Source organism: Zoogloea sp. (assembly GCF_023150065.1).
Taxonomy (GTDB): Bacteria; Pseudomonadota; Gammaproteobacteria; order Burkholderiales; family Rhodocyclaceae; genus Zoogloea.
The window spans coordinates 1-221,472 of the sequence record NZ_JAKLLN010000005.1; the positions used below are offsets into that span (position 1 = coordinate 1).

208 protein-coding genes, 1 tRNA gene, 3 pseudogenes and 3 riboswitches (1 of these 215 only partly in view) are annotated in these 221,472 nt (G+C 65.8%); of the genes and pseudogenes, 116 read left to right on the plus strand and 96 right to left on the minus strand.

Features of this window, described 5'->3' with window-relative positions; all coding sequences use genetic code 11:
• Positions 1-229: 229 nt before the first annotated feature.
• Together L6Q67_RS07780 and L6Q67_RS07785 are read right to left on the minus strand one after the other, a co-directional pair.
• A pseudogene (locus L6Q67_RS07780) lies at positions 230-1,386 on the minus strand (IS3 family transposase).
• Positions 1,387-1,577: 191 nt separating this feature from the next.
• Positions 1,578-2,768, minus strand: a complete 1,191-nt coding sequence (locus tag L6Q67_RS07785) for a YbfB/YjiJ family MFS transporter (RefSeq protein ID WP_296567760.1) — start codon at positions 2,766-2,768, stop codon at positions 1,578-1,580.
• A gap of 106 nt (positions 2,769-2,874) precedes the next feature.
• Here L6Q67_RS07785 and L6Q67_RS07790 point away from each other — a divergent pair, with 106 nt between their 5' ends.
• On the plus strand, positions 2,875-3,669 hold the full coding sequence (locus L6Q67_RS07790) for a helix-turn-helix transcriptional regulator (protein ID WP_296568260.1): 795 nt from the start codon (positions 2,875-2,877) through the stop codon (positions 3,667-3,669).
• A gap of 2 nt (positions 3,670-3,671) precedes the next feature.
• Here L6Q67_RS07790 and L6Q67_RS07795 read toward each other — a convergent pair whose 3' ends face one another.
• Complete coding sequence (locus L6Q67_RS07795; protein WP_296567763.1) at positions 3,672-5,378, minus strand: cation:proton antiporter; 1,707 nt, start codon at positions 5,376-5,378, stop codon at positions 3,672-3,674.
• 91 nt (positions 5,379-5,469) lie between these two features.
• On the minus strand, positions 5,470-5,976 hold the full coding sequence (locus L6Q67_RS07800) for a flavodoxin family protein (RefSeq protein ID WP_296567765.1): 507 nt from the start codon (positions 5,974-5,976) through the stop codon (positions 5,470-5,472).
• Between the two features lie 238 nt (positions 5,977-6,214).
• On the opposite strand from L6Q67_RS07800, the gene nifJ reads away from it, so the two are divergent.
• The gene (nifJ, locus tag L6Q67_RS07805) at positions 6,215-9,784 is read left to right on the plus strand and encodes a pyruvate:ferredoxin (flavodoxin) oxidoreductase (RefSeq protein ID WP_296567767.1); all 3,570 of its coding nucleotides are present in this window, start codon (positions 6,215-6,217) and stop codon (positions 9,782-9,784) included.
• Positions 9,785-9,793: 9 nt separating this feature from the next.
• Positions 9,794-10,807, plus strand: a complete 1,014-nt coding sequence (locus tag L6Q67_RS07810; protein ID WP_296567769.1) for a dihydroorotate dehydrogenase-like protein — start codon at positions 9,794-9,796, stop codon at positions 10,805-10,807.
• A 3-nt stretch (positions 10,808-10,810) separates the two neighbouring features.
• On the opposite strand, the gene L6Q67_RS07815 is transcribed toward L6Q67_RS07810, so the two are convergent.
• Positions 10,811-11,413 carry a DUF4189 domain-containing protein gene (locus L6Q67_RS07815; protein ID WP_296567771.1) on the minus strand — a complete coding sequence of 201 codons (603 nt, stop codon included), beginning with the start codon at positions 11,411-11,413 and terminating at the stop codon, positions 10,811-10,813.
• An 87-nt stretch (positions 11,414-11,500) separates the two neighbouring features.
• Positions 11,501-11,580, minus strand: a riboswitch (cyclic di-GMP riboswitch).
• A gap of 290 nt (positions 11,581-11,870) precedes the next feature.
• On the opposite strand from L6Q67_RS07815, the gene nifE reads away from it, so the two are divergent.
• From nifE to L6Q67_RS07860, 9 genes are all read left to right on the plus strand, one after another.
• Positions 11,871-13,277, plus strand: a complete 1,407-nt coding sequence (nifE, locus tag L6Q67_RS07820) for a nitrogenase iron-molybdenum cofactor biosynthesis protein NifE (RefSeq protein ID WP_296567773.1) — start codon at positions 11,871-11,873, stop codon at positions 13,275-13,277.
• Between the two features lies 1 nt (position 13,278).
• Positions 13,279-14,697, plus strand: coding sequence for a nitrogenase iron-molybdenum cofactor biosynthesis protein NifN (gene nifN / locus L6Q67_RS07825; protein WP_296567774.1), 1,419 nt, complete (start codon positions 13,279-13,281; stop codon positions 14,695-14,697).
• A gap of 10 nt (positions 14,698-14,707) precedes the next feature.
• A complete protein-coding gene (gene nifX, locus L6Q67_RS07830; RefSeq protein ID WP_296567777.1) occupies positions 14,708-15,109 on the plus strand; it encodes a nitrogen fixation protein NifX in 402 nt (133 codons plus the stop codon).
• Positions 15,110-15,112: 3 nt separating this feature from the next.
• Positions 15,113-15,577, plus strand: a complete 465-nt coding sequence (locus tag L6Q67_RS07835; protein WP_296567779.1) for a NifX-associated nitrogen fixation protein — start codon at positions 15,113-15,115, stop codon at positions 15,575-15,577.
• Positions 15,578-15,590: 13 nt separating this feature from the next.
• On the plus strand, positions 15,591-15,788 hold the full coding sequence (locus L6Q67_RS07840) for a CCE_0567 family metalloprotein (protein WP_169147526.1): 198 nt from the start codon (positions 15,591-15,593) through the stop codon (positions 15,786-15,788).
• A gap of 32 nt (positions 15,789-15,820) precedes the next feature.
• On the plus strand, positions 15,821-16,126 hold the full coding sequence (gene fdxB, locus L6Q67_RS07845) for a ferredoxin III, nif-specific (RefSeq protein WP_296567783.1): 306 nt from the start codon (positions 15,821-15,823) through the stop codon (positions 16,124-16,126).
• 38 nt (positions 16,127-16,164) lie between these two features.
• On the plus strand, positions 16,165-16,680 hold the full coding sequence (locus L6Q67_RS07850; RefSeq protein ID WP_296567785.1) for a nitrogen fixation protein NifQ: 516 nt from the start codon (positions 16,165-16,167) through the stop codon (positions 16,678-16,680).
• Between the two features lie 184 nt (positions 16,681-16,864).
• On the plus strand, positions 16,865-17,629 hold the full coding sequence (locus L6Q67_RS07855; RefSeq protein WP_296567786.1) for a glucose 1-dehydrogenase: 765 nt from the start codon (positions 16,865-16,867) through the stop codon (positions 17,627-17,629).
• Between the two features lie 181 nt (positions 17,630-17,810).
• Positions 17,811-18,722 carry a helix-turn-helix transcriptional regulator gene (locus L6Q67_RS07860; protein WP_296567789.1) on the plus strand — a complete coding sequence of 304 codons (912 nt, stop codon included), beginning with the start codon at positions 17,811-17,813 and terminating at the stop codon, positions 18,720-18,722.
• Positions 18,723-18,775: 53 nt separating this feature from the next.
• On the opposite strand, the gene L6Q67_RS07865 is transcribed toward L6Q67_RS07860, so the two are convergent.
• Positions 18,776-19,264, minus strand: a complete 489-nt coding sequence (locus tag L6Q67_RS07865; RefSeq protein WP_296567791.1) for a 2,4'-dihydroxyacetophenone dioxygenase family protein — start codon at positions 19,262-19,264, stop codon at positions 18,776-18,778.
• 317 nt (positions 19,265-19,581) lie between these two features.
• Here L6Q67_RS07865 and L6Q67_RS07870 point away from each other — a divergent pair, with 317 nt between their 5' ends.
• From L6Q67_RS07870 to L6Q67_RS07895, 6 genes are all read left to right on the plus strand, one after another.
• The gene (locus L6Q67_RS07870) at positions 19,582-20,070 is read left to right on the plus strand and encodes a 2,4'-dihydroxyacetophenone dioxygenase family protein (RefSeq protein ID WP_296567792.1); all 489 of its coding nucleotides are present in this window, start codon (positions 19,582-19,584) and stop codon (positions 20,068-20,070) included.
• A gap of 41 nt (positions 20,071-20,111) precedes the next feature.
• A complete protein-coding gene (locus tag L6Q67_RS07875; RefSeq protein ID WP_296567794.1) occupies positions 20,112-21,977 on the plus strand; it encodes a DUF1302 domain-containing protein in 1,866 nt (621 codons plus the stop codon).
• A 10-nt stretch (positions 21,978-21,987) separates the two neighbouring features.
• Complete coding sequence (locus tag L6Q67_RS07880) at positions 21,988-23,346, plus strand: DUF1329 domain-containing protein (RefSeq protein ID WP_296567796.1); 1,359 nt, start codon at positions 21,988-21,990, stop codon at positions 23,344-23,346.
• A 70-nt stretch (positions 23,347-23,416) separates the two neighbouring features.
• Positions 23,417-24,577, plus strand: coding sequence for a hypothetical protein (locus tag L6Q67_RS07885; protein WP_296567798.1), 1,161 nt, complete (start codon positions 23,417-23,419; stop codon positions 24,575-24,577).
• Positions 24,570-26,969, plus strand: coding sequence for an MMPL family transporter (locus tag L6Q67_RS07890; protein ID WP_296567800.1), 2,400 nt, complete (start codon positions 24,570-24,572; stop codon positions 26,967-26,969). The genes L6Q67_RS07885 and L6Q67_RS07890 overlap by 8 nt, the downstream gene beginning before the upstream one ends.
• A gap of 14 nt (positions 26,970-26,983) precedes the next feature.
• The gene (locus L6Q67_RS07895) at positions 26,984-27,790 is read left to right on the plus strand and encodes an SDR family NAD(P)-dependent oxidoreductase (RefSeq protein WP_296567802.1); all 807 of its coding nucleotides are present in this window, start codon (positions 26,984-26,986) and stop codon (positions 27,788-27,790) included.
• Positions 27,791-27,848: 58 nt separating this feature from the next.
• Here the strand turns inward: L6Q67_RS07895 and L6Q67_RS07900 are convergent, their stop codons facing one another.
• On the minus strand, positions 27,849-28,526 hold the full coding sequence (locus L6Q67_RS07900; protein ID WP_296567804.1) for a hypothetical protein: 678 nt from the start codon (positions 28,524-28,526) through the stop codon (positions 27,849-27,851).
• 50 nt (positions 28,527-28,576) lie between these two features.
• Complete coding sequence (locus tag L6Q67_RS07905) at positions 28,577-29,569, minus strand: DUF535 family protein (protein WP_296567806.1); 993 nt, start codon at positions 29,567-29,569, stop codon at positions 28,577-28,579.
• Positions 29,570-30,071: 502 nt separating this feature from the next.
• Between L6Q67_RS07905 and L6Q67_RS07910 the strand changes: the two genes are divergently transcribed.
• From L6Q67_RS07910 to L6Q67_RS07940, 7 genes are all read left to right on the plus strand, one after another.
• Positions 30,072-30,515 carry a hypothetical protein gene (locus L6Q67_RS07910; protein WP_296567807.1) on the plus strand — a complete coding sequence of 148 codons (444 nt, stop codon included), beginning with the start codon at positions 30,072-30,074 and terminating at the stop codon, positions 30,513-30,515.
• A 65-nt stretch (positions 30,516-30,580) separates the two neighbouring features.
• Positions 30,581-31,099 carry a hypothetical protein gene (locus tag L6Q67_RS07915; RefSeq protein ID WP_296567809.1) on the plus strand — a complete coding sequence of 173 codons (519 nt, stop codon included), beginning with the start codon at positions 30,581-30,583 and terminating at the stop codon, positions 31,097-31,099.
• 633 nt (positions 31,100-31,732) lie between these two features.
• Positions 31,733-32,290 carry a hypothetical protein gene (locus tag L6Q67_RS07920; RefSeq protein WP_296567811.1) on the plus strand — a complete coding sequence of 186 codons (558 nt, stop codon included), beginning with the start codon at positions 31,733-31,735 and terminating at the stop codon, positions 32,288-32,290.
• Between the two features lie 129 nt (positions 32,291-32,419).
• On the plus strand, positions 32,420-32,785 hold the full coding sequence (locus tag L6Q67_RS07925) for a hypothetical protein (RefSeq protein WP_296567813.1): 366 nt from the start codon (positions 32,420-32,422) through the stop codon (positions 32,783-32,785).
• Between the two features lie 832 nt (positions 32,786-33,617).
• Entirely contained in the window at positions 33,618-34,310 is a 693-nt protein-coding gene (locus L6Q67_RS07930; RefSeq protein ID WP_296567819.1) for a hypothetical protein, read from the plus strand.
• Between the two features lie 77 nt (positions 34,311-34,387).
• The gene (locus tag L6Q67_RS07935; RefSeq protein ID WP_296567821.1) at positions 34,388-35,011 is read left to right on the plus strand and encodes a hypothetical protein; all 624 of its coding nucleotides are present in this window, start codon (positions 34,388-34,390) and stop codon (positions 35,009-35,011) included.
• A 246-nt stretch (positions 35,012-35,257) separates the two neighbouring features.
• Complete coding sequence (locus L6Q67_RS07940) at positions 35,258-35,581, plus strand: low molecular weight protein tyrosine phosphatase family protein (protein ID WP_296567823.1); 324 nt, start codon at positions 35,258-35,260, stop codon at positions 35,579-35,581.
• A 632-nt stretch (positions 35,582-36,213) separates the two neighbouring features.
• On the opposite strand, the gene L6Q67_RS07945 is transcribed toward L6Q67_RS07940, so the two are convergent.
• The 14 genes and pseudogenes from L6Q67_RS07945 to L6Q67_RS08010 form a co-directional block, all read right to left on the minus strand.
• Positions 36,214-36,570 carry a hypothetical protein gene (locus L6Q67_RS07945; RefSeq protein WP_296567825.1) on the minus strand — a complete coding sequence of 119 codons (357 nt, stop codon included), beginning with the start codon at positions 36,568-36,570 and terminating at the stop codon, positions 36,214-36,216.
• Positions 36,567-37,130 carry a hypothetical protein gene (locus L6Q67_RS07950; RefSeq protein ID WP_296567827.1) on the minus strand — a complete coding sequence of 188 codons (564 nt, stop codon included), beginning with the start codon at positions 37,128-37,130 and terminating at the stop codon, positions 36,567-36,569. The genes L6Q67_RS07945 and L6Q67_RS07950 overlap by 4 nt, the downstream gene beginning before the upstream one ends.
• Complete coding sequence (locus tag L6Q67_RS07955) at positions 37,127-37,450, minus strand: (2Fe-2S) ferredoxin domain-containing protein (RefSeq protein ID WP_296567829.1); 324 nt, start codon at positions 37,448-37,450, stop codon at positions 37,127-37,129. The genes L6Q67_RS07950 and L6Q67_RS07955 overlap by 4 nt, the downstream gene beginning before the upstream one ends.
• Positions 37,451-37,484: 34 nt before the next feature.
• Complete coding sequence (locus L6Q67_RS07960) at positions 37,485-37,943, minus strand: ferritin family protein (RefSeq protein WP_296567831.1); 459 nt, start codon at positions 37,941-37,943, stop codon at positions 37,485-37,487.
• A gap of 15 nt (positions 37,944-37,958) precedes the next feature.
• On the minus strand, positions 37,959-38,255 hold the full coding sequence (locus L6Q67_RS07965) for a ferredoxin family protein (protein ID WP_296567833.1): 297 nt from the start codon (positions 38,253-38,255) through the stop codon (positions 37,959-37,961).
• A complete protein-coding gene (locus L6Q67_RS07970; protein ID WP_296567835.1) occupies positions 38,252-39,556 on the minus strand; it encodes an FAD-dependent oxidoreductase in 1,305 nt (434 codons plus the stop codon). Before L6Q67_RS07970 ends, L6Q67_RS07965 begins: the two co-directional genes overlap by 4 nt.
• 20 nt (positions 39,557-39,576) lie before the next feature.
• Positions 39,577-40,674, minus strand: coding sequence for an electron transfer flavoprotein subunit alpha/FixB family protein (locus L6Q67_RS07975; RefSeq protein ID WP_296567838.1), 1,098 nt, complete (start codon positions 40,672-40,674; stop codon positions 39,577-39,579).
• 31 nt (positions 40,675-40,705) lie between these two features.
• The gene (locus tag L6Q67_RS07980; RefSeq protein ID WP_296567841.1) at positions 40,706-41,554 is read right to left on the minus strand and encodes an electron transfer flavoprotein subunit beta/FixA family protein; all 849 of its coding nucleotides are present in this window, start codon (positions 41,552-41,554) and stop codon (positions 40,706-40,708) included.
• A gap of 17 nt (positions 41,555-41,571) precedes the next feature.
• Positions 41,572-41,904, minus strand: a complete 333-nt coding sequence (nifW, locus tag L6Q67_RS07985; protein WP_296567843.1) for a nitrogenase stabilizing/protective protein NifW — start codon at positions 41,902-41,904, stop codon at positions 41,572-41,574.
• A 4-nt stretch (positions 41,905-41,908) separates the two neighbouring features.
• On the minus strand, positions 41,909-42,727 hold the full coding sequence (gene cysE / locus L6Q67_RS07990; protein WP_367171632.1) for a serine O-acetyltransferase: 819 nt from the start codon (positions 42,725-42,727) through the stop codon (positions 41,909-41,911).
• A complete protein-coding gene (gene nifV / locus L6Q67_RS07995) occupies positions 42,724-43,863 on the minus strand; it encodes a homocitrate synthase (protein WP_296567845.1) in 1,140 nt (379 codons plus the stop codon). Before nifV ends, cysE begins: the two co-directional genes overlap by 4 nt.
• A 298-nt stretch (positions 43,864-44,161) precedes the next feature.
• A complete protein-coding gene (locus tag L6Q67_RS08000; protein ID WP_296567847.1) occupies positions 44,162-44,635 on the minus strand; it encodes an OsmC family protein in 474 nt (157 codons plus the stop codon).
• Between the two features lie 168 nt (positions 44,636-44,803).
• The gene (locus L6Q67_RS08005; RefSeq protein ID WP_296567849.1) at positions 44,804-45,343 is read right to left on the minus strand and encodes a YcxB family protein; all 540 of its coding nucleotides are present in this window, start codon (positions 45,341-45,343) and stop codon (positions 44,804-44,806) included.
• 358 nt (positions 45,344-45,701) lie between these two features.
• A pseudogene (locus L6Q67_RS08010) lies at positions 45,702-46,552 on the minus strand (IS21 family transposase); the annotation flags it as partial.
• On the opposite strand from L6Q67_RS08010, the gene L6Q67_RS08015 reads away from it, so the two are divergent.
• Positions 46,551-46,733, plus strand: coding sequence for a hypothetical protein (locus L6Q67_RS08015; protein ID WP_296567851.1), 183 nt, complete (start codon positions 46,551-46,553; stop codon positions 46,731-46,733). The pseudogene L6Q67_RS08010 and the gene L6Q67_RS08015 overlap by 2 nt on opposite strands.
• A 113-nt stretch (positions 46,734-46,846) precedes the next feature.
• On the opposite strand, the gene L6Q67_RS08020 is transcribed toward L6Q67_RS08015, so the two are convergent.
• The 6 genes from L6Q67_RS08020 to L6Q67_RS08045 are packed head-to-tail and all read right to left on the minus strand — an operon-like array spanning position 46,847 to position 51,460.
• Positions 46,847-47,185 carry a 2Fe-2S iron-sulfur cluster-binding protein gene (locus L6Q67_RS08020; RefSeq protein ID WP_296567854.1) on the minus strand — a complete coding sequence of 113 codons (339 nt, stop codon included), beginning with the start codon at positions 47,183-47,185 and terminating at the stop codon, positions 46,847-46,849.
• Positions 47,185-49,062, minus strand: coding sequence for a Fe-S protein assembly chaperone HscA (gene hscA, locus L6Q67_RS08025; protein WP_296567856.1), 1,878 nt, complete (start codon positions 49,060-49,062; stop codon positions 47,185-47,187). The genes L6Q67_RS08020 and hscA overlap by 1 nt, the downstream gene beginning before the upstream one ends.
• Before the next feature lie 22 nt (positions 49,063-49,084).
• On the minus strand, positions 49,085-49,408 hold the full coding sequence (gene iscA / locus L6Q67_RS08030; RefSeq protein WP_296567858.1) for an iron-sulfur cluster assembly protein IscA: 324 nt from the start codon (positions 49,406-49,408) through the stop codon (positions 49,085-49,087).
• A 10-nt stretch (positions 49,409-49,418) separates the two neighbouring features.
• Positions 49,419-49,772, minus strand: coding sequence for an iron-sulfur cluster insertion protein ErpA (erpA, locus tag L6Q67_RS08035; RefSeq protein WP_296567860.1), 354 nt, complete (start codon positions 49,770-49,772; stop codon positions 49,419-49,421).
• Between the two features lie 11 nt (positions 49,773-49,783).
• On the minus strand, positions 49,784-50,209 hold the full coding sequence (iscU, locus tag L6Q67_RS08040) for a Fe-S cluster assembly scaffold IscU (protein ID WP_296567861.1): 426 nt from the start codon (positions 50,207-50,209) through the stop codon (positions 49,784-49,786).
• A 36-nt stretch (positions 50,210-50,245) separates the two neighbouring features.
• Positions 50,246-51,460, minus strand: a complete 1,215-nt coding sequence (locus tag L6Q67_RS08045; RefSeq protein WP_296567864.1) for an IscS subfamily cysteine desulfurase — start codon at positions 51,458-51,460, stop codon at positions 50,246-50,248.
• Between the two features lie 456 nt (positions 51,461-51,916).
• Here L6Q67_RS08045 and nifA point away from each other — a divergent pair, with 456 nt between their 5' ends.
• The 15 genes from nifA to L6Q67_RS08120 all read left to right on the plus strand — a co-directional run bounded on the left by nifA (position 51,917) and on the right by L6Q67_RS08120 (position 75,809).
• Positions 51,917-53,551 (plus strand): nif-specific transcriptional activator NifA, encoded by a 1,635-nt coding sequence (gene nifA, locus L6Q67_RS08050; RefSeq protein ID WP_296567866.1) that lies wholly within the window; start codon positions 51,917-51,919, stop codon positions 53,549-53,551.
• A gap of 126 nt (positions 53,552-53,677) precedes the next feature.
• Complete coding sequence (locus tag L6Q67_RS08055) at positions 53,678-54,967, plus strand: diguanylate cyclase (protein ID WP_296567868.1); 1,290 nt, start codon at positions 53,678-53,680, stop codon at positions 54,965-54,967.
• A gap of 239 nt (positions 54,968-55,206) precedes the next feature.
• Entirely contained in the window at positions 55,207-57,228 is a 2,022-nt protein-coding gene (locus tag L6Q67_RS08060) for a response regulator (RefSeq protein WP_296567870.1), read from the plus strand.
• A 3-nt stretch (positions 57,229-57,231) separates the two neighbouring features.
• The gene (locus L6Q67_RS08065) at positions 57,232-57,597 is read left to right on the plus strand and encodes a response regulator (protein ID WP_296567872.1); all 366 of its coding nucleotides are present in this window, start codon (positions 57,232-57,234) and stop codon (positions 57,595-57,597) included.
• A gap of 8 nt (positions 57,598-57,605) precedes the next feature.
• A complete protein-coding gene (locus tag L6Q67_RS08070; protein WP_296567873.1) occupies positions 57,606-58,868 on the plus strand; it encodes a methyl-accepting chemotaxis protein in 1,263 nt (420 codons plus the stop codon).
• Positions 58,869-58,877: 9 nt separating this feature from the next.
• Complete coding sequence (locus tag L6Q67_RS08075) at positions 58,878-59,189, plus strand: lipid asymmetry maintenance protein MlaB (RefSeq protein ID WP_296567875.1); 312 nt, start codon at positions 58,878-58,880, stop codon at positions 59,187-59,189.
• Positions 59,190-59,198: 9 nt separating this feature from the next.
• Positions 59,199-61,379, plus strand: a complete 2,181-nt coding sequence (locus L6Q67_RS08080; protein ID WP_296567878.1) for a chemotaxis protein CheA — start codon at positions 59,199-59,201, stop codon at positions 61,377-61,379.
• Positions 61,380-61,400: 21 nt separating this feature from the next.
• Complete coding sequence (locus L6Q67_RS08085) at positions 61,401-63,014, plus strand: methyl-accepting chemotaxis protein (RefSeq protein ID WP_296567880.1); 1,614 nt, start codon at positions 61,401-61,403, stop codon at positions 63,012-63,014.
• Positions 63,015-63,024: 10 nt separating this feature from the next.
• Positions 63,025-63,573: a chemotaxis protein CheW gene (locus L6Q67_RS08090; protein ID WP_296567882.1), complete on the plus strand. Its 549-nt coding sequence runs from the start codon at positions 63,025-63,027 to the stop codon at positions 63,571-63,573.
• Entirely contained in the window at positions 63,570-63,902 is a 333-nt protein-coding gene (locus L6Q67_RS08095; RefSeq protein WP_296567884.1) for an STAS domain-containing protein, read from the plus strand. The genes L6Q67_RS08090 and L6Q67_RS08095 overlap by 4 nt, the downstream gene beginning before the upstream one ends.
• Positions 63,903-63,949: 47 nt before the next feature.
• A complete protein-coding gene (locus L6Q67_RS08100) occupies positions 63,950-65,680 on the plus strand; it encodes an ATP-binding protein (RefSeq protein ID WP_296567885.1) in 1,731 nt (576 codons plus the stop codon).
• Positions 65,670-67,331, plus strand: coding sequence for a SpoIIE family protein phosphatase (locus tag L6Q67_RS08105; RefSeq protein ID WP_296567887.1), 1,662 nt, complete (start codon positions 65,670-65,672; stop codon positions 67,329-67,331). Before L6Q67_RS08100 ends, L6Q67_RS08105 begins: the two co-directional genes overlap by 11 nt.
• Positions 67,332-67,552: 221 nt before the next feature.
• Complete coding sequence (locus tag L6Q67_RS08110; RefSeq protein ID WP_296567891.1) at positions 67,553-71,155, plus strand: EAL domain-containing protein; 3,603 nt, start codon at positions 67,553-67,555, stop codon at positions 71,153-71,155.
• The gene (locus tag L6Q67_RS08115) at positions 71,152-75,150 is read left to right on the plus strand and encodes a PAS domain S-box protein (protein ID WP_296567896.1); all 3,999 of its coding nucleotides are present in this window, start codon (positions 71,152-71,154) and stop codon (positions 75,148-75,150) included. Before L6Q67_RS08110 ends, L6Q67_RS08115 begins: the two co-directional genes overlap by 4 nt.
• A gap of 26 nt (positions 75,151-75,176) precedes the next feature.
• The gene (locus L6Q67_RS08120) at positions 75,177-75,809 is read left to right on the plus strand and encodes a response regulator transcription factor (RefSeq protein WP_296567898.1); all 633 of its coding nucleotides are present in this window, start codon (positions 75,177-75,179) and stop codon (positions 75,807-75,809) included.
• A gap of 36 nt (positions 75,810-75,845) precedes the next feature.
• On the opposite strand, the gene L6Q67_RS08125 is transcribed toward L6Q67_RS08120, so the two are convergent.
• Positions 75,846-79,406, minus strand: a complete 3,561-nt coding sequence (locus L6Q67_RS08125) for a PAS domain S-box protein (RefSeq protein ID WP_296567900.1) — start codon at positions 79,404-79,406, stop codon at positions 75,846-75,848.
• A gap of 300 nt (positions 79,407-79,706) precedes the next feature.
• Here L6Q67_RS08125 and nifB point away from each other — a divergent pair, with 300 nt between their 5' ends.
• From nifB to L6Q67_RS08220, 19 genes are all read left to right on the plus strand, one after another.
• Positions 79,707-81,278 carry a nitrogenase cofactor biosynthesis protein NifB gene (gene nifB, locus L6Q67_RS08130; protein WP_296567902.1) on the plus strand — a complete coding sequence of 524 codons (1,572 nt, stop codon included), beginning with the start codon at positions 79,707-79,709 and terminating at the stop codon, positions 81,276-81,278.
• 42 nt (positions 81,279-81,320) lie between these two features.
• Positions 81,321-81,515, plus strand: a complete 195-nt coding sequence (locus tag L6Q67_RS08135; protein WP_296567904.1) for a 4Fe-4S dicluster domain-containing protein — start codon at positions 81,321-81,323, stop codon at positions 81,513-81,515.
• Positions 81,516-81,517: 2 nt separating this feature from the next.
• On the plus strand, positions 81,518-81,901 hold the full coding sequence (locus L6Q67_RS08140) for an iron-sulfur cluster assembly accessory protein (RefSeq protein ID WP_296567906.1): 384 nt from the start codon (positions 81,518-81,520) through the stop codon (positions 81,899-81,901).
• Positions 81,902-81,914: 13 nt separating this feature from the next.
• Positions 81,915-82,478: a hypothetical protein gene (locus L6Q67_RS08145; protein ID WP_296567908.1), complete on the plus strand. Its 564-nt coding sequence runs from the start codon at positions 81,915-81,917 to the stop codon at positions 82,476-82,478.
• On the plus strand, positions 82,475-83,275 hold the full coding sequence (locus L6Q67_RS08150; protein ID WP_296567910.1) for a 4Fe4S-binding leucine-rich repeat protein: 801 nt from the start codon (positions 82,475-82,477) through the stop codon (positions 83,273-83,275). The genes L6Q67_RS08145 and L6Q67_RS08150 overlap by 4 nt, the downstream gene beginning before the upstream one ends.
• On the plus strand, positions 83,268-83,609 hold the full coding sequence (locus L6Q67_RS08155; RefSeq protein ID WP_296401856.1) for a nitrogen fixation protein NifZ: 342 nt from the start codon (positions 83,268-83,270) through the stop codon (positions 83,607-83,609). Before L6Q67_RS08150 ends, L6Q67_RS08155 begins: the two co-directional genes overlap by 8 nt.
• Positions 83,610-83,613: 4 nt before the next feature.
• Positions 83,614-83,868 (plus strand): nitrogen fixation protein NifZ, encoded by a 255-nt coding sequence (locus tag L6Q67_RS08160; protein ID WP_296567913.1) that lies wholly within the window; start codon positions 83,614-83,616, stop codon positions 83,866-83,868.
• 26 nt (positions 83,869-83,894) lie between these two features.
• Positions 83,895-84,230 (plus strand): hypothetical protein, encoded by a 336-nt coding sequence (locus L6Q67_RS08165; protein ID WP_296567915.1) that lies wholly within the window; start codon positions 83,895-83,897, stop codon positions 84,228-84,230.
• Between the two features lie 309 nt (positions 84,231-84,539).
• Positions 84,540-85,679, plus strand: a complete 1,140-nt coding sequence (locus L6Q67_RS08170; protein WP_296567917.1) for a cysteine desulfurase family protein — start codon at positions 84,540-84,542, stop codon at positions 85,677-85,679.
• 49 nt (positions 85,680-85,728) lie between these two features.
• On the plus strand, positions 85,729-85,938 hold the full coding sequence (gene nifT / locus L6Q67_RS08175) for a putative nitrogen fixation protein NifT (protein ID WP_296567919.1): 210 nt from the start codon (positions 85,729-85,731) through the stop codon (positions 85,936-85,938).
• Positions 85,935-86,201: a hypothetical protein gene (locus L6Q67_RS08180; RefSeq protein ID WP_296567920.1), complete on the plus strand. Its 267-nt coding sequence runs from the start codon at positions 85,935-85,937 to the stop codon at positions 86,199-86,201. The genes nifT and L6Q67_RS08180 overlap by 4 nt, the downstream gene beginning before the upstream one ends.
• A 2-nt stretch (positions 86,202-86,203) precedes the next feature.
• Positions 86,204-87,400, plus strand: coding sequence for a DegT/DnrJ/EryC1/StrS aminotransferase family protein (locus L6Q67_RS08185; protein ID WP_296567922.1), 1,197 nt, complete (start codon positions 86,204-86,206; stop codon positions 87,398-87,400).
• 17 nt (positions 87,401-87,417) lie between these two features.
• Positions 87,418-88,296 carry an SIR2 family protein gene (locus tag L6Q67_RS08190; RefSeq protein ID WP_296567924.1) on the plus strand — a complete coding sequence of 293 codons (879 nt, stop codon included), beginning with the start codon at positions 87,418-87,420 and terminating at the stop codon, positions 88,294-88,296.
• Positions 88,297-88,339: 43 nt separating this feature from the next.
• The gene (locus L6Q67_RS08195; RefSeq protein WP_296567926.1) at positions 88,340-88,636 is read left to right on the plus strand and encodes a 2Fe-2S iron-sulfur cluster-binding protein; all 297 of its coding nucleotides are present in this window, start codon (positions 88,340-88,342) and stop codon (positions 88,634-88,636) included.
• A 67-nt stretch (positions 88,637-88,703) separates the two neighbouring features.
• Positions 88,704-90,509: a sensor histidine kinase gene (locus tag L6Q67_RS08200; RefSeq protein ID WP_296567928.1), complete on the plus strand. Its 1,806-nt coding sequence runs from the start codon at positions 88,704-88,706 to the stop codon at positions 90,507-90,509.
• On the plus strand, positions 90,506-91,141 hold the full coding sequence (locus L6Q67_RS08205) for a response regulator (RefSeq protein WP_296567931.1): 636 nt from the start codon (positions 90,506-90,508) through the stop codon (positions 91,139-91,141). Before L6Q67_RS08200 ends, L6Q67_RS08205 begins: the two co-directional genes overlap by 4 nt.
• Before the next feature lie 95 nt (positions 91,142-91,236).
• Positions 91,237-93,288 carry a c-type cytochrome gene (locus L6Q67_RS08210; RefSeq protein ID WP_296567933.1) on the plus strand — a complete coding sequence of 684 codons (2,052 nt, stop codon included), beginning with the start codon at positions 91,237-91,239 and terminating at the stop codon, positions 93,286-93,288.
• 51 nt (positions 93,289-93,339) lie between these two features.
• Positions 93,340-94,077, plus strand: coding sequence for a c-type cytochrome (locus L6Q67_RS08215; protein WP_296567935.1), 738 nt, complete (start codon positions 93,340-93,342; stop codon positions 94,075-94,077).
• A 37-nt stretch (positions 94,078-94,114) separates the two neighbouring features.
• Positions 94,115-95,059, plus strand: a complete 945-nt coding sequence (locus tag L6Q67_RS08220) for a c-type cytochrome (protein ID WP_296567937.1) — start codon at positions 94,115-94,117, stop codon at positions 95,057-95,059.
• Here L6Q67_RS08220 and L6Q67_RS08225 read toward each other — a convergent pair.
• From L6Q67_RS08225 to L6Q67_RS08245, 5 genes are read right to left on the minus strand one after another with little or no spacing between them, the layout of a single operon-like run.
• Complete coding sequence (locus tag L6Q67_RS08225) at positions 95,011-95,460, minus strand: ArsC/Spx/MgsR family protein (protein WP_296567940.1); 450 nt, start codon at positions 95,458-95,460, stop codon at positions 95,011-95,013. The two genes, L6Q67_RS08220 and L6Q67_RS08225, sit on opposite strands and share 49 nt — an antisense overlap.
• A 21-nt stretch (positions 95,461-95,481) precedes the next feature.
• Positions 95,482-96,423, minus strand: coding sequence for an ADP-ribosyl-[dinitrogen reductase] hydrolase (draG, locus tag L6Q67_RS08230; RefSeq protein WP_296567943.1), 942 nt, complete (start codon positions 96,421-96,423; stop codon positions 95,482-95,484).
• Complete coding sequence (locus L6Q67_RS08235) at positions 96,416-97,285, minus strand: NAD(+)--dinitrogen-reductase ADP-D-ribosyltransferase (protein ID WP_296567946.1); 870 nt, start codon at positions 97,283-97,285, stop codon at positions 96,416-96,418. The genes draG and L6Q67_RS08235 overlap by 8 nt, the downstream gene beginning before the upstream one ends.
• Before the next feature lie 15 nt (positions 97,286-97,300).
• Positions 97,301-97,888: a hypothetical protein gene (locus tag L6Q67_RS08240; protein ID WP_296567948.1), complete on the minus strand. Its 588-nt coding sequence runs from the start codon at positions 97,886-97,888 to the stop codon at positions 97,301-97,303.
• Positions 97,869-98,447, minus strand: a complete 579-nt coding sequence (locus L6Q67_RS08245) for a group II truncated hemoglobin (protein ID WP_296567950.1) — start codon at positions 98,445-98,447, stop codon at positions 97,869-97,871. The genes L6Q67_RS08240 and L6Q67_RS08245 overlap by 20 nt, the downstream gene beginning before the upstream one ends.
• 478 nt (positions 98,448-98,925) lie before the next feature.
• On the opposite strand from L6Q67_RS08245, the gene nifH reads away from it, so the two are divergent.
• The 8 genes from nifH to L6Q67_RS08285 all read left to right on the plus strand — a co-directional run bounded on the left by nifH (position 98,926) and on the right by L6Q67_RS08285 (position 105,512).
• Positions 98,926-99,807 (plus strand): nitrogenase iron protein, encoded by an 882-nt coding sequence (nifH, locus tag L6Q67_RS08250; RefSeq protein ID WP_296567952.1) that lies wholly within the window; start codon positions 98,926-98,928, stop codon positions 99,805-99,807.
• 124 nt (positions 99,808-99,931) lie between these two features.
• On the plus strand, positions 99,932-101,398 hold the full coding sequence (nifD, locus tag L6Q67_RS08255) for a nitrogenase molybdenum-iron protein alpha chain (RefSeq protein WP_367171633.1): 1,467 nt from the start codon (positions 99,932-99,934) through the stop codon (positions 101,396-101,398).
• Positions 101,399-101,464: 66 nt separating this feature from the next.
• Positions 101,465-103,024 (plus strand): nitrogenase molybdenum-iron protein subunit beta, encoded by a 1,560-nt coding sequence (gene nifK, locus L6Q67_RS08260; protein ID WP_296567955.1) that lies wholly within the window; start codon positions 101,465-101,467, stop codon positions 103,022-103,024.
• 62 nt (positions 103,025-103,086) lie between these two features.
• Complete coding sequence (locus L6Q67_RS08265; RefSeq protein WP_296567958.1) at positions 103,087-103,434, plus strand: 2Fe-2S iron-sulfur cluster-binding protein; 348 nt, start codon at positions 103,087-103,089, stop codon at positions 103,432-103,434.
• Between the two features lie 63 nt (positions 103,435-103,497).
• A complete protein-coding gene (locus L6Q67_RS08270; RefSeq protein WP_296567960.1) occupies positions 103,498-103,731 on the plus strand; it encodes a zinc ribbon domain-containing protein in 234 nt (77 codons plus the stop codon).
• Between the two features lie 81 nt (positions 103,732-103,812).
• Positions 103,813-104,199 carry a hypothetical protein gene (locus L6Q67_RS08275; RefSeq protein WP_296567961.1) on the plus strand — a complete coding sequence of 129 codons (387 nt, stop codon included), beginning with the start codon at positions 103,813-103,815 and terminating at the stop codon, positions 104,197-104,199.
• 30 nt (positions 104,200-104,229) lie between these two features.
• Entirely contained in the window at positions 104,230-104,730 is a 501-nt protein-coding gene (locus tag L6Q67_RS08280; RefSeq protein WP_296567963.1) for a sigma-70 family RNA polymerase sigma factor, read from the plus strand.
• Complete coding sequence (locus L6Q67_RS08285) at positions 104,727-105,512, plus strand: anti-sigma factor (RefSeq protein WP_296567965.1); 786 nt, start codon at positions 104,727-104,729, stop codon at positions 105,510-105,512. Before L6Q67_RS08280 ends, L6Q67_RS08285 begins: the two co-directional genes overlap by 4 nt.
• Positions 105,513-105,657: 145 nt before the next feature.
• Here L6Q67_RS08285 and L6Q67_RS08290 read toward each other — a convergent pair whose 3' ends face one another.
• Together L6Q67_RS08290 and L6Q67_RS08295 are read right to left on the minus strand one after the other, a co-directional pair.
• Positions 105,658-107,754, minus strand: a complete 2,097-nt coding sequence (locus L6Q67_RS08290) for an ATP-dependent helicase (RefSeq protein ID WP_296567967.1) — start codon at positions 107,752-107,754, stop codon at positions 105,658-105,660.
• 77 nt (positions 107,755-107,831) lie between these two features.
• Positions 107,832-109,034 carry an ammonium transporter gene (locus tag L6Q67_RS08295; protein ID WP_296567969.1) on the minus strand — a complete coding sequence of 401 codons (1,203 nt, stop codon included), beginning with the start codon at positions 109,032-109,034 and terminating at the stop codon, positions 107,832-107,834.
• Positions 109,035-109,478: 444 nt separating this feature from the next.
• On the opposite strand from L6Q67_RS08295, the gene L6Q67_RS08300 reads away from it, so the two are divergent.
• The 3 genes from L6Q67_RS08300 to L6Q67_RS08310 all read left to right on the plus strand — a co-directional run bounded on the left by L6Q67_RS08300 (position 109,479) and on the right by L6Q67_RS08310 (position 111,852).
• The gene (locus L6Q67_RS08300; RefSeq protein ID WP_296567971.1) at positions 109,479-109,907 is read left to right on the plus strand and encodes a pilin; all 429 of its coding nucleotides are present in this window, start codon (positions 109,479-109,481) and stop codon (positions 109,905-109,907) included.
• 129 nt (positions 109,908-110,036) lie between these two features.
• On the plus strand, positions 110,037-110,657 hold the full coding sequence (gene ampD, locus L6Q67_RS08305) for a 1,6-anhydro-N-acetylmuramyl-L-alanine amidase AmpD (protein ID WP_296568264.1): 621 nt from the start codon (positions 110,037-110,039) through the stop codon (positions 110,655-110,657).
• 493 nt (positions 110,658-111,150) lie between these two features.
• The gene (locus L6Q67_RS08310; RefSeq protein ID WP_296567973.1) at positions 111,151-111,852 is read left to right on the plus strand and encodes a lytic transglycosylase domain-containing protein; all 702 of its coding nucleotides are present in this window, start codon (positions 111,151-111,153) and stop codon (positions 111,850-111,852) included.
• A gap of 65 nt (positions 111,853-111,917) precedes the next feature.
• Here the strand turns inward: L6Q67_RS08310 and L6Q67_RS08315 are convergent, their stop codons facing one another.
• The gene (locus L6Q67_RS08315; RefSeq protein WP_296567975.1) at positions 111,918-113,081 is read right to left on the minus strand and encodes a pyridoxal phosphate-dependent aminotransferase; all 1,164 of its coding nucleotides are present in this window, start codon (positions 113,079-113,081) and stop codon (positions 111,918-111,920) included.
• 87 nt (positions 113,082-113,168) lie between these two features.
• Entirely contained in the window at positions 113,169-115,025 is a 1,857-nt protein-coding gene (locus L6Q67_RS08320) for a phosphoenolpyruvate carboxykinase (GTP) (protein WP_296567981.1), read from the minus strand.
• Positions 115,026-115,309: 284 nt separating this feature from the next.
• Between L6Q67_RS08320 and L6Q67_RS08325 the strand changes: the two genes are divergently transcribed.
• The 3 genes from L6Q67_RS08325 (at position 115,310) to pbpG (ending at position 120,151) form a co-directional block, all read left to right on the plus strand.
• Positions 115,310-117,577, plus strand: a complete 2,268-nt coding sequence (locus tag L6Q67_RS08325) for an NADP-dependent malic enzyme (protein WP_296567983.1) — start codon at positions 115,310-115,312, stop codon at positions 117,575-117,577.
• Between the two features lie 68 nt (positions 117,578-117,645).
• A complete protein-coding gene (locus tag L6Q67_RS08330; RefSeq protein ID WP_296567985.1) occupies positions 117,646-118,785 on the plus strand; it encodes a patatin-like phospholipase family protein in 1,140 nt (379 codons plus the stop codon).
• Between the two features lie 265 nt (positions 118,786-119,050).
• The gene (gene pbpG, locus L6Q67_RS08335; protein WP_296567987.1) at positions 119,051-120,151 is read left to right on the plus strand and encodes a D-alanyl-D-alanine endopeptidase; all 1,101 of its coding nucleotides are present in this window, start codon (positions 119,051-119,053) and stop codon (positions 120,149-120,151) included.
• Between the two features lie 97 nt (positions 120,152-120,248).
• On the opposite strand, the gene L6Q67_RS08340 is transcribed toward pbpG, so the two are convergent.
• From L6Q67_RS08340 to pmbA, 7 genes are all read right to left on the minus strand, one after another.
• Positions 120,249-120,980 (minus strand): IclR family transcriptional regulator, encoded by a 732-nt coding sequence (locus tag L6Q67_RS08340; RefSeq protein WP_296567990.1) that lies wholly within the window; start codon positions 120,978-120,980, stop codon positions 120,249-120,251.
• Positions 120,981-121,133: 153 nt separating this feature from the next.
• Positions 121,134-122,075 carry a nucleoside recognition domain-containing protein gene (locus L6Q67_RS08345; RefSeq protein WP_296567992.1) on the minus strand — a complete coding sequence of 314 codons (942 nt, stop codon included), beginning with the start codon at positions 122,073-122,075 and terminating at the stop codon, positions 121,134-121,136.
• A gap of 105 nt (positions 122,076-122,180) precedes the next feature.
• Positions 122,181-122,915 carry an LrgB family protein gene (locus L6Q67_RS08350; protein ID WP_296567994.1) on the minus strand — a complete coding sequence of 245 codons (735 nt, stop codon included), beginning with the start codon at positions 122,913-122,915 and terminating at the stop codon, positions 122,181-122,183.
• Positions 122,912-123,265, minus strand: coding sequence for a CidA/LrgA family protein (locus L6Q67_RS08355; RefSeq protein WP_296567996.1), 354 nt, complete (start codon positions 123,263-123,265; stop codon positions 122,912-122,914). The genes L6Q67_RS08350 and L6Q67_RS08355 overlap by 4 nt, the downstream gene beginning before the upstream one ends.
• 140 nt (positions 123,266-123,405) lie before the next feature.
• A complete protein-coding gene (locus L6Q67_RS08360; protein ID WP_296567998.1) occupies positions 123,406-124,509 on the minus strand; it encodes a TRAP transporter substrate-binding protein in 1,104 nt (367 codons plus the stop codon).
• A gap of 177 nt (positions 124,510-124,686) precedes the next feature.
• Positions 124,687-125,784 carry a TRAP transporter substrate-binding protein gene (locus tag L6Q67_RS08365; RefSeq protein WP_296568000.1) on the minus strand — a complete coding sequence of 366 codons (1,098 nt, stop codon included), beginning with the start codon at positions 125,782-125,784 and terminating at the stop codon, positions 124,687-124,689.
• Positions 125,785-125,846: 62 nt separating this feature from the next.
• Positions 125,847-127,187 (minus strand): metalloprotease PmbA, encoded by a 1,341-nt coding sequence (pmbA, locus tag L6Q67_RS08370; RefSeq protein WP_296568003.1) that lies wholly within the window; start codon positions 127,185-127,187, stop codon positions 125,847-125,849.
• A 68-nt stretch (positions 127,188-127,255) separates the two neighbouring features.
• Between pmbA and yjgA the strand changes: the two genes are divergently transcribed.
• A complete protein-coding gene (gene yjgA / locus L6Q67_RS08375) occupies positions 127,256-127,816 on the plus strand; it encodes a ribosome biogenesis factor YjgA (protein WP_296568005.1) in 561 nt (186 codons plus the stop codon).
• Positions 127,813-128,400 (plus strand): molybdopterin adenylyltransferase, encoded by a 588-nt coding sequence (mog, locus tag L6Q67_RS08380; RefSeq protein WP_296568007.1) that lies wholly within the window; start codon positions 127,813-127,815, stop codon positions 128,398-128,400. The genes yjgA and mog overlap by 4 nt, the downstream gene beginning before the upstream one ends.
• Positions 128,401-128,415: 15 nt before the next feature.
• Here the strand turns inward: mog and L6Q67_RS08385 are convergent, their stop codons facing one another.
• Positions 128,416-129,087, minus strand: coding sequence for a sulfite oxidase heme-binding subunit YedZ (locus L6Q67_RS08385; RefSeq protein WP_296568009.1), 672 nt, complete (start codon positions 129,085-129,087; stop codon positions 128,416-128,418).
• Between the two features lie 23 nt (positions 129,088-129,110).
• On the minus strand, positions 129,111-130,040 hold the full coding sequence (msrP, locus tag L6Q67_RS08390) for a protein-methionine-sulfoxide reductase catalytic subunit MsrP (protein WP_296568011.1): 930 nt from the start codon (positions 130,038-130,040) through the stop codon (positions 129,111-129,113).
• Between the two features lie 275 nt (positions 130,041-130,315).
• Between msrP and surE the strand changes: the two genes are divergently transcribed.
• The 5 genes from surE (at position 130,316) to arsC (ending at position 134,217) form a co-directional block, all read left to right on the plus strand.
• Positions 130,316-131,059, plus strand: a complete 744-nt coding sequence (gene surE, locus L6Q67_RS08395) for a 5'/3'-nucleotidase SurE (protein WP_296568014.1) — start codon at positions 130,316-130,318, stop codon at positions 131,057-131,059.
• Positions 131,056-131,715, plus strand: coding sequence for a protein-L-isoaspartate(D-aspartate) O-methyltransferase (locus tag L6Q67_RS08400; RefSeq protein ID WP_296568016.1), 660 nt, complete (start codon positions 131,056-131,058; stop codon positions 131,713-131,715). The genes surE and L6Q67_RS08400 overlap by 4 nt, the downstream gene beginning before the upstream one ends.
• A gap of 14 nt (positions 131,716-131,729) precedes the next feature.
• Positions 131,730-132,716 carry a peptidoglycan DD-metalloendopeptidase family protein gene (locus tag L6Q67_RS08405; protein ID WP_296568018.1) on the plus strand — a complete coding sequence of 329 codons (987 nt, stop codon included), beginning with the start codon at positions 131,730-131,732 and terminating at the stop codon, positions 132,714-132,716.
• A gap of 160 nt (positions 132,717-132,876) precedes the next feature.
• Positions 132,877-133,812 (plus strand): RNA polymerase sigma factor RpoS, encoded by a 936-nt coding sequence (gene rpoS, locus L6Q67_RS08410; RefSeq protein ID WP_296568020.1) that lies wholly within the window; start codon positions 132,877-132,879, stop codon positions 133,810-133,812.
• A 51-nt stretch (positions 133,813-133,863) separates the two neighbouring features.
• A complete protein-coding gene (arsC, locus tag L6Q67_RS08415; protein WP_296568022.1) occupies positions 133,864-134,217 on the plus strand; it encodes an arsenate reductase (glutaredoxin) in 354 nt (117 codons plus the stop codon).
• Between the two features lie 10 nt (positions 134,218-134,227).
• Here arsC and mltB read toward each other — a convergent pair whose 3' ends face one another.
• From mltB to L6Q67_RS08435, 4 genes are read right to left on the minus strand one after another with little or no spacing between them, the layout of a single operon-like run.
• Positions 134,228-135,265 carry a lytic murein transglycosylase B gene (mltB, locus tag L6Q67_RS08420; protein WP_296568024.1) on the minus strand — a complete coding sequence of 346 codons (1,038 nt, stop codon included), beginning with the start codon at positions 135,263-135,265 and terminating at the stop codon, positions 134,228-134,230.
• Positions 135,262-137,205 (minus strand): DUF3488 and transglutaminase-like domain-containing protein, encoded by a 1,944-nt coding sequence (locus tag L6Q67_RS08425; protein WP_296568026.1) that lies wholly within the window; start codon positions 137,203-137,205, stop codon positions 135,262-135,264. The genes mltB and L6Q67_RS08425 overlap by 4 nt, the downstream gene beginning before the upstream one ends.
• A complete protein-coding gene (locus tag L6Q67_RS08430; RefSeq protein ID WP_296568028.1) occupies positions 137,198-138,178 on the minus strand; it encodes a DUF58 domain-containing protein in 981 nt (326 codons plus the stop codon). Before L6Q67_RS08430 ends, L6Q67_RS08425 begins: the two co-directional genes overlap by 8 nt.
• Positions 138,178-139,095, minus strand: coding sequence for a MoxR family ATPase (locus tag L6Q67_RS08435; RefSeq protein ID WP_296568030.1), 918 nt, complete (start codon positions 139,093-139,095; stop codon positions 138,178-138,180). The genes L6Q67_RS08430 and L6Q67_RS08435 overlap by 1 nt, the downstream gene beginning before the upstream one ends.
• A gap of 175 nt (positions 139,096-139,270) precedes the next feature.
• On the opposite strand from L6Q67_RS08435, the gene L6Q67_RS08440 reads away from it, so the two are divergent.
• From L6Q67_RS08440 to bamC, 3 genes are all read left to right on the plus strand, one after another.
• Positions 139,271-140,197, plus strand: coding sequence for a histone deacetylase family protein (locus L6Q67_RS08440; RefSeq protein WP_296568032.1), 927 nt, complete (start codon positions 139,271-139,273; stop codon positions 140,195-140,197).
• A gap of 167 nt (positions 140,198-140,364) precedes the next feature.
• The gene (gene dapA / locus L6Q67_RS08445) at positions 140,365-141,243 is read left to right on the plus strand and encodes a 4-hydroxy-tetrahydrodipicolinate synthase (protein WP_296568034.1); all 879 of its coding nucleotides are present in this window, start codon (positions 140,365-140,367) and stop codon (positions 141,241-141,243) included.
• Between the two features lie 29 nt (positions 141,244-141,272).
• Complete coding sequence (gene bamC, locus L6Q67_RS08450) at positions 141,273-142,436, plus strand: outer membrane protein assembly factor BamC (RefSeq protein ID WP_296568036.1); 1,164 nt, start codon at positions 141,273-141,275, stop codon at positions 142,434-142,436.
• Positions 142,437-142,568: 132 nt separating this feature from the next.
• Here bamC and L6Q67_RS08455 read toward each other — a convergent pair whose 3' ends face one another.
• Complete coding sequence (locus L6Q67_RS08455) at positions 142,569-142,868, minus strand: hypothetical protein (protein WP_296568038.1); 300 nt, start codon at positions 142,866-142,868, stop codon at positions 142,569-142,571.
• Positions 142,869-143,041: 173 nt separating this feature from the next.
• Positions 143,042-144,172, minus strand: coding sequence for a cupin domain-containing protein (locus L6Q67_RS08460; protein WP_296568040.1), 1,131 nt, complete (start codon positions 144,170-144,172; stop codon positions 143,042-143,044).
• An 86-nt stretch (positions 144,173-144,258) separates the two neighbouring features.
• On the opposite strand from L6Q67_RS08460, the gene rlmD reads away from it, so the two are divergent.
• A complete protein-coding gene (rlmD, locus tag L6Q67_RS08465) occupies positions 144,259-145,572 on the plus strand; it encodes a 23S rRNA (uracil(1939)-C(5))-methyltransferase RlmD (protein ID WP_296568042.1) in 1,314 nt (437 codons plus the stop codon).
• Positions 145,573-145,637: 65 nt separating this feature from the next.
• Here rlmD and L6Q67_RS08470 read toward each other — a convergent pair whose 3' ends face one another.
• Positions 145,638-146,327 carry a Bax inhibitor-1/YccA family protein gene (locus tag L6Q67_RS08470; RefSeq protein WP_296568044.1) on the minus strand — a complete coding sequence of 230 codons (690 nt, stop codon included), beginning with the start codon at positions 146,325-146,327 and terminating at the stop codon, positions 145,638-145,640.
• A 288-nt stretch (positions 146,328-146,615) separates the two neighbouring features.
• Here L6Q67_RS08470 and L6Q67_RS08475 point away from each other — a divergent pair.
• Together L6Q67_RS08475 and L6Q67_RS08480 are read left to right on the plus strand one after the other, a co-directional pair.
• Positions 146,616-146,703, plus strand: a tRNA-Ser gene (locus L6Q67_RS08475).
• A gap of 134 nt (positions 146,704-146,837) precedes the next feature.
• Entirely contained in the window at positions 146,838-147,536 is a 699-nt protein-coding gene (locus L6Q67_RS08480; protein ID WP_296568046.1) for a hypothetical protein, read from the plus strand.
• A gap of 98 nt (positions 147,537-147,634) precedes the next feature.
• Here L6Q67_RS08480 and L6Q67_RS08485 read toward each other — a convergent pair whose 3' ends face one another.
• Entirely contained in the window at positions 147,635-147,880 is a 246-nt protein-coding gene (locus L6Q67_RS08485; RefSeq protein WP_296568048.1) for a helix-turn-helix transcriptional regulator, read from the minus strand.
• A 61-nt stretch (positions 147,881-147,941) separates the two neighbouring features.
• Here L6Q67_RS08485 and L6Q67_RS08490 point away from each other — a divergent pair, with 61 nt between their 5' ends.
• Complete coding sequence (locus tag L6Q67_RS08490; protein ID WP_296568050.1) at positions 147,942-148,412, plus strand: hypothetical protein; 471 nt, start codon at positions 147,942-147,944, stop codon at positions 148,410-148,412.
• A gap of 279 nt (positions 148,413-148,691) precedes the next feature.
• On the opposite strand, the gene L6Q67_RS08495 is transcribed toward L6Q67_RS08490, so the two are convergent.
• From L6Q67_RS08495 to L6Q67_RS08510, 4 genes are read right to left on the minus strand one after another with little or no spacing between them, the layout of a single operon-like run.
• On the minus strand, positions 148,692-149,144 hold the full coding sequence (locus L6Q67_RS08495) for a hypothetical protein (protein WP_296568052.1): 453 nt from the start codon (positions 149,142-149,144) through the stop codon (positions 148,692-148,694).
• The gene (locus L6Q67_RS08500; RefSeq protein WP_296568054.1) at positions 149,137-149,481 is read right to left on the minus strand and encodes a hypothetical protein; all 345 of its coding nucleotides are present in this window, start codon (positions 149,479-149,481) and stop codon (positions 149,137-149,139) included. The genes L6Q67_RS08495 and L6Q67_RS08500 overlap by 8 nt, the downstream gene beginning before the upstream one ends.
• Positions 149,474-149,902 carry a DUF5681 domain-containing protein gene (locus L6Q67_RS08505; RefSeq protein WP_296568057.1) on the minus strand — a complete coding sequence of 143 codons (429 nt, stop codon included), beginning with the start codon at positions 149,900-149,902 and terminating at the stop codon, positions 149,474-149,476. The genes L6Q67_RS08500 and L6Q67_RS08505 overlap by 8 nt, the downstream gene beginning before the upstream one ends.
• A gap of 13 nt (positions 149,903-149,915) precedes the next feature.
• Entirely contained in the window at positions 149,916-150,659 is a 744-nt protein-coding gene (locus L6Q67_RS08510) for a hypothetical protein (RefSeq protein WP_296568059.1), read from the minus strand.
• A gap of 240 nt (positions 150,660-150,899) precedes the next feature.
• Between L6Q67_RS08510 and L6Q67_RS08515 the strand changes: the two genes are divergently transcribed.
• The gene (locus L6Q67_RS08515; protein ID WP_296568063.1) at positions 150,900-151,304 is read left to right on the plus strand and encodes a hypothetical protein; all 405 of its coding nucleotides are present in this window, start codon (positions 150,900-150,902) and stop codon (positions 151,302-151,304) included.
• 364 nt (positions 151,305-151,668) lie between these two features.
• Here the strand turns inward: L6Q67_RS08515 and L6Q67_RS08520 are convergent, their stop codons facing one another.
• From L6Q67_RS08520 to L6Q67_RS08530, 3 genes are all read right to left on the minus strand, one after another.
• Positions 151,669-153,747, minus strand: coding sequence for an AAA family ATPase (locus L6Q67_RS08520; RefSeq protein WP_296568064.1), 2,079 nt, complete (start codon positions 153,745-153,747; stop codon positions 151,669-151,671).
• Between the two features lie 137 nt (positions 153,748-153,884).
• Positions 153,885-154,193, minus strand: a complete 309-nt coding sequence (locus L6Q67_RS08525; protein ID WP_296568067.1) for a hypothetical protein — start codon at positions 154,191-154,193, stop codon at positions 153,885-153,887.
• A 245-nt stretch (positions 154,194-154,438) separates the two neighbouring features.
• Positions 154,439-155,740, minus strand: coding sequence for a site-specific integrase (locus L6Q67_RS08530; protein ID WP_296568069.1), 1,302 nt, complete (start codon positions 155,738-155,740; stop codon positions 154,439-154,441).
• A gap of 311 nt (positions 155,741-156,051) precedes the next feature.
• Here L6Q67_RS08530 and L6Q67_RS08535 point away from each other — a divergent pair, with 311 nt between their 5' ends.
• A complete protein-coding gene (locus L6Q67_RS08535; protein WP_296568071.1) occupies positions 156,052-156,381 on the plus strand; it encodes a YnfA family protein in 330 nt (109 codons plus the stop codon).
• A 17-nt stretch (positions 156,382-156,398) separates the two neighbouring features.
• Here L6Q67_RS08535 and L6Q67_RS08540 read toward each other — a convergent pair whose 3' ends face one another.
• The 16 genes from L6Q67_RS08540 to L6Q67_RS08615 all read right to left on the minus strand — a co-directional run bounded on the left by L6Q67_RS08540 (position 156,399) and on the right by L6Q67_RS08615 (position 174,384).
• Complete coding sequence (locus L6Q67_RS08540; RefSeq protein ID WP_296568073.1) at positions 156,399-158,510, minus strand: TonB-dependent receptor; 2,112 nt, start codon at positions 158,508-158,510, stop codon at positions 156,399-156,401.
• Positions 158,511-158,530: 20 nt separating this feature from the next.
• Complete coding sequence (locus tag L6Q67_RS08545) at positions 158,531-159,982, minus strand: hypothetical protein (protein WP_296568075.1); 1,452 nt, start codon at positions 159,980-159,982, stop codon at positions 158,531-158,533.
• A gap of 3 nt (positions 159,983-159,985) precedes the next feature.
• Positions 159,986-160,327, minus strand: a complete 342-nt coding sequence (locus tag L6Q67_RS08550; protein ID WP_296568077.1) for a (2Fe-2S) ferredoxin domain-containing protein — start codon at positions 160,325-160,327, stop codon at positions 159,986-159,988.
• Entirely contained in the window at positions 160,324-161,289 is a 966-nt protein-coding gene (gene cobJ / locus L6Q67_RS08555) for a precorrin-3B C(17)-methyltransferase (protein WP_296568079.1), read from the minus strand. Before cobJ ends, L6Q67_RS08550 begins: the two co-directional genes overlap by 4 nt.
• Complete coding sequence (locus L6Q67_RS08560) at positions 161,286-161,693, minus strand: cobalamin biosynthesis protein (protein WP_296568081.1); 408 nt, start codon at positions 161,691-161,693, stop codon at positions 161,286-161,288. Before L6Q67_RS08560 ends, cobJ begins: the two co-directional genes overlap by 4 nt.
• Positions 161,690-162,460: a cobalamin biosynthesis central domain-containing protein gene (locus tag L6Q67_RS08565; protein WP_296568083.1), complete on the minus strand. Its 771-nt coding sequence runs from the start codon at positions 162,458-162,460 to the stop codon at positions 161,690-161,692. Before L6Q67_RS08565 ends, L6Q67_RS08560 begins: the two co-directional genes overlap by 4 nt.
• Positions 162,457-163,266 carry a precorrin-2 C(20)-methyltransferase gene (cobI, locus tag L6Q67_RS08570; protein ID WP_296568084.1) on the minus strand — a complete coding sequence of 270 codons (810 nt, stop codon included), beginning with the start codon at positions 163,264-163,266 and terminating at the stop codon, positions 162,457-162,459. Before cobI ends, L6Q67_RS08565 begins: the two co-directional genes overlap by 4 nt.
• Positions 163,263-164,552, minus strand: a complete 1,290-nt coding sequence (cbiE, locus tag L6Q67_RS08575) for a precorrin-6y C5,15-methyltransferase (decarboxylating) subunit CbiE (RefSeq protein WP_296568086.1) — start codon at positions 164,550-164,552, stop codon at positions 163,263-163,265. The genes cobI and cbiE overlap by 4 nt, the downstream gene beginning before the upstream one ends.
• Complete coding sequence (locus L6Q67_RS08580) at positions 164,539-165,690, minus strand: cobalt-precorrin-5B (C(1))-methyltransferase (protein ID WP_296568088.1); 1,152 nt, start codon at positions 165,688-165,690, stop codon at positions 164,539-164,541. Before L6Q67_RS08580 ends, cbiE begins: the two co-directional genes overlap by 14 nt.
• A gap of 7 nt (positions 165,691-165,697) precedes the next feature.
• Positions 165,698-166,375 (minus strand): precorrin-8X methylmutase, encoded by a 678-nt coding sequence (locus L6Q67_RS08585; RefSeq protein WP_296568090.1) that lies wholly within the window; start codon positions 166,373-166,375, stop codon positions 165,698-165,700.
• Between the two features lie 7 nt (positions 166,376-166,382).
• Positions 166,383-167,264 (minus strand): sirohydrochlorin chelatase, encoded by an 882-nt coding sequence (locus tag L6Q67_RS08590; protein WP_296568091.1) that lies wholly within the window; start codon positions 167,262-167,264, stop codon positions 166,383-166,385.
• Positions 167,261-168,055, minus strand: a complete 795-nt coding sequence (gene cobM, locus L6Q67_RS08595; protein WP_296568092.1) for a precorrin-4 C(11)-methyltransferase — start codon at positions 168,053-168,055, stop codon at positions 167,261-167,263. Before cobM ends, L6Q67_RS08590 begins: the two co-directional genes overlap by 4 nt.
• A gap of 3 nt (positions 168,056-168,058) precedes the next feature.
• Positions 168,059-168,685 (minus strand): energy-coupling factor ABC transporter permease, encoded by a 627-nt coding sequence (locus tag L6Q67_RS08600; RefSeq protein ID WP_296568093.1) that lies wholly within the window; start codon positions 168,683-168,685, stop codon positions 168,059-168,061.
• Positions 168,686-168,891: 206 nt separating this feature from the next.
• A riboswitch (cobalamin riboswitch) is annotated at positions 168,892-169,113 on the minus strand.
• A gap of 63 nt (positions 169,114-169,176) precedes the next feature.
• Positions 169,177-169,566 carry a hypothetical protein gene (locus L6Q67_RS08605; protein ID WP_296568095.1) on the minus strand — a complete coding sequence of 130 codons (390 nt, stop codon included), beginning with the start codon at positions 169,564-169,566 and terminating at the stop codon, positions 169,177-169,179.
• On the minus strand, positions 169,563-170,006 hold the full coding sequence (locus L6Q67_RS08610; RefSeq protein ID WP_296568096.1) for a MotA/TolQ/ExbB proton channel family protein: 444 nt from the start codon (positions 170,004-170,006) through the stop codon (positions 169,563-169,565). Before L6Q67_RS08610 ends, L6Q67_RS08605 begins: the two co-directional genes overlap by 4 nt.
• A 7-nt stretch (positions 170,007-170,013) precedes the next feature.
• Positions 170,014-174,384 (minus strand): cobaltochelatase subunit CobN, encoded by a 4,371-nt coding sequence (locus tag L6Q67_RS08615; RefSeq protein ID WP_296568097.1) that lies wholly within the window; start codon positions 174,382-174,384, stop codon positions 170,014-170,016.
• A gap of 132 nt (positions 174,385-174,516) precedes the next feature.
• Positions 174,517-174,741, minus strand: a riboswitch (cobalamin riboswitch).
• A 169-nt stretch (positions 174,742-174,910) separates the two neighbouring features.
• Between L6Q67_RS08615 and L6Q67_RS08620 the strand changes: the two genes are divergently transcribed.
• The gene (locus L6Q67_RS08620; protein WP_296568099.1) at positions 174,911-175,906 is read left to right on the plus strand and encodes a hypothetical protein; all 996 of its coding nucleotides are present in this window, start codon (positions 174,911-174,913) and stop codon (positions 175,904-175,906) included.
• A gap of 28 nt (positions 175,907-175,934) precedes the next feature.
• Here the strand turns inward: L6Q67_RS08620 and L6Q67_RS08625 are convergent, their stop codons facing one another.
• Positions 175,935-177,539 carry an NAD(P)/FAD-dependent oxidoreductase gene (locus L6Q67_RS08625; RefSeq protein WP_296568266.1) on the minus strand — a complete coding sequence of 535 codons (1,605 nt, stop codon included), beginning with the start codon at positions 177,537-177,539 and terminating at the stop codon, positions 175,935-175,937.
• Positions 177,540-177,643: 104 nt separating this feature from the next.
• Positions 177,644-178,000, minus strand: coding sequence for an HPF/RaiA family ribosome-associated protein (locus L6Q67_RS08630; RefSeq protein WP_296568101.1), 357 nt, complete (start codon positions 177,998-178,000; stop codon positions 177,644-177,646).
• Between the two features lie 126 nt (positions 178,001-178,126).
• On the opposite strand from L6Q67_RS08630, the gene nhaR reads away from it, so the two are divergent.
• Positions 178,127-179,065 carry a transcriptional activator NhaR gene (gene nhaR / locus L6Q67_RS08635; RefSeq protein ID WP_296568103.1) on the plus strand — a complete coding sequence of 313 codons (939 nt, stop codon included), beginning with the start codon at positions 178,127-178,129 and terminating at the stop codon, positions 179,063-179,065.
• 99 nt (positions 179,066-179,164) lie between these two features.
• Here the strand turns inward: nhaR and L6Q67_RS08640 are convergent, their stop codons facing one another.
• The 6 genes from L6Q67_RS08640 to L6Q67_RS08665 form a co-directional block, all read right to left on the minus strand.
• Positions 179,165-180,118 carry a Tim44 domain-containing protein gene (locus L6Q67_RS08640; protein ID WP_296568105.1) on the minus strand — a complete coding sequence of 318 codons (954 nt, stop codon included), beginning with the start codon at positions 180,116-180,118 and terminating at the stop codon, positions 179,165-179,167.
• 126 nt (positions 180,119-180,244) lie between these two features.
• Positions 180,245-181,090 carry a ChaN family lipoprotein gene (locus L6Q67_RS08645; protein ID WP_296568107.1) on the minus strand — a complete coding sequence of 282 codons (846 nt, stop codon included), beginning with the start codon at positions 181,088-181,090 and terminating at the stop codon, positions 180,245-180,247.
• A gap of 67 nt (positions 181,091-181,157) precedes the next feature.
• Positions 181,158-181,490, minus strand: a complete 333-nt coding sequence (locus L6Q67_RS08650) for a DUF2149 domain-containing protein (RefSeq protein WP_296568109.1) — start codon at positions 181,488-181,490, stop codon at positions 181,158-181,160.
• 3 nt (positions 181,491-181,493) lie between these two features.
• Positions 181,494-181,973, minus strand: coding sequence for a MotA/TolQ/ExbB proton channel family protein (locus L6Q67_RS08655; RefSeq protein WP_296568111.1), 480 nt, complete (start codon positions 181,971-181,973; stop codon positions 181,494-181,496).
• 24 nt (positions 181,974-181,997) lie between these two features.
• Positions 181,998-185,954 carry a cobaltochelatase subunit CobN gene (gene cobN, locus L6Q67_RS08660; RefSeq protein ID WP_296568112.1) on the minus strand — a complete coding sequence of 1,319 codons (3,957 nt, stop codon included), beginning with the start codon at positions 185,952-185,954 and terminating at the stop codon, positions 181,998-182,000.
• On the minus strand, positions 185,954-188,239 hold the full coding sequence (locus L6Q67_RS08665; protein ID WP_296568114.1) for a TonB-dependent hemoglobin/transferrin/lactoferrin family receptor: 2,286 nt from the start codon (positions 188,237-188,239) through the stop codon (positions 185,954-185,956). The genes cobN and L6Q67_RS08665 overlap by 1 nt, the downstream gene beginning before the upstream one ends.
• Before the next feature lie 350 nt (positions 188,240-188,589).
• Between L6Q67_RS08665 and rpsD the strand changes: the two genes are divergently transcribed.
• The 11 genes and pseudogenes from rpsD (at position 188,590) to L6Q67_RS08720 (ending at position 196,056) form a co-directional block, all read left to right on the plus strand.
• A complete protein-coding gene (gene rpsD, locus L6Q67_RS08670) occupies positions 188,590-189,201 on the plus strand; it encodes a 30S ribosomal protein S4 (protein ID WP_296568117.1) in 612 nt (203 codons plus the stop codon).
• Positions 189,198-189,497 carry a hypothetical protein gene (locus L6Q67_RS08675; RefSeq protein ID WP_296568119.1) on the plus strand — a complete coding sequence of 100 codons (300 nt, stop codon included), beginning with the start codon at positions 189,198-189,200 and terminating at the stop codon, positions 189,495-189,497. The genes rpsD and L6Q67_RS08675 overlap by 4 nt, the downstream gene beginning before the upstream one ends.
• Positions 189,498-189,976: 479 nt before the next feature.
• Complete coding sequence (ccoN, locus tag L6Q67_RS08680) at positions 189,977-191,398, plus strand: cytochrome-c oxidase, cbb3-type subunit I (protein ID WP_296568121.1); 1,422 nt, start codon at positions 189,977-189,979, stop codon at positions 191,396-191,398.
• Positions 191,399-191,416: 18 nt separating this feature from the next.
• Positions 191,417-192,028, plus strand: a pseudogene (ccoO, locus tag L6Q67_RS08685) (cytochrome-c oxidase, cbb3-type subunit II); the annotation flags it as partial.
• A gap of 57 nt (positions 192,029-192,085) precedes the next feature.
• A complete protein-coding gene (locus tag L6Q67_RS08690) occupies positions 192,086-192,394 on the plus strand; it encodes an OmpA family protein (RefSeq protein ID WP_296568268.1) in 309 nt (102 codons plus the stop codon).
• A gap of 42 nt (positions 192,395-192,436) precedes the next feature.
• Positions 192,437-192,628, plus strand: a complete 192-nt coding sequence (locus tag L6Q67_RS08695; RefSeq protein ID WP_296568123.1) for a cbb3-type cytochrome c oxidase subunit 3 — start codon at positions 192,437-192,439, stop codon at positions 192,626-192,628.
• Positions 192,621-193,541, plus strand: a complete 921-nt coding sequence (gene ccoP, locus L6Q67_RS08700) for a cytochrome-c oxidase, cbb3-type subunit III (RefSeq protein ID WP_296568125.1) — start codon at positions 192,621-192,623, stop codon at positions 193,539-193,541. The genes L6Q67_RS08695 and ccoP overlap by 8 nt, the downstream gene beginning before the upstream one ends.
• Before the next feature lie 99 nt (positions 193,542-193,640).
• Complete coding sequence (ccoG, locus tag L6Q67_RS08705) at positions 193,641-195,080, plus strand: cytochrome c oxidase accessory protein CcoG (protein WP_296568126.1); 1,440 nt, start codon at positions 193,641-193,643, stop codon at positions 195,078-195,080.
• A 12-nt stretch (positions 195,081-195,092) separates the two neighbouring features.
• Entirely contained in the window at positions 195,093-195,626 is a 534-nt protein-coding gene (locus tag L6Q67_RS08710; protein ID WP_296568128.1) for a FixH family protein, read from the plus strand.
• Between the two features lie 13 nt (positions 195,627-195,639).
• Entirely contained in the window at positions 195,640-195,780 is a 141-nt protein-coding gene (locus L6Q67_RS08715; RefSeq protein WP_296568131.1) for a DUF3149 domain-containing protein, read from the plus strand.
• Positions 195,781-195,813: 33 nt separating this feature from the next.
• The gene (locus tag L6Q67_RS08720; protein WP_296568138.1) at positions 195,814-196,056 is read left to right on the plus strand and encodes a hypothetical protein; all 243 of its coding nucleotides are present in this window, start codon (positions 195,814-195,816) and stop codon (positions 196,054-196,056) included.
• A gap of 91 nt (positions 196,057-196,147) precedes the next feature.
• Here the strand turns inward: L6Q67_RS08720 and L6Q67_RS08725 are convergent, their stop codons facing one another.
• Positions 196,148-196,591 (minus strand): universal stress protein, encoded by a 444-nt coding sequence (locus L6Q67_RS08725; protein WP_296568140.1) that lies wholly within the window; start codon positions 196,589-196,591, stop codon positions 196,148-196,150.
• 168 nt (positions 196,592-196,759) lie between these two features.
• Here L6Q67_RS08725 and L6Q67_RS08730 point away from each other — a divergent pair, with 168 nt between their 5' ends.
• Positions 196,760-198,493 carry a class I poly(R)-hydroxyalkanoic acid synthase gene (locus L6Q67_RS08730; protein ID WP_296568142.1) on the plus strand — a complete coding sequence of 578 codons (1,734 nt, stop codon included), beginning with the start codon at positions 196,760-196,762 and terminating at the stop codon, positions 198,491-198,493.
• On the opposite strand, the gene L6Q67_RS08735 is transcribed toward L6Q67_RS08730, so the two are convergent.
• Complete coding sequence (locus tag L6Q67_RS08735) at positions 198,475-199,002, minus strand: DNA-deoxyinosine glycosylase (protein ID WP_296568144.1); 528 nt, start codon at positions 199,000-199,002, stop codon at positions 198,475-198,477. The two genes, L6Q67_RS08730 and L6Q67_RS08735, sit on opposite strands and share 19 nt — an antisense overlap.
• 124 nt (positions 199,003-199,126) lie before the next feature.
• Between L6Q67_RS08735 and L6Q67_RS08740 the strand changes: the two genes are divergently transcribed.
• Positions 199,127-200,284 carry an HD domain-containing phosphohydrolase gene (locus L6Q67_RS08740; RefSeq protein WP_296568146.1) on the plus strand — a complete coding sequence of 386 codons (1,158 nt, stop codon included), beginning with the start codon at positions 199,127-199,129 and terminating at the stop codon, positions 200,282-200,284.
• A gap of 15 nt (positions 200,285-200,299) precedes the next feature.
• Here the strand turns inward: L6Q67_RS08740 and L6Q67_RS08745 are convergent, their stop codons facing one another.
• Positions 200,300-201,157, minus strand: coding sequence for a pirin family protein (locus tag L6Q67_RS08745; RefSeq protein ID WP_296568147.1), 858 nt, complete (start codon positions 201,155-201,157; stop codon positions 200,300-200,302).
• Positions 201,158-201,170: 13 nt separating this feature from the next.
• The gene (locus tag L6Q67_RS08750) at positions 201,171-201,782 is read right to left on the minus strand and encodes an NAD(P)H-dependent oxidoreductase (RefSeq protein ID WP_296568149.1); all 612 of its coding nucleotides are present in this window, start codon (positions 201,780-201,782) and stop codon (positions 201,171-201,173) included.
• A gap of 96 nt (positions 201,783-201,878) precedes the next feature.
• Between L6Q67_RS08750 and L6Q67_RS08755 the strand changes: the two genes are divergently transcribed.
• On the plus strand, positions 201,879-202,817 hold the full coding sequence (locus L6Q67_RS08755) for a LysR family transcriptional regulator (protein ID WP_296568151.1): 939 nt from the start codon (positions 201,879-201,881) through the stop codon (positions 202,815-202,817).
• Here the strand turns inward: L6Q67_RS08755 and L6Q67_RS08760 are convergent.
• The 4 genes from L6Q67_RS08760 to mutY form a co-directional block, all read right to left on the minus strand.
• Positions 202,767-203,798 (minus strand): amino acid ABC transporter permease, encoded by a 1,032-nt coding sequence (locus tag L6Q67_RS08760; RefSeq protein WP_296568154.1) that lies wholly within the window; start codon positions 203,796-203,798, stop codon positions 202,767-202,769. The genes L6Q67_RS08755 and L6Q67_RS08760 overlap by 51 nt on opposite strands.
• Positions 203,795-204,751 (minus strand): ABC transporter permease subunit, encoded by a 957-nt coding sequence (locus L6Q67_RS08765; RefSeq protein ID WP_296568156.1) that lies wholly within the window; start codon positions 204,749-204,751, stop codon positions 203,795-203,797. Before L6Q67_RS08765 ends, L6Q67_RS08760 begins: the two co-directional genes overlap by 4 nt.
• 3 nt (positions 204,752-204,754) lie before the next feature.
• The gene (locus L6Q67_RS08770; RefSeq protein WP_296568157.1) at positions 204,755-205,786 is read right to left on the minus strand and encodes an amino acid ABC transporter substrate-binding protein; all 1,032 of its coding nucleotides are present in this window, start codon (positions 205,784-205,786) and stop codon (positions 204,755-204,757) included.
• Between the two features lie 909 nt (positions 205,787-206,695).
• Positions 206,696-207,751 carry an A/G-specific adenine glycosylase gene (gene mutY, locus L6Q67_RS08775; protein ID WP_296568160.1) on the minus strand — a complete coding sequence of 352 codons (1,056 nt, stop codon included), beginning with the start codon at positions 207,749-207,751 and terminating at the stop codon, positions 206,696-206,698.
• Positions 207,752-207,849: 98 nt separating this feature from the next.
• On the opposite strand from mutY, the gene L6Q67_RS08780 reads away from it, so the two are divergent.
• The 5 genes from L6Q67_RS08780 to L6Q67_RS08800 all read left to right on the plus strand — a co-directional run bounded on the left by L6Q67_RS08780 (position 207,850) and on the right by L6Q67_RS08800 (position 210,860).
• A complete protein-coding gene (locus L6Q67_RS08780; RefSeq protein WP_296568163.1) occupies positions 207,850-208,341 on the plus strand; it encodes a flavin reductase family protein in 492 nt (163 codons plus the stop codon).
• A gap of 3 nt (positions 208,342-208,344) precedes the next feature.
• Positions 208,345-209,142 (plus strand): alpha/beta hydrolase, encoded by a 798-nt coding sequence (locus L6Q67_RS08785; RefSeq protein WP_296568165.1) that lies wholly within the window; start codon positions 208,345-208,347, stop codon positions 209,140-209,142.
• Between the two features lie 30 nt (positions 209,143-209,172).
• Entirely contained in the window at positions 209,173-209,544 is a 372-nt protein-coding gene (locus L6Q67_RS08790) for a diacylglycerol kinase (protein ID WP_296568171.1), read from the plus strand.
• Positions 209,545-209,553: 9 nt separating this feature from the next.
• On the plus strand, positions 209,554-209,757 hold the full coding sequence (locus tag L6Q67_RS08795; protein WP_296568173.1) for a hypothetical protein: 204 nt from the start codon (positions 209,554-209,556) through the stop codon (positions 209,755-209,757).
• Between the two features lie 95 nt (positions 209,758-209,852).
• The gene (locus L6Q67_RS08800) at positions 209,853-210,860 is read left to right on the plus strand and encodes a nucleoid-associated protein (protein ID WP_296568174.1); all 1,008 of its coding nucleotides are present in this window, start codon (positions 209,853-209,855) and stop codon (positions 210,858-210,860) included.
• A 22-nt stretch (positions 210,861-210,882) separates the two neighbouring features.
• On the opposite strand, the gene L6Q67_RS08805 is transcribed toward L6Q67_RS08800, so the two are convergent.
• On the minus strand, positions 210,883-211,920 hold the full coding sequence (locus L6Q67_RS08805; protein WP_296568177.1) for an RNA methyltransferase: 1,038 nt from the start codon (positions 211,918-211,920) through the stop codon (positions 210,883-210,885).
• A 128-nt stretch (positions 211,921-212,048) separates the two neighbouring features.
• On the opposite strand from L6Q67_RS08805, the gene L6Q67_RS08810 reads away from it, so the two are divergent.
• The 4 genes from L6Q67_RS08810 to L6Q67_RS08825 all read left to right on the plus strand — a co-directional run bounded on the left by L6Q67_RS08810 (position 212,049) and on the right by L6Q67_RS08825 (position 216,954).
• Positions 212,049-214,697: an EAL domain-containing protein gene (locus L6Q67_RS08810; RefSeq protein ID WP_296568178.1), complete on the plus strand. Its 2,649-nt coding sequence runs from the start codon at positions 212,049-212,051 to the stop codon at positions 214,695-214,697.
• A gap of 25 nt (positions 214,698-214,722) precedes the next feature.
• Positions 214,723-215,124: an alternative ribosome rescue aminoacyl-tRNA hydrolase ArfB gene (gene arfB, locus L6Q67_RS08815; RefSeq protein WP_296568180.1), complete on the plus strand. Its 402-nt coding sequence runs from the start codon at positions 214,723-214,725 to the stop codon at positions 215,122-215,124.
• An 87-nt stretch (positions 215,125-215,211) separates the two neighbouring features.
• On the plus strand, positions 215,212-216,426 hold the full coding sequence (locus L6Q67_RS08820) for a glycosyltransferase family 1 protein (protein ID WP_296568182.1): 1,215 nt from the start codon (positions 215,212-215,214) through the stop codon (positions 216,424-216,426).
• A 3-nt stretch (positions 216,427-216,429) separates the two neighbouring features.
• Positions 216,430-216,954: a phosphatase PAP2 family protein gene (locus L6Q67_RS08825; RefSeq protein ID WP_296568184.1), complete on the plus strand. Its 525-nt coding sequence runs from the start codon at positions 216,430-216,432 to the stop codon at positions 216,952-216,954.
• A gap of 99 nt (positions 216,955-217,053) precedes the next feature.
• Here L6Q67_RS08825 and L6Q67_RS08830 read toward each other — a convergent pair whose 3' ends face one another.
• On the minus strand, positions 217,054-217,914 hold the full coding sequence (locus tag L6Q67_RS08830) for a zinc dependent phospholipase C family protein (RefSeq protein ID WP_296568186.1): 861 nt from the start codon (positions 217,912-217,914) through the stop codon (positions 217,054-217,056).
• Positions 217,915-218,105: 191 nt separating this feature from the next.
• Between L6Q67_RS08830 and L6Q67_RS08835 the strand changes: the two genes are divergently transcribed.
• On the plus strand, positions 218,106-221,472 hold the 5' portion of the coding sequence (locus L6Q67_RS08835) for an ATP-binding protein (protein WP_296568188.1). The gene runs 53 nt beyond the window's last position; only the first 3,367 of its 3,420 coding nucleotides appear in the window; the start codon lies at positions 218,106-218,108; the stop codon falls past the right edge of the window.

The following is a 221,472-nucleotide window of genomic DNA, read 5'->3' on the forward strand; positions in this document are numbered from 1 at the left end:
AACCGCCCGGTGCGGACCCGCATGCCGGGTGGTGTGGGAGGGGAACGGTCAGATTATCTGACCGCCCCTATCCCGATTAAAACAACAAACAACAACACTCGCAGAAACACCGTAGCAGGCGTCTACGGCTTCCACTGCGGAACCAATACCACCTCAAAAGCCCAGGCTGCAGCCATCATCATCGATGACTGCAGCTGTCTACGGTCGCTGCTGAATTGCCCCGGATTTCCTAGACGCTCCCGTTCCTCAAAAGATACCGCCGTTCGTACTCGATCGGCGACAGTTGGTCGTTGTTGTTGTGCCTGCGATTCGGGTTGTAGAACAGCTCAATGTAATCGAACACATCCGCACGGGGGTCATCTCATCTCGGGTCGGGTAGATTCGGGGCTTGATCCGCTCCCGCTTGAGGAGCTGGAAGAAGCTCTCAACCACCGCGTTGTCGTGGCAGTTCCCGCGCCGGCTCATGCTGGGCTTGAGTCGATGCGCTTTCAGGAAATCCTGCCAGTCATGGCTGCTGAACTGGCTGCCCTGGGCGACATGCACCAGCACCTCCTGCACAGGTTTGCGGCGCCAGACGGCCATCAGCAAGGTGCCGATGGCCAGATCGCGGGTGATCTGCCCCCCATCGACTAACCGACGATCTGGCGTGAGAACAGATCGAGCACCACCGACAGGTACAGCCACCCTTCGTGGGTTCGGATGTAAGTGATGTCGGTTACCCACGCCGTGTTGGGCTAGGCCACGTCGAACGCCGGCTTCAGGTGGTTCGGTGCCACCACGGCTGGCTTTCCGCTGCGCAACCCCGGCCGACGTGTGTAGCCCGTCTGGGACTTCCAGCCGGCCTGGCGCATTAGCCGGGCGACCCGATGCTTGCCGCAGCGTTTGCCTAGGGTGCGCAGACCTTGCGATAGCCATACACCCGTCCGCTCTCGATCCAGGGTTGATGCGCGAGGACGCTCACGCGCCGGTCGTCCTGACTGCGCTTCGAGTGAGGCTCGCGGCGCCACGCGTAGTAGCCGCTGTGATGCACCGCCAGCACCGCGCACAGGCGCCGCACCGGGTGATGCGCTTCCTGGCCCTGAATGAACGCGTACTTCACCCGGACTGCCTGGGAAAGTACGCGGCGGCCTTTCTTAGAATGTCGCGCTCCTCGGTCACCCGACGCAGTTCCGCCTTCAGGCGCCGGATCTCGTCGGACTGGCTGTCCTGCTGGGCGCGCTGCGCAGGTGGAACCCCGTAGCGTTTGATCCACGCGTACTGGCTGTGGCTGCTAACGCCAAGCCGGGCCGCCACTTCAGCGACCGGATGACCTCGCTCCGTCACTTGCCGTACTGCCTCGGCCTTGAACTCTCCAGTGAAGCGTTGCTGCGACTTCTTCGTTTCCATGAACGCCTCCGATTTGCCTCCGTTGTGAGGCTACAGGGTGTCTAGGAAACCCGGGACGATTCAGTCGGTGGCGTCGCTCGGGATGCAGGCTTGAGCGGACACTATCCTCATCCTGATGGTGCGGGTTTTCGGTGAGGCGCGCTCGCCTCACCACCGTCTGCCCATCATTGTTTTCAGTGTGTTATGGACCTTCAGTCTTCAGGCTGGACTTGCCGCTGGAGGGCCACCAGCAGGAGCATGCCGGCGGCCATGACCCAGGCTGCGACGATCAGTGCGCCCTGGTAGCTACCGGTCGCTGTTGCGATGTAGCCTGCCATGGCGGGGGCGACGATCTGTGCGACACCGTAGCTGAGGGTCAGCCGGGCCATGGCTTTTGCTGGGTTTGCGGGAAAGCAGCGTCCGATGATCGAAAGGGTCAGGCTGACGATGCCGACAAAAGTGCCACCGTAAAGTACGGCGCTGAGCAGGTTGGCTGTTGTGCCGTCACTCAGGGCAGGCAGAAGGATGGAGACAATCTGCAGGCCATAGGCGAGGAGCAGGGCGGGGATCTGGCCCAGATTGCTGGCGATGCGATCCCAGAGAAAGCAGGAGGGGGCGGCCGCCAGGCCGACGATGACCCATACCCATCCCCCTTTACCTGCCAGAAGTGGCAGTTTCTCGACAATGGCAATGATGAACGTGGCGCTGATCACATAGCCGAATCCGGCACAGAAATAGGCGGCGATGAACAGCTGCATCCAGCGCTTGGAAGGGGCTGCGGGCAAGGCCTTGGCAGCCTGGGTGGCGATGGCGGCTGGGGCGGGCAGCCAGAACCAGGCTGGCAGGAAGAACGCGACGCCGAGCAGGCCGAGACCGATCCACTGGCCATCCCAGGCGAGATTGCCCACCATGGCGGCGACTGCCAACCCGGATACCACGATACCCAGCCCGATGCCGGCGAAATGCAGGCCGAGCTCGGGGCGATGACCGTGGCGGATCAGCCAGTTCAGGACCAGTCCTGAAGCGATCAGCAGTCCTGCCGTACTCGATAGCCCGGAGACGAAGCGCAGGGCGACCCACAGGTTGATGTCCTGGGTCATGCCCATCGCGGCGGTGCTGACGACTGCGACGACCAGGCCGATTCGGTAGAGCCGGAACTTGCGGCTCAGATCGCTGATGGTGGCGGCAATCAGGGCGCCGGTGATGTAGCCCACGTAGTTGAAGGTGGCCAGCCAGCCGCCGGCCAGATCGGTCAGGCCGGCTTCTCCCCGCATGATCGGCAGAAGCGGGGTGTAGGCGAAGCGTGCCAGCCCCACGGTGAGGATCAGGGCGCAGATACCTGCAAAAATCACGCGGTAGCGATCGGCCGCACCGGGAGTGGAAAGGGCGTTGGAAGCCTGCATGCTGTTCTCTCTTTATCGGGTTTTATGTTCAGCATGCTAGGCCTTGGCGCGCTGGGCTGCTTTCGATAGCATGACTTTATGTGTTGATGAGCCGACAGATCTGAAGATGGCACCCTTGAATTTTGACGCTGGCTGGACCTCGGTCGAGGTACCCGAGATCGAAAGTCTGTCCCGACCAGTGCGGCTGCGCTCGCAGAGCTTGCCCGCACGGCACATCTTTCCGATGCATTCCCATCGCTGGAATCAGTTCGTTTATGCGACGGCTGGCACCCTGGTGGTGACGGTCGAGGATTGCTGGTACGTCATTACCCCGGAGCAGGCGATCTGGGTACCGACTGGGGTTGTGCACACCACAGGTGCCTTGCATGGCGCCGAGTTCCGCAATCTGTACGTGGCTGATCAGCCGGGTCTCGGCATGCCGCACCGCTGTACCGTGCTCTCGGTCACGCCATTTCTGCGCGCCTTGATCGTCGAGTTGGTGGATATCGACCGACGAGGTGAGGAGGAGCGCTACATCACCCGGGTCAATCAGCTCATCCTGGATCAGTTACGTCGACTTCCGGTGCAGGATCTGCGCCTGCCCTGGCCCCGCAGCCCTCAGCTGAGGCGCTTGTGTGAGGCGCTCTATGCCAGTCCGGCGGATCCGCGCGGAGTGGATGAGTGGGGGGCGGAGCTGGGGGCATCCGCCCGTACCCTGGCCCGGCGCTTCGAGCGGGAGCTGGGGATCAGCCTGAGGGAATGGCGTCATCGCCTGAGGTTGTTCCGTGCCCTGGAGTGGTTGGGTGCAGGGCGCAGCGTGACCGAGATCGCGCTGGAGCTGGGCTATGCGTCGACCTCGGCCTTCACCTACATGTTTCGACAAGAGATGGGATGCAGCCCCACCGAATGGCGTGGAAAGTGATGTCAATGTGCCTGCTGCTCAGTCAGCCGGCTGGCCACGTGGCGGGCCATGCTGGCGGCCAGCTCCTGCTCGGCAACGAAGACCTCGCCCAGCTTCTCCTTGCGCAACAGGGTGGCGCCGTCTTCGGTTTCCGATCGGAGTACGGCCTCGATGCCGGGGTTGAGTTTGCGAGCAATATCCACCATCTTGCGACTGGATACGGGGTCGGGAATGGTCACGACCAGCATGGCAGCCTTGGTGATATGGGCCTGGACCAGCACGATGGGGTCGGAAGCATCCCCCGTCACGGCCGCCTTGCCGCGCTTGCGCAGCGCCTCCACAACCTCCCGGTTGCTGTCTGCCACCACGTAGTGGATATGGGCTCGATCCAGAGTCGCTGCGATGTGCCGGCCAACCCGCCCACAGCCGACGAGGACCACCTGGTCGGACAGCAGTTTGCGGTCGGTGGACATGGGCAGGGCGGCGAGGGGGTCGTCACGCAGATCCAGTTTGCGGGCCCAGGCCGAGCGGGCCCTGGCCCACGACTGCGCCGGGCCGATGGCGGCAAAGAGCAGGGCATTCAGAGCGATTGAGATCAGCGCGCCGGCCAGGATCAGGTTCTGTCCTTCAAGGCTCAGCAGACCCAGGCTCAGGCCGAGGCCCGCCAGAATGAAGGAGAACTCGCCGATCTGGGCGAGGCTGGCCCCTACCGTGAGGGCCGTGTTGAGGGGATAGCGGAAGGCCAGCACCAGGCCCACCGCGGCTACGGTCTTGCCGACCAGGATGATGGCGACCACAGCCAGCACCCGCAAAGGCTCATCCATCAACATCCGGGGGTCGAAGAGCATGCCCACCGACACGAAAAACAGCACCGAGAAGGCGTCCCGCAGGGGGAGCGAGTCTTCTGCCGCGCGATGGCTGAACTCGGATTCACGCATCATCATCCCGGCAAAGAAGGCGCCCAGGGCGAAGGACACGTCGAACAGGGCTGCCGATGCGTAGGCTACCCCTACGGAGGCGGTGATCACGCACAGGGTGAACAGCTCCCGGGAGCCGGTGCGAGCCACCAGCCACAGCAGGCGCGGGAAGGCCCGTCCGCCCACGATCAGCATCAAGGCGATGAAGGCGGACACCTTGGCCAGGGTCAGGCCGATGGTCAGGGCCAAGGCCTTGTAGTCGGCGCCGGAGGCAGTTTCACTGCCACCAAGCAGGGGGGCAAGGGCGGGCAGCAGTACCAGCACCAGTACCATCGCCAGGTCTTCCACTACCAGCCAGCCCACTGCGATGCGTCCGTTGGTCGAGTCCAGCAGACCCTTGGCCTCCAGGGCCCGCAGCAGCACCACCGTGCTGGCCACCGACAGGGCGAGACCGAACACCACGGCTTCGCCGGTCGGCCAGCCCCACCACAAAGCCGTGGCAGCGCCGAGGAGGGTGGCCACGGTGATCTGCACGATCGCTCCGGGCACCGCTATCTTGCGTACGGCGAGCAGGTCACCCAGGGAGAAGTGGAGGCCGACGCCGAACATCAGCAACATCACGCCGATCTCCGCCAGCTGGCCGGCCAGGGCCAGATCTCCGACGAAGCCTGGTGTGCCCGGGCCGATGGCAACACCGGCCAGCAGGTAGCCGACCAACGGTGGCATGCGCAGACGCGACGCAATCAGTCCAAGGACCATGGCGAGGCCGAAACCGGCGGCAATCAGGGCAATCAGCGAAACGTTATGGGGCATGTCGGAAAAGGGGTGGGGTCAAGGGCATCCGCCTGTTCGATGTCAGACAGCCCAGCCGGTTCTTGAAAAATTCGAGCTTCTGCCTGGAAGCTCAAAAGGCCCCCATGGCCAGGCCTGCGGCAAAGGCAGCGCCAAGCTCCTCGCCCTTCAGCAGATCGGAGGCGGGGACATGTTTGGGTGCAAGGATGGCTTCGGGCGTCTGGGCCCGGGTGCAGATGATCAGTGGCGGAGCGATGTCGCGCAAACGCCAGCCCGTGGCGATCCGTGCAATCTGGCGCGCGGCATTGCTGCCGTCACTGCCGGCACAGATCAGTGTTGCATAGGGACGGCCATTGATCCGGTCCAGGACAGGATAGTAACAGCGGTCGAAGAAATCCTTCATCAGACCGGCGATGGCAGCCAGATTTTCCGGTGTCGCGAAGACATAGCCGTCGGCGGCCAGTACGTCGTCCGGGCCTGCGTCGGGCGCGCGCAGCACACGCACCTCGACCCCGGGCTCGGTGCCGGCACCCTGCGCCACGGCGTCGATCATCTGATGCGTGGCACCGGTCATGGAGTGGTAGATGAGCAGCAGGGTCTTGCGGGAGGGGTCGGGCATGGTCTGAGGGCCTGAGCGGGCGTAACTGCCTGAGTGTGAGACTAGGCGGCACCCCGACGGTGGTCAATCGTGCCTTCCCCTGATACGGGGCCTGGCCCTGCGGCCGCCGCCTTTGCGCCACGTCAAGGGGAGCGGCGGTACGCCCGCTAAGATGAGGGCATTGTTGCGCTGCATAGCCCCGCAGCAGACGGGGCCCGCGGATTGGGGGAGACGCCTCACCTTCCAGCTGGGAGTAGCAATGAGCACCTATCTCAATCTCGACGGCAACGAAGCCGCCGCACGCATGGCCTACCTCGGCAGCGAGGTGATCGCCATCTATCCGATCACCCCCTCGTCCAACATGGGCGAATGGGCCGACGAATGGGCCGCCCAGGGCAAGCCCAACCTGTGGGGCGTCGTACCGCGGATCATCGAGATGCAGTCGGAAGGCGGGGCCGCCGGGGCCCTCCACGGGGCGCTCACCTCCGGCGCCTTGGGCACCAGCTTCACCGCCAGCCAGGGCCTGCTGCTGTTCGTGCCCAACCTCTACAAGATGGCCGGTGAGCTGACGCCCTTTGTGCTGCACGTGGCGGCACGGGCGCTGGCCACCCACGCCCTGTCCATCTTCGGCGACCACTCCGACGTGATGGCCTGCCGCGCCACCGGCTGTGCGCTGCTGGCCAGCAACTCGGTGCAGGAGGCCCAGGACATGGCCCTGATCGCCCAGGCCGCCACCCTGGCCGGGCGCATCCCGGTGATCCACTTTTTCGACGGTTTCCGCAGCTCCCACGAGGTGGCCAAGATCGTCGCCGTGGCGCCGGACACCGTGCGCGCCATGATCGACGACACGCTGGTTGCGGCCCACCGCGCCCGTGCCCTGTCGCCGGAGCATCCGGTGATCCGCGGCACGGCCCAGAACCCCGACGTGTTTTTCCAGAGCCGGGAGCGCATCAACCCCTGCTACGACGCCTTCCCGGCCATCGTCCAGGCCGCCATGGACCGCTTTGCCGCGCTCACCGGCCGCCGCTACCGCCTCTTTGACTACGTGGGTGCGTCGGATGCCGAGCGCCTCATCGTGGTGATGGGCTCTGCCGCCGAGACCGTGGAGGAGACCGTCGCCCATCTCACCGCCCGGGGAGAGAAGGTCGGCCTGCTCAAGCTACGCCTGTTCCGGCCCCTGGCCGTCGAGGCCATGCTCGGGGCCATCCCGGACAGCGTCACGCGCATTGCCGTGCTTGACCGCTGCAAGGAGCCCGGCGCCGGCGGCGAACCCCTCTACAAGGATGTGATGACCGCCTTCGCCGAGGCCGCTGCCGACGGCCGCCGCCCCATGCCGCGCATCATCGGCGGGCGCTACGGCCTGGCCAGCAAGGAGTTCACCCCCGGCATGGTCAAGGCCATATTCGACGAGCTACGGTCGGCCTACCCGCGGCGGCAATTCACCGTCGGCATCGTCGATGATGTGACCCACCTGTCCGTGGAGTGGGACGCCGACTTCCGCACCGACGCCTCCCGCCGCCTGCAGCACGCCGTGTTCTGGGGCCTGGGGGCCGACGGCACCGTGTCGGCCAACAAGAACTCCATCAAGATTGTCGGTGAGGCCACCGCCCTGCATGCCCAGGGCTACTTTGTTTACGACTCGAAGAAATCCGGCGCGGTTACTGTGTCGCACCTGCGCTTCGGCCCCGACCCGATTCGCTCTGCCTACCTGGTGGAGGAGGGCATGGCCGGCTTCGTGGCCTGCCACCAGACGGTGTTCGTCGAGCGCTACGACCTGCTGGCCCATGCCGCACCGGGGGGCGTCTTCCTGCTCAACACGCCGGTGGCCAAGGATGCCGTGTGGGCCAGCCTGCCGGCGGCCATGCGTGCCGGCATCCTGTCCCGGGGCCTGCGCCTGTGGGTCATCGACGCCTACGCCGTGGCCCAGCAGGCCGGCATGGGGCGGCGCATCAACACCATCATGCAGACCTGCTTTTTCGCCATCTCCGGCATCCTGCCCCGGGGCGAAGCCCTGGCGGCCATCAAGAAGGCCGTGGACAAGACCTACGGCAAGAAGAGCAAGCGCCTGGCCGACCTCAACCACAAGGCCATCGACCTCACCCTCGCCGGGTTGCATGAAGTCAGCTTCCCCGGCCTGCTGGACCTGGGCGATGCGGCGCTGGATAGCACCGCCGCAGCTGATCTGCCGCCCTTCGTGCGCGACTTCACCCTGCCCGTGTACCGGGGCGAGGGCAACCGCTTGCCGGTGTCGGCCATGCCCCTGGACGGCACCTTCCCCAGCGGCACGGCCCGCCACGAGAAGCGCAACATCGCCCTGGAGATCCCGGTGTGGGAGGCCGACCTGTGCACCCAGTGCGGCAAGTGCGTGTTCGTCTGCCCCCACTCGGCCATCCGCGCCCGGGCCTTTCCGCTGGAGGCCGCGACCGACGCACCGCCCACCTTCAAGCACGTGCCGACCCGGAGCAAGGATTTCCCCAGCGGCACCCGCATCAGCTACCAGGTGGCGCCCGAGGATTGCACCGGCTGCGGTGATTGCGTCGAGGCCTGCCCCATCCACGACAAGTCCAACATCAGCCGGCTGGCCGTCAACATGGCCCCGCTGGCGCCCCTGCGCGACGCCGAGCGGGCCAACTTCGACTTCTTCCTGAATCTGCCCGAGTACGACCGCAGCCAGCTCAAGCAGGGCACCCTGCCCGGCGCCATGCTGCTCGACCCGCTGTTCGAGTTTTCCGGTGCCTGTGCCGGGTGTGGCGAGACGCCCTACATCCGGCTGGCCACCCAGCTTTTCGGCGACCGCATGCTGGTGGCCAACGCCACCGGCTGTTCATCCATCTACGGCGCCAATCTGCCCAGCACCCCGTACACGGTCAATGGCGCCGGGCGTGGGCCGGCCTGGTCCAACTCGCTGTTCGAAGACAACGCCGAGTTCGGCCTGGGCATGCGCCTGGCGGCCGATCAACTGATGCTCTACGCAAAGATGTTGGTGAAGGAGACGGCGACCGGCATCGGCGGTGACCTGGCAGAAGCCCTGATCACCGCCGACCAGCGCCCCGAGGCCGGCATCCGCGCCCAGCGCGAGCGGGTGGCCGAGCTGCGCGCGCGTCTGGCCCGCTGCGACCACCCCCGAGCGACCGAGCTGGAGAGCGTGGCCGAATGGCTGATCCGCCGCTCCGTGTGGATCATCGGTGGCGACGGCTGGGCCTACGACATCGGTTACGGCGGGCTCGACCACGTGCTGGCCCTCAGCCACGACGTGAACATCCTGGTGCTGGATACCGAGGTGTATTCCAACACCGGCGGGCAGACCTCCAAGGCCACGCCGGTGGGCGCCGTGGCGCGCTTCTCGGCCGGTGGCAAGGCCACCGCCAAGAAGGATCTGGCCCGCATCGCCTCCGACTACGGCCATGTCTACGTGGCCACCGTGGCCTACGGCGCCAAGGATGTGCACACCCTCAAGGTTTTCCACGAGGCCGAGGCCTACGCCGGCCCCTCCCTGATCGTGGCCTACAGCCCGTGCATCGCCCACGGTGTGGACATGCTCTACAACCAGCGCCAGCAGGACATGGCGGTCAAGTCGGGGCACTGGCCCCTGTTTCGCCACGATCCGCGCCTCGAAGCCACCGGCGCCAACCCCTTCAAGCTCGATTCGGCCGCCCCCAGCCAGCCCATGCAGGCCTTCATGGACAGCGAAACCCGCTTTGCCATGCTGGCCCGCAGCCACCCGGAAGTGGCCCGCCAGCTCGCCGCCGAGGCCCAGCAGGAGGCCGACCGACGCTACCGGGCCTACGCCGAGCTGGCCGCCCGGCCTGCCACCCCGAAACCGGAATAGGAGCCCGCCATGATCGACCTGTCCACCGATTACCTTGGCCTGCGCCTCAAAAACCCCCTGGTGCCCTCGGCCTCACCGCTTTCAAAATCCCTCGATTCCCTGCTGCTCCTCGAGGATGCGGGGGCTGCTGCGGTGGTGCTGCACTCCCTGTATGAGGAGGAGCTCATCGCCGAGGACGCCATGACCGAGCGCTTCCTGCTCCACGGTGAGCTCCACGACGCCGAGGCCACCGGCTTCCTGCCCGACCATGGCAATTTCCAGGGTGCCCTCGAGCGCTACCTGGAGCATCTGCGTCTGGCCAAGCTGCGCCTCGGCATCCCGGTGATCGCCAGCCTCAACGGCGTCACGCCCTCGGGGTGGATCGACCTGGGCAAGGAGCTGCAGAGCGCCGGCGCCGACGCCCTCGAGCTGAACGTCTATCACGTGGCTGCCGACCCCCTGGAAAGCGGCGACGCGGTGGAGGCCCGCTATGTCGCCCTGCTCACCGAGCTGCGTCGGGTGGTGGAGATTCCGGTGGTCATGAAGCTGTCGCCCTTCTTCTCGTCGCTGCCCCATTTCGTCCAGCGCCTGGAAGAGGCCGGCGCCGCTGGCGTGGCTCTGTTCAACCGTTTCTTCCAGCCCGACATCGACCTGCAGACCCGGGAGATGGTCGAGCAACTGCACCTGTCGAGCCGCGAAGAGGCCCTGCTGCGCATCCGCTGGATCGCCATCCTGCGCAGCCACACGTCCATCACCCTGGCGGCCACCGGCGGCGTGTATGGGCATGAAGAGGCCATGAAGCTGCTCCTCGCCGGGGCCGACGTGGTGCATCTGGCGTCGTGTCTGCTGGCCCATGGCCCGGCACATCTGGGGCACATCCTGCGGGGCATGGCGGCGTGGATGGAGGAGGGGGAATACGCCTCCGTCGCCCAGCTCAAGGCCAGCATGAGCCTGGGCCATCTGCGCGACCCGAGTGCCCTGGTGCGCCAGTCCTACATCCGGGTGCTGGACAGCTTCACCCCCAGGGCGGGGGTGTGGCGATAAGGGCTACAGCCGGGTCGAGGCCCGGCTGCGGGCGTCCTGCAAGGCCTTCTGGCCGGTCTGGTGGAATGCCTTCTTTCTGTCTGCGGCCGCTGCAGGCGCAGGGGCGACGAGCATCGCCTGGCTGACTGCACCGGGTTCGGCCAGCCCCGCGGGGCCACCATCCCAGAACACGTGCCCGGCTTCTTCCTGGCAGTCCACCTCGCCAAAGGCGATGCAGCGGGTGTAGGCCTGCTTGATGGCGTCCTGCCGGTCGGCGGAGAAGGCATAGCCGAAGCGTTGGTCGTCCTCCGAGCGGGCCAGCACGATGGCGATGAAACCGGGGCCGTCATAGTGGGCCACCATCTCGCAGCTGCCCTTGGCCTTGTTGTGCTGCAGGGTGCTGCGGCAGGTGCTCATGGCGGTGGCCACGGCGTCGCCGGGCTTGCTGGCACCGTAAGACCAGGCCAGATTCACCCGCCCGCCGTCGTCGCGGATGGCCACGATGGCGCTGGCGGCCTGACTGTCGGGGATGGGGGCCAGGGCCAGCAAGCCGAGGGACAGCCCAATGCCCCTGATAAGCCGGGAACTCACGGCCGGCCAGGAGAAAGACGGGAAAAGAGGCTTCAAGATGGAATCCTTTGTAATCAGTGATCAACCAATTGCAAAGGCAGAAGCAGACATGCGCAGGCGCTGACCGGGCTGGAGATCCAGCATGCGGGCAACCCGGCTATCCCGTTTGATCGGGACCCGTGGCTTTGCGTCCTGCAGTTGCCTGCAGTTTGCCTTTAATGGCTACAGACTAGCACCGTGATTTCAAATGTGAACCAGCGTAAAACACGGGCCGTGACATGCGCCACGTACCACCGCCACATGGGGTAGGAATGGGGTCGAAGGCGATCAGCGACACTTGCGGTGAGTACCGACAAAGCCGACAAAAGCGCTGTCGCAAAGTCGCCAGAGGAGCCTGGATGGCCGCCTTAGGGTGATCTCAAGATACTGTAGGGAAAAGGGTTTTCCGGTTTCTGGCGGTGCTGGCGCGGAATCTGCATAGAAAGGGCATCCCCACCTTTTTCTGGAGATTCCGATGGATGCCCGAGTGTCGGCGAAGATCCAGTCCGTGTTCGAGGAACCGGCCTGCGAGCACAACCAGAACAAGGACGAAAAGGCCCGCAAGAAGGGCTGCACCAAGCAGCTCTCGCCCGGTGCCGCGGCAGGTGGTTGCGCCTTCGACGGGGCCAAGATCGCCCTGCAGCCCATCGCCGATGTGGCCCACCTGGTGCACGGCCCGATAGCCTGCGAAGGCAACTCCTGGGACAACCGCAATTCCTCCACCAGCGGCCCCCAGCTCTACCGCACCGGCTTCACCACCGACATCGGCGAGCTGGACGTGATCTACGGGGGCGAGAAGCGCCTCTTCAAGTCGATCCGCGAAATCATCGAAAAGTACGACCCGCCGGCCGTCTTTGTGTACCAGACCTGCGTCACCGCCCTGATTGGCGACGACATCGAGGCGGTGTGCAAGCGCGCGGCCGAGAAGTTCGGCAAGCCGGTGGTGCCCGTGAATGCGCCGGGCTTCGTCGGCCCCAAGAACCTGGGCAACAAGCTGGGGGCCGAGGCGCTGCTCGACTACGTGATCGGCACCGAAGAGCCCGAGCTGACCACGCCCTACGACATCAACATCATCGGCGAGTACAACCTGGCCGGCGAGCTGTGGCAGATCCGCCCGCTCCTGGACGCCCTGGGCATCCGCATCCTGTCGTGCATCTCCGGCGATGGCCGCTACCACGAAGTAGCCCAGAGCCACCGGGCCCGGGCGGCGATGATGGTGTGCTCCAAGTCGATGATCAACGTCGCCCGCAAGATGGAGGAGCGCTACGGTATCCCCTTCTTCGAGGGCTCGTTCTACGGCATCGAGGACATGAGCGACACCCTGCGTCAGCTGGCCCGGCTGCTGGTGCAGCGTGGTGCCCCGGCAGATCTGCTGGCGCGCACCGAGGCCCTGATCGCCGTCGAAGAGAAGCGCGCCTGGGATCGCATCGCCGCCTACCGCCCGCGCCTGGAGGGCAAGAAGGTGCTGCTCATCACCGGCGGCGTGAAGAGCTGGTCGGTGGTGGCGGCCCTGCAGGAGGCCGGCCTCGAAGTGGTGGGCACCAGCGTCAAGAAGTCCACCAAGGAAGACAAGGAGAAGATCAAGGAGATCATGGGTGAGGACGCCCACATGATCGACGACATGACCCCCCGAGAGATGTTCAAGATGCTCCGCGACGCCCGCGCCGACATCATGCTCTCCGGCGGGCGCAGCCAATTTGTAGCCCTCAAGGCCAAGATGCCGTGGCTCGACATCAACCAGGAACGCCACTACGCCTACGCCGGCTACGAGGGCATGGTCGACCTGGTGCGGGAGATCTCCAAGACCCTGTTCAACCCGGTGTGGGAGCAGGTGCGGGCGCCGGCTCCGTGGGAGACGCCGGCCCTCGAGGAGGCGTGCTGAGATGGCCACCGTCCTCGATAGCAAGAAGGCCTGCGCGGTCAATCCGCTGAAGATGAGCCAGCCCCTGGGGGCCTGCTACGCCTTCCTTGGCCTCTCCAACACCATGCCGATGATGCACGGCTCCCAGGGCTGTACGTCCTTTGGTCTGGTGCTGCTGGTGCGCCACTTCAAGGAGGCCATCCCGATGCAGACCACCGCCATGAACGAGGTCAGCACCATCCTCGGCGGCATGGACAACATCGAGCAGGCCGTGCTCAACATCAAGAAGCGCGCCAACCCGGCCCTCATCGCCATCGCCTCCACCGGCCTCACCGAGACCAAGGGCGACGACGTGGACGCCTACCTGCGCCTGATCCGCGCCAAACACGGCGAAACCCTGGCCGGCACCGAGATCGTCTATGTGTCTACGCCGGACTACGTGGGCGCCTTCCAGGACGGCTGGGCCGCCGCCATCAAGGCCCTCGTCGCGGCCTTCGTGGTGCCGGCCGAAACCCCCGTGGCTGGCCGCATCGGCGTGCTGCCCGGCGCCCACCTGACCCCGGCGGACCTGGAGGAAGTGCGCGAGCTGATCGAATGCTTCGGCCTCAATGCAGTGCTGGTGCCGGACGTGTCCGGCTCCCTCGACGGCCACATCCCCGAGGATTTCACCCCCACCACCCTGGGCGGGGCGACCCTGGGCGACATCCGCGGCCTGGGCGCCTGCGAACATGTGATCGCCATTGGCGAGCAGATGCGCGGGGCCGTCGAGCGCCTGGAAGCCGTGGGGGTGCCCTGCACCCTGTTCGACCGGCTCACCGGCCTCACCGCCACCGATGCCCTGGTGGCCCTGCTCATGCGCCTGTCGGGCAAGCCGGCGCCGGCGCGCCTGAAACGCCAGCGCGGCCAGCTCCAGGACGCCATGCTCGATGGTCACTTCCACCTGGGCGGCAAGCGCGTCGCCATCGGCGCCGAGCCCGACCTGCTGTTCGCCCTGTCGTCGCTGATCGCCGAGATGGGCGGGGAGGTGGCCGCCGCCGTCACCACCACCCATTCGCCGCTGCTGGCCCGGGTGCCCACCACCGAAGTGCTGGTGGGCGACCTGGAAGACCTGGAAATGCGCGCGGTGGGCTGCGACCTGCTCATCACCCACGCCCACGGGCGCCAGGCCGCCACGCGCCTGGGCATCCCCCTGTTCCGCGCCGGTATCCCCCAGTTCGACCGCATCGGCACTGCGCATCAGCTCAGCGTCGGCTACCGGGGCAGCCGCGACCTGATCTTCCAGCTTGCCAACATCTTCCTGGCCCACATGCACGCCCACGGCCCCGAAGACTGGCCCCTGCCCGCCGAGGCCGTGGCCGCCGCCCGGGGCCAGCCCGCTGCCGGCTGCGGCTGCGGCAGCAGCATTTCCGACGAAGTCGTCATTCCGATCATTCCCGCCTGAGGAGCCCGTCATGAAAATCGCATTCGCCACCCAGGACAAGGAGCGCGTTGACGCGCACTTCGGCTGGGCCAAGTACATCGCCATCTACGAGATCAACGCCGAGGGCTACCGCTACCTGGAGACCCACGACTTCGGCGGCGAGCTGGCCGAGGACGGCAACGAGGACAAGCTGGCCCCCAAGCTGGACGTGATCATGGACTGCGCCATCGTCTACGTGGCGGCCATCGGCGGCTCGGCCGCCGCCCGCGTGGTGGCCTGCAAGATCCACCCGGTCAAGGTGGCCGGGCCGGAACCCATCCTCGACATCCTCGACAAGCTGCAGGACGTGCTCAAGGGCACTCCGCCGCCGTGGCTGCGCAAGACCCTCGCCAAAGGCGAGGAGAAAACTTACGACTTTGAAGAAGAGGCCTGAAAAATGACTGATGTAGCTGAAGCCACCGACGTGATGCAGGACCCGTTCATCCGCGAACTGGTCAAGCAATGGCGCGCCCAGGACACCCACGGCGCCTGGGAAGGCAAGACCGACGCCATGCTCCTCGACCCCTACGTGCTGGATGCCGAGAAGCGCAAGGAACTGCCCATGATGGCCGACCCCGACCCGGAAACCCTGTGGCGCATGGAGCTGTTCTACAACGCCATCGCCCTCTCCATCGAGCGCGAGACCAAGGTGATGGTCAGCCCCATGCTCAAGATGCACCACGAAGGCTTCGGCCGTCAGGTGCTCATCGCCGGGCGCCTGATCGTCTTCAACAAGCAGGTGCGCGATGCCCACCGCTTCGGCTTCAACAGCCTCGAAAAGCTCTCGGCTGCTGGCACCAAGGCCGTGACCGACGCGGTGGAGATGATCCGCAAGTTTCCCGACGTGGCCAACTATTCCTGACCGGAGCCCGACCATGGAAGACCTCGACGCCCTCAAGGCCCGCGCCAAGAAGCTCAACGCCCAGGCCACCCAGGCCAAGATGGACCTGCACGACCTGTCCGAAGAGCTGCCGACCAACTGGGAACAGATCCTGGAAGTCGCCCAGCGTGCCTACGACGCCCACAAGAACCTGATGGCCGCCCGCAAGGAACTGGCCGCCGCGAGCGCCTGAACGGCGCCGCCCTTACCCCCAGGAGAGCAGACATGGCTGATTTTTCCGTCACCCTGCCGAGCGGCGAGATCTGGGTTCCCCAGTTCGTCGCCGACCTCAACCAGGAAAAGTGCATCGGCTGCGCCCGCTGCGTGCGGGTGTGCGCCCGGGAGGTGCTCGAACTCGTCGGCGTCAATGAAGACGGCGACGTGATCCACATCGATCCCGATGGCGATGACGACGAAGAGTACGAAAAGAAGGTCATGACCATCGCCCACAAGGAAAACTGCGTGGGCTGCCAGGCCTGTTCCAAGGTCTGCCCCAAGAAGTGCTACACCCACGAGGCCGTCCAGGTCTGATTTCGTAAGGCATGCACGCCACCGAGGAGGCCCGCGCCATGAACGACATCTCCCGCAGCTACCTTGCCGCCCGCGCCGCCCTGCCGCCCACGCGGCTGGTGCCGGCCTGGCTGGCCCTGGCCCTGGAAACCGAGTTCGGCGAACAGGCCGGCGTCATCGCCGCCCTATGGACGGCCCGCCACCCGGCGGTGGTCCGCGAGGACGGCTCCACCGGCATCGACGACCGCCATGAAGAGTACGGCGACCTCCTCGAACTCCTCCTCGAGGGCGCCGCCACCAGCAGCGCCCACACCGTCGCCATCGCCCGCTGGATCGCCCTGTCGTGCTTCGGGGCCGACCACCTGTGGGAAGACCTCGGCCTACCCGAACGCCCGGCCCTCGGCGCCCTCATCGCCCGCCACTTCCCGGCCCTGCACGCCAGAAACGTGCACAACCTGCGCTGGAAGAAGTTCTTCTACAAACAACTCTGCGACCGCGCCCAGGTAAGAGCCTGCCGCGCGCCGAGCTGCGCCGAGTGTTCGGAATATGCGGGGTGTTTTGAAGGAGCTGCATAAGTCGGACCGAGCTCCTCTTTCCTGATCTCCGAGCACTATCGGGATATCGCGCCTATTTGCGTCAGCCTCCGGCAGGGCCGTGATTGTGCAGCGCACTTGCCGCTAGATTGCCGTGCAGCAAGCCTTGCCCGCAGAGGTGAGGATGCAATCACGCATAGTCTCGATACACGCAAAGGAGGACGCAATGGTTGGAATGCTCGAAAACAAGGTCGGGGTCATCACGGGAGCAGGGCAGGGCATCGGGCGCGAGTCGGCCCTGGTGATGGCGCGGGAAGGGGCCCGCCTGATCGTCAGCGACATCAATCTGGAAGGGGTCGACGAGACCGCCCATCTCATCAGCCTGGCAGGGGGGACGGTGCTTCCGCTGAAGGTGGACGTGGCGCGGGGCGAGGATCTCCAGGCTTTGATCGAGCTCGCCGTGAGCCACTTCGGCCGACTCGACTGTGCCTTCAACAATGCCGGTATCTCCGGTGAAGGGGCGCTGCTGGCCGATTTCTCCGAAGAAGGGTTCGACCTGCTGATGGCGGTGAACCTGAAGGCAGTGTGGCGTGCCATGAAGCTGCAGATCCGGCAGATGCTCAAGCAAGGTGGGGGTGGTGCCATCGTCAACACCTCGTCGGTGGGCGGGCTGGTGGGCAAGGAGCATCTGTCGGTCTACTGCGCCACCAAGCACGCCGTCCTCGGGCTCACCAAGTCGGCCGCCCTCGAATATGGCGCCAAGGGCGTGCGGGTCAATGCGGTGTGCCCGGGGGTAGTCCGCACCCCCATGGTGGAGGCCGTCATCAGTGGCACGGGCACCTCACTCGATGATTGGAGCAAGCTCCAGCCCATCGGCCGCTTCGGTACCCCATCGGAAATCGGCGAGGCGGTGGCCTGGCTGTGCTCCGATCGTGCTTCGCTGGTGCATGGCCACGCCCTGGTGGCGGACGGCGGCCTGACCTGCGCCTGACCGGGCGACGCGCGTCGCCCACGCCCGGCGGGCGGCGCATCCGCGTGCCCGCCGGGCGCCCTGGCCGTAAATTGAGCGATTTCTGCAAAGTCACCCCCTGCCGTCGGAACGCCGGGTCATTACAATGGGGGATATAACAAAAGTAGTATCCACTAAAGAGACATCCCATCAGGAGGAGACAATGACGGGATTGCTTTCGTCGACCCCGCAGCTCATTGAGCACGCCACTGCATCACGTCCCGACTACGTGCTGGAGGGCCGCAATGGCGACATATTTGGCGCCCGCTGGAATCACCCGGCCGGTGAGTCCCAGCTCAGGCGCAATGCCGAGCATGTCCTGGTCTATCACCTGTCGGGCAACACCGACGTTGAACGCCTGCAGCAAGGGGTGGTCACGGGTTTTCGCTCCCGCGTCGGAACGGTGACCTTCATGCCCCGTGATTCCGAATCCGACTGGCGGCTGGGGGGCAATACCCAGGTCATCCATCTTTACCTGCGCCAGACCCTGCTCGACGATTTTGCCCGGGATGTCCTGGAGCGTGAGGCATGTCCCGAGATCGAAGACTTCTTCGCCATTTCCGATACCTGGCTGGACGGCTTCTTTCGGATGCTGGCCAGTGAGGCACCCCCTTCGGCGGCCAGCGGCAACCGCCTGGAGACCCTGGTGCTCGATCAGGTCCAGAGCCTGCTGGTGAGCCACCTGGTCACCCGCTATGCGCGGGAGCGTCCGCCCAACGGTGAGCGGGCGCCAATGTCCGGCGGCAAGGCCAGCCAGCTGCGGCAGAGCGTTCTGAAGAAGATCAATGCGCTGATTCACGAGCGCCTCCACGAGGACATCTCCCTCAAGGATCTGGCCGAGCTTGCCTGCATTTCGAAGGACCACTTTTTGCGTGCCTTTCGCGATACGGTCGGGCAGACGCCCTATCACTATTTGCTGTCCCAGCGGCTGGAACGGGCCAAGATGCTGCTGCGCGAGGAGCCCGGTGTGCCGGTGGCGGAAGTGGCGCGGCGTTGCGGGTTCAAGAATCTGAGCCACTTCTCGGCAACCTTCCGGCGAATGACCGGGGTCAGCCCCAAAGGCTATCGCAACTGAGCAAGCATGGACCGGACCGCCAGGCCAGCAAGGCGGTCCGGTGTGGCGCGGGTCTAGCGATGCACGCCGTGCGCCACGCCGTCTCGTTCGGCCATTTCCAGCATCACTTTGTAATCGATGATTCCGGCAATGGAACCGTCCGGCGCCAGCCCGGCGATGGGCCCGTCGAAAACGCAGAACAGCACGCAGCCATTCTTCGAGCGCGGCTGGTGGATATCGCCGGCGGGCTCGAACATGTAGTTCCCGGTCACTCCGATATCCGACTCCTCGTAATAGACATCACCTTCCATCACCATCACCTCAATGGCGCCAATATGCTGGTGAATGGGCGCCTCCACGCCGGGAAGCACTTTCAGCATGCAGGTAAAGCCGCCGGTGCGGGAATTGACGCTCAATAGCTTGTATTCGACACCCTCCATGGCGTAAGGGCGCCACGGAATCGTGTCTATTTTCTGGAACTTCGGATAGGGCAGGGTGATCCTGTCGCGTGCAGTGCTTTTCCCTTCCTGTCCGATGCGCTCGTTGCTCAGGGTGATGCTCATCGTGTTCTCCTCCTGTTAAAGGCGTGTCTGTGGTGTGTTTCTCCATGGCGCCCGCGCGCAGGTCGCGGTCTTTTCCGGATATGCGCCGATCTCGATATTAGGCGCCGTCACCAGGCCGTGCCCCTATTCGAGGCAAATCGCCGCGACTAATACAAAGCCGCGATATATCGACAGTCAGGAGCTGCCATTTGCGAAAAATCGGCAGCTTTTGCGATATCGGGCAGATTCCCGACGGCCTGTGTTTGTGCGCTGCGCTCGCAGTTAGATTTCGCCTCGCCGGCTTATTGACCGGAATACAAATAAACAGGAGACACACTATGACCAGCACCGCCATCGGCCATTCCCCAGCCGCCGACATTGACCTCACCCACCGCCACGGCAAGGATTTCGTGAACCTCTCCGCAGTGCCGTGGACGCCCTGGGTCATGGACGGTACCTATTTCAAGCTCTTGGCCGTCAACGAATTGTCGGGTGGCTTCTCGATGCTGCTCAAAGTCGATCCTGGCGTTCAGGCGCCGGTGCATGCACATATCGGTTCGGCCGAGGCCTATCTGGTCGAAGGAGGCTTCTATTACGAAGAGGACGATCCTGGCTACGAGGGCTACTACACCTACGAACGCGGTGGTTCCGTGCACCAGCCCGTGTCGCCCCAGGGATGCGTGATGTTCGCGGTCACGCACGGGCCGCTGGCTGGCTGCAACCCGGACGGTTCAATCGGCGCCGTGGTCGATTGCCGTCTGATGCTGAAGCTGGCCGAGGCCAATGGCGTCGCCAGCCACGTCGTGCAGATCGTCTCCGGCCGCTGAGCCCCAGCTTGCCCCTCCCTCCATCTCCCCAAGGAGTGCAGATGAACGGCAAACCTTTCAGACCCGGCCTTCGCCGGGCCGCCATTGCTGCAGCCCTTGCCGCTTTCGGCAGTGGCGCCAGCGCAGGCGAATTCACGCTCGGTGACGGCGTCACGGGCTCCTGGACCCTCAACGCAGCCCTCGGCACCAGTGTCCGCATGCAGGGGCGCGATGCCGCGTTGACGTCCTTCGGCAATGCCAACCATAACGGCGGCCGGCCGGGTACCGGTGGCGGTAGCACCGACGATGGCGACCTCAACTTCAAGCGTGGCGATGTCACTTCCACGACCCTCAAGGTGGTGGGTGACATGGAGCTGCGTTATCAGAACTACGGTGCCCTGGTTCGCGCCAAGGCCTGGCACGACTTCACCCTGGCCAGCAAGAAGGTTCAGCACGGCAGTTTCGACAACGGCTATGCGCCCGATCAGCGTCTCGACGACAGTCATTTCGACCGTGCCGCGAGGTTCAGTGGTGCCGATCTGCTCGACGCCTTTGTCTATGGCAACTGGGCACTGGGCAATGACAGCAAGCTCAATCTGCGCCTGGGCAACCAGGTGGTGAACTGGGGGGAGAGTATCTTCATCCAGGGCGTCAACGTGGTGAGTCCCATCGATGTGCCGGCAGCCCGGCGCGCCGGCGCCCAGGTGCGCGAGATCCTGCTGCCCGTACCCTTGCTCTACGGCAACCTGGGTCTGGCCGGTGGTGTGAGCGTCGAGGCCTTCTACCAGCTCCAGTGGAAGAAGACCGTGATCGACGGTTGCGGCACCTTCTTTTCGCCGGCCGACGTCATCAACTGTGGCGGCTCCCAGTTCGGCCCCGATGTCTTCTCCGACCGGGAGCAGTACCACGGTGTGGCCGCGCTGGGGGGGCTGAACCTGCGCTCGCTGCGCCAGGCCGACGCCAAGCCGTCGAACGCAGGGCAGTTCGGTCTCGCCCTGCACTGGCTGGAGCCGAGCAGCGAGACCGATGTGGGCCTCTACTACATCAACTATCACACCCGCACGCCCTATCTGAGCCTTTCCAGCAAGCCTTCAGAGGCGAGTTCGTTTTATGGGTCGGTGGCACCCCTGTCCTATCTGCTTGACTACTCGGCCGAGAACATCCAGACCTACGGCCTCAGTCTGTCGAACACCCTGGGGGGCGTGTCGGTGATGGCCGAGCTGTCCTACACGCGTGACCTGCCGGTGCAGGTCAATGGCGGGGATCTGGTGCAGTTCGGCGTGTCCGGCGGTACCCAGGGGCCCCTGGCCGGCAAGCGCGTCTATGACCCGGCGGGGGCCACCATCCAGGGCTACGACCGCATGGACAAGGTCCAACTGCAGTTTGGCGCCATCAATGTCTTCAGCCAGGTGCTCGGCGCCCAGTCCCTGCTGGCGGTCGGCGAGGTGGGCATGAGCTGGTTGCCCAACCTGCCTGATGCGGCGACGGATGTGCGCTATGGCCGTGCCTTCACCTTCGGTACCGCCTGGCATCAGGCCTACACCAGCCCGGCACTGTCCACCCGCGATGGCTGCAATGCGGCCAACAGTGCCGGCATGGTGACGCCCGCCAACTGCGCACAGAGCGGTTTCGTCAGCGCGTTCTCGTGGGGCTATCGCCTGCTCGGGGAGCTCGAGTATCCCAATGCCGTTGTGGGCTGGACCGCAAAGCCCCGGCTGTACTGGGCTCATGACGTAAAGGGCAATGCTGCCGACGGCGCCTTCATCGAGCACAGGCGCACCCTGGGTAGCGGCATCTCCCTGTCGCGCCTCGAAAACGGCCGCCGCCTCACCCTGGACCTCGCCTACACCCGCTTCATCGATGCTGCCCGCTGGGACACCAACCGCGACAAGGACTTTCTTGCCGCCAGCGTCAGCGTCGCCTTCTAAGGACAAAGACATGATCCGCGTTCGTTCTTCCGCATGGCACCTCGCTGCCTTCCTGCTGCCCCTTGCCGTGGGCAGCGCCCAGGCCGCGCTCAGTGCCGCCGACCTTGCCCGTCTGGGCAAGGACCTCACCCCCGTCGGTGCCGAGCGTGCCGGCAATGCGGCCGGCACCATACCGGCGTGGACCGGTGGCCTTGCCAAGGCTCCCGCCGGCTTCGACATCACCCAGGGCCACGCCAACCCCTACGCCAGTGAAAAGCCCCTGTACACCATCACCGCGCAGAACTGGGAGCAGTACAAGAAGGTGCTCTCCGACGGGCATATCGCCATGCTCAAGCGCTACCCGGACAGCTACCGTCTCAACGTCTATCCGACCCACCGCAGCGCGGCCCTGCCACCGGCCGAATACGAGCGCATCCGCGATCAGGCCGCCAAGGTGACAGTCTCGGCCAGCGGCACCGGCCTGGATCACTGGGAGCAGAGCCCCGTGCCCTTTCCCATTCCGGCCAACGGCCTCGAGGCCATCTGGAATCACGAGGTGCGCTCCCGGGCCGGCGGCATTCAGCGCCGCCACCTGATCGGGGCGGTGAACCCCAATGGCAGTTTCAACGCCTATGGCGTCGACGAGAGCTGGATCTTCAGCCAGAACATGGACCGCCAGGAGAACAACCGCTTCTGGTACTTCATGGCGCGGATGTACTCGCCGGCCGACGTCAGCGGCGAGGTGGTGATGGTGCACGAGCCCCTCGACTTTGCCCGCGACGGTCGCCTCGCCTGGGTCTACAACGCCGGCCTACGCCGCGTCCGCCGCGCGCCGCAGATCATCTACGACTCGCCGGGTAGCTTCTCGGAAGGGACGCGCACCGAGGACGACTACGACATGTTCAACGGGCCGACCGACCGCTACAACTGGAAGTTGGTGGGCAAGCGGGAAATGCTGATCCCGTACAACAGCTATGCCATCCACTCCAAGAAGCTCAAGGCCCGTGACGTGGTCAAGCCGCACCATCTGGACCCCGCGCTGACCCGCTACGAGCTGCACCGGGTGTGGGTGGTGGAGGCCACGTTGAAGGAAGGCATGCGCCACATTTACGGCAAGCGCGTGTTCTACATCGACGAGGACAGCTGGACCATCGCCGTCAAGGAGCAGTACGACGGCCGTGGCCAGTTGTGGCGGGTGGGGGAGGCGCAGCTGATGCAGTACTACGACGTGCCCTTGCCCTACTACGCCTTCGAGAACATGTATGACCTGCAGGACGGCCGCTACTACGTGGCCGGCCTCAGCAACGAGGAAGGGCCGTGGCGCTTTGGCGCCAAGGCCCGGCGCGCAGACTTCGACCCCGACGCGCTGCGCCGCAGCGGCACCAAGTAAGCAGCGGCTACGACCGCGCACTCCGGACGCGCCGGTTTTGCTGGCGCGTCCTGCCCACAGGGATATCACCATGACACGCTTTCCCCTCGCCACGCTGGGCGTGGCGGCGGCTCTCGCCGTCGCAGCCAGCGCGGGGGCCGGTCTCGCCCAGCGGACCGCAGCCCCGCCCATTGACCTGCTGGAGACTCCGGCACCCCAGAGCCCGCGCGCCGCCGGGCAGATGATGAACGGCTTGACCCGCGCTGGTGAGCGCCTTGTTGCCGTTGGGGCCCGCGGCACCATCGTGTATTCCGACGATGACGGACGCAGTTGGCATCAGGCCGCAGTGCCCGTGGCCGTGATGCTCACCGCCCTGCATTTTCCAACGCCCAGGCTGGGCTGGGCGGTGGGCCACGACGGCGTGATCCTGCACACCCAGGATGGCGGCGTCACCTGGCAGCGCCAATTTGACGGTCACCAGGCCAACATCCAGATGCTGGTATGGGCAAAAGCCCAGGTGGAGCGCGCCCGGCAGGCCCTGGCAGCAGCCACCGAGGGCCAGCGTCAGGCGGCCGAGGATGCCCTGGCTGCAGCCGAGGACAGCCTGGCCGGCTTTGAGCAGTCCGTCGGCTTCGGCCCCTCTCAGCCCTTCATGGGGGTGTGGTTCGGCGACCCGCAGAAGGGGTATGCCGTGGGGGCCTTCGGCATGGCCTTTGTCACCCGGGATGGCGGCCGACAGTGGACGCTGCTATCCGACCGCCTGCCCAACCCTGAAGGCCTGCATTTGTATGCCCTCAGCGCGCCAGCCCCCGGGGTGCTGCTGATTGCCGGGGAGCGGGGCCTGCTGCTGCGTTCGTCCGACGGTGGCGAGCGTTGGCAGGCGCAAACCGGCCTGGCAGAGGGCGGGTTGTATGGTCTGGCCAGCCTGGCGGACGGCAGCAGGTTGTTCGCTTTCGGCTTTGATGGCGTGGTGCTGCAGAGCTCCGATCTGGGGCAGCGCTGGCAGGCCATCGACAGCGGCACCCGCAGCGCCCTCTACGGTGCCGCACTGGCCGGCAGCGAGCTGATCCTGGTGGGCAACAATGGCACCCGTCTGCGCCTGACCGGCAATCGTTTCGAGACGCTGCCCAGTCCCGATGGCCGCCCCCTTGGTGGCGCTGCTTTCGGCAAGGACGGCTGGGTGCTGGCCGGCTGGGGTGGGCTCACCCGGGAGCCCACTCGCCCGGGCGCAGGAGGTGAGCATCATGAGTGAGATTGACGCTGTGTCCCGCCCCATGCCACACGGCGGCCTGCTGAAGCGCATCGAGCGCTGGCTGGAGGGGGCGCTGTTCGCTCATCGCACCGCTACCGTCCTCGTCTTCGCGGTGCTGACCGTGGCCCTGGGCTGGTCCGCCCTCGGCCTGCGGCCCGACGCCAGCTTCGAGAAGATGATCCCGGTCCATCATCCGGCCATCGCCAACTACCTGACCCACGAGGACAACCTGCGGGGCCTCTCCAATGTGGTGAGGGTGGTGGTGGAGAACCGCAAGGGCGACATCTTCGACCCGGCCTTCCAGGAGGTGCTGCGCAAGGTCAACGACGAGGTGTTCTACATCCCCGGCGTGGACCGGGCCGGCATGCGCTCCCTGTGGACGCCCAATGTGATGTGGGGCGAGGTGACGGCCGAGGGCTTCGAGGCCGGGCCGGTCATCCCCGATGGCTACGACGGATCACCGCCGGCCATCGAGCAGCTCCGGCGCAACGTCTTCCGCTCCGGTGAGGTGGGCACCCTGGTGGCCAACGATCTGCGCTCGGCCCTGATCCTGGTGCCGCTTATGGAGCGTGACCCGGACAGCGGCGAACGCCTGGACTACGCGCGCTTTGCGTCGGATCTCGAGGAGAAGATCCGCGCCCGCTACGCCAGCGACGGGGTGGACATCCGCATCGTCGGCTTTGCCAAGGTCATTGGCGAGCTGATTGACGGGGCCCTGCCCATCCTCGGCTACTTTGTGCTCACCCTGGTCCTCACTGCCGCCTTGCTGCTGTGGTACTCGCGCTGCCTGCGCAGTACCCTGACCACCCTGCTGTGCTGCCTGATCGCCGTGGTGTGGCAACTCGGCATCGTGCGCCTGCTGGGCTACGGACTGGACCCGTATTCCATCCTGGTGCCCTTCCTCACCTTTGCCATCGGCATCAGCCACGCGGTGCAGAACATCAACACCACCGCCAACGCCATGCTCGACGGGGCCGACAGGGTGGAGGCGGCGCGGCGCTCCTTCCGCACCCTGTTCGTGGCCGGCACCGTGGCCCTGCTGTGCGACGCGGTGGGCTTTGCGACCTTGCTGGTGATCCGTATCGGCGTGATCCAGGAACTGGCCATCTCGGCCAGCATTGGTGTAGCGGTGATCATCTTCAGCAAGATGTTCCTGTTGCCCGTGCTGATGTCCTGGACTGGCGTGTCGCCCGCAGCGATCGCCCATGCCCGGTCTCGCCGGGCGCACCTGTCCTGGCTGTGGCAGTGGGTGGCCGCCTGTGCCCGGCCCCGGCCGGCCATCGCGGTGACCGTGGCCGGTGCGGTGCTACTGGCCGTGGGGGCCTGGGGCGCGCGCAGCCTGCAGATCGGCGATCTGGACCCCGGCGCGCCGGAGCTGCGCACCGACTCCCGCTACAACCGCGATGCCGCCTATCTGGTGGAGCACTACACCACCAGCACCGATGTCTTCGTGGTGATGGCCGAGACCCCGCCCCAGGGGTGCCGCGACTATCAGGTCCTGGCCGGCATGGACCTGCTGGCGGCCGAGTTGGAGCGGGTACCCGGCGTGCAGCGCAGCGTGTCCATGTCCGACTTTGCCTACCGGGTGCTGGCGGCCAACAACGAGGGCAACCCCAAGTGGTATGCCATCAGCCGCAACAAGTACGCCCTCGGCGGCGCCTTCCAGAAGACACCCAAGGAGTACATCGGCAACGGCTGCGCAATGACGCCCCTGGTGGTCTATCTGAACGACCACAAGGCCGCCACCCTCGCTGCCGTGATGACCACCGTGCGCGACTTTGCCGCCCGGCATGACTCCGACAAGGTGCGCTTTACCCTGGTGGGTGGGAATGCCGGTATCGAGGCGGCCACCAACGAGGTCATCCGCGATGCCGACCACACCATGTTGCTACTGGTGTATGCCATCGTCGCCGTGCTGCTGCTGATCGAGTTCCGCTCGGTGCGGGTGACAGCCTGCATCGTCCTCCCCCTCTACATCACTTCGGTGCTGTGCGAGGCCATCATGGCCTGGATGGGCTTGGGGGTGAAGGTGGCGACCCTGCCGGTGATCGCCCTCGGGGTGGGCATCGGGGTGGATTACGGCATCTACATCTACAACCGTCTCCAGTCCTATCTGGATCACGGCCATCCGCTGGCCGAGGCCTACCTGCTCACCGTGGCCACCACCGGGCGCGCAGTGGCCTTCACCGGCCTGACCCTGGCGGTGGGCGTGCTCACCTGGATCGGCTCGGCCATCAAGTTCCAGGCCGACATGGGCCTGCTGCTGACCTTCATGTTCCTGTGGAACATGGTGGGGGCCCTAGTACTGCTGCCGGCCCTGGCGCGTCTGCTGCTGCCCGCACCTCCGCCGGCGGTGCAGGCCCCGCTCTCCAAACCCGTTCCCCAACCTTGAAGGAATTGAAAGCCATGACACTCACCGAACGCAGCATGCTGGACCTCACGGGCCGTGTCGCCCTCGTCACCGGGGGCGCCTCCGGCATTGGCCGGGCCTCGGCCCACGCGCTGGCCGCCCAGGGGGCACGGGTCATCATTGCCGATATCAACGAAGCCGGCGGCGTGGAGACCGCCGAAGCCATCGGCAACGCCGCCGGCTTCGTGCATCTGGATGTCACCGACGAAGCCGCCTGGTGCCGGGCGCTGGATTACGTGATCTCCACCGAGGGAGGGCTCGACATCCTCGCCAACGTGGCCGGTATCGGCACCGGTGGGGACTTCGAGGATCTGGCCCTGAGGGACTGGAACCGCATGATGGCGGTCAATGCCACCGGCCCCTACCTTGGCTGCAAACACGCCATCCGTGCCATGGCCGGCAGCGGTCGGCCGGGGGCTATCATCAATGTAGGCTCCATCGCCGCCGACCGGGCCGCGCCGGATCTGGTGGGCTACTGCGCCAGCAAAGGGGCCCTGCGCATGCTCAGCAAGTCCGTGGCCCTGCACTGTGCCCACAAGGGCTATCCGATCCGCTGCAACGCTGTCCATCCCACCTATGTGGACAGCGAGATGCTGGACCCCATCGCCGATCTCTATGGCAGCCGGGAGGCCATGGTGCAGGACATGTCCAGGCTGGTGCCCCTGGGCCGTCTCGCCAAACCGGCGGACATTGCGGCTGCGGTCGTCTTCCTGGCCTCCGATGGGGCGGCGATGATCACCGGGACCGAGCTGTTCGTGGATGGCGGCCACACGGCTGGCGTCCCGCCGTCGCACTTTGCCTGAACGCCTTGGCCCGGTGCTTCACCCGCGCCGGGCGGTGTTGGTCGCCCTCAAGCACGCGTCATTTTGCCAACTTGACGCACTGCACAGACTCCGCCATCCGCATGACCCAGTCTTTGCCGATGGCGGCTTTGCCATCGTTTTCCACAGATAGCGAAACCGACCCTGCCGCCGGATCCCATCCCACCCCCCATCTGGTGTTCTTGGGGTTTGCCCTATCGACCACCAGCGCGATGGTGGCTCTTTGCCCATTCACCTTTGCGTTATAGGCCTCTTCGCTCCGGTAAGAACGCGCACTTGACCGATCGAAGATGGAAAGCATGACCCTCCTGTCCGGACCGGTTCGAAAGAAGAACGTGTCCTGGGCGTGCCCGCTTTCGCTGACACCTTTCTCCACCACCAGGAGACTGGATCTGCAATCGAAACGCGAGTTCGTCGGCCGCGAATCAAGCGCCTTGCGTAGCCCCTCGGTCACCCGTGTATGCGCGTAAGCTTTTGAAAGGATGAAGTAACCGTCGGGGCTGACTGAGCGGTCTTCCCAGAAGGTGCGTTTGGCCAGCTCCCGCAGTTGATCGTCTTCCACGTCTGCGAAGCAGAAATGGGGTGCGATGGAGAGAAACGCGCACAGAACATGGCGTGCATTCATTTCGCGCTCGCCCCCTTGTTGATCCAATTTGCAGTGTTCAGCATCCGACCGTGCAGGAAAGCTGTGTTGAGAAAGGCCGGAATGGTAATGCATATGTCCTTTCAGGGGGCGTGGTGCGGGCGCGACCGTGGTTTCAACTGGCCTCAGGCCGCCATCACTTCGGGCGCTTCCGTATCGCCGGGCCGGGGCCGCCTGAGCATGTTGGGCAGGCCCGGGTGGCTCGCCGGATGCGCCAGTGCCCGGGCGGCCTGATCGGCAAGGGCGTCCAGCAGGGCATAGCGGCGGCGATACATGGCGCGTTTCTGCATGGGCATCTCTTCCGGGCTGCGGCGGCGCCCCTGAAGGGGGATCCGCCAATGGCCGTCGTCGCCCAGCCGTGCGCCGTGCTCCTGCCAGAAGGCGCGGTAGTCGAAGCTGAACTCATCGATCTTCTTCTTGTACTGGGTGACCTGGTTGCAGCTGTCTATGCCAACGATGCGCGTCACCCCCCATTGGGCGCACAGCAGGCGCAGCACCTCCAGCAGCAGGGCATGGGGGCGCAGGCCATGGCACTGCTTGGTCAGGCTGCGGATCGTCTCCCGGTTACTGCCGTCGGTACGCTTGAGCCCCTGCAGCGAGGCGATGAGCAGGGTATCCGCGGCCGTGAAGCCGAAGCTCAGGTTGAAGAGGGGGCGCGCGTCGGCGTCGTACAGGCACAGGGCCCAATAGCCCTCGATGCGCGTCGGGACGTTGAGGGTCAGATCCACCGCGCAGCCTGGGGCCTGGGCCACGCGCAGGCTGCTCCCGCTGGCCAACTGCCCGCACAGCAGGGGGCCAAAGTGGCCAGCCGCCGCGTCCAGATCGGCGATCATGGCGTGAAAGCGCTGACGCAGGCCGAAGCGCCGATCCAGATAGCGCCGATAGAACACGTAAAAGCTGCGCCTGTCGGCGTCCAGCAGGCGCGCCCAGGCAGGGTGGCGGTCCAGGGCCTGCAGCAGCAGGCGGCGCTCGGGCGTGGTGAACCACGCGAGCAGACGGTACTTGAGGCGATGGAACACCCGCCGCGTACGGGCCGGCCCCAGCACGTCGGGCAGAGGCGGCCAGCTGGCGGCTGGGGTGGTTGGGGCGACGCGGGTGAAGGCATGAAGCGAGGACATGGCGGCACGAACGGAGTGAAGGGTGCTGATGCCGACTGTACCGATGAAGCCTTAACGCGCACTTGCCTGGATCTTGCAATGGACTGACAGGCGGGGGTGGATGGGGTGGGAGGAGGGGGCGCCCTATCGGTGAGTTGCGGGGGGCTGGATTGACGTGGTGCTACTTGTGTTGCGCATCACCGCCAGTGCGCCCCGAACCGCCTCCGCCTTGCCCATCTTTCAAGGGTGCCGCTTGTCATGAAAAGCGATGTGGCGTTTAATCCATCCCACATAAGCCTGCTTGGTTCGCAGATCGTAGTGCTTGACCTGATCCGCTCTCAAACCCGATCCAGCAAGCCGGGCAACGAGGTCGGGCCGCAAGAAGGGTAGACGACATCATGGCGGATTTCTTCGATAATTTTTTTGTATACAAAGATTTAGTGAGTTACGGCAGCTTGGGCGACAGTCGTGTAAGACACCAGAGGCGTCAGATGTCGTCTACTTCACGTTAGGCATCAGCAAAATGCAACGCGTCGTTGATCTGGAGCTCTGGTCGTTACCAAAGACACCTCTGCTTGAAGGCAAGGCCGTGGCTCAAGCATGTCGCTTGGCCACAAATGTGTCGCCTGAGATCGTTCTCGGTTTGAGTTTCGTGCCAGATGAAAAAGACATAACGAACCTCGACTTGATTTTTGCAGAGAATCCCTTGATAGAAATCGCATTCAAGAGCTTCTGCCGTGAGCAAGGCCTTGCAAGCGAGCCAAGCAACACGAATTCGGCGGCACGTTTCATAGCGTCCTCAGAAGGTCAACTTTTGGCTTGGTTGCACTTTCCGGCAGAGCCTGCGGGCAAAAGCATGGCGCTTTCTGTCTGCCGTTGGGCGGCAAACTCTGGTTATGTCATTCGTTCAGGTCAGAGTGAACACGCCCTCTCGGAATCAGAGGTTGAAGCGCTATGGGAAGGCTGATGCCAACATTTCACTCCACGCGACAGCCTTCGGCGGCGCGTGAATTCAGGCGTTAGGCGCCATCAATGATTCCCAATCTCCCGATTGCCACTGACAACATCTATAAGTTCGCATGCTTGTTCGGCCTTGCAATCATCATTGCTTCAATACTCTCCTTCGTTAGCGTCTATTCCTCAACGCTCGATAGAAAGGTGGCACTTAGCGAGGTAGTTATTTCTCTTGAAGCCAAGGAGCAACTAACAAAGGCTGAAGAAAACACTCTCGAACTGAACAAGAAGCTTGTTGAAGTCGCACAGAGAAATGAACGCTTCGCTCAAAGCATCATTGGCGGTGCTTTTGCAGTTGGGTTATTGCTCAGCATTTACGGTGCATATCATTGGCACACCAAGATTCAGGCTCGTGATGACTTGCTCGCAACTTTGCAGATTGAAAGAATTCGAGCCGAGATCGCTAAGCTGCAACTTGATACGAATCGACTCAATAGCTCTGCGGGTGAGCAGACTGAACAGCAAGTAGTCGCTAAGAAAAATAACGTCCGGGTTCAACAGGAAAATGAAACAAAAACTACAGAACATATCGCCTAACACTGCGGTCAAGGCCGCTCCCTTCGGTCGCTGGGCGCTGCGCGATAAACCGCCGCGCAGCGCCCCTTACCAACAACGTTGGGCCTAATACTTAGCGATGGATGCTCAAGACCCTCGTCTCCGTGAAATCTGGCTCCAAAAGGTGGTGCCGGTTGTATATCGCCAAGTCCGCCCAGAGCCAGTACTGCTGCGTATTCCTTATGCGCAGAACAACTTTGAGTGGGTTCGTGGCGAGAAGCGCCACAAGCCTGACTGGAACGCAAAGTTCAAGTGTTGGGAAACGCCCGTTTCTTGGTTCGATGAACTCATCGAGCGAACGCTTCGGAAGTTCGGGAAGGTCTACGTCATTCAGCTCTTTAAAGAACATCAGAAGTGCGCGCCGGCCTGTTGGAATGCAAAAGGCTTTCATTGTGAGTGCTCTTGCATGGGAGCCAACCACGGATCGGGCCATCCCGGTGGTCGGTGGCATGAGGTTTCAGAGACGTTTGCCTTTCAATGGGGGGCGCGCAAGTACTCATGCCGGCTTATCACTGCCGATGCTGCCCGTTAGGCCCAACCCATCATTCCACCGGACCTTGCGCATAGATCCGCGCAAGGCCGGTGAATTCAAATGTTATGCCTCAAGGAGCCTCTGTGGCTAATATCCCAACATACAAGGCGCTTCAGAAGTGCTATGACGCAAAATCCGCTGAAGTAAAAAGTCATTTCGGCCATCTTCCCCAGTTAATCGCTGACGGCCTCCCGTATGAAATTGCAATCGCGTACGTTTTCCTGAAAATTGAACAAGCTCAAAACAGAGCACTATATGGCGGGGTCGTTAAGGTCCATCGCTGTAATGCGGAGTTCGCAAGGCGTTTGATGAATTTTCAACACCTAACCCGAGATGGGTTCAAAGAGCTCTACAAAAATGTATTCGGCCGCGCTCTTCCAAAAGCAACAGCAGATTTAATGGCTGATGCGGAAAGTTCTCGCGACAAAGTTATTCACGGCAAGGATGTAACGGATAGTGAGCTTCGTGGAGCTATTGCTGATGTCCTAGCTTATGCTGAGGCCTTCAATTCGGAAGTTAACGACGTTGCAGGCTTTAAACCGCTAGGCAACATGCGCGGCTTTAAGGGACGCGCCGAACCTCTCGACACACGTACTAGCAAATGGTTAATGCGAGGGCTTGGCTTTGGCGTTAAGGCATAACACTGCAGTCGAGAGGGACAGCCAACAAGCTGCGCTTGTTCGTCCCCTCCGCGCTTCGCGCTCCGGCTGCCCCTCACTTCCACGTTGGGCGCCGCAAATTATGCTTGTCGCAGTATGGGGAGTAAATTAGTGAATATCGTGCGCCATGCAGTTACGTTAAGTGTCGCCACCCTGGCTCTGGCCATGGCCGGTTGCGCCATTACAAAGGAAACCCACATGCCAGATGGGAGCAAGGGTTACAGCATTAGTTGTGACGGCGCGGCGGTAGGAATTAACGTATGTTTTGAAAAAGCAGGTGATCTTTGCGGCGCCTCTGGTTATGACCTCGTTACTCGAGAAGGTCAAATTATTCCTTTCGGGGTTAGCTCCGCAAGTGTATATGGAACGCCATCACAAATTCAGGGCCAGAGTTTTGCAACTTATGGTTCATTCAATAGTAAGAGCATAATGATTAGGTGCCGTAACCGGACATCCGGCAGTGTCCCAGAAAATTAGAACATCATGCCCAACCCATCACTCCACGGGACGCTGCGCGATGAAGCCGAGCATCGCCCGTGAATTCAGATGTTGGGCGTTTATCAAGGAGACACAATGAAAAGGGTTTCATGTTCTGTTGCAACCATATTCATGGTTGCTATTCTCTTGGCCGGATGCGCCTCTGAGAGAGTGATTTCCCCCAACATATCCGGCTCATCACGCACCGGTCTCATAGTCTCTCCCGCAATTCTTGGTGCCGTATACGACGGACGGGCCTCGCAAGAACCGAATGATGCAGCGGCCATCCTTCAAGGCGACCTGAGTCGCATTTATGGTACGTCTATTGAGTGGACGGACTATTTCGCAAAAACGCCTGCCGGTCGAGTCTCCGCACGAATCCGAATTGTTACGCTAGGCTCCTCTTTCGGAAATCGCTTGGTATCTTCAGTAGCCTTCGCAAATGCGGTCGGTTCTGCACAGGCAAGCGCAACAGGCCCTTGGGGCCCTGTTGTTGGTTCTGTATCATCCGAGCAGTCGGTTCTCGCCGGCTCATTTTCAGGCGAGGGTTGGTGGAATGGAGCTGCGTGGGTTGACTTGGAAGTGCAAGACAATCGAGGGAAAAAGCCAGTTGCATTCACAGTGCCTATTGTCGCAGAGCATCGTGAGTCAAATATGTGGGGCTACGCATCGGGAGATAAAGCAGCAAAGGTGGCATGGGATCGCGTCGGAATTCAACTTACTAGGGCTTTGGATGCAATCGCTCGCACAGTCCGCGACCAACAGCCATGAGAAAGCACGCTGCGCGATAAAGCCGCGCAGCGCCGGTTAGCTTCACGTTAGGTGTCATCAAATGGCCGCCCCAGTTTTCGAGCTAATTGACAACTCCACATTTCGGTTTGGAGAGCGAGTCGTCTCCGGCCATTTCAGCGATCTGCCGTTTCACGGAAAGTACCGCTATGTGGTGGAGGGAACGTCGGATGAGCGAGCTCGAATTCCCCAGCAGTTATTTTTTCACGACTTTATAGATATTCGCCCTGCAGATCTTCCGAACGGCATTTCTATTACCCTGCAACGCCCAAGGTCTGAATTTCGGCAGGTCAATTTTGCGGAGATCAAGAAGGTTGATGACCAATCTGTACTTGTCATCATCCTGTGCTTTGACTACGTGGACTGGCATCTTCCTATCAACCTTCAGCTCTTTTCCGAGCGCTACCGTGACTCACTTCTGCGCCAAGTCGACAGCGCGGTTGAGGCTCACATCGACCAAGCCGATTTTGGCCTATTTATCAATTGCTCAATTTCGGTTGCGTCCGACGTCACGTTTCTTGCCGCTTACCGAAAGGCCGATAGCCAGATACTCGCAACCTACCGAAAGTGTCTTGAAGATCTCTACAAGACGCAGCCAGCCAAAAATGAGACAAAGCCGGCCAAAACTGATGATTCTGAGGGGGCGAAGTGGTGGTTCCGTTATGTAATCGTTCCCGTTGTAGGCAGCGGCGCCGTTGCAGCAATCGCTGCGGGATTAATGGCCTTTGTGAAATGATGGTGCCTAACCTTTCGGCGCACACCGGCCTTGCGCGAAAAGCCGCGCAAGGCCGGTAATCTCCACGTTAGCTGTCCATGGAATCATCACTCAAACCAAACCCGAACGGATTTGCAGTTGACCCGTTTGGCTACAGCGCGCTCGCATGGCACAAGTGGGGATTGCTGGCGTGTGCAAATGGCTTCGACATAGACATATCCAAGCCGCCAACTGTCGCTGATCTGAAGAATCCAGTTCTTTGGCTATGTCACGCCGATGCGCTAACTGAAGCAGCTATCTGCTTGGTAAAGAATTCGCCGAATTTTGACAACACATCTCCAGATTTAAGGACGATCTGTCATAGTCAATATCACGCAGTAGCGTTGATGCTAGTCGGCTATAGTCTTGAGGTCTGTTTGAAGGCCATGGTCTTGATCAAACTTGGACTAGATGAATTCATACGGCAAGAAAGGAGCTATTTTCACCACCGGCTAGAAGAACTAGCTGATTTCATTCCGGACCTTAATGAGAAGGAGTTGGCGATCTTGAAATGCCTTTCTCACTTTGTTGTTTGGGCCGGTCGTTATCCGGACCCAGGCTCAAAGCGCATGAGCGATGCAGTGGATGTATTTGAAATATCTGAACAACACAAGATAAATGCCAAAGACCTTTTCTATCTGGCTGCAAAGGTAAGCCAGCATGTCAAGACAGTTGTTGACTAGACAGCTAGTCCATCACTCCACTGGGCCTGCGCGAAAAGCCGCGCAGGCCCGAGAAATGAAACGTTAGACGGAAAGTTCATGTATCCATGGGCGTGCCAACCAAGAAACAGCTCTTTCGTTGTGGACCGCCGACGGCGAGGTTGTCTGCCCGGTTGCTCGGGGTGCAGCTATGCTCATGTGGTCTTTGCTCCTTCACTCTTCGTCAAAGGCTCTCGGGCAAAGCCAGCATAGGGGAGAAAACGAGCTATGAACCTTCTTTTCGTCTGTAGTGAGAACCGGCTGCGGAGCCCGACTGCTGAGGAGGTGTTCTCCAAGTACCCTGGCGTCAGTACCATCGGTGCGGGCACCAATGCAGATGCAGAAACAACCGTCTCCGGGGATCTCATTGAGTGGGCCGATGTGGTCCTGGTGATGGAGAAAAGTCACAGGAACAAGATTTCAAAGAAGTACAAAGAGCAGCTAAAGGGGAAGCGGCTGGTATGCCTGGATATTCCGGACATATACGCACGCATGGACCCAGATCTGGTGAAATTGCTCGAAGCCAGGGTCAAGAGATATGTTCGTTTCTGAATGGGCGAAAGTAAGCAGGCGTCCCAGGTGACACCCACGAAACCGCAGCCTTTTGTCTGCGCTTGCGCTTCAACCTCCGGCGCCAAGACCCCAACCCCACGCAGCATTGCGAACAATGTCAGAAGCCCGGATTCATTGCGATAGTTGCGGGAAGACACTTCCAAACCCTCAGGCTGTTTGTCCAGCTTGCGATGCGCAGCTGGAGCGCGAGTTGAAGACCTCCGCAAGTGGCAAACACCTGTGCCCCGTGTGCTCGCAGGGATTCGACAGACCCATCTTTGAACTCTGGCCGCGCGGAGCAAAGTGGTACACCCCAAGGCAGATGAAGCCGACCTGCCCGCACTGTAAGGCGTTCTTGCTGGATCGGAGAAATCCCCCCCTTCCTGCAAAGCTCATCTGGCTGTTTGCAGGCGTCACCGTAGTGGGCTACCTGGCGGTTCCGTCGCGTTATGAAGAGCCGGTCTTGGGCGTCATGCTGGCAATCTATGCTGTGGGTTCGTGGCGCTTTCGCGGGATCCGTGTCAATGACCGAGAGCGCTATGGCAGGGGTGAGGCCTGACCCTCCAATGAAGCCCCCGTCAAGCAGCCTTGTCCCAATCACCGGCCGTCAGGCCGGTTTTCCTTGATCCGACTCACCCCTGCTGAAACTCAAACAACCCCGGGGCCCCTTCCTTGTACACCCGCAACCACATCAACGTAGCCGGCACCAGGGCCCGGATTGCGAACCACAGGGCTTCGTCGTGGGTTGCCGGATCGGCGTTGAGTTGTTCAGGAAGGGCGCGCCAGGTGTTCCAGTCGAGTTCGGCGAACTGCTGGCGCTGGGCGTCGGGGAGGTCGGCGAGGTTGGTGGCCATGACGCCCACCAGGCGGGCCATTTCGGCGCGGGCCAGGCGGGAGCGGCGGAAGGTGGCTTCGTCCATGTCTTCGGCCAGCACCAGGGCGTCGGTGCCGGCGTTGACGATGTTGGCGAGGAGGGCGGCGATGATCATTGGGTGCCGCCTTTCTTGAGGCGATCCAGGTAGCTGTCGCCCGTGGGGCCGGGGCGTTTGCCGGGCCGGGTGTCGGGGGCGGAGGCGTCCTTGAGGCTGGCGATGACGCTGGCGCCCATGTTGTCGGCGGGGTCGAGCTGGGCGGCTTTTTCGAGCAGGGCCTGGGCTTCGGCCCGGTCGCCGCGGCGCAGCCGGATGAAGGCCAGAGCCTTGAGGGTGAACAGCCAGAAGCGGGCCGGGCCGATGGCGCTGAAGTCGGCGTCGCCGCCCTGGACTTCGCGCCAGTGGCGGCCGATGCGGGCTTGTCCGGCGGCGGCATGCAGGCCGTCGCGGGCGCAGCGTTCGGCGTCTTCGAGGCGCTTGCGGTAGAAGTAGAACTTGTACTGGGCGAAGTACACCGGCAGGCAGTCGGGGGCCGACAGGCGGGCGCTCCACAGCAGGGCTTCGGCCTTGGTGGGGTCGGCGTGGGCGGCGGCGGCTTCGTGGAGCAGCCGGTTGACGCTCTCCGGCGCGTCACCGCCGAAGAGCGCCCGGGAGCTTTCGCCGGTAAAGAGGTTCACCAGACGGCCGCCGGTGCCTGCAGGCGGGTGACCACTTCGTCGCCTTCCAGGTGTTTGTCGAAGATCTCGACCACGTCGTCCTTGGTGACGCCGGCGTACATCACGCCTTCGGGGTAGACCAGCACGTTGGGGCCGCTGTCGCAGGGGCCGAGGCAGCCCGAGTAGGTGACGCCGATGTGCTCGTAGGCGTTGCGCTTCTGCAGCTCGCCCCAGAAGGTCTGCAGAATTTCGTTGCAGCCCTTGGCGGCGCAGGAGCCACGGGGGTGGCCGGGGGGGCGCTGCTGGGCGCAGACGAAGACGTGTTTTTTCGGTTTTGCCATGATGCTTCTCCGTTGGGGTGATCCGGCCTGGGGCTCAAGCGGATGCGACGCGGTCGATGAGCTTTTCGAGTTCGGCCACGTGCTCGGCCTCTTCTTCGGCGAACTCGGTGGCCATGCGCTTGACCTTGATGTTGTTGCTGACCGCGGCGATGCCGGCGTAGAAGGCGTGGCCGCGGCGCTCGGCCAGCAGCGCCAGCTCCAGGGCGCCGAGCACGTCCAGGAAGCCGTCGACGCCTTCCCAGCCGGCGTTCTCGGGGCTGATGCCGTCGGGCCAGCGCAGCTGGTCGGGGCGCAGCTCGGGGACGACCCGGAAGCCGCCCCGTTCCATGGCCTCGGCCAGGTGCTTGCGCGAGAAGCCGGCCATTTTCCGGAAGAACTCCGCCACGTCGGTGTTGCCGGCGGTCTTCATGTCTTCCGTCAGCGACTCGTAGTGGCGGGCGGCCTCCCGCTCCAGCTGGATGGCGTGGGCGAGAAACAGGTGGATGTCATCCATGATGGGGTCCGTTTCTCAGCCGAACTTGAACAGGATGCCGTGCCCGCCGCGGGGGTATTCCCATTCCACGTTGGACAGCTCGGTGCAGATGATCCGGCAGCTGCCGCATTCCAGGCAGCCGTCGGTGATCAGGGTGACCGCGCCGTTGCCTTCCGCCTTGTAGCAGGCGGCGGGGCAGACGTAGGTGCAGGACTGGCTCTTGCATTCGTTGCGGCACAGATCCGGCTGGCGGATCTTGATGTGCGGGCGGCCGTGGTCGACCTTGTAGCGGTTCTGGAAGAGTTTCTCTTCCACATTCACGACGGTGCTCATCTGAAGGCCCTCCACAGCTTGAATGCGTCGCCCGCCAGGCCGGCCAGGCTGCGCGATTTACGGAAGCTGGAGAAGATTTCCTTCTCCTTGGTTTTCTTGTCGATGCCGTCCACCGTCAGCATGGTGCGGGCGGCGCGGTTGACCAGCTCGGGGTAGGTGGTGAAGAACTGGCTGTTGTCGTGGAACACGCTGGGCATGTCCCGGTACTTGTGCAGGTCCTTCATCACGAAGGATTCGTCCAGGGCGGCCTTGTAGCCGGCCAGCTGTTTGGCCTTGAAGCCCTTGCCGGCGGCCTTGGCAGCGATGGCGGTTTCGGCGGCCAGGCGGCCGGTGGTCATGGCCAGGTTGGAGCCTTCCCGATGCACGGCATTCACGAAGCCGCCCGAGTCGCCGACGATCATCCAGCCGTTGCCGAAGGTCTTGGGCACGGCGTGGAAGCCGCCTTCGGGGATGAGGTGGGCGCAGTATTCCTTCATCTCGCCGCCGGCGATCATGGGGGCGATGGAGGGGTGGGCCTTCATTTTCTCCAGCATGGTGTAGGGCGAGGTGCGGTTGGGGTTGCCCTTGAAGTCGGAGAGCATGCAGCCGACGCCCAGGGTGATCGAATCCTTGTTGGTGTAGAGAAAGCCGGTGCCCATCAGGCCGTCGGTGATCTTGCCGAACATCTCGATCACCACGCCCTCTTCGTCCTTGACGTTGAAGCGGGCCTCGATGGTTTCCTGGGGCATGAAGAGGATTTCCTTCACCGCCAGGGCCACGTTGCCGGCCTGGATCTCGCCGTGGAAGCCGGCCTTGCGGGCCAGGGTGGAGTTGACCCCGTCGGCCAGGATCACCACGTCGGCAAACACTTCGCCGCCCTGGCGGTCGCAGCGCACGCCCACCACCTGGTCGCCGTCCATGATCAGGCTGTCCACCGTGGTCTCGCAGATCACCAGGGCGCCGGCCTCCTTCACCTTCGACGAGAACCACTTGTCGAACTGGGCGCGGATGATGGTGTAGCGGTTGTAGGGGGGCTTGTTGTAGTCGTCGGAGCGGAAGTGGGTGCCGACGAAGGATTCGTCATCCAGCACCCACATGCGCTGCTCGATGATGTGGCGCTCGAGGGGGGCATCCTCGCGGAAGTCGGGGATGATCTGCTCCAGGGCGTTGGCGTACAGGATGGCGCCCTGCACGTTCTTCGAGCCGGGGTATTCGCCCCGCTCGATCTGCAGCACCGACAGGCCGGCCTTGGCCGCGGTGTAGGCAGCGGCGTTGCCCGAGGGGCCCGCGCCGACAACGATGACGTCGAATTTCTCGCTCATGATGGGTCTCCGGTGGGCGCTCAGGCGGCCTTGCGGCTGCGCATGGCAATGTGTTCGCGGAAGGTGTCGGTGAGCACCGGCAGCACCTGCATGGCGTTGCCGACGATGCCGTGGTGGGCGAAGTCGAAAATCGGGGCGTTGGCGTCGGTGTTGATCGCCACGATCACGTCGGCGCCCTCCATGCCCACCCGGTGCTGGATGGCCCCCGAGATGCCGGCGGCGATGTAGAGCTTGGGGCGCACCGTCTTGCCGGTCTGGCCCACCTGACGCTCCGCATCCACCCAGCCGGACTGGACCACCGGGCGGGTGGCGCCCACCTCGGCGCCGAGCACCTTGGCCAGGTCCCAGATCAGCTTGAAGTTGTCGGGCGTCTTGAGGCCCTTGCCGCCGGACACGATGATGTCGGCGTAGGCCAGGTTGACCTTGTTGCTGTTCTCGTCGGCGATGAAGTCGAGCAGCTTGGTGACGATGTCGGTTTCGATCATGCCGAGGGTGTCCTCGACGATGCTGCCGCTGCGTGCCGGGTCGGCGTCGGGCATGCGCATCACGCGGGGGCGCACGGTGGCCATCTGCGGCCGGTAGGCCAGGGTCATGATGGTGCACAGCAGGGAGCCGCCGAAGGTCGGGCGGGTGGCGGCCAGGGCCCGGGTGGCCGGGTCGATGCGCAGCTCGGTGCAGTCGGCGGTGAGGCCGGTGGCCAGGGTGGTGGCCACCGAGCCGGCGAGGTCGCGGCCCATGGTGGTGGCACCCAGCAGCACGATCTCGGGCTGGTACTTGTTCACCAGGTCGGTCATGCCCTTGGTGAAGGGCTCGTTGCGGTAGCCCTTGAGCACCGGGTCGCGGACGATGTAGCAGTTCTCGGCGCCGAAGGTGTAGGCCTCCCGGGCGATGGTGTCGAGGGGTTCGTCGGGGCCGCCCATGATCACGCCGGACAGGGACACCCCCAGGGTGTCGGCCAGCTTGCGGCCTTCGCCGAGCAGCTCCCAGGACACCGAGTGGGCCTCGCCCCGGTCGTGTTCGATGAACACCCACACGCCCTTGTAGGCTTTCAGGTGCTCGGGCAGTTCCAGGTTGCGGCCGCCCCGGGCGGCGGGCTTCTTGACTTCGGCGTCGCTCATGGCAGGTTTCCTTTCGCGTCTTGTCGTGGGGTCACACCGAGGCCTTGGCGAGGATGTCGCGCTCAAGGGTCGGGTGCTGGGTGAAGATCTTCTGGATGACGTTGAGGGCCACATCCCTCGGGGTGGCGTCATCGACGGACTGCATCAGGGCCTTCTCGGCGCGGGGCGTCGGGCCAAAGACCTTGCTCACCACCGTGGGCGAGCCCTTCAGGCCGATCTTGGTGACGTCCTCGATGCCGGCGGCCTCCTTGTTCCACTTGCGCACCGGGTAGCGGGCGGCGTGGATCATGTTTTCCAGCGGGGCGAAGCGCATCTCGTTGGTGCCTTCGAGCATGGTGATCAGGCAGGGCACGGCGGTCTTCAGCACCTGCACGCCGCCTTCGGCGCGGCGCTCCACGGTGATGGTGTCGTTCTCCAGGTCCAGGTCGGCGATGCGCGATACGTAGGTGAGCAGCTGCAGGCCCAGGCGCTTGGCGATGCCGGGGCCCACCTGGGCGGTGTCGCCGTCGATGGTCTGCTTGCCGGTGAACACGATGTCCACCTTCTGCTCCTTGCTGATCTGGCGCACCGCGGCGGCCAGGGCGTAGGAGGTGGCCAGGGTGTCGGCACCGGCGAAGGAGCGGTCGGTGACCAGCACGGCGTCGTCGGCACCGAAGGAGATGCACTTCTTCAGCGCGTCCTCGGCCTGGGGCGGGCCCATGCACAGCATGGTGACCTTGCCGCCGAACTTGTCCTTGAGGCGCAGGGCTTCTTCCAGGGCGAACAGGTCGTAGGGGTTGACGATGGCCGGTACACCCTGGCGCATGATGGTGTTGGTCACCGGGTGGACGCGGATCTGCGCCGAATCCGGGACCTGCTTGATACAGACGACGATGTGCATGGCGGCTGTCCTGTGATTTAGCTGGCGGAGGGGAGGGTGGCGCGCAGGCTGTCGAGGCTGACCTGCTGGCGGCCTTCGGTCTCCTGGAACACCTTGAAGACCTTTTCCTGGGCCGGGGTGGAGCGCACGAAGTCGTCGTAGGCGGCGACCAGGTGGCTGCGGTAGCGGCCGAACAGCTCGCTGCCGGTCAGGGCGCTCAGGTCGGCATCCCGGCGCAGGTACTGATAGAAGCGCTTGAGGATGTGCAGCCGGCTCACATGGACCACCTTCTGGTCGAAGGGCACGGCAAAGAAGTGGAGGAATTCCTCTGCGGAGGAGAGCTTGGCGAGTTCGCCGGTCAGTTCGTTCATGGCGTCAGGCTCCTGGTGCGGTGGGGGCGGCGGCCTTCCAGCTACCGTCAAAGGTGGGTTGCGAGCAGGTGTCGTCGCAGGTCCGGCAGGCGCCGTCTGCATGGGTGGGTTCGCCCTTGAGCTGGGCGATTTCCCGTTCCATCTGGGCGATCCGGTCGAGCAGGCAGCCAATCGCCTTGCCGACCGGGTCGGGTATCTGGTGGTGGTCCAGGTCGATGCCGTGGGCGATGCGCCGCCCTTCCTTGGGCAGCACCATGCGGCCGGGGATACCGACCACCGTCATGCCGGGGCGCACTGCGTCGATGACCACCGAGTTGGCCGCCACCCGGGCGTTGTCGCCCACGGTGATGGGGCCGAGGATCTTGGCGCCGGCGCCCACCACCACCCCGTTGCCGAGGGTCGGGTGGCGCTTGCCGGGGTTCCAGGTGGTGCCGCCCAGGGTGACGCCGTGATACAGGGTCACGTCGTCACCGATCACCGCCGTCTCGCCGATCACCACGCCGGCGCCGTGGTCGATGAAGAAGCGGCGGCCGATGACGGCACCCGGATGGATGTCCACATTGGTCACGAAGCGGGCCACGAAGGACAGGGCGCGGGCGGCGTAGCGCCAGTTGCCCCGCCACAGGCGATGGGCCACCCGGTAGAGCATCAGGGCCTGCACGCCGGGGTAGATGGTGAGCAGCTCCAGGGTGTTGCGGGCGGCCGGGTCGCGGGCAAAGACGCAGGCCACGTCTTCGCGCAGGGTGGCGAAGAAGCCCGGCGTGGCGCCCTCGGCGGCGACGCTGTCGGCGAGGATCTTCATGTCGGGTTCCCTGGGGCTCATGATGCGCTGCCCTCGCAACGGCTGACTTCAAGGAGGAAGCGGGCCAGCTCGCCGGCGGAAGGGGAGCGCTTGGTGCAGGTGGCGTGGTCGCGGATGCGTTCGAGCAGGCCGTGGGCCTCCTGGTCGGACACCAGCACGCCGAGCTGGGCGTAGGCGGCAATCACCGCCCGGGAGCCGGAGTGCTTGCCCAGCACGGTGCGGTGGCTGCGCCCCAGCTCGGCGGGGTCGAAGCCCTGGTAGGTGCGCGGGTCCTTCAGCAGGCCATCCACGTGCAGGCCGGCCTCGTGGGTGAACACAGCCTCGCCGACGATGCTCTTGTTGGCGGCCACGCTGCGCCCGGAGGCTTCGGCCACCAGGGCCGAGATGGCCGGCAGGGCGTGGGTGTCGATGCCGCAGTCGATGCCGTGGAGGTGGCGCAGGCCCATCACGATCTCTTCCAGCGGGGCGTTGCCGGCGCGCTCACCCAGGCCATTGACGGTGGTGTTGGCGTGGCTGGCGCCGGCCCGGAAGGCCGCCAGGGTGTTGGCCGTGGCCAGGCCCAGGTCGTCGTGGGCGTGCATCTCGATGTCCATGTCCACCCGGCGGCGCAGGGCGGCGATGGCGTCGTGGGTGGAGAAGGGGTCGAGGATGCCGAGGGTGTCGGCGTAGCGCAGGCGCGTGGCACCGGCCCGCTGGGCGGCCTCGGCCACCCGGGCCAGGAAGGACGGATCGGCGCGGGACGAATCCTCGCAGCCCACCGACACGGCGTAGCCCAGGTCACGCCCTTGGCGCACGTAGCGCCCCACCCGCTCCAGCACCCAGTCGCGGCTGCGCTTGAGCTTGGTGGTGATATGGATGTCGGACACCGGGATGGACAGGTTGAGCGTATCCACCGGGCACTGGCGGGCGGCGGCCAGATCGGTGTCGGTCATGCGGCACCACACCATCAGGCTGGCCGGCAGGCGCATGCGGGCGATCTCGCCGATGGCCTCGATCTCCACGGCTCCCATCGCCGGAATGCCAATCTCCATCTCCTGCACCCCCACATCGGCGAGGGCCTGGGCGATGGCGCACTTTTCCTCGACGGTGAAGGCCACGCCAGCGGTCTGTTCGCCGTCGCGCAGGGTGGTGTCGTTGATGGTGGGCAGCGGGTTCATGGTCGGTGGTGTCCTTTCACCACCAGACCAGCAAAGGCCGTGCCATCTGGGGATGGCGATTTAGTGCGCTGATTTACAAGGGTTTAATTATTGCGGCGTGATGTAGGGCGAGGGGGGCGGGATGTGGCTGTAGGCTTTGTCGGGTTCCGCACAGGGGAGCGGCGGCGGATGCGGGAGGTATGTAGGGGACATGCAGGGGCGGCTCCAGCCGCCCGTGGACGCGGATCAACGGACTGTGCCTGCTTTACGGGTGAAGGCGGCTGAAACCGCCCCTACACATCGCCCGCCACACCTTGATCTAAGGCATGCTCTCCCGCGGCTCGCACCGGACCTCGCTCTTTACCGAATTGGCGATGAAGCACTCCTCGTGCGCCCGGTGATGGAGCTCGTCCAGCTCGGCCCTGGTCGGCTGCCTGTCTCCTGAGAAACGCACTTCGGGGCGCAGGGTGACGACGGTCATCATCAGCTTGCGCTCTGCGTTCCTGGCCATCACCCCCTCGGCCGCGTCGTGGTAGTGATCGACGATGAAACCCTGGTCGGCCGCAATGTTGAGGAACCACAGTATGTGGCAACTCGACAGCGCCGCGACGAAGGCCTCCTCCGGATCGACGGCGTCGATGGCCGAACAGGGCGGGGGGACTACATGGGGCGACGACGAACTGGCGACTTCAATGCCACCATCGAAGCGGAGGATGTGCTTGCGGCTGTAGCGGTTGTCGATGAATTTCTGGCCGTCGCGGGACCAGATCACTTCTGCGGTGTAGAGGGCCATGGGTGGGTCCAGAGTTTTGCCGGGGATCAGAGCTTGGTCATGAGGAAGTATGGACCTTTCTGCCGTCAGCTTTCCAAAAAGCCTGGACAGGACGCTGGTCTTCGGAGGAGGGGGGCGCGAAGCCAAGCAGTTCTCCGACACATCCGGGTTGATATGCGACTTTTGAGCCTAGCCTTGCCGGGAAATATGACGAGATAGCTCGGTCTTGAATTGATGAAAAGCCGAAGGCTCATTAAAAGCACGGCGCGGGATGATGAATGAAACGACCGGGTCAAGAAAAACGTAGAGGTAGTCACGGTCCTCCTCAATCGCGAGAATGTCGGTCCATGCAAACCTGGATTCGGTTGACCGCTGCCGGTGCAGTAGGTGCCCGTCCTCCACCTTGAAAGTCTGGGGGGAGCAATAGTAGCCGCCCTTTCTAAAAAGAGCGCGCTTGTAAGCCAGAGCGTGTATGTGGGGATTGATGGCCAGCATGATGATCCCTGTCAGTGCCAGACCTAGTCCCCAGTAAAGCGGTTTTTGGCTTATGCAGCCGTATTCCATTCCGTATCGATAGATAAGCATCTGTCCGAAGCCGATCAGCAGGCCATAGAGGCAGCCCCATCCCGTTGAGAAGAAACGCAAGAGAGAGCGCTTGACCACTTTGCGTCGTGTGTAGAGGGTGCTCTTCTTATAGTCCTCGGGTGTGAGTTGGAATGTGATTTCCATCAAGTCTTAATCCTGTGTAGGGAGCACGAAGAACTCAGTGTTGGCGTGGTGTGGAAGCAGATGAGGGCATTTTTTGCCTCTAACTGCAAGGCGGGTGGAGAGCGATTGCCTTTGAGTCCTGATGGCTGTCCGTACCTGTTTAAAACTGACCAGGGGTACCGGTTGAGTTTTGACCAGGGGCGATAGCCGCCCGTCATTCAGACGGCTGTGGATAAGTCTATCGGGTTTTCCTTCCTGGAAACCTCCCTCCACACCAATGGCGAGATGCGTGTTGTCGATGTGCCCTCCGCGCAGGGCGCATCGGGACTCCGTCAGAAGGGCTCCGTGTCCTCAGCCGCTCCCGGCGCTCGAACTAGTGGTTGCGGGCCACACTTACCAGGCAGGTGCTGGAGACGTGCCCCGGCTCTTCCACGTAGCCGGCGAACGCCGTCACCATGGGCATCAGTTGCGGCTGCTCGTGCTCAAGTATCTCGGCAACCGAGAGCGCGTACTCCGGATGACGGATTTCCTGCCAGAGGGCCTGGCAGCGGGCCAGCAGCCAGGCGTTCAGCTCCGCGAAGCTACTGAACCGCTTCCTGCCAGATGCGCCGCCGGCTGTCCTGCACGTTCTTCTCGGCGACGCCTTTCTCTCAGCCACTGGCGACGTTGCAGAAATCGGTGTCAAACGGGTAGTGCGAACACATCGCCGCAAAGCGGGCATTGACCACCCGACCCTTGCCCTTCTTGATCCTGTCGACGGCGGTCTTCATGTTGTCGTAGATCCCCTGCCGGGGAATGCCGCCCAGGGCCGCAAAGTTCCGCGTGTGGGCATCGAGCAGCATCTCGTGGCCCTGGCTGGGTTAGGCGACCAGCACGAAGGCGCGGCTCGGCGCATTTGCCCCCACCTCAAGTCGCCAGTCCCGAATGAAGTCGGTGAATACGGTATAGCCCCCGTGGAGCCCAAGCCCCTGAGTTCGGCCAGCAGTGCCTTGCCGCTGCGACGGTCCCGCCTGGGCGGCCGGGCGTCCGCTTCAAGGGCCTGGATCAAGGTGGCCTGGTACGGCCCGAGCTTCCCCGGCGTGGACTCCCGCCGGTAAGCCGGCGACGCCCCCTCCGCGGCCTTCAACCACTTCTTCACCGTGTTGCGCGACAAACCCGTCCGCCGTGAAATCTCCGAACGGGACAGTCCTCCCGGTAATACATCCGTCTGACCTTGCCCCGCATTTCCATGGTGATCACCTCGCTTCCTCTGCCTAAAAAAGAGGCAGGGAGGTTAAACACCCTGGTCAAATTTCAGCCGGAAGTCACCCTGATAGATAGTCAGTTTTCGGCCGGCAACAACAGCATGGTGGGCCTGATGCGGCGCCGCAGCATGGCGGCCAATCACGGCATACTCTTTGTGTTCACTTAGGCACAGAGCCATTGCATGTGGATGAGGGACACCCTGCCACCGCCCGCCCACGTGGGGAGGGGCAGCAATGTGTGGGGGGGGGGCGCTTTGTGCCCTCCTGGGGTGGATGTTGCTCAGCCGTGTTCCCGGGCGTGGTTGCGGGAGTGTTTGGGGATTTCGATGAGGAGGTCGCCGTCGCCGAGCTTGACGCAGCAGGCGAGGCGGGAGTCGGCCTGGAGGGCCCAGGCGGAATCCAGCTGGTCTTCTTCCAGATCATTGCTGGGGGGCACGCTGGCGCCGCCCTGGCGGATGTAGACGTGGCAGGTGGCGCAGGCGGCCACCTTTTCGCAGGCGTGTTCGAGGGGCACGCCGTGGGCCAGCAGGGCGTCGCACAGGGATTGGCCGGGCTTGGACGCGAAGGTGACGCCGTCGGGGCACAGGTGGGGGTGGGGCAGGACGCGGACGGTGCTCATCACAGGGTCTCCAGGCTGCGGCCGGCGAGGGCGCGTTTGATGCTGGCGTCCATGCGTCGGGCGGCAAAGTCGCCGCTGGCGGCGTTGAGGGCGTCGGTGGCGGCGCGGATCTTGCGCGTGTCGCCTTCGTCGGTTTCGAGCAGTTCGGCCAGGGCGTAGATGGCTTTCTGCACCACGTCCCGCTCGGGCGGGGCGAGGAGGGCGGCGCCGTCGGCGGCCAGGGCGGCCTCGGTGGCGTCGATGAGGCGGCGGGCTTCCACCTGGGCCTCGCGCAGCATGCGGGTGGCGGCGTCGATCTCGCCGGTGCCGTAGGCGTCCAGCAGCATGCGCGCCACTTCGCCGTCACCGAGGCCGTAGGAGGGCTTCACCTCCACGTGGGCCTCCACGCCGCTGGTCTGCTCCCGGGCGGTGACCGACAGCAGGCCGTCGGCGTCGATCTGGAAGGTGACGCGGATGCGCGCCGCGCCGGCCACCATGGGTGGGATGCCGCGCAGGGTGAAGCGGGCCAGGGAGCGGCATTCGGAGACGATCTCGCGCTCGCCCTGCACCACATGCACGCTCATGGCGGTCTGGCCGTCCTTGTAGGTGGTGAAGTCCTGGGCGCGGGCGGTGGGGATGGTGCTGTTGCGCGGCACGATCTTCTCCACCAGCCCGCCCATGGTTTCCAGGCCGAGGGACAGGGGGCACACGTCCAGCAGCAGCCAGTCGGCTTCGCTACCCGATTTGCGGTTGCCGGCGAGCACGTCGGCCTGCATGGCGGCGCCGAGGGCCACCACCTGGTCCGGGTCGAGGTTGTTGAGGGGGGCGCTGCCGAAGAGCTTTTCGACGGCCGCCTGGACATGGGGCATGCGGGTGGAGCCGCCAACCATGACCACGCCCTTGATGTCTTCGGCGCCGAGATTGGCGTCGCGCAGGGCCTTGCGCACCGGGCGCAGGCTGCGGGCCACCAAGTCGGCGGTGAGCTCGCTGAAGGTCGCCCGGCTGACCGGCACCTGGATCGAGACGTTGTTGCTGAAGCTGCAGGTGGCGACGGTGAGCTCCAGCTCGGACAGGCTCTCCTTGACGCTGCGGGCCAGGGCCAGCAGGCGGCGGCGGTCTTCCACCGGCATGTCGTCGGGCAGGCTGGCCTGGGCTTTCAGCCAGTCGGCCAGCAGGTGGTCGAAGTCGTCGCCGCCGAGGGCCGGGTCGCCATTGGTGGCGAGCACTTCGAACACGCCCCGGGTGAGCTTGAGGATGGAGATGTCGAAGGTGCCGCCGCCCAGGTCGTACACGGCGTAGATGCCTTCGGCGGCGTTGTCGAGGCCGTAGGCGATGGCGGCAGCGGTGGGTTCGTTGAGCAGGCGCAGTACGTTGAGGCCGGCCAGGCGGGCGGCGTCCTTGGTGGCCTGGCGCTGGGCGTCGTCGAAGTAGGCGGGCACGGTGATGACCACGCCGGTGAGCTCGCCCCCCAGGCTGGCTTCGGCCCGTTCGCGCAGGCTGCGCAGGATGTCGGCGGAGACTTCCACCGGGGTCTTGCGGCCGGCGCGGGTCTCGATGCCCACCATGCCCGGGCCGTCGCTGAGCCGGTAGTGGCTGCGCATGCCTGCGTCGGCGTCGGCGAGGGAGCGGCCCATCAGGCGCTTCACCGAGGCGATGGTGTTGAGGGGGTCGTCGGCCTGGCCGGCGCGGGCTTCGCGGCCGACGATCATCTCCGTTTCGCCGTAGCGGACCACCGAGGGCAGCAGGATGTGCCCGGCGTCGTCGGCCAGGGCACGGGCCATGCCGCTGGCCACGGTGGCCACGAGGGAGTTGGTGGTGCCGAGGTCGATGCCGACGGCCAGGCGGTGCTGGTGGGGGGCTGCAGCCAGCCCCGGCTCGGCGATTTGCAGCAGCGCCATGATGGTCTCTCCCTTTACACGTTCAGACGGCGAAGCTCTCGCCGCAGCCGCATTCGGCCTTGGCATTGGGGTTGTTGAACTTGAAGCCTTCGTTGAGCCCTTCGCGCACGAAGTCCAGCTCGGTGCCCTCCAGGTAGGGCAGGCTGCGCGGGTCTACCAGCAGCTTGACGCCACCGCTTTCGAAGATCAGGTCTTCGGGCTGGCTCTCGTCGGCAAACTCAAGGGCGTAGGCCATGCCGGAGCAGCCGCTGGTCTTGACGGCGAGGCGCAGGCCGACGCCCTTGCCGCGCTTGTCGAGGGTTTTCTGGATGTGCCGGGCAGCTTTCTCGGTGACGGTGATGCTCATGATGGCGACCTCACATGGAGAAGGAGCTGCCGCAGCCACAGGTGCTGGTGGCATTGGGGTTGCGGATGACGAAGCGCGAGCCTTCGAGGCCGTCCTCGTAATCGATCTCGGCGCCCATCAGGTACTGGGTGCTCATGGAGTCGATGAGGAGGGTGACGCCGGACTGCTCGATGCGCAGGTCGTCCTCGTTGGCCACTTCGTCGAAGGAGAAGCCGTACTGGAAGCCGGAGCAGCCGCCGCCGCTCACATAGACGCGCAGCTTGAGCTCGGTGTTGCCTTCTTCGGCGATCAGTTCGGCCACCTTGCCGGCAGCGGCGGTGGTGAAGACGACGGGGGCGGGCATTTCGGTGACAGCGGTATTCATGGCATGACTCCTCAGGGGGCGACGGGGGCGCAGATCGGGGTTTCGGTTTCGGTGCTGCTGCCGTGCTTGGCGCGGTAGTCGGCGACGGCGGCCTTGATGGCATCCTCGGCGAGGATCGAGCAGTGGATCTTCACCGGGGGCAGGGCCAGCTCCTCGGCGATCTCGGTGTTCTTGATCTCGAGGGCCTCGCTCAGGGTCTTGCCCTTCACCCATTCGGTGACCAGGGAGCTGGAGGCAATCGCCGAGCCGCAGCCGTAGGTCTTGAACTTGGCGTCCTCGATGACGCCCTCGGCGGACACCTTGATCTGCAGGCGCATCACGTCGCCGCAGGCCGGGGCGCCGACCATGCCGGTGCCCACGTCCTCGTCGTCCTTGCCGAAGGCGCCGACGTTGCGGGGGTTCTCGTAGTGTTCGATGACTTTTTCGCTATAGGCCATGAGGGTTCTCCGGGGGGCTCTGTCGGGTTGCTGGGGTCAGTGGGCGGCCCACTGGATGCTGTCGAGATCGATGCCCTCGCGCACCATCTCCCACAGGGGGGAGAGCTCGCGCAGCTTGGCAACGGCCTCGCCGAGGAGGGCGATGGTGGTGTCCACCTCGGCTTCGGTGGTGAAGCGGCCGATGGAGAAGCGGATCGAGCTGTGGGCCAGTTCGTCGCTGCGGCCGAGGGCGCGCAGCACGTAGGAGGGCTCCAGGCTGGCGGAGGTGCAGGCCGAACCGGACGACACCGCCAGCTGCTTGATGCCCATCAGCAGGGATTCGCCCTCCACGTAGTTGAAGCTGACGTTGAGGTTGTGGGGCACGCGGGCATCCAGGTCGCCGTTGAGGTACACCTCGTCCATGGCGGACAGGCCGGCCCACAGGCGGTCGCGCAGCCAGCGGATGCGCTCGTTCTCGGCGGCCATGCCGGCCCAGGCGATGGCGTAGGCCTCGCCCATGCCGACGATCTGGTGGGTGGCCAGGGTGCCGGAGCGCAGGCCGCGCTCGTGGCCACCGCCGTGGATCAGGGCCTCGAGGCGCACCCGGGGCTTGCGCCGCACGTAGAGGGCGCCGATGCCCTTGGGGCCGTAGGTCTTGTGGGCCGAGAGGGAGAGCAGGTCGATGGGCGTCTTGTCCATGTCGATCTCCACCTTGCCGGCGGCCTGGGCCGCATCCACGTGGTAGATCACGCCCCTGGCGCGGCACAGGGCGCCGATGGCCGCCACGTCCTGGATCACGCCGATCTCGTTGTTCACATACATGGTGGACACCAGCACTGTGTCCGGGCGCATGGCGGCGGCAAGCTTGTCCAGGTCGATGAGGCCGTTGGGCTCCACGTCCAGGTAGGTGACGCTGAAGCCCTCGCGTTCCAGTTCGCGGCAGGTGTCGAGTACCGACTTGTGCTCGGTCTTCGGGGTGATCAGGTGCTTGCCGCGGGAGGCGGCGTAGAAGCGCGCGGCGCCCTTGATGGCCAGGTTGTTGGATTCGGTGGCGCCGGAGGTCCACACGATCTCCCTGGGGTCGGCGCCGATCAGGGTGGCCACCTGTTCGCGGGCGTTCTCCACCGCCTCCTCGGCTGCCCAGCCGTAGGCGTGGGAGCGGCTGGCCGGGTTGCCGAAGAGCTCGGTGAGGTAGGGAATCATCTTCGCCGCCACCCGGGCGTCCACCGGGGTGGTTGCGGCGTAATCGAGATAGATCGGTTGGGTCGTCATGGGCCTTGTTCTCCGCTGGGGGCTTTTGCGGGGACTTCAGCAACTTCGGTGCCATGCCCGGATGGATGATGCAGGTCTTTGAATTAAAAGGAATGTAGGATTTCCGTCAGGGCGATTTGCGGATTTTTGGCGTGGCTTTGTCGGCTTTGTCGGCTTCCACACAGGTGCGCTGCCGACATTGCCCGGCGGGCGCGTGAGGGGCACCACGGCGGGGCGTGATGCGCTTGAAAGGGGCGCAGAAGGGCCGCCGCAGCGGGGTGTTGGCAAGGTACTGGTGGCCTTGATTTTTTGTGCAGCGCCGTAAATCAAGGCGCTCCGCCCGATGGCGCCCTGTCAATGCCCCTACGGCGTGTAGGTATAAGCCTTGCTTGGGTTCATCCCCATATCCCCTCGCGGCGACCCTTTTCCCGCGATCCAAGCCGGCACGCTGCCCGGCGTTTTATCAGGAGGCTCGCTATGAACGCGGTATTGCATATGCGGGCTCAGACCGAGCTCGCCACCATCTACGAGATCAGCAAGATCCTCACCTCCAGCCTGGATGTGTCCAAGACCTGTCGTGAAGCGCTGAATGTGCTGGCCAACAATATGGGCTATCGGCGCTGCATGATCATCGTGGACACCGAGGACGAGGAGCTGCACCTGCTGGCGGCGGTCGGTTTGACCCCGGAGGAGTACGACGCCGGTCACTATCGCCCCGGTGAGGGGGTGATCGGCAAGGTGTTTTCCAGCGGGATGCCTGCCGTAGTGCACGATCTGGCTGCGGAGCCCTTTTTCCTCAATCGCACCGGCGCCCTCGACCACGTGGACGGGGAGCGCATCGCCCTGGTGGCCATGCCCATCCGGGTGGCCAAGGCGGTGGTGGGGGTGATCACCATCGACCGGGTGAGCGAACGGGCTGGCGGCGGCTTCAACGAGGATGTGCGCCTGCTCACCATGGCCGCCAGCCTGGTGGGGCAGGCCCTGGCCCTGCAGCGCACGGTGCTGGCCGAGCGCAACCAGCTGATCAGCGAGACCCGGCGCCTGCGCCAGGAGCTGAAGGGGCGCTTCCGCCTCGACAACGTGATCGGTGTTTCGAAGCGCATGCAGGATGTCTTCGCCGAGGTGCATCAGGCGGGGCCGTCCCGCTCGACCGTGCTGCTGCGCGGCGAGAGCGGCACCGGCAAGGAGGTGATTGCCCGGGCCCTGCACACCCTTTCGCCGCGCAAGGAGGGGCCCTTCGTGAAGGTGAACTGTGCGGCCCTCAGCGAGAGCCTGCTGGAGTCCGAACTCTTCGGCCACGAGAAGGGCAGCTTCACGGGGGCGGTGGGCGAGCGCAAGGGGCGCTTCGAGATGGCCGACAAGGGCACGCTCTTCCTCGACGAGATCGGCGACATCTCCCCGGCCTTCCAGGCCAAGCTGCTGCGCGTGCTGCAGGAGCGGGAGTTCGAGCGGGTGGGGGGCAACCGTTCGATCAAGGTGGATGTGCGCCTGGTGTGCGCCACCAACCGCAACCTGGAGAAGATGGTGGCGGCGGGCGAGTTCCGGGCGGATCTGTACTACCGCATCAACGTGGTCAGCCTGTTCCTGCCGCCCCTGCGCGAGCGTCGCGAGGACATCCCGCCGCTGATCGCCTATTTTCTCGAGCGCTACAACAAGGACAACGGCCGCGACCTGCGGGTGACGCCGGAGGCCCTCAACGTGCTGGTCAATTGCTACTGGCCGGGCAACGTGCGCGAGCTGGAGAACTGTGTGGAGCGCACCGCCACCATGGCCCGGGGCGAGGCCATCAGCGAGCTGCACTTCCCCTGCCACAACAATCGCTGTCTCACCCAGACCCTGCACCACGTGGACAAGGATGACGCGGTGGCCCCCGTGCGCGGCCAGGCCAACCCCATCGAGATCTCGGTGCCGGTGCCGGAGATCCCCCACCGCAGCACGGCCCCGGAGCGTCAGTTCGGTGAGCACATGCCCGAGGGCGAGAAGGAGCGCCTGATCTGGGCCATGGAGCGCAGCGGCTGGGTCCAGGCCAAGGCGGCGCGGCTGCTCAACATCACCCCGCGGCAGATGGGCTATGCGCTGCAGAAGTTCGACATCGAGGTGCGGCGTTTCTGAAGGGGCCGAGCGGGTTTGCCGTTTGGTCGTTTTCCTTTGTTGTTAATTTGAGTTTCGTGCGGCTGCTGCAGTCCTTATATACTCGGCAGTCCGATATGCGCTTCATCTAACGCTGCCGCTCCGCCCATGTCAAAAGCCGAACATCTGCCCCCTTACACCGGGGCCACGCTGCCTGCTGCAGAGGTGCTTTTTGATCAACTGGCGGATGCGGTCTATCTGATTGATCCCGAGTCGTCCCGCATCGTGTGGGGCAACCGCAAGGCCTGGGACAGCCTGGGCCTGAGCCGTGAGGACGTGCTCGACCACAGCGTGCTGAGCCTGCAGATGGACGTGCATGGCCTGCCCCAGTGGTCCGAGATCGCCGCGGCCATCCGCAGCACCGACTGTTTCCGCTTCAATGGCCGGCATCGCCACCAGCAGGGTCACGAGGTGGCGGTGGAGGTCAATACCACCCACTTTGAACTCGACGGCCGCAGCTACTTCCTGTCGGTGGCCCGGGACATGACCCGCCGGGTCGCCCAGGAGGCCGGCGCCCTCCACCGGGAAAAGCAGCTGTGGTTCGCCCTCAACGAGGCCAGCGACGGCCTGTGGGACTGGGAGGTGCCCACCGGGGTGCTGTTCTTCAGCCCCCAGCTCAAACGCATGCTAGGCTACGGCCCCGACGAGATGGCCCCCGTGCTCGCCACCTGGAGCGACAACGTGCATCCCGACGATGCGCCGGCCGTGATGGCCGTGCTGGACGAGCACCTGCAGGGCAAGCGTTCCCGCTACGAGGCCGAGTACCGCATCCGCAACCGCAACGGCCATTACATCTGGGTGCACGACCGAGGCCGTGTCTGCGAATACGGCCCGGACGGCGCCCCCGTCCGCGTGGTCGGCATGGTGCAGGACATCAGCGATCGCAAACAGATGGAGCTGCAACTGCAGGCGCTGGCTTCCAGCGACACCCTCACCGGCCTGGCGAACCGTCACCAGGGCAGCACCTTCCTCAAGTCCCAGAGCGAGCTGTGTCAGCGTCTGGGCCTGCCCCTCGGCCTGGCCTTCATCGACATCGACAACTTCAAGGGCATCAACGACGTCTACGGCCACCTGACCGGCGACCGGGTATTGCAGCAGGTCGGGCAGGCCGTGAAGGGGGCCGTGCGGGGCTCCGACATGGTGTGCCGGTGGGGCGGCGAGGAGTTCATCGTGATTGCCCCCAATACCACCACCGGGCAGATGTCCCTGGTCGCGGAAAAGGTGCGCCTTGCCGTGCTCCACGATCTCGCCGGGGAGCAGCCGGAGGTGACGATCAGCGTGGGGGTGGCATCCGCCGCCGGCCGCGCCATCGACCTCAATGCGCTGATGGCCAGCGCCGATTCCGCCCTCTACCGGGCCAAGGAGTTGGGCCGCAACCGGGTGGAAGTGTCGGTCTGAGCGACGACACCCGGGCGGCGGGAGCCCCCGTCTGATGCCTGCCTTGGAGCGGGGGCTTCGGTGTAGGTGATGCCCTACTCTGGGCAAAGGGTTCGCCGATCACAAATCCGGGTACGCTGATAGACCCCGTTTCCGGACGGGAACGACAATTCGGACACGCCGCCGATTTGATCGTTTCGATGCTCCTCCGCCTCTCCGCCTTCCTCTCCAATCTCCGCGCTTCGCCTCAGCCTGGTGCCTTGCTCGTTCTCCTTGTCACGACCCTGGTGACCGGCGTGGCCTGGAGCGTCGCATATGTGCGTGCGGGAAAGACGGCCGAGCAAGGCCTGGCACAACAGGCGGAGGTGATCCGCCAGGCGATAGTCCGGCGTATCGAGGATTACAGCGTGCTCCTGGCCCGATGCGCCGAGCCAAGCCGGGCGGAGCGGCTTGAGCCGGAGGGTGATGGCCTCCGTCCGGGCTACCTGCCCGCCACCGCCCTCGGGTCGGACACCGTCTTGGCGGACTGGCTTCACAGCCTCTCGGTAGATGGCGGGCCGCGCCTGTCTCCGGTGATGCGCTGGCCTGATGGCAGCAAGCCGGAGCCCGGGTTGGCCCTGGCCGCCGGTGCTCGGGATGGCCTGCGTGCCAGGGGCTTTGTTTACCTCCCTCTGGCGCTGGATGAACTGCTTCAGGATATCCCGGGGGTAGGGCGAGCCGGGGTGTCCGTACAGCTGTCGGATACGTCGCCGGGTGGAGAGCCGCCGCGCGTCCTTTTCCGCTCCGCCAGTCAGGTCCCGAAGGATGCGCCCCGGGTCAGCCTTCCGGTTGGACTGCCCGGGCGGACCTGGAGCCTCGAAGTGGCCGGCTACCCCCTCTCGACGGGGTTTGACCCGGCTTACCTTGGCGTGCTCGGCCTGGGTGTCAATGGTCTGCTGTTCGCAGGCGTGCTGGCTTTGCGTCGTCAGCCAGAACCCACGGCAGGTGATGACATCGGGCCGCAAGATGCAGAGTCCGGCCACCCGTCGCCCTCGGGGCCCGGGGGAGGCGGAGCGGTGGAGTGTGACAATCCCGGTGAGCAAAGCCGCTTCTTCTCCCACGTCAGCGAGGAGATCCGCGGCGCGCTGCAGACCATCACCCTCTCGACCCGTCTGTGCCTGGATGCCCGGGTCAGCGAATTGCAGCGGGAATACCTGGAGTGTTCGCTCAGGACCAGCAGCCAGCTGGTGGATACGCTCAATGGCGTGCTCGACCTGCTGATGATCGAGGCCGGGGAGTTGAGGGTGACGGAGGAGAACTTCGAAGTCCGCCCGCTGATCCTGGAGCTTGCCGAACTCACCGAGGCCTGGCTTCAAGGCAAGGATGTGCGCCTGGCGTGGTCGCTCGCGGATGACGTGCCCGCTGTCCTGCAGGGTGATCGGAGCTTGTTGTACAAGGCACTCTTCAGCCTGTGCAGAAACGCGGCCCGTTGTTCGAGCACCGGGCAGATCTGCATTGACTGCCGCCTGGCCCGCTGGGAAGGGGTCAATGCCGTTCTTGATTTCTGTGTCGAGGGCGGTTCCGCAGACGATCTCGAAGCCCGGCCGGCCATGCGCTCCGACGTACCGGAGGGCATGGCCGGGCCGGGCTTTGGTTTGGCTGTGAGTCGACGCCTGGTTGAGCTGCAGGGGGGCACCCTGTGGGTGGGCGAGGCCAGCGGCGGCGGCTCGGTGGTGCATTTCACCCTTCCCTTTGCCCCGGCGACGAGCACCAGTGCCAAGGGGCGGGAGCCGCGCAGCGTCGTGCGGCGACGGGGAAATCCGTGGCAGGTCACGGGGGCTCCACTGGGGGCCCACGTGCTCGTGGTCGATGACAATTCGGTGAATCGATATGTGGCGCGGGAGATGTTGACCCGGATGGGCCTGAGCGTCAGCGAGGCAAGCACGGGCCTGGATGCCCTGCAACGTCTACGCGAAGGTGGTGTGGACCTGGTGTTGATGGATCTGCGCATGCCCGACATGGGGGGCTGCGAAGCCGTTCGCCTGGTGCGGGGCATCCCGGCGTTACGCACACTGCCCATCATTGCCATGACGGCCAATGCCTCCTCGGCAGTGGCGGCCGAATGCCGTGATTCCGGCATGGATGACCTGCTCATCAAGCCAGTCGATCCCTCCAGCCTGAGCATGGTGCTGAGTCGTCATCTGGGGCGTCCGGAGTCCCATGCTTCTTCCGATCCCGGCAGTGGTCCATTCCACGGTGTGTTTGTCTCCCTCTCCAGTGCTTCGAATCAAAGGAAAGACTGAATCATGAAGACCATTCTGCTGGTGGACGACTCCGCCACCGTCCTGTTGTCGATCTCCAGCATCCTGACCAAGGAGGGGTACGCCGTCGAGAAGGCCTCCAGCGCCGAGGCGGGCCTGGCCTTGCTCAATACGGGCAAGAAGATCGATCTGCTCATCACCGACCTGAACATGCCAGGCATGAGCGGGATCGAGTTCATCAAGGTGGTGCGCCAGCTCGCCGCCTGTCGTTTTACGCCGATCCTGTTTCTGACCACTGAATCACAACAGGCGCGGCGTCAGGAAGCAAAGGCTGCCGGGGCCTCGGGCTGGCTGGTCAAGCCGGCCACCGCGGAACAATTGCTGGGTGCCATCAAGATGGTGCTGCGCTGAGGCCGGCCATGATGACGTCGCGCTTGTTGGCCAGGGCCATCACGGTTGCGTTGCTGACGGCCCTGGGGGCCGGCCTGGTCGTGCTCGTCGGCAGCGCGGGTATGCACCGGCTCAGTGAAGCCATCGGGCTCGGGCTGCCGGTCGCCGAGGCCTGCGGGGCCATGCTCATCGTGCTTGTCGCCAATCTGGCCCAGGCCACGTTTTCACGGGCTCTGTTCCGGGATGCCTTCCTCGGTGCCGCGTCCGAACCGGTGGAGAGCGACGCTGCGCGCAGCCGCCGCGAGGCCGGCGAGTGGGTGGTGGCAGAGATTGTCCAGGTCCGGCAATTCACCGTCGCCTTGCGCCAGCAGCTCGAGTCGGTGGTGGGGGCAACCGAGGGCGCGGCCCTGGCCATCGTGCAGCGCCTCTCGGACATCGACGGGAAGATCTCCGAGCTCGATCAACTGGTCGCCGATTCCGTTGTTGATTCGGGCCGGGCGGCGTCCGACTCGGCCCGCGAGATCGACAACAACAAGGCCTTGATTGCCTCGATGAACGCCTATATCGCCTTCCGCATGGAGGAGTCCGCCCGCGACCGCGACCGTGTGGTGGAGGTGACCGCCGAGGCCGAGTCCCTGGGCCGTCTGGTCAAGCTGATCCGCAGCATCTCCAGTCAGACCAACCTCCTGGCGCTCAACGCCGCCATCGAGGCGGCCCGTGCCGGAGCGGCCGGGCGGGGCTTTGCGGTGGTTGCGGACGAGGTGCGCAAGCTCTCCGGCGAGACCGACAAGGCGGTCGAGCAGATCAATCAGGGGATTGTCGGGGTGGCCGACGCCATCAACAGTCAGTTCCGCGACAAGATTGCCCAGGACAAGATCGATGAAGAGAAGGGCCGCCTGCAGCATTTTGCGGCCCAGCTGGATGGCCTGAACGAGAAGTACGGTGCGCTCATTGAAGGCCAGACCCGGGTCGCCCTGTCCATCGGTCATACCAGTCGTGAGCTCAAGCTGCAATTCATGGATGCGATGGCGAGTGTGCAGTTCCAGGATCTGACACGTCAGCAACTGGAGCAGGTGTCGGCCACCCTCGATCATCTGGATGCCCATTTCTCACACCTGAGCGAACGCCTTGAGCGGGCCGACGATGCCGCATTCGAGGCCCGTTCCCTGGTGGGCAGCCTGGACCGGATCTTCGACAGCTATGTCATGGATTCCCAGCGTCAGCACCACCGCCAGGCGCTGGGCCAGAGCGCGCCGCGTACCGAGACGCTGCCGACGGTTGAACTCTTCTAGGAGCAGACGATGACTGGACAGGCGAGCACCACGCTGACCATCGAAGGGCCCTTGTGCATCTACACCGCGGTGGACAACAAGCTTCGCCTGATGGAAGCCCTGCACCGCAGCGCAGTGCTGGAGGTGGATCTGTCGCGAGTGGATGAGTTCGACAGCGCCGGCTTCCAGTTGCTCGTGCTGGTGCGGCGTGAGGGCTTGCGGCTGGGCCGGACGGTCCGCCTGTGCGGCCACTCGGCCGCAGTCCGTGATGTTCTGGTTTTCTACAACTTCGATGCCTATTTCGGTGAGCCGATGGTGCTTTCGGCCGGGCAGGGACAGTGAGACAGACCCATGAGTGATGATATCCATGGCGTATTCGTGCAGGAGGCCCGGGAGCGTCTCGACGAGATGGAGGCGGGGCTGCTGCGCCTGGAGCAGGGCGATCCGGACCCGGAGATCCTCCACGGGATCTTCCGTGCCGCCCACACCATCAAGGGGGCGGCAGGCATCGTCGAGCTGACCGGCATTGAAGCCTTCACCCACGTACTCGAGAATCTGCTTGATCGTCTGCGCAACCTGGAGATCTCGGCTGACGTGGGGCTGGTGAGCTTGTTGCTGCGGTGTTGTGATCACCTGGACGCCCTGGTGAAACGCGTCGAGGTTGGCATGATCGATCCGGACCCGACACTCGATGCGCAAGGTGATGCGCTTGTGACTGCCTTGCGGAACATGGCCGGGCAGGCTGCCGGCCCGCACCCGGTGGCGCTGTCAAGGACTGAAGAGGGTGTCCTGCTGCGGGACGGAGACGCCGCAGCGATGAACGACTGCTGGCATGTTTCCATTCGATTCGGTCGTGACGTGCTGCGGAACGGCATGGACCCGCTGGCTTTCCTGCGCTATCTGCAGGGGCTGGGTGACATCGTCCATCTGGCAACCCTGGTGGATGGCATGCCCGAACCGGCGGACATGGATCCGGAGAGTTGCTACCTGGGATTTGAGATCAGCCTGCGCAGTGAAGCCGGGAAGGCCGCCATCGAGCAGGTCTTCCAGTTCGTGCAGGACGACTGCGAGCTGCGCATCCTTCCACCCAACAGCCGGGTCAGTGAATACATTGACCTGATTGCCAGCCTGCCCGAGGAGACCCTGCGCCTGGGAGAAATCCTGCTCCGCTGCGGCGCGCTGACCGCGGAGGAACTGGCCCGTGGCCTGGCCCTGCAGGCGCAGGGTGCGGACTGCGGTGATTCCCCGGCCCAGCCCCTCGGCGAAATCCTCGTGGCGAGCAATCAGGTCCAGACCGAGATCGTCGAGGCGGCTGCAGCAAAGCAGAAGTCGGTCGCCGAGCGCAAGGCGGTCGATGCGCGCCTCATCCGCGTTCAGGCCGAGAAGCTCGATCAGTTGATCGACTTGGTCGGCGAATTGGTGATTGCCGGTGCGGCGGCCAATCTGATGGCCCGGAGCAGCGGTCAGGCTGGCCTGGTGGAGTCGACCTCGATGCTGTCCCGGCTGGTCGAGAGCATTCGCGATTCCGCACTGCAGCTGCGCATGGTGCAGATCGGCGAGACATTCAACCGCTTTCAACGCGTGGTGCGTGATGTCTCGCGGGATCTGGGCAAGGACGTCGCGCTGGTGGTCAGCGGCGGCGAGACCGAGCTGGACAAATCGGTGGTGGAAAAGATCGGCGATCCGCTGATGCACCTCGTGCGCAATGCGATGGACCACGGTATCGAGTCGGCCGATCTGCGCCAGGCCCGGGGCAAGCCCGCACGCGGTTGCCTGCGCCTGCATGCCGCCCATGACTCCGGCAGCATCCTGATCGAGGTCAGTGACGATGGTGGCGGGCTGAACCGGGCGCGCATCCTTGCCAAGGCCATCGAGCGCGGCATCGTACAGGCGGGTGCCGAGCTGGCCGATCACGAGATCTGCAATCTCATCTTCGAGCCCGGCTTCTCCACGGCGGACAAGGTCACCAATCTGTCGGGCCGCGGGGTCGGCATGGATGTGGTGCGCAAGAACATCCAGGCCTTGCGGGGGACCGTGGAGGTGAGTTCGGTGGAGGGGCAGGGGAGTTGTTTCAATATTCGTCTCCCTCTGACCCTGGCCATCATCGATGGATTTCTCGCCGGGGTTGGACGTGCCTCCTACGTGCTGCCCCTTGAGAGCGTCGTCGAGTGTCTCGAACTGCGTGGTGGCAGTTGGGAGCGTGACTACCTGGATCTGCGTGGCGAGGTGCTCCCCTTTGTCCGTCTGCGCGAGCTCTTCGAGATCGCCGGGCCCGGCCCGACGCGGGAGAACGTCATCGTCGTGAAGAGCGGCGGCAGCAAGGTCGGCATCGTTGTGGATGCGCTGCAGGGTGAGTGCCAGACCGTCATCAAACCCCTCGCCACCCTTTTCAGGAATCTGCGCGGGATCGCCGGCTCCACCATCCTCGGCAGCGGGGATGTTGCGCTGATCCTGGATGTGGATGCCATCGTCCGGATCGCCGCGGGTGGCGAGCAGAAACGCCTGCTGACCAGCGTCAGCATGGACCGATAACACTCAATGGAGATCAGGGAAATGTTCAAGAATCTGCGGATCGGTACCCGCCTCGCCATAGGCTTCGGCCTGACCGTGCTGATGATGGTGATCCTGGCGAGTGTCGCCTATGTCCGGATCAGTCAGCTCGGTGCTTCGATTGAAGACATCACGGAGGACAAGTATCCCAAGACGGTCCAGGCCAATGACATTCTCGGCAACATCAACGTGATCGCCCGGGCCATGCGCAACTCCCTGTTGGTCAGGACGCCGGAGGAGGCACAGAAGGAACTTGAGCGCCTCATCGAGGCACGCAAGAAGATCGCCGAGGCCTTCGACCGGCTCAAGGAAACCATCCGCTCGCCGGAGGGCAAGGCTCGCCTGGATGCGGCACTGGAAACGCGCCGGATCTACATTGCGGATCAGGATCGCTTCCTTGAATTCCAGAAGGCGGGCAAGCGCGATGAGGCAACGGATTTCCTGGTCCAGTCGGTGCGGCGCAGCCAGGGCGATTACATCAAGGCGGTCAATGAGCTGATTGTCTTCCAGGGTGGTTTGATGGCCGAGGAGGGACGTCGGGCCGGGGTCATGGCTGAGTCGGCACGCACCCAGATCCTGGTGCTGGCGGTGGTGGCCTTCCTGTTTGCCGCGGCCTTCAGCGTGTGGATCACCCGCTCCATCACCCGGCCCATCGCCGACTCCGTGGAGGCGGCCAATCGCTTGGCGGAAGGCGATCTGAGCGTCCACATCGAGGTGGATTCCAAGGACGAGATGGGGCAGCTCAAGGCAGCCATGAAGGGCATGGTGGACAAGCTCGCCCACATCATCGGGGAGGTGCGCAGCTCGGCCGACACCCTGTCGGCGGCGGCGGAGCAGGTCTCGGCCACGGCCCAGTCCCTCAGCCAGGGTTCGTCGGAGCAGGCGGCCTCCGTCGAGGAGATTTCTGCCACCGTCGAGCAGGCATCGGCCAGCGTCAGCCAGAACACCGAGAACGCCAGGGTCACCGATGGCATGGCCAGCAAGGCGGCGGACGAGGCTCAGGATGGGGGGCGTGCGGTGAAGGATACCGTGAGTGCCATGCAGGCCATCGCCGACAAGATCGGCATCATCGATGACATTGCCTATCAGACCAATCTGCTGGCCTTGAACGCCGCCATCGAGGCGGCCCGGGCTGGCGAGCACGGGAAGGGCTTTGCCGTGGTGGCGGCCGAGGTGCGCAAGCTGGCCGAGCGCAGCCAGGTGGCGGCCCAGGAAATCGGTGGCCTCGCCAGCTCCAGTGTGAAGCAGGCCGAGAAGGCAGGCAGCCTGCTCGATGACATGGTGCCCGTCATCCGCAAGACGTCCGAGCTGGTACAGGAGATCGCGTCAGCCTCGGCGGAGCAGTCCGGTGGCATCGCCCAGATCAACAGCGCCATGAATCAGCTCAACCAGGTGACCCAGCAGAGCGCGTCGGCATCGGAGGAACTGGCGGCCACGTCCGAAGAAATGGGTGGGCAGGCCGAGCAGCTGCAGCAGCTGATGAACTTCTTCCGCCTTGGTGCGGGTGAAGGAAGCCGGGCACCCGCCGCGGCCGCCGTGCGTCCCCGTGCGCAGCATAGGGGGCGTCAGGCGAAGCTGCAGCCTGTCGAGTCCGAGCTCGATTTCGTGCGTTTCTGAGGAGATCGGGATGGAGCATGTGTCCCACCTGCCGGCTGCGAGCGCCTCATCCGCGGGCAAGGCGGCCGGTCCGTGTCAGTACCTGACCTTCTCGCTGGAAGGGCAGATCTTCGGCATCGGCATCCTGCATGTGAAGGAGATCATCGAGTATGGCAGCCTGACCGAGATCCCCATGATGCCGCCGTCGATCCGTGGTGTGATCAACCTGCGCGGTGCTGTCGTGCCGGTCATCGACCTGGCCGCCCGCTTCGGCGGTGAGCCTACCGGCGTGGGGCGCCGGACCTGCATCATCATCATCGAGCAGCCCGAAGAAGACGGCTGCCGCGACATGGGCGTGGTGGTGGATGCGGTCAATGAGGTGATCGATATTCCCCTGTCCGACATGACACCACCCCCGGGCTTCGGTGCCCGGGTGCGTACCGACTTCATCGACGGGATGGGGCGGGTCGGGGGACGTTTCATCATCATCCTCAATGTGCCCCGGGTGCTGTCCGTCGAGGAGATGGCCCTGCTGGATGGGCTCGGCCAGGGGGCTTTGCCCGAGGGAGGTCGCTCGTGAGCGATGCCGCACCTTCCGGTGCCGATGGCGTCGAGGTGCAGCGTGTCGGCCATGTCTGTCTGATCCGCCCCCGCGGTCGTTTCGACTACAACCTGTACGGCGCCTTCCATGCGGCCGCTCAGCGTGCGCACGCCATGGACGGGGTGTCCGAATTTCAGGTGGATCTGGACGATGTTGTCTATCTGGACAGCAGCGCCCTCGGCATGCTGCTCAAGTTCCAGGCGGATATTCGGCCGACAGGTGGCAGCTTGACGCTCCTCCATGCCAAGGGGGTTGTCCGCGAAATTCTCGATATCGCCAATATCCAGGCGATCATCGCCTTGCGCTGAGGGGCCCTGAGGATGCTCGAATGCCGCCTGGAGCGCTGGTGATGTTCATGACGGAGACCCCATGGCTGATGCCCGGAGGGGCTGTCCTGATTGGCGTACTCATGGGCGTCTGTTCGTGGCTCGCGCGGCGCCTGCGGGACGCCCGGCGTCAACTCGCGGCATCGCGATCCGCCGAGGCGTCCGCAAGGCAGCGCTACGCACTCCTCGAGGCGATGTTCATGGCTGCCCCGGACGGCATTCTGCTGGCCGATGATCAGGGGTGCATTCTTCAGGTCAATCCCCGGCTCGTCGAGATGACCGGTTTCACGCCGGAGGCGCTTCTGGGGCAGAACCTGGAGATGCTCCTGCCTGAGCGCTTCCGGGGCATGCATCGACAGCAGGTGGCGGGCTATATGGCCGCGCCGCGGACCCGCGGAATGGCGTCGGGAAAGGATCTGCACGCCCGCAGGGCGGATGGCAGCGAGTTTCCGGCGGCGGTGTCCCTGAGCCCGGTGGTGCTGGATGGGCGCGGCTGCGTCATTGCGTCCCTGCGCGACGTGACGGAAAGAGTGTTGATCCAGGAGGCGCTCCGGACGGCCCTTCAGGCCGCCGAGGATGGCAGTCGTGCCAAGAGTGCCTTCGTTGCCAACATGAGCCACGAGATCCGCACACCGCTCAACGGAATCCTCGGCATGGTCGAGCTGATCCTGTCCACAGACCTTGAGCCCATTCAGCGCCAGTACCTGGACATCCTCAAGACCTCGGCCGAAAGCCTGCGTGGCGTTGTCAATGACGTGCTTGATTTCTCTCGTCTCAAGGCCGGCCAGTTGCATATCGAGGCCTTGCCCTTTGAACTGAGCAAGACCCTCTGTCAGGTGGCCAAGTCAATGGCGCCGGCCGCCCGTGAGAAGGGGCTGGAGATGTGTTGCGAGATTGCGCCGGAGGTGCCTTCGGTGGTGATTGGCGATTCGGCGAGGTTGCGCCAGATCTTATGGAATCTGCTGGGCAACGCATTGAAGTTCACTGCGTCCGGTGGGGTTTTCATCCAGGTCTCGGCGGACTCCCAGGGGGCAGGGGGCAATGGCCTCGCCCTGCACTTTTCGGTCAGGGACACCGGCATCGGCATTCCGGCCGAGCGCCACGAGCGGATCTTCGAGAAATACATGCAGGCGGAAGAGCACACCACCCGGGAGTACGGCGGCACCGGCCTGGGCCTCGCCATCTGCCGTCATCTGGTGAGCATGATGGATGGCGATCTGTGGCTGGAGAGCGCAGAAGGCCAGGGCAGCACCTTCCATTTCACCGCGCGCTTCGGCAGCTGCCCGGAGCTGCAGCCACCTGACTACCAGCACGTGTTCGAGGGGCGGATGATCGTGGTGGTGGACGGCCAGGCCACCCATCGCCGGATCCTCACGGATCTGTTGCGGCGAAAGGGTGCCGTGCTGCAGTCATTTGCTTCGGCGGCCGAAGCCCTGGTGTGGATCGAATCCGCCGAAGGACGGCTCCCCTGTGACCTTCTGCTGCTTGACGCCCGCATGTCGGGCATGAACGGCTTCGAGCTGGCGGCCTTGCTGGCCACTCGCGAGCGCTGGCGGCAGATTCCTGTCGTCATGATGAGCAGTGGCGAGTTGCGACCCCGGGATGCCCAGCGGGATTCCGCCGGGATTGTGGCCCACCTGGTGAAGCCGGTGTGTCGGGATGAACTGGTATTCGTTGCCGCTGGCATCCTCGCCGCGGGGGCTGTGAGTGGGGCATCGGGCAGGCCCCGGCCGCCCCTGGAGGGCTGTCATGCATCCTGATCTTGCGCTCCCCCTGCCGGTATTAACCGTATTGATCGTGGACGATGACCGGACCACCCGGCTCGTGGTGTCGGCCCTGGTGCGCGCCGCGGGACATCTTCCCCTGGAAGCGGACAGCGGCGAGGTGGCCCTGGGGCTCTTCGCCGGGGCACATGTTGACGTGGTGTTGATGGATGTGGTCATGCCCGGGATGGGCGGCTATTCGGCGGCTGCCCGGATCAAGGCGCTGGCCGGCGAGCGTTGGTTGCCACTGGTCTTTCTGTCGGGGCTCGGGGAGCGGGAGAGTCGGGCCCAGTGGATTGACGTGGGCGACGACTACCTCAGCAAGCCGGTGGACGCCCAGATCCTGACGGCGCGCCTGAGTTCCTTCCGGATGGCGATTGCCCAGGACAGGCATTCCAGGCGGGTGGCCGACGAGATGCTGCGCGAACAGCGCCTGGCCCGCCATCTCATGGAGCAGCTCGGCCTGCGCCGCAGTGCAGACGCCTTCCCCTGCATCGAGGTCCATTCGGAGGCAGCCTCCGTCAGTTCCGGGGATGCCATGGTGATCGAGGAGGAGGGTGAGCGGCTTCATCTCTTCGTGGCCGATGCCATGGGGCATGGGCTCGCGGCGGCCGTCAGCCTGTTGCCGGCGATCAGCATCTTTCGGGCGATGGCACAGAAGGGTTTCGGTCCTGATCTCATCGCTGCCGAGATCAACCTCAAGTTGCGGGAGATGCTGCCCCGCGAGCGCTTCATTTCCGGCGCGCTGATCCAGGTGGACCGACACCGAAATATGCTCTGGATATGTAACTGTGGCTTGCCTGCGCCCGTGCTGGTCGGGCCCGATGGACGTGTGTCGGCGCGCTTTCCGTCGCAGCTCCCTCCCCTTGGCGTACTCGAAGGCGAGCGCTTCGAGCGCGATGCCTACAGTCATCCCTGGGTGGCCGGTGAGCAGCTGGTGCTGTGGACCGACGGGTTCACCGAGGCTTTCGGGACAGATCAACTGGATGGCTTGCTGGCGGAGCACCTGAGGCCCGACGCGGCGCCGGGCGCTGTTCATCGGCTCTGGGACGCCCGCCTGACGTGCCCTACCGGCGATGATGCCTCTCTGGTGGTCATGCGCCTGAAGGCCGCGACCACGATGCCGGCGCCTGAGGCGGCGCTGGAAGCTGGCATGGACGCCCGCGGTGAAGTGCTGGGCCGGGTTGTCCTTCTGCCCCGCCAGTTGCGTGCCAGCCCGGGTGCCGGGCAGGTTCTGGCCATGTTCGCCGCCCTGGGGCTTGATGCCCTCGAGGGCGATCCACGGGCGGCGGTGGTGCTCTCCGAGCTGCTCTCCAACGCGATCGAGCATGGTGTGCTGGGTCTTGAGTCAAGCTTGAAGGCTCGAGGTGCGGAGGGCTTTGACGCGTACTACCGCCTGCGTGCCGAGCGTCTGGCGCGGCTGGAGGCCGGGTGGGTGGAGATCGAGATCCGGGCGGCTTCCGAGCCGGACTTCATCGAGATCGATGTTAAGGATTGTGGCGCGGGTTTTGATCCCGGGAGAACCCCGCGCGACCCCGGCCAGGACGGCGCAGGACGAGGCTTGCTCCTGCTGCGCGGGCTGTGCGAGCGGGTTGAGCAGCGGGAGGGCGGTCGGCGCACCGTCGTTGTTCTGAGGCTGACGTCATAAAACCCTGTCCGGAAAGAGCTTTTGGCCGGCGGCATTAAGCCTGAGGCTGAAAATGTAGTTTTTCCCCTACAGCTTGTAGTGGTATTTTCCGGGGCTTCTGTCCATTTCAACACTGCTCCGATCAATCGAAGTCATCAGGAATCCTGTACATGCAGGTCGCACCGCTGAACCCTTTTTTCTCGACGCTGAGAACGTGGACCCTGAGTTGGGGATGCGGTCTGGTGGCGATCCTGCTGCTCGCCCCGGCCTCCTTCTCCTTCGGTCATGGCTGGGTTGCCCTCCACACGGTGCTCGAGATCCTGGCGGTGACGGTATCGGCGATGCTTTTCATGGTCGGGCGCAATGCCCTGGTGATCAGCGGCTCCCAGGCGGGCTCCCACGTGGGCGGGCTGTTCCTGCTGGTGGCAATGCTCGATGTTGCCCACCTTCTGTCCTTCCCCGGCATGCCCGATTGGCTCACCCCCAATCAGGATGCAAAGTCCATTGCCTTCTGGCTTGCCGGCCGGCTGGTGATGGCTGCGGGGTTGTTGATCAGTGTTTCCCTCGATTGGTCGAAGCACGGCAGCGCCCGCATGCAGCGTGGAATGCTGGTGGCAGTGCTGGTTTCCGCCATTGTGCTCATTCCGGGTGTGGCTTGGCTGGCAGATGCCTACCCCAGGCTGTTCTGGGGTGGTGGGCTGACACGTCTGAAGATCGTGCTGGAGTGCGTGGTCATCGCCATCCTCGGCCTGGCCTTGCTGCAGGAAAGGCGGCGGGGTGCTTTGCCTGCGCCCTATTCCCGCAGGGGGATGACCGCGGCACTGCTGACCCTGATTGCCAGCGAGTGCTGTTTCGTTGCCTACACCCGACACAACGACGTGTTCATCCTGATGGGACACCTCTACAAGGTGCTGGGCTATTTCCTGCTGTACCGGACGCTGATTGGCGGAATGATCCGCGAGCCGCACCGCCGTCTCCTTGCCGCCGAGCAGATCGCGGCGCGCAAGGGCGAGGAGATGGAGGCCATCTTCATGTCGTCGCCCGATGGGGTGATCCTGGTCAGCGAAGATGGTGTGATCCTGCGGGTGAATCCCCAGTTCAGCAATCTGACCGGCTATCAGGAGGTGAGCGTTCAGGGTTTGCCCATCGAAGTGTTGCTGCCGGAACGTTACCGGGGGGCTCACCATGGAAAGCGCATGGGCTACATGGCGATGCCCCGGTCCCGGAGCATGGCCGGCGGCCAGGAGCTGTACGCACGTCGTCGTGACGGCAGCGAGTTTCCGGTGGATATTGCGCTCAGTCCGGTGATGCTGGATGAGCGTCGGTGTGTCATCGCCACCATGCGTGATGTCAGTGAGCGGATCCAGATGCACCGTCAGTTGCGGGAGAGCGAACTGCGGGTACGCAGCTTCCTCGACAACTCGGCTGACTGGGTGTGGGAGATGGATCCGGCGGGCGCCTTGACCTATTCCAGCCATCGGGTCATGGATCTGCTTGGCTACCGGCCCGATGAGGTGTTGGGGCGGAGCCTGTTTTCCTTCATGACCGAGGCCGATGCCAGCCAGCTCAGTTCGCTGGTCCGGGAAGTGGTGGTCCGCCGGGAGCCCTTGCTGCATCTGGACCATACCAACCGCAGCCGCTCCGGCGAGTTGCGCATGATGGAGACCAACGCCGCGCCCTACTTCGAGCAGGACGGGCGATTCATGGGCTATCGCGGGATCTCCCGGGATGTGAGCCACCAGCGGGCCCTGCAGAAGGCCCTGGAGAAGAGCGAGCGGATCTTCCGCCATGCCTTCGATGATTTCCCCACCGGAATGGCCTTTGTCGACTGCGGCGGGCAGGTGCTGAGGGTGAACACCTTCCTCGGTGAACTGCTTGGTTACGCACCCGGGGAGCTCGAGCAAGTGGCCCTGAGCAGCCTGTTTCCCGCCGATCAGCGTCTGAGTGTGGCACGGGACATCCTGGCTTTGTGCGAGGGCCGCCTGTCCCGCTACTCTGAAGAGATCAAGATGCTGCGCAAGGACGGGCAGCAATGTTGGGTCCGGGTTGCGGCAGCGTTGGTCGACGCGGCTGACGGTACGCTGGGCCCCCTGTTGCTGATGATCAGCGACATCTCGGTGGAGAAGGAGGCCACCAGCCACAACGCGCGCTTGCTGGCCATCATCGAACGGATGGGCGATGCCGTTGCCGTGGCCGACCGGGAAGGGCGGAATCTCTACCTCAATCCCTATGGCCGGACCATGCTGGGAATCGGCCTGAACGAGGATATTTCAAGCGAGTCCCTGGAGGATCACCACCCCAAGTCCGTCGCCCAGTTCATCCGCAACCGCGCCCTGATGCAGGCGGAGAAGCATGGTGTGTGGGAGGGCGAAACGGTCTGGCGCAGTCGTAGTGGCGAGGAGATCTCCACCTGGCAGGTGATCATGACCCACAAGGACGCCAATGGCGTCTTTGAGTACTGGACGTCCGTCGCCCGGGATATCCGCGAACGCAAGATGATGGAGGATCGCCTGTCTTTCCAGGCGACCCACGATGCCCTGACCGGCATGCCCAATCGCCTGTTGATGCGCGACCGGCTGCAGCAGGCGATCGCTGGAGCCAAGCGTGAGCGCAGGTTGATGGCAGTGGTCTTTCTGGACCTGGACAACTTCAAGCGCATCAATGACACCCTCGGCCATGCCCATGGCGACCAGGTCCTGCTGGAGGTGGCCAGCCGCCTGCGGGAGGTGCTGCGTAACAGCGACACGCTGGCGCGGCAGGGGGGCGACGAGTTCATCGCCTTGTTGCCCGGCCTCAGCACTGTGAACGACGTGGTCAGCATTGTCGAAAAGATGGTTGTGGCCCTGGGCAGAGTGATTGTCGTTGAGAGCCGGGAGATCTACGTCACTGCAAGCCTTGGGGTGAGTGTCTACCCCTTCGATCACGACAATGGTGATGAGCTGCTGCGCAAGGCTGACGTGGCCATGTATCGGGCGAAGGAGCAGGGTCGCAATGGCTACCAGTTCTACACCGCCGACATGGACGAGCGCTTCAACATGGATCTGCAGATGGAGGTGGATCTGCGCCATGGCATCAGCAGCGACGAACTCTTCCTGCAGTACCAACCCAAGGTGTCGCTGCTCTCCGGCCAGGTCACGGGCTTCGAGGCCCTGGTGCATTGGCGGCATCCGCAGCGGGGGGTTGTGTCGCCGGGTGAGTTCATCCCGATTGCCGAGCGCAGCATGCTGATCGCCCATCTGGGTGAGTGGGTGATCCGCGAAGCGTGCAGGCAAATCCGCGTGTGGCGTGATTCCGGTGAGGTGGCCCTGCCAGTGGCGGTGAATGTGTCGGCCCAGCAGTTCGAGTACATGGACGTGGCTCGCCTGGTCCGTGCGGCAATGGCGGATACCGATCTCGAAGGCGAGCTGCTGGAGCTCGAGATCACCGAGGGCGTGCTGATGCGGGACCCCCTGGCGACGGCACGTGCCCTGAACCAGATCAAGGGTCTGGGCGTGAATATCGCGGTGGACGACTTCGGTACCGGTTATTCGTCGCTGGGCTACCTGAAGCAGTTTCCGGTGGACGTGCTGAAGATCGATCGCTCCTTTGTGGATGAGGTGTCGACCAACCAGGACGATGCGGCCATCGTCCGGGCGATTGTCTCGATGGCCCACAACCTGAATATCCAGGTCGTCGCCGAGGGCGTGGAGACCGCGGAGCAGCTTGCTTTCCTGCAGGAGTGCGGATGCGACTTCGTGCAGGGGTATTTCTTCAGCCGACCGGTGGCACCGGCGGAGGCGGTGGCGTTTGCGGCGCGGGTCATGGGAGGACGTTCTGTGCCCGGCGGCGGAGGACTGCAGGCATGAGTGGCATTCGCCTCCTGGACAGGCTGGCGGGCCTGCACCGGTTTGTCGCAGGTCTTCTCATCCTCTTCGGGGGGCTGGCTGCCATTCTTCCGCTGGAGCAGATGCTTCCAGGGGGGTATCTGACGGGGCCCCATGCGGGGGGCGGGTTGATGCTGGCGGGGATTGCGGTGATTGCCGCTGCCTCGGCTCAGCGGTCGCGGCAACGTCTTGCCCTTGTTCTCGCGACCCTGCTGGTGCTTGATGGCTGCGCAGGCCTTTTGACCGTCCACGGCTGGATGACGCTTCCGGAATGGCCGGGCCGCATGAGTCTGGCTTCTTCCCTGGCTCTCGTGGCGGCGGGTGTCGCTGTCGCCGGGCTCGTCCTGGCCTGGTCACTGCTGGCCCAGCTGGCCACTCTGGGGGTCCTGGCGATTGCACTGATGACCATCCTCAGCCTGCTGCTGGGTGATTGCGCCGTCGGTCTGAGCCTGTCGGACGGTCGCGTGCAACCGGTCTCCACCTCGCTGGCGCTGGTCATGCTGGCGCTGGCGCTGGCGGGGGTCGGAATGCACAGGGGGGATTGGTGTGCCTTCTATCGTGATCGGGATGATCGTCGCCTGACCATGATCGGGGTGGTGATCGTCCTGTTGTCATCCCTGTTCGTCGGTGTGGCGGGGGTGAGCCTGACGGCCAGGGCCATGCTCGAGGCCTATGATGAAGCCCTGCTGGCGCGGGTGGTGGATCGCGCTTCGCGAATCAATCAAGGATTGGAGTTGGCGCGCGTCGATCTCGGCATGACGCTCGACCGTCTCGTCGCCGGGGAGGCTGCGGACGATGGTGCGGCCTTGTTGTCCCGCTATCGGAGCGTCGGTGGTGTGAGGCCGCCCGCGGCCTTGATCGCCGAGCGTGAAGGGGGGGGAAAGTGGAGCTACGGTATCCCGCTGAGCGAAGGCTTGCGCCTGCCCCTGGAGTGGGAGGGCGTCAGCCTGATCTGGGAGGCATCACCCAAGCTGATGCTGACTCGTCCGGTGCGCTACCGCGACGGCCGCCTGGGACGCGTATCGGCAGTTGTCGAACTGGGTGGTGCGGATACCGGTCTGTTTGGCCTGGTTTCATTCGGACGAACGGGCGAGGTCGTCTATTGCGCTCGTATCAACGATCGTTCCCAGTGCTTGCCCAGCCGCTTTGCTGCGGCGGCCTTCGTCGCCCCGGTGGAGATTCGGCGTACGTCCATACCCATGACGCGGGCCCTGAATGGCGAGAATGGCGTGATCATTGCGCCGGATTACCGGGGCGTGCAGGTGAAGGCGGCCCACATGTCCATCGGACGAAGCCTCGGTATCGTCGAAAAGGTGGACTTGAACGAGCTCATGGAGCCCACCCTGAGCTGGTTGTGGACAGCCGTGTGGCTGATTGGCGGAATGACTGCACTGGGGGGCTGGGCGCTTTACCGCACGGCGTTTCCCCTGGCCGGGGCCCTGCGGCGGCAGCGGCGCAAGTATGAGGCGATCCTCGACCACGCACCTTCCGCATTGCTGACGGTGTCGGCCGATGGCCGGGTTGAGCTGCTCAACACCCAGGCCGAAGCCCTGTTCTGCCTGTCTGCACGGTCGGATCACGTGAGCGGGCTGAGCAGTCTTGTCGACGATGCGTCGGTGGCGGCCTTCCTGCGCGAATGCACGGCGGGGAGTGAGCGCCAGGTACGTTGCCTGGCCCGGCGGGGGGATGCCCCCCCGTTGCAGGTCGATGTGCGCCTGATATGTGTCGACATCGACGGGCAGCGCCAGGTGATTGCAGCGCTTGATGACTGTAGTGAGCGCGCACGCCGTGACCATGAACTGGCCTGCTGGGAGCAGGTTTTCATGAATGCGGCCTGGGGGATTGCGGTAGGAGATGCAGAGGGCGTTCTGCTCAAGGATGTGAATCCGGCCTTTGCCCGCATGCATGGGTATGAGCGGGAGGCATTGATTGACCGCTCCATCGTCGACATGTTCGCGCCGTCAGAGCGGCAGGGCCTGACTGCCCACATTGCGCGGGCCCACGAAGTGGGTCAGTACCGCTTTGAATCCATGCATCTGCGCAAGGATGGCTCGGTCTTCCCCGTTCTGGTCGATGTGACCGTGATTTACCGGCCAGATGGTCAAGTCAGTGTGCGTTTTGTCAATGTTCAGGATATCTCGCACCAGAAGGAGATCGAGGGCTTGCTACGGGAGAGCGAGGAGGTGCGAAGCCTGCTCCTGGATATCCAGCGCGACATGGTATGCCGTTGGCAGCCTGACACTACGCTGATCTATGCCAACCGCGCATGTGCCGAGATGTTCGGAGAGAGTCAGGAAGGCATGGTGGGAAAACGCTGGGGCGAGCTGATGTGCCGGCAGATCGATGGGCCGGATGCCTTGCATGAGTTTCAGGCCACGCTCGCGGAGCTTGCCGCCCATCCACGCCGGATAGATTTGACCTTACCCATACGACATCCCAAGGAAGGGCGTCTGTGGGTGGAGTGGAGCCTGTTGCCGGTATACCGGGAGGGGCGCCTGCTCGAGGGGGTTCAAGTGTCCGGGATCGACGTCACGAACCGCAAGCTTGCGGAAGCGGCGCTGATGGAAAGCGAGAGCTCGTTCCGGGTCCTCTTCGATTCCCTGTTCCATTACACGGCCCTGCTGGACCGGGAGGGACGGTTTGTGGCCCTCAATCACCGAAGTGCCGAATTCCTCGGCGTGATGCCGGCACAGGTGATCGGGGTGCCAATCTGGGAGGTGGGGGCCGCCGCCCAGGTGGACGGCACGCCGGGCATTCTGTCCAGGGGCGTGGCGCGCGCTGCGGCAGGGGAGAGCGTACGCTTTGAGGTACAGGCGATGGATCGCAAGGGGGAAAGAGTCGTTCATGAATTTTCCATGCGACCGATTCCCGCTGAGGATGGTCAGATCAAGCATCTGCTCATGGAAGCCCACGACATCACGGAGTACCGCCGCCAGCAACGCCGTATCGAGGAGCGGGATGCCCGCTTCCAGGGCATGGCCGAAAGCATGCCCGGAATTGCCTTTGAATTTCAGCGCGAGCCCGGGGGGCGCATCCGCATGCTCTACGTGAATCGCAGCGTGCGGCTGTTGTGTGGAATGGACGCCGACGAACTCGAGTCGGGTTTTCACTCCATCCTCGATTGCCTGCACCCGGATGACCAGGAAGCCTTCATGGCGGCCGTGGCGCAAAGCGAGGCGACGCTCGGCGAACTGGAGTGGATCGGGCGCCTGTGTGGTGAACGGGACAGCTGGGTGAGCTTGCGGGCGATTCCCCGGCGCATCAATGGGCAAGTGGTGTGGACCGGTGTCGGCGTGGATATCACCGGAATGAAGGAAAAGGAACTGGAGATAGAGAACTCCCGTACGGCCCTGCGGGAGTTGGCGACCCACTCCGAAATGGTGCGGGAAGACGAACGTCGGCGAATGGCCCGTGAGGTGCATGATGAGCTGGGCCAGAATCTCACCGCACTGCGCATGGGGTTGGCGGTGCTGGGTGAGCGGGCCGGTGATCCGCGGCTTGTGGACGAATCATGCCGACTCAAGGGGCTCGTTGACCAGTCCATCCGAGTGGTCAGAGGCATCGCGACCACGCTGCGGCCGGCCGCCATGGACCTCGGGATTGCGGCCGCCCTGCGCTGGCTTTCCGGTGAGTTTGAAGTGAATGTCGGTCTGCCCTGTCTGGTCGATGTGGATGCCGGTTTGGTCATACCCGACGATGACCGCGCCACCGGTCTCTTCCGGATTGTTCAGGAGTCGCTGACGAACATTGCCCGCCATGCCTCGGCAACCCATGTGTGGATCCGCTTGCGCCGGATCAGCCGGCATCTGGTCCTGGAGGTGGGGGACGACGGCTGTGGATTCGACGCCTCACAGAACAGCGGTGGTTTTGGCCTGCTCGGCATGCGTGAGCGCACGCTCAGCCTGGGCGGCGAGATGACGGTCCACAGCAAGCCCGGCGAGGGCACGGTGGTGTCGGTACATATTCCCTTTAATTGAGGCTCTTCGTGCGAATCAGGATTTTGATGGCTGACGATCACTTTGTCGTCCGCCAGGGAATGCGCCAGATCATCGGTCTCTTTCCCGACATGGACGTGGTCGGTGAGGCCGCCGACGGTACAGAGCTGCTGAACGCCCTGGTCGACCGGGAGGTGGATCTGATCCTCCTCGACATGACCATGCCGGGTCTCAGTGGGGTCGACCTGATCGAGCGGATCGGCGTGCACCATCCCGGTCTCCCGATCCTGGTGTTGAGCATGCACAAGGAGGCTCAGATCGCTATTGGGGCGCTGAGGGCGGGAGCCAATGGTTATGTGACGAAGGACAGCGAACCCTCCACCCTGGCCGAAGCCATTCGCCGCGTGGCATCCGGCAAACGCTACGTGATGCCCGAGCTGGCAGAGGAGATGGTGTTCACGTCCCTGAACGAGCAGGCCACGCGCTTGAGCATCCTGTCGCCCCGGGAGCGGGAGGTGCTGGAGATGATCGTTTCCGGCGACTCGATGGTGCAGATTGCCGACAAGCTTCACCTCAGCGCCAAGACGGTGTCCACCCACAAGACCCGGCTGATGCAGAAACTCAACATACAGAACAACGCCGAGCTGATTCTTGTGGCTACGTCCGAGGGGATCCGGCCGCGTGCGCCTGTGCCTGACTGAGCCCGATTGTCTTCTCGTGCGCGGGAGCTCGCGCACCTAGCCTGAGGGAGGTGCCAGCGCGGCCTGGAGCCGGGCGAGGATGTCCGTCAGGCAGCCCTCCACGGCGGTGGTGCGAAGTTCGAGGGTCTCGGCATCCGCACCGTCGATGATGGCTGCTTCCAGGGCTGCCGCGCTCTGGCGGAGTGCCACCATGCCAAGGGTGGCGCTGGCGCCCTTGAGGGAGTGCACCACCAGTCGCGCCGAGACGCTGTCACCCGCGGCGAGATGGGCCCGAAAGCTGATCATCGTATCTGCGCGGGTATGCACGAACTGCTTGAGCAAGCGCACATACAGGGAGGTGCGTCCCCCGAGGTTGGTCAGGGCGAAGTGTGTGTCCAGCTCCGGGTGGGGGGGCAGTCGGGCAATGAGTGCCCCGTCTGAATCCGGTGCGAGTCCCGCGGGCAGTCCCTTCAGCGGCTGCTGCGCGACACCACCAGGCGCTGAGGGTGGCGGTGGCGGCAGCCATTTGAGCAGCGCGGTGTAGAGGGTGGCCGGGTCCACCGGCTTGGTGATGAAGTCCACCATGCCTGCAGCCAGGCAGCGTGCCCGGTCTTCGGAGAAGGCGTTGGCGGTCATGGCGATGACCGGCAGCTTGCGCTGCTCGGCGTGCTCGCGGATCAGCCGGGTGGCTTCGATGCCATCCAGCCGGGGCATCTGCATGTCCATCAACACCAGGTCGTAGCGGGCGCCGCGTACCTTGTCCAGCGCGTCGAGGCCATCCACCGCGGTGTCGGCCCGCAGGCCCACGGCGTCGAGGAGGTGCACCGCCACTTCCCGGTTGATGCTGTCGTCGTCCACCACCAGCAGGCGCACGCTGTTGCCTCGGGCGCGCAGCCGGGCTGCGGCTTCGTCCACCTCGGGCAGGCCGGTGGGGGTGATGGTGCCCTCGACGCCCGTCACGAACACCGCCGTGAACCAGAAGGTGCTGCCCTTGCCGGCTTCGCTGTCCACGCCGGCCTCGCCGCCCATCAGCCGGGCCAGGCGGCGGGTGATGGCCAGGCCCAGCCCGGTGCCACCGAAACGCCGGGTGGTGGACACGTCGGCCTGCACGAAACTTTCGAACAGGCTGGCCTGGGCCTCCTTGCTCAGACCGATGCCCGTGTCGCTGACTTCAAAGCGCACAGTCAGCCGGCCCTCCTGCCTGTCGACGATGCGGGCGCGGAGGCGAACGGCGCCGGAGGGGGTGAATTTGACCGCGTTGCTGGCCAGGTTGAGAAGGGCCTGACGCACCCGGGTGACGTCACCCCGCACCCACAGGGGCTCCTCCTCGCAGGATGCCTCCACCTGCAAGGCCTTGGTCCGGGCCGACTCGGCGATCATGGAGCGGACCTGGTCGAGCACGGCCGCCACCGGGAAATTGACGGTTTCCAGTTCGAGGCGCCCGGACTCGATCTTCGACAGGTCGAGGATGTCGTTGATGATGGTCAGCAGGTGCCGGGCCGAGGCGTCGATCTTGTGCAGGTAGTCGGCATCCCCCGGGTCGCGCCGGAGGCTGTTCTGCATCAGGTGGCACAGCCCCAGGATGGCGTTCATGGGGGTGCGGATTTCGTGGCTCATGTTGGCCAGGAAGGCGCTCTTGGCCCGGCTGGCCGCATCGGCCTGGGCCTTGGCCCGGACGAGCTCTTCAGTGCGTGAGGCGACCAGTTCTTCCAGGTGCTCACGGTGCTGGTCCAGCTCCCGGGCGAGGCGCTTTTTCTCGGTGATGTCTTCCTTGACGGCCACGTAGTGGGTCACCTGGCCGTCGGTGTCGAAAACAGGGCTGATCACGGCGAACTCGATGAACTCGCTGCCATCCTTGCGGAGGTTGGAGAATTCCCCCTTCCAGATGTGGCCGGCCTCAAGGCTTGCCCACAGTTCGGCGTAGAGGGGCGACGGAGTCTGGCCGGATTTCAGGATGCGCGGGTTCTGCCCCTGGACTTCTTCCCGGCTGTAGCCGGTGGAGCGCAGGAAGGCGTCATTCACATACTCGATCTCGCCGGACAGATTGGTGATGACGATGCTCTCGGGGCTTTGTTCGATGGCCATGGAGAGCTTGCGCAGCTCCGCCTCGGCCTGCACCCGCTCGGTGATGTCGTGGACGATGGAATAGAGCAGCTGACGTTCGCCAATGTCGATGGGGCCGCTGAAGCACTCCACATGACGGATCGAGCCGTCCGCCCGGCGGTGGTCGAACAGGAAGTGGTCCCGCTGGATGCTGCGGGCCCGCAGCATCACATCGTGGATCTGCTCGTGGCTGAGGGTGTTGATCTGGGTGATCTTCATGGCCCGCAGCTCGTCCTGCGTCCAGCCGTAGTAGTGGGCAGCGGCCTGGTTGGCGTCGATGATGGCTCCGTCCGCCGGGTCGATGATGAGCATCACCGAGCTGCTGTTCTCGAAGAAGCTCCGGTAGCGGTTCTCGCTCCGGGCAATGGCGTGCATCCGGGATTCCAGGTCGTGGTTGAGGCTGGCCAGCGCCAGCCGGTCGGCGTCCTCCTGGGCGGCACGACGCCGGAGCTCTGCCACCATGGTGTTGAATCCCCCATTCACCCGGGCCAGCTCGGGGGGCAGCCCGTCGGTGGGGAGGCGTAGATCCAGCTCGCCACAGCTCACCTTCAGGGACGCATCGGTGAGGCGGACGATCCAGTTCTCCACCAGGTGATGGAGAACGTAGCGGGCGAGGAGCAGGGACGCCAGTGCGGTACAGGCCAGCAGGCCAATCCGCCACCACAGGCCCTCGTTGATCTCCTGCAGCACCTGTCCGATGGGCGCGCCCACGCTGACGAAAAGTGCACCGCCCGCCAGTTCCACCGGTGCCAGGATGAAGAGCCGCTCCACGTCATCGAGGCCATGCATCACGATGCGTCGCTCCCCGGCCTCAAGGGCTGCGATCAGCCGGCTGCGGTCGTCGGGATTGAGGCTTGTGCCGCGCCAGCGCTCCGGTTCGGGATAGCGCGAGATGATCTCCCCTTTGGCCGAGAACAGCACGGAGGCCCATCCCTCCGGCAGGATGTAGCTGGCGGTCAGGCGGTCGAACCAGGTGATGTCGGTGGCTGCGAACACGGCCGCCCGGAACCGTCCATCGGCGTCCGTGACGGGATAGCCAAAAGTGATCCCGGGCTTGCCGGTGATCTTGCCGGTGAGGAACTGCCCGGCATTGAGGTCGGTGCTCGTCCTGGCGGCGCGAAACCAGTTCCGTTCACTGACGTTGACGGGGGCGGTGAGGGGCAGGGAGCTGCAGAAGACCGACCCCTCCGCCGTGGCGGCTCCGATGATGGTGATGTCGCTCACTGACCGGAGCAGGCGCTCGGCCAGCCCGTTGCAGGCCTCGGGGTCCAGGTCCTTCAGGTCGTTGGCATGGGCCATGGTGGACAGCAGCTGTTTCACCTGGCGGCGGGCGGCGGCCTCCTCGATGCGCGCGCTGCGCACCATGGTCAGGGCCCGCTGTTCGATGTCGGCGACAGCTTTCTCCCGCTCCACGCGGTAGTCGTGAACGACCAGCACGGCCAGGGGGGCCAGGGTCAGCAGCAGGATCAGCCACAAGCGATGGCTGAGAGAGGGGTTGCGGAGCACGGAGTCCACCCGGTCAGGGGCCGATTAGCTGATGGATATCAGCGGATTATGCGCCACTGCCTGTCACCCGCGGCATCCGTGTAAACCGCGGTGGCCGCCTCCACCGTTCCGCGTCTGTCCGCTTTGTCGCAAGCCCGACATGCCCCCCGGGGCCGGCCGCCGATTGTCTCGACCGCGACATTCGAGAATTTCCACGAAACCAGGCAAGTTAATGATCTGAAACAGGAATTTTGTCTGGCATGGATCTGGCTATCTGTCTCTCAAACGAGACCTATACGTCCCCCCGAACAGAGACAAGGAGCCGCCCCCATGCAAAGCGCCTATATCAGCCTTGGTGACCTGAAAGCCAATCGCAACGCACTGGCCGAGCCCGTCGCCAGTGAATCCGCCGGGGGCTGTTCCAGCTCCGGTGGTGCCGGCAAGTCCAGCTGTGGTTCGTCGGGTGGCCCCGACGACATGCCCAGCGAGATCTGGGACAAGGTCAAGAACCACCCCTGCTACTCCGAGGAGGCCCACCACCACTTTGCCCGCATGCACGTGGCGGTGGCGCCGGCCTGCAACATCCAGTGCAACTACTGCAATCGCAAGTACGACTGCAGCAACGAGAGCCGCCCCGGCGTGGTCAGCCAGAAGCTGACGCCCGACCAGGCGGTGAAGAAGGTGCTGGCGGTGGCCAGCGAGATCCCGCAGATGACAGTGCTCGGCATCGCTGGCCCCGGCGACGCCCTGGCCAATCCGAAGAAGACCTTCGACACCATGCGCCAGCTCACCGAGAAGGCGCCGGACATCAAGCTGTGCCTGTCCACCAACGGCCTGGCCCTGCCGGAGATGGTGGACGAGATCTGCAAGCACAACATCGACCACGTCACCATCACCATCAACATGGTGGACCCGGAGATCGGCGCCAAGATCTATCCGTGGATCTTCTGGAACCACCAGCGGGTCACCGGCGTCGAGGCCGCGCGCATCCTGCACGAGCAGCAGATGAAGGGCCTGGAGATGCTCACCGCCCGCGGCGTGCTCACCAAGATCAACTCGGTGCTGATCCCGGGCATCAACGACGAGCACCTGATCGAAGTGAACCGCGAGGTCAAGAAGCGCGGCGCCTTCCTGCACAACATCATGCCGCTGATCAGCGAGGCCGAGCACGGCACCCACTTCGGCCTCACCGGCCAGCGCGGCCCCAGCGCCCAGGAGCTGAAGGCCGTGCAGGACGCCTGCATGGGCGGCGCCAACCTGATGCGCCACTGCCGCCAGTGCCGCGCCGACGCGGTGGGCCTGCTGGGCGAAGACCGCAGCGAGGAGTTCACCCTCGACAAGATCGAGGAGATGGACATCGTCTATGACATCGACAAGCGCCGCGCCTACCAGGAGAAGGTCGAGGCCGAGCGCCAGGCCCAGCACCAGGCCAAGGTGGACGCCCTGGCCGATGCGCTGGACGCCAGCCTGATCGCCGGCCAGGAAGACCTCAAGGTGCTGGTGGCCGTGGCCACCGAAGGCCAGGGCCGGGTCAATCAGCACTTCGGCCACGCCACCGAATTCCAGATCTTCGAAGTGAGCCGCAAGGAGGCCCTGTTCGTCGGCCACCGCCGCGTCGATCTGTACTGCCAGGGCGGTTACGGCGAGGACGAGCAGCTGCCCTCCATCGTCAATGCCATCAACGACTGCCACGCCGTGCTGGTCTCCAAGATCGGCGCCTGCCCCCGCGATGAGCTGAAGGCCGCCGGCATCGAGCCGGTCGAGGAGTACGCCCACGAGTTCATCGAGAAGGCCGCCCTGACCTGGTTTGCCGACTACTGCACCCGGGTGGCCAGCGGCGCCATTGCCCACCAGGAGCGCGGCGACGCCCGCATCCGCCAGGGCGCCGTGATGGCGGCCTGACTACCCGACCCGTTCCATACCCACTACCGCTAGGAGACCATCATGGCCCTCAAGATCATCGGTTCCACCTGCTCCGGTTGCTCCGCCTGCGACCCGGAATGCCCCAACGACGCCATCCGTGAAAAGAGCGGCGTCTTCATCATCGACCCGGCCAAGTGCACCGAGTGCGAAGGCCACTACGACACGCCCCAGTGCGTGGCGGTGTGCCCGGTCGATGGCTGCATCGTGAAGGCCTGATCATGCTGCCCAATGTGATTGTGAATCCGGCCGCCGAAAAGTTCATGCGCCGCATGGTGCGTTTTGCGGGCCAGGGCGAGGGCGCCGGCTTTCGCCTTACGGTAAGTGCGGGCGGCTGCTCGGGCTACAGCTCCGAGTTCACCGTCGAGGGCGCGCCCCTGGCCGGTGACGAGGTGCTGGCGGTCGGCGATCTCAAGCTCTTCCTGCCGGCCGAATCGCGGCTGATGCTGGATGGCGTGACCATCGACTTTTCCGACACCCCCACCGCCAGCGGTCTGACCTTCTTCAACCCCAACGCCGGTGCCTGTGGCTGCTCCTCCAGCAGCACCAGCGCGCCGCCGCCGGGGGTGGTGAAGGTAGACATCGGCTCCATCCGGCGCAGCTGAGGCGGGAGTGAGCATGTCGACCAGCGGATCGCCCGGTGTCACCCCCGGCTTCGAGGACGCCGTCCTCGGGGCCGGGCTGACGCCTGCTGTGGAGGCGCTGATCGACAAGGCCGGCCGCGCCGGCATCGGCGACGAGGGTGCGCTGGAGATGCTGCGGCGGGCCCGTGCCCTGGCACCCGCACACCCCGCGCCGCTGATCGCCCACTACCGTTTTCATTTCTACGCCAACCGCCTGCCCGAAGCCCGGGCCGTGGCGCTGGAGGCCATCGCCCTGGCGGCCGCCCAGCTCGGCCTGCCGGCTGACTGGCGCCAGGTGCAACCCCTGGTGGAGTGGGGCCCCGGCCGCCTGGCCGAACTGCGCGCCCACGCAGTGGCTCCACGCTTCTATCTGTTTGCCCTGAAGGGCTACGCCTACCTCAGCCTGCGCCTCGGCGAGGCGGAGGAGGGCGCCGCCGTGCTGGCCCTGCTCGAACAGCTCGACCCCACCGACAGCCTCGGCCACCGGGTGCTGGGGGCGGTGCTGGCCCGGGCCGGGCGCGACGTGGACTACGACGAACCCCTGGAGGCCGCGCCATGAACACGGCCACCCGGGATGGCGCCGCCAGCTGGACTCCGAACGAGCCGCCCAGCGTGGACTGGCTCGGCCGCAATCTGGACTGTGGCCGCTGCGTCAATCAGGGCTTGCTGGCCGGCGGCAAGTGTCAGCCGGCTTTCTCCTGCGTCTTCGATCGCTACGCCAAGCGCATCGACCGTTTCTTCCGCTGGAATCCGGGGCTGGCCAACGACTACCTGGAGTACCCGTATTTCGAGGTGCGCGCCGTGGCCTCCCGCTCGGCCGACGTGTTCCGCCTGGTCGGGCTGATGCACGACCCGGACGAGACGGTGCGCCTGCACGTGGCCTTGCGCCTGCCCCAGCGATTGCTGGCCGAGCTGCGCAAGGACCCCGACCGGGAGGTGCGCATCCGGGTCGCCCATCGCCTCGACGCCAACATGCTGGTGGAGATGGCCGACGACCCGGACTACTTCGTGCGCAAGCTGGTGGCTCAGCGCCTGCCGCTGCCGCTCCTGCCGCGCATGGTGGCCGACCCCGACCAGGAGGTGCGCCTGGCCGTGGCGGCGCGCCTGCAGGTGCCGGCCCTGCTGGCCCTGCGCAATGACCCGGAGGTGGCTGTGCGGCGGGCGGTGGTGCATCGCCTGCCGGTCGGCCTGCTGCCCGAAATGGCCGGCGACCCGGCCTGGGAGGTGCGCTGGGAAGTGGCTCAGTACGCCGACCCGGCCCTGGCCCGGCGCCTGCTGCTCGACGCCGAGGCCGAAGTCCGCGACGCGGCCCGTGCCCGTCTCAACACCCTTGAACCGGAGGCCCGCCATGGGTGACATCTCCCGCGACAGCGACGTCATCGAGCTTGAAGGCCCCCCCCAGTTCGACTTCGGCGAACGGGTGGTGAGCCGCTACAAGGTGCGCAACGACGGCACCTACCCCGGCAAGGATGTGGGTGAGGTGCTGGTGAACAAGGGGGACGTGGGCTACGTCACCTCGGTGGGCACCTTCCTGCAGCAGTTCTACATCTACGCCGTCGAGTTCGTCTCCACCGGCCACAAGGTCGGCATGCGCGCCCGTGAAATCGTGTCCCTCGACAAGTTGCCGCCCCATGTCGCCGAAGCCCTCGGCGGCGACAAGGTGGCGCAGCTCGCCCACATCAAGGAGTAAGGCCATGCTCGAACCGCGCGAACCGAAATACCAGTGGGGCCAGCAGGTCACCGCCACCGCCGACCTGTTCAATGACGGTAGCCACCCGGAGGTGCCCGAGGACGAGCTCATCGTTGCGGCCGGCACCGCCGGCGAGGTGGTGCAGATCGGCCACCATGAGGAGGCCAACATCCCCGTCTATATCGTTGAGTTCGGCGCTGCCGAAGGCCGCTCCGGCCGCGTGGTGGGCTGCCTCGAAGAGGAGCTGGCGGCGGCCTGAGCGTCGCCCGCCGCGGAGGCCGCCCGATGATCCGCCAAGCCAGCGTCACCGGGCCCGGCGAACTCGTCCGCCGGCGCATCCTGCGCGAGCTTGAGGGGCGCAGCCGCTACCGCTACGTGCAGCCGGAGGTGGCCTGGTGCGACGACGGCTGGCTGATCCGCAGCCCGTGCTGCTCCCGCAACGTGGACCCCGATGGTGGCGTGATCGACATCGCCCGCCTGGAACACCCCGAGCCCGACGTGTGGCGCCTGTATGCCCGTGACCACGCGGTGGGGCGCTGGATCTGGCAGGCCAGCGCGGCGCGCATCGAGGAGCTGCTGGCGCTGGTGGTGGAGGACGCACACCGGGTTTTCTGGCCATGAGGAGGGGGCGATGAAGCGGGTTTTGCTTGGTTGCGCTAGCGCGATGGGGGATTTCCCGATTGTCGCGTTACGTTGGCCGGGTCTCGCCCCGGCGGGCACCGTGCCTTTACTGATATCGGATGCGGTGGCGGGAGGGCACCCCCGCAGGGGGCGCGACAGCGGGGCACGCTTCTTTGCCTTCTTTCTTGTCGTGCAACAAGAAAGAAGGTCGCCCGCCGGGGCGAGACCCGGCCAACGTCACGCCAAACATCGGGGTGCTCCTCTGAAACGGCAGTCCATCGGCGCCATCAGCCCACAGGACAACCTCTCATGATCTACCTCGACAACAACGCCACCACCCGCCCGCTGCCCGCTGTCGTGGCCGCCATGCACGAGGCGCTGACCCAGAGCTGGGGCAATCCCTCGTCGAAGCATGGGGCGGGCGAGCAGGCGCGCAGCCGGGTCACCGAGGCCCGCGCCGCCGTGGCCAGCCTGCTCAGGGCCCAGCCGGCGGAGCTGGTGTTCACCGCCAGCGCCACCGAGGCCAACGCCATGGCCCTGCACGCGGCCCTGGCCGTGCCCGGGGTGCCGCGCCGGGTGGTGCTGTCGGCGGTGGAGCATTCCGGGCTTGTGCATGTGGCCAAGGCGCTGGCCGGGCAGGGCGTGGAGGTTCAACGCCTGCCGGTGGATGAGCGCGGTGTGGTCCTCACCGAAGCCCTGCCGGCCCTGCTGGAGGGTGGGGCGGCCCTGGTGTCGGTGATGGCGGCCAACAACGAGACCGGAGTGATCCAGCCGGTGGCCGAGGTGCTGCGTCTCGCGAGCGCGGCGGGCGCCCCGGTGCATGTGGATGCCACCCAGGCGGCGGGGCGCATCCCCATTGATTTCACGGACCTGGGCGCGCGCTTTCTCAGCGCCTCGGCCCACAAGCTGCACGGGCCCAAGGGCGCGGGCGTGCTGGCGGTGAAGAAGGGCGCGCCCTTCGAATCCCTGCTCCCCGGCTACCAGGAGCGCAAGCGCCGGGGCGGCACCGAGAACGTGCCGGGCATCGTCGGCTTTGGTGTGGCGGCCCGCCATGCGGAAGCTGCCCTCGCCGACGCCTCGCGCCTGGCTGCCCTGCGCGACGCCCTCGAGGCGGGCCTGGGCGAAGCCTTGCCGGGTGTGCGGGTGTTCGGTGCCGGTGCGCCACGCCTGCCCAACACCGCCTGCGTGGCCTTCGGGCTGCTCGACGCGGATGTCGTGCTGCAGCGCCTGGCGCGTGCCGGCATCTGCGCATCCAGCGGCTCGGCCTGCAGCTCGGGGGGCACCGAGCCCTCTCCGGTGCTGCTGGCCATGGGCGTGGAGGTGGCCGCCGCGCGTGCGGCCGTGCGCTTCTCCCTGTCCGCCGACACCACCCCGGCCGAGATCGCCCGCGTCATCGAAACCCTGCAGGCCGCCCTGACACCGCTGCTGGCTGAAGCCGCCAGTGCATGACCCCATGACCCGTACCTGAACCCCATTACTCAACTTCCGGAGCCCCACCATGAAAGTCATGCTGCGCAACACCCCCCAGGGCCTGTCGGCCTACGTGCCCAAGAAGGATCTGGAAGAGCCCGTCGTCGCCCAGGAAAACCCTGCCCTGTGGGGCGGCACCATCACCCTGGCCAATGGCTGGATCCTGGCCCTGCCCGAGATGGCCGCCGAAACCCGCCTGCCCATCACGGTCGAGGCGCGCAAGGTCGGAGGTGAATGATGGCCCTCACCCCCGACGATCTCACCACCCTGGCCAGCCTCGGCAACACCGCGCCCGACGTCGCCGCCCTGGCGGCGGAGGCCCGCACCCGCTGGCGCGGCATGCGTGTCACGGTGGTGGATGCCCTTGATGTGCGGGGGGAAACCCCGGCCCTCGAAACCGCATCCGCCAATGTCTTCCTCATGGGCTGCGACGGTCATTGCTGGTCGATGACCGCCGACCCCGCCGCCGCTGCCGGCCTCGTGCTGGCGGCCAGGAGCTGATCATGGATGCCGCCGTCACCCCCGTGGATGTGGACCACGACGAGGACTGGATCCTGCTGACCGACCCGGACGTCAGCGGCCGCGAACTGGAGCGGGTGATCCGGGCCCTGCGCAGCTCCCGCTTGTCCGCCGGCCCCCTGGTGGAGGAGTTCGAGGCCGAATTTGCCGCCCACCATGGCCGCGCCTACGGGGTGGCCACCGGCAGCGGCACCATAGGCATGTGGCTGGCCCTGCGGGCCCTGGGCATCGGCCCGGGGGACGAGGTGGTGGCCTGCAGCTATGGCTGGCACCAGACCGCCCACGCCATCCTGCTCGCCGGGGCGACCCCCAACTTTGCCGAGATCGACTACTGGTCGGGCTGCATCTCCCCGTCGGCCGCTGCCGAGCGCATCGGGCCAAAGACCAGGGCCATCATCGGCAACAACTGCAACGGCCATCCGGCGGCCTGGAAGGCCCTGCGCCAGCTGGCCGAGTCCCGCGGGGTGGCGCTGCTGGAGGACTCCACCGAGGCCATCGGCTCGCGCTACCTGGGCAAGCCGGTGGGCAGCTTTGGCGACCTGTCGGTGTTCGATTTCTCCCAGCCCGGCGCCCTGTGCTGTGGCGAGGGCGGCATGGTACTCACCGATGATCCCCACCTGGCCACCGAGCTGCGCTACCTGCGGGCCCACCGCCTGTCCGATCGCACCTCCGTGTCCATCGGCAGCCGCGTGCCCCTGCAGGGTGGCATGAGCGATCTCACCGCCGCCCTGGGCCTGGCCCAGCTCGAGCGCATCGACGAGATCCTGGCCCGCCGCAAGCAGGTCGAGGCCTACTACCGGGACGAGATGCAGAGCTTCGAGGGCATCAAGCCCCCTTACCTGGGGCCCGACGTGGATGAGGTGCACTGGATGCTCTACGTGGTGCACCTGGGCGCCCGCTTCAGCGCCAGCTCCCGCGCCCAGATCGTCGATGACCTGGAGGCCGACCTCATCGAGGCCGCCCCCTTCAGCGCCCTCATGCACCAGCAGTTCGCCTACCAGGCTTTGGGTGAGGCCTACAACTGCAAGCGCGGCTGCCTGAAGAACACCGAACGCATTGGCGACCGCTCCCTGGCGCTGCCCTTCTACGGGCAACTGGGCCCCGACGAGGTCCGCTTCCTGGTCAAGACGCTCAAGGACGCCTGCACCAACGTGGGCGCCGGCGCCGCGATCTATCTGTAAGACACTCGAGGTTCCCCATGACAACAACGCTAGTTGCCCCCGACACCGCCCCCTCCCAGATCCTGCCTGACGGGCTCCCCGCCAGCCTGGTCGAAGCCCTGGCCGCCGGCAGCGTCGTGCCCTATCTGGGCCCCCGTGTGCTGGCCCTGGCCGCCGACTATGCTGTGCCGGCCACCCCGGAAGCCCTGGTGGCCCTGCTCACCGCGAAGAGCTCCGTCCCCCACAAGATCCGCGGCCGGCTGACCCAGTCGGCCCAGTACATCGAGAACTTCAAGCACCGCAAGACCCTGGTCGGCCTGATGAACGAGGCCTTCGCCGCCGCACCCAGACCGTCGCCCCTGCACGAAAGCCTGGCCGGCTTCGGTTTTCCGCTGATCGTCGATGCCTGGTATGACGACGCCACGGCCGCCGCCCTGGCGGCCTACGCCCCCACCGGGAGCTGGGGCCAGGTCCAGGGCCTGGCCCAGTCGGAGCACTTCGACACCTGGACCGGCTGGTACGACGCCGCCGGCGCGGCGGTGCCCGACTGCAACCCGGACTGGAAGACCATCCTCTACAAGCCCATCGGTGCCCATGGCCCGGCCGGCAACTACCTGGTGTCGGATACCGACTACGTGGAAGTGCTCACCGAGATCGACATCCAGACCCCCATCCCGGTGGAGGTGCAGCGCCTGCGCACGGGCCGCAACTTCCTGTTCGTCGGCTGTCGTTTCAACGACCAGCTGCCCCGTGCCTTCGCCCGCCAGATCATGAAGCGCTCGTCCGATCGCCACTGGGCCGTGCTCCCCGACGAGCCGACCCGCATGGAGGCGCGCTTCCTGGCCGAGCAGGGCATCGAGCGCATCCCCCTGGCGCTGGAGGCCTTCGTTCCCGCCCTGCTGGCCCGCCTGGGCTGAGGGCCACCTCCGTTTTTTCATCCGCAAGCAAGAAGGAAGTTTCATGGCTCAGCTCACCATCCAGCCCTCCGGCAAGGCCGTCGACGTCATCGCCGGCACTACGCTCCTCAGCGCCATCCTGGCCTCCGGCGAGAGCATCCCCCACAAGTGTGACGGCAAGGCCCAGTGCGGCAGCTGCCACATCTTCATCCAGGAAGGCCGCAAGACCCTGCCGCGCATCCAGAAGCTCGAGAACGAAAAGCTCGACACCCTGGTGGGCGTCAGCAGCAAGTCACGCCTGGCCTGCCAGACCCTGATGGGCGAAGAGCCGGTCACCATCGAACTGCTCAGCTTCGTCTGAGCCCGCCCGGGGCGGTCGGCGCCTCAAGGCTTGTCCCGACCGCCCGATCCGGCGGACACTCTCGCCCATGAGGTGTTCGCTGCGATCGTTTCCCGTCCTGTTGCTGTTGTTGCTGTGCCCGCTCCTGGTCCCGGCCGCCGAAACCTCCCGCCAGGTCCGTATCGGTGTCCTGGCCTGGCAGGGGCTCGAGGAAGCGGAGGTGCGCTGGTCCACGCTGATGAATCAGCTGGCCGACCAGTTGCCCGGGCGGGCGCTGGTACTGCGCCATTTCGATCTGGCCGGTGTGGCTGCGGCGCTGAAGGCCGGAGAGCTGGATTTCGTCGTCACCAACCCCGGGCACTACGTCTTCCTCGAGGCGGAAAGCGGTATCAGCCGGATCGCCACCCTGGTGGCCGACAACGCGTCCGACCCCGCACATGTGGTGGGGTCGGCGGTGGTGGTGCTGGCCGACCGGCAGGACATCCAGGCCCTCGCCGACCTGGAAGGGCGCAGCCTCGCTGCCGTATCGCCGGATGCCTTCGGCGGCTACCAGGTGGCCTGGGGCGAGCTGCGCCGGCAGGGGCTGGACCCGGAGCAGGGCAGGCCCAAGCCTGTCTTCACCGGCTTTCCCATGTCCCGGGTCGTCGAGGCGGTGCTCAACGGCGATGCCGATGCGGGCGTCCTGCGGGTCTGCCTGCTGGAGCGCCTGGAGCGGGACGGCGCCCTGCGGCCGGGGCAGCTCCGGGTGCTGTCGCCCCGCCCCGGGGCCTCTCCGTGTCAGGCGTCGGCGCCCCTCTATCCGGGCTGGGCCTTTGCGGCGGCCCCCGACACGCCGCCGGCCCTGTCGCGGGATGTGCTGGTCGCCCTGCTGGCCCTTACGCCCGATGCGGCCGGCCAGTCCTGGAGCGTGCCGGCCGACTATCACCCGGTTCATGAGCTCCTGCGCGCCCTGCAGATCGGCCCCTATGCCTTCCTGCGGGAGACCGCCTGGCCGTCCCTGTGGGAGCGCTACTGGCCCTGGGTGTGCGGGCTGGTCCTTGCCCTGCTCGCCGGGGGGGCCTACACGCTGCATGTGGAGCATCTGGTCCAGCGCCGGACGCGGGAGCTGACCCAGGCCATGGCGGCGCGGCAGCGCCTCGAGGTGCAGGTGCGGGAGGGGCAGCAGCAGATGGATCATCTGTCCCGCCTGTCGGTGCTGGGGGAGCTGTCGGGCACGCTGGCCCACGAGCTCAATCAGCCCCTGGCCACCATCGGCAACTACGCCCGCAGCCTGCTGCGCCGGCAGGACAGCGGGAGCCTGGCCCCCGCGGCCCTGCGTCAGGCCGCCGAGGAGATTGCCAGCGAATCCGAGCGTGCCGCCGGCATCCTGGGGGGCATCCGCGCCCTGGCCCGCAAGCGCAACCGGGTCCGTGAGGCCCATGACCCGGCGGTACTGGTGGGGGACGCGGGGCGTCTTTTCGCCGGCATGCTGCCCGGTGTCCCCGAGCTCCAGGTGTGTGGCCGGTGCGATGACCTCCGTGTGTGGGTCGACCCCCTGCAGATCCAGCAGGTGCTGCTCAACCTGTTCAAAAATGCCTGGGACGCACAGCAGGCCGCCGCTTGCGGGGCTCCCATCCAGGTCGAGCTGGAGCGTGCCGGCGACCGCTGCATTGTGGCTGTGCGCGATCACGGCCCGGGGCTGGCACCCGAGATGCAGGGCCGCCTGTTCGAGGCCTTCTTCACCACCAAGCCCGATGGCCTGGGCCTGGGGCTGTCCATCTGCAAGACCATTGTCGAAGCCCATGGGGGCGACCTCTCGGCCTCGGCCCCGGCGTCGGGGAAGGGGCTGGTCGTCCGTTTCAGTCTGCCCCTGGCCGACGCGGGCAACAGCGTGGTACGAGAACCCATCCGATGATCGAGAGCACCGATCTTCCCCTCATCCACGTGGTGGACGACGAAGCCCCGTTCCGCCGTTCCCTGTTGTTCCTGCTGGAATCCGTGGGCTGGCAGGCCGTGGGGCATGACTCGGGGGAGGCATTTCTCCAGGCCGCGCCGGCCCTTCCGCCGGGCGGCGGCTGCATCGTGCTGGATATCCGCATGCCGCGGGTGAGCGGCCTGGAACTGCAGCGGCGCCTGCTCGCTGCAGGCTCGCTGTTTCCGGTGATCTTCATGACCGGGCATGGCGACGTGGAGCTCGCTGTTCAGGCCATGAAGGATGGGGCGCTGGATTTTCTGCAGAAGCCCTTCAAGGACCAACTGTTTCTGGACGCCGTCGAACGGGCCGTGCAGGTGAGCCGCGAGCGCCACGCGGCCCAGCGGCGCCAGGGCGAGGCCGCGGACATCCTGGCCCGCCTGTCGGCGCGGGAACGGGAGGTGGCGCGCCTGCTGGCGCTGGGGCTGGCCAACAAGGAGGTGGCGCGTCTCCTGGGGATCAGCGACAACACGGTGCATGTACATCGCCAGCGCGTCATGGAAAAGAGCGGTACCGGCAGCGCCGCCGATCTGGCCCGCCTGATTCTCCGGGCCGATCCCCGGGGGCTGGACTAGCCGGTTTCGGTTATTGCGTTAACCCGATGTCCGGATAGGCGTCGGGAAGGGGGCTCCCTAGACTTGCCGGCAAGACAAGCGGCAGGGAGAAACTCATGCGCAGCAGTACCTCAGGCCGGCCAGGGGGCCGGTTCTTCGCGGGCCTCGTCCTCAAGGGCGCGGCCATTCTGGCGTTCACCGCCGGCTCCGCTCTGGCCGCAGACGCTTCGGTGATCGAGCGGGGGCGCTACCTGGCCCGGGCCGGTGACTGCGTGGCCTGCCATACCGCCGAGAAGGGCGTTTCGATGGCGGGTGGTCGGGCCCTCGAAACCCCCTTCGGCAAGCTCTATTCCACCAACATCACGCCCGACCGGGAGACCGGCATCGGCAAATACAGCCTGGCGCAGTTCGACCGGGCGATGCGCAAGGGTGTGGCGGCGGACGGCCACAACCTGTATCCCGCCATGCCCTATCCGTCCTATGCAAGGATGACGTCGGAGGACATGAAGGCCCTCTACGCCTACCTGATGGAGGGGTTGCCCCCGGTGAAGCAGGCCAACCGGCCCTCCGACATGCATTGGCCGTTCAGCATGCGCTGGGGCCTGTCCCTGTGGAACTGGGCCTTCCTGGACGCCACGCCCTACAAGGCCGACGCGACGAAGGATGCGGTGTGGAACCGGGGCGCCTACCTGGTCCAGGGGCTGGGGCACTGCGGTGCCTGCCACACGCCACGGGGTCTGGCCTTCCAGGAGAAGGCGATGAGCGAGACCGGCCCGAAGGGGCGCCACTTCCTGTCCGGTGAGACGGTCGAGCACTGGCGGGCGCTGAGTCTGCGCGGCCTATGGACGGCGGACGATACGGTCCAGTTCCTGAAGACCGGCCAGAACCGCTTTGCCGCCGCGTCGGGCAATATGGCCGAGGTGATCATGCACAGCACCCAGCACCTGAAGGACGATGATCTGGTGGCCATGGCCACCTACCTCAAGTCCCTGCCGCCGGGCGAGAACGAACTGCCGGCCCCCGGCGTGCCACGCAAGGTGGTGGCCGGTGGCCTGCCCGAGCAGCTCTACAGCAGCCGCGGCGGCCTGGGGTACGTGCAGTTCTGCGTGGATTGCCACCGTCAGGACGGCAGCGGGGTGCCCAAGGTGTTTCCGCCCCTGGCCGGCAACCCCACCGTTGCAGCCAAGGACCCCTCCACCCTGGTCCACATCGTGCTGACCGGCGGTCAGACGGTGCCCACGGCCGCCCATCCGCGGGTCTTCGCCATGCCCGGCTTTGCCCGCCTCAAGGACAGCGAGCTGGCCGAGATCCTGAGTTTTGTCCGCGCCAGCTGGGGGAGCGGAACCGCCGTGAGCACGGCCCAGGTGCGCAAGATGCGGGCCGCGCTGGACCCCAAGGTGGACACCAGTACTTTCGAAACCCCCCGTCTGGCCGACATGCTGGGCAGCCCCAATGCCCGGCAACTGGTGCGTGGCATGCGCCTGCACCTGGAAACCCGCGATCTGCTGCCCCAGCACGTGGGCAATGCCCTCAACTGCACCAGCTGTCACCTCAACGCCGGCACGGTGGCCGACGGATCGCCCTTTGTCGGGGTGTCGGCCTTCTTCCCCAGCTATGCACCGCGGGCGGGGCGTGTGATCAATCTCGAAGACCGCATCAATGGCTGCTTCCGGCGCTCGATGAATGGCAAGCCGCTGCCGCCGGAGTCGGCCGACATGAAGGCCATGGTGGCGTACTTCGACTGGATGAAGCGGGAGACCAAGCCTGAGGACAAGGTGCCCGGCCGGGGCGTGGGCAAGGTCGACCGTACGCTCCAGCCCAACGCCGACAACGGCAAGAAGATCTATGCCGACCAGTGCGCCGTGTGCCACGGCAATGACGGGGAAGGCCTGCGCCAGGCTGATGGGCGCTACATCTACCCGCCCTTGTGGGGGGATGCCTCCTTCAACATCGGTGCCGGCATGGCCCGCACCTACACCGCGGCGGCCTTCGTGAAGCGCAACATGCCCATCGGCTTCCACGGCAAGTTCCCCCTCGGGCAGGGTGGGCTCGGTGACCAGGACGCGCTGGATGTGGCCGAGTATTTCAGCCACCAGCCGCGCCCCGATTTCCCCGACAAGGTGAAGGACTGGCCGAAAGACAAGAAGCCCGGCGATGCCCGCTACTGACCCCGCCCGCGCAACCCACGCAACAGCGCTCACCCGACCAAGGAGCCGTGCATGACCCCCACTGTCCTGAGACCCCTGGCCTTCGGCCTGGCCTCATCCCTGCTGATGTTGGCGCAGGCAGCCGCTGGAGCCGATGGCGAGGCCATCATCCAGAAAGGTGGCGCCAACCCGGCGGCCATGCCCTGCATGAGCTGCCATGGCGCCGACGGCAAAGGCATGGCAGCCGGCGGCTTTCCCCGCCTGGCTGGGCTGCCCGAGGCCTACCTGGCCAAGCAGCTCGCCGACTTCAGGGCCGGGCGGCGTGAAAGCCCCCTGATGCAGCCCATCGCCCAGGCTCTGACCGAGGCCGAGACCGCCGCTGTGGCCGGAAGCTACGCGGCCCTGCCCAAGGTGAACGTGAAGGCCAGCGCGCTGGAGCGACCCAGGGAGGGCACCGGCGCCTGGCTGGCCCTGCGCGGCGCCTGGGACCGCAACATCCCCGAATGCACCCTGTGCCACGGCCCCTCCGGCGTGGGGGTGGGGGACGCCTTTCCGCCCCTGGCCGGCCAGTCGGCGGAGTACATCGAAGCCCAGCTGCGCGCCTGGCGCGGCACGCCGGCCCAGCCGGGCAACCGGAAGACCAAACCGGTGGCGGCCGTCCCGCCGACCCGGCGCAACGATCCCAACGGGTTGATGCAGCACATCGCGGCCGATCTGACGGAGGCGGAGATCAAGGCCGTGGCCGCCTACTTTGCCGGGATGGGCGAGACCACCGAGTCCTTCGATGCCAGCCAGCACCGCCTGCGCTGAGCTCTGCCTCCATCCTGCGATCGACCAAGGAACCGCCATGATGATGATCACGCCGCGCTGGCTGGGTGCCGCGCTCCTGCCTTTGCTCGCCGCCCAGGCCCTGGCTGCCGAGCCCGCCCGCAACCCCCGGCTGGATGACCAGACCCAACTGCCCAAGGCTCCCACCCGGGCGCTGGGCCAGACCTACTTCCAGCCCCCGGCGGAAGCCGACATGCCCAGCAATGCCTATGGCGATCTGGTGCGCCGGGGCCAGGACCTGTTCATGAACACCAAGGCCCTGGCGCCGGAGTACGTGGGCAACGAGATGAACTGCGTCAATTGCCATATCGACCGGGGGCGCAAGGCCAATTCGGCGCCCTTGTGGGCGGCCTACACCATGTACCCGGCCTATCGCAAAAAGAACAACAAGGTGAATACCTTTGTGGAGCGCATGCAGGGGTGCTTCCAGTTCAGCATGAACGGCAAGGCGCCCGCGCCCGACAGCGAGGTGCTGACCGCCCTGACCGCTTACGCCTACTGGATGTCCAGCGGTGTGCCGATCGCCAAGGCCATGCCCGGCCGGGGCTTTGACGAACCGCCGCTGCCCCGGGGGGGCTATGACATCGCCCGCGGCAGGGTGGTGTACGACAAGCAGTGCGCCATCTGCCATGGCGCCGATGGCGAGGGCAGGAAGGTGGGGGCGACCTCGGTCTTTCCGCCCCTGTGGGGCAAGGACTCCTACAACTGGGGCGCCGGCATGCACCGGATCAACACGGCGGCGGGCTTCATCCAGCACAACATGCCCCTGGGACGGGGCAAGACCTTGAGCGACCAGGAGGCCTGGGACGTGGCCGCCTACATCAATTCCCACGAGCGCCCCCAGGACCCGCGGCTGGTCAATGGCGATATCGACGAGACCCGCAAGCGCTATCACGCGGAAGACGGCGTGAACCTTTATGGCGTGGTGGTGGACGGGCGCAAGCTGGGGCAGGGCGTGAGGTGATCCGTTGCGGCACAGCCTTCCGTGCGCCGTCCGTCCAGTTGCGCCAGGCCGGGGCTGTCCAGCCAGGCTGCCACGGCCCTGGGCTCGAAGCCGACCAGCCTCTGCCCGCGTGCTTCCATCAGGGGGCGGCGGATGAGCAGGGGTTCGGCCAGCAGCAGGGCCAGGGCGGTGTTCCGGTCGAGCGGTTCGGGCACCACTTCGCCTGATTTGACCCGCGGGGCGGCGCGGTTGAACCACTCGGCCACCGGTAGCGGGGCGAGGAAGGCCAGCAGGCTGTCGGCGGTCCACGGCCAGGCCAGCAGGCTGCGCACTTCAAGGGTGTGTCCGGCGGATTCGAGCCAGGCTTTCTGCTTGGCGTTGCCGCCGCAGCCGGGTTTTTCGTAGAAGACGACGTGGGTCATGGGAGGCCTCCGGGGTGGGGTTCAGGGCCGTGGGCGGGCGGCCAGGTTCAGCAGGGCGTCGGTCTGGGTGACGATGGCGGCGGCGATGGTCCGGTCCAGGCGATCCAGCCAGGCGCGGGGCAGGGCGCTGGCACCGCACTGGGCGCCGTGGAGCATGCCGACCAGGGCGGCGGTGGTGTCGGCATCGTCGCCCCGGTTGACGGCGCCGATCAGGGCCGCTTCGAAGCCGGCTTCGCTGAAGGTGAAGTGGAAGACCGTCTGCAGGGTGTCCACCACGTAGCCACTGGCCCGCCCGGGGTAGGGCTGGAAGCGGAACTGGGGGTGATCCACCACGAAGGCGTCGGCGAGGCGACGGCAGTCGGCCAGCTGGCCGCCCAGCAGCAGGCGGCGCAGCAGGCGGCCGCAGATCAGGGTGGCGGCGTCGGAAAGCGGGTTGTTGTGGGTGAAGCGGGCCTGGGCCAGGCTGCGGGCCTCGAAGGCGGGCTCGTCATGCAGGGTGGCCAGGACCACCGGCAGGTTGCGCATCACCGCGCCGTTGCCGGCATCGCCGTCGCCCGCCGGCCCGGCGAAGGAACCGTCGGTCATGTAGCGGCGGATGCCGCGCCGGCAGGTGTTGCCGCAATCGACCGGCTTGCTGCGCAGCCAGGCCACGTAGGCTTCGGCCACCGCCTTCATGCACCAGCCGTCGGCGTCGAGGATGGCCTTGCCCAGGGCCAGGCACATGGTGGTGTCGTCGGTGACCTGGCCGGGGGCCAGCTTGAGCCAGCCGCCGCCGCTCATGTGGCGGTGCACGCCGTACTGGGCGGCAATCTCCCGGGGGGTCATGAACTCGGTGGTGGCGCCCAGGGCGTCGCCGATGGCCAGGCCCAGGTAGGCGCCGAGGGCCTTGTCGCGCAGGCTGCCGGGGCGCAGGCCGGTGGGCAGGAGGGGCGGCTGGGTGCGCAGGAGGAGGGCGTCAAGCATAGCGGGCCACCACTTCGTATTCGCCGCCGATCACCAGCACCTCGCCTTCACCGGCCAGGGGGGCGCCCGGCAGCAGGCCGGGGAAGAACAGGATCTTGACCACCGGCACACGGGCTTCGAGGATCCAGTCGCCGAACTCGTCGGCCCGCTCGCGGGAGGTGGAGAAGGACACCACGTTGTTGAGCCGCAGGATGCAGGCCCGGTCGCGCCGGTCGCCGGCCACCACCCGCTGTTCGGTGAAGTCATTGATGCCCCGCCACAGGGTCACGTAGTCCCGGGCGGGCAGCCCGAAGCGCTGGATGGCCCACTGGCAGTATTCGAAGAGCAGGTCGAGCTGCTGGTGGATGCAGTTGTTGTGGAAGCGGCTGCTGCCCTTTTCCTCGATGTAGGCGATCCATGCCGGTGAGGGAAAGCGGCCCAGGGGCGCCTTGTGAAAGGTCGGCACCAGCCCGAAGCGGCTCTCGGCCCAGCCCTTGAGCACGGCGCCGGCGGCGGAGTTGGAATCCAGCCCCCAGCCTTGCAGCAGCTTCAGGTAGCTGGAGCGGTGGCGGGCGCGGGGTGTGCTGCGGGTGCCGGGTTCGGGCGGGGCGATGCCGAAGACGATCTCCATGAAATGCCGGAAAACGGCCGACGCCGCGGCCAGGTCGCCAGCCGTTTCGAGGAGCCGGAACAGGCCGCGGTGGGTTTCCTGAACGCCGGCGATGGCGAGTGGCTGGGGATGGGCGTTGAAGGCGGTGGCGCCGAGCAGGCCGACCGGCAGCCCGACCAGGTTGGTCGTGTACCAGCGGCCGGGCTCGGTGCCCCGTCCGTCTCCGGCCCAGTCCTCGGCCACCGCCCCGCGGCGGGGCGACGGCTCGTTCATGGGATGCGGAAGGGCTCAGACCGGGCGGTTGGCGCCCAGGTCGCGGATCGGGCCCATGATCTTCAGGCCCTCTTCGTAGCTCAGCGGGGTGTAGGTGGCGGAGAACTTGGTGGCGCCGTTGGCCACCGCGTCGAGCTTGCCGGCGGTGTCGAACTTCTTCAGGTCGTTCTTCTCGAGGTACAGGAGTTCGAGGGTCTCGTTGTACACGGTGGCCTCGTCGATGGGCAGCACGCAGTAGCTGATCTCGCCGAGCTTGACGGTGTACTTCTTGGACAGGTCGATGTTGTCGCAGAAGACGATGTACTTGCCGGTGGGCACGAAGTAGGGGCCGAGGACTTCATGCACCAGGGCCAGGTATTCGAAGGACAGCAGGAAGCTGCTGAAGAAGGGGATGGTCTTGCCATCGTCACAGACCATCATGACCTGGTCGGTGACGATTTCGGGCGGGCGCTTTTCGTCGGCGAACTGCTCGGCAAACTTCAGTGCGACGTCGCCGCGGAAGCCGTAGCGGCCGGCCTTCTTGGTTTCGCCCTTGAAGACCGGGTTGAGCAGGCGGCCCTTTTCGTCCAGGTCGAGGATGGCATTAGCGAGGGTGGTGGTCATGACTGCTTCCTTTGTCATTGCGGATGAAATCGGCGGTCTTGGCGAACGCACGGGTGAGTTGATGCTTGAGTTCCGGGTCGGCGACCACGTCGTCGAGGGCCTGTGTCATGCAGCGCATCCAGGCATCGCGCTCGGCCTGGCCGATGGCGAAGGGGAGGTGCTTGCGGCGCAGGCGCGGGTGGCCGCGTTCGGCGGAGTAAACCTGGGGCCCGCCCGTCCATTCGGTGAGGTAGCGCACCAGCACCTCCCTGACCGGGGCCAGGTTGGGGCCGTGCATGGCGCGGATGGTGGCGGCCTCGGGGAGGCTGTCCATCAGGGCATAAAAGCGTTCGACCAGCTGTTCGATCACCGCCACTCCGCCCAGGCGGGTGAAGTGGGGGTTGGTGCCGGCGGGCTCGGAGGCCACCGACGGGGCGGGCGGCGCGGCCGGGCCCGTTGATGCCGCCGGCGTGGGTTCGCCATAGACGGGTACGGCCCAGCCATCGCGCCGGAGATAGCCCACCACGACCCGGGCAGGGCAGGCGGGCTGGGCGTCGGCGGGAGTGTCCGGCTTGCTCATGGTGATGACTCCAGGTGGGCGGCGACCCGGTTCATCCGGGCCTGAGGTTCGCCTTGTCTAGGCAATTGTTGTGCCGCCTCTCCGCCAGCGTCTTTTGTCTTGAATAAATCCTTTCTTTTTCAATGGCTTGTGGGGTTTTGTCGGATTTGTCCGGGCGGCCTCCGAGGGCGCCGCGCATCTGTGCCCTTCCTGACAGCGCTGGGCCCTTTGTCGTATTCCACACACAGCGCCCAATCGCCTTCCGGAAGCGCTCTGGAATGAAAAGTTTTAATTAATTCAATGGCTTGAAGAATTTTTTCGCGGTTGGCACGGCGATTGCTGAATGCTCGTCGCACCGATAAAGGCTCGCCGAAGCGTGTGAATACGAAGAGCAAGACGGACACGAGAGGCTGCATTCCGGTTGCAAGGTAGATGGGTCCCAACACCCGGAATTCGTCAGTGAAGCAATACCCGTTCAATTCATTCAGGAGATCTGAAAATGGCTGCACTTCGTCAAATTGCGTTTTACGGCAAAGGTGGTATCGGCAAGTCCACCACGTCCCAGAACACCCTGGCCGCGCTGGCCGAGATGGGTCAGAAGATCCTGATCGTCGGCTGCGACCCCAAGGCTGACTCCACCCGCCTGATCCTGCACGCCAAGGCCCAGGACACCGTGCTCTCCCTGGCTGCCGAAGCCGGCTCGGTTGAGGATCTGGAAATCGAGGACGTCCTGAAGGTGGGTTATCGCGACATCCGTTGCGTCGAGTCCGGTGGCCCGGAACCCGGCGTCGGTTGTGCCGGCCGTGGCGTGATCACCTCGATCAACTTCCTCGAGGAAAACGGTGCCTACGACGGCGTCGATTACGTCTCCTACGACGTGCTCGGCGACGTGGTGTGCGGCGGTTTTGCCATGCCCATCCGCGAGAACAAGGCGCAGGAAATCTACATCGTCATGTCCGGCGAAATGATGGCCATGTATGCCGCCAACAACATCTCCAAGGGCATTCTGAAGTACGCCAACTCCGGTGGTGTGCGCCTCGGCGGCCTGGTGTGCAACGAGCGCCAGACCGACAAGGAACTGGAACTCGCTGAAGCCCTGGCCGGCAAGCTGGGCACCAAGCTGATCCACTTCGTGCCCCGCGACAACATCGTGCAGCACGCCGAACTGCGCCGCATGACCGTCATCGAGTACGCCCCCGACTCCAAGCAGGCCGGCGAGTACCGCAGCCTGGCCGAGAAGGTTCACAACAACGCCGGCAACGGGACCATCCCGACGCCGATCACCATGGATGAGCTCGAGGACCTGCTGATGGACTTCGGGATCATGAAGAAGGAAGACGAGTCCGTCATCGGCAAGACCGCTTCCGAACTCGCCGCCTGACGCGTCGAGAGTCGAGGGTCGAGAGTCGGGGCAGTGCGCGCCGGCTCTCCTCCGGTGCCCCCGGGCACCGGCCGGCACGACCTGTTCTCGACTCTCCGCTCTCCACTCTCGACCACTCCATTTGATGACAGGAGCAATGAAAATGAGCCTGACCGTTGATGAAAACAAGGCACTTATCGAAGAAGTGCTGAAGGCCTACCCGGAAAAGACTGCCAAGAAGCGCGCCAAGCACCTGGGCACCTTCGAGGATGGCAAGCCGGATTGCGGCGTGAAGTCCAACATCAAGTCCCTGCCGGGCGTGATGACCATCCGTGGCTGTGCCTACGCCGGTTCCAAGGGCGTGGTGTGGGGCCCGATCAAGGACATGATCCACATCTCCCACGGCCCCGTCGGCTGCGGCCAGTATTCCTGGGCCTCGCGTCGCAACTACTACATCGGTGAGACCGGCATCGACACCTTCGGGACGATGCAATTCACCTCCGACTTCCAGGAGAAGGACATCGTCTTCGGCGGCGACAAGAAGCTGGAGAAGATCATCGACGAGATCGAGGTCCTGTTCCCCCTGAACAAGGGCATCACCGTCCAGTCCGAGTGCCCGATCGGCCTGATCGGCGACGACATCGAAGCGGTGTCGAAGAAGAAGGCCAAGGAATACGTCGGCAAGACCATCGTTCCGGTGCGTTGCGAAGGTTTCCGCGGGGTCAGCCAGTCCCTCGGCCACCACATCGCCAACGACGCGGTGCGCGACTGGGTCTTCGACAAGGTCGATCCGAACAAGAACGCCTTCGAGTCCACCCCCTACGATGTGGCCATCATCGGTGACTACAACATCGGCGGCGATGCCTGGTCGAGCCGCATCCTGCTCGAGGAGATGGGCCTGCGCGTGATCGCCCAGTGGTCGGGCGACGGCACCATCGCCGAGCTGGAGAACACCCCCAAGGCCAAGCTCAACGTGCTGCACTGCTACCGCTCGATGAACTACATCAGCCGGCACATGGAAGAGAAGTACGGGATCCCCTGGGTCGAGTACAACTTCTTCGGCCCGACGATGATCGAGAAGAGCCTGCGCGAGATCGCCAGCCACTTCGACGACACCATCAAGGCCAACACCGAGAAGGTCATCGCCAAGTACCGCGGCATGGTCGATGAGGTGATCGCCAAGTACAAGTCACGCCTGCAGGGCAAGAAGGTGATGCTCTTCGTCGGTGGCCTGCGCCCCCGCCACGTGATCGGCGCCTACGAGGATCTGGGCATGGAAGTGGTCGGCACCGGCTACGAATTCGGCCACAACGACGACTACCAGCGCACCACCCACTACGTGAAGGACGGCACGCTGATCTACGACGACGTCACTGGCTACGAGTTCGAGAAGTTCGTCGAGAAGGTCCAGCCCGACCTGGTGGGTTCCGGCATCAAGGAAAAGTACGTCTTCCAGAAGATGGGCGTGCCCTTCCGCCAGATGCACAGCTGGGACTACTCCGGCCCGTACCACGGCTACGACGGCTTCGCCATCTTTGCCCGTGACATGGACATGGCCATCAATTCGCCGGTCTGGGGCCTTGCCAAGGCTCCGTGGAAGAAGGCTGCCTGAACCCTCTTCCGGGCGGGGCACAGGCCCCGCCACCCCGCCCTGATTACTGATTCTAGGAGTGCTGTCATGCCCCAAAATGTTGATAAGGTCCTCGACCACGAAAACCTGTTCCGCGAGCCGGAATACAAGGCCATGTTCGACAACAAGCGGAGCCAGTTCGAGTTTCGCGTGCCTGCCGAAGAACTGGCCAAGCAGATCGAATACGCCAAGACCTGGGAATACCGCGAGAAGAACTTTGCCCGCGAAGCCCTGACGGTCAACCCCGCCAAGGCCTGCCAGCCCCTGGGCGCCGTGTTCGCCGCCGTCGGCTTCGAGAAGACCCTGCCCTTCGTGCATGGCTCCCAGGGTTGCGTGGCCTACTACCGTTCGCACTTCTCCCGGCACTTCAAGGAACCGACCTCCTGCGTCAGCTCCTCGATGACTGAGGATGCGGCGGTGTTTGGCGGCCTCAACAACATGATCGACGGCCTGGCCAACACCTACAACCTGTACAAGCCCGAGATGATCGCCGTGTCCACCACCTGCATGGCCGAGGTGATCGGTGACGACCTGGACGCCTTCATCAAGACGTCCAAGCAGAAGGGTTCCATCCCCGCCGAGTTCGATGTGCCCTTTGCCCACACCCCGGCTTTCGTCGGCAGCCACATCACCGGCTACGACAACGCCCTGCAGGGCATCATCAAGTACTTCTGGGACGGCAAGGCCGGCCAGGGCACGGCCCTGACCCGCATCCCCAACGAGTCGATCAACTTCATCGGCGGCTTCGACGGCTTCGTCTGCGGCAACCTGCCGGAGATCCGCCGCATGCTCGACCTGATGGGCGTCGAGCACACCATCCTGTGCGACCCCTCCGATGTGTGGAACACCCCCACCGACGGCGAGTTCCGCATGTACGACGGTGGCACCACCAAGGCCCAGGTTGAAGCCGCGATCAACGCCAAGGCCACCATCAGCTTCCAGGGCTACTCCACCGAGAAGACCATGAAGCTGATCAAGGAGCATGGCCACGAAACCGCCAGCTTCCATCACCCGATGGGCGTGACCGGCACCGATGCCTTCCTGATGAAGGTCTCGGAGCTGACCGGCAAGCCGATCCCGAAGGAGCTGGAGCTCGAGCGCGGCCGCCTGGTCGATGCCATCGCCGACAGCCAGGCCCACCTGCACGGCAAGAAGTTCGCCCTCTACGGCGACCCCGACCTCATGCTGGGCATGACCGCCTTCCTGCTGGAGCTCGGTGCCGAGCCGGTGCATGTGCTCTCCACCAACGGCGACAAGGAGTGGGCCGACAAGGTCCAGGCCCTGCTCGATGCCAGCCCCTTCGGCAAGAACTGCAAGGCCTACCCCAAGGCCGACCTGTGGCACATGCGTTCCCTGCTCTTCACGGAGAAGGTGGATTTCCTGATCGGCAACACCTACGGCAAGTACCTGGAGCGCGACTGCGGCACCCCGCTGATCCGCCTGGGCTTCCCGATCTTCGATCGCCACCACTACCACCGCTTCCCCATCTGGGGTTATCAGGGCGGCCTGCGTGTCCTGACCATGCTGCTCGACGAGTACTTCGAGGCCCTCGACGCCAACACCAACGGCATCGGAACCACCGACTACTCCTACGACATCATCCGCTGAGCACCGCGGAAGGGGAGGCCTGCGGGCCTCCCTTTTTTACTTTCGACAAAGGCAAAGCCATCATGGCCAACATCACTTTCAGCTCGCCCAAGATGAAGAAGGACGTCACGGTTTACGCGACGGCCGGCGACACCCAAACCCTGCTGCTGCTCGCCCAGAACAACAAGATCCCCGTCGAATTCGAATGTGAAAACGGCGAATGCGGCTCCTGTTGCGTCGAGGTGCAGATCCTCTCCAACAAGACCCCCATGGGCGTCGCCCTGACCGAAAAGGAAAAGGTGGCCCTGCGCCTGGCCGGCAAGATCACCAAGGAGCAGATCGCCGACGCCGAAGAGAAGGACCTGCCGCCCCCGTACCGGCTGGCCTGCCAGTTCATCGCCCGTAACGAGGACGTGCTGGTCAAGTTCTGACCCGTCCCCACCCGCCCCGCCGGCCGGGGCGGAATCACATCCATCGCCTGTCGGGAGCGCCCCATGCCGATCTACGATTTCCACTGCCTGTCCTGCGACCGGATCTTTGAACGCATCACCCGCGCCGACGCGCTGCCGGACTGCCCGCACTGCGGCGCCGCGCAGGTCGAGAAGCTGGTGTCCATGCCCGCCGCCCCGGGCAAGTCCGCCGCCATCATCGCCAGCGGGCGGCGCCAGGCGGCCAGGGAAGGGCTCTTCAGCAACTACAGCAAGGCCGACAAGGCCAGGGCCAAGTAAAAAAGATTTCCCCCGCGGGAATAAACCCGCCCCGGCCTCCGTATACCTTCGTGCAAGCCCAACACGCCAACGGAGGCCATCATGAACATCAAGAACGCTGCACTGCCCCTGATCCTGACCACCCTGCTGAGCGCCTGTGCGGGCTACGGCACCACGGCCGCCGCGCCGGCGCAGGTGGCGGACGGGGTGCTGACCGACGCCAGGGGCATGACCCTCTACGTCTTCGACAAGGACGCCGCCGGCAGTGGCAAGAGCGTCTGCAACGGCCCTTGCGCCACCAACTGGCCACCCCTGATGGTTGTTGAGGGCGAGGCCGGCGGCGCCGACTACAGCGTCGTTACCCGTGACGACGGCGGCAAGCAGTGGGCCTTCAAGGGCAAACCCCTGTACCGCTGGCTGAAGGACCAGAAGCCGGGCGACCGCACCGGCGACGGCTTCAACTCGGTGTGGCACGTCGCCAAGCCCTGAGCCGGTCCGCAGGGCTGCATACTCTCTGCCATGGACAGCGCCGCCATCCTCGCCGAACTGCCGCGCCTGCGCCGCTACGCGCGGGCGCTGGTGGGCGACCGGATGGCCGCCGACGATCTGGTCCAGGATACCCTCGAGCGCGCCTGGTCGCGGCTGGACCGCTGGCGGCCCGGCAGTGACCTGCGGACCTGGCTGTTCGCCATCATGCACAACCTGCGCATCGACCAGCTGCGGCGGCAGGCCGTGGAGTGCGTCCCCATCGACGAGGATGCCCACCTGCTGCCGGTGCGCGCATCGCAGAGCGACCGCATCGAACTGGACAACCTGGCCGCGGCCCTGGCCCGCGTGCCCGAGGAGCAGCGTGCCGTGCTGCTGCTGATCTCCCTCGAGGAGATGAGCTATGCCGAGGTGGCGGCAGCCCTCGGGATTCCGCTCGGTACGGTGATGTCCCGCCTCTGCCGTGGTCGTGAGCACCTGCGCCAGATCCTCGCCGGAGACCCGGCCTCTCCCCGTTTGAAAGTCGTGCGATGACCACCGCCACCGTCACCGATTCCGAACTGAATGCCTTTCTGGATGGCGAGCTCGCGCCGGCCCGGTGCGCCGAGGTGGAGCGTTGGCTCGCCGGCCACCCGGAGGCCGTCGCGCGCCTGGAGCACGCCAGGGCCCAGCGTGATGCCTTGCACCGCCTGTTCGACCCGGTGCTGGACGAGCCCGTGCCGGAAGCCCTGCAGCAGGCCGCCCAGGCGCCGGTACGCCGCGCAGGGCGGCAGCGTGTGCCCTGGCAGCAGATCGCTGCAGGGGTGCTGGTGACGTGCGTGGGCGCGGCCGGTGGCTGGTTCGCCCGCGATCGCCAGGCCGCCACGCCCGTCGCGGCCCTCAGCGTGCCGCTGCCACGCCAGGCAGCGGTGGCGCACGCGGTGTTCAGCCCCGATGTGAAGCGCCCGGTGGAGATCCGTGCCGAGCAGGAGGAACAGCTGGTCACCTGGTTGTCCAGGCGCCTCGGCACGCCGCTGCACCCGCCGCGCCTGGGGGCCCTCGGCTTGGAGCTGATCGGTGGCCGGCTGCTGCCGGGCAACAGCGGTCCGGTGGCCCAGTTCATGTATCACGATGCTGCCGGTCAGCGCCTGACCCTCTACATCAGCACCGAGAACACCGGCAAGCGCGACACCGCCTTCCGTTTCGCGCAGGAGGGGCCAGTGAATGTCTTCTACTGGATCGACGGCGAGCTCGGCTATGCCCTGTCGGCCGGCATGCCCAAGGATGAACTGGCGCGGGTGGCCGCTGCGGTTTACGCGCAGCTGGAGCGGCGTTGAGCGTCCCCTGCAGGGCACGCTTCATCCCGGGGGGCAAGCATGTCCTCCTTCTGGTTGCCGGGTATTTCCTTAGGCGCTTGCCCTGTAGGCGGGATGTGAATGCCTGTGTGGTTCATTCATGTGGAAAGACCCACCCTGACGGAGCTCAATCCCACATCGACCGCATCTTTGCAGCCAGATCCACCGCCGCCTGGCGGGTCTCGTCCCGGGCAGGGGTCTGGGTTTCGGCCACAGGCCAGCTGATCTGCTCGAAGTGCGTGAGCAGGCGGTTGGGGATGAAGCGGCTGCGGCTGGCATACACATGCCGATCGCCGGTGCCGGACTGGCCGGATACATAAAAGCGCTGCGGGATGTAGAGGTCCAGGTGATCCTTGGCCCGGGTCATGGCCACGTAGAGCAGGCGCATCTCTTCCTCGATCTCCCGCTCGCTGCCGGTGGCCAGGTCGGAGGGCAGGCAGCCGTCTACGGTGTTGAGCAGGCTCACGGCGGGCCATTCCCGTCCCTTTGCCGAGTGGATGGTGGACAGGATCAGGTAGTCGTCGTCGAGGAGCGGCTTGCCGGCCTCGTTGCTGGTGGCGTCGGGCGGGTCGAGGGTCAGCTCGGTGAGGAAGCGCTCCCGGCTGGGGTAGGTGAGGGCGATCAGGGTGAGCTGCTGGATGTCGCCCTGGCGCACGGCGTGATCTTCGTAGAGCCCTTCCATGCGTGTTTCGTACCAGGCGGCGAGACGCTCCAGGGGCGCAGGCCAGCTTTCCGAGCTGCCCAGATCGCCCACCAGGGAGGCGAACTCCAGCCACCCTGGCCGGGCGCCCTCCGGCACGGGCTGCTCGGGCAGCAGCGCGCAGCCCGGCGGAGCGGCCTGGATGTTGTCGAGGATGCGCCCGGCGATCTTTGGTCCGACCCCGGGCAGCAGCTGGATGGCACGAAAGCCCGACACCCGGTCGCGGGGGTTCTGGGCCCAGCGCAGCACGGCCAGCAGGTCTTTGATGTGGGCGGCCTCAAGAAACTTGAGCCCGCCGAACTTCACGAAGGGGATGTGGCGCCGGGTCAGCTCGATCTCGAGGCGGGCGCTGTGGTGCGCGGCGCGGAACAGCACGACCTGCTGGGTGAGCTTGATGCCTTCCTCGCGCCGGGCCAGGGTCTGCTCGACCACGCAGGCGGCCTGATCGGTCTCGTCGCGCACGGTGATGAGCCGGGGGCGGGCGGCGGACACCCGGTCGGTCCATAGGTCCTTCGCGTAGCGCTCCCGGGCCTGGCCGATCACGCCATTGGCGGCGGCGAGGATGGGTTGGCTGGAGCGGTAGTTGCGGTCGAGCGTGAGCTGGCGGGCCGGCGGGTCGAACAGGCCGGGGAAGTCCAGGATGTTGCGGATGTCCGCGCCGCGGAAGCTGTAGATGCTCTGGGCGTCGTCACCCACCACGGTGAGGCCTTGGCCGTCGGGCTTCATGGCCCGCAGGATGGCCGCCTGCAGGCGGTTGGTGTCCTGATATTCATCCACCAGCACATGGGTGAAGCGCCCGCCCACCTCCCGGGCCAGGCCGGGCTCGGCCACCATCTGGGCCCAGTAGAGCAGCAGGTCGTCGTAGTCGAGCACCTGCTGGGCCTGCTTGGCCTGCACGTAGGCGCGGAACAGGGCCTTGAGGTCGCCTTCCCAGCCCGCACACCAGGGAAAGCTGCCCAGCAGTACCTCGCCCAGAGGAGCCCGGGTGTTGACCGCCGCCGAGTAGATGGCCAGGCAGGTGCCCTTGAGGGGGAAGCGCTTGCCCTTGGCGGACAGGCCCAGCTCGTGGCGGACCAGGTTCATCAGGTCGGCGGAGTCTTCCCGGTCGTGGATGGTGAAGGCCGGGTCGAGGCCGATGCGCCCGGCGAACTCACGGAGCAGGCGTGCGCCCACGCTGTGAAAGGTACCGGCCCAGGCAAAGCCCCCGGCCGCCAGGCGCCCATGGGCAGGTGACACCCGGGCGGCGACGCGCTGGACCCGGCGAACCATTTCGTCGGCGGCCCGGCGGGAGAAGGTGAGAAGCAGGATGCGCCCGGGGTCGGCGCCGCCGGCAAGCAGATGGGCGACCCGGTGGGCCAGGGTGTTGGTCTTGCCCGAGCCCGCGCCGGCAATCACCAGCAGGGGGCCGCCGGGCTCCCGGGCATCGGCCCCATGAAGGGCCGCTGCCCGCTGGGCATCATTGAGTTTGTCGAGGTAACTGGGGCAGGCGGGCAGGGCCGCCGGGGGGCTGGGCAACGGGTGCATGAACGCTCCTTTGCTGTCATTTTATACAGCCAAGGAGCGCAGGTAAATCCACGGGGGCATGCGCCCCACGCCGGTGCTTACCAGTGGGTTTCCCGGTCCGGCGTCGAGGTGATCTTGTGGATGGTCAGGTCGGCGCCTTCGAACTCCTCTTCCGCGTCGAGGCGGATGCCAACGGTGGCGCGCAGCACGCCATACACCGCATAGCCCCCGGCCAGGGCGATGAGGATGCCGCCCAGCGTACCGATGAACTGGGACGCCAGGCTGACCCCGCCCATGCCGCCCAAGGCCTTGGCGCCGAAGATGCCCGCAGCGATGCCACCCCAGGCGCCGCACAGGCCATGCAAGGGCCAAACGCCCAGCACGTCGTCGATCTTCCAGCGGTTCTGGGTGAGGGTGAACAGCTGCACGAACAGGCCGCCGGCCACCAGGCCGGTGACCAGCGCGCCGATGGGGTGCATCAGGTCGGAGCCGGCACACACGGCCACCAGGCCGGCGAGGGGGCCGTTGTGGATGAAGCCCGGGTCGTTCTTGCCCAGCACCATCGCCGCCATGGTGCCGCCGACCATGGCCATCAGGGAGTTCAGGGCCACCAGACCGCTGACCTTGTCCAGGGTCTGGGCCGACATCACGTTGAAGCCGAACCAGCCCACGGTGAGGATCCAGGCCCCCAGGGCCAGGAAGGGGATGTTGGAGGGCGGGTGGGCCGACACGTTGCCGTCCTTGGTGTAGCGGCCGCGCCGGGCGCCCAGCAGCAGCACGGCGGGCAGGGCGATCCACCCACCCACGGCATGAACCACCACCGAACCGGCGAAGTCATGGAACTTGGCACCGAACGCGGTTTCCAGCATCGGCTGGATGCCCAGGTTGTCGTTCCAGGCGATGCCCTCGAAGAAGGGGTAAACAAAGCCCACCAATAGAAAAGTGGCGATGCTCTGGGGGTGGAAGCGCGCCCGCTCGGCGATGCCGCCGGAGATGATGGCCGGGATGGCCGCGGCGAAGGTGAGCAGGAAGAAGAACTTCACCATCTCGTAGCCGCTCTTCTGGGACAGCACCTCGGCGCTGGCGAAGAAGTGGGCACCGTAGGCCACGGTGTAGCCGATGAAGAAGTAGGCGAGGGCGGAGACGCCGAAATCCGTCAGGATCTTGACCAGGGCATTGACCTGGTTCTTCTTGCGGACGGTGCCGAGTTCGAGAAAGGCAAAGCCGGCGTGCATGGCCAGCACCATGATGGCGCCCAGCAAGACGAAGAGGACATTGCTGGCGTGACTTGTTTGCTCCATTTTGGGCTCCAGAAACGAAGCGAAGCACCAAGCAGGTGCCGTGCCAGCGGGCTGTTTGGAAATATCTAATCAAAACAGTGCGCTATATCTGTCTGGCGTCAATGTGTTGCACTTGTTTTGTGCGTAATGGCAAATGATGCACCATTTCGGGGTGTGGTGGCCGACCGGGTCGTGGCGCAAGCGTCTAGCACCAGCCCCCCGGGAGCATGACTGCCGCATTTCGACATGCGGGGTGACGTAGAGCGTCACTTTCAACTGAGGGATGACGAAAGGGTGTGCCGACGGGATGGGGCGATGGGTTTGTATCTATTTGAAAGTAAATTTGTTTTCAATTTTTCTCAAAATCTGGCACGGTGGTTGCCTTGGCTAAGTCATCGGAAGCGGAAACGCTGTTTCGAAATGCACCAAAACCCAAGTCAGTCTTTCTCACCAGGAGATGTCATCATGAAGAAACAGATGCAAGCTGGTTTTACCCTGATCGAACTGATGATCGTGGTTGCGATCATTGGTATCCTCGCCGCCGTGGCCGTGCCTCAATATCAGGACTATGTTGCCCGCTCCAAGTGGAGTGCTGCACTGGCTGAGGTGTCGGCTGGCAAGGATTTGATTGAAGCCCAACTGGCGAACGATTCGACGCTGACTTCCGCGCAGGTGCTGGATGCCGATGGCCTAACTTCCCCGACGGGTAACTGCACCTTGACTACAACGATTAATGCTAATGCCACTGGCGATTATGTTTGCAACATTGTTGGTGGCCCGTCCCCGGTGAGTGGTTTGGCAATCACTTGGACTAGGAGCGCTGCCGGCACTTGGAGCTGCGGTACGGCCGTTAAGAACAAGTACGCTAGCACCAGCTGCCCGGGCGTGCCGTAATTTGAGAGCTAACCTGACTTAGTTAGTTAGGCTGCTTCGGTACCAAGAGGCCTCGCGGAGCGATCCGTGGGGCCTCAGGCTTTTCGGTAGGCTCTGCCTTCCATCAAAGACCGCTTGCCCGGCCTGCCCATGCGCCCTCCCTCCTTCATCTCATCCCCAAATTGCGATGACCGTCCTGCTGGGGCATTGCCGGATCTCATCGTCATCCACGCTATTAGCCTGCCCCCCGACCGCTTCGGCGGAGCAGGTGTCGAGCAGCTGTTCACCAATCGCCTCGATCCAGCCGAGCATCCCTATTACGCGCAGATCCACGCGCTGCGGGTGTCGGCGCATTACTTCATCCGGCGCACTGGCGAGACCCTGTGCTTTGTGCCGCCCGAACTGCGTGCCTGGCACGCGGGGGTGTCGTCCTGGCGGGGGCGTGAGCGCTGCAATGATTTTTCCATCGGTATCGAGCTTGAGGGCTGTGACACCCTGCCGTTTGAACCGATCCAGTATGAGGCCCTGGCCGGGTTGCTCGCAGACTTGTGTGCGCGCTTTCCAGTGACAGGCATCACCGGGCATTCGGACATCGCCCCGGGGCGCAAGACCGATCCCGGACCCTGGTTTTCCTGGGGGCGTCTGAGTGCGCTGCTGGTCGCTGCCGGCCATGCTGAAGTGGCACGGCTGGTGACGCCGGAAGACGCCGCCAAGCTCGGCGACGATGCGCTGTTGCGCTGGCCTTTTCCAGTCACCGCGCGCCCTGGCTAGGGGCAACAGAGGGGTTTTGGAAAGCCGCCCCGGGCCTGGTTTTGCAGCGCGAGGGGCGTGGAGGACAACACGCTGCGCGGCTTTCAGGGGATGCCATTGGAATCCAATTGAAAGGGCTTGTGGACCCCCTGGTTTGACAAAATCGAGTCGAATCAATAGAATGCGTTCTGTGTGCAATGCAGCACGCGTAAATTTTGTTACATGTCCGTGTCGACACCGCCGCATGACCAGACTTCTTCCCTCTGGTTACTGACCGTCCCAAGGTCTGGGTTCGACACATTTTTTGGCACGCTGTCTGGTTGCGTCAGCGTGTTTGGATCAACCCCTGGCGACCTGGTTTCCGAATGCCGTCGGCTGTTTTGATTGCCGACGCGTTGAACCTGCCCCTGCTGTCCTGAGGTGTCAGGCGATACAAGCGAGCTGTCTGCATCCTTCCTGGAGGTTGCGGGCTTTCGTGTGCGTTCGTGGGCCGTGGCCACAGAAAGGAGAGCCCATGTTCGCAACTCGTATCACGAAGTACGCACGTCACGCGGCTTCATTCATGCTTCACTTCGCCCACGGCGGTCTTCTCGTCGCTGGTTTGATCGTTACCCTTTTTGTCGCGTCCCGTATCGCGAATCATGGTGTTCAGGGGCTTTCCCTGGGCAGTTTTACCGAGGAAGCACCGGTTGCTGCGCTGGTTGAGGATGTGGAGCCCGAAGTGCTCCAGGTGTCCGAAGGTGCAGCCGCAAAGCTCAGCCCCGACCTGCAGCGGGTCAAGGTTTATATCGCCAAGCGTTACCAGGTCTCTGCAGTCGCCCTCGAGCCGCTGCTGGCCTCTGCCCAGCAGACCGGGCGCAGTGTAGGCGTCGATCCGCTCCTGCTGGTGGCCGTGATGGCCATTGAGTCGCGCTTCAATCCCTTCGCCGAGAGCCCCATGGGCGCCCAGGGCCTGATGCAGGTCATTCCGAAGTGGCACCCGGACAAGGTGGACGTGAAGTCCGACCGGGCTGCCCTGTTCGATCCGCAGACCAACATCCGCGTTGGTGCCCTGGTGCTCAAGGAGTACATCCAGACCACGGGTTCCGTCGAGCGGGCCTTGCAGCAGTACAACGGTTCCAGTGACCCTGCCACGCCCTACGCGAACAAGGTCATGGCTGTGAAGGCTGCGCTGGCCCAGGCGGCCCGCAGCGGTAGCCGGTTCGTTGGCGCCTGACACGCGCAACGTTCCGGGGGAAGAGAGAAACCCGCCTTCGTGGCGGGTTTTTTTACGTCTGTCGGTCAGAGCCTGCAGAGCACCCGGCCGATGCGGTCGGCGGCCTCCCGCAGGCGGGCCTCGTCGGTGGTGTAGGCGATGCGCAGGTGGCGCTCGGGGGCGTTGTCGCCGAAGTCCAGGCCCGGCGTGGTGGCTACGCCGGCTTCCTCGATGAGTCGATGGGCCAGGGTTTCGCTGCTGTCGGCGAGCCTGGAGATGTCGGCGTAGAGATAGAAGGCGCCCTGGGGCTCGGTGGCGAACTGGAAGCCGATCTGGCGCAGGGCGGGCAGCAGGGCGTTGCGGCGGTCGGCAAAGGCGTGACGGCGTTCTTCCAGGATGTCCAGGGTGCCGGGAGCAAACGCCGCCAGCGCGGCGTGCTGGGCGGGGGTGGAGGGGGAGATGAAGAAGTGCTGGGCGAGCTTCTCGATGTCCCGCACGTAGGCCTCCGGGACAACCATCCAGCCCAGACGCCAGCCGGTCATGCCGAAATATTTGGAGAAGCTGTTCACCACAAACACGTCGTCGAGCCGTGAGAGGGCCGTGCAGGCATCGACGCCGTAGTTGAGGCCCTGGTAGATCTCGTCTACGAGCAGCACACCGCCCCGGGCGCGCACGCTGTGGTGGAGGGCGACGATCTCGTCGAGGCTGAGCAGGGTGCCGGTGGGGTTGGCGGGGGAGGCCACCATCAGGCCCCGGGTGCGGGGCGTCCAGGCGGCTTCCAGCTGGGCCGGAGTGGGCTGGAAGCGGGTGCCGGCATCCACCGGCAAGGCCACCGGCTTTCCCTCGAAGCTGCGTACCAGATGCCGGTTGGAGGGGTAGCCCGGGTCGGGCAGCAGCCATTCGTCGCCAGGGTTGGTGAGGACCCCCAGGGCGAGCATCAGGGCGCCGGATGCGCCGGGGGTGATGATGATGCGTTCCGGGGCCACCTGGGCACCGAAGCGGTCGGCGTAGAAGCGCGACAGGGCTTCCCGCAGGGCGGTGAGCCCCAGGGCGGGGGTGTAGTGCACGTGCCCGCCGGCGAGGAAGCGCTGGCCGGCCTCGACGATGGGGGCGGGGCTGGGGAAGTCGGGCTCGCCGACTTCCAGGTGGATGATGTCCCGACCCGCTGCGGCAAGCTCGTGGGCGCGCTTGAGGATCTCCATCACGTGGAAGGGCTGGATGTCGGCCATGCGGTGGGCGATGCGGGTCATGGGTGGGGCCTCGTCAGTCAAAAAACAAAAAGCGCCGATCGCTCGGCGCTTTTTGCGGTTCCGGAGCAGCCGGTGGCTGCCGCGAAATTACACCGTCAGGGACAGCTCGAACAGTTCGCGCTTGAGCATGAACTGCTTGGGCAGGCGGTCCTGGAGCTTGTCGAACCACTCCTTGTGGCCGGCCAACTCGGTCTTCCAGGCTTCGGCGTCGATCTTGATGAGTTTGTCGAACTCTTCCTTGGTCACGTCGGAGCCGGTCCAGTCGATGTCTTCGTACTGGGGCATCCAGCCGAGGGCGTTCTCGGTGGCATGGACACGGCCGCGGACGCGATCGACAACCCACTTCAGGACGCGCATGTTCTCGCCGAAGCCGGGCCACATGAACTCGCCCTTCTCGTTCATGCGGAACCAGTTGACGCAGAAGATGCCGGGGGCCTGATCAACGGTGTGACCCATCTTCAGCCAGTGGTTGAAGTAGTCACCCATGTGGTAGCCGCAGAAGGGCAGCATGGCGAAGGGGTCGCGACGGACCACGCCCTGGGCGCCGAAGGCGGCAGCGGTGGTCTCGGAGCCGAGGGTGGCCGCCATGTAGACGCCGTAGTTCCAGTTGAAGGCCTGGTACACCAGCGGCACGGTGGTGGCGCGACGGCCGCCGAAGATGAAGGCGGAGATGGGCACGCCGGCGGGGTCTTCCCACTTGGGGTCGATGGACGGGCACTGGCTGGCCGGGGCGGTGAAGCGGGAGTTCGGGTGGGCGGCCTTGCGACCGGTTTCCTTGGCGATCTCCGGGGTCCAGTCCTTGCCTTGCCAGTCGATCAGGTGAGCCGGAGCTTCCTTGGTCATGCCTTCCCACCACACGTCACCGTCGTCGGTCAGGGCGACGTTGGTGAAGATGATGTTTTCCTTGAGGGTGGCCAGGGCGTTGTAGTTGGTCTTCTCGGAGGTGCCGGGGGCAACACCGAAGAAACCGGCTTCCGGGTTGATGGCGTAGAAGCGGGTGGTGCCGTCGGCTTCCTTGCGCGGCTTGATCCAGGCGATGTCGTCGCCGACGGTGGAGATCTTCCAGCCATCGAAGGACTTCGGCGGGATCAGCATGGCGAAGTTGGTCTTGCCGCAGGCGGACGGGAAGGCGGCGGCGACGTAGGTCTTTTCGCCGGTGGGGCTTTCCACGCCGAGGATCAGCATGTGCTCGGCCAGCCAGCCTTCGTCGCGGGCCATGTTGGAGGCGATGCGCAGGGCGAAGCACTTCTTGCCGAGCAGGGCGTTGCCGCCGTAGCCGGAGCCGTAGGACCAGATCTCGCGGGTCTCGGGGTAGTGAACGATGTACTTGGTGGTCGGGTTGCAGGGCCAGGCGGAGTCCTTCTCGCCATGGCCGAGGGGGGCGCCCACGGTGTGCACGCAGGGCACGAACTCGCCATCGGTGCCGAGCACGTCATACACGGCCTTGCCCATGCGGGTCATGGTGCGCATGTTGGTGACCACGTAGGGGCTGTCGGAGATCTCGACGCCGATGTGGGCGATGGGAGAGCCGAGGGGGCCCATGGAGAACGGGATCACGTACAGGGTGCGACCGTGCATGCAGCCCTTGAACAGTTCGTTCAGGGTCTTGCGCATCTTGGCCGGGTCTTCCCAGTTGTTGGTCGGGCCGGCGTCGTCCTTGTTGGCCGAGCAGATGTAGGTGCGGTCTTCGACGCGCGCCACATCGGAGGGGTCGGAACAGGCGAGGTAGGAGTTCTTGCGCTTTTCCGGGTTCAGCTTGATCAGCATCCCGGCTTCGACCATTTCAGCGCACAGGCGGTCGTATTCTTCTTGCGAGCCATCACACCAGACAACACGATCGGGTTCGCACAGGGCGGCGATCTCGCCGACCCACTGCTTCAGTTTCTGGTTCTTGACGTAGGCGGGCGCGGCAGCAATGGCGGCTTCGGCAATGCTTTGAGACATCTGACGATTCTCCAGGACGTTACGGATGCGTTGTTTCATGTTGCCGGCTTGGGAGTCCTGCCGGCTGGGCAATCGCGTCTTTGGGCCACCAGGGCGCGGCGCGTATTATTGGAGTCAATCGGGGCAAACCCCGAAAGAGCTAGCCTGTAATTATGCCACGGCTCGGACCTCGGAGTCACCCGACCGTCAAGGCCGGATGCTGTGGATGTCACGAATTGTCGTAAATGCCGTTTGGCCCGATGATGGCCACACACGTACACAACCTAACGGAGAGGGACAACACGATGGATGAGCAGATTCGCCAGGCCGCACTCGAGTATCACCGCCTGCCCAAGCCCGGGAAAATCTCTATCGCGCCGACCAAGGCGCTGACCAACCAGCAGGATCTGTCGCTGGCCTATTCCCCCGGGGTGGCCGCGGCCTGTGATGCGATCGTCGAGGATCCGGCCGAGGCCGCCAGCCTCACCTCCCGCAGCAACCTGATCGGCGTCGTCACCAACGGCACGGCCGTGCTCGGCCTGGGCAACATCGGCCCGCTGGCGGCCAAGCCGGTGATGGAGGGCAAGGGGGTGCTGTTCAAGAAGTTCGCCGGCATCGATGTGTTCGATCTGGAGATCGACGAGCCGGACGCGGACAAGCTGATCGACATGATCGCGGCCCTGGAGCCCACCTTCGGCGGCATCAACCTCGAGGACATCAAGGCGCCGGAGTGCTTCTACATCGAGAGCAAGCTGCGCGAGCGGATGAAGATCCCGGTCTTCCATGATGACCAGCACGGCACCGCCATCGTGGTGGGCGCGGCCATCCTGAATGGCCTGCATCTGCTGGGCAAGGACCTGAGCACGGTCAAGCTGGTGACCTCCGGCGCCGGCGCGGCGGCCCTGGCCTGCCTGGATCTGTTGGTGATGCTGGGTGTGCCGGTGGCAAACATCTGGGTGACCGACATCGAGGGCGTGGTCTATGAAGGGCGCACGACCCTGATGGACCCGATCAAGGCCCGTTACGCCAAGAAGACCGACGCACGCAAGCTGGGCGAGATCATCGAGGGCGCCGATGTGTTCCTCGGCCTGTCAGCGGGTGGCGTGATGAAGCCTGAAATGGTGGCGAAGATGGCCTCCCGGCCCCTCATCATGGCCCTGGCCAACCCGACCCCCGAGATCCTGCCCGAAGAGGTCAAGAAGGTGCGCGACGACGCCCTGATGGCCACCGGCCGTTCGGATTATCCGAACCAGGTCAACAACGTGCTGTGCTTCCCCTTCATCTTCCGGGGGGCGCTGGACGTGGGGGCCACCACCATCACCGACCAGATGAAGCTGGCCGCGGTCAAGGCGATTGCCGAGCTGGCCCGCGCCGAGGCCTCCGACATCGTGGCCGCGGCCTATGGCGAGAAGGTGTCGGGTTTCGGCCCGGAGTACATCATTCCCAAGCCCTTCGATCCCCGTCTGATCGTCAAGATCGCCCCGGAGGTGGCCCGTGCGGCCATGGAGTCCGGCGTGGCGACGCGGCCCATCACCGATTTCGAGGCTTACCGCCAGCAGCTCAACAACTTCGTGTGGCAGTCCGGCCTGGTCATGAAGCCGGTGTTCCAGGCGGCCAAGCGGGCGCCCAAACGCATCATTTTCTCCGAGGGTGAGGCCGAGCGCGTGCTGCGCGCCGTGCAGACGGTGGTGGACGAAGGTCTGTGCCGCCCCATCCTGATCGGCCGCCCCGAAGTGGTGGCTGCCAACGTCGAGCGCTTCGGCCTGCGGCTGCGCCCGGAGCTGGACTACGAGATGGTCAATCCGGACTCCGATCCGCGCTATGACCAGCTGTGGAGCCACTATCACTCGTTGATGGAGCGCAAGGGGGTGTCGGTGGATTACGCCAAGCGCGAGGTGCGCCGCCGCGCCACGCTGCTGGGGGCCCTGCTGCTCAAGTTCGGCTACGGTGACGGGATGATCTGTGGCACCTATGGCATGCACGGCCTGCATCTCAAGTTCATCGAGACGGTGCTGGGCCGCCAGAAGGGGGTGCGCAACTTCTACACCATGAACCTGTTGTCCCTGCCGGGCCGCACGGTGTTCCTGTGTGATACCTACGTGAACTACGATCCGACCCCCGAGCAGGTGGTGGAGATGACCCGCCTGGCGGCAGACGAGGTGCGGCGCTTCGGCATCCAGCCGCGGGTTGCCCTGCTGTCCCATTCCAGCTTCGGCACCGATAACTCGCCGACGGCCGAGAAGATGCGCAAGGCCCTGGTGATGCTCCATGCCGAACACCAGGATCTGAACGTTGAAGGCGAGATGCACGGTGATGCTGCCCTGGACGCGGACATCCGCAGGCAGATCTTCCCCAACGCCAAGATGAAGGACGATGCCAACCTGCTGATCTTCCCGACCCTGGATGCCGCCAACATCGCCTTCAACCTGCTCAAGACAGCGGCCGGCGAAGGCATGACCATCGGTCCGATCCTGCTCGGTTCGGCCAAGCCGGTGCACATCCTGACGCCCACCGCCACGGTGCGGCGGATCATCAACATGACGGCGCTGACGGTGGTCGAAGCCGGTCGCTGAGCGTCACACCCTCAGCCCTTTCATCCCGCTGCCGTTAAACTCCGTGAAACACTTCACGGAGGGGCGGGATGGATGAGGGCAGGGCGGCGCTGGTTCTGACGGGCGGTGGGGCGCGGGCGGCTTATCAGGTCGGTGTCCTCATTGCCATCCGGGATGTCTGGGGCAAGCGCCCCGGCAATCCCTTTCCCATCCTGTGCGGTACTTCGGCGGGGGCCGTCAATGCGGTGGCCCTGGCGGTGTTCTCTGCCAACTTCGACGAGGCCGTGCGCAAGCTGGCCTACATCTGGCGCAATTTCCGGGTCGATCACGTCTATCGCGCCGATACTCTGGCGATTGCCGAGTCGGTGATGCGCTGGGGGTCGGCCATCTTCCTGGGCTGGCTGATCCATCAGTCGCCCCGCGCCCTGCTCGACAACTCTCCCCTGCGTGCCCTGCTGGAGGCCCAGCTCGACTTCGGCGCCATCGATCAGGCCATCTCGGCGGGCCATCTGCAGGCCATTTCGATTACCGCCTCGGGCTATACCTCGGGTGAGAGCCTGGCCTTCTTCCAGGGCAGTGAAGACCTGCAACCCTGGCGGCGGGCCCAGCGCATCGGTGTGCGCACCCAGCTGAAGGTCGAGCATCTGCTGGCCTCTAGCGCCATTCCCTTCGTGTTTCCGGCGGTGCGGATCAACCGCGAGTATTTCGGCGACGGCTCCATGCGCCAGCTCGCCCCCATCAGCCCGGCCATCCATCTCGGGGCTGACCGCATCCTGGTGATCGCGGGGGGGCGCCGGTCGGAAGAGGCACGCCAGCGCACCGACGCTTATCCCTCACCGGCCCAGGTGGCCGGTCACGCGTTATCGAGCATCTTTCTCGATGGTCTGGCGATGGATCTGGAGCGGCTGGAGCGGATCAATGCCACGGTGGGGGCGTTGACGCCCGAGCAGCGACTCGCCAGCGGCATTCCCCTGAAGCCGATCGAGACGCTGGTGATTGCGCCTTCCCAGCGACTCGACTATCTTGCGACCCGCCATCGCGCGGCGTTGCCGCGGGCCCTGAGGCTCGTCCTGCGCGGCGTTGGTGCAACGCGCAAGAACGGATCAGTACTGCTCTCCTATCTGCTTTTCGAACGGGCTTACACCCGCTCGTTGATGGAGTTGGGGTATCGGGATGCCATGAGCCGCCGAGCCGAGCTTGCCCGCTTTCTGCGTGTGGAGGGCACCTGAGCGCCGGGCCCCCGGGCGTAGTGGCATCAAAGATGTAAAGGTCGCAAAAAAATCATTCACAAAAAACTTCAGATATTTAAAATAACCCATTATTTTGAATAGAAGTCTGCCGTTAAGAACAGGCAGGCTTTGAACACACATCAGGGATGTCCGGTTTCCGCTCGATCCTGAATCGAGACGATGCAGCCGGCGCGGAACCGTAGCCCTGAAGAATTTGCAATTTCGGAAGCCTCCCGCTTCCGGCTCACGATCCAGTTTTGAAACCATGAAAATCCGTAATACCGTACTGGCCGTATTGAGCGTTTTTGCCCTGGCTTCCGTGGCCGCGGGCAGTGCCCATGCTGCTGCGCAGCGTGGCGCTGCCAAGAAGGCTCCCGTCGCCAAGGTCGCCACCAAGAAGGTTTCCGCCGCCAAGGCCGAGAAATCCACGCGGGTGGCCAAGGTTGCGCCTGAGAAGGTGGACAGGCAGGCCAAGTCCCGGGACGGTGGCCGACTGGCTGCCGTCAAGGGTCGTCAGCACCTGGCCGCGGCAGCCGTGGCGTCCCGTGCCGTGCCGGCGGTGAGTGCCGAGGTGGATAACGACGGCAATCCGCTGCTCCACTCCGCCGCCTTCATGATTGCCGATCAGGCCACCGGCAACGTGATCCTCGAGAAGAACTCCGACGCCGTGCTGCCCATCGCCTCCATCACCAAGCTGATGACGGCCATGGTGGTGCTGGACGCCCGCCTGGGTCTTGGGGATCTCATCACCATTGCCCACGAAGACGTGGACACCCTGCGTGGCAGCAGCTCCCACGTGCCCGTTGGTACCGAGCTGGCGCGGGAGGACATGCTGCGCCTGGCCCTGATGTCGTCCGAGAACCGGGCTTCGGCCGCGCTGGCTCGCACCTATCCGGGCGGTACCCATGCCTTCATCCAGGCCATGAACCGCAAGGCGGCATCCTTGGGGCTGCGGGATACGCGCTTCTCCGACAGCACCGGCCTCAATTCGGCCAATGTGTCGAGCGCCCGCGATCTGGTCAAGATGGTCTCCGCTGCCTCCCGTTACCCGCTGATCCGCGAGTTTTCGACCACCGCCAACTACGTGGTCTACCTCAACGGTCGTCCGCGTCAGTTCAACAACACCAATGCGCTGGTCAGCAGTCCCGACTGGCAGATCGGTGTTTCGAAGACCGGCTTCATCAACGAGTCGGGCAAGTGCCTGGTGATGCAGGCCTGGCTGCTCAACAAACCGATGATCATCGTGCTGCTCGATTCCTTGGGGCGCTTCACTCGGGTGGCGGATGCCCAGCGGGTCAAGCGCTGGCTGGAGAGCGCCGCGGCCCAGCAGAAGCTGGCGGCGCAGGTGCGCGGTCCGGCGACCTGAGCCCTGTATCCCTGATTCCTGTCTAACCCCACAATGAATGAAGGGCGCCGCTGGCGCCCTTCATTCATTGTTTTCGGCGTGCCGTGCCCCGGTGGGCTCAGCGTCCTGGCGGAGGCTGATAGCCGAGGGCATTGGAGATCTCGTCGGCGGTCTGCCGGATGAGCGGTGCCCAGTCAGGGTCGAAGCGCTCGGCGGGTGTCGACAGGGACAGACCTGCCACCAGTTCGCCACTGTCGTCACGGATGCCCGCGGCAATGCAGCGGACACCGTTTTCCACTTCGTCCAGATCGTAGGCCACGCCATGGCGGCGCACCTTGTCGAGCTCTTTTTCAAGGGCCGACAGGGTGGTGATGGAGGTGGGCGTGGTGCCTGGTAGGCTGGTGCGGCGGGCGTATTCCTTGACTTTCTGGGGGCCGTCCTCGACCAGGAAGAGTTTGCCGGTGGCGGTGGTGTGCAGGGGGGCCCGGGCGCCGACGATGTGGACCACGCGCACGGAGGAGCGACCGCTGGAGGTGCGCTCCACATACACGATCTCGTCTCCGGCACGGATACCGAGATTCACGCTCTCGCCCGTGGTGGCGTGCAGCTTGAGCATCGCCGCCATGGCCGTCTCCCGCAGGGAAATCCGCGATTTGACCAGGCTGCCAAGTTCGAGGAGGCGGATGCCAAGGCGATACACGCCGGCGTCACTGCGTTCGACAAAGCCGCTGCCGGTCATGGCGCCCAGGATACGGTGGGCCGTGGACGGGTGCAGCCCGGTTTCCGCCGCGAGCTGCTTGAGCGGAACAGGGTCGGGGTGCCGGGCCAGGACGTCGAGCAGCGTCATCATGCGCTCAATGACCTGGATCGGATTCTTCGCGGGTTCTTGCGTGGACAACGGATTTTCTGCCAGTGAATCAGGGATGGCGGATGTTAGCGCAGGTCTGCTCATTTCGCCTAGTGAAATGCCGCGCCGCCGCAAAAGGCGTGTGATGGAGTCGACTCAAGCAACCAGACCGTGACCTGCCATGCGCACCAGGATGCCCACGCCCGCCCCCAGGGCGGCGGGCTTCCAGACGTCGGCGACACGTCTACCAGCGGAGATCAGCACCGCCACACCGGGAATGTCCAGGGGATGGATCAGCAGCCCTGCAGCTACGCCGTTGAGGGTGGCGGCACTGGCTGTGCCGGCGCGGATCATCTCGTCCATGATGCCCATCATCGCCGTGCCCCCGGCAAGGTATTTGGTGAGCGTGGGCAGGATCAGGCCGGGGTCGGCGCCGATGCCCAGCAGCAGGGGAGAGAGCAGTGTGGTCAGGGCGTCCAGGGCGCCCAGGCGGCGCAGGGCCAGCACCACGGTGAGGGACAGGACCAGCATCGGAATGGCGCCGACGGCGATCTTGAAGGCCTCTGCGCCGGCCCGGTTGATTACGTCGAGCACGCCCTTGGCGTTATCGGCCACCGGATGATGAAGGGTTTCATCCACCGGGCGTTCTGCCACCGAGAGGCTGCGGCCGAAGCCATAGTAGGTAGCTGCCGCTGCCGCCAGCCCCCCGACCAGTGACCAGCCGAGCACGACACCGAAATGCAGGCCCATGGCGGCCATGGGCATGGACACATTGGCCTGGGCCATGGCCATCACCATGGCCAGCGTGGCGGCCAGGTGCCGGCTGGAGGCACCCCGCTGGTCCATCATCGCCAGGGTGGCCACCGGGGCGGCGAAGCTGACGAAGTTGATCTGCAGGGCGGCAAACACGCCCAGGCCGGTGAGGCCCAGCGGGCGCAGGCTGGGGGCCAGGCGGGCGACCACCCAGTCGAGCACCCCCCGGGCTTCGAGCAGGCGCATCAGTGACAGCATCACCACCATGACCGGCAGCAGGACAAAGAAGGACAGTTCGACCGCAGAGCGGCCAGCACGCAGGATGACGTCGATCAGCAGATCCATGGTTGCAGTGCAGCAAAAGGCAGACGGCCCTGATTATCGGGGCCGGAGCGGACTGCTACAAGCTGGGGGAACCCTGGTTGACCTCACGTCACTGCGTAAAGCGCACTACCGGATGATGGCGGCCATCAAGGGCAGCAGCCACGGTAGTGTGATGGCGGTGAACAGGCCATTCAACCCCATGGCGAGGGCGGCGAAGGCGCCGGTCTGCTCGCTGAGCTGAAATGCCCGGGCCGTACCGATGCCGTGGGACGCCAGGCCGAGGGCAAAGCCGACGCTGGCCTCATCCTTCACGCCGACCCGCTTGAGGATGCCGTCGGCAAAGATCGCCCCGAAGATGCCGGTGAGGATGACGAAGACCGCTGTCAGGGAGGCCAGGCCGCCGAGACGTTCGGCGATACCCATGGCGATGGGGGTGGTGACCGATTTGGGGGCGAGGGACGCGACGGTGGGGGCGCTGGCACCGAGCAGGGAGCCGATGGCATAGGCGGACAGGCCGGCAGTCAGCGAGCCGATCATCAGGGCGATCACCAGGGGGCCGGCCATGCTGACCAGTCTTTTCAGCTGGCTGTGCAGCGGGATGGCAAGGGCCACGGTGGTGGGGCCGAGCAGAAAATGGACGAACTGGGCGCCGTCGAAGTAGCGCTGGTAGGGTGTGCCGGTGAGCAGCAGCAGCGCTACGAGGATGCTCACCGAGATCAGCACCGGATTGGCGGCCGGATGCCCGCCTGCCCGGCGGTGCAGGGCGATGGCCAGGATATAGACGGCGAGGGTGAGGGTGAGCCACAGCAGGGGCTGGGCAGAGAGATAGACCCAGATCTCGGTCATGGCGTCGCCGTTCATCGGGGGCTCCCGGAGCGGTGACGGGTCAGAAAGTGCAGGCTCAGCCCGGTGGCGAGCAGGCCGAGCAGGGTACTGGCGACCAGGGCTACGGCGATGGGCCAGGCCTCGTCGGCGAGCCGTCCGGCGTGGAGCATCACGCCGGTGCCTGCGGGTACGAACATCAGGGACAGGTGTTGCAGCAGGGTGCCGGAGGTGCCGCGCAAGGCGTCGTCGGGGCCGCCCCGCAGCACCAGCCAGACGAGCAGCAGAGCCATGCCGATGACCGGGCCCGGAACGGGCAGGTGAAGGGCGACGCGCAGGGTTTCGCCGGCGAGCTGGAAGGCGAGGAGCAGGGCGATGGCTTGGATCATGAAAAGGGCTTTCCGAGGCGCAGTAAGCCGTCATCCTCGCAAAAAATGTCCAGCTTGTCCCGGGGCGGGCGCTGGGCAGGGGGTTAACGCAAAAGGGGCCGTGCCATGCACGACCCCTTTGGACAGGCTGTGGAAGCGGCTTACTTCTTGGCCTTGGCGCTCGCGCTGCGGGCCGCCTGCATGAAGTTGTCGTAGCGGTTTTCGGCTACGGAGAACCACTGCAGTTGCTCGTCGCGGAATTTCTTCCAGGCTTCGTAGATCTTCTTGAACTTGGGGTTGGCGGCGGCGGTTTCCTCGTAGAGATCATGGGCGGCCTTGTAGGCGGCAGCCATGACCTCATTGGGGAAGGGGCGCAGCTGGGTGCCGGAGCCAACCAGTTGCTTCAGGGCGGTCGGGTTCTTGGCGTCGTAGCGGGCCTGCATTTCGGCGTGGGCGTACAGGCAGGCGTCTTCCAGGATGGTCTGGTATTCCTTGGGCAGGGAGGCCCACTGCTTGGCGTTCACGTAGAGGGAGATCTGCGGGCCGCCTTCCCAGAAACCCGGGTAGTAGTAGTACTTGGCCACCTTGTTGAAGCCGAGCTTCAGGTCGTCGTAGGGGCCGATCCATTCGGCGGCATCGATGGTGCCTTTCTCGAGGGCGGGGTAGATGTCGCCGCCCGGGATCTGCTGGGGCACCACGCCGAGCTTGGCCAGCACCTGGCCGGCAAAGCCGCCGCAGCGGAACTTGAGACCCTTCAGATCTTCGACGGACTTGATCTCCTTGCGGAACCAGCCGCCCATCTGGGCACCGGTGTTGCCACAGGGGATGTTGTGGATGTTGTAGTCCTTGAAGAACTCCCGGAACAGCTCGAGGCCGCCGCCTTCCATCATCCAGGCGGTCTGCTGGCGGCTGTTGAGGCCGAAGGGCACTGCGGTGTCGAAGGCGAACGTGGGGTCTTTGCCGATGAAGTAGTAGGAGCAGGTGTGGCCGACTTCGACGGTGCCATCCTTGACAGCATCCATTACGCCCGGGCCCGGGACGATTTCACCCGCCGCGAAGACCTGGATCTGGAACTTGCCACCAGTGGCGGCGGCTACACGCTTGGCCATCACATCGGCGCCGCCGTAGATGGTGTCGAGGGATTTCGGGAAGCTGGAGGCCAGGCGCCACTTGATGGTGGGCAGTTCGGCAGCGAGGGCAGGAGCTGCCACTGCACCGGCGGCTACGCCGACACCGGCCTTCTTGATGAATGAACGTCGTTCCACTTTGTCTCCTCTGGGAATCTCTACGAAAGGTGGGCTGATTATTCATGACCCCCCAGACCCCGCACAGTCTGGAAAACCCTATGCTGCCTTGCGCAAATTCGCCGCGTGTCCGACAGCCGGGCTGAACGTGGCGAGGGCGGCCTGAGCCGCCCCCCGAACGCCTTGATGGCGTGGGCCTTACTTGCGGCCCTTGCCGGTGCGGGCCGCCTGCATGAAGTTGTCGAAGCGATTCTCGGCCACTGCGAACCACTGCAGCTGGTCGTCGCGGAATTTCTTCCAGGGCTCGTAGATCTTCTTGAACCTGGGGTTCTTGGCCGCGGTTTCCTCGTAGAGCTCCGTGGCGATCTTGTAGCCGGCGGCCATCATCTCGTGGGGGAAGGGGCGCAACTGGGTGCCGGAGCCGATCAGCTGCTTGAGGGCTGTCGGGTTCTTGACGTCGTAGGCCGCCTGCATCTCGGCGTGGGCATAGGCACAGGCGTCTTCCAGGATGGTCTGGTATTCCTTGGGCAGGGAGGCCCAGTGCTTGGCATTCACGTAGATCGACAGCTGGGGGCCACCTTCCCACCAGCCCGGGTAGTAATAGTATTTGGCGACCCGGTTGAACCCGAGCTTATGGTCATCGTAAGGGCCGATCCATTCGGTGGCGTCGATGGTGCCCTTCTCCAGAGCCGGATAGATGTCGGCGGGGGGGATCTGCTGGGGCACCACGCCCATGCGGGCCAGCACCTGCCCGGCAAAGCCGCCAACCCTGAACTTGAGACCCTTGAGGTCGTCGAGGTTCTTGATCTCCTTGCGGAACCAGCCGCCCATCTGGGTGCCGGTGTTGCCGCAGGGGATGTTGACGATGTTGTAGTCCTTGAAAAACTCGCGCATCAGCTCCAGGCCGCCGCCGTCGAACATCCAGGCGGTCTGCTGACGGCTGTTGAGGCCGAAGGGCAGGGCGGTGTCGAAGGCCAGGGCCGGGTCCTTGCCGATGTACCAATACGAGGCGGCATGCCCCATCTCGACGGTGCCGTCCTTGACCGCATCCAGGACGCCAGGGGTGGGCACGATCTCGCCAGCGGCAAACAGGCCGATCTGGAACTTGCCGCCGGTGGCCGCGGCGACGCGGCGGGCGACGGTCTCGGTGGCGCCATAGATGGCATCCAGGGTCTTCGGAAAGCCCGAGGCCAGGCGCCACTTGATGGTGGGCAGATCAGCCGCAAGGGCCGGGGCGGCCACGGCGCCGGCAGCGACGCCGGCCGTGGCTTGTTTCAGGAAACTACGCCGTTCCATGATGTGTCCTCTTCTATGTCGTTATGGACGAAAACCTGAATTCCTGATGCAGCCGGGGCGGATCAGGCGCCGGCCACGGTCATGCGATCGACGAGGATGGAGCCGCAGTGCTTGGAGCCACGCACCAGCACATCGGAGCCGATCTCCTGGATGCCCATCAGCATGTCCTTGAGGTTGCCGGCAATGGTGATCTCATGCACCGGGTACTGGATCTTGCCGTTCTCGACCCAGAAACCGGCGGCGCCGCGGGAGTAGTCGCCAGTGACGTAATTGACCCCGTGCCCGAGCAGCTCGGTGACCAGCAGGCCGCGGTCCATCTGTTTGATCAGGCCGTCCAGATCGTACTGTCCCGGCTTGACCAGCAGGTTGTGGCTGCCGCCGGCATTGCCGGTGGTCTGCATGCCCAGCTTGCGCGCCGAGTAGGTGCTCAGGAAATAGCCCTGCAGCACGCCGTCGATGATGACCTCGCGATCGTGGGTGGCCACACCATCGTCGTCGAAGGGGCTGCTGGCGAAGGCCTTGGCCAGGTGCGGCCGTTCGCAGATCTGGATGTGCCCGGGAAAGACCTGCTTGCCCAGGCTGTCGAGCAGGAAGCTGGACTTGCGGTAGAGGGCGCCACCGCTCACCGCATGCACGAAGGCGCCGATCAGGCCGGCAGCAAGCGGGGCTTCGAAAAGCACCGGCACCTCGCAGGTGGGGATCTGGCGTGCACCGAGGCGTGCCAGCGCGCGGCGCGCGGCGAAGGTGCCGATTTCCTCGGCGTCGGCCAGTTCCGACGGATCACGCTTGGTGGTGTACCAGTCGTCCCGCTGCATGTCGTCGCCCTCGCCGGCAATCACCGAGCACGACAGGTAGTGGCGGGAGCTGGCGTAGCCCCCCATGAAGCCCAGGCTGTTGGCGGAGATGAAATGGGCTTCCTGCATGGAGAGGCTGGCCCCGTCGGAGTTGCGGATCTCGGGGCTGACGGCGAAGGCGGCGCGCTCGCTGCGGCGGGCCAGCTCGATGGCTTCTTCGGTGCTCAGCTTCCACGGGTGGTACAGATCGAAATCGGGGAAGCTTCTGGCCAGCAGGGCTTCGTCAGGCAGGCCGGCGGCCGGGTCGGGGGCGGTGAAGCGGGCGATCGAGACCGCTGCGTCCACGGTGGCCTTGAGGGCGTCCTTCGAGAAGTCGGAGGTGCTGGCGTAGCCGCGCTTCTGGCCGTCGTAGATGGTGACGCCGACGCCCTTGTCGCGGTTGTATTCGATGGTGTCCACTTCGTCGCGGCGGACGCTGACGGACTGGCCGAAGCCTTCGGAGACATCCACCTCGCAGGCCGTTGCGCCGCGCTTGCGGGCGAACTTGAGGATGTCCTCGGCGATGGTCTTGAGATTGTCCTGACTGAAGCTGAAACGGTTGTCGGCCATGGCTTTGCGAATGGGGGCTGGAGCGAAAGGCTATAATCTTACCCTTACAGAGCACTTCCCGCCCCCAGATGGCCAAGCACAAATACTACGAAGACGAAGAAGACACCGGCCCCAGCAAGTCCGCGCTCAAGCGCGAGAGCACGGCCCTGCAGGATCTCGGCCGCGAGCTGGCCGAGCTTGGCAAGGAGCGCCTGGCCCGGGTGCCCATCGATGAAGACCTGCGCGATGCGGTCAAGGACTACCAGCGCTTCACCTCCCACGAGGCGCGCCGTCGTCAGCTGCAGTTCATCGGCAAGCTGATGCGCAACGTCGATCCGGAGCCCATCCGGGCCGCACTGGATGCCTTCAAGGGCGTCTCGGCCACCGAAACGGCCAAGATGCACCGCCTTGAGAACCTGCGCACCGCGCTGCTCGAAGACGAGAAGACCCTCCACGGCATCGCCGAGACCTACCCGGGTGCCGACCTGCAGCACCTGCGCGTACTCCGTCGGAATGCGATCAAGGAGAAGGAGCAGAACCGCCCGCCGCGTGCCTTCCGCGAACTCTTCCGGGTGCTGCGCGAGCTCGAGGAGGGGGGCGCCGGAGCGGACGCCGACGCCTTCGACGAGGAACCCGGAGAACAGGAATGAGCGAGTTGCTGAAGATCGGCCTGGTCTCCATCAGCGATCGGGCCTCGACCGGCGTCTATGAAGACAAGGGCATCCCGGCCCTGGAGGCATGGTTTGGCAAGGCCCTGAGTTCTCCCTGGCAGATGGAGACCCGGCTGATCCCCGACGAGCAGGCCGCCATCGAGGCCACCCTGATCGAACTCTGCGACGTGGCGGGTTGCCATCTGGTGCTCACGACCGGCGGCACCGGCCCGGCACCCCGTGACGTGACCCCGGAGGCCACCCTGGCCGTGGCCCACAAGGTGATGCCGGGCTTCGGCGAGCAGATGCGCCAGATCAGCCTGGCCTTCGTACCCACCGCGATCCTCTCCCGTCAGGTGGGGGTGATCCGCGGCCAGTCCCTGATCCTCAACCTTCCCGGCCAACCCAAGGCCATCGCGGAGACCCTCGAGGGCCTCAGGGACGCGGAGGGCGTGCAGAAGGTGCCCGGCATCTTCGCCGCCGTGCCCTACTGTATCGATCTGATCGGCGGGCCGTACATTGAAACCCACGACGAGGTGGTCAAGGCCTTCCGGCCCAAGTCGGCGATCCGGCCCAAGGCCTGATGCTGCCCGGTGAGGTCAGCGGGCGAAGATCTTGATGACCTTGCCCTCGAACTTCGGCTCCTGCGGCAGATAGCCGCCGGCCAGCTGCTTGCGGCGTTCCAGCTCTCGCCACCAGGCACGCAGGCCGAGCAGGGCGACGGCGATCACCGTGTAGATCAGCGGCCAGGTGACATCCTTCTTGACCAGCCACCAGAAATGCACGCAGCCGAGCAGTGCGATCGGGTAGATCGCCCGGTGCAGGGCCTGCCAGCGACGGCCGCCAAGCCGGCGGATGGCGAAGTTGCTCGAGGTGGCGGCAAGGGGCGCCATCAACACCAGGGCGGCGAAGCCGACGGTGATGAAGGGGCGCTTGAGAATGTCCCGGGCGATGGCCTCCCAGTCAAAGAACTGATCCAGCCACACATAGGTGGCCAGGTGCGCCGTGGCGTAGGCGAAGGCGAACAGCCCGAGCATGCGGCGCAGGCGCAGGATCCAGTGCCAGCCGGTGAGTTTGCGCAGGGGCGTCACCGTCAGGGTGATGAGCAGGAAACGCAGGGTCCATTCGCCGGTGCTGCGGGTCAGGGCCTCGATGGGGTTGGCGCCCAGGCTGTCCGTCTCCAGGCCGCGCCACAGCAGGAAGGCGGGCGTCAGGCAGAGCAGGAAGAGGGCGGCCTTGATGGCGGAGAGGCTGGTCTTGCCGGGTGTCATGATGGGTGTCGACTTCAATCGGGTCAAAAGTTGCGGCGCAGGTCCATGCCGGTGTAGAGGGATGCCACCTGATCGGCGTAGCCGTTGAACATCAGGGTCTTGCGCTTCGAAAACTCACCGATGCGCCGCTCCGTGGCCTGGCTCCAGCGCGGGTGATCCACCTCGGGATTGACGTTGGAGTAGAAGCCGTATTCCGACGGACCGGCTTTCATCCAGGCGGTGACGGGCTGTTTCTCGGTGAGGCGGATGGCGACGATGGACTTGCCGCTCTTGAAGCCGTACTTCCAGGGCACCACCAGCCGTAACGGGGCCCCATTCTGGATGGGCAGCACCTCGCCGTAAAGGCCGAGGGCCAGCAGGGTGAGGGGGTGGCGTGCCTCGTCCAGGCGCAGGGCCTCGTTGTAGGGCCAGTCCAGAACGCCGCGGGTCATGGTGGCCTTGTCGTAGTGGGAGATGAACTCCACGAAGCGCGCGCTGCCCTGGGGATCGACGAGCTTGAGCAGGCTGGCCAGAGGGATGCCGACCCAGGGGATGACCATCGACCAGCCCTCGACACAGCGCATGCGATAGATGCGCTCTTCCAGCGGCGCCAGCTTGAGGAGCTCGTCGATGCTGAAGGTGCGCGGTTTGTTGACCAGGCCCTCGATGCGCACCGTCCAGGGGGCGGGCTTGAGCCGGTGGGTGTTCTGGGCTGGGTCTTCCTTGTCGGTGCCCAGTTCGTAGAAGTTGTTGTAGGTGGTAACCGCCTTGTAGGAGGTCTGGCTCTCGGTGGTACTCAGGGGGCTTTTCGTGATCGGGCCGAGGGGCGACGGGGCGGCGTGGGCCAGCCCGGCGGGCAGGCTGCCGGCAAGGGCCAGGCTGCCGGCCAGGCCCATGAAGCGGCGGCGCTCCCGGTACAGATCGGGCGCGGTGATCTCGGAAGGCAGGATGGGGGTGGGGTGGCGGATCAGCATGATGGGCATACCGGAAGGGGAGTGTCGGGTAGACGGAGCAGGGCGCCAAAAATTACAGGTGCCCGCAACAGACTCATGGTGCAGACCTCGGCGGTGGGCCTTGGTTCGCCGGGCGTTGCTGCGGCGAGCGCCTAGCGGCTGCGAAGCCGACTCTGCTAAACTCAAGGCCCATTCGGGGTTTAGCCAGTGCCGCTCGTAGTTCGGGCGCCAGCCTGTCCGGCCAGCCGATCCCGCGAGTCCGACTCCAACGCCACAAAGCCTGATTCCGGTCCCCCATGCGTATTCTGCTGAGCAATGACGATGGTTATTTTGCCCCCGGCCTGCAAGCCCTCGCGGCTGCGCTCTCCGAGATTGGAAAAGTGACTGTCGTGGCGCCCGAGCGGGACCGCAGTGGCGCCAGCAACTCCCTGACCCTGGATCGGCCCTTGTCCCTGCGCAAGGCGGCCAGCGGTTTTCACTATGTCAATGGCACTCCCACCGACTGCGTGCATCTGGCGGTCACCGGCATGCTCGACGAGCTGCCGGACATGGTGGTGTCGGGCATCAATCATGGTGCCAACATGGGGGATGACACCATCTACTCCGGCACCGTGGCGGCGGCCACCGAAGGCTTCCTGCTGGGCGTTCCGGCCATTGCCATCTCCCTGGTTGCCAAGGGCGCGTCCGATTTTTCAGGTGCGGCGCGCATCGCCCGGGAGCTCGTCGAACGTTTCCAGCGCGATCCGGTGAAGGTGCCGACCCTGCTCAACGTGAACGTGCCGGATCTGCCCTACGCGCAGATCAAGGGCATCCAGGTGACGCGCCTGGGCAAGCGCCACAAGGCCGAGCCGACGATCAAGTCGGTCACGCCGCGCAACGAGACCGTGTACTGGGTAGGCGCCGCGGGCGCGGCCCAGGACGCCGGCGAGGGCACGGATTTCCATGCCGTTGCCAATGGTTACGCCTCCATCACCCCCCTGCAGATCGACCTGACCCACCAGGGGCAGATCACCACCGTCCGGGACTGGCTGGGCAAATGAGCAGCGAGGTCTTGCGGGCCGCACTGCAGACCGCCCAGCGGGCACGCACGCGCATGATCGAACGCCTGCGCGAGCAGGGCGTGCGTGACGAGCGTGTGCTGGCGGCGATGATGGCGGTACCCCGTCACCTGTTTGTCGAGGAGGCGCTTGCCTCCCGCGCCTATGAGGATACGGCCCTGCCCCTGGGCCTGCAGCAGACCATCTCGCAACCCTTCGTGGTGGCGCGGATGATCGAGATCCTGCGGGCCGGCCGCGAGCTGGGCAAGACCCTCGAGGTGGGCACCGGCTGCGGCTACCAGGCGGCCGTGCTGTCCCATGTGGCCACCGAAGTCTATTCCGTCGAACGCTTGCGGCCGCTCCTCGACCGGGCACGCAACAATCTGCGTCACCTGCGCCTGCCCAATGTGCGGCTGAAACATGCCGATGGCAGCCTGGGCCTCCGCGAGGCTGCACCCTACGATACGATCATCGTCGCGGCGGCGGCACCCAAGGTGCCCCAGGCCCTGGTGGACCAGCTGTCCGAAGGCGGGCGCCTGATCCTGCCGGTGGGGGCTGCCGAGCAGATCCTGGTGCTGATTGAACGCAACGCGCGCGGAATCCGAGAAACACGCCTCAGTGCAGTGCGCTTTGTACCGCTGCTGCCCGGCACCGAATGAAGTTCCCAGAAAGCATGAAGTTGTCGCGTTTTACCTTGTGTTCCCTCGCGCTTGCTCTTGGCGTGACCGGCTGTGCCACCAACTCACCGGCGCCCGTGGCCGAGCGTACCCGCCCGCCTGTCGTCACCAGTACCGAAAAGACCGAGGCGCCACCGGCGCCTCCCCGGGTGGCACGTCCGGGCTATTACATCGTCAAACCGGGTGACACCCTCATCCGTATTGCCCTCGACCATGGCCAGAATTACCGGGATATCGCCGCCTGGAGCGGGTTGGAGAACCCCAATCTGATCGAGGTCGGGCAGGAATTGCGGGTGCGTCCGCCGGAGTCGACTGCCGTGACCCGGCCGGTGACCACCTCCACCGTCGAGGTGCGTCCGGCGGCAACTCCCGCGACGACGACAGCGCCCGTGGCGGTTCCGGCCGATGGGGTGCGGCGTGAGCCCAAGGGTGGCAAGCTGCCTTACTCCGAACAGGCCTGGGCCCAGGCCCAGAAGCCGGAGGCCCCGATCGTCATTGCCAAGATTGATCCAAAGCCGGAGCCCAAGCCCGAAGTGAAGCCCGAGGTGAAGCCTGAGGCAAAACCCGAGGCGAAGCCGGAGCCCCGCCCTGAAGACGGCAAGGCCAACGGAAACGGCACGATCGAGTGGGCCTGGCCTACCGCCGGCAAAGTGATCGCCGGCTTCAACGAAACCTCCAGCAAGGGTGTGGATCTGGCTGGCAAGCCGGGTGATCCGGTGCTCGCGGCAGCAGGCGGGCGCGTCGTTTATGCCGGCACGGGGCTGCGCGGTTATGGCAAACTCGTGATCGTCAAGCATGACAACAGCTACCTGAGTGCCTACGCCCACAACCAGAGTCTGCTGGTCAAGGAAGGGCAGGCAGTGAGCAAGGGCCAGAAGATTGCCGAGTTGGGTGACACCGACAGTGATCGTCCGAAGCTGCATTTCGAGATCCGGCGGCAGGGCAAGCCGGTCGATCCGGGCAAGTACCTCCCGCCGCGCTGATTCACTCCGGATTTCCGGGGTGAGCGAGGCAGTGTATTGACGGCAGGACAACCGATGCCAGGCCCTCACCCTCCGTGATGACGGTGAAGGGGCCAGGCCTGACAGTGTCGGAGCTTCGCGATTCCGGCCACGCTGTGCCCCATGATCCAGAGAGGAATCCATGTACGATCCGGCAGCGCCTGAGGAACTGGAAACCCCCGAGCCGGACTTGCCCCCGGAGGTCGAGGTCTTCCTCGAAGTGCCGGCGGCGTCGCCCGACACCGACTTCCTGGGCGACGTCACCCAGCTATATCTCAACGAGATCGGGGCCAATCCGCTGCTTACCGCGGAGGAAGAGTTGGCCCTGTCGCGGCGGGTCCGGCTGGGAGACTTCGAGGCGCGCCAGACCATGATCGAGCGCAACCTGCGCCTAGTCGTGAATATCGCCAAGCACTACCTCAACCGGGGCATTCCGCTGCTCGATCTGGTGGAGGAGGGCAATCTGGGCCTCATCCACGCCCTCGAAAAATTCGATCCCGAGCGGGGTTTCCGCTTTTCCACCTATGCCACCTGGTGGATCCGCCAGAACATCGAGCGGGCCATCATGAACCAGTCGCGCACCATCCGTCTGCCGGTGCACGTGGTCAAGGAACTCAACCAGGTGCTGCGTGCCCAGCGTCAGCTGGAGGCTGCCGGCAACGGGGATACGACCCTGGAAGAGGTGGCCCGGCGGCTCGATCGCCCGGTGGAGGATGTGCGCGCCATCCTGGCCCTCAACGAGCACACTGCATCCCTGGATGCCCCCCTCGACATTGACCCCACCCTGTCCATCGGCGAGTCCCTGGCCGATGACGACGCCGAGACGCCGGACGTGCAGATCCAGGATCTGGAAGTCGAAACCCTTGTCAGGGAGTGGATCGGTCAGCTCAGTGAAAAGCAGCGCCTCGTCATCCGCCATCGTTATGGTCTCGATGAGTGCGAGGTGCGGACCCTTGAGGAGCTTGCCGACAGCCTGGACCTGACCCGGGAGCGGGTGCGTCAGATCCAGCTGGAGGCCCTCGGTCAGCTGCGCCGCATCATCAAGCGGCGCGGGGTGTCGAAGGACGTGCTGCTGTAGCTTTCCCGGTGGCTGCGGCCACCCCCCTCAAATCCCCCCAAGTCCACTGCCATGAGCGAAACCCTTCGCGTGTATCACAACGCCCGTTGTTCCAAGAGCCGTGCGGCCTGCGCCCTTCTTCAGGAGCGGGGCTTTGCCCTGGAGGTGGTGGAGTATCTCAAGACGCCACCGAGCCGGGCCGAACTGGCCGGGCTGCTGCGCAAGCTGGGTGTGACGGCAGAGTCCCTGGTGCGCAAGGGCGAGGACATCTACAAGTCGGAGTATCAGGGGCGTGAGCTGGACGAGGAGGGGTGGCTGGATGCCCTGGTGGCCCACCCCATCCTCATCGAGCGGCCTATCGTGGTTCGTGGTGAGCGGGCCGTGGTGGCCCGCCCGCCCGAGAAGGTGCTGGGGTTGTTGGACTAGCTCCCCAAGTTCAGCGACGCGCCGTCACCGCAGCCAGGCGTGCGGCCTTGACGGCCTCGCCCAGCTGGAATACCGACATGGCATAGAAGCTGCTGCGGTTGTAGCGGGTGATGACATAGAAGTTCTGGTAGCCCAGCCAGTACTCGCTGTCCTCGCCGGGCGTCACGAGCTCGACGAAGGCGGCCTTGCCGGCAGGCGTTTCGCCGCTGGCCGCCTTGACGCCATGGCTGGCCAGGGTGCTGGCGTCGAAGGCCGGGTTGATGTCGTTGGCGAGCAGGGGCATCAGGTTGGCATCAGTGCCCACACTGGCGCGCACGGCAACCGGCGCACCGCTCTCCCAGCCATGCATCTGCATGTAGCGGGCGACGCTGCCGATGGCATCCCTGGGGCTGTTCAGCAGGTCAATCTGGCCGTCTCCGTCAAAATCCACCGCATAGTTGCGCACGCTGCTGGGCAGGAACTGGGGCAAGCCCAGGGCGCCGGCGTAGGAGCCCTGGTAGTCGAGGGGGTCGCGCCCCTGTTCGCGGGCCATCAGCAGCAGGTTCTCGAGTTCGCCGCGGAACAGCTCGGCGCGCCGGGGGTAGTCGAAGGCCAGGGTCGACAGGGCCGACACCGCCTGGTAGTTGCCGGTGTTGCGGCCATAGATGGTTTCCACGCCGATGATGCCGACGATGATCTCCTCCGGGACCCCATATTTCTCGCTGGCGGCGCGGATGCTGTCCTGGTGGCGCTCCCAGAAGGCGATGCCGGCCTTGATCCGCACAGGCTCGATGAAGCGGCTGCGGTAACGCTGCCAGGAGCGTACGGCGACCGGGTCGCGGGGCGGGGAGATGGCCTTGATGACCGATGGCAGGTACTGGGCGCGGCGGAAGATGTAGGTCAGGGCATCCTTGTCGAAGCCATGGCGCTGCTGCATCTCCTCGATGAATTGCTGGGTTTCCGGCCGGTCCGCGTAGCGCTCGGCGGCTTGAAGGGGGCTCGTGAAAGCGAGGGCCGTGAGCAGGGCGATCAGGGGGCCGGAGCGCTGGCGATGTGTTGCGGTTTTCATCGGGGACGGAAGTTCTTGATGGATTGGTGGAAGCGCCGGCTGGCGAAGGTGTCGGTGGTGGCCGGGCCGTAGCGCAGGGCGGCGTAATCGGCCGCGATGGCAGCGACGGCAGGGCCCAGGTCGGGGCGCTGGTGGGCGACCCGGCCGGCGTAGTCGAGGGGGCCTTCCCATGTTTCCCGGGGGAGCCCGAGGGCTGCCAGGCGCTGGCAAAAGCGCGCCCAGTCGCGGTCGATAGCATCGGCCGGTGAGCGCGGGCGCAGGGCCCAGGCGGCCAGCAGACCCGCCACGACGGTGCCCGCCGCTGCCATGAGGGCTATCAGTGTCGTCCAGTCGGTCCGGGCCAGTCCCAGCGCGGAAAGCAGCGCTTGCTGGCGCGCCGGATTGTACCCGAGAACCCATTGATTCCAGCGGTTGTCGATGGCTTCCAGGTTGTCGCGCAGCGTACGCAGCCAGGGTAGATCGCTGCGTACCAGCAGGGGCAGGCGGTCCATGTCGGGCAGAGCTCCGGCGAGGCCGCTGTCGATGCGCCGCGGAGCGCTGGCGGCGGTCGGGTCGATGCGCTGCCAGCCCTTGCCGGCCAGCCACACTTCGGCCCAGGCATGGGCATCGGACTGGCGCACCACGAAGCTGCCGTCCACCGCATTGATCTCGCCGCCCTGGTAGCCGGTGACGACCCGGGCGGGAACGCCAGCGGCGCGCAGGGTGACGACGAAGGCGGCGGCGAAGTGCTCGCAGAAGCCCTGGCGGGTGTCGAACAGGAAGCTATCCACGTCATCCCGTCCGAGGGGCAGGGGGTCGAGGGTGTAAGCCAGCTTGCTGGCCCGGAAGTGGGCGATGGCGAGGGCCGGGATGTCACTGGATGCCCGCGCCTCGGTGCGCAGGCGGGCGCCGAGGGCGCGAGTACGCGGGTTGCTGCCCGGCGGAAGCGCCAGGGCCTGGCGCAGTACCGCATCCGGCTCATTGAGACCTACCGGGGTGCCCGGGTGGGACACGAGATCCACACGCTGGCGGGTATGCAAAGGCGCCTGGGCGAGGAGCTGGAAATCGCTGCTGTAACGCAGACCGGGCGCGGCAGCCGGGAAATCCAGGGCCAGCAGCCAGCGCTGGTTGTGGGGTTCGAGGGTGAGGGTGTAGGTGTAGGCCGTGCCCTGGCTGCGGTAGGCGGGGGCCTCGGCCACGCTGTGGCGGCCCTGGCGCCAGGTGCGGCCGTCGAAGTCGCTCAGCACCGGGCCGCGCCAGTAACGCTCGGCCGGGGGGGGCGGGTCGCCCTCGAAGCGGGCGCGGAAGGCGATGGCGGCAGACTCGCTGACCCGGGCCATATCGCCCGGGGCCATGCTGTCGGAGAGGCCGGTACGGTGCGTGTAGGCATCGGCCGGCAGCCCCCACAGGGGTCCCTGGATGCGGGGGAAGAGCACGAACAGCACGGCCATCAGCGGCAGGCCCTGCAGCACCAGGCGTGCGGCCGCGAGGGCGCGGGTGCGGGCTGCCTCCGCCCGGCCTTCGAGGGCCAGCAGAGCCCCTACGGTGGCCACGCTGCCGACCAGGGCGAGGGCCGCCACGCCCATGTTCTGCTGATACAGGAAGAGGCCCATCTGCATGAAGAAGCTCAGCAGTACCACCGTGCGAGCGTCCCGGGCGTTATTGGTCTCCAGCAGCTTGATGCTCAGCAGGCCGGCGAGCAGGGCAATGCCCGGCTCCTTACCGAAGAAGCGCTGAAATTCCACGGCCACAAGGGCCACCAGGCTGGCTGCCAGGGCGAACAGCAGAAAGCGGTGGGGCAGGGGCCGGCCCTGGTGTGCCAGCAGGCCGCGCCACCCCAGCAGCAGGGCGCACACGCTGATCAGGGACAGGGGCAGGTGGCTGGCGTGGGGCGCGAGGCTGAGGATGGCGCAGGCCAGCAGCCAGGCGGTCTGATCCGGATGCAGGCGGGGCTCAGTCATCGTGCAGTCCGAACAGCGCCAGCCGGGTCAGGCAGGCGTGGCGGTGAGCTTGTCCCCGGCCCGGGGGAATCTCTGCACCGGGCAGGCTCAATCCGAAGTCGATGCCGGCCCGATCGGCCTCCATCACCCACCGGGTGAGCCGTGCCAGGCGGGCTTCGATGCCCATGCCGGCGGGCATGCGCTTCCAGTCGAGCTGCACATCCCGGGCGCCGGCGCCGTCGAACTCCTTGGTGCGCCACGGGCCTCCCCGGGCCACGGCTTTCCAGGCCACGTGGCGGGGCGAATCGGCCGGTTGGTGATGGCGCAGGCCGGCGAAGTCGTCCTGCCCACTCCCTCGCCCGCCAAGGCCCGAGTCGGTGTCGCGACCGACGGGCAGCGGCGGGCCGTCCGCTTCCGGGGTCGGGTAGACGAGACAGCGCACGTCGGGCTGGAACAGGCTCCAGGCGCGGATCAGGCCGAGGGGGTACCGGGTTTCGAGGGTCAGGCGGGGCAGGGGGAGCCAGCCCCTGTGGTGCGTGGCGAGGTGGATGTCCTGGACGGTGCTGCTACAGGCTTCGATGTCGAAGGGGGCGGCACTGTGCAGGGCCTCGCTGGCGCGGCTCGATGCCAGGTGCAGGCCCTGGCGGGGGCGCAGCGCCGGGTTGTTCAGGATGATGCCGAAGCGCGCCGGGCTACCGCAGAACACCGCCTCGGCCTTGCCGGGCGTGACGCTCAGCCCGACCAGATTGCGGAAGGCGTGGTGGATGCTGACCCAGGCCACGCTGCCGATCAGGAAGGTGAGCGCGAATCCCAGACTCAGGGTGTAGTTGATGGAGGCCAGCAACATGACCAGCAGGGTCAGCGCGAAGGCCAGCCCGAAGCGTGTCGGCAGCACGAAGATGCGTCGCTGGCCGAGCTGGATCGGCGCAGGCTCCGGGCCGCTGACCCGGAACAGCCAGCGGTGCAGGGCTGCACGCAGGGCGGGCAGATCCATCAGGGCAGTGGCACCGCGTCGCGCAGGCGGCGGGTCAGTTCGTCGGGGCGCAATGGGGTTTCACCGGCAGGGCGCAGGCGGTGGCCGGCCACGGCAGGCAGCACGGCCTGGACGTCCTCGGGCAGCACGTGGTCGCGTCCCGCCAGCAGGGCCCAGGCCCGGGCCGCCGAGAGCAGGGCGAGGCCGGCGCGGGGCGAGAGCCCGGTGGCGAAGTCTGCACTTTCGCGGCTGCGGGCCAGCAGGGCCTGGACGTAGTCGAGGAGGCGCGGGCCGACATGGACCCGACGGCTGGCGGCCAGCAGCATGTCCAGCTCACCGGCTGCGAGCACGGGCGGCAGGCGGGCCAGCATCTCGCGCCGGTCTTCGCCGGCGAGCAGCGCCCGTTCGGAGGCCGGGTCCGGATAGCCCAGGGAGATGCGCATCAGGAAGCGGTCGAGCTGGCTTTCGGGAAGGGGAAAGGTGCCGATCTGGTCCGCCGGATTCTGGGTGGCGATCACGAAGAAGGATGCCGGCAGCGGGTAGGTGTGCCCCTCGGCGCTGATCTGGCGTTCCTCCATGGCCTCGAGCAGGGCACTCTGGGCCTTGGGCGTGGCCCGGTTGATCTCGTCGGCGAGGATCATCTCGCTGAATACCGGGCCGGGGTGAAAGCGGAAGGCGCCATCCCGCTGGTCGAACACCGAGACCCCAAGGATGTCGGCGGGAAGCATATCGCTGGTGAACTGGATGCGCTGGAACTTCAGCCCGAGCAGGTGGGCCAGAGCATGGGCCAGGGTGGTCTTGCCGACGCCGGGCATGTCCTCCATGAGCAGATGCCCGCGGGCCAGCATGCAGGCCAGGGCAAGGCGTATGGCCTCGTCCTTGCCGAGGATGATCCGGCTGGCAGCGTCGATCAGTCGGGTGGCGATGTGGGTCGGCATGGCGCAGGCTTTTTTCAGAGTGAAGTTAAGGGGATAATGCTTGCACAACAGCATTCCGGGAACGGCTTCCGGACGTGGCTCCCTAGTGGCATGGAGTGCGTTTCGAGGCAGGCGTTCGACGGCTGCGAAAATCGACAGATATCGAAGACGAATCGCGAGAGGCAGGGGAGAGTTTATGACGAGTACGGCATTCATCACGCACCGGGATTGCTGGCTGCACAACATGGGTGAGCATCACCCCGAATCTCCCGAGCGTCTCGGGGCGATCAATGACCGTCTGATCGCTGCCGGCCTCGATATGTACCTGTCCTTTCACGACGCGCCGAACGCGAGCGTCGACCAGATCTCCCGGGCCCATCCCCGCGAGCATGTGGAAGAACTGCTGGCCAGCGTGCCCGAGCATGGCATCCGTCACCTGGACCCGGACACCGCCCTGTGCCCCAACTCCATGAAAGCCGCACTGCGCTCGGCCGGTGCCGGCATCTACGCCACCGACCTGGTGATGTCGGGGCAGGCCGAAAATGCCTTCTGCGCCATCCGCCCGCCCGGCCACCATGCCGAGGCCGCCAAGGCCATGGGCTTCTGCTTCTTCAACAACGTGGCTGTTGCGGCCCGCCATGCCCTCGATGAGCACGGCCTCAAGCGCGTGGCCATCATCGATTTCGACGTGCATCACGGCAATGGCACCGAGGACATCTTCAAGGACGACCCCCGGGTGCTGATGGTCAGCATCTTCCAGCACCCCTTCTATCCCTACAGCGGCGCCGACAACCCGGCGCCCAACATGGTCAATGTGCCCATCAAGGCGGGGAGTCGCGGCGATGTGTTTCGCGAAATCGTCACCAACATCTGGATCCCGGCCCTGCGCAACCATGCACCCGAGATGATCTTCATCTCCGCCGGCTTCGACGCCCACTACGAGGACGACATGGGCTCCCTGGGGCTGGTGGAGGCCGACTACATGTGGGTGACCGAGCAGCTCAAGGCGGTTGCCGCCGAGTCGGCCAACCGGCGCATCGTGTCATTGCTCGAGGGGGGCTATTCCCTGTCGTCCCTGGCGCGCAGCGTCGTTGCCCACATCAAGACCCTGGCCGATCTCTGAGCCCGGCGTTTGCTGCATACCCCTGCCCCGCTGCGGCGGGGCTTTCCGTTTGAACGGGGCCGCGGCGCAGCGGCCGGCCCTGTTTTCGTAACACGGGTTTGCGCCCGTCTAGCCTTCCCGAAGTGATTGGGTACAATACTCAACTTTCCCTCTCTCCCCGATATCCCATGATTACCGGTTCGATTGTCGCCATCGTTACCCCGATGCACGAGGATGGCAGCCTGGATCTTCCCCGTTTGCGCAGCCTCATCGACTTCCACGTCAAGGAAGGCACCGACGGTATTGTCGTTGTCGGCACCACCGGTGAGTCGCCCACGGTCAACGTCGAAGAACACTGCGAACTCATCCGCGTTGCCGTCGAGCACGCGGCGGGGCGGATCCCCATCATCGCCGGCACGGGCGCGAACTCCACCCGCGAAGCCATCGAGCTGACCGAGTTCTCCCGCAAGGCCGGTGCTGTCGCCGGGCTGTCCGTGGTGCCCTATTACAACCGTCCGACCCAGGAAGGCCTGTACCAGCATTTCCGCACGATCGCCGAGGCGAGCCCGCTGCCGATGATCCTGTACAACGTGCCCGGCCGCACGGTTGCCGATCTGTCCAACGACACCGCCCTGCGCCTGGCCGAGGTGCCCAACATCATCGGCATCAAGGACGCCACCGGCAACATCGACCGGGCCTGTGACCTGATCGCCCGGGCGCCCAAGGATTTCGCCCTGTACACCGGTGATGACATGACCGCCATGGCCTTCATCATGCTGGGCGGCCACGGCACCATCTCGGTCACGGCCAACGTGGCGCCGCGCCTGATGCACGAGATGTGCGTCGCCGCCGCTGCCGGTGATGGCGTGCGTGCCCGTGACCTGAACGCCCGCATGGTCGGGCTGCACCGTCACCTGTTCTGCGAAGCCAACCCCATCCCCGTGAAGTGGGCTGTCGAGCAGATGGGCTTTGTCGGCAAGGGCATCCGTCTTCCGCTGACCCGTCTGTCCGAGTCCTGCCATGAGCGTGTGCGTGATGCCATGCGTCAGGCCGGCGTCGAAGTTTGAGTCTGTCTTTCCCACCCCGAGGGTTACGCATGCAAAGCCGAAAGCTGGCTTCCGGTTCGGCGGTCGTCGTTGCGACGATCGTCCTGAGCGGTTGCTCCGGTTCCTTGCTGGAATCGAAAAAGATCGATTACAAGAGTGCGGCCGTTGCGCCCACCCGGTCTACCCTTGAGATCCCCCCCGACCTCACGGCGCCCACCGCCGATGACCGCTACGCGGTGCCGGACATCAATCCCAAGGGTACCGCCACCTTCTCTGCCTACAACGCTGAGCGCAGCGGGCAGGCCACCACCGGAGCCGCGCCGGCGGTCACCCGGGTTGCGCCCCAGTCCATCGACAAGATGCGCGTCGAGCGTTCGGGCAGCCAGCGCTGGCTGGTCGTTCCGGGCACTGCCGACAAGCTGTGGCCCCAGGTGCGCGAGTTCTGGCAGGAAAACGGTTTCATCCTGAACGTGGATCGTCCCGAGATCGGTGTGATGGAAACCGATTGGGCCGAGAACCGGGCCAAGATCGACAACGGCATCATCCGCAACACCATCGGCAAGGTCATCGATGGCCTGTACTCGACGCCCGAGCGGGACAAGTTCCGCACCCGTCTCGAAAGTGCCGGCGAATCGGGTTATGTGGAGATCTTCATCAGCCATCGGGGCATGATGGAAATCTACCCGAACGAAGCCAAGGATCGGACCATCTGGCAACCGCGGCAGGCCGATCCCGAGCTTGAGGCCGAGTTCCTGCAGCGCCTGATGATCCGCCTCGGTGCCGACGAAACCCGCGCCAAGGCGCAGATCGCAGCGGTGCCCCAGGTTGAGAAGGCCAAGCTCCAGAACGCCTCGGGCGGTGCTGCGGTACTGCAGGTCGAGGAGGGCTTTGACCGCGCCTGGAGACGGGTCGGACTGGCCCTGGATCGGGTGGGCTTCACCGTGGAGGACCGTGACCGCTCCCAGGGTCTGTACTACGTGCGTTACGTGGATCCGGAGACCGACAAGAAGAAGGGCGACGACGAAGGCATCCTGTCGAAGCTGGCCTTCTGGCGCAGCAACAAGGCGCCGGTGGCCTCGGGCAGCCAGTACCGGGTGTATGTGAAGGGGGCGGACTCCGCTTCCACCGTCCAGGTGCTGACCCGCGAAGGCGGTACCGACACCTCGGAGTCGGCGCGCAAGATCATGGGGCTGCTGTTCCAGCAACTCAAGTAAACACGCCTCTCCAGCCTCGACAAAAACGCCGGCAAGTCCGGCGTTTTTGTTTTCAGCCTGCGATGCGCGTGCGATCCGTACAGACGTAAAAAAGCCAGCCCGTGGGCTGGCTTTTCTTCACCGGGAAAAGAATTACTTCTTTTCGGGAGTGGCGGCAGCGGCAGCAGCAGCGTTCTCGGCGGTGGAACCAGCCGGGGCAGCAGCGGGAGCGGCAGCGGCGTCAGCCGGCTTGGCATCGGCGGGAGCGGCAGCGCCTTCAGCGGGCTTGGCATCAGCAGCCGGGGCGGCGGCGGGAGCAGCTTCAGCGGGCTTGGCTTCGGCGGCGGGAGCAGCAGCGGGGGCCGGAGCTTCAACGGGCTTCGGCTCTTCCTTCTTGCCGCAGGCGGAGACAGCGAGTGCAACGAGAGCAGCAACCAGGAGAGATTGTTTCATTGTTGGTTTCCCTTATCGATAAATGAAGTACAGCGACCTAATTTGAGGAGCAATCAGGTGGGGGACCTGATGTGATGTGTATGCTAACACGGAGGAAGTGCTTGAATAAAGACATTGTTGCGACGCCGCAACGATCTGCCCCTGTTGTCAAGCCCCCCGCGGGGCCTGGGCCACTATGGCATCAATGATCCTGATGGGCGTGCGAAGCCACAGCAGTACCAGTCGTAAAGAAGGGCAATTGTTTCTTCGGACAGGCCGGAGAGGCTCTCGATGCGGCGATGGTCGGCGAGCTGCTCGATGATTGCCTTGTCTTCGTCCGCAATCGCCACGGCTTCGCCATTGATGAAAAACTGGCCGCCGGAAAACAGCAGCAGGGTGCAGGCGTCAAGGCTGTAACCCTGGTTCTGGCTGGCGTCGACAAAGTCGTCATGCTCGAGGGGTTCGTCGGGGCAGTCGAAGTAAACGTGCGCCTTGGGTTCGGTCAGATAAGCGCCCAGGAAGCTGCGGACATCTTCCCGCGTCCAGGTGATGCGGGACAGGCTGTCGGCCACCCGGTCGATCATCAGATCGCCGATTTCCGCCGAGTGGGCCTGGCGTTTGAGGTCCGGATCGGCGTAGATCCCGTCGAGCTGGATGGTGTCCTGGAGGTGGATCAGGAATTGCTGGGCGAGCTCCTGGGTGGTCGGGGAGCGGAAACCGATGGAGTAGGTGGTGCATTCGCCGATGGCGATGCCGTTGTGGGCCCAGTGGGGCGGCAGGTAAAGCATGTCGCCGGGCTCCAGCACCCAGTCGTAGACGGGGCGGAAATCCTGGAGGATCTTGAGCGGCGCATCTTCGATCAGGCTCCGGTCATCCTGGTTGCTGATCTGCCAGCGACGCTGGCCGATACCCTGCAGCAGGAAGACATCGTAGTTGTCGAAATGGGGGCCGACGCCGCCGCCATCCACGGCGTAGCTGACCATCAGGTCGTCCAGGCGGGCCTGGGGGATGAAGTCGAAGCGGTGCAGCAGGGCGTCGCCATCGGGGCAGAACAGGTTGAGGCCCTGGATCAGGACGGTCCAGGGCTGGGTCTTGCGCTTGAGATCGGCAGCCTTCTGGGGGCCGCGGATGACCTGCCAGTTGCTGTTGTTGTGGGTGACGTAGCGCGATTCCACGTCGGCGTCACGGGCCAGCTCGAAAAGCTCTGCCTTGCTTGCAACGCCGGTGAAGCCGGGGACTGCCTGGCGGATAAGCAGCGGTTTTTTTTGCCAGTATTCGGCGAGGAATTCCTCTGCCGTCAGGCCGCCCAGAAGAGTGTTTGTCATGGCTTCCATTATAGCGTCTCACCTTGCCAAGACCCTGACGGGGGATAAAATGGCGCCCTTTTCCTCGCCGTACGCCCGCCATTCCCATGAGCACCACGCCAGCCCGCGAAGCCGTCATCGAATCCCTGGACCATGATGGTCGTGGCGTGAGCCACGTGGACGGGAAGACCATCTTCATCGATGGTGCCCTGCCCGGCGAGCGGGTGAGCTTTGTGTCCCATCGGATCAAGCCCCGCTTCGAGGTGGCCGATGTGGAGCGGATTATTGAACCGTGCTCCCAGCGCATCACGCCGCCATGCCCGCATTTTGGTGTGTGCGGCGGTTGCAGCATGCAGCACCTGGAGGCCACCGCCCAGGTGGCAGCCAAGCAGCGGGTGCTGGAAGACGCCCTGTGGCACCTCGCCCGGGCCCGTGCCGGGGAGCTCTATCCGCCCATCGTCGGCCCGGCCTGGGGCTACCGCTACCGGGCCCGCCTGACCGTGCGCATGGTGCCGAGCAAGGGGGGCATGCTGATCGGCTTCCATGAGCGGCGCAGCAGCTACGTGGCGCCCATGGACGAGTGCGCCATCCTCCCGCCGCATGTCTCGGCGATGGTGCCGCGCCTGCGCGCCCTGGTCGCCGGCCTGTCGGCCCCCGACCGTCTGCCGCAGATCGAGATCGCCGTCGGTGAGGGCATCACGGTGGTGGTGTTGCGCCACCTTCAAGCCTTCACGGCGGCCGACGAAGCCTGCCTGGCCGCCTTTGCCCGGGACGAGGGCGTGCAGGTGTGGGGCCAGTTGAGCGGCCCGGATTCGGCACGCCGCCTGTTTCCGGCCGAAGCGCCAGGGCTGGCTTACACCCTGCCCGAGTTCGGCGTGTCGATGGCCTTCCGGCCTACCGACTTCACCCAGGTCAACATGGGCATCAACCGCCTGCTGATGCGCCGTGCGATGCAGCTGCTGGACCCCAGGCCGGGTGAGCGCATTGCCGACCTGTTCTGCGGGCTGGGCAATTTCAGCCTGCCCATTGCCAAGCTCGGGGCTCGGGTGGTGGGCGTGGAGGGGAGTGATGCACTGGTGCGGCGGGCGGGTGAGAATGCCCGCGCCAACGGGCTGGAGGCGCGCAGCGAGTTCTACGCCGCCAACCTGTTCGAGGCCACCGAGGACAGCATTGCCGCCCTCGGCCACCTGGACAAGATGCTCATCGACCCCCCGCGGGAGGGCGCAGTCGCCGTGGTCAAGGCCCTTGGCCCGTCGGCGCCGCGGCGCATCGTCTACGTGTCCTGCAATCCGGCCACCCTGGCCCGGGATGCCGCCGTGCTCATTCATGAGAAGGGCTATCGTCTGAAGGGCGCGGGCATCGCCAACATGTTCCCGCAGACCTCCCACGTGGAATCCATCGCCTTGTTCGAACGGGATTGAGGCGCGCGCCGCAGACATGAAAAAGGCGACCCGAAGGTCGCCTTTTTTGCTGCTGCGGGGAGCGATCAGTCGCGATCGCCGCCGCCGAAGGCCATCACCAGATTGAGCAGGCCGACGAAGATGTTGTAGACATCCAGGTAGACCGCCAGGGTGGCCGTCACGTAGTTGGTTTCACCGCCCCGCACCACGTTGCTGATGTCGTACAGCAGGTAGCCCGAGAACAGCATCACCACCGCGGCGGAGATCACCAGGTGCAGCACCGGCATCTGCAGGAAGATGTTGGCCACGCCAGCCAGCAGGATCACCACCAGGCCGACCATCAGGAACTTGCCCATGTTGGTGAAATCGCGCTTGGACACACTGGCGATGCTCGCCATGGTGGCGAACACGGCACCCGTACCCCCTGCGGCCATGGCGATCATCGAGCCGCCATTGGAGAAACCCAGGGCGACCTGCAGGATGCGCGACAGCATCAGGCCCATGAAGAAGGTGAAGCCCAGCAGCAGGGCCACGCCCAGACCGTTGTTCTTGTTGCGCTCGATGCCGTAGAAAAAGGCAAACGAGATGCCCATGAACAACATGAAGGCGATGAACGGGCTGCCGGCCATGAACGAGAACTGCATCTGCACGCCGAGCAGCGCGCCGGCAACGGTCGGCACCATCGTGAGTGCGAGCAGCATGTAGGTATTGCGCAGCACGCGGTTGGCGCCTTGCGACAGTACCTGCGTTTGCTGACCGTAAGTGTCGAGTTGCATGAAATTCCTCCAGAAATGAAAAGCAGCTTAGCCTGCACTGCCTGAGAGTAGCGGAGCACCCGAGAAGTTTCAACCGCGTGGCCAGCGCGGCATTTGGCCTGCGCCGGGCTCGTGCTAGAATTCGCGCCCTCGGGAAGAGTGGCAGAGTGGTCGATTGCACCGGTCTTGAAAACTTACGTTCGTACGGTACGCGATAGGCGAAAATAGCAGTAAAAACAACGTGTTAGCGCGAATATCCTGGCGGCTGTTTTGTTGCCGTTTAGCAGATTCTTAGCACCTCAAAGTTTTGGAAGCTTGGCAGAGTGGTCGATTGCACCGGTCTTGAAAACCGGCAACCCGCAAGGGTTCCAGGGTTCGAATCCCTGAGCTTCCGCCAAACGAAAGCCCCGAGCCGGAAGGTTTCGGGGCTTTTCTTTGTCTCATTCCTCAGTTCCGTAGCTTGATGTTTTTGTGCATGGAGTGCCTTGTTTGCGCATGAAGCTATTGTTTTGTGCGTAATGGTGATGTATCGTGCAAGGACACTACCTTGTGGAGTACAACATGGCATTCAGAGCAGACGAAGCGGAACGGATCGGAAACGAACGAGTTCTCAACTATCTCGTCCCCAAGCCGAAGGATGCGACTGAGTCTCAGCGAGCACGCGCCAAAGAGGCTGTCTTGGACATCCTGTACGAGCTCGGCCCTGCGATTGACACATACCCATCATGGCATCCGCTGGTCAGTAACCACGAAAGTCGTTACCCGGAAACGCTGCCAGGCAGCAAGAATGGGTATGAAGGTCTCGATCACACTAGGTGTTTCGTGAATGGCTTTATCACCTGTCCCTATAACGGAGGGCAAAAAGTCATCGACTCCGTTGAGGCGCTACCCCTCCACCACGCAGCCACGATTACAGCCGAACGGCTGGACGTCCCGCTGTACCACCCGTTGGCAACCCCCATCCTAGTCAAGTGCAAATGGCATGAGCCCCTCTTGAGGGACGGAACAATCCCACTGGCAGTTGCGTTGCCGCTACTCCTTGAGAGCGAGCTTCCTTGCTGGAGGTGGTCTGATGTGGCTGAAACCTGGGAGTCGATGAGGGAGTATTTTCTTGGCTCGCCCTACGGGAGTCGGTCGTCACTGTTTGTGAACCAAGAGACGGGGCAAGCGATCAAGAAGATCTGGAACGCTTTGATTCACACAGGGATGTTCGGTCCGATCAAGGTCTGACGCCGGTGGCACGTGGGCCGCTACACGCCCCGCAACGGTGCCGCCAGTACCCTAGCGGCAACCCTGTGGTGATCGCGGCCTGTGCCGGCCCCTAGTGCCTAACGTTGGCGCTGGTACTCTTCTTCTGTTTCCCGAACCAAGTCAGCTGCCGGGGTGCCTAGGGCTTGTCCAAGCCCGATCAGCGTCGTGATGGTCGGCTGCCTGATGCCACGCTCAAGGCGGGAGACAAACGTCCTATCCACATCCGCACGGTGGGCGAGTTCTTCCTGAGAGATATTCTTCTCCGAGCGATGCCGTCGTAGAACCTCTCCAAAGATCAGCCCAATGTCCCCTGCGGTTTTCATGGGGTTGATCGTGGTTTTCGTGAGGCCTATAGTCCACGGCCTATAGGCACGTCTCCGGACTATGAAACAGGAAACCCAAGCTTCAAGCGCCACTGGCGGGCATGCTTACCGCAACTCGATGACGGGGAACGCTGGGCTGAACTATGCGGCTTGGCAGCTCGCACGCCGGGGGTGGCATGTGCTGCCGACGATCCGTAATGCACGTGGATCAGACTTGATAGTGACGGACGCGGACGAGACGGTGTTCTTTGGCGTTCAGTCGAAGGCGTTGAGCAAGCGCAATGCCGTCCCGCTGGGTAAGTCTCTCGAGACTCTTCGTTCCGCATGGTGGATCATCACGATCAATACCCATTCCGACCATCCGACGTGTTTTGTGATGACGCTCCAGGATGTTCGGAGGCTTGCTTCGCAGGATGCGAATGGCGGGGCGTTCTGGCTAAATCCGCCCGCCTATGATTGTGATGAGTTTCGGGAGGCATGGGAGCGCCTCGGCGCCCTAGTCACGACAACGGGTGCCAGTGGCACCCGTTGAAGGCAGCATCGGGGGTGTTAGGAAGGTCACCCCCCCCGCTACTGGTCCCGTTTGATTAACGTGCGACGGTTTCCTGTGGCACGGCACACACACAAGGCGGTTCGGGTGGCGCCTCCGCAGCGGCAGCTACCAAGCGCGTCTGATGCTCCACTGCGATGCGCTCCCATTCATCCAAGTCATAGATGATCGGCGGCCAGTTACCCACGGTGCGCGTCGTGGAGCGGACTTGCTCCAGTTGAGCCACGCGCTTCAGTGTCGCCTGACTGACCCTTGCCCGCATCAATGCACCTGCGCTGACTCAATTGGCTGGTAGTGGCGCCCCAGGGACAGCAGTAGCTGAGCCGCTTGCACGCGCGCGGTGGAATCGTCGCTGTCACGGATCACCTGAAAGCAGGTCTGCGCTATCAGCGCGCAGTCCGCCTCAAGTTCGCCGTCGTTGAGGACGGCTCCATTGTTGCGGAACGTCCGTTCCTGGCTTGCAGTAAGGGGGCGCAGCACGGCTTGAGGAAAGAGATGCGGAGCAGGGTTGTCGGCATCCCATTGTGCGATCCACTTGTCCGCCACCCTGCGAGCTTCCGCCATGCTCTGGCGCAGGGTGCCTCGATTGACCACGCAGGCATGCGGCCCGAAGCGCACATGCACCGCCACTGAGCCCTTGGGTGCGGGCAAGACCTTCATGCGTCGCTCGCGCGCCTGTTGGCGTACCGCCTCGATGGTGAACGGCTTAATCATGCTCATCCTCCGGTAGGGATGCCCCCGCGAGAAACTGAACCTTCACGCTGGCGTTGAACATCACTTCCCAGGCGGCAGCCAATGAGACACCTCGCTCCCGGTACTTCCTGTAGATGCTGATGTTGAGCTTGAAATCCTCTTCATTGGTCCAACCATGCCCGTTCAATCGCTGTACATGAGCGAACTTGGCGAGCAGTTGTTCCAGTGTCAGTTCTGGGTAGTGGTCTGGAATCAAAGCTGGAGAGGGGAAGGCATCGGGGAACTTCACCCTTGGTCCGCCATAGACCAGAACCATAGACCAAGGGTGATGTTCCAGTTCGGTGAACGGCTTAGCCATGACGCCCCTCCAGTACCGCGATGCGCGACTCCAGTTCATCGACCTGCCGCACCGCGCCAAGGGCGCCGATGGACTCAATGATCTGCTTGCCCACGTCGGGCGCTACCTCACCGTCGGCGATGGCTTGCAGCACCGCCTCCACCTGTTCAGCGAGCGGCGCCTTGGCGTCGAACGAGAAATTCACCTTCTCACCCTGTGCCCGCAGGGTCGGGGCAATCCGTGCGAGCACGAGCGACGCGGCTTGCATGTCACCTTCCAGCGCAGCGTCAATGACCACGCGTGCGATCTCGTTGGCTTCGACCAGCAGCGCCTGTGAGACCTTCGAGCGCTTATCAACGATGCCCTTCGGACGACCTGCGGGGTTGGGAGAACGCATCCCCTTGGTCCAAGGAGCGCTCTTCTTTTCGGTTGAAGTGTCCATTTCGTGCTCCTGATTAGATCAGTTTTACAGCAGCGCTCCGGGCTGCCATACCGAGCTTTGCCCGCGCTTGGTTGTCGCCCTTGCGCATTTCCTGCACCTTCCGCCAGTCAGCGCCCACGGCCTTGGTCACCCCGGTGAGGAACAGAGGGGCGTTGTTTTCGATGTGGTCGATGCAGACCCGCGCCGCAGTGAGGCGCTTGACGGCGAGAGGGTTCTGCGACTCGTGGAAGCCGCGCAGCAGCTCTTGGTGGATATCGGCGCCCAGCCCCGACAGGTAGTACGGGGCACCCAGCACCGCAGTCGCCGTCAGGGTGTCTCCGGACTTGATGGCGTCCCGGATGAAAGCGATGCGTTTGCCAAGGTCCGGCATCGCATTGACGTGGCGGCGCACCTCTTCGTTGAGGGTGCCGATCCCGGCTTGCTGCTGAACGGGGTTCAACAGTTCAGCCTCGATCGAGCGGGCGATCGTGTTCAGGTTCTTCAGCACCGCTTCGAACTTGGGCAGAACCGAGGCTTGCTTCTTTTCCGCGAAGGCTGCGACGTTGAGGGTCTGCGCGGCCTCCGTCCAAGCGGGGTTGCGCGCCGCAGCTTCGCGGGCCTCGTGGATCTCACGCAGCGCCTCGTAGGCTTCGCTGAACGTGGTAATGGCCTGTGCGGTGTTGGAAAGGGTGGTGTCATCCATGATCCCGGCCTCTTCGAGCTTACCCTTGAGGTAATCCGGATGGAGGCTGGGGGTGACTTTGCCGCTGATGTCCATGATCTTCTCCTGCGTTTATGCTATTTGGCTAAAAATACGCTTGCATGGTACGGCACCCACAGGAAAAGCACTTTGATAATTGCTGAAAAAACAATGCTCTAGCAGCAATTTTTTAGCTGCGAACAGCGTTTAACAGAAACGGCGGTCCTTTATTTTCGACGCTTCCACAAAGTCGTTGCCGATCTTCCGTGATGCGTCCTAGCGTTATGCCATCGACAACAGACGCAAGGAGAAGCGACCATGGAAGCCAAGACCTACACGAAGCGCGAGAACGCCCGCCGGGCTGGTGTTGCAGCAGGGGTGCCCGCGGAGCTTGTCGGCATCACCGTGCATAAAGACGGCGACGAGGTGAGGTTCGGCTGGGAAACGCTGGAAGCGCCGGCGGCCCCCGAGATGACCACAGCGACGCCCGAGGTGGTCGCACCGAAGGTGTCGCGCGTCGAACAGAACGGAGTCAGGCGACCGAAGGAGGGCGGACTGTGCGCTGCCGTCTGGGCATGGCTGGATGCACACCCCGGCGCAACCGTGAAGGAGGCCAAGGCGGCAGCACCTGACCACGGTTGGAACGTGAATAATGTCGCCTGCGAGTTCTATGCCTGGCGCAAGTTCAATGGGCTCAGTGGCAGGCAAGCTGCTGCGGGGTAACTACTGGGGAGCCCGTTGCGCATACCCGTGCGGGGCGCGTGGGGCCGGCTGGGGCCGCTTTCACTACCGGCTCGCCCCCACCATACCAGCGGCCCCCGTGCGGGGCCTGCAGCGGCAATTTTTAACCACAGTGTGGGTCATGAGGTAGAGCTGAAGGGCAACGCACCTTTCGTGAATGGGCAACCCATTTTGCATGAATTCAAAGGGCCGGCAAGCTGCGTTAAAAAGGGTGTGTTGCCCTATAGGAAAAAACGCAGCAACGCACCCCTTGGGGGGTGCTGCTTGCTCCTGCGGTTCGGGGGTGCGTTAAAGCACCGTAACGCACCCCCAACGCCCCCGAGGGGCGTTGCAACGCACCTTTGGCCTAGCCATGCTCCGCAGTGCAGGTATCGACAGGTCGCAGCCACTTGGACCCCGATGGACCTCCCTGTTCTTCGATCAATTGCCCCCTGTCTTTCAGGCGAGCGAGGGAATCGCGCAGGCTCTTCTGTGTCATGTCGTGTTCTGCCCTCACTGCGGCCCGCATACCTTCTAGGCCGCGTCCAGTTGGGCGCTGGCCCTCGCTAGTAAGCTGCCTTATCCATTTATTGACAAACGCGTCGTCCGCCGCTGCCAGAACGGCCGCGTCGGGCGCCTGCTTCCGCTCGTGTGGTGCTCTCCAGGGAGCTACTGCCAGCGAAGTAATCGGGTCGCCGTCCTCGTCATTTCCAAGGTTCAACTTGTCCATGGTGAATGGACACTCGATACCGGACTCACCGTCCTTGACCTTCCGCATGGTGAAGCGGGCGTCGAGCGGGCCATCCTCTTCATCGTCCTTGTCCTTGGCCACCTTCTTCCAAACATGAATGACAAAGTCGAGCGCCCCGTGAAGGCTGCTATGGCCTCGCAAGCCTGCACCCTCGCTCTTGCCGCTGTGGTGAACAACCAGCACGGTGCAGTCAAGCCGTCGCTGCAGCTCTTGGAAGATTGCGATCATCTCTCCCATGCCTTCGCTGCTGTTTTCGTCAAAGCTGCCACCTGCCTGAGCCAGCGTGTCAATGCACAGGACTCCCCCGATGATCTTTGACTTCAGCGTCATTACCAGCTTGTCGCGATCTGCCTGATCCCTCAAGTTTAGGGGCTCCATCAGGAAGGAAATTCCCGTGGATGTGGCTCCAAATTTCCCATAGCCCAGCCTCCACGCAGCAACTCGCCTCGGTATGCCGCCCCGACCTTCAAATGGGACATAGACGACTGGGGCTGCACGTACGCGCTGACCGAACCAGGGCGCCCCGTTGGCAATGTGTGCCAGCAGGTCAAGTGCGAGGAATGACTTGAACGTCCCCGAGGCACCGAACAGTGCTCCAACCCCGCCAACAGGGATGAAGCCCTTCACAAGCCAGCGCAGGGGTGGGAGCTTGCCAAGGTCGTGGTCAGTGAGGAGCTGGAAGACGTTGGTTGCGCGCTTGGCTTCCCAGGTTGCTATCAGAGCATCGGCGATTTGCTTGCCGTGCGCGGCCGCTCCTGCGTCTCGCGTGACGTGCCCCCGCTGCACCGCCAAGGTACGATTCAGGTACGTGTCGTTCTTCGTCGCTTTCTCCCGCTTACCCAGCGCCGACATACGGAACAACCGCCTGCACTGCTCGTTCGAGGGGGAATGGAATGCAAGGGTTTGCATGAGGGAAGCGTCTGCTTCCGATTGGGACGAGAACCCAAGTTCTTCCCATTCACCCCGCCATAGCCGTTGGAACTTCTCGCCACTTTCCCACGCCCTTTGCATTACTCCCTCATCGGTGTCCGTGGGCAGGACTTCAACAAGCTCCGCGCCGCAAGTGGTTTCTGGCATCTGGGAAATCATGTTTTGAAGGCGCTCTTGCTGGGCAACAATGGGCTTGTCCTTCACCACGTTGCCGGTGCAGATGATGTACCGCTCTTGCGAATAGACCTCCACACCCTCCCGGCGTCGCCCCTTGCCGATCTTGCCCTCAACCCACACGTGCAACCCCTTCCCGCTACGGGAATGCTCGGTGTAGCTGTCGAACTCCTCAACAATCTTGTGGAAGCGCTGAATGTGCTCTTGCGGCGTCGTCTCCTTTACGTCCATGTCGATGCAGGTAAAGGGATCATCTTCGGTGAGCACGTAGCCAATGTGGAGGTTTCGTGCTTCGGCTGCTCGGCACACCGAATCGAAGTCCGCCCATGTGGTTGGATCAGTGGAGCTAGCTGCTCGACCGTCAATGGTCAGAGGCATTTTGTCCGCACCAGCAAGCACCCACTGGCGGCGGTCGCGAAGTGCTGCGGGCAGGTTCGCCCACTGCGCTGGCAGGGGGCCGGCTGGGGCCGTTTGCTGGGGGTGGCCAAGGGGGTTGCCAGGGTGGCCATGCTGCGGGGCCTGTAGCGCTGGCTGCAAATGATCAAACGTGCCGACCTTCGCGGCAGGGGGTACGCTGTTGGTGCTATCCATGTGAAATTCCTTTGGCGGCAGGGCGTAGGCGAACCCCTGCCGCTTTTTCTTGACTGGCTTGTTTTGGGCTAGGCGACGGTGCTGTTCCGCGGGCGCAAGCGGCGGCGCTGCTCGGGTTGCGAATAGGCGACCGCCAGTTATGAGGTTTGCTGTTCGGCGGGAAGCCACGGCGGGCGGGTCAGTGCAACATGGTCGGGGCGTTGGCTGGTGCTGGTGCGTGCGCCGGAGGCGAGCCAGAAAAGAACGTCGCGTTCGGAGTAATAGACGCGGCGGCAGCCGTTAGGCTGGAAGTAGCGGGGACCAGTGCCCGCTAGACGCTTCTGCTCAAGCGTGTTGGGCTGGAAGTGCAGAATCTCCGCAGCTTCGCGGCTGCTCAGGGGGCGGTTCTTCGGGGTGTAGTTGAACAGCTCGCAAAGCTGCTCGAAGGACAGGCTTTCGGTTTGCACAGGCAGTGCCTCTCAGCAAGCCCACCGACGTGCAGATGCAAAAAGGGCAGTCGGTAGGCGAACCGCATCGCGTTACCGATGCCAGTTGCCCGCCGTCTGCCCATGCAGCACTTTTCGTTGATCGCGTCCCGACGCATTGCGCGAAGTGACGGAAAGGCGAGGTGTGTTGTCTGCTACTGTACTAAGATTGTGCAGCCTTTGCAACGTGACGTATTGTTTTGACATTTTTGGGGCAAGCCCCTAAGTCAAGCACGGAGCGGCACCACGTTCTCAGCCTTGGAGATTGCCTCCGCGAGCGTGCCCTGATGCTCGATCCAATCAGCTACCCGCTGCACTTCGGGGAGTAGATATTGCAGCTTCGAGGTCTTCAGGTAGTGCTTCTCCGTGACGCCGTGAGGCTTATGGTTCAGCAGTTGCTTGACCTTGGAGAGATCGACGCCGCACTCGGCATATCCAATGTCAGCGAAGGTGCGACGCAGGTCATGCGGCGACAAGTGCGTGCCTGCGGTCTCGCTGACCTTCTTCATGGTGTCGCGCGGGTCTTTGATGTGGCCACTCTTGCCCCATGATGGGAAGACATGCTGGTTGCCCTCTACCCTCTGGCGGGTCTTGAGTAGTTCAATCGCCTGTGCAGATAACGGCAGCCAGACAGGGCGGCGATTCTTGGGGTCAGGTATGTGCCACCAGCCTTCATCAAGATTGACCCGATCCCATGTCAGTGCCGCTGCTTCTTCTTTGCGCGCACCGGTCAGCATGAGGAATATCACGAGGTCGATGCTTGACCACGTATCACGGTTGTAGGCGTTGGCGCGAGCCTGCGTGAGCATGTGCCACACCGCGCCAACTTTCGGAAGCGGGATGCTCGAATCGCGCGGGTCTAGCTCTGCCCAATCGTCTTTCAGCACTGCGACAGGGTTGTGCAGGACTAGCGGCATGCCATCCTGCTTCTTGTACTGCCGACCGGCATAGTTGATGAGGGCGCGCAATACGCTGAACGCCTGATTCGCTTGACCTGGCGAACCGCCCTCACGGTTGCCGCGAAGCCCCTTCGTTAGCATTTCGCGGTAGCGCTTGCGGCAGTCGTCCTCGGTGATGCTAGTGATGGGCTTGTGTTCCCACGCCTTGAAGGTTGTGGTCACATGCCGCTCAATCTCGCTCTTGCTGCTGTCCTTCAGCTTACCCGGTCGCCCCATGTAAGCGTCAGCAACCTGCCGCAATGTCACTTTGGCTGCCTCGTCCGCTTTCTTCGCGTCGCGCGGGTCGATACCGTCACGCATGGCTTGCAGGATGTGGCGCGCGCCTTTCGTGATGATTGTGCCGCTGCTGTCGGTCAGTCCGTTACGCGCCAGTTCTTCGGTGTATAGCCCATAAGGACCAATCGTGATGCACACCGCCTTGCCCCTGACGCGCCCCTGCGCAATGAACACGCGCTTGCCCGCGGCGGTGACCCGTAATCCGAACCCCTTCAGCGAGTCGTCCCAGTGAGTCTCGTAGCCCTCGGGGGGCGGCTGCACCTTGTTGATGAAAGTCTTCGTTAGCTTCGGCATAAACCTTCTCCTAGACGCTGTTTTAGCGTATGTTTAGCAACCTAGGCTAAGTTATGACAAGCTACACAAAACATGCAACGACGATAAGTTGTTGTTTTGAAAAGGTGCGGAAGGCTAAGTAAAGCAGCGGAAAGCTAGTTAAAAGCAGCCTCCGTAAAACTTGAAAACCGGCGATGGGAAACCATCCGTGAGTTCGAATCTCACCTCTTCCGCCAGGATTTCGTCCAGTCGGCTCGCCCTTCGTGCGGGCCGTTTTCTTGTCTGCGGAAGGCTGCCTCGATGTGGCCTCAGATTGCCGTCGGAGGGTGCCCATGGATGCGTTGCGGATGGCGGGCTTGTTTGCGCTGACGGCGGTGATGGAGATCGTCGGCTGCTATCTGCCCTGGCTGGTGTTGCGGCAGGGGCGGAGTGTGCTGTGGCTGCTGCCGGCCGCGGTGGCCCTGGCGCTGTTTGCGTGGCTGCTCACCCTGCACCCGACGGCCGCGGGGCGTACCTATGCGGCCTACGGGGGCATGTACATTGCCGTGGCGCTGTTGTGGCTGCGCTATGTGGACGGGGTGGCGCTGACCCGCTGGGATGTGGCGGGCGCGGCCATTGCCCTGGTCGGCATGGCCGTGATCGCCTTGCAGCCGGCCCGCTGAGGGCCGGGCTGGCGCGCTCAGAAACCCAGACGCAGGGCCAGGCGCAGGCTGCGCGGCTCCAGCGGATGGATCAGGCGGCCGTCGATGCCGCCGTTGCAACTGCCCCCCAGGGCTTCGCTGCGTGTACATGCACCCCCCCAGTATTCGATGTCGTTGGCGTGGCGGTTGAACAGGTTGAGCACGTCCAGGCTCAGCTGTGCCTGCTTTGAAACGCGGTAGCCGAGCTTGAGGTTGGCCGTCCAGAAGGGGGAGGACTTGTGGGTGCCGGTCTCCTCGAGGGCGTAAGCGCCCAGGTAGCGCAGGCGCAGGCCGCCGTACCAGGGGCCGTCCCGGTCGGCGGTGACGCCCAGGGACGCGGTGAGGGGGATGGCGTTGGGCACGTGGTCGCCGCCGCCGTCCACCGGGTGGGTGAAGCGCGCCTTCGACAGGGCCAGGTCGGCGTCGATGATCAGCCCCTCCAGCGGCGTGATGTAGTTGGCCCATTCCAGCCCGTGGCGGCGGGAGGCGCCGCGGGGCTCGGTGATGCCTTCGTCGCCGATGAAGACCAGCTCGGAGGCCAGCGCCATCTGCCATACCGACAGGCTGGTGTTCCAGCCCGGCAGGGGGGCGGCGCGCACGCCCAGCTCGGCGCCCCGGGCTCGGGCGATCAGGGGGACACGGGCGATCGGGCTGCCGTCGGCCGGGTTGGTGTGGCTGGTGGCGCCGCGGGTGTCATTGCTGTGAAAGCCGTGACCCCAGTTGGCATAGAACTCGGTGCTGCCGGCCAGGTTGAAGGGGCCGAACACGAGGCCCAGCTTGGGGCTCGTCTGACCGCCGCGCACGCTGCCGCCATTGCCCATGTTGTACTGCCCGCCCAGGGCCGTGACGTCGGCCGAGATCTCGTCCCGGCGCAGGGCGAGGGTGCTGCGCAGCCAGGGTGTCCATTGGGTGCGGGCCTCGATGTAGGCGGCGAGGGACGTCTCGGTGATGCGGTCCTCGCGGACGGTGCCGGTGCGTGCGCGCCCTTCGGTGGTGAACAGACCGACGCGGCCGATGCGGTCCTGGCGCAGGCGGGTGCCCACACTCAGCTCGGTGTCCCGCAGGGCCGGGCCCAGGAGCCAGGTGTGGCGGGCTTCACCGCCCCACACGACGCGGCTGTCGGCCTGCTCGTGCTGGTCCCCCTGCGGGCCGCTGATGTAGCCCGACGGCGCAGAGTACAGGTTGAGGCCGTAGTCGATGACGTAGGCGCTGGCCCGGGTGGCGCTGTCCTCGCCAAGGCGGGCCCATTCGGCCGACAGACTGTTGCGTCGGGTGCGGCCCCCGTCCCGGGGCGAGAGGGCGCCGTAGCGGCCGATCTCGCCGGAGCGGATGGCCCGCTCGGGGACGTGCTCGGTGGCGGTCCAGTGGGCGCTGTAGCTCATGGCCGTGATGGCGTAACCGTGGCTGGCGCTGCCGTCGGAGAGGCGCAGCAGCAGGTTGCGGCGCTGCAGATTTTCGGGCTGGGTCCAGGGGCCGTCGTAGCCCATCAGCTCGGCGGCCACCAGCAGCTGGCGCCCGTCGCCCTCACCGCCCAGTGCCCGGCTGCCGGCGGCCAGCAGGCGCTGGTAGCCGTTCTGGCCGAGCCCGAACTCCACGAAGGGCTGCGCCAGCTGGCGCCGGTAGTCGATGCGCGCCGAGCCGGTGGTGGCAAAGTCGCCGTCCTCGGCCGCATACACCCCCTTGCGATAGGCGATGCCCTGCACCAGCTCGGGCATCAGGAAGTTGAGATCCATGTAGCCCTGGCCGTGGGCGTGGCTGGCCATGTTGACCGGCATGCCCATGACGTGGGTGGCAAAGTCGCTGCCGTGGTCGAGATTGAAGCCGCGCAGGAAGTACTGGTTGGCCTTTCCGTCCCCCGAGTGCTGGGTGACGATCATGCCGGGCACGGTCTCGAGGGCTTCGGCGGGGCGCAGCAGGGGCCGGTTGCGCAGCTGGGCGGCGGTGACGGTGCCTTCGGTGGCCGAGTCGGCGACGCCGATCAGGTCCTGTTGACGGGGGGTGACGGTGACCTCCTGGAGGGTCGGAACGCCCGCGGCGTGGGCGGCGGCGCCCAGGCTGGACATGAGGAGGGCCAGCGCCCCCGCGAGGGGGCGGTCGATGAACTGTGGCATGGAGAGGTTTCCTTAGGGGATCAAGGGTTGAGCCGGCGATGGCGCAGGCGTCGCCAGCCGAGCACACAGCCGGTGCTGGTGAGGGTGACGCCGAGAAGGCACAGCAGGGTGATGAGGGCTTCGCGCAGGGCGGGCAGGCTCGCTAGGGGCGGGAAGTCGAGCCGGTGCAGGCCGTTGAAGATCCAGCGATGCAGCCGGTTGGCGTCGTCGATGCGGGCCAGTACGCGGCCGCTGGCCGGGTCCAGATACCAGGTGGTGTCCTGGCTGTCGGCCATGCGGATGCGGGCGGCGGGGAGCACCGCCGGGTTGCGCCGGCCGTAGTGATACAGGTCGGCCTCGTGGATCAGCCCGGCGTGGGCCACCGGGCGGCCCTCGATGGCGGCCACGGCGGCGGCCAGGGTGTCCACGGGGAAGGGCTGCGCCGGGCTGGCGGTGTCGGTGATGCGCTGGCTGCCGCCGGGGGTGCGCGCTTCCAGGTAGTTGCGACCGGCAAAGCGGTACCACTCGGCCTCGCGGGCATCGGGGGCCAGGGCCAGCTGGCGGCGCAGCAGGTCGACATCGGCCGGTGGCGTGAAGGGGCCGCCCGCCAGGCGCTCGGCGCTGCCCGGGGGCAGGCCGCTGAAGGCCAGCAGGCCGAAGGGGTGGTTGGACAGCCAGCCCGACAGCAGCCACGTGAGGGCCAGCCCGCCCACGCCCAGGCCGAGCAGGTGGTGCCAGCGCTTCAGGCCGCGATAGGGCGTGACCTGCCCGCGGGGGTAGCGGCGGCGCAGACGCAGGCGCTGGACGCCCAGGGCAAGGCCCAGGAGCACCGTGAGGAGCGCCACCGGCGGCAGCCACAGGACCAGCAGGCGCCAGGTGCCGGTGTCCTCGCCGCGTAGCGGGGTGAAGTAGAGCCAGTGGGGCACGGTGCCCAGCCAGCCCGCCACCCGCTCGAGCCGGGTGGTGCGATTGACCACCTCGCCGCTGCGGGAAGACACGTACAGCTCGGTGCCGGCAGCATCATCGGCCCGGAACAGGTAGAGGGGGCGATGGGCGTTGTAGGTGGCGTAGATCGTCCATTGATCCCGGTCCACCGTTTCTGGCCCGGCCAGGGGCACATCGGGCAGAAACGCCCGGGCGGCCTCGCCCGCCTGCGCGGCGCTGACCGGGCCTACCGCCGTGCCGGTGTCGGCCCATACGCTGCAGGCGCCGTCCCGGGTGGCAAAGTGATACACGGGGCGCCCGGCGTGCATGGCGATGCGCCCGCCCTTCGGCCTGGCCGGGCAGGCACGGGCCGCGTCGGCCGGGCTCACCCGGATGGCCTCGGCGTGCAGGGGCGCCAGATGGGCCACGCGGGTGTCCGTGTCGAGCTTGGGGAAGGGGATGTAGAGCATCACCAGCCCGGACAGGAACCAGCCCAGCACCAGCAGCCCGGCACCGATGCCGAGCCAGCGGTGGGCCAGGTGGAGAACGCGGAGGACGGGGTGTTTCATGGCTCAGTCGGAGGTTTCTGCCTGATGGAAGACATGGTCGCGCACGGGCTCGCCGCCCACCAGATGTTCGGTGATGATGCGCTCCATCACCGCATCGGTGACGCCGTAGTACCAGGTGCCGTCGGGCTGCACGCACAGGATGGGCCCGCCTTTGCAGGCGGCAAAGCAGGCGGCCCGGCTGCGCTTGACGCGGAGATCGCCCTGGTCGAGTCCGGCGGCCTTGAAGCGGGCGCCGAGGCTGTCGAACAGTGCCTGGGCCTGCCCGTCGGCGGCGCAGCGCGGGCCGGTGCACACCAGCAGGTGGCGGCGGTAGCTGCCGATGCTCGGTTTGACGGGGGCGTTCATGCGGCGGCCTCTTCGGTGTCGGTGCCGGCGTCGGCCAGCAGCGCGGTGATGTAGTCCTCGGGCAGGCGGTGTTCGGCGGCCAGCTCGGCTGCGCTGCAGGCGCTGGCCCGCAGGCTGGCCAGCCAGCCTTCGAGGCCGGTGGACAGGGAGCGGCCGGCCTTCTCGCCGTCGCGGGTGGCGCCGCTGTCCACGTCGTATTTGTTGGCGTAGCCCCGGGGCGTGACCATCAGGCCGTGGCGGACAAAGGTGCTGGCGTTGCCGATGAGCACGGTGGATAGCATGCCGATGTCGGCGTCGGTCATCCGCGCCAGGGTGGTGAGCTCGACACGCTGCTTCGGCCGGTAGGCCGATTTGACGATGGCCACCGGGGTGTCCGGGTGGCGGTGGCGCAGGAAGAGGCGCTGGGCCTCGACGATCTGACGGGTGCGGCGGCCGCTCTTGGGGTTGTAGAGGGCCACCACGAAATCCGCGGCGGCCACGGCGTCGAGGCGCCGGGCGATCACCGGCCAGGGGGTGAGCAGGTCGGACAGGCTGATGGCGCAGAAGTCGTGGGTGAGCGGAGCGCCCACCAGGGCGGCGCAGGTGTTGAGGGCCGAGGCGCCGGGGATGATCTCCACCTCGATGTCCGAATCGGGCGTCCAGCCGGCCTGGAACAGCACCTCGAAGGTGGGCCCGGCCATGCCATACACGCCGGCGTCGCCGGAGGAGATGAGGGCCACTTTGCGGCCCTGGCGGGCGCGCTCGAAGGCCTCGATGGCCCGGTCCAGTTCCTCGGTCATCGACTTCCTGATGACCTCCTTGCCCTCGAGCAGGTCGGCCACCAGGCGGATGTAGGTGACGTAGCCGATGACCGTGTCGGCTTCGGCGATGGCCTCGCGGGCGCGGGCGGTGAGGTGCGCGTGGCTGCCCGGGCCGAGGCCGACGAGCATGATCCGGCCACGGGGGGCGGGGGTGTCGTTCATTGGGGAATCCTTGCGATGGAGATGGTGGCGTTGCGGCCGTCGGGGCCGCGGTACTTGTGCTTTTCCAGCAGCAGCTGGCTCATTTCGGCGCCCGCCGCGAGCAGGGCCGCGGCCTCGGAGACCGAGGGCGTGCCGGTGTATTTGCGCACGGTTTCGGACGGGTGGGGCACGGCCACGGCTGCCAGCTCGGCTGCGGGGTAGAAGCGGATGGTCCAGCCCTGCCAGCGGGCCAGGGCGTGCAGCCCGGGCTCATCGGCCTTCAGGTCGATGCTGGCCACGGCGACCACGTCGGCGAGGCTGGCCTGGCAGCTCGCCAGGGCATCCACCACCGCCCAGGCCAGGGTGGCGGCCGGCGTGCCCCGGTCGCAGCCGATCCCCAGGGCAATGGGGCCGACGCGGCTCATGGGCTCACCGGCGGCCGGTAGATCACCCGCTTGCCGGCCAGGCGCGGGGCCAGCTCGGCCGGCATGGGCCGGTGGCTGATCCACAGCACGGCGCCGAAGCGTTCCGGGGTGATGTCTTCGAGCCGGCTGAAGGAGAACAGGTTGGCCGGCAGTGGCCCATTGCGGCCGTTGGCGTGGCGCGGCCACCAGTCGGCGCTGCCGACCTCCTGCACGACCGCCACCGGTTCGTCATTCACCACGGCGGCACTGGCCCGGACGATCTCGTCGTGGCTGGCCTCGAAGGTCCAGCCCAGCTCGCGGCCCAGCAGGTCCACGGCCAGGGTCTGGCGGGCGTCGGAGGCGGTGGTGAGCACCGGCGTGGCGTCGAGGGCGTGGGCCAGGGCGCCGGCCAGCGCGTTGGCGCCGCCCAGGTGGCCCGACAGCATGGGGATGACGAAGCGCCCGGCCTCGTCGATGACCACCACGCCGGGGTCGGACTCCTTGCGTACCAGGTAGGGCGCCACCAGCCGCACCATGGCCCCCAGGGACACGATGGCGACGATGCCGTCGAAGTTGGAGAACAGGATGGGGATCTGCTCGGCCGTCTTGCCGGCGTAGCAGGCCGCGGCGCCGGGGGCGGCGGCGTGGGCTTCGGGGGCGAATTTCTCGGGGGCGAACAGCCGGGCGCCGGGCAGCGCGGCGACCACGTGGCCGGCCAGGGCGATGCCGTGGCGGGTGATGGAGACGACGGCGATGCGGTCGTTGGCAAAGGGCAGGTGCTGGGTCATTGCGGGCTCGCGGCAGTGAGGGCGTCAGTGGTGGTGGTGGCGGCCGGGCGCTTGCGGCAGCCCCGGCGCAGGGTGCCGCGGGCCCGGCCGGGGTTATGCACGAGCAGCAGGGACAGGTAGTTCACCTTCTCGCCGGCGAGGCGCCGCACGTCGTGGACGATCCGCTCGTCGGGGGCGCCGACCTTCTCGATGAAGCAGCTGCTGGCCAGCAGCCCGCGTGCCTCGAGCAGCGCGAGCACCTCGTCGAGGAGCGGCTTGACCTTGAGCAGCACCAGGGTGTCGAAGTCGCCCAGCAGCCGGTCGATCAGCTCGACCCCGTAGGCGGCCGGGATGACGGCGAAGGTCTCGTCCTCCTCGGCCAGGGTGAGGCCGGTGGCCGCGGCGGCGGCGGCAAAGGAGCTCACGCCGGGGATGGTCTCCACGGCCACGTCGGGGGCGAGCTCCCGCACCACCCGGGCCAGGTGGCCGAAGGTGGCGAAGGTGGAGGCGTCCCCTTCGACCAGGAAGACCAGGTCGCGCCCTTCCTGCAGCAGCTCGACCGTGCGGGTGGCGGCGCGGGCCCAGGCCCTGGCCAGGGCCACCGGGTCGCGGGTCATGGGAAACACCAGGGGCTCGGCGTCGGCGGGCACCGCCAGCCCGCCGCGCTGGACGATGCCCAGGGCGTAGGAGGCCTCCTCGGCCTTCTTGACCGGGTACAGCCAGCGGGCGCCGGATTGCAGGGCGGCCCAGGCCCGGCGGGTGATCAGCTCAGGGTCGCCGGGGCCAAGGGAGGCGCCGATGAGGCGCCCGGGAAGCGGGGTGTTCATGGACTTTCCTTTGCGGCAGAGACGATCCACACCGGGTTCTGGGCGGCGAGGCGGTGCATGTCGAGGATGGGCTGGCTGCGGGCCGCCTGCAGCTGGACCACCTCCCAGGTGGCGCCGGCCTCGGCCAGGGTGGCGGTGGCGGTGGCGAGGTTTTCCAGGGTCACGAAGTTCATCACCAGCCGGCCGGCGGGGCGCAGGCGCTGGAGGATCAGGCGGATCAGCCCGGCCAGCTCGCCCCCCGAGCCGCCGATGAACACCGCGTCGGGGTCGGGCCAGGCGTCGAGCCCGGCCGGGGCCTTGCCCTCGACCAGGGTGTAGTTGGTGGCACGCAGGCGCAGCGCGTTGGCGCGGGCGTTGGCGGCGTCACCGGGGTTCTTCTCGATGGCCCAGACGTGCCCGTTGCGCGCCAGGCGGGCGGCTTCCAGCCCCACCGAGCCCGAACCGGCGCCGATGTCCCACACCAGGCTGTCGGGGCACAGGCCCAGCTTGGCCAGGGACAGGGCACGGGCTTCCTGCTTGGTGATCAGGCCTTTTTCGGGGGCGCGCTGGATGAAGTCGCTGTCGTCGAAGCCGAAGGTGGCGCAGCGCTCGGGCGGGCCGATGCGTTCCAGCACCACGATGTTCGGGTCGGCAAAGCGCTGCCCGGCGGCCTCGGCCAGGGGCAGGCCGGTATGCACCACCTCGTCGGGCAGGGCCAGGCGGGCCGCCACCGACATGCGGAAGTCGTCGCCCAGGCCCGCCATGATCAGCGCCCGGGCGATGCGGTCGGGGCTGTTGGCCGGGCTGGTGAAGGCGCCGATGAGGCGCTGCTGCGAGGCGGCGCGCATCAGGGGGTAGAGGCCGTGGTCGGGGCCTGCGCCGGGCTGCCATTCGCCGGCGTCGTGGCCGTGCACCGAGACGATGGCGGCGCCCTGCCAGCTCTGGCCGAGGCGGGCAAAGGCCAGCTGCAGGGTGGACGGGGCCGGATGCACGGCGATGGCCCCGGCGCCCAGCCTGCCGCCCAGGAAGCCGGCGATGCCGTGGCACAGGGGGTCGCCGGTGGCGAGCACGGCGCAGGATTGGCCGGCGCCCCGCGCCGCACGGACCCACTCGGGGACACGGCCGAGGAGGCCGTCCATCACTCGTTGTTCCACCCGGGAGGGGAGGTGGGGGGCAACGAGATCAAGCGTGCGGCGGGCGCCGATCAGCAGGTCACATTCAATCAGGTGGGCGCGGGCCAGGTCGCCCAGGCCGGCCCAGCCGTCGTCGAGGATGCCGATCAGGCGGCAGGGTTCAGGCGAGTTCATGTTCTTCCACGGTGACGATGGGCACGCCTTCGAAGTTGCAGGCGAGCACGGTGAGGCGGTGGGGGCCGGGGTAGCGCTGGCGCAGGCTGTGGATGGCCCGGCTGGCCAGGGCCCGGTGGAAGGCCACGGTCAGGTCCAGCTCGGCCAGGCGTTCGGCGGCAAAGCGGGCGGTCTCGGCGGCGCGGATCTCGTCCACCAGGTCGGGCGGGGCACCCACCTCGGCGGCAGCGGAGGCGATCAGCTCCCGGTCCACCTCCTCGCGCCAGGCATGGGTGACCGACAGGCCCTGGGCAATCTTGGTGAGCTTGCCCACCATGGCGCCGACGATGATGTGCTGCATGCCCTGCTTCACCGCGGTCTGGAAGGCGGCCTTGACGAAGTCGCCCATCTGCACGAAGCAGGCCTCGTCCAGCGCGGGAAAGCAGCGCATGGCGCATTTTTCGGTGCGCCCGCCGGTGGTGAACACCACGCTGGTCTGGCCCTGGTTGGCGGCCACATCGACGGCCTGCACCACGCTGGCCCGGAAGGCGGCGGTGGAGTAGGGGCGCACGATGCCGGTGGTGCCGAGGATGGAGATGCCCCCCAGGATGCCCAGGCGGGCGTTGAGGGTCTTGGTGGCCATCACCTCGCCGCCGGGCACCGAGATGGTCACCGCCAGGCCGTCGCCGGTGGCGAGGATGGCGCTGCCGGCGGCACGCACGTTGTCGGTGATGTTGCGGCGGGGCACCGGGTTGATGGCCGGGCCGCCCACGTCGAGGCCCAGACCGGGCTTGGTGACGGTGCCGACGCCGGGGCCCCCGCGCAGCACGATCCGGCCTTCGGCGCCGGGCAGGCGTTCGACTTCGGCGGTGAGGTGGGCGCCGTTGGTGGCGTCGGGGTCATCGCCGGCGTCCTTGATGCTGACGGCCCGGGCGCGCAGGCCGTCGGTCCAGCCATCGGTGATGGTGAAGCGCACCCGCTGGGTGTTGGGCAGCACGCACTCCACGGCGTCCGGCACCCGGCCGTGCACCAGCCCGAGGGTGGCGGCGGCGGCCGCGGCGGCCGAGTTGGCGCCAGTGGAGAAGCCCGTGCGGTTGCCGCGATCCCGTTTGGGGTCGCCCTTGCGGACTTTCTCGGCGGTGGCGTGACCTGCGCTCATGGCACCCTCACGCCGCCGGCTGCTGATAGGCTTCGGCCAGGCCGAGGAGGGCGTGGATGGCCGCCACCACCAGGGTCGAGCCGCCCTTGCGGCCGCGGATGGTGATCCACGGCACGCTATCGATCTCCATCAGCAGGTCCTTGGATTCGGCGGCCGAGACGAAGCCGACCGGCATGCCGACCACCAGGGCCGGGCGCAGGCCTTCCTCGCGGATCAGACGGACCACCTCGATCAGGGCCGTGGGGGCGTTGCCGATGCCGATGATGGCGCCGTCGAGTAGTCCCCGGCGCCAGGCCTTGCGCATGGCCTGCACGGCCCGGGTGGTGTCGTCGGCCCGGGCCGCGGCGATCACGTCGGGGTCGGAGATGAACTGGTGGGTGTGGACGCCGAAGTGGGCAAGGCGCGGTGCCGACAGGCCGACGCAGATCATCTCCACGTCGGCCACCAGGGGCGTGTCGCCGGCCAGGATGCGGGCCAGGCCGGCAGTCATGGCGGCGGGGTGGAAGGCGGTGAGGCCGTTGAACTCGAAGTCGGCGTTGGCGTGGATCATGCGCCGCACCAGGGGCCACTGTTCGGGGCGGTAGGCGTGGCGGCCCACCTCCCGGTCGATGATGGCGAAGGAGTCGTGCTCGATGGCCCGGCCGGCGGCGGTGAGCTGTTCGGTGACGGTGTTGGCTGTCGTCATGGCGGACTCAGGCGTGGGCATGCCCGGCGTGGTGGCCGTGGTGGTGGTCGCAGCCGGTGTGGCTGTGGTCGTGGAGGTGCTCGGCCTCGGCGGCCTGGCGATACTTGCAGCCGTCGCATTCGAGCAGGCCGCCTTCGGGCAGGCCTGCGTCGGCCACCCGGGCATCGAGGAGCGCGAATACCCCCTTGTCGAAGCCGAAGTGGGTGCCCAGGGCAAAGGCCGTCTGCGGGTGCTGGCTGCGCAGGCGGGCCACCTGGGCGTGGATGCGCTCCATCAGCACGCCGGTGAAGAGATACACCGGGACGATGCAGATCTGCCCCATGCCCAGGTGCTGCTGGCGTTGGACGACCGTCTCGAGGCGTGGCCAGGTGACGCCGGTGAAGGCCAGGTCCACCAGCTCGTGGTCGTTGTCCTCGAAGAGCCAGCGGCTCATGCGCGCCAGCTCACCGTTGGCGCCGGCGTCGGAGGAGCCCCGGCCCAGCAGGATCACCCCGGTGGTCCGGGGGTCGGGCATGGCCAGGCTTTGCATCAGGCGGTCGAGCTGGGCCTGCAGCACGGCCAGGATCTCCCGGCCCATGCCCAGGTGGCGGGTGCAGGCGAAATCGACGGCTGGGTGGCGCTGGCGGGCTGCGGCGATGGCGGCGGGCAGCTCCATCTTGACGTGGCCGGCGGCGTTGAGGATGAAGGGCAGCACGATGACCCGCCGGCTGCCGGTGGCGGCGCGGTCGAGGCCGGCGGGCACCAGGATGTCGGCGTGTTCGATGAAGCACACGTCGATGCGCCAGTCAGGGTGGAGGGCGCGCCAGGCGCTGGCGAACTGCTGGATCTCGGCGTTGCCGGCCCGATTGCGGGAGCCGTGGCCGACCAGGAGGAGGGTGGTGTCTTTCATGCGGGGGTCTCCGGGGCAGAGGCCTTGCGGAAGCGGTGGCTGAAGCCGGGGTCGTAGAGGCGGGAGCGGGCCAGGGTCGGCCAGTCGGCGGCGCCCAGGGTGGGGCTGGCGATGATCATGGCCTGGCTGGCGATCTTTTCGGCCTGGCAGCGCCGCTTGATGTCGGCCAGGGTGCCGCGGACGATCTTCTCCTCGTCCGGCCAGCTGGCCTTCTGCACCACCAGGATGGGCGAGTCCTCGGCCCAGCCAGCGGCGCGCAGGGCGCCCTGGACTTCATGCAGCAGGGTGATGGACAGGAAGATGCACAGGGTGGTGCCGTGGGCGGCCAGGGCTTCCAGGTCTTCCCCGGGGGGCATGGGCGTGCGCCCGGCCATGCGGGTGAGGATCACCGTCTGGGTGACTTCCGGTAGGGTCAGGGTCTCGCCGGCGGCCGCGGCCGAGGCAAAGGCCGACGACACGCCCGGCACCACCGCCCAGTCGATGCCGGCGGCGGTGAGGGGGCGGGTCATCTCCACCAGGGCCCCATACAGCCCGGGGTCGCCGGTCTGCAGGCGCACCACGCAGGCGTGGCGGGCCGCCTGCCGGGTGAGCCAGGCGGTCATCTCTTCCAGGGTCATGTCCTTGGAGTCGCGGATCTCGCAGCCCGGCGGGGTGAACAGGGTCGCTGCCTGATTGACCAGGGAGCCGGCGAACAGCACGGCACCGGCCGACTGCAGCAGGTGGCGGCCCTTTAGGGTGAGTAGCTCCGGGTCGCCGGGGCCCGCGCCCACGAACCAGACCTTGCCGGTCATGGCTCAGAGGCTCCGCAGGGGGAGGGAAGGGGGCAGGGAGAGGCTGTCCGGACGGCGGGCGAGGGCCTGCAGCAGGAGCAGCGTGATCACCGGTTCGATGGCGACGATGCTGGCGTAGGACGCTGCGAAGGCCAGCCAGGCTGAGAGGGGCGTGGCCACCTCGCCCAGGGCCAGCCAGAAGCCCACCATCAGGGTCACGCCGGCGTAGTAGGCCGCGTCGAGCTTCATGATGTTGCGCACGGACAGCGCGCCGAGGCGCTGGCCGAAGGTGGCATGGACCAGCACCAGGGGCAGGGACAGGGACAGGAAGTTGACCCCCAGGTGGGCGAGGTCGGAGGGATTGAAGAGCAGGCCCTGGACGAGGAGGCCGAGGGCGAAGCCGAACAGGGTGGGGATGAAGCCGAGGCTCAGGTAGAGCGGCATGGCCCCCAGAAAATGCAGCTCGGAAGGCCCGACGGGCAGATGGAAGGCCTGCATGGCCAGGGTGAAGAAGGCCGCGGCCAGCAGGCTGCGGACGATTTGCGACGGCTGCTTCAGGAGGTGGACCGACTGGCTGCCGACGAGGGCGATGGCAGCGGCGTTGGCGGCGAGGATCTTGGCACTGGCGACGTACCCCGGTTCGATGTGCATCTTGCTTTCCTTCGTTTGGATTGAACGAAGTGCGGCATGACGACGGGGGCGCAGAAGCGGAAATACCTGGAAACGGACCGGCGGCCAGACGAGGCCGGGCAGGCGCTGACGCGGTCGGGAAGGGTTCCGGGAACAGCGGGGAACGGATCGGACGCAGCGGAGCGGGCAAGCCCATCGGTCGGCTCTACCCACACCCCGGGGCCAATACCACACCACTCGTCACAGGCCGGTCTTCTGGCTCGCCTTCATCCTCTTCTGCCAACCTTCCCGGGTGCGGACACCCAGTGGCGTGGAGCAGATTCGTCAGGCTTACAGCAGCGGGGGCTGCGCCGGAATGGTCGGGGAGAGCATGCTCACCGAGGTCACCGGACTTCCCGTTTCACCTTGCCCGCGGAAGCGGGCTCGGCACCTTTGACGGGGCGGAGTCTAACCGCTCGCACCGTTCCGGTGCAAGCATCCTGCATGGCATCGGGGGCCTGGGGCCCAGGGGGTCAGGGGCGGGCGGGCGACGGGCCCGGCTCGATGAGGATCAGCTGGCCGGTCTTGGGGTCGCGGAAGACTTCGCCGACCCGGTCCATGCCGGCACCGGCCTGCCCCTGGCCGTCGGCGGGGCGTTCGATGGCGCGGCCCTTGTCCACCGGCTTGGGTTGGGACAAGGCGCCCTGGGTACTGGCGGCCAGGGCGGCGAGCAGGCCGCAGGCGAAGACCAGCATCACATCCACCAGGTTCACCAGGCTGGCGCGGGGGTCTTCGTCCCGGTCGTCGAAGCGGGCGTCGAGGCGTGAGTACAGGCGCAGGCGCTTGCGGGGTGGCGGCAGCGGATGCGCTCCGCCCTGACGGGCCTGGGGGCGGGCGCCTTCGGGTGCTTGGGCAGCGCTCATTCGCCGTCCTCCAGGTTTTCGAGCAGTTCTTCGTACCAGCGCCGGCGCAGCTTGCCCACCACCAGGCCGCCGATACCGGCGACGAGGCCCAGCACGGTGGCGTCGAAGGCGGTGGTGACGGCGCTGGCCAGCTCCGAGGGGTTGCCCTGGCCCAGGGCGGCGAGGCCCGGTCCGAGGGGGATGATGGTGGCCATCAGGCCCAGCATGGGCGGGATGCGGGCGAGCAGGTCGGCCCGCTCCAGGCGGTGCCGGGCGACGCGCTGGATGTGCAGCAGGTCGCCGCTGGCGGCGAGGCGGCGCAGGCCCCACAGGCGTTCGCCGGTGGCCAGGCCGGCTTCGGCCAGGGCGATGGCGCAGGCGGCGATGAGGGCCAGCAGCACGGGGGCGAGCAGCCAGGTGACGGCCTGGTGGAGCCAGGCGAGGGTGAGCAGGTCGTTCATGGTGTGATCAAACGTGGGTGGAGGTTGAAGGGGCGCGGCGGCTCCAGGCGAGGCCGAGGAGGAAGAGCAGCGGGGCGAGGGTGAGCAGGGCCGTGGGCGGGGCGTGCCGGGGGGCGACCGGGGCCGGCCGGGTGTGGAGTTCGTAATGGCGTTCGGCCGGTGCCGGGGGCGCCGCGGGGGGTGTGGCGGTCGGGCCGTTGGCCGGTGGGGCTTCGGCGGCCTGTGGGCGACTGGCGGCTGCCGCCTGGTGGCGGGCGCCCGGGTGCTCGGCCGTGGCCGTGGCGGGCGCCGGGGCCAGCCCTTCGCCCCTGGCCCGGGCCAGGGTCACGCCGAGGGCTTCGGCGTCGGCGGCGTCGATGCGCGGCTTGAGCCAGTTCCACATGGGATGGTTGGGGGCGGTGTGGCCGCTGCCGGGCAGGCCGTTCCGCGCCACCAGGCGGGCCAGCTCGCCGCCCATCTGCTTCAGGGTGGCCTCGTCGGCCTGCCAGAAGCCCTTCTCGGCGGCGACCATGAAGATGGCCAGCATCTGCGCCTTGACGTGGGCGTTGTGCCCCTGCGCCAGGAAGCGCGGCAGCCCCAGCTTGTGCTTGTCGTCGAACCAGGTCTCCTTGACCTCGTCCCAGGCCCATTGCTGAATCAGGTCGGGGCGGGTGACCTGCCAGCCCCACAGGTTTTCCAGGAACTCCTGGCCCATGGTGCGGGCGCCGGCGTAGCCGTGCTTCATCAGGGGCTTGAGCCATTCCGGGTTGAGGTAGCGGCCACGCAGCTCGGACAGCAGGGCGGTGGTCAGGGGTTCGACGGCCGGATGGGCAGGGTCGGCGTGCTGCAGGATGAGGCCTTCGGGGCGGCGCCCGGTGAGGGTTTCGATGGCCACCGACATGCCGCCCAGGTAGTCGAAGGCGTCGTTGTTGTCGAGCAGGCCATACAGGTTGCTGGCGCGGCCGTGGTAGCTGCGGGCCACGCCGGAGAGGGCCGTCGCGAAGGCCTGGTGGGCCGCGTCGCCGCTGGCGTCGAGGCCGTAGGCGTGGCCGAGGCGGTTGAGGTAGACCTGGCCCAGTTCGCTGCGCTCGCGCCACGCGCCGGAGCGTTCGGCCAGGCGGTTGACGCCGGCGCTGTAGGCGCCCGGGGCGTCGCCGAAGATGCGCAGGGCGGCGCTGCGGCCGGCGTCGGCGATGTCGAGGCCGGCCTTGTTGAGCTGCCGGGTGCGGGCCAGCCAGCGGGCCGCGGCGATGTTGTCGGCGAGGGGCTGGTGGCCGCGGGCCACGCTGCCGCCCAGGGGCGCAAGGGCGGCGTCGAGGGCGGTGCCGAGCTCCGGGTGCTGTTCGGCGATCAGGCCGGCGGAAGCGGCCAGGGCCAGGCGGCCGGCCCGGTCGATCAGCCTGAGCAGGTTGGGGTAGAGGTCGCGGAACAGGCCGGAGGTGGTGACGATCACGTCGCGCCGGGGGGTATCGCCCAGCAGGCGCACGTCGGTGACGATGCCGCGGGCGTTCCATACCGGCTCGGCGCCCAGTAGGGACAGGCAGAAGGCGACCATGGCGCCCTCATCGCGCACGGCGTCGGAAGCCCACAGGATGACGGCGTCGCTGTCGGCATCGGCCCGGGCCTTGCGGGGCCGGGCGGTGGCCTGTTCGGCCAGGCGGGCGCCGAGGGCGTAGCCCAGCCGGGTGGGCAGCAGGTCGCCATCGACGGCGTGAAAGTTGCGCCCGGTGGGCAGGGCTTCCGGGGAGCGCAGGGGGTCGTTGCCCTTGCCCGGGGCCACGAAGCGTCCGTCCAGGCCGGCGAGCAGGCCTTCCATTTCGAGGCGCGGTGAGGCGGCGAGCTTGCCGGCGATGGCGTCGTCGTAGCCGCCCGCCACCTGGCTCATGGAGTCGGCCATCAGCTTCAGTGAATCGGCGCTCCAGTCCTGCCCGAAGATGTGCAGGCCGTGGGGCATGAACTTTTCCTGCAGCTTGGTGAGGTAGTGGCCGATCTCGTGGGCGAGCAGGTCATCGTCGGCATCTTCGAAGCCGATGCCGCGCACCTCCAGCACATCGGCCATGGAGGCTTCCAGTTCGGCCCGCAGGTTGAGGGCGGCAACCTGTTCGCGCATGCGCCGGGCGGCCTGGTGCTTGAGGCTTTCGCTGCCGGCGGCCTCGAAGCTCTCCACCACCTGGCGCAGCTCCAGCAGCCGGTCGTAGAGCGGGGTGGCGGAGAGGGGCGGGGTGAGGTGGTCGACGATCACGGCGAGGCCCCGGCGTTTGGCCTGGATGCCCTCGCCGACGCCGTCGACGATGTAGGGGTAGATGCCGGGCAGGTCGGCGGCGATGAGGCTGGGGTAGTCGTCGGCGGTCAGGCCGACGGCCTTGCCGGGCAGGAATTCATAGGTGGAGTGGCGCCCCAGATGCACCACCGCATCGGCCCGGAAGATGTCGCGGATCCAGTGGTAGAAGCCGAGGAGCTGGTGGGGGGGCGGCACGCTGGTGTTGGCGTGGAGGAGCTCTTCATCCACCTCCCAGCCCCGAGGCGGCTGGGGGCCGACGAAGACCTTGCCGAAGGTGAGCCCGGGCACCAGCAGCTTGCCGTCGCTGACCATCACCTTGCCCGGCGCCGGGCCCCAGCCCTTGAGGCCTTCGATGCCGTAGCCGACGATCTTCCAGGCGAGGGCCGAGTGCGTGCTGCAGGCCTGCTGCGGCGGGTCGGCGAGGCAGCCCAGGTAGCCGGCCTCCAGGGCCTTCAGCCCGGCGATGGCCTCGGCCCGCCGGGGGTGGTCGGCGCCTTCAGCCAGGTGGTGGAGTTCCTTCATCACCGACTCCACGCGCTTGCGGCCCAGGCTGCGTTCGCCGGCCCGTTCGGCTTCCAGCACTTCGGCGTGGAGGCGCCCCAGGGGCCCGGAGACCATCTCGCCCCGGACCCGCTCCGGCAGCCCGGCAAACCAGCGGCAGTAGTCGGTGGCGCTGAGGCCTTCCACTTCCCGGGCCAGCTCGCGCAGGGCGGTCTTGTCTTCGGGCAGGTTGACCCCGTGGGCCATGATGCGGTCGAGGAGGGCCTCGGGGGTGGCCGGCAGCTCGCCGGTGTCGTAGCCCTCGGCCTTCAGGCGTTGCAGGATGCCGAACAGGGAGGCCGGGACGTCCAGGTTGTCGGCGCCGATGTTCTGCCGGCCGGGGGGATGGTTGTAGTAGATGATGGCCAGGCGCTTGTCGGCCCGGGCCTTGGCCTGGAGCTGCTGCCAGCGGGCCGCGCGGGACACCAGGCGGCTGATCTCGGTGGGGATGGGGTCGGTGCGGCGCAGCTCCACGCCGGTGACGGGGTCGATGCGGCCGGCGCCCACGGCCGACACCACGATGGGCTGGCCGATGCCTTGGAGCTCCGGCAGGGCGACCCGGTATTGCACCGAATCCACGGGCAGGCCTTCCGGCGACAGGCGCCACTGGGTGGCGCTGCGTTCGGTGAGGCGGATGGCCTTGATGACCGGGATGTCGAGGCGCTGCAGGGCCTCGGTGACGGCCTCGCGGTTTTCGGCGGCGCCGACGACGAAATCCTGGAGCACCACCAGCGCGGCCGGACGGGCGGGGGCCAGCAGGGCGGGCAGGCCCTCGATGGCCTCCCGGGAGCTGCCGCCCCAGCGGGTCAGCACCTCGGCGCAGGGCAGGCCCTGGCGGCGGGATTCAGCACAGATCGCGGCCGCTGTGCCGGACTCGATGTTGGACAGATCCAGCACGGCCAGGGCCGGGCCGGCGGGCAGCAGGCGGGCCTGCCAGGCGTCAGCGTCCACGCGTTCGACGGCACCGACGCGCAGGCGCAGGTTGGCCTCCGGGCGAGGTGGGGGCAGGGGGCTGCCTGCCAGCAGGTGCTTGAACAGCTTGCCCAGGTTGTCGCTGCCACCGGCCTGCCAGGTACGGCGGGCGTCGAGCCACTGCTGGGCCGCCGGCACGGCTGCCGCGGCGGCGAGGGCTTCTTGCGGGGGGGTCTCGGCGGCCAGTTGCCGCAGGGTTTCGGCGGGAAAGCTGCCCAGGGCGCCGGCCTTCGATCGGCTCAGCAGATTGAGGCGTTGCTCGCCATTGATGGCCAGTACGGTGCTGGCACGGCTGGCGGGCAGGGCGTCGATGAGGCGCCTTGCCGGGTCACCAAAGGCCGAGACCGCGAGTACGGCATCGGCGTCCAGCCACTGGCGCAGCTGCCGGTCGCTGGCCGCCTGGATCTGCGCAGGGGTGCGCAGCAGGATGCGGTCGCGGGGGTGGCGGGCGAGGTGCTGGTGGGCGGCTTCGACAGCCTGGGGCGCGGCGCGGTCGGTGACGACGCCGAACAGGGTGGTGGCGTGGGCGCTGCCGACGGCAATGAGGGCGGCGAGCAGCCCGCTGCCGTGGGTGAACATCCGGTGAATCGATATGCGTCCTGCCATTGCGCCTCCGCGTGCCATTGGGCTGGCCAGGGGGCGAGGGGGACGATACGAAGCCGCTGGGCGGGCGCGGGGCGTGAGGATGTGCGCGGGAAGGCCGACGTTTCGCTCGCCATTCCCACACCCCGGGGCACAGCTGAACCAGTGTTGTCGGGCCGGTCTTCTGGCTCGCCTTCGTGCGACCCGCTCCGGCCTTCCCGGGCCGAAGGCCCAGTGGCGTGTGTGGAGGCGTCGTCAGGCTTACAGCAGCGGGGACTGCGCCGGAATGCCCTGCGAGCGAAAGGCCCGCCGGGGTCACCGGACTTCCCGTTTCACCTTGCCCGCAGACGCGGGGTCGGCACCCGAAACGCCGCGGAGTCTAACCGCCGCCGCTGTCGCGCTGCAAGCCCGGGGACTGTTGCCGTGATACGGGTTCCCAAGCGCGGATAGTTCATTACAATAACGTCATTGTTCAGCGTGCCTCCCGCCCCCGTGTCCCGTTTTCGATGCGTGGGTTTTCGTTTGCCCCTTCCTCGCCTTGATGACAGCCGTGCCTTTCAAGCCTTCTGCCACCCCGCCCGACCTTACCGATCCCCAGCCCCCGGCCTTGCCGGAGTCACCGGCGGTGGTCGGCGATACGTCGAGTCTGGATGCCGATGCGGCGGCGCTGCTGGCGGATATCGCCTCTTTCGACATCGAGGCGGCGCGTCGGCGGGTGCAGCAGATCGACGCCCGCTACACCGGCATCCGCGGCACGAAGGCGGATTTTTCCGGGGCCGCCCGGGATCTGGGTTTTCCTGACGTCACCGGTCTGCACACGCCCTCTGCTCCCCGTGGCGTGGTGCAGGAGGTGCCGCCTCCGGCACCGGTGCCCGAGGCCCCGTCCGTGCCGTGTGGCGGGCTGCTCGAACAGTTGCGGGATGAAGTGGCCCAGCGCCAGCGCGGTGCCAGCGTTGCCTCCCAGGAGGCGGAGCGGCTGCGCGAAGGCCTGGACCGCTCGTTGCGGGCGGTGTTCGACTACTGCCGGGATCTCAGCACGCAGCTGAATTTTCTGAAGCCCCAGGTGGGGCGCAACTACTACCTTCTCGACTCCGACGATCCCATCCGCAACCTGTCCTGGCAGGAAGGCTATGCCGACTTCCGGACCCGCTCGACCGGCGAGGGCGGCAGCATCGAGCGCGTGAGCATGGGCTACACCCTCCGCGGACCGGGGCAGCGCAGCCTGGAGCGTGCCGGAGGGGCGGTCGAACGGCTGCGCCAGATGCTCTTCGATCTGGGCCTGAAGTTTGAATGTCAGGAGCGCCGCAACCGCATGCGCGAGCTGGAGTCGGCGTTGTTCACCGTGGCCGATGAAATCAGTGTGCAGGTGGTGTGGCGGGCGGATTTCGAGAAGGGCGAGGTGGTGGTGGAGTCCCGCAACCTGGAGCGGCTGGGCTTTGTGACCTTCACCCTCAAACCCGACGCCATCTGCCCGAAGCTGCTCGACGAGTTCGGGCGTCTGGTGCTGGGCCGGGAAAACCGCTTCCGCTCCTGTCTCGCCCGCTGAGGGCCGCCCGGCCTTTCGCCCGACGCTGTCAGCCCTCGGCCAGCAGGCTGGTCGTCAGGGCTTCGGCAACCCGGATGCCATCCACGCCCGCCGACAGGATTCCACCCGCGTAGCCCGCCCCTTCGCCCGCCGGGTACAGCCCCTTCACATTGAGACTCTGGCAGTTTTCCCCGCGGGTGATGCGCAGGGGCGAGGAGGTGCGCGTCTCGACGCCGGTGAGCACCGCGTCGTACATGTTGAAGCCGCGGATCTGCCGGTCGAAGGCCGGCAGGGCTTCACGCATGGCGGTGATGGCGTAGTCGGGGAGGGCGGTGGACAGATCGCCCAGCTTCACCCCTGGCTTGTAGGAGGGCTCCACGTTGCCCAGGGCCGTCGAGGCCTTGCCCTTCAGGAAGTCGCCGACCAGCTGGCCCGGCGCCTCGTAGGTGCTGCCGCCGAGCACGAAGGCGCGGCTTTCAAGCTCGCGCTGGAAGGCGATCCCGGCCAGCGGGCCGCCGGGGTAGTCGTCCGGCGTGATGCTCACCACGATGCCGGCGTTGGCGTTGCGCTCGTTGCGTGAATACTGGCTCATGCCGTTGGTGACCACCCGGTTGGGCTCCGAGGTGGCGGCCACCACGGTGCCGCCGGGGCACATGCAGAAGCTGTACACCGCACGGCCATTCGAGGCGTGATGCACCAGCTTGTAGTCGGCGGCGCCCAGCTCCGGGTGGCCGGCATGGGGCCCCAGGCGGGCCTTGTCGATGAGGCTCTGGGGGTGCTCGATGCGAAAGCCCACCGAGAAGGGCTTGGCCTCCATGTAAACACCGCGCTCGTGCAGCATCTCGAAGGTGTCCCGGGCGCTGTGCCCGAGGGCCAGCACCACGTGGTTGGTCCGGATCTCGTCGCCATTGGCGGTGATCACGCCGCGGACCTGACCGTCCTCGATGCGGATGTCGGTGACCCGTTGCTGGAAGCGGATCTCGCCCCCCAGCTGTTCGATCTCGGCGCGCATGGCCTCGACCATGCCCACCAGCCGGAAGGTGCCGATGTGGGGTTTGGCCACGTAGAGGATCTCGGGCGGTGCACCGGCCTTGACGAACTCGGTGAGCACCTTGCGGCCGTAATGCTTGGGGTCTTTGATCTGGCTGTAGAGCTTGCCATCCGAAAAAGTGCCGGCGCCGCCTTCACCAAACTGCACGTTGGATTCGGGGTTGAGGGTGTTCTTGCGCCACAGGCCCCAGGTGTCCTGGGTGCGCTCGCGCACGGCCTTGCCACGCTCCAGCACGATGGGCCGGAAGCCGGCCTGGGCGAGGATGAGGGCGGCAAAGATGCCGCAGGGGCCAAAGCCGATGATCACCGGCCGGTGGCTGAATCCGGGTGGGGCCTTGCCGACGAAGTGATAGTCCATGTCGGGCGTCGGCTTGACGTGCAGGTCGCCGGCAAAGCGCTTGAGCACGGCCGCCTCGTCCTTCACCTCTGCATCGATGATGTAGATGAAGCTGAGGCGCACGTTCTTGCGGGCGTCGTAGCTGCGCTTGTGGACGGTGAAGCTGATGAGCGCGCTGGCCGGGATGCCCAGGCGCTGGATGATGGCGGCGGGAAGATCCTCGGCCGGATGGTCGAGGGGCAGGCGGAGTTCGGAGAGTCGCAGCATGGCGGTCATGGCGGGGCAGTTGGCCCCGCAGATGGCGTTCGGGCTGCGATTCTAGCCGGAATCACCGGGGGCGGTGCGCCCTCCCCGGTGATCCGCCCAGGGCATCAGGCCTTGATGGGCACGAGCTCGGGCTCGGCGATCATCAGCATCTGGCGGTTGACCCGGGCGAGCTTGTCCATCTGCCGGGCCACGTTGTACTGGACGCGCTCGGTCAGGCGGTCGATGACCCGGCGCATGTCGTCGCCGAGCTCTTCCATGACGAGGGAGCGATTCTTCATCTGGATGACGATCCGGCACAGCTTGTCGGCGCCACCGCGGGGGCCGTTGATGTCGGAGAGGCGCACGGTGACGCTCTGGACCACGTGGCCGAAGCGGCTGAGGGCGGAACGGACGCGACGGCTGGCGTGATTACGCAGGTTCTTGGCTGCCGGCAGGCCACGGGCCTTGATCTGGACTTCCATTTTCTCGTCTCCTGTGTGTATCGGAGAGCTCACTATATTGGTATCAATCAATCAGGTAAAGTCGCATTACCTGAAGTATTGTTTCGATATATTCGAAGTGTTACATCTTCGCCCCGGGAGCCCTGGATGAACCTAAAGCATCTCTTCTATTTCTGGAAAACGGCCCGCAGCGGCGGTGTGGTGAAGGCTGGGGAGGCCCTCCACGTCACGCCGCAGACCATCAGCGGACAGATCCGCCTTCTGGAAGACAGCCTCGACACGCAATTGTTCGCGCGGGATGGTCGCGCCCTTGAGCTGACCCCGGCCGGCCGCCTGGCCATGGAGTACGCCGACGAGATGTTCTCCCTCAGCGCCGAGCTGGAGCAGGCCCTGCGCCACTATCCCAAGGGGCGCCCGGTGGAGTTCCGGGTGGGGGTGTCGGATGCGGTGCCCAAGTCGATTGCCTACCGCCTGCTCCGCCCGGCGGTGGACCCGGCCGATCCGGTGCGCATCATCTGCCGGGAATGGCGGCTCGACCGGCTGCTCACCGAGCTTGCCATCCACAAGCTCGACCTGGTGATCGCCGATTCGCCCATTCCACCGTCGGTGGATGTGCGGGCCTACAACCACCGACTGGGGGAGTCGGGCCTGAGCTTCATCGCGGCCCGGTCCTTGCTGGACGGGCAGAGCACCGACTTTCCGGCCTGCATGGGCAGCCTGCCCACCCTGCTGCCGGGAGAGGATTCGGCGATCCGCCGCAAGTTCGAGGACTGGCTCGACCGCAAGCGGCTGAGGCCGCGCATCGCCGGTGAGTTCGACGACACGGCCCTGATGACGGCCTTCGGACGCGCCGGCGTGGGGGCCTTCGTGGTGCCGACGGCCATCGAGCAGGAAACCCTGGCCAGCGGTGATCTGGTGGTGCTGGGGCGGGCCGAGGAGGTGCGCATCGAGTACTACGCGATCTCGGTGGAGCGCCGTCTGACCCACCCCTGCGTGCTGGCCATTTCCGATGCGGCCAAGGCTGGCCTGGGGGGCATGGATGGGGGAGCCGCCTCATCCGAAGAGGACTCGGGCGCGCCCGCCTGAAGTGCGTCAGGCAAAAAAAGACCCCTGCGACGAGGAGTCCTCGTGCAGGGGCTAGGGGGGTACTGCCAGAGTCGGTCGAGGCGGCCTGGCCGCCTTGGCTCAGCTGTTCTGCTGAACGCCGGCCACCAGCCAGCCGCTGTTGCCGCTGCGGGGCTTGGTGAGGTGCCACACCTCGTCGATGCCCTCGGGGGCGGCGTTGGTCTCTTCGCGAAGCAGGCCGGTGAAGCGCACGCTGACGATGTAGCGCTCGGCTTCCTCGGTCACATCGACAACCTCGGCGTTGAGGGACACCACGTCGGTCTTCTGACCGGCCGCGCCGTCATCCATCCAGTTCATCTTGATCTCGGCGAACATCTCGGGGGTGGTGTACTCGCGGATGTCGTCGAGGTTGCGGGCGTCATTGGCGGCCTGCAGGCGGATGAAGTTGACCTTGGCGTTGCGCACGAAGGCGTCGGCGTCAAAGTCGGCCGGGATGTTGCCGGCAGCCGCCGTGGTGGCTGCTGCAGCGGCGGCGGCTACGGGGGCGGCGGCCACAGGGGCGGCAGCACTGCCATAGGCCGGAGTGGCCGACGGGGACTTGTCGTAGCTGCCCTGGTTGGCGGTGTACTGCATGCCACCGGCGCCCGCACCGGCCAGGGCCGGCTGGTTGGCGGCGGCGCGCTTGCGCAGGAAGAAGCCGATCACGGCGATCACAGCGAAGGCGATCAGGGCCATCATCATCATGGAGGCGAGCTCTTCACCAAAGCCGAAGTGGGACGCCAGCGCGGCCAGTCCGATACCGGCGGCCAGACCGGCCAGGGGGCCCATCCAGGAGCGCTTGGGTTGTGCGGCAGGGGCCGCGGCGGCGGCCTGGGAGCGGGCCGGAGCGGCCGCAGCGCCAGGCTGCTGGGCAGGGGTGGCCGGCGTGGCGGTGGGGGCCTTGGGCTGGCTCAGTTCCTGCCGTTGCATGCCCGACGATTTGCCGCCACCAAAACGCTTGGCGGCATCGGCATCGCCGGCAACGAGGGTCAGGCCCAGCGCCAGGGCGGCGCCCATCAGGGCAAAGGATTTCATTCGTGTCTCCTGTAGTTGGGGGGATCAGCCCTGCAAGGATAGTTTGGGTTTGAATTAAATAAAATCAGAATTGTTGGTAGTTTGGTTTCGATAAAAATTGAATGTCGAGGGTTTTTGCCGGGCTGCTCAGCTGCGTGGTGCCGGAAAGCCCTTGCAGGGATCGTCCCGCTGGACGGCCGGGGTGATCCACAGGTGGGTGTAGGCCAGGGGCGGCTCCGTGCTGCGCTCGCTCTCCAGGAAGGCGACGTTGACGATGCGGGCCCCCGGGCGCAGTCGGACCAGGGCAACGGGCACGCCATAGTCGGCCCGCACGTGGCCGTTACCTGCCACCAGCACGGCAGGGCGTTCGCTCAGGGCGGTGACGCCTACGGCCATGGCGGCGTCCCGGGCGCGCTGGGCGAGGCGCATGCCCGGCACGCGGGTGGCGGGGAGCTGGCCGCAGTGATCGTCCAGCAGGTCCTTGTCCAGCGTCGCTTGGGCGGAGGCCGGCAACGGCGCTGTCGCCAGGGTGGCGGCGAGGGTTGGGGGCAGGGCGCTCTCGCCTTCGCGCACCAGCCGGCGGGCCAGGTCGCGGGAGATGTTTGCGCCGCTCACTCCGATCCGTGCCTGGGCCAGGCCGGCGAAGAGAGGTTCATGGATGGGCCACTGCCAGGATCGAGCGTCGAATCCGGCAGAGCCCAGCTGCTCTGCCACCGATGGGCCGGCGGTTGGGGCCCAGCTCACCTGCTGCCCGGCTTCCAGGTGTTCGGCGGCGATGGCGGTGGGCGCCAGCTCGGCGATCAGGGCCGCCCGGCGCTGGTGATGGTGGTGGTTGTCGTGGATCTCGCCGAGGAGCACGAAGTCACTCTGGCGGGCCTGGGCCAGCAGTTCGGCACGGCTGATCTCCCGGCCGGTGGCGGTGTCGATGATGCGGTCGGTGGCCTGGGCTGCGCCAGCGACGCAAAGCAGCAGCAAGGCAAGTCGGAGGGTCATGGTCGGGAGGGGCGTGGAGGCCGGAAAATCGCCAGGTTCTGCATGGACGAGCCGGACGGGCAGGAGTTCAGTGCGGTGCGTCCGTGCCTTCGGGGACATACACGATGGAGCCGTCCTTCATGCGGTAGGCGACGCCGGCCTTTTCGCCATCGCCGCTGCCGATGGCGCCGCTGGCCTTGTACTGCTCGACCTTTTCACCCTTCTTGATTGTGATTGCCATGTTCGGCTTGCCCGGATCGGTGATCACGGTCACGTCCTGCTTGCTGAAGGGGTTCATCAGCGGGTTGCGGGCGATGGTGATGAGCAGGGCGGCGATGACGACCAGGAAGATGTCGATGAGGTTGACCACCGACAGGATGGGGTCTTCGGTGTCGGGTTCGTGCAGGAGCTTCAGGGCCATGGTTCAGCTCTCTTGGCGCAGGCGGGCGATGAGGACCATTTCCTCGGCCAGCCAGCGTCGTCGCACGTTGGTGACCCAGAAAGTGATCGACGCGGCGATGAGGGCGAGGATGACCGCCGAGAAGGCCACCGTGAGGTTGTGGGAGACCTGGGCCAGATCCCCGTCGGACAGGGATTTGAGCGCTGGCCCCATGGGGATCATGGTGGCCACCAGGCCCAGCATGGGGGTGACGCGGCTGGCGACCCGGGGGGCCTCGAGGAGGGTGTGAGCCTGGAGGTCGAGCTCGTCGTCGGTGAGCGTCCGGTTGGCCCGGAAGGCCCGCACGAGGGGCCGGCCGCCATCGCTGCGTCGGCGCCAGGCGAGGAGGGCGAATTCACCCAGGGACCAGAAGGCAAACAGGAAGAGGATGGCAATGAGGACGAGGGTGGGCAGCAGGAAGAGCTGCGCCACGTCGTACATGGTGTTTTCGAGGGCGTGGTTCATGGTGAGAGGCTTGGTTGGTCGTGGTTAGCGATGGGCGTGACGGGCGCGCAGGGCGCCGCCGAGGGTCGCCAGGGCGATGAGTGCCAGGCCCCAGTCGGCACTGGATGCGGGGGGCGGTGCAGGCGGTGCCACCTTGTCGAGGCGCATGCCCTGGATGGGCGGCGCTTCGGGGGCTGGGGACGGCATCTCAGCGCTCGGGGCGGTGTGGGAGGGTGAGGTTTTCGCCGCCGGTGCCGGGGCCGCCTGGGCCAGCCCGAAGCCGACGTAGGTGGCCAGCTGCGCGTTGTCGGTCTTTACCTGATGACGGTTGGCCAGCTCCCGGTAGCGGGCCTTGAGTTCGTCTACTGTGGTCTTGTCGGCCTTCCAGTAGCCCTGGCGGGCGGCTTCGAGCATGCGTTCGATGCTCTGGGCGAGGGCATGGGGGTTCTGGCGTTCGAACCAGTCCTTCAGGCCGAGCTTGTGCTTGTCGCGCACATAGACATCCACGAACTCCTGCCACTGGTCGTCGCGGACGATCTCCCGGGCCACCGACTGCCAGCCGGCGAAGTTGTTGACGCCATCGAGCACCTGCAGGGTGCCGGCGTAGCCTTCCTTCATCAGGCCCTGGATGTAGCCGGGGTGGAAGTTGCGGGTGGCCAGCTCCTTGGCCAGGAAGCCGGCGGCGCCTTCCACCTTGCCGCCACCGCTGCCCCGCAGGTTGGAGATGTAGAGTTCCGGTGCCTTGCCGTCCAGGTGGCGGACGGCGAGGGCGATGCCGCCCAGGTACTGGAAGGGGTCGTCGGTGGTGAGCATGCCGTAGAGGTTGGAAGTGCGGGACAGCACCGCGCCCTCGGTGCCCTTGAGGTGGGCGGCGTAGAGGTTCTCGCCTCCGGTGCCAGGCTGGCCCCACTGGGTCTCGTCGGGGCCGTAGCCGAACTGCATGCGCGACAGGTACAGGCGGGCGAGCTTGCGGTCGCCCTCGGCCTTGCCCTTCCAGGTGTCGGTGGCCAGGGCGGCGTCGTCCAGGCCGGTGCCGTAGCGACCGGATTCGGACGAGAAGATGCGGGTCTGGGCGGCGTTGCTGGCCTGGGCTTCGCTCCAGCCCTTGGCGCGCAGGGTGGCGGCGATGCGCCGGGAGTTGGCGGCCACGGGGTTGTCGGCCTCGTCGGCCTCGGCCGCCAGTTTGGCCGCCTTGGCGAGCAGGCGCATCACGTTGGGGAAGTGGTCACGATACAGGCCGGTGGCTGAGAGCACCACGTCCACCCGGGGGCGGCCGAGGGCTTCCCGGGGCACGAGGCGGACGTCCTCCACCCGGCCGCCTGCATCCCACACGGGCTCGACGCCCATTGCCCACAGGGCCTGGGCTTCCAGCAGCCCGAAGTGGCGCATGGTCTCCACCGACCACAGGGTGAAGGTCAGCTTCTGCGGTGCCCTGCGGGCTTTGGCCTTGTGGGTGGCGAGGAGCTGGTCGAAGGCCTCGCGGCCGGCAGCCCAGGCGGCCCGAGTGGGCACGCGGGATGGGTCGAAGCCATACAGGTTGCGGCCCGTGGGCAGGGAATCGGGGTTCTTGATCGGGTCGCCCCCGTAGCTGGTGGGGATGTGGCGGCCTTCCAGGCCGGCCAGCAGGGCGCTGATCTCGGGGTGGGCGTCGAGGGCGGCGTACCACTTGCGGGCTTGCTCGGCGGCGGCGCGTGCCTTGGGAGGCAGTGCGGACAACTCGGCCGTGCCATTCAGGATGGCCTTCAGGCGTTGGTAGGGGGTGGATTCCTTCAGCCGGGTGTAGTCGCCCACGAGGAGCTCGTCGGCCTCTTCATCCGGGCCGGCGACGCCTTCCCAGAAATCCTTGCCGACCATCATCAGCACAGTGGCGATGCGGCCTTCTTCGCCGGCGCCCTGGCCGAAGGTGTGGAGGCCCAAGGGCTGTGCCGTGCGGGCCAGTTCGTGGAGATGGTCGTGTACCGCGCTGACGAAGGCCGGAAAGTCCTTGCGGATGCGTTCCTCACTCCAGCCGAGATCCTGGTCGATGCGCTCCTTGCGTACTGCGGCGATGAACTGGGCGCGGATCTTCTCCTTCACCGCGCCTTCGTCCTGGGCCAGCCAGGCATGGAGCTGATCGTGGATGGCGGTGAGCGTCGCATGCAGGCCGGCAGGGGCAAAAGGCGGGGTGAGGTGGCTGATGATGGTGGCGCGGCCCCGGCGCTTGGCCTGGGTGGCTTCACCGATGTTGTCCACTATGTAGGGGTAGAACACCGGCACATCGCCGACGGAAAGCATGGGGAAGTCGCTCACCGACAGGCCGCGCTCCTTGCCGGGCAGCCACTCCTGGCTGCCGTGGGTGCCGAAGTGGATCAGCGCGTCGCTCCGGGCCTGCTCCCGGGCCCACAGGTAGGCGGCCATATAGAAGTGGGAGGGCGCGGCGCTGGTGGAGTGATACAGCGCTTTTTCCTTGTTTTCCCAGCGTTCGCCCCGGGGGGGCTGGGGCAGCAGGGCCAGGTGGCCAAGGCGCAGGCGCGGGATGACGAAGCCGGGCTGGCCCCGATGGACGACGATCATGGACGAACGCTCGGGCTCACCCCAGCGCTCGTGCAGTTGCTTGCGCACGCTGTCGGGCTGGCTGGCGAGCCAGCGCCGGTAGGTGCTGAGGGGCAGGTGTTCGGCCAGATCGTCCCGGAGCAGGGATTCGAGGGCGCTGTTGTCGCCGGCGGGCTGGTAGTAGGGGGCGAGGAGGCGCTGGAGCGACAGGGTGAGTTCCGTTTCGCCCGGCGTTTCGGTGGTGTAGCCGTGGGCCTTGAGGGCGGCGAGGGTGGCGACCAGGCTGCGCGGCAGGTTCATGAAGGAGGCCGAGAGGTTCTTCTCCCCCGGGGGGTAGTTCCAGAAGAACAGGGTGACGCGCTTGTCCTTGTTGGCCTGGGTCTGCAGCCGGGCCAGGCGCAGGGCTTTGTTGACCACGGCGTCGGCCTGGGGGGCGATGGGGGCGATCTGGTCGTCGGATTTGCGGGTGGCGGCGGCGATCTGGATGTCGGTGACGCCAGCGTATTCGGCCTGGGCAAGATAGAAGGGCACGTCCATCAGGGCGACGCCCTGGGGGTCGGCGGCCCAGGCGGCTTCGTCGCCCTTGCGGTAGGGCATGGCCTGGACGACGGGGATGCCCAGGTCGGCAAACTCCGTCCGGCGCCCTTCGGGGTTGAGCATGATCTGGGTGTTAATCAGGGCGTTGGCCAGCAGGTGGCCGTCGGCCCGCAGCATGCGCCGGACGGCATCCGGATCCATGACCGGGCTGTAGAAGGGTAGGGCCGTGGCCCCGGCCTTCTCGATGCGGCGGATAAGGTCGTCGATGAAGGCGGTCTGTTCGGCGGCGATGTACTGCTGGTGCAGGGCGATGGCGATGACCGGAGCGCCAGGGGCGACGCCCTTCCAGCCCAGGTAGGCGGTGGGGCTGTCGAAGACGAGGCCGGGATGGTCAGGGTGGTAGACGCCGCTCTTGGGAAAGACGATGGGTTCGGGCAGGGCTGATCCAGGCTTGCCACCTAGATGGGCGGCGATGCTGGCGAGGAAGCCGTCGATGTTGAGCCGTCCGCCGTTTACATAATAGGTGTGCAGGCGCCGGGCCAGACCCTCGGGCAGGCCGTGCCAGCGGGGCTGGCCATCGTGGAGCCACAGGTGAGGCGTGCGCAGGCCCGGCAGCGCTGCGGCAAGCCGGCCCTCGACGAAGGCCTGGAGGTGATCCCGAGGTGTATCGAAGAGCACCAGGTCGTAGCCCTGGAAGAGGGCGGGGCCCACGTCGGCAGGCAGCTTTTCGGCAAAGCGGGCTTCCAGGGCAAGGCCATGCCGCTTTGCCACCTCGGCCATCTTGAGGAACTTGCCCGGCTGGACCGGGGAGGTGCTGATGATCAGGATCCGCCCGGCCACCGCCGGCCCGCTTCCAGTGAGGAGAAGCAGGCACAGCACGGGCAGGGCCAGCATGGCGAGAAGGCGCCGGGGCCGCCAGGCGAAGCGATGCATCAGAAGTCCACCTGCAGGGCGGCGCTCAGGTTGCGGCCGGGCTGGGTGTAGAAGGCCGGGCCGGCGTCGGTGGTGGCGAGGGCGACCTGGCGGACATCGCTCCACACCCAGTACTTCTTGTCGAAGAGGTTGTTGAGGGCGACATTGATGCGGGCCTTGGGATGGATCTGCATGCTGGCGCTGAAATCCACGATGGCGTAGCCCGGGGTGCGGAAGTAATCCACTTCGCTGGTGTCGACGCGGTCCTTCTTGAGGGCGGCGCGCAGGCGCGCATCCAGGGCAAGCGGACGGCTGGCCAGGCTGCCGTCCCAACCCAGGTTCAGGTAGAGGCGGGCCGGGTCGACGGTGTTGAGGGGCTGGTCGGCCGAGGTGACATCACCCTGGGACCAGGCCAGCGCGGTGGCGGTACGGAAGCCCGCCGGCAGCGCCCAGCTGCCACGTACCTCCACGCCCTGGATGCGGACGCTGGTGAGGTTGATGGACTGGTACACCGAGCGCACGGCGTTGCCCAGGCAGGCCGGGCTGCTGGCGCCGCTGGGGGTCGAGCAGATCAGCGCGTTGCTGATGAAGTTGCTGTACTTGTTGTGGAAGGCCGCCAGCTGCATGTCGCCACCCGCCAGCTTGAAGCGGGTGCCGATCTCGATGCCGGTGCTGGTCTCGGGCTTCAGGTTGGGGTTGGGCAGGCTGGCGTAGTTCTGGGCAGCGTTGTAGAAGAGGCCATTGACCTCTTCGTAGTTGGGGGCCCGGAAGCCGCGCACCACCTGGCCATAGAAGGAGAGGGCAGGGCTGTGGCGCCAGATGGCGGCGAGCTTGGGCGAAACGGCGGAGTGATCCTGCCCGGTGGCGCTGAAGGTCTGGTTGCCGATGTTCTTGGAGAGCCCGTCCGGGCGCAGCTTGACCGAGTCCAGGCGCAGGCCCGGGGTGACGGTGAGGCGGTCGATGCGGATCTCGTCCTGGGCAAACAGGCCGAGCGTGCTTGATTCGCCAGGTGCAAAGTCGCGTAGGGGATAGGTGTCTCCAGCCAGGGACTTGCTGACGGTGCCGGTGGTCTGGTTGGTGATGACGTAGTCCCGCAGCTCATCCAGCTTGTGCCGGCGCCAGTCGGCGCCAAGGCTGAAGAAGTGATCCAGGGCGCCGGTGCGCAGGCCCTTCTCCAGCTGCACGCCCGCGCCGGTGGTTTCCTGGCGGAAGTGGAAGTGCATGTCCACCAGGCAGTTGTTGGTGCCCCGGGTGGTGCCCGAGCAGCCCGCAGTGGTGGCCGTGCGCTGCTGCAGGGTGGTGTCGTGGTTGGCGGCGTTCTGGTGGTAGACCATGAACAGGAGGCGATCCAGCAGACCGTCGGTGGGCTTCCACTCCCAGTCGACCGAGAAGCGTTCGCGGCGGGCGTCTTCGCTGCCTGTGGCGCCGCTGACCCGGGGCAGTGACGTGGCCAGGCGGAGCAGGGCGACGTCGGCGGACTGGTTACGGTCTTCGTAGGCAAAACGGATCTGATGCCCCTGGGCGGGTTTGATGATCAGCTTGGCCAGGGTGCCCCGGGAGCGGGTGTCCTGGGGGTTGGGCTGCTCCCGCCCGACGCTGGTACCGCCCACGTCGCCCCGGTTGTCGAGTTCTTCACCGTTGCGGCGGGTGACGGCCACGAGGCCTTCGACCATCTCGTTGCGGCCGGCAAAGTAGAGGGTGTTCTGCAGGCTGCTGTCGGCGCCGCGCCAGGTGCCCTTGTAGCGGACGGCGCTGTCGCGCGGGCCGAGGATGTCGGCCGGGTCCAGGGTGAAGTAGCTGACCACGCCACCCAAGGCGTCGGAGCCATACAGGCTGGAGGCCGGCCCGCGCAGTACCTCGACGCGTTTCAGAAAATCCATCTCGGGGCTGTCAGAGCTGGCCGTGGTGGCGTTGGATGGCCCGCCGCCGCTGTAGAAGTCGGGCATGCGCACGCCATCCACCTGTTGCAGCACCCGGTTGCCCTCGATACCCCGGATGTTGACCGAGCTGGCGCCAAAGCGACGCAGATCGCGGGCGACGGCCAGGTCCGGCTCGTCGGCGAAGAGGCTGGTCTCGTCGTGGGGCATGCGTCTGTCCATGCTCTGCCTGTCGACGGTGGTGATGGTGGTGGGCACGGCGTCGACCAGAGCTTCGCTGCGAGTGGCCGAGACGACGACGCGGTCGAGAGTGGGGGTGCCTCCCTCGCCGTTGGCATGGGCGAGGGAGGGGCTTCCGGCAAGCGCTGCACTGATGAGGAGGGGAAGGGGATGCTTTCCGGAACGGAAGGCGAGGTGGGGCTTGGGCACGGCAGAGATCTCCAGACGTTGAGGGCATCTGGCTAGCTGGCGTGCGGGTTTCCCGTGGTGGCTGGCTTGACGCTTTTCAGGGCAATGAAGGCAGGCAGGGCTGCCGGAAGCCGCAATGTACCGAAGCTGGCTTATAAATGCAAATCATTATCGTTTACATTTCTTGGTCCGGATTCTAAGATGCAACCCGGTTCCCTGTTCCCGGAGTCCATTCCATGCGCTCGATGCTTTTGAATGTCTGTGTCCTCGGCCTCCTGCTGACCGGGTTTCTCGCTGCCAGCCCCTTCTGAGGGCGGTGGGTCATTGCCAAACGAACTGTCTTCTTCTCTGCAGAAAGGAAATCCCCGTCGATGTCACGCTATACCGGTCCCCGTTTGAAGGTCATCCGAGCCCTGGGCTGTGAGCTGCCCGGTCTGTCCCGAAAGTCCGCCGGAGAACGGGATTACCCGCCCGGCCAGCACGGCTCGCGCCCCCGGCGCAAGTCCGACTTCGGGGTCAAGCTGATGGAAAAGCAGAAGCTGCGCATGAACTACGGGCTCACCGAATCCCAGCTCCAGCGCCTTTTCCGTGAAGCAAAGGCCTCGAGGGCTCCTACCGGCAGCAAGCTGCTTGAACTGCTTGAGCGCCGTCTGGACAACGTGGTGTTTCGTGCCGGTTTTGCGCCGACCGGGGTGGCCGCGCGCCAGCTGGTGAGGCACAAGCACGTGCAGCTGAATGGTCGGCCGGTGAATATTCCATCCATCCGCGTCAAGCCGGGGGACGTGATCGTGCTTGCCGAGCGTGCCCGCAAGATTCCGTCCGTGATTGAGTGCGCGGAACAGCCAAGCCTGGAACGGCCCGAGTGGCTTAGTTGTGATGGGAAGTCCTTTACCGCGACGGTGAGCCGGCTGCCGGATGCTTCCGAAGTGCCCTTCCCGGTAGAGGTGCAGCACGTGGTCGAGTACTACGCGGTGCGTATATGAGCCCCCGCTGCAACTGCGTGCCGGAAGAGGGGGAAGGCGCCCTGCCGGACTATGAGTCCTGCCCGGAGCTGGCCCTGGCGGCCTTGATCACGCTGATGACGAGCTTTCCGTCCCGGCGCAGCCCGGCGATCGCACGGTCGGTGCTGGCGCATCTGGAGGTGATCAGCCGCGATGCCGGCCTCGACGCCGTGCTGCGCGAGTGCGCGCTGCAACTCATGGGGCGTTGGGCTGCGCTCGAGCAGTTGTGCGAGGCTGATGGCTCCACTCTGGGGGAAGGCGTCCGCAGCTTTAATTGACGAAATTTTGCCCGTGGCAAATGCGGGTGTTCAATTATTGATCACGACAGACCGGTAGTGCGCCTGAAATGGGCGCGACCGGTCTTTTTCGTTCTTTATTGCCCGTATTTTTTCCGCCTACCTATTCCGGGTTAGGTTTCGCTTGTCGTGGCTTGCCGAATGAATGAAGGCTATTGCCTGATGGCTCCCGGATTCCCCGCTGTGTAGCCGCCGAAACCCTTGCGCTGCGCGACTTTCGGGCGGAGGGGTAGATCCTGCCCGAGCGCTTGCCGGGATCATTCCCGAGCTGAATCCCTGTCAGGCGTCACCCCGTGGAGAGCCTCACGGCGCAACGACTCCCGGCCGGTCAAGGGCGCAGTCCAGTTGATCTGTGTCAAAATGTCGCCCTTATCGCGGCGTATCCTTCCGCGGAAGCTTGCCGACGGTCCGCCGTTGCGCTCGCAGGGGGGTTTTGTTTTTTTTAAGATGAGGTGACTCACATGCAATCGCAGACTTACAACTATAAAGTCGTGCGGCAGTTCGCCATCATGACGGTGGTATGGGGCATCGTGGGCATGCTGGTCGGCGTTATCGTCGCAGCACAGCTCGTGTGGCCCGAATTGAACGTTGCCGAATGGCTGCACTTTGGACGGCTTCGCCCGCTCCACACCAACGCGGTGATCTTTGCGTTTGGTGGTTGTGCTCTTTTTGCCACGTCGTACTACTGTGTGCAGCGTACCTGTCACACCCGCTTGTTCGCCCCGGGCCTTGCTGCCTTCACCTTCTGGGGCTGGCAACTGATCATCGTCCTCGCCGCGATCACCCTGCCTCTGGGCTGGACGTCCGGCAAGGAATACGCTGAACTCGAATGGCCGATCGATATCCTGATCACCCTGGTGTGGGTCTCTTACGCCATCGTGTTCTTCGGCACCATCGGCACCCGCAAGACCACCCACATCTACGTGGCCAACTGGTTCTACGGCGCCTTCATCCTGACCGTTGCCTTGCTGCACCTGGTCAACAGCGCTGAAGTGCCGGTTTCCCTTGGCAAGTCCTACTCCGCCTATGCGGGTGTGCAGGACGCCATGATCCAGTGGTGGTATGGTCACAACGCCGTGGGCTTCTTCCTGACCGCCGGCTTCCTGGGCATGATGTACTACTTCGTCCCGAAGCAGGCTGGCCGCCCGGTTTACTCCTACCGCCTGTCCGTCGTGCACTTCTGGGCGCTGATCTTCACCTACATGTGGGCGGGTCCGCACCATCTGCACTACACCGCGCTGCCCGACTGGACCCAGTCCATCGGCATGGTGTTCTCCCTGATCCTGCTGGCTCCGTCCTGGGGTGGCATGATCAACGGCATCATGACCCTGTCCGGCGCCTGGCATAAGCTGCGCACCGACCCGATCCTGAAGTTCCTGATCACCTCCCTGTCCTTCTATGGCATGTCGACCTTCGAAGGTCCGATGATGTCCATCAAGACGGTTAATGCGCTGTCACACTACACCGACTGGACCGTCGGTCACGTGCACTCCGGCGCTCTGGGCTGGGTGGCCATGGTGTCCATCGGCGCCATGTACTACCTGATCCCGCGCATGTACGGCAAGACCGAGATGTACTCGACCAAGCTGATCACCACCCACTTCTGGATTGCGACCATCGGCATCGTGCTGTACATCGCCTCCATGTGGATTTCCGGCGTGATGCAGGGCCTGATGTGGCGTGCCACCAACCCGGACGGCACCCTGACCTACTCCTTCGTCGAATCCGTGAAGGCCAGCTACCCGTTCTGGGCAATTCGTGTGCTCGGCGGCGTGCTGTTCCTGACGGGCATGCTGATCATGTTCTACAACATGATCAAGACGATTGCCGGTCAGAAGGCCTATGAAGCTCCGGTGCTGGCACCTGCTGGCGCCCACGCCTGATCGGGAGGAATAATAATCATGGCTCAATCGAATCACGACTTTATTGAACGCAAGGTTGGCTGGCTGATCGTCTTCACGCTGCTGACCGTGAGTATCGGCGGTCTGGTGGAAATCGTTCCGCTGTTCTTCCAGCACTCCACGACGACCCCGGTCGAAGGCCTCAAGCCCTACGATCCGGTCCGTCTGGTCGGCCGTGACATCTACATCCGTGAAGGCTGTTACAACTGCCATTCCCAGATGATCCGTCCGTTCCGTGCCGAGACCGAGCGTTATGGCCACTACTCCGTTGCCGGTGAGTACGTGTATGACCACCCCTTCCAGTGGGGCTCCAAGCGTACCGGTCCTGACCTGCATCGCGTGGGTGGTCGTTACTCCGACCAGTGGCATCGCATTCACCTGCTGAATCCTCGTGACGTGGTGCCCGAGTCCAACATGCCTGCCTTCCCCTGGCTCGACCGCCCGGCCAAGTCCGACGACATCGAAGCCAAGATGAAGGCCCTGCGCAAGGTGGGTGTGCCTTACTCCGATGAGGAGATCCAGGGTGCCCGCAAGGCGCTCGAAGGCAAGACCGAGCTGGATGTGCTGGTGGCTTACCTCCAGGGTCTGGGTACTGCGCTGAATGCCGGCAAGGCTGCTGCTCCTGCTGTAGCGCCTGCCGCCGCAGCCGCCCCGGCTGCTGCCGAGGCGCTGGGCAAAGTCTTCTTTGAAGTCGGGTCCAGCACGCTCCCCGCTGATGCCGCTGCTGCGGTCGAGGCGACGGCCAAGTTCATCAAGGACAAGGCTGACGCGAAGGTCGATGTGACGGGTTACACCGACAAGACGGGTGACGTGGAGAAAAACCTCGAACTCGCCAAGGAACGTGCCAAGGCTGTTCGTGAAGCCCTCAAGGCTGCTGGTGTGGCCGAAGACCGGATCAACATGAAGCCGCCTGTCAGCATCACCGGTTCGGGCGACAATGCTGAAGCCCGTCGAGTGGAGCTCAATCCGGGCAGCTGATGCTGCAGGGAAAGACCATTCTGAGAACGAAGGAGCGTGAGCGTGGATATCAATGATGCGCGGACGGTGGTAACCGTCCTGGGCTTTGTATGTTTCATCGGCATAAGTCTCTGGGCCTTCAGTGGTCGTGCGCGGAAGGGGTTCGACGAGGCAGCGCTCCTGCCGTTCAGCGAGGACGACTTGCCGGCTCCCGACGCGGGACGGCAAACCAAGGAAGGAAATAAAAATGGCTGACTTTGTTAGCGGTTTCTGGAACGCCTACGTGATGGTGCTGGTGTTCCTGAGTATCGGCTTCTGCGTGTTCGTGCTCGTCTCGAACATGACGAAGCGGACCTCCGGGCCGGTGGGCCTGCATGATCACATCTGGGATGAGACCCTGCAGGAGTACAACAACCCGCTGCCCAAGTGGTGGATGTACATGTTCTGGATCACGATCATCTTTGCGATCGTTTATCTGTCCATGTACCCCGGTTTCGGTAACAACCAGGGCAAACTGGGCTGGTCCTCCGGTAATCAGTGGCAAGCCGAGCAGAAGGCCGCCGCCGAAAAGTATGGTCCGATCTTTGCCAAGTTCCGCAGCATGGATCTCAATGCGGTCGCGGGCGACAAGGAAGCCAATGCGATGGGCCAGCGTCTGTTCCTGACCTACTGTGCCCAGTGTCACGGTGCCGATGCCAAGGGTGCCAAGGGCTTCCCCAACCTGACCGATGCCGACTGGCTGTACGGCGGCGAGCCCGAAACCATCCGCACCACCGTGCTGGGTGGCCGCATGGGCATGATGCCTCCGTTCGGTCCGGCGCTGGGTGCTGACGGTACCAAGGATGTGGCCAACTATGTTCGTTCCCTGTCCGGTCTGGCCCATGATTCCCTGCGGGCTCAGCGTGGCAAGGAACTCTTCGCTGCCAACTGCGTGGCCTGCCACGGTCCGGAAGCCAAGGGCACCCCTGCTCTCGGCGCACCGAACCTGACCGACAAGACCTGGCTGTATGGTTCTTCCGAAGCCACCATCATCGAGACTGTGACCAATGGTCGCACCAACCAGATGCCGGCATTCAAGGACTTCCTTGGCGAAGACAAGGTACACTTGCTCGCAGCGTATGTACTGAGCCTTTCCAAGGGCGCGGCCCCGGCCGAAGAGAAGAAGTAAGTTTCAGAAGGAGTGCTTTGTGCTCCTGCTGATCGATTCCCCGGGCATGCCCCGGGGAGTTTTTGAGCAATAATATTAGAATATTATTATTTGGCAATCATGAGCCAGCCAGACACCCAGACCCCCAAGAGCGCTGAACCGAAGTCAAAGACTCCGGCGGAAGCTGAAGATACCCTCTACGCAGTTCGGCAAAAGGTGTATCCCCGCGCCGTCACAGGGCTGTTCGCCACCTGGCGATGGATCCTGGTGTGGGCAACACAGCTGATCTTTTACGGACTGTGCTGGTTGCCCTGGGGGGATCGGCAGGCCGTCCTGCTGGATCTGGTTGAGCGCAAGTTCTACATTTTTGGATGGGTCTTCTGGCCCCAGGACGTGTTCTTCCTGGCCATCCTGCTGATCATCAGTGCCTATGCCCTGTTCTTCTTCACGGCGGTGGCGGGGCGCCTGTGGTGTGGCTATGCCTGCCCCCAGACGGTCTACACCGAGATCTTCATGTGGGTTGAAGAGAAGATCGAGGGTAATCGCAGTCAGCGCATGAAGCTGGATGCCGCACCGATGAGCGGGCGCAAGCTCGGTATCAAGGCGGCGAAATTCGGTGCCTGGGGCGCGATCTCGCTATGGACCGGCTTTACCCTGGTGGGCTACTTCACCCCCATCCGTGAACTGGTACAGGAAGCCCTGACCTTCAGTTTCGGGCCCTGGGAATTGTTCTGGATCTTCTTCTACGGTGGTTTCACCTACCTGTTTGCCGGCGTGATGCGTGAGCAGGTTTGCAAGTACATGTGTCCCTACGCCCGCTTCCAGGGGGTCATGTTCGACCCGGACACGCTGGTCATCACCTACGATCCCGAACGCGGCGAACCCCGTGGTCCGCGCAAGAAAGGGCTGGATCCGAAGACCCTCTCCAAGGGGGATTGTGTCGATTGCGGAATCTGTGTCCAGGTCTGTCCGACGGGGATCGATATCCGTAACGGCATGCAGTACGAGTGCATCGGATGTGCGGCCTGTATTGATGCCTGTGATCAGGTCATGGAAAAGATGAACTACCCGAAGGGGCTCATCCGCTACACGACTGAAAACGCGATGAAGCGTCACTGGGGGATGAAGGAGATCATCGGCCACGTGATGCGGCCGCGGATCATGATCTACGCCGCCGTGCTGATCGCCATCTGCGGTGCCTTCGTTTGGGGGCTGGCCACACGCTCGACCCTGCGTGTCGACGTCATCAAGGATCGCTCCACCCTCAGCCGAGAAGTGGAAGGGGGATTGATCGCCAACGTGTACAATCTTCAGGTCATGAACATGACCGAAAAGCCGCGCCGCTTTGCCCTGTCTGCCAGTGGCCTCGATGGTGTGAAGATCACGCCGGCCGAGCCCTTTGAGGTGGATGCTGCGGGCCTCAGGGCTGTGACGGTGGAGGTTGCCGTTCCGCCGGAATCCGGCAAGCCTGGTTCCAATACGGTGTACATCGAGGTCAAGGCGCTCGACGACGAGACGGTCTCTGTTCGTGAAAAAACTGCATTCCTCATTCCACGATAGAGATTCGACCCCATGAACATGTCCGCAACCGAAGCCAAGCGCAGCCCCACCCCCTGGTACAAGGAGCGGTGGACCTGGCTGCTGATGCTGATGCCCGCGACGGCGATCGTCGCAGGCAGCATCACCCTCTGGCTGGCCATCAAGTCTTTCGACGGACTGGTGACGGATGACTATTACAAGCAGGGGCTGGCGATCAACCAGACCCTGGCACGGGCCACGACTGCGCAGGACATGGGGCTGGTTGCCCGGGTCCGTTTCTCTGCGGAGTCCCTGTCGGTCGAGCTGTCAGCCAAGCCCGGTGTCGATTTGCCCGGTCGCCTGAACGCAACCCTGGCCCATCCCACCCGCGGTGGGCTGGATCAGCAGATCGTGCTGGAGCGCAAGGATGGTGCATATCGTGCTGCCATCCCGGTCGCCCTGAGCACGGCGCACTGGAAAGTTCTACTAGAAGACGAGTCCCGCAGCTGGCGGCTGTCAGGGACCGCATTCCTCCCCACAGAGACCGAGATCAGGATCGATTCAGCCGATCTCAAACCTGTTGATTGACAAGGAGGATGTCATGGCCTGGAAAGAGTTGTTCAGTACCGATATTGGGCTCCTGAGCCTGTTTACCATCGGTTTCGTTCTCGTTATCGGTGGATATATCTACCGTTTTGCGAAGACCCATATCGCTGAGGACGAAAGACATTCACATAGTTGAGGGGAGGGGAAACCCACCCCGGGGAGCCGGAGCATGTTGAAACTGATTCAGGTCTTGTGGCCGTCATTCCTGGTTGCGGGTATTGCCGAAGCGGTGTTCTTTACGGTGATCGCACCCCAGGAGCTTTACCTGTTTGGGCAGCCCGTTTATTTCTCGCCCATCGCCACATATTCCATCGGCTTCTTCGGGTTCTGGATCGTCTGTGCCGGATCAAGCCTGATGACGCTATTCTTTCAGCGAACCGCTGCCGAGATCAATCAGAGCGCCTCTGACTAGGAAGGCACCGCCAGGGATCAGATGCTGGCACGCAGAAACAAGAAGGCCTCGCAGTAGCGAGGCCTTCTTGTTTCTGCGGTGTGCCGGAAGGTCAGCGATAGACAAGCACCGGAATCTTGCTATGGGTCAGCACCTTCTGGGTTTCGCTGCCCAGTAGCAGGCCGCTCAAGCCGCGTCGTCCATGGGATGCCATGAAGATAAGATCACACTGGTTACGTTCGACGGCTTCGATGATGGCTTCGTAGGGAACTTCGCTGACCTGGGTGTCGGAGGAGGAGGAAACCCCTGCCGCCTCTGCTGCTGCTCTGGCTTTGGTCAGGATGCGCTCGGCCTCCAGGGCGGCTGCGCGGCTGAACTGTTCGGGGGTTGTGGGGTCGATCAGGGCACCTTCGCCGTAGATCGGCATTGGGAAATCGGGCTGTGCATAAAAGAAGGTAATGCGGGCACCCGCCTCACTGGCGAAACTGACGGCTCGCGCAACCGTCGAATCAGACAGCTCGGAACCATCGGTGGGAACGAGAATGTTCTTGAACATTGAGTTGCTCCTGCTTGAGTCTGGGTGCTTCCATTATAGGGCGCGTGCTCATCGTACTTGGCTTGACCAATGTCAATCAGGGCGCACTAAGGGGGGCTCAGGATTCTAGCCATGGAGTCCGATGTTCAGGATGTGTATCCCGCATCAAGACTTTCAGGAGTGATCATCATGACCCGTCACGGAGCCGCGCCATCCATTGATCTGGCGCGCAAGTCGATTCAGCAGTTCCACGATTCGGTGGAGTCTTCCATCGACCCTCTGGGCATGGCCGCACCCTTGGTGCATGCCCAGCTTGCCTGGGCGGCACACCCCCAGGAGCTGGCCGAGGCGATGGCCAAAGTGTCCACCAGCCTGTGGGCGCTCCAGTGGCACAGCTGGCGGCGCATGCTGGGTTTGCCGAGCCCCGATCCGGTCAAGCCCCATGACGATGACACGCGTTTTTCCGATCCGGTGTGGGCAGAATCGCCGACCTGGGATCTTTCCAAGGAGTGGTACCTGGTCCTGACCCATCACATGCAGGACATGCTTTACGAAACGCCGGGGCTGTCCCAGAAGGAGCGGCGACGCGCGGCGTTCTGGTGGCGCAACTGGCTGAATGCCGTTGCACCGTCCAACTTCCTGTGGACCAACCCGGTGGCCATGCGCCTGGCCGTCGAGTCAAAGGGCGAGAGCCTGGTGCGGGGTTTCCGTAACTTCCTGGCCGACATGGAAGCGGGAAACATCCGCATGACCGATCCCGATGATTTCAAGGTCGGGCAGAATCTGGCGACGACGCCGGGCAAGGTGGTGTTCCGCAACCGTCTCCTCGAAGTGATCCACTACACCCCGACCTGCAAGCGCGTGCATCAGACGCCCATCGTCATCGTCACCCCGTGGATCAACAAGTTCTACATCCTCGACCTCAACCCCAAGAAGAGCATGATCCGCTTCCTGCTCGATCAGGGCTTCGAGGTCTTCATCACCAGCTGGAAGAACCCAGGTGAGGAGATGCGCGACGTGCGCTTTGACGACTATCTCGTCGAAGGCGTCCAGGCCCTGGTGGATACGGCAAGGGGCGTGACGGGCGCGGCCAAGGTGCATGCCGTTGGATACTGCATTGGTGGTACGGCCCTGAGCACCTACATGGCGTGGGCCAACCGGCATTTTGCGGCAGACGAGGTGCCGGTCGCCCACTTCACGCTGTTCACCACCCTGGTGGATTTCCACAAGCCGGGTGACATTGAGGTCTTCGTCGATGAGGGCAGCATCCGCTTCATCACCCAGAACATGGCGCGCAAGGGCTACCTGGACGGCGCGGAGATGGCTTCGTCCTTCCGTTTGCTGCGGTCCAACAGCCTGATCTGGCACTACGTCGTGCATGGCTGGCTGTACGGCGAGACGCCGCCGCCCTTCGACGTGCTGTTCTGGAACATGGACACCACGCGCATGCCCTACGCCATGCATTCCTGGTATCTGCGGGAGCTCTACCTGCGCAACCAGCTGATCGAGAAGGATGCCCTCAACGTCGCCGGCGAGCCCATCGACCTCGGCGCCATCGTCCAGCCCGTGTACGCCGTGTCGGCGGAGGACGACCACATCGCCCCCTGGCGGCAGACCTTCCGCACGATGAACTACGTGGCGGGCCCGAAGCGTTTCGTGCTGTCGAGCTCCGGGCACATCCTGGGTATCGTCAATCCTCCCGTCAAGCCGCCCAAGCGCCAGTACTGGGTGGCTCCGGCGCGGCGCAGTGACACTGCCGAAGGCTGGCGCAGCACGGCCGTCGAGAACGCGGGAAGCTGGTGGGATGACTGGATGGCTTGGCTCAAGCCCCAGGCGGGCGAGCTGGTGGAGCCGGTATCCGTCTCAAGCAAGGCCTATAAGGCTCTGGCGGATGCCCCCGGAACCTACGTCCTTGAGCACTGAGCCCCGAGGCTGGCCGGGCAAAGCACCTGCCAGGCCTCCAGGTGATGCAGAAGGGTAAGCCGGGCGTTTGCCGGGCTGGTGGACGGCAGCCGGTGCAGGCTGCACGACAAGGCAGGCAGGGTTGGCGTGACGAAGCGGCGGAACGCTGTCTCTGCTGCCGTGCCGTTGAAGAAGATCCGCGCCACGCCCGGGTGAGCGGCCAGAAAGGTGGCGAAATCGTTGGGCGTGATGCTGGAGGAGACGATGCTGCTGTCCAGGCTGCCCGGCCGCTCACAGCTCTGAAGCACATCCCACAGGGCGAAGCCGGCACCGGTCAGCTTGTCCAGGCGGGCAGGATAGGGGAGTTCGGGGCCTGCCCCCACGAGGGTACCCAGAATTTTCCAGAAGTGATTTCTGGGATTCGCATAATATTCGCCCGCGCGCAGTGACGCTTCGCCGGGCATGCTGCCAAGAATCAGGGTGTGGGCGTCGCGGGCTGCGGCGGGAGGAAAACTGTGGATCAGGGCCATGAAGCTTGATGAACGTGTCAGCGTCTGATGAGCAAATCGCCCGCAAACACTTTTTTCCCTACAGAACAGCGAGGGGGAGCCGTTGTCTACCCCTCACAACCGGTTATGGAGCCAGGAGCAAGGCATGAAGCAGCGGGCCCACGTACTGATCGTCGATGATCAGGCGGACAATCTGTTGATCCTGGAAGATGTGCTTTCCGAGCAGTACGAGGTGCATCCCGCCACCAGCGGTAAGGAAGCCTTGAGCTATCTGGCCGGTGGGGGTGTCGCCGATCTGATCCTGCTCGACGTGATGATGCCAGAGCTTGACGGCTTCGAGGTGTGCCAGCGCCTCAAGTCATCCGAATCCACCCGCACCATTCCGGTGATGTTCCTCACCGGGCTGGACCGACCCGAAGACGAGGAGCGGGGCTTTTCCCTGGGGGCGGAGGACTTCATCCACAAACCCATTTCGCCGGCGGTGGTCATGGCGCGGGTGCGTACCCATCTGGCCCTGTCCCGCGCCACCCGGGCCCTGGAACGGCGCAATGCCGACCTCGAGCTGCTGGTCGCCGAGCGTACGGCCGAGATCAGCGAGCAGTCACGCCGCCTGGTGGCCAGCAAACAGGAAGTCATTGCTGCCCAGGCCGCCACCATCACCGCCTTCTGTGCCCTGGCCGAGGCCCGTGACAACGAAACCGGAAACCACATCCGGCGCACCCAGCACTATGTGCGCATTCTTGCCGAAACCCTGTGCGACCATCCGCGTTTCAAGGCCGAGCTCGACGAAGACGTCATCCAGTTGCTGTTCAAGTCGGCCCCCCTGCACGATGTGGGCAAGGTGGCCACGCCGGACGCCATCCTCCTCAAGAAGGGCAAGCTCACCCCTGACGAGTGGGTGATCATGAAGCAGCACTGCGAATACGGGCGCAATGCCATTCTCCAGGCCGAGAAGGCCCTGGGGGAGGCGGCGGATGCCTCCTTCCTGCGCTATGCCGCCGAGATCGCCTATGGGCACCACGAGCGCTGGGATGGGAGCGGCTATCCGCAGGGCATCTCCGGCGACGCCATCCCCTTGTCGGCCCGGCTCATGGCCGTGGCCGACGTTTACGATGCGCTCATCTCCCGCCGGGTTTACAAGCCGCCCTTTTCCCACGAAACCGCGCTGGCCATGATCATCGAAGAGAGGGGCAGCCACTTCGACCCGGACATCGTGGATGCGCTGACCCAGGTGGCGGGTCAGTTTGCCTCGATTGCCCGAAACTTCCGCGACGAGCCCGATATGGAAGAGCCCGCCGGCTGAGCCTGGCGGGGCTCATCACGCCGCCAGCGTGCCGTCCCGGTAGTCGGCCAGCGCCTGTTCGATTTCTTCCCGCGTGTTCATCACGAAGGGCCCGTACTGCACCACCGGCTCGCCGATGGGGCGCGCCGCCAGCAGCAGGAAGTGACCGCCTTCTTCGCCGGCCTGCACCTCGATGCAGTCGCCTGCCGACAGCACGCCAGCCTGCCGATTGGGCAGGAGCCGCCCTTCGCTGCCACCCACGTGCAGGCTGCCCGCGTAGGGGTAGAGGAAGGCCGCATGTCCGTCTTCCACCGCCTGGGTGAAGCGGGCACCGCCCTCCAGGCGCACATCGAGGAACAGCGGCGCGGTGCTCAGGCCCTGGATCGGGCCGTCGGCGTGCTGGCCGTCTGCCGTTTCCAGCCGGCCGGCCACCACCTTCACCGTACCGCCACTGATCGCCAGCTCGGGGATCTCCTCGGGCTGGATGTCCCGGTAGGCCGCGGGCTTCATCTTTTCCTTGGCCGGCAGATTGATCCAGAACTGGAAGCCATGCAGACGTCCGGCCTCCTGCAGGGGCATCTCCGAGTGGATGATGCCCCGGCCCGCCGTCATCCACTGGGCACCGCCGGCCCGCAGGTGGCCCTTGTGACCCAGGTGATCCTCATGCTCGAAGTCGCCGGCGAGCATGTAGGTGACGGTTTCGAAGCCCCGGTGGGGGTGGGGCGGAAAGCCCGCGATGTAGTCGTCCGGGTTGTCCGAGGCGAACTCGTCGAGCATCAGGAAGGGGTCCAGCCGCAGCCCCTGGCTCTGGCCCAGGCTGCGCCGGAGCTTCACGCCAGCGCCGTCGGAGACGGGGATCGACGGGATGATCCGGGCGAGGCTGCGGTGGGTCATGGTGTTCTCCTTGTCAGTTGGCCGCGTCGGCCAGTTCGGCGAGCTTGCCGTGGGCGGCGGCGAGGGCTGCGCTCTTGCTTTCCTCACCCAAGTTCAGACCCTCAGCGTAGACGAACTCCACGTCGGTGATGCCGATGAAGGCGAGGAAGTCACGCACATAGGTGGTCTGGCTGTCCTTCGGGGTACCGGCGTAGAGGCCGCCACGGGCCGCAAAGACGGTCACCTTCTTGCCGGTCAGCAGGCCTTCCGGGCCGGTGGCGGTGTAGCGGAAGGTGACGCCGGCGCGGGCGATGTGGTCGAACCAGGCCTTGAGCGTGGAGGGCACGCCGAAGTTGTACATGGGCAGGCCGATGACGATCTCGTCGGCCTGGCGAACTTCCTCGATCAGGGCATCGGAGTAGGCGACGACAGCCTGCTGCTCGGCGCTGCGCTCTTCCGGCTTGGCCAGGAAGGACAGGAAGCGGGCGGCGTCCAGGTGGGGCACCGGCTCGGCGGCCAGGTCGCGGGTGACGACCTTCAGGTCGGGGGTGGCCGCCTGGCGTGCGGCGACAAAGCGCTCGGCGAGCTGGCTGGACTGGCCTTGGGTGGAAAACAGGCTGGCGTTGATCTTGAGCAGGGTGGTCATGGTGCTTCTCCGTGTTGGGTGTCGATGGGTGTATTTAATGATTTACGGAGAAGATAAAAAAGAACAAGATTTCGTTTTTATCTATCGAATTAATCGATGATTCCGGTTCCCCATGTCTCCCTCGAGCAGTGGCGCGCCCTCATTGCCGTCGTCGAGGCCGGCGGCTACGCCCAGGCTGCCGAGGCCCTGCACAAGAGCCAGTCGGCGGTGACCTACGCGGTGCAGAAAATCGAGTCCCAGCTCGGTATCCAGGCCTTCGAGCTGCAGGGGCGCAAAGCCGTGCTCACCCCCACCGGGCGCATGCTCTACCGCCGCGCCCTGGCGCTGGTGGATGAGGCCGGCGATCTGGAGCGGGTGGCGCGCAAGCTTTCGGCGGGCTGGGAGGCCGAGATCGGTGTTGCGGTGGAGATCCTCTTCCCTCCGGCGCTGCTCCTCGACTGCCTGGCCCGCTTTGCCCAGGAGGCGGCCGGGACCCGGGTGGAGGTGATCGAATCGGTGATGGGTGGAAGCGGCGAGGCGCTCCTTACCGGCAAGGCCGACCTGGCGGTGACGCCCCACGTGCCGCCGGGCTTCCTGGGGCGGCCGCTGATGCGCATGCGTCTGGTGGCGGCTGCGCATCCGGGCCACCCATTGCACCAGCTCGGCCGGCCGGTGGCGGAGCGGGACCTGCGTGCCCATCGCCACCTGATGGTGCGGGAGACGGGCTCCACCCGCAATTCCCGCAGCCAGACCATCGAAGTGGATCAGCGCTGGACCTTCAGCAGCATGGCCATGTCCATCGCGGCGGCGGCGGCGGGGCACGGCTTCGCCTGGTATCCCGAAGCTTTGATCGCCGGCGAGCTGACCGCCGGGCGGCTCAAGGTGCTGCCCATGGGCGGTGCGGAGGTCCGCTTCGTGGATATGTACACCGTGCTCGCCGACCCGGAGATGTGCGGGCCGGGCGTGACGCGCCTGGCCGAGATCGTCGGGGCGGTGGTGGCCGAATCAGGCCTGGGCGAGGCGCCGGCTGATGCGGGCCAGCAGGACACAGCCTAGCCAGTAGATGGCGGCGATGAAGAGCCAGGCCTCCAGGTAGAAGGGCCGCCACTGGGCGTCGCCCGAGAGGGCCAGGCCGAGGGCGCCGGTGAGCTCGTAGAGGCTCACGATGGTGACCAGGGAGGTGTCCTTGAACAGGGCGATGGCGCTGTTGGCCAGGGACGGGGCCACGTGGCGCAGTACCTGGGGCAGCACGATCCAGCGCTGGACCTGCCAGGGGCTGAAGCCCAGGGCCGCCGCCGCGCTGCACTGACCCTCCGGAAAGGCCTGCAGGCCGCCCCGGATGATCTCCGACAGATAGGCTGCGGCAAACAGCACGATGGCGATAAGCACCCGCCAGAGCATGTCTGGCGCCAGGTCGCCGGGGAAGAACAGGGGCAGCAGGAAGGACGCCACAAACAGCGCCGCCACCAGGGGGATGCCCCGGGCTAGCTCCACGTAGGCGGTGAGCAGCCCGCGCAGCAGGGGCAGGGGAGAGCGTCGTCCATAGGCCACGGCGATGCCGATGGGCAGGGCGCCGGCCATGCCGATGCCGGTGAGCAGCAGGGTGAGGGGCAGGCCGCCCCATAGCTCGGTGGGGACGGCGTCGAGGCCGGCAAAGCCACCGGCCAGCACGGGCAGGGCCAGCAGCGGCAAGACTACCAGAGCGGTGATGAGCGTGCGGCCATGCAGCCAGCCCAGGGCGGCGGCCAGCCAGCTGCCGGCAATCAGCCCGGCTGCCAGTGCCGGGCGCCAGCCCTGCTCGGTGGGGTAGCGCCCGAGCAGGATGAAGCGCGCTTTCTCGGTCACCACGCCCCAGCACGCACCCTGGCCATCCAGCGCCTCGCAGGCTGTCACGTCGGGAATGAAACGGGCCTTGATCAGGGCCCAGTCGACGAGGGGAGGCAGCGCCAGGGCCAGGGCCGTCAGCGTCAGCAGGCTGAGGGCGGCATTCAGCGGGTCGCCAAACAGGGCACGGCGCAGGGCGATCAGCGATCTCATCGCGCCATCCCCCGCAGGCTGCGCCGCTCCAGGCGGTGGCTCAGCGCTGCCGCCAGCAGGGACAGCAGCAGGTACACCCCGATCACGATGAGCAGGCACTCGATGGCCCGCCCTGTCTGGTTGAGGCTGGTGCCGGCCACCGACACCAGGTCCGGATAGCCGATGGCCACCGCCAGGGAGGCGTTCTTGAACAGATTGAGGAGCTGGCTGGTGACCGGCGGCAGGGCGGCACGCCAGGCCTGGGGCAGCAGCACCAGCACGAAGGCCTGGCGCGGCGTCATGCCCAGGGCCAGGGCGGACAGGCGCTGGCCGGGGGGCAGGGCCTCCACCGCGCCGCGCAGGGTCTCGGCGATGTAGGCGGCGGAATAGGTGGACAGGCCGATGAGCAGGGCCAGGTATTCCGGGGTCAGGCGGGCGCCGCCATCGATGCCGAAGCCCGCGGGTTCAGGCAACTCCCAGCCGGCTTCGCTCCACCAGGGCAGGGCCAGCCCCGATTTGCTGAGGAACACCCCGGGTGCCAGGCGCAGGGCCGCATCGGCTGCCGGCAGCAGATCGGTGAGGATGAAATACCAGGCCAGCAGATGCAGCAGCAGCGGCACATTGCGAACCCCATTCACAAAGACGCCGGCCAGAGCCCGCACCAAGGGGTTCTCGCCCAGACGTCCGAAGCCCACCACCACGCCGATCACGATAGCCAGCAGGGCGCCGGGCAGGGCCACCCGCAGGGTATTGAGGAGGCCGGCGGCGAAGGCCCGCAGGGTGCTGTCACCGGCCTCGAAGGACAGCGGGCTCTCGCCCAGAGCAAAGCCGGCGGGTTCGAGCAGGAAGTCGAAGCCGCTGCGGATGCCCCGCTCCTGCAGATGCCCGGCGGTGGTGGCCACCAGCAAGCCGCCCAGGGCCAGCAGGGCAACCAGCAGCAGCGCCTGCCAGGCGAGGCGGGCGGGGCGCTTCATCCGTCAGCGCAGGGGCTGGGCGTACATCAGGCCGCCCTTGTTCCATTGGGCGTTGAGGCCCCGGGGCAGCTTGAGGGGAGAGTCCGCCCCCAGGTTGCGGTTGAAGATCTCGCCGTAGTTGCCCACCGCCTTGACCGCCCGGGCGGCCCATTCCCGGTCGAGGCCCAGGCTCTTGCCCAGGTCCTCGCCCACCCCCAGAAAGCGTTGCACGGCGGGGTCGGGGGAGGATTTGAGGCTGTCCACCCGGGCCTGGGTGATGCCCAGCTCCTCGGCCTCGATGAGCGCATTGAGGGTCCATTTGACGATGGCGAACCACTCGTCGTCGCCGCGCCGCACGGCGGGGCCCAGGGGTTCCTTGGAGATGATCTCGGGCAGCACCAGGTAGTCGTCCGGTACGGGGGCTTCCTTGCTGCGGATGAAGGCCAGGGCCGATGCGTCGGTGGTGTAGGCCTGGCAGCGGCCGCTGAAGAAGGCCTTGAGGGAGGCCTCGAACTTGTCGAAGACCACGGGCTTGAGCTTGATGCCCTGGGCCCGGGCGTAGTCGGCCAGGTTCTTCTCGGTGGTGGTGCCCGACTGGACGCACACCTCGGCGTTCTTGAGCTGCTTTGCGCTCGTCACCTTGAGCTTTTTGGGGACCAGGAAGCCCTGGCCGTCGTAGTAGCTGACGCCGGCAAAGTGCAGGCCCAGGGCGGCGTCGCGGGTCAGGCTCCAGGTGGTGTTCCGGGACAGGACGTCCACCTCGCCGGACTGGATGGCCGTGAAGCGCTGCTGGGAGCTCAGGGGCACCCAGCGCACCTTGTCCGGGCTGCCCAGCACGGTGGCGGCGAGGGCCCGACACAGGTCCACGTCCAGGCCCTTCCACTGGCCCTGGCTGTCGGCGGCGGAAAAACCGATCACCCCGGTGCTGACGCCGCAGGTGATCTGGCCTTTGGCCTTGATGGCGTCGAGGGTCTTGCCGGCGAAGGCCGGTGGGGTGACTAGGAGGGCGGTGAAGGCAAGGGCGCCAGCAAGGCGCCCCGGGCGAAAGCGAGTCATGGCGGATGCAGGACAAAGGCCGAAGCCCGACAGCTTATCGGGCTTCGGCCTCATGGTGCAAAGCACCAATAGTGCGGAGCTTGTGAATGAAGCTGCTTTTTCCGTTTGAAGGCATCGGGCATTCATTGCAGCTTCTCCCGTGGGGTCGAATTCATTGGCGCTGTTCGCGTTAAGTATGGAAAGGGTTTTCACCCTCGGTAGGTAAGGCATCTCGATGCCCGGTGGGGTGGCCGTTACTGGCTGGCGTTCCGTTGTTTTGCGTGACGTTGGCCGGGTGTTCGCCCCGGCGGGCGACTGACTTTCTTGCTTCGCCAAGAAAGTCAGCAAAGAAGGCGACCCGCCACCCCCGGTCGGCCTTTGGCCGACTGCCCTGCGCTGCTCACAGCAGGCGGCCGGCGCGGAACTCGCCCTGCGGGCTCAGACAGCCGCGCCGGACTTCCCCGCCTGCTGCTGCGCTGCTCGGCGGGGTCGGAACGGGCTTTTCGGATACACCGAGCCCCTACGGAAACCGGACCGGGTACTGGCCGTCGGTCACCTGCCTTTCCTCTCCCCTCTGACGTGCCGACTGGAGGGGGTGACGGGCGGAAAGAGGGCTTCGCATGTTTGAGCCCGCAGGGCGAGTTTGCGAAGACCCCGCCCGGCGCGCCCGGAAGGAGGGAACCCCCGAAGGGGGCGCGGCAGCGGGGCACGCTTCTTTGCATCCTTTCTTGTCGTGCAACAAGAAAGGATGTCGCCCGCCGGGGGCGAGTCCCCGGCCAATGTGACGTCATACAACGGAAAACCATTCCTTCGTGCCAAGAAAGTGCTTTCCCATCGGTTGTTAAGGCGCTCAAAGCCCGGTGGGCCTGCCAGAGACCGTGTTTACATACCTAGCGCGAACATAGCCAATAAATTCGACCCCACGGGCCTTCAGTCCGCCCCGGCGAGGAGATCGCGCTGGGTGAGCTGCAGCAGCAGCTTGCGCACCGGGGCGGGCAGGGCGGCTTCGTCGAGCCGGTCGAGGGGCTGCCACAGCAGGGTGGCCTCGTTGCAGGCGGCGGGTGTGCTCACTTCCACCGCCTCGGGTTGCAGGTTCAGGGTGAAGTGGGTGAATACATGCCGAAAGCCGGTGAGCCGCTCCACCTTGCGTACGCTCAGGCCGAAGCGGGTGCTCACCCAGCTCGCCGTGTCCGCGTCTTCGGGCAGTTCCGGCAGGCTCTGCAGGCCACCCCAGATGCCTGTCGGCGGGCGGCGTTCCAGCAGCACGGCGCCGTTGGCCAGGATCACCGCAAAGCGACCGTCGCGTTCCCGGACAGCTTTCTTCGGGCGGGGCGTGGGTAGTTCGCCCACCCGGCCGTCGCGCAGGGCTACGCAGCGCTCCGCCACCGGGCAGTGTCCGCAGGCCGGGCGGCCGCGGGTGCATACGGTGGCGCCCAGGTCCATTTGGGCCTGGGTGTAAACATCCACGTTCCGGGCTGGCAGCAGGCTCTCGGCCAGGGCCCACAGGGTGTTCTCCACCTGCTTGCTGCCCGGAAAGCCGTCGATGCCGAAGCAGCGGGTCAGCACCCGCTTGACGTTGCCATCGAGGATCGCCGCCCGGGTGCCATAGGAGAAGGCGCTGATCGCCGCCGCCGTGGACCGGCCGATGCCCGGCAGTTCGGCCAGCTCCGCCGGATCGACCGGAAACGCGCCGCCGTGGCGCGCCATCACCGCCTGGGCGCACTTGTGCAGGTTGCGGGCACGGGCGTAGTAGCCGAGACCGCTCCACAGGGTCAGCACCTCCTCCACCGGCGCCGCAGCCAGGCTGGGCAGGTCGGGAAAGCGTTCGAGGAAGCGCCCGTAGTAGGGGATCACCGTATCCACCTGGGTCTGCTGCAGCATGATCTCCGACAACCATACCCGGTAGGCATCCCGCACCTGCCAGGGCAGGCCGTGGCGGCCATGCCCGCGCTGCCAGGTGATCAGGGTTTCTGCAAATGTATTCAATCTCTTAACCCCTCGACGGTGGGGCCCCGCGCGGCGATAATGCGGGCCCCCTACTGGCTTCAGGCCCGCCCCCGCGGCGTGGCCCAACCGACTCCAACATGACTGTTCCCAAGAATGATCCGGCGGTCCGCGCCTTTCGCGACACGCTGGGCATGTTTCCCACCGGCGTCACGGTCATCACGGCCCGGGCCCCCAGCGGCGAGCCCATCGGGCTCACCGTCAGCTCCTTCAACTCCGTGTCCCTGGCGCCGCCGCTGATCGTGTGGAGCCTGTCCGGGCATCTGCCCAGCGTGCCCATCTTCGAGAACGCGGCAGTGTACGCGATCAACGTGCTTGCCGAAGACCAGCAGGACATGTCCCAGCGCTTCGCCAGCCGCAGCGACGACAAGTTTGCCGGGCTGGACTACACCGAAGGCGTCGATGGCGTGCCCCTGCTGCCCGGCTGTGCCGCATGGTTCCAGTGCCGCCAGTTTGCCCGCCATCCGGGCGGCGACCACGTCATCTTCATCGGTGAGGTGATCCGCTTCGAGTCCGGCGAGGCGTGCAAGCCCCTCGTCTTCCAGGGTGGCGCCTACCGCCGCCTGGCTTGAGTCATGCCCACCCCGCGCTGGATCGAAACCGGTAGCGGGCCCCACGGGCTGGTCTTTCTGCATGGGGTGAGCGGCGGTGCCCTGGGCGCCACCGATCTGCTGCCGCGCATCACCCCGCCGGGCTGGCGCGGTCTGGCCTGGGACATGCCCGGCTATGGTGCCAGCGCAGCCCTCGATCCCTTCGATTTTGACGGCTTGGCCGTGGCCCTGGTGGCGCTGCTCGATGCCGCCGGCCTGGATCAGGCCGTGCTGGTGGGGCACAGCATGGGCGGCATGGTGGCCCTGCAAACCGCGGCCACGTTTCCCAACCGGGTCTCGGGCCTGGTGCTGGCCTGCTGCACCCCGGCCTTCGGTGCCCGCGGCGGGCCCCAGCAGCAGGCCTTCCTGGCCCGGCGAATCGGGCCGCTGGACGAAGGCGCGTCGATGCGCGAGCTGGCGGTGGAGCTGATCCCCACCATGGTCGGCCCCGGTGGCGACCCCCAGGTGGTGGGCGATGCGGTGGATCTGATGGCGGCCATTCCGCCGGCCGTCTATCGGGCCGCCATGCGGGCAGTGGTGAGTTTTGACCAGCGCGCTGCCCTCGGTGGGCTGACCATGCCGGCCCTGGTCCTGGCCGGGCGCCACGATGCCGTGTCCCAGCCCCTGGTGCTGCGGCGCATGGCCGAGCGCATCCCCCAGGCCTGCTATCGGGAGCTCGACGCCGGCCACCTCGCCCCCTTCGAGGAGCCCTCGGCTTTTGCCGAGGCGGTGCAGGCTTTTCTGACCGGGCTGGATCACGCCCCTGTCACCTTCCTGCTCTAGCGTTCAGCCCTTTTCAGCCCCCTCGCCGCCATGCAAGAAAGCCCCTTCAAAGGCAAGACCGGCCTCACCCGGGTGTGGAACGCCTTCCACTATTCCATGGCCGGCCTGGCCGCCGCCTACCGCAACGAGGACGCCTTCCGCCAGGAAGCCTGGCTGGCGGCGCTGCTCATCCCGCTGGCCCTGTTCCTGCCCGTCACAGCCCTCGGCAAGGCCCTGATGATCGCCAGCGTGCTGCTGGTGATCATCGTCGAACTCGTCAATTCGGCCCTCGAGGCCGCCGTCGATCGCATCTCCCTCGATCACCACCACCTGGCCAAGCGCGCCAAGGACATCGGCAGCGCCGCGGTCTTCGTCGCCCTGATCAACGTGGTCGTCGTCTGGGGCCTCATCCTCCTCGCCTGAGCACATACCATGACCACTCCCACCGGCAAGAAGCCCTGCGTCAATTGCACCTGCGCCACCACCGGCTTCTGCCCCCGGGGCGTGGGCGCCAACATCCCGCCGGAGCTCGCCGCGCAGCAACCGGTGGCGGCGGCCAAGCCGCTTTCGGCCGGGCAGCAACGTCGCGAGCAGCTCCGCCAGCTGCCGGGCAAGCGCCGCGCCATGCGCTTCTGAGTCCGCCATCCGGCAGGGGGCGGCGGCATGGGGCGGCGGCCGTTCTCCCGTGAGAGAATCGCGCCCCTCCTTTTTCCTCCACCCGGACCCCTCCCATGACCGAGTCGACCCACGCCATCTCAGGCCTTGTCATCCACCGGCTGATCCGCGCCGCCGAGGGCCCGTCCCAGGTGGAGCTGCGGCCCGCCGCCAACCCCCTCGACGAGCCCGCCGCGCGCCTGATGGAGCGCCTGTGCCGGCACTTCGCCGAACGCCCGGGCAAGGGCTATGGCTGGTTCGAGAAGGACGAGCGCGGCTTTCCCATGCCGCGCCTGGTGCGCGAGCACGCCATCGAGCAGGGCATGGATTTCGCCACCCTGTCGAAGGAGATGGTGACCCAGCTGCAGAAGTGCGTGGACGAGGACAAGATGGACGAGGGCGGCTACGTGCTCATCGCCCGCGCCACCGTGTTCGGCGCCGACTGCCTCTACGTCGCCCTGCTGCAGGAAACCCTGGGCACCGTGATCGGTGACGGCCTGAGCATCCACGACAGCCCGCACCTGGATTTCTCGGCCCTGCAGGTGGCCGGGCGCATCGACATCAGCGCCTGGCAGGCCGGCGCCGAGCGCTACATCAGCTTCCTCAAGGGCCGCGGCGACGTGGCCGGCTGGTTCAAGCGCTTCCTGGGCTGCACCGACGTGGTCATCGCCCTCAAGGAAACCAAGAAGCTGGTGGAGACCCTCAGCCACTTTGCCGAAACCCAGCAGCTCGACGCCGCCGGGCGCGATGAACTGCTGGAGCGGGCCCACCTGGTGCTCGAAGAGATGGGTGAAAGCGGCGCCGCCCTCAACCTGGAGGCGGTGGCCGGGCAGATTTTCCCCGATGCCCCGCAGAAACTCAGCGCCACCCTGCAGGACGAAGCCCTCGACCTGGCCAGCGGCTTCGTCCCCGACAAGCGCGCCCTCAAGCCGCTGATCCGCTTCAGGGCCAGCGCCGAAGACTGGAAGCTGGAGTTTGAACGCAGCGGCCTGCGCTCCGGCGCCGTGCAGTACGACAAGGCCAGCAACACCCTGGTGCTGACCAACGTACCGGAGAATCTGAAGAAGCTGCTGCTGGAGGAGTGAGCCGAGGGCGACTGTAGGGGCGTCAGCCGCGCTGGCGCTTGACCATCCGGAGCGGGGCCTCTCCGGCGATGGCGCGGGCGCGGAGCTGGCCGCAGCCGCCATCCACGTCCTGCCCGGCGGAGTTGCGCAGTTTGGTGAGGATGCCGCGGCGGTGGAGCTGGCGGGCGATGTCGGCGGCCTTCTCCCAGGCCGGGCGGCGGTAGGGCAGGTCGGGGATGGTGTTGTAGGGGATCATGTTCATGATCGCGTACTTGCCCGACAGCAGGCGCACGATGCCGTCGAGCTCTTCCGGCGTGTCGTTGATGCCATCCAGCAGCGTCCACTGGTACTGGATCGGATAGCCGGTGACGCGGGCGTAGGCTTCACCGCGTTCGACGATCTCGTCGGGGCTCATGGGCGGCGCCTTGGGCAGCAGCTCGGCGCGCAGGTCGGCCCGGCTGGTGTGCAGCGACAGGGCCAGGGCCGGTTTGACCGGGCCTTCGGGCAGGCGCTCGAAGACGCGCGGGTCACCCACCGTGGAAAACACCAGGTTCTTGTGGCCGATGCCGCCCTCACTGCCGAGGAGCTGGATGGCCTCCAGCACGTTGTCCAGGTTGTGGGCGGGTTCGCCCATGCCCATGAAGACAACCTTCTTCACCGGCCGGCGGGCCCGGGCCAGCACCACCTGGGCGACGATCTCGGCGCTGCCCACCTGGCGCAGCAGGCCGTCGCGGCCGGTCATGCAGAACACGCAGCCCACCGCGCAGCCCACCTGGCTGGAGACGCACAGGCCGTCCCGGGGCAGCAGCACGCTCTCCACCGTCTGGCGGTCGCCCAGCTGCACCAGCAGACGCGCCGAGCCGTCCTCGCCGGGGTGCTCGGCGTGCACCCGGGCCAGGCCGGCCAGTTCGGCCTCCAGCGCCGGGAGGGCGGCCACCACGCCGGCGGGCAGGGCCGGGCCGCGCCGGCTCGGGCCGGCGTCGAGGGGCAGGGCGTGGGTCCAGGCGCGCAGCATGCGCTGGACATGGACGGGTTTGGCGCCGAGGTCGGCGAGCCGTTGGCGGAGGTGTTCGATGCGCATGAGGGGGCGAATGATAGGCCATTTCTGCCCTGTTTTCAGGGGGATGCGCACGCTCCCGGGCCTCGGTGCGGTGGCCCCGGAGGGCAGGGTGGCTTCAGTTCGACGTGCTTGCGCCGTTATGACAGGCCATGCCCCCGCGCCTTCGCCTTGGATATCCAGGCTTCTTCGTTCTTGTTGCCCTGGCCATTGGCGCGCCCCTGGCTTTTCTGCTGGTGGCAGCCCTTGGCGACCTGCACCGGCAGGCCGAGCGGGACGCCCGCAATGTGGTGGGCGTGCTCGAGGCGCGGCTGGAGGCCACCCTGCGCCGGGCCCAGGCGGGTCTTGAAGAGCTCGCCACCGATACCCCGCCGTCCGTCTTCGATGCCGATGTCTCCCCTGCCCAGCGTCAGCTGCTGCAGCGCCATCTGGCCCTCAAGGCCCGGCACTTTCCCGAGATCACCGGTTTTCGCCTGATCGACACCACCGGAGCCGTGCGCTACGCGTCGGAGATCGGGGAGCCCCGCGCGTCGGCTGCGGGGCGCAGTTATTTCGAGGCGCTGCGGGCCGATCCGGCGCTGCCGCTGGTGTTCTCCGAGGTGGCGGTGGGACGCATGGCGGGGCGGCCGCAGCTCTTCATGGCAGTGCCGATCCGCGACGACGCGGGGCGTTTCGCCGGGGTTGCCATGGCGCCGCTGGAGCTGGCCTACGTGGAAAGCCTGTTCAACGCCGTCGATCTGGGGGCGGGTGGGGTGATCACCTTCCGGCGTTCCGATGACGGCCGCCTGGTGCTGCGCCGCCCGGCCGAGGAGGGGCGGGTCAATCAGACCCTCAGCAACAACCCCATGCACATGCGGGTCGAGGCCGGCGAGCGGGAAGGGACCATCCGCTTCGAGGCCGCCATCGACAAGACCGAGCGGGTGTATGCCTTCAAGCGCGTCGGAACCTATCCCTTCTACGTGGCTGCCGGCATTGCCAGCCGCGATTACCTGGCCCACTGGCAACGCAACGCCGTCGGGGTGGTCGGGGCGACGACCCTCTTCCTGCTGCTGCTGGGCCTGCTGCTGGGGCGTCTGCACTTCACCGAGCAGAACCGCCGCCGGGCTGCCCGGGAGCTGCAGGCCAGCGAGGACCGCTTCCAGCTGCTGCTCAACTCGGTGGGGGAGGGCATCTGCGGCATCGACCGGGATGGGCGCCACCTGTTCTCCAATCCGGCGGCCCTGCAGATCCTCGGCTACCGCAGCGAGGCCGAGCTGCAGGGGCAGGATATTCCGGCGCTGCTGCACACCCACGACGGGGCGGGCCAGCCCCTGGCGCCCGACGCCTGCGTGATCCGCCGGGCGGTCAGCGTGGGCACCGCCGTGCATAGCAATGACGGGTTGTTCACCCGGGCCGACGGCAGCCTGCTGCCGGTGCGCTTCGATGCCTATCCGCTGGTCAAGGACGGGGCCCAGATGGGCGCCGTGCTGCTGTTTGCCGACATCACCGAACGTCGCCGCAACGAGGCGCGGATCGAGTTTCTGGCCCATCACGACCCCCTCACGGCCCTGCCCAACCGCCTGCTGGCGGAAGACCGCTTCGAGCAGGCCCGCGCCCATGCGGCCCGGGCGGGGGAGCGGGTCGCCCTGCTGTTTCTGGATCTGGACGGTTTCAAGACCATCAACGACTCCCTCGGTCACGACGTGGGGGACGAGATGCTCAAGGCCCTGGCCACCCGGCTGCGCCAGCAGCTCCGCGAGGCGGATACGGTGTGCCGCCTGGGGGGCGACGAGTTCCTGGTGATCCTGCCCGGGGTGCGCGACCTGGACGGCCTGACCCAGCGCATCGCCCGCCTGCTGGCCAGTGTTGAAGCGCCGGTGGTGCTGCCGGGGCGCCAGCTGTCCACCTCGGTGTCCATCGGGGTGGCCCTGTTTCCCGGGGACGGGCGGGATTTCACCACCCTGATGAAGAAGGCCGACACGGCCATGTACCACGCCAAGGACGCCGGCCGGAACACCTACCGCCTGTTTGACGAGGCCATGAACCAGCACGTTCAGGAATCCCTGCGCCTGCGCTCCAACTTCCAGCGCGGCCTCGACAACGGGGAGTTCGTGCTGCACTTCCAGCCCCTGCTCGACCTGCGCAGTGGCAAGGTGGTGGGGGCCGAAGCCCTGCTGCGCTGGCAGGACCCGGAGCGCGGCCTGCTGTCGCCGGGGTTGTTCATCCCGGTGGCCGAGAGCAGCGGCATGATCGTGCCCCTGGGGGCGTGGGTGCTGGGTGAGGCCTGCCGGCAGGCCGCGGCATGGCGGGCGTCGGGGTGGGATCTGATGGTGGCGGTGAACATTTCGGCCATCCAGTTCAAGCGTGGCGGCATCGAACAGACCGTGGCCGATGCCCTGCGCGACAGTGGCCTGCCAGCCCACCTGCTGGAGGTCGAGCTGACCGAGAGCACCCTGCTGCACCAGACCGACGAGGTGCTGGCCATCCTGCACCAGTTGCGCGAGTCCGGCGTGCGCCTGTCCATCGACGACTTTGGCACCGGCTATTCCAGCCTGGCCTATCTCAAGCGGCTGGCGGTCAACAAGCTCAAGATCGACCAGTCCTTCGTGCGCGACCTGACCAGCGACCCCGAGGACTCGGCCATCGTGCGGGCCATCATCGACATGGCCCACAGCCTCAATCTCACCACCATCGCCGAAGGCGTGGAGAACGCCGAGGTGCTGGCGGTGCTGCGTCAGTTTGGCTGCGACGAGGCCCAGGGCTACTACTTCGCCCGTCCCCTGCCGGAAGCCGAATTCCGGCGCTACCTGGAGGCCCGGTAGCCGGCGCTGGGGTAAAGTGGCAGGCATGCACGCCCCGCCACGCCTCTCCGAAGCCGACGTCGAATTCACCGCCATCCGCGCCCAGGGCGCGGGCGGGCAGAACGTGAACAAGGTGTCCAGCGCTGTGCATCTGCGTTTCGACATCGCCGCCTCGGCGCTCCCCGACGTCATCAAGGCACGCCTGCTCCTGCTGGGGGACCAGCGGGTCAGCAAGGACGGGGTGGTGGTGATCAAGGCCCAGGAGTTCCGCAGCCTCGACAAGAACCGCGCCGAGGCCTTGCGCCGTCTGCAGGAACTGGTGGACAGCGCCGCCCATGTGCCGAAAGCGCGTCGCCCCACCCGCCCGACGCGGGGCTCGGTCACCCGGCGCCTGGAGGGCAAGGCCCGCCGCAGCGCCGTCAAGGCCGGCCGCGGGCGGGTCGATTGAGGGCCGGAAGCGGCGGCGGGCTCTGCCGTCACCCAGCCATCACCTCCGCGTCACATCCGTGCAGCATGCCGCCGCAACACTGCGTGCATGGACCGCGCCGGACTCGTTTGCCAGGAAATCGCCCATCCACTGACCTACCTCCGGGTGGCCGTGGTGACGGAGACCTATCCACCTGAAATCAACGGGGTGGCGATGACCACCGGCCGCATGGTGGAAGGCCTGGTGGCCGCCGGCCACCGGGTGGACCTGATCCGCCCCCGCCAGGCCCACGAGGGTGGGGCCATCCAGCTGCCGGACGGGGCCGAGGGTGTCGAGGAGATGCTCTCCCGGGGCATCCCGTTGCCTCGCTACGCCAACCTGCAGCTCGGCCTGCCGGCTCGCAAGGTGCTGCTGCGGCGCTGGTCGACCCAGCGCCCGGACGTGGTCCAGGTGGTGACCGAAGGCCCCCTGGGCTGGTCGGCGCTGACCGCGGCACGCAAGCTGCGCCTGCCGGTGATCAGCGAGTTCCACACCAATTTCCATCGCTACAGTGGCCACTACGGGGTGGGCTGGCTGAAGCGCCCCATCGCCGCCTACCTGCGCAAGTTCCACAACCGGGCCGACCTCACCCTGGTGCCCACGCGGGCCCTGTGCGGCGAGCTGGCCGGGCAGGGCATTGCCCGGGTGGACGTGGTGTCCCGGGGCGTGGATACCGTGCTGTTCGACCCGGCCCGGCGGAGCGCTTCCCTGCGCCGCAGCTGGGGCCTGGAAGAAGACGATCTGGCGGTGGTGTACGTGGGGCGCATCGCCCCCGAAAAGAATCTGGCCCTGCTGGAGAAGGCCTTCGAGGCGATCCGTGCCCGGCAGCCCCGGGCACGGCTCATCCTGGTGGGCAGCGGCCCGGCCCAGCAGGCGCTGCAGGCCCGTCAGCCGGCGGCGGTGTTCTGTGGTTCCAGGACGGGCGCCTTCCTGGCCGAGCACTACGCCAGCGGTGACCTCTTCCTGTTTCCCAGCCTCACCGAAACCTACGGCAACGTGGTGGCCGAGGCCCTGGCCAGCGGCCTGCCGGTGGTGGCCTACCGGGACGCGGCCGCCCAGGAGCTGATCGCCCACCGGGAGCACGGCTGGCTGGCCGAGCCCGGTGACGAGGCCGCCTTCATCGCCGGTGCCGTGGCCCTGGCTGATGCCCCCGAGCTGCGCGCCCGCCAGCGTCTGGCCGCGCGGGAAAGGGTGGCCAGCCTAGCCTGGCAGGCCATCGTCGAACGCCTGGTGACGCTCCAGCGCCAGGTCATCCTGAGTTCCCCCGTCTCCGCCCGGAGGTAAGCCATGTTCGCTCTGCCCGCCCGACTGCAGCTGCTCGATGACCGCCTGGCGGTACGCTCCAACCGCCTGTCCCGTTACCGTGGCTTGCGCGACCTGATGCGGGCGGTGAGCCGGCTCGGCGACGGGGTGGCCTGGTACACCCTGGCGGCCTGTCTGTACGCTCTGTTCGGTGCCGAGGCTCTGCCGGCCCTGCGCCACATGCTGGTGGCCGGTGTGATGGGGGTCGGGGTGTACAAGCTGCTCAAGACCCGCACCCTGCGCCCCCGCCCCTTCGAGGTGGTGAGCGACGTGGTGTGCGCCGGCTGCCCCCTGGACAAGTTCAGCTTCCCCTCCGGCCACACCCTGCATGCGGTGAGCTTCTCCCTGATTCTCGCCCATCACTTTCCGGCCCTGGCGCCAGCGGTCTTCGGCTTCGCCCTGCTGGTGGCCGCCTCCCGCCCCGTACTCGGGCTGCACTACCCCAGCGACGTGCTGGCGGGGGCGGCGATCGGTGCCTGCCTCGGCTTGGGCCTCATCGCACTGCTGTAAAGGGGGCAGAGCTCTCCCGTGGGGTCGAGTGAATTCGACCCCACGGGGCGTTCGAGCCGGCGTCCTTGCTTCCTGAAAACCTGTCCCCGTCAAACGCCTTCACGCCCTCAGGAAGAGATCTTCGGGCAGAGGCAGGCAGGTGCGCAGGATGCGGTTGGGGGTTTCGTCCAGGCGTGCCCGGGCGGCTAGGGGTTCCACCTCGGCGGTCCATCCCGGCAGTTCACCTTCCAGCAGGCGGCCGAGTTGGCCCAGGCGGCGGCCGGTGTGGCTGAGGTAGAGGTTGAAGCGACGCTGCACGCGCCGGTCCAGCAGCCGGGCCGCGTGGTACAGCCCGGCGTGCAGGTGGCTGCTGCGCAGCCAGCTTTCACCCCGGGTCAGGGTACTCAGGGCCTGCCCCACCCGCTCGGGGGGGCACTGAAAAGCCCGTGACATCAGCGGGATGAGGGTGCTGCCGGTGTCGCCGAGCAGTTGCGCAGGGCGGCTGAACAGGTGGTCGGCCACGTGGCGGTCCATGGCCCATTCGACGGCCACATGGGTGGTGATGTCCGATTCGAACCACAGGCGCTCGTGGGCGGGTACGAAGTGGTTGTGGGCGATGATGTCGGCCATCAGATGGCTGGCGTAGCCGAGCACGGCGGCGTGTTCGGTGTCGCTGCGGGCGGCATCCATCAGGGCGTGCAACTGGGGCCAGCGGTGGCTGCCGGTGAGCGCCTCGGCGCCGGCGCTGCGCGCGGTCAGGGCCACATCGGGCAGGCAGGCCCCGGCCATCACCAGTTGGGGGTGGCGCCGGGCCAGGCGGCGCAGGGCCGGGTCGGCGAGGGGGATGGCCCACAGCAGCAGCTGGGCGAAATAGACGTGGGTATACAGGCCCCAGGCCAGGGCGTCGCTGCTGGTCAGCAGCAGGGGCAGCAGCCACAGCAGCTTCGAGCGGGTACGGCGGGGCAGGGCGGGCGCATCCATGGGGCGACTGTGCCCGGTGGCCGTGACAGGCACGTGCCAGGGAGGTGTCAGGCTGGTGAAGTTGCATGGCAGGACCCGCTGTGCCACCCCGGCTGGGGTATCTTCATCTACAGACTTGCCAGTCGGCGCCGATAGCAAGTCATGCCTCCACGCGTGCCGCCCATGCTGTCAGCCCCTGCCCAAGCTGGAACATGACCTCCTCACCCCCTGCGTCCGGCCTGCCTCCGCTTCCTTCCCTGCCGGGGGGGGAGCCCGAGGTCGCGCCGCGTTTCTGGCGCTTCGAGCGGCTTATCGTGCTGGCCGTGGTGCTCACCAACCTGGCCGCGCTCCAGCTGGCCTGGTTCAGCCTTTCCGAGAGCCGTCAGCGGGCCGAGGAGCTGGCCACCCTGAGTACCCGCAACCTCGTCCAGGTGCTGGATCACAGCCTGAGCAGTGTCGGGCGCACCATCGACGTGACCCTGCGGGCGGTCGTGGACGAGCTGGAGCGGAGCGGGCGCGAGGGGCGCCAGCCGGATGAGGTGCTGGCCCTGCTGGCCCGCTACAAGGGCTGGCTGCCCGAGACGGAGACCTTGCGCATTTTCGATGCCGACGGGCGGCTGCGGCGGGCGGAGCAGGCCACGGCCGGCGACGATGCCAGCGAGGCCGGGCGGGACTACTTCAAGCGACTTGCGGGGGCGTCCGACCCGGGCATGGTGGTGTCGCGCCCTTACTTTGACCGCAGCACCGGGCGGTGGGTGGTGTCCTTTGCACGCCGTCTGGGGCTGCCCGATGGCCGTTTCGGTGGCGTGGTGGTGGCGACGATGTCGGTGGACTTCATGACCGAGATGCTCGCCCGACCCCACCTCGGACCCCGGGGGATTGCCATGCTGCGCTACGAGGATCTGGGGCTGATCAGCGTGCATCCGCCTCAGACCGGGGCGCTCAAGGAGATCGGCAATACCTGGATCTCCGACGAGCTGCGCCAGCTGCTGGGCAGTGGGGTGACCTCGGGCAGCTATTACTCCCGGCGCATGCTGGATGGGGTCGAGCGGATCAATTCGGTGCGCCGGGTCGAGGGCCTGCCCTTCATGCTGGTGGTGGGGGTGGCCAGCGAGAACTACCTGATGGAGTGGTATGGCGACGTGGTCCACACAGGGGCTCTGCTGTTGGTGTTCCTGCTCCTCAGCGCCGGTTCGGCCGTGCTGGTGAGCCGCTATCACCGGCGCCAGCAGGCCCATGCCGCACGGCTCCGGGACACCCTGGCCGATCTGCGCGACCGGGACCAGGCCCTCGGCATCACCGAGCGGATCGGTGGCCTGGGTGTCTTTTCCATCGATCTGCGTACGGGCCTGTCGCACCGTTCTGCACAGTTGATGGAGATCTTCGGGGCTGCCCCGGACAAGGACTTTCCCCTGGATGCCTGGCGCGACGGGCTGCACCCGGACGACCGGGCCGAGACCCTGGCACGCTTCGATGAAGGCACCCTGCATGGGGGGCGCGCCTTCGATCACGTCTACCGTTTCATTCGCCCGGACGGGGAAGTGCGCTGGATCCACGGCCTGGCGGGGGCCGAGCGGGACGCGTCCGGTGTGCCGGTGCGTGTCCATGGTGCCGTGCAGGACGTGACCGACCGGCGGCGCGCCGAGGCGTCCCTCAAGGAGGCCTTCGACGAGTACGAGCGCCTGGTGGCGAGCATCCCGGTGGGCGTCTTCAAGTTGCACTGGTGCCCCAACGGCGGCAGCCGCTTTCAATATGTGAGCCCGCGCTTCTGCGAGCAGCTCGGGCTGGACGCTGCGACCGTGCTGGCCGACCCGCAGGTGCCCTACCGGCAGATCCTCGAGGATGACCGGGCGTCGTTCAAGCTGGCCCAGAGCAAGGTGGAGCACAGCCTGAACTCCTTCGAGTGGGAAGGGCGCATCCGCATTGGCGACCGGGTGCGCTGGATCTCGGCCATGGCCCGGCCGAGTCCTCAGCCTGACGGCTCGGTGATGTGGGAGGGCGTGCAGTCGGACGTGACCGATCGCAAGATCGCCGAGATCGCCCTGCGCGAGAGCGAGGAGCATTACCGCCTGCTGCTCCAGCACTCGCCGGTGGGCATCCTCAAGTACGACACCCGGCTCAAGGTCAATTACTGCAACCAGCAGTTTGCCCAGATCATGACCGCGCCACTGGCGTACATGCTCGAGCTCGACTGCAGCACGCTCCGGGATGCGCGGGTGGTGCCGGCCCTGCGGGATGCCATCGAAGGGCGTGTCGGGCGCTATGAAGGGCCCTATCACACCACCTACGACGGTCACGATCTGAACATCGCCATGAACTGTGCCCCCCTGCGTGACGAGGCCGGGCAGATCATCGGCGGCATCGCCATCCTCGAGGACATCACCGAGCGCCTGATGAAGGACCGGGAGCTGGCCCGCTACCGGGACAGCCTGGAGGAGCTGGTGGCCGAGCGCACCGCCGACCTGGTGGCGGCCCGCGCCGAAGCCGAACGCCTGGCACGGGTGAAAAGCGAATTCCTGGCCAACATGAGCCACGAGATCCGCACCCCCCTCAACGGGGTGCTGGGCCTGGCCCACATCGGCTTCCGGGAGAGCCGTGGCCGCGACAAGGCACGGGACACCTTCACCCGCATCCTGTCCTCGGGGCAGCTCTTGCTGGGCATCATCAACGACATCCTCGACTTCTCGAAGATCGAAGCGGGCAAGCTGCGCATCGAGGCCATCCCGGTCGATCTGGCCAAGGTCATCGGCGATACCCTCGACCTGATGGAGGAGCGTGCCCGGGCCAAGGGCCTGGCCCTGCGTTTCCGGCGGGTCTCCGCCTTGCCCGCGTCCTGCATCACCGATCCGCTGCGTGTCGGTCAGGTGCTTCTCAACCTGCTGTCCAATGCCATCAAGTTCACCGAGCAGGGCAGCGTGACCCTGGCGGTCGGGCAGGAGGGCGACAGCCTGGTCTTCGAGGTCAGCGACACGGGCATCGGCATGAGTGACGAGGAGGTGGCCAAGGTCTTCGCCCCCTTCGAGCAGGCCGACAACTCCACCACCCGCAAGTTTGGTGGCACTGGGCTGGGGCTCACCATCACCCATCGCATCGTCGAGTTGATGGGCGGCACCCTGCGGGCCCACAGCCGCCCCGGCGAAGGCAGCCGTTTCGAGGTGCGCCTGCCCTACGTGGCGGTGGATGCGGTGGCCCCCCAGCGCAGCCCGTCCGGGCCCGATGCGCAGGCCGGCATCGAAGGGAGCAGGCTGGCAGGCCTGCGGGTGCTGGTGGCCGAGGACAACGACGTGAATCAGATGGTGCTGGAGGAGCTGCTGATCGGCGAGGGTGCCGAGGTGGTGCTGACCGGCAACGGCCAGGAGGCCGTGGACTGCCTGCGTGCCCAGGGCGCGCAGGCCTTTGACGTGGTGCTGATGGATGTGCAGATGCCGGTCATGGACGGCTACGCGGCGACCCGTGCGATCCACGCCCTGGCCCCCTACCTGCCGGTGATCGGCCAGACCGCCCATGCCTTCGACGAGGAGCGGGCCCACTGCGCCGCCGCCGGCATGATCGACCACCTGGCCAAGCCCATCGACCCGG

What these genes read in the sequence shown, in the direction of transcription:
- L6Q67_RS08825 (WP_296568184.1), top strand. Translation starts at nt 216,430, where the DNA reads ATGTTCGCTCTGCCCGCCCGACTGCAGCTGCTCGATGACCGCCTGGCG.
- L6Q67_RS08215 (WP_296567935.1), top strand. Translation starts at nt 93,340, where the DNA reads ATGACCCCCACTGTCCTGAGACCCCTGGCCTTCGGCCTGGCCTCATCC.
- L6Q67_RS08650 (WP_296568109.1), bottom strand. Translation starts at nt 181,490, where the DNA reads ATGGCCCTGAAGCTCCTGCACGAACCCGACACCGAAGACCCCATCCTG.
- L6Q67_RS07980 (WP_296567841.1), bottom strand. Translation starts at nt 41,554, where the DNA reads ATGCACATCGTCGTCTGTATCAAGCAGGTCCCGGATTCGGCGCAGATC.
- L6Q67_RS08405 (WP_296568018.1), top strand. Translation starts at nt 131,730, where the DNA reads ATGAAGTTGTCGCGTTTTACCTTGTGTTCCCTCGCGCTTGCTCTTGGC.
- L6Q67_RS08155 (WP_296401856.1), top strand. Translation starts at nt 83,268, where the DNA reads ATGGGTGACATCTCCCGCGACAGCGACGTCATCGAGCTTGAAGGCCCC.
- L6Q67_RS07795 (WP_296567763.1), bottom strand. Translation starts at nt 5,378, where the DNA reads ATGCCCCATAACGTTTCGCTGATTGCCCTGATTGCCGCCGGTTTCGGC.
- L6Q67_RS08115 (WP_296567896.1), top strand. Translation starts at nt 71,152, where the DNA reads ATGAGTGGCATTCGCCTCCTGGACAGGCTGGCGGGCCTGCACCGGTTT.
- yjgA (WP_296568005.1), top strand. Translation starts at nt 127,256, where the DNA reads ATGGCCAAGCACAAATACTACGAAGACGAAGAAGACACCGGCCCCAGC.
- L6Q67_RS08180 (WP_296567920.1), top strand. Translation starts at nt 85,935, where the DNA reads ATGATGGCCCTCACCCCCGACGATCTCACCACCCTGGCCAGCCTCGGC.
- L6Q67_RS08090 (WP_296567882.1), top strand. Translation starts at nt 63,025, where the DNA reads ATGGAGCATGTGTCCCACCTGCCGGCTGCGAGCGCCTCATCCGCGGGC.
- L6Q67_RS08435 (WP_296568030.1), bottom strand. Translation starts at nt 139,095, where the DNA reads ATGCCGACCCACATCGCCACCCGACTGATCGACGCTGCCAGCCGGATC.
- L6Q67_RS08460 (WP_296568040.1), bottom strand. Translation starts at nt 144,172, where the DNA reads ATGACAAACACTCTTCTGGGCGGCCTGACGGCAGAGGAATTCCTCGCC.
- nifW (WP_296567843.1), bottom strand. Translation starts at nt 41,904, where the DNA reads ATGAACGAACTGACCGGCGAACTCGCCAAGCTCTCCTCCGCAGAGGAA.
- L6Q67_RS08500 (WP_296568054.1), bottom strand. Translation starts at nt 149,481, where the DNA reads ATGGCTAAGCCGTTCACCGAACTGGAACATCACCCTTGGTCTATGGTT.
- L6Q67_RS08425 (WP_296568026.1), bottom strand. Translation starts at nt 137,205, where the DNA reads ATGACTGAGCCCCGCCTGCATCCGGATCAGACCGCCTGGCTGCTGGCC.
- L6Q67_RS08195 (WP_296567926.1), top strand. Translation starts at nt 88,340, where the DNA reads ATGGCTCAGCTCACCATCCAGCCCTCCGGCAAGGCCGTCGACGTCATC.
- L6Q67_RS08440 (WP_296568032.1), top strand. Translation starts at nt 139,271, where the DNA reads ATGACGAGTACGGCATTCATCACGCACCGGGATTGCTGGCTGCACAAC.
- nifA (WP_296567866.1), top strand. Translation starts at nt 51,917, where the DNA reads ATGAACGCGGTATTGCATATGCGGGCTCAGACCGAGCTCGCCACCATC.
- L6Q67_RS08140 (WP_296567906.1), top strand. Translation starts at nt 81,518, where the DNA reads ATGCTGCCCAATGTGATTGTGAATCCGGCCGCCGAAAAGTTCATGCGC.
- L6Q67_RS07900 (WP_296567804.1), bottom strand. Translation starts at nt 28,526, where the DNA reads ATGCATTACCATTCCGGCCTTTCTCAACACAGCTTTCCTGCACGGTCG.
- L6Q67_RS07940 (WP_296567823.1), top strand. Translation starts at nt 35,258, where the DNA reads ATGAACCTTCTTTTCGTCTGTAGTGAGAACCGGCTGCGGAGCCCGACT.
- L6Q67_RS08330 (WP_296567985.1), top strand. Translation starts at nt 117,646, where the DNA reads ATGGATGAGGGCAGGGCGGCGCTGGTTCTGACGGGCGGTGGGGCGCGG.
- erpA (WP_296567860.1), bottom strand. Translation starts at nt 49,772, where the DNA reads ATGAATACCGCTGTCACCGAAATGCCCGCCCCCGTCGTCTTCACCACC.
- L6Q67_RS07915 (WP_296567809.1), top strand. Translation starts at nt 30,581, where the DNA reads ATGATTCCCAATCTCCCGATTGCCACTGACAACATCTATAAGTTCGCA.
- L6Q67_RS08505 (WP_296568057.1), bottom strand. Translation starts at nt 149,902, where the DNA reads ATGGACACTTCAACCGAAAAGAAGAGCGCTCCTTGGACCAAGGGGATG.
- L6Q67_RS08610 (WP_296568096.1), bottom strand. Translation starts at nt 170,006, where the DNA reads ATGAACGACCTGCTCACCCTCGCCTGGCTCCACCAGGCCGTCACCTGG.
- L6Q67_RS08265 (WP_296567958.1), top strand. Translation starts at nt 103,087, where the DNA reads ATGGCCAACATCACTTTCAGCTCGCCCAAGATGAAGAAGGACGTCACG.
- L6Q67_RS08430 (WP_296568028.1), bottom strand. Translation starts at nt 138,178, where the DNA reads ATGGATCTGCCCGCCCTGCGTGCAGCCCTGCACCGCTGGCTGTTCCGG.
- L6Q67_RS08315 (WP_296567975.1), bottom strand. Translation starts at nt 113,081, where the DNA reads ATGACCCGCATCGCCCACCGCATGGCCGACATCCAGCCCTTCCACGTG.
- L6Q67_RS07970 (WP_296567835.1), bottom strand. Translation starts at nt 39,556, where the DNA reads ATGAGCGAGAAATTCGACGTCATCGTTGTCGGCGCGGGCCCCTCGGGC.
- L6Q67_RS08565 (WP_296568083.1), bottom strand. Translation starts at nt 162,460, where the DNA reads ATGACCCAGCACCTGCCCTTTGCCAACGACCGCATCGCCGTCGTCTCC.
- cobJ (WP_296568079.1), bottom strand. Translation starts at nt 161,289, where the DNA reads ATGAACGACACCCCCGCCCCCCGTGGCCGGATCATGCTCGTCGGCCTC.
- L6Q67_RS08150 (WP_296567910.1), top strand. Translation starts at nt 82,475, where the DNA reads ATGAACACGGCCACCCGGGATGGCGCCGCCAGCTGGACTCCGAACGAG.
- nifH (WP_296567952.1), top strand. Translation starts at nt 98,926, where the DNA reads ATGGCTGCACTTCGTCAAATTGCGTTTTACGGCAAAGGTGGTATCGGC.
- nifN (WP_296567774.1), top strand. Translation starts at nt 13,279, where the DNA reads ATGGCCACCGTCCTCGATAGCAAGAAGGCCTGCGCGGTCAATCCGCTG.
- ampD (WP_296568264.1), top strand. Translation starts at nt 110,037, where the DNA reads ATGCGCCCTCCCTCCTTCATCTCATCCCCAAATTGCGATGACCGTCCT.
- L6Q67_RS08535 (WP_296568071.1), top strand. Translation starts at nt 156,052, where the DNA reads ATGGATGCGTTGCGGATGGCGGGCTTGTTTGCGCTGACGGCGGTGATG.
- cobI (WP_296568084.1), bottom strand. Translation starts at nt 163,266, where the DNA reads ATGAACACCCCGCTTCCCGGGCGCCTCATCGGCGCCTCCCTTGGCCCC.
- L6Q67_RS08600 (WP_296568093.1), bottom strand. Translation starts at nt 168,685, where the DNA reads ATGCACATCGAACCGGGGTACGTCGCCAGTGCCAAGATCCTCGCCGCC.
- L6Q67_RS08325 (WP_296567983.1), top strand. Translation starts at nt 115,310, where the DNA reads ATGGATGAGCAGATTCGCCAGGCCGCACTCGAGTATCACCGCCTGCCC.
- L6Q67_RS08120 (WP_296567898.1), top strand. Translation starts at nt 75,177, where the DNA reads ATGGCTGACGATCACTTTGTCGTCCGCCAGGGAATGCGCCAGATCATC.
- L6Q67_RS07840 (WP_169147526.1), top strand. Translation starts at nt 15,591, where the DNA reads ATGGAAGACCTCGACGCCCTCAAGGCCCGCGCCAAGAAGCTCAACGCC.
- L6Q67_RS07880 (WP_296567796.1), top strand. Translation starts at nt 21,988, where the DNA reads ATGATCCGCGTTCGTTCTTCCGCATGGCACCTCGCTGCCTTCCTGCTG.
- iscU (WP_296567861.1), bottom strand. Translation starts at nt 50,209, where the DNA reads ATGGCCTATAGCGAAAAAGTCATCGAACACTACGAGAACCCCCGCAAC.
- L6Q67_RS08015 (WP_296567851.1), top strand. Translation starts at nt 46,551, where the DNA reads ATGGTGATCACCTCGCTTCCTCTGCCTAAAAAAGAGGCAGGGAGGTTA.
- L6Q67_RS08800 (WP_296568174.1), top strand. Translation starts at nt 209,853, where the DNA reads ATGACCGAGTCGACCCACGCCATCTCAGGCCTTGTCATCCACCGGCTG.
- L6Q67_RS08580 (WP_296568088.1), bottom strand. Translation starts at nt 165,690, where the DNA reads ATGAGCGCAGGTCACGCCACCGCCGAGAAAGTCCGCAAGGGCGACCCC.
- L6Q67_RS08300 (WP_296567971.1), top strand. Translation starts at nt 109,479, where the DNA reads ATGAAGAAACAGATGCAAGCTGGTTTTACCCTGATCGAACTGATGATC.
- L6Q67_RS08105 (WP_296567887.1), top strand. Translation starts at nt 65,670, where the DNA reads ATGCATCCTGATCTTGCGCTCCCCCTGCCGGTATTAACCGTATTGATC.
- nifK (WP_296567955.1), top strand. Translation starts at nt 101,465, where the DNA reads ATGCCCCAAAATGTTGATAAGGTCCTCGACCACGAAAACCTGTTCCGC.
- nifV (WP_296567845.1), bottom strand. Translation starts at nt 43,863, where the DNA reads ATGAACCCGCTGCCCACCATCAACGACACCACCCTGCGCGACGGCGAA.
- L6Q67_RS08540 (WP_296568073.1), bottom strand. Translation starts at nt 158,510, where the DNA reads ATGCCACAGTTCATCGACCGCCCCCTCGCGGGGGCGCTGGCCCTCCTC.
- L6Q67_RS08490 (WP_296568050.1), top strand. Translation starts at nt 147,942, where the DNA reads ATGAAACAGGAAACCCAAGCTTCAAGCGCCACTGGCGGGCATGCTTAC.
- L6Q67_RS08320 (WP_296567981.1), bottom strand. Translation starts at nt 115,025, where the DNA reads ATGTCTCAAAGCATTGCCGAAGCCGCCATTGCTGCCGCGCCCGCCTAC.
- L6Q67_RS08200 (WP_296567928.1), top strand. Translation starts at nt 88,704, where the DNA reads ATGAGGTGTTCGCTGCGATCGTTTCCCGTCCTGTTGCTGTTGTTGCTG.
- L6Q67_RS08545 (WP_296568075.1), bottom strand. Translation starts at nt 159,982, where the DNA reads ATGAAACACCCCGTCCTCCGCGTTCTCCACCTGGCCCACCGCTGGCTC.
- mog (WP_296568007.1), top strand. Translation starts at nt 127,813, where the DNA reads ATGAGCGAGTTGCTGAAGATCGGCCTGGTCTCCATCAGCGATCGGGCC.
- cobM (WP_296568092.1), bottom strand. Translation starts at nt 168,055, where the DNA reads ATGACCGGCAAGGTCTGGTTCGTGGGCGCGGGCCCCGGCGACCCGGAG.
- L6Q67_RS08510 (WP_296568059.1), bottom strand. Translation starts at nt 150,659, where the DNA reads ATGGACATCAGCGGCAAAGTCACCCCCAGCCTCCATCCGGATTACCTC.
- L6Q67_RS08170 (WP_296567917.1), top strand. Translation starts at nt 84,540, where the DNA reads ATGATCTACCTCGACAACAACGCCACCACCCGCCCGCTGCCCGCTGTC.
- pbpG (WP_296567987.1), top strand. Translation starts at nt 119,051, where the DNA reads ATGAAAATCCGTAATACCGTACTGGCCGTATTGAGCGTTTTTGCCCTG.
- L6Q67_RS08765 (WP_296568156.1), bottom strand. Translation starts at nt 204,751, where the DNA reads ATGAAGCGCCCCGCCCGCCTCGCCTGGCAGGCGCTGCTGCTGGTTGCC.
- L6Q67_RS07800 (WP_296567765.1), bottom strand. Translation starts at nt 5,976, where the DNA reads ATGCCCGACCCCTCCCGCAAGACCCTGCTGCTCATCTACCACTCCATG.
- L6Q67_RS08280 (WP_296567963.1), top strand. Translation starts at nt 104,230, where the DNA reads ATGGACAGCGCCGCCATCCTCGCCGAACTGCCGCGCCTGCGCCGCTAC.
- L6Q67_RS08795 (WP_296568173.1), top strand. Translation starts at nt 209,554, where the DNA reads ATGACCACTCCCACCGGCAAGAAGCCCTGCGTCAATTGCACCTGCGCC.
- L6Q67_RS08550 (WP_296568077.1), bottom strand. Translation starts at nt 160,327, where the DNA reads ATGAACGCCCCCGTCAAACCGAGCATCGGCAGCTACCGCCGCCACCTG.
- L6Q67_RS08065 (WP_296567872.1), top strand. Translation starts at nt 57,232, where the DNA reads ATGAAGACCATTCTGCTGGTGGACGACTCCGCCACCGTCCTGTTGTCG.
- L6Q67_RS07835 (WP_296567779.1), top strand. Translation starts at nt 15,113, where the DNA reads ATGACTGATGTAGCTGAAGCCACCGACGTGATGCAGGACCCGTTCATC.
- L6Q67_RS08515 (WP_296568063.1), top strand. Translation starts at nt 150,900, where the DNA reads ATGGAAGCCAAGACCTACACGAAGCGCGAGAACGCCCGCCGGGCTGGT.
- ccoG (WP_296568126.1), top strand. Translation starts at nt 193,641, where the DNA reads ATGAGCCAGCCAGACACCCAGACCCCCAAGAGCGCTGAACCGAAGTCA.
- iscA (WP_296567858.1), bottom strand. Translation starts at nt 49,408, where the DNA reads ATGAGCATCACCGTCACCGAGAAAGCTGCCCGGCACATCCAGAAAACC.
- L6Q67_RS08285 (WP_296567965.1), top strand. Translation starts at nt 104,727, where the DNA reads ATGACCACCGCCACCGTCACCGATTCCGAACTGAATGCCTTTCTGGAT.
- L6Q67_RS07855 (WP_296567786.1), top strand. Translation starts at nt 16,865, where the DNA reads ATGGTTGGAATGCTCGAAAACAAGGTCGGGGTCATCACGGGAGCAGGG.
- L6Q67_RS08830 (WP_296568186.1), bottom strand. Translation starts at nt 217,914, where the DNA reads ATGGATGCGCCCGCCCTGCCCCGCCGTACCCGCTCGAAGCTGCTGTGG.
- L6Q67_RS08740 (WP_296568146.1), top strand. Translation starts at nt 199,127, where the DNA reads ATGAAGCAGCGGGCCCACGTACTGATCGTCGATGATCAGGCGGACAAT.
- surE (WP_296568014.1), top strand. Translation starts at nt 130,316, where the DNA reads ATGCGTATTCTGCTGAGCAATGACGATGGTTATTTTGCCCCCGGCCTG.
- L6Q67_RS08780 (WP_296568163.1), top strand. Translation starts at nt 207,850, where the DNA reads ATGACTGTTCCCAAGAATGATCCGGCGGTCCGCGCCTTTCGCGACACG.
- L6Q67_RS08585 (WP_296568090.1), bottom strand. Translation starts at nt 166,375, where the DNA reads ATGACGACAGCCAACACCGTCACCGAACAGCTCACCGCCGCCGGCCGG.
- L6Q67_RS08100 (WP_296567885.1), top strand. Translation starts at nt 63,950, where the DNA reads ATGACGGAGACCCCATGGCTGATGCCCGGAGGGGCTGTCCTGATTGGC.
- L6Q67_RS08310 (WP_296567973.1), top strand. Translation starts at nt 111,151, where the DNA reads ATGTTCGCAACTCGTATCACGAAGTACGCACGTCACGCGGCTTCATTC.
- L6Q67_RS08225 (WP_296567940.1), bottom strand. Translation starts at nt 95,460, where the DNA reads ATGACCCACGTCGTCTTCTACGAAAAACCCGGCTGCGGCGGCAACGCC.
- L6Q67_RS08075 (WP_296567875.1), top strand. Translation starts at nt 58,878, where the DNA reads ATGACTGGACAGGCGAGCACCACGCTGACCATCGAAGGGCCCTTGTGC.
- L6Q67_RS08070 (WP_296567873.1), top strand. Translation starts at nt 57,606, where the DNA reads ATGATGACGTCGCGCTTGTTGGCCAGGGCCATCACGGTTGCGTTGCTG.
- nifT (WP_296567919.1), top strand. Translation starts at nt 85,729, where the DNA reads ATGAAAGTCATGCTGCGCAACACCCCCCAGGGCCTGTCGGCCTACGTG.
- L6Q67_RS07905 (WP_296567806.1), bottom strand. Translation starts at nt 29,569, where the DNA reads ATGTCCTCGCTTCATGCCTTCACCCGCGTCGCCCCAACCACCCCAGCC.
- L6Q67_RS08275 (WP_296567961.1), top strand. Translation starts at nt 103,813, where the DNA reads ATGAACATCAAGAACGCTGCACTGCCCCTGATCCTGACCACCCTGCTG.
- L6Q67_RS08080 (WP_296567878.1), top strand. Translation starts at nt 59,199, where the DNA reads ATGAGTGATGATATCCATGGCGTATTCGTGCAGGAGGCCCGGGAGCGT.
- L6Q67_RS08455 (WP_296568038.1), bottom strand. Translation starts at nt 142,868, where the DNA reads ATGAAACAATCTCTCCTGGTTGCTGCTCTCGTTGCACTCGCTGTCTCC.
- L6Q67_RS08350 (WP_296567994.1), bottom strand. Translation starts at nt 122,915, where the DNA reads ATGAACGGCGACGCCATGACCGAGATCTGGGTCTATCTCTCTGCCCAG.
- hscA (WP_296567856.1), bottom strand. Translation starts at nt 49,062, where the DNA reads ATGGCGCTGCTGCAAATCGCCGAGCCGGGGCTGGCTGCAGCCCCCCAC.
- L6Q67_RS07890 (WP_296567800.1), top strand. Translation starts at nt 24,570, where the DNA reads ATGAGTGAGATTGACGCTGTGTCCCGCCCCATGCCACACGGCGGCCTG.
- ccoP (WP_296568125.1), top strand. Translation starts at nt 192,621, where the DNA reads ATGGCTGACTTTGTTAGCGGTTTCTGGAACGCCTACGTGATGGTGCTG.
- L6Q67_RS08810 (WP_296568178.1), top strand. Translation starts at nt 212,049, where the DNA reads ATGCCCCCGCGCCTTCGCCTTGGATATCCAGGCTTCTTCGTTCTTGTT.
- L6Q67_RS08560 (WP_296568081.1), bottom strand. Translation starts at nt 161,693, where the DNA reads ATGAGCCGCGTCGGCCCCATTGCCCTGGGGATCGGCTGCGACCGGGGC.
- L6Q67_RS08385 (WP_296568009.1), bottom strand. Translation starts at nt 129,087, where the DNA reads ATGACACCCGGCAAGACCAGCCTCTCCGCCATCAAGGCCGCCCTCTTC.
- rlmD (WP_296568042.1), top strand. Translation starts at nt 144,259, where the DNA reads ATGAGCACCACGCCAGCCCGCGAAGCCGTCATCGAATCCCTGGACCAT.
- L6Q67_RS08355 (WP_296567996.1), bottom strand. Translation starts at nt 123,265, where the DNA reads ATGATCCAAGCCATCGCCCTGCTCCTCGCCTTCCAGCTCGCCGGCGAA.
- L6Q67_RS08805 (WP_296568177.1), bottom strand. Translation starts at nt 211,920, where the DNA reads ATGCGCATCGAACACCTCCGCCAACGGCTCGCCGACCTCGGCGCCAAA.
- L6Q67_RS08790 (WP_296568171.1), top strand. Translation starts at nt 209,173, where the DNA reads ATGCAAGAAAGCCCCTTCAAAGGCAAGACCGGCCTCACCCGGGTGTGG.
- L6Q67_RS08605 (WP_296568095.1), bottom strand. Translation starts at nt 169,566, where the DNA reads ATGAGCGCTGCCCAAGCACCCGAAGGCGCCCGCCCCCAGGCCCGTCAG.
- L6Q67_RS08160 (WP_296567913.1), top strand. Translation starts at nt 83,614, where the DNA reads ATGCTCGAACCGCGCGAACCGAAATACCAGTGGGGCCAGCAGGTCACC.
- L6Q67_RS08000 (WP_296567847.1), bottom strand. Translation starts at nt 44,635, where the DNA reads ATGGCCCTCTACACCGCAGAAGTGATCTGGTCCCGCGACGGCCAGAAA.
- L6Q67_RS08655 (WP_296568111.1), bottom strand. Translation starts at nt 181,973, where the DNA reads ATGAACCACGCCCTCGAAAACACCATGTACGACGTGGCGCAGCTCTTC.
- L6Q67_RS08760 (WP_296568154.1), bottom strand. Translation starts at nt 203,798, where the DNA reads ATGAGATCGCTGATCGCCCTGCGCCGTGCCCTGTTTGGCGACCCGCTG.
- L6Q67_RS07865 (WP_296567791.1), bottom strand. Translation starts at nt 19,264, where the DNA reads ATGAGCATCACCCTGAGCAACGAGCGCATCGGACAGGAAGGGAAAAGC.
- L6Q67_RS08240 (WP_296567948.1), bottom strand. Translation starts at nt 97,888, where the DNA reads ATGACCACCACCCTCGCTAATGCCATCCTCGACCTGGACGAAAAGGGC.
- pmbA (WP_296568003.1), bottom strand. Translation starts at nt 127,187, where the DNA reads ATGGCCGACAACCGTTTCAGCTTCAGTCAGGACAATCTCAAGACCATC.
- L6Q67_RS07965 (WP_296567833.1), bottom strand. Translation starts at nt 38,255, where the DNA reads ATGAGCACCGTCGTGAATGTGGAAGAGAAACTCTTCCAGAACCGCTAC.
- L6Q67_RS08615 (WP_296568097.1), bottom strand. Translation starts at nt 174,384, where the DNA reads ATGGCAGGACGCATATCGATTCACCGGATGTTCACCCACGGCAGCGGG.
- L6Q67_RS08720 (WP_296568138.1), top strand. Translation starts at nt 195,814, where the DNA reads ATGTTGAAACTGATTCAGGTCTTGTGGCCGTCATTCCTGGTTGCGGGT.
- L6Q67_RS08495 (WP_296568052.1), bottom strand. Translation starts at nt 149,144, where the DNA reads ATGATTAAGCCGTTCACCATCGAGGCGGTACGCCAACAGGCGCGCGAG.
- L6Q67_RS08220 (WP_296567937.1), top strand. Translation starts at nt 94,115, where the DNA reads ATGATGATGATCACGCCGCGCTGGCTGGGTGCCGCGCTCCTGCCTTTG.
- L6Q67_RS08820 (WP_296568182.1), top strand. Translation starts at nt 215,212, where the DNA reads ATGGACCGCGCCGGACTCGTTTGCCAGGAAATCGCCCATCCACTGACC.
- L6Q67_RS08735 (WP_296568144.1), bottom strand. Translation starts at nt 199,002, where the DNA reads ATGGCCCTGATCCACAGTTTTCCTCCCGCCGCAGCCCGCGACGCCCAC.
- dapA (WP_296568034.1), top strand. Translation starts at nt 140,365, where the DNA reads ATGATTACCGGTTCGATTGTCGCCATCGTTACCCCGATGCACGAGGAT.
- L6Q67_RS08470 (WP_296568044.1), bottom strand. Translation starts at nt 146,327, where the DNA reads ATGCAACTCGACACTTACGGTCAGCAAACGCAGGTACTGTCGCAAGGC.
- L6Q67_RS08625 (WP_296568266.1), bottom strand. Translation starts at nt 177,539, where the DNA reads ATGCTGCGACTCTCCGAACTCCGCCTGCCCCTCGACCATCCGGCCGAG.
- L6Q67_RS08755 (WP_296568151.1), top strand. Translation starts at nt 201,879, where the DNA reads ATGATTCCGGTTCCCCATGTCTCCCTCGAGCAGTGGCGCGCCCTCATT.
- L6Q67_RS08340 (WP_296567990.1), bottom strand. Translation starts at nt 120,980, where the DNA reads ATGATGACGCTGCTCGACGTCCTGGCCCGGCACCCCGACCCTGTTCCG.
- L6Q67_RS07860 (WP_296567789.1), top strand. Translation starts at nt 17,811, where the DNA reads ATGACGGGATTGCTTTCGTCGACCCCGCAGCTCATTGAGCACGCCACT.
- L6Q67_RS08675 (WP_296568119.1), top strand. Translation starts at nt 189,198, where the DNA reads ATGAGCCCCCGCTGCAACTGCGTGCCGGAAGAGGGGGAAGGCGCCCTG.
- L6Q67_RS07850 (WP_296567785.1), top strand. Translation starts at nt 16,165, where the DNA reads ATGAACGACATCTCCCGCAGCTACCTTGCCGCCCGCGCCGCCCTGCCG.
- L6Q67_RS08485 (WP_296568048.1), bottom strand. Translation starts at nt 147,880, where the DNA reads ATGAAAACCGCAGGGGACATTGGGCTGATCTTTGGAGAGGTTCTACGA.
- L6Q67_RS08530 (WP_296568069.1), bottom strand. Translation starts at nt 155,740, where the DNA reads ATGCCGAAGCTAACGAAGACTTTCATCAACAAGGTGCAGCCGCCCCCC.
- L6Q67_RS07895 (WP_296567802.1), top strand. Translation starts at nt 26,984, where the DNA reads ATGACACTCACCGAACGCAGCATGCTGGACCTCACGGGCCGTGTCGCC.
- ccoN (WP_296568121.1), top strand. Translation starts at nt 189,977, where the DNA reads ATGCAATCGCAGACTTACAACTATAAAGTCGTGCGGCAGTTCGCCATC.
- L6Q67_RS08345 (WP_296567992.1), bottom strand. Translation starts at nt 122,075, where the DNA reads ATGGATCTGCTGATCGACGTCATCCTGCGTGCTGGCCGCTCTGCGGTC.
- arsC (WP_296568022.1), top strand. Translation starts at nt 133,864, where the DNA reads ATGAGCGAAACCCTTCGCGTGTATCACAACGCCCGTTGTTCCAAGAGC.
- L6Q67_RS08365 (WP_296568000.1), bottom strand. Translation starts at nt 125,784, where the DNA reads ATGGAACGGCGTAGTTTCCTGAAACAAGCCACGGCCGGCGTCGCTGCC.
- L6Q67_RS08290 (WP_296567967.1), bottom strand. Translation starts at nt 107,754, where the DNA reads ATGCACCCGTTGCCCAGCCCCCCGGCGGCCCTGCCCGCCTGCCCCAGT.
- L6Q67_RS08210 (WP_296567933.1), top strand. Translation starts at nt 91,237, where the DNA reads ATGCGCAGCAGTACCTCAGGCCGGCCAGGGGGCCGGTTCTTCGCGGGC.
- L6Q67_RS07945 (WP_296567825.1), bottom strand. Translation starts at nt 36,570, where the DNA reads ATGATCATCGCCGCCCTCCTCGCCAACATCGTCAACGCCGGCACCGAC.
- L6Q67_RS08715 (WP_296568131.1), top strand. Translation starts at nt 195,640, where the DNA reads ATGGCCTGGAAAGAGTTGTTCAGTACCGATATTGGGCTCCTGAGCCTG.
- nifD (WP_367171633.1), top strand. Translation starts at nt 99,932, where the DNA reads ATGACAGGAGCAATGAAAATGAGCCTGACCGTTGATGAAAACAAGGCA.
- L6Q67_RS07885 (WP_296567798.1), top strand. Translation starts at nt 23,417, where the DNA reads ATGACACGCTTTCCCCTCGCCACGCTGGGCGTGGCGGCGGCTCTCGCC.
- L6Q67_RS07910 (WP_296567807.1), top strand. Translation starts at nt 30,072, where the DNA reads ATGCAACGCGTCGTTGATCTGGAGCTCTGGTCGTTACCAAAGACACCT.
- L6Q67_RS08165 (WP_296567915.1), top strand. Translation starts at nt 83,895, where the DNA reads ATGATCCGCCAAGCCAGCGTCACCGGGCCCGGCGAACTCGTCCGCCGG.
- L6Q67_RS08145 (WP_296567908.1), top strand. Translation starts at nt 81,915, where the DNA reads ATGTCGACCAGCGGATCGCCCGGTGTCACCCCCGGCTTCGAGGACGCC.
- L6Q67_RS08645 (WP_296568107.1), bottom strand. Translation starts at nt 181,090, where the DNA reads ATGACCCTCCGACTTGCCTTGCTGCTGCTTTGCGTCGCTGGCGCAGCC.
- msrP (WP_296568011.1), bottom strand. Translation starts at nt 130,040, where the DNA reads ATGCTGATCCGCCACCCCACCCCCATCCTGCCTTCCGAGATCACCGCG.
- nifX (WP_296567777.1), top strand. Translation starts at nt 14,708, where the DNA reads ATGAAAATCGCATTCGCCACCCAGGACAAGGAGCGCGTTGACGCGCAC.
- L6Q67_RS08135 (WP_296567904.1), top strand. Translation starts at nt 81,321, where the DNA reads ATGGCCCTCAAGATCATCGGTTCCACCTGCTCCGGTTGCTCCGCCTGC.
- L6Q67_RS08770 (WP_296568157.1), bottom strand. Translation starts at nt 205,786, where the DNA reads ATGACTCGCTTTCGCCCGGGGCGCCTTGCTGGCGCCCTTGCCTTCACC.
- cysE (WP_367171632.1), bottom strand. Translation starts at nt 42,727, where the DNA reads ATGAGCCCCAGGGAACCCGACATGAAGATCCTCGCCGACAGCGTCGCC.
- L6Q67_RS08400 (WP_296568016.1), top strand. Translation starts at nt 131,056, where the DNA reads ATGAGCAGCGAGGTCTTGCGGGCCGCACTGCAGACCGCCCAGCGGGCA.
- cbiE (WP_296568086.1), bottom strand. Translation starts at nt 164,552, where the DNA reads ATGAACTCGCCTGAACCCTGCCGCCTGATCGGCATCCTCGACGACGGC.
- L6Q67_RS07785 (WP_296567760.1), bottom strand. Translation starts at nt 2,768, where the DNA reads ATGCAGGCTTCCAACGCCCTTTCCACTCCCGGTGCGGCCGATCGCTAC.
- L6Q67_RS08085 (WP_296567880.1), top strand. Translation starts at nt 61,401, where the DNA reads ATGTTCAAGAATCTGCGGATCGGTACCCGCCTCGCCATAGGCTTCGGC.
- L6Q67_RS08005 (WP_296567849.1), bottom strand. Translation starts at nt 45,343, where the DNA reads ATGGAAATCACATTCCAACTCACACCCGAGGACTATAAGAAGAGCACC.
- L6Q67_RS08235 (WP_296567946.1), bottom strand. Translation starts at nt 97,285, where the DNA reads ATGAACGAGCCGTCGCCCCGCCGCGGGGCGGTGGCCGAGGACTGGGCC.
- arfB (WP_296568180.1), top strand. Translation starts at nt 214,723, where the DNA reads ATGCACGCCCCGCCACGCCTCTCCGAAGCCGACGTCGAATTCACCGCC.
- L6Q67_RS07810 (WP_296567769.1), top strand. Translation starts at nt 9,794, where the DNA reads ATGATCGACCTGTCCACCGATTACCTTGGCCTGCGCCTCAAAAACCCC.
- L6Q67_RS07975 (WP_296567838.1), bottom strand. Translation starts at nt 40,674, where the DNA reads ATGAGCGACGCCGAAGTCAAGAAGCCCGCCGCCCGGGGCGGCCGCAAC.
- L6Q67_RS07955 (WP_296567829.1), bottom strand. Translation starts at nt 37,450, where the DNA reads ATGGCAAAACCGAAAAAACACGTCTTCGTCTGCGCCCAGCAGCGCCCC.
- L6Q67_RS08245 (WP_296567950.1), bottom strand. Translation starts at nt 98,447, where the DNA reads ATGAGCAAGCCGGACACTCCCGCCGACGCCCAGCCCGCCTGCCCTGCC.
- L6Q67_RS08750 (WP_296568149.1), bottom strand. Translation starts at nt 201,782, where the DNA reads ATGACCACCCTGCTCAAGATCAACGCCAGCCTGTTTTCCACCCAAGGC.
- draG (WP_296567943.1), bottom strand. Translation starts at nt 96,423, where the DNA reads ATGCTTGACGCCCTCCTCCTGCGCACCCAGCCGCCCCTCCTGCCCACC.
- L6Q67_RS08640 (WP_296568105.1), bottom strand. Translation starts at nt 180,118, where the DNA reads ATGAAATCCTTTGCCCTGATGGGCGCCGCCCTGGCGCTGGGCCTGACC.
- L6Q67_RS08270 (WP_296567960.1), top strand. Translation starts at nt 103,498, where the DNA reads ATGCCGATCTACGATTTCCACTGCCTGTCCTGCGACCGGATCTTTGAA.
- L6Q67_RS08590 (WP_296568091.1), bottom strand. Translation starts at nt 167,264, where the DNA reads ATGAAAGACACCACCCTCCTCCTGGTCGGCCACGGCTCCCGCAATCGG.
- L6Q67_RS08725 (WP_296568140.1), bottom strand. Translation starts at nt 196,591, where the DNA reads ATGTTCAAGAACATTCTCGTTCCCACCGATGGTTCCGAGCTGTCTGAT.
- L6Q67_RS08520 (WP_296568064.1), bottom strand. Translation starts at nt 153,747, where the DNA reads ATGGATAGCACCAACAGCGTACCCCCTGCCGCGAAGGTCGGCACGTTT.
- L6Q67_RS08205 (WP_296567931.1), top strand. Translation starts at nt 90,506, where the DNA reads ATGATCGAGAGCACCGATCTTCCCCTCATCCACGTGGTGGACGACGAA.
- L6Q67_RS07930 (WP_296567819.1), top strand. Translation starts at nt 33,618, where the DNA reads ATGGCCGCCCCAGTTTTCGAGCTAATTGACAACTCCACATTTCGGTTT.
- fdxB (WP_296567783.1), top strand. Translation starts at nt 15,821, where the DNA reads ATGGCTGATTTTTCCGTCACCCTGCCGAGCGGCGAGATCTGGGTTCCC.
- rpoS (WP_296568020.1), top strand. Translation starts at nt 132,877, where the DNA reads ATGTACGATCCGGCAGCGCCTGAGGAACTGGAAACCCCCGAGCCGGAC.
- L6Q67_RS08020 (WP_296567854.1), bottom strand. Translation starts at nt 47,185, where the DNA reads ATGAGCACCGTCCGCGTCCTGCCCCACCCCCACCTGTGCCCCGACGGC.
- rpsD (WP_296568117.1), top strand. Translation starts at nt 188,590, where the DNA reads ATGTCACGCTATACCGGTCCCCGTTTGAAGGTCATCCGAGCCCTGGGC.
- L6Q67_RS07870 (WP_296567792.1), top strand. Translation starts at nt 19,582, where the DNA reads ATGACCAGCACCGCCATCGGCCATTCCCCAGCCGCCGACATTGACCTC.
- L6Q67_RS07935 (WP_296567821.1), top strand. Translation starts at nt 34,388, where the DNA reads ATGGAATCATCACTCAAACCAAACCCGAACGGATTTGCAGTTGACCCG.
- L6Q67_RS08745 (WP_296568147.1), bottom strand. Translation starts at nt 201,157, where the DNA reads ATGACCCACCGCAGCCTCGCCCGGATCATCCCGTCGATCCCCGTCTCC.
- L6Q67_RS07790 (WP_296568260.1), top strand. Translation starts at nt 2,875, where the DNA reads ATGGCACCCTTGAATTTTGACGCTGGCTGGACCTCGGTCGAGGTACCC.
- L6Q67_RS07875 (WP_296567794.1), top strand. Translation starts at nt 20,112, where the DNA reads ATGAACGGCAAACCTTTCAGACCCGGCCTTCGCCGGGCCGCCATTGCT.
- nifE (WP_296567773.1), top strand. Translation starts at nt 11,871, where the DNA reads ATGGATGCCCGAGTGTCGGCGAAGATCCAGTCCGTGTTCGAGGAACCG.
- bamC (WP_296568036.1), top strand. Translation starts at nt 141,273, where the DNA reads ATGCAAAGCCGAAAGCTGGCTTCCGGTTCGGCGGTCGTCGTTGCGACG.
- mltB (WP_296568024.1), bottom strand. Translation starts at nt 135,265, where the DNA reads ATGAAAACCGCAACACATCGCCAGCGCTCCGGCCCCCTGATCGCCCTG.
- L6Q67_RS08730 (WP_296568142.1), top strand. Translation starts at nt 196,760, where the DNA reads ATGACCCGTCACGGAGCCGCGCCATCCATTGATCTGGCGCGCAAGTCG.
- L6Q67_RS08185 (WP_296567922.1), top strand. Translation starts at nt 86,204, where the DNA reads ATGGATGCCGCCGTCACCCCCGTGGATGTGGACCACGACGAGGACTGG.
- L6Q67_RS08295 (WP_296567969.1), bottom strand. Translation starts at nt 109,034, where the DNA reads ATGGAGCAAACAAGTCACGCCAGCAATGTCCTCTTCGTCTTGCTGGGC.
- nifJ (WP_296567767.1), top strand. Translation starts at nt 6,215, where the DNA reads ATGAGCACCTATCTCAATCTCGACGGCAACGAAGCCGCCGCACGCATG.
- nhaR (WP_296568103.1), top strand. Translation starts at nt 178,127, where the DNA reads ATGAACCTAAAGCATCTCTTCTATTTCTGGAAAACGGCCCGCAGCGGC.
- L6Q67_RS08630 (WP_296568101.1), bottom strand. Translation starts at nt 178,000, where the DNA reads ATGGAAGTCCAGATCAAGGCCCGTGGCCTGCCGGCAGCCAAGAACCTG.
- L6Q67_RS08785 (WP_296568165.1), top strand. Translation starts at nt 208,345, where the DNA reads ATGCCCACCCCGCGCTGGATCGAAACCGGTAGCGGGCCCCACGGGCTG.
- nifB (WP_296567902.1), top strand. Translation starts at nt 79,707, where the DNA reads ATGCAAAGCGCCTATATCAGCCTTGGTGACCTGAAAGCCAATCGCAAC.
- L6Q67_RS07960 (WP_296567831.1), bottom strand. Translation starts at nt 37,943, where the DNA reads ATGGATGACATCCACCTGTTTCTCGCCCACGCCATCCAGCTGGAGCGG.
- L6Q67_RS08045 (WP_296567864.1), bottom strand. Translation starts at nt 51,460, where the DNA reads ATGACGACCCAACCGATCTATCTCGATTACGCCGCAACCACCCCGGTG.
- L6Q67_RS08710 (WP_296568128.1), top strand. Translation starts at nt 195,093, where the DNA reads ATGAACATGTCCGCAACCGAAGCCAAGCGCAGCCCCACCCCCTGGTAC.
- cobN (WP_296568112.1), bottom strand. Translation starts at nt 185,954, where the DNA reads ATGCATCGCTTCGCCTGGCGGCCCCGGCGCCTTCTCGCCATGCTGGCC.
- L6Q67_RS08190 (WP_296567924.1), top strand. Translation starts at nt 87,418, where the DNA reads ATGACAACAACGCTAGTTGCCCCCGACACCGCCCCCTCCCAGATCCTG.
- L6Q67_RS08055 (WP_296567868.1), top strand. Translation starts at nt 53,678, where the DNA reads ATGTCAAAAGCCGAACATCTGCCCCCTTACACCGGGGCCACGCTGCCT.